We start from the raw sequence: 222,082 nt of genomic DNA on the forward strand, positions 1-222,082 counted from the left end.
TGCCAATTCACCCATGGCGCTATCGTCAAACAGCGTTTCCGCTTCTGCCGTGAAATCCTTCAAGAACCTGCCCCCAATTGTCCAACGCCTCCCGCTTCTCAGCGTCATAGGCATAGCGATTGTAGACGGCGGCCACACCGGAAATTGTGCCGCTGATATGGTTCAGCACCTTTTCGACGACATGCGGCGCAACGCCCGCCCTAGCCATGCCCGACGCGGCGGTTCGCCTAAGATCATGCAATCGCCAATCGGATGTCTGAGAGCCTTCGGACAGGCGGCGCAGCATCTTCGAAAATCCGCTGACCGGCGAATTGCGGGTGGTCGTGAATACATAATCGCAGTCCAGAAAACGCGGCACATCTTTCAGTGCGTCGAGCGCATAAGGGCTCAGTGGCACGACATGCGGCTTCCCGTTTTTCGAGCGCCCGGCGGGAATTACCCATTGCTTGGCTTCGAGATCGACTTCGCTCCAGCGCATTTCGGCCAACTCGCCCCGGCGCTGTGCCGTCGCAAGCAGGACCGGCACGAACTGGCGAAAGGGATAAACATCGTTACGGCATGCCCGCAGCAATCTCACGATTTCATCATCCTCCAACACCCGCTCGCGCGACTCCTCCTTGGTCGGAGCCTTGAGGCCGTTGATGGGAGTGACTTCAACGATGCCGCGTTCCACGCACCAGTTGAACAGCTTGCGAATGTTCGAAAGGATGCGGTTCGCCTGATAGGTCGATCCGCGCGCAACGGCGGCGTCCATGATTTCCAGCACGTCGAACCGTTTGACGTCGCGGATATCGCGTTGCCCAAAAGTGCCGACGAATTCACGTTCCAAGATGCGCTCGGCCTCGCGCCAGCTCTTGTTGCGTGCCTTCGCGTGAAGTCGGATGAATTCCCCGCACACCGCTTCCACCTTCATGTCAGGATTGCGCCTGCGCCTGGTTGGGTCGATACCCTCATCAACCTGCCGCAAGACATCCTGTGCTTTTTCGCGGGCCGTAGCCAATGTGATGCGAGGAAAGACGCCGAGCTTCATCCGCTTCTGATCAAGCCCGTAGCGGAACTTGACCGAGAAGACCTTTTGCCCTTGCGCCGAAACTCGAACGCTCATTCCGGGGCAATGAAGATCATGAACCTCATAGCGCTTCGCTTGCGGTTTCAACGCTTCAAGTGTCTTGTTTGTTAGGGCCTTCTGCATGTGTCATCCTTTCGAATGACACCTTAATAATCACGGAAATCCACCAATCTCAAAGAAATTCCTAGCGTCCGAAGGACCTGCATCGGGAAAGCTCAGCGTGATGCGATTTGACCATATCGCACACGACCGGGGGGTACTTTAGACCAAGCCGTCCTGACGATCCTCGGACCAAGTGCCGCGACACTGATTCTGGGTTTTGCGGCCTCACGCGATTACGTGTTGGCGCGCCGGTGATCGATAAACCGGTTTCTTATCGATCATCTCCGAGTTCCGTACCGATCCGAAGCAGATCGACATAGGCTGCATAGGCAAAGCTGCGATCCCGACGCCTGCCGGTTGTTTCTGTCAAAACCCCAGCCGACACTAGCGCTTCGATCGCCCGGATCGCGGTTGGCTTGCTGATTGCAAGCAAGGTCATGGCTGACGCGACCGTGACGATCGGATGGTTGGGCAGTTCCTCAAACAGCCTGACGGCGGATACGGAAACGGCATCGCTCGCTAACAGCCGAGCGCGATCTTGGCCGACGATAGCGAAGATATTCCGCGCCGATGTCACCGCCTCGTCGGCGATGGTTGCGACCCCATCGAGAAAGAAATCGGTCCAGCCCTCCCAGTCGCCTTGCGTCCGCACGGCGTCGAGCCGACGGTAATATTCGGCACGATGACGCTTGAAAAACAGGCTGAGGTAAAGCGAGGGCGCGCGGAGCAGCCCCCAATGCTGGAGCAGCAACGAAATCAACAAACGGCCTATGCGTCCGTTGCCGTCGAGATACGGGTGGATGGTTTCAAATTGCACATGGACAAGTCCGGCACGAATGAGCGCGGGCAAGTCATCATCCGCGTGGATGTATTTTTCGAGCGCGCTAAGCAATTCCGCCAAGCGTGTGGGCGGTGGCGGCACGAACACCGCATTGCCAGGCCTGCTGCCCCCGATCCAGTTTTGACTGCGCCGGATTTCGCCGGGCTGCTTGGTTGCCCCCCTCACGCCGTTCATCAATCTGCGATGTGCATCGTTCAGGAGGCGCATGGAAATCGGGATACCCGAGGGGTTCGCTAACTCCTGCTGGACGTGGTTCAAGGCATCAAGATAGTTGCAGACCTCTTCCACGTCGGCATCAGGCGCATTTACGTCATCCGCCTCGAAGCTCAGCAAATCGAGCAGTGTCGCCTGCGTCCCCTCTATCTGTGATGAGATCACGGCTTCCTTGCGGACGAACCCATAGAGAAACCAGTCAAGCGACGGCACCATCTCGGTTGCCAGATCAAGCCGCACCAAGGCCTGCTCCGCAGCACGTAGCCGCCTACTGAGTGTCTCGGAAATGGCAAAAGCGGGATCGCGCGGCGGCAATGGGTGAGGCAGGAACGCGGGGACGCTCTCTCCGCCTGCGACCACATTTTCATATTCGCCCGTTGTTCGCTTCGTCATGGCATCTGCAACTCGGTGTGGAGATAGGAACGACACCGTGCCTTCCTCCGGCTATTAATAACGACATCGTGACTTATCGTGCACAAAAGTCAACCATCCGTTATTAACGCATTTCTGGTTATGGCACGACGAAATGGGATTTTCCCTGACGCGCACCGCCGCGATCGATATCACGCTGCTGCTAGGCTAGCGGATGGATCACGCGGCCTTTGCCCTCCACCGCTCTGATACCCAGAAAATCGACGATCTTCCGTGTGGGTATCAAGGGGGTCCCGGACGCCCGAACTTGCATGATCGGACCTGAAGCAATACGCCACGGAATCAGCGGGTCGAAGATACGTCTTCGTGTTCCCCAAGACGCAATATGACGCATAATGACAAGCAATAACAAGAGCTTAAGCCTCGCTCTTAATCAGCGGGTCCTAGGTTCGAGCCCTAGTGCGTCCACCATTTTTTCCTGAAAAATGCAGCATTTCATCCCGCCATGGCGTTGCCGCGCCTTGTTCTAATGGACATGCGGTGAGGGCTTCCACGTCCCGGATGCCGCGACCGGATTTCGCTTCACAGAAGCGGGCCGTCGGCTAGTCTGGCTGGCTGCGGTCCCACTATGTCACCTCAAAACATGACGAAGTGACGCGTTACGCGTAGAATTTACGCGAAGCGCGCAAGGCCTGCTCCTTAAACCCCAACCCTTTCCAATAACTCCATCAACAGCGGCCGCAGCCGCCCAATTTCCTGCCGATGCGCGGCGCTGAGTGTGGTGAGTATCCCGTGCGCCTGCTCAGTCAGTTCGAGCAGCGCCTGTCGGCGATCCTGCTCGGATAAACGCCGCCGTACCAGGCCCAGCGCCTCCAGTCGGTCGACAAGGCCGGTCGCGCTATGGGGTTTCAGGATCAGTCGTTCCGCGACATGCCCGACCGTCGCCTTACCCCTTGGCGCGGAGCGGATCGCGAGGAGAGCTTGATGCTGCTGGGGCGTCAGACCGCACTGCGCCGCCTCCCTTTCACTGAACGCCTGAAACTGCCGCAGGGAGAAGCGGAAATCGGCAAGGGCCGCATAGTCATTGTCGGTCAACTGATCGGCCATGCAACATCATAGCGTGCCAAGGGGCATTGATAAATATCGCAGTGCGATATAGTTGCTCCCCGCATGACATCATCGACCTCCTCTCCATCGCAAAGCCTTCTCGCCGATCATAGCGCCAACCTACGCATGATTATGCTGGCCGCCGCCGCACTGATCGTGGGGACGGGCGGCGCGCTGGGCGCATGGCTGTTGCTTCGGGCGATTGCGGTGGCGACTAATCTCTTCTGGTTCGGACGCCTCTCCGACGCGCCTGCTGCGATCACGGACAACACGCTAGGGATCGGCGTCATCGCGGTTCCGGTCATAGGCAGCCTGATCGTGGGCGTGATGGCGCGTTACGGGTCGGAGAAGATTCGGGGGCACGGCATTCCAGAAGCGATCGAGGCGATCCTCTATGGCGAAAGCCGCTTGTCGCCCAAGGTCGCGGTGCTGAAGCCCCTCTCCTCTGCCATTTCCATCGGCAGCGGCGGCCCGTTCGGCGCCGAGGGGCCGATTATCATGACCGGCGGAGCGATCGGGTCTCTATTCGCTCAACTCTTTCATCTGAGCGCGGCGGAGCGCAAAACTCTTCTGGTCGCGGGCGCGGCGGCGGGTATGACAGCGATCTTCGGCACGCCAATGGCCGCCATCCTGCTCGCCGTTGAGGTTCTGCTGTTCGAGTGGAAGCCGCGCAGCTTCGTGCCAGTGGTTATTGCAGTGCTGATCTCACTGCTGTGGCGGCCAGTGCTGATCGAAAGCGGGCCGCTCTTTCCCGTGCATCATGCGGTTATACTCACTCCCGTGCTGATCGGCATCGCTCTAGGCATGGGGGTGATCGCGGGGGTGCAAGCGACGTTGCTGTCCGCGCTGCTGTATCGGATCGAAGATATGTTCGGGCGTCTGCCCGTCCACTGGATGTGGTGGCCAGCGATCGGGGGGCTTGCCGTCGGTATCGGCGGGCTGGTGGACGCGCACGTGCTGGGCGCGGGTTATGAGAGTATCAGGGGCCTTCTAGACGGGTCGTTGGCGGTGCGGGTGGCGCTGGCGCTGCTGGTAGTTAAGGCGGCGGTGTGGCTGATCGCGCTAGGATCCGGCACGTCGGGCGGCGTACTGGCGCCGCTCTTGATGTTGGGCGGAGCGTTGGGCTTTTTGCTGGGCCAATATCTGCCAGGCGGGAGCGCGCTATGGGCAATGGCCGGGATGGCCGGGACGATGAGCGGGGCGATGCGCGCGCCGCTGACCGCCGCCTTGTTCGCAGCGGAGCTAACTGGGGATTTCGCGATGCTGCCGCTGACCATTGCGGCGTCGGTGGGAGCCTATGCGGTGAGCGTACTGCTGATGCGGCGCTCGATACTGACCGAGAAGATCGCACGGCGCGGGCGGCATGTGCTTCAGGAATATACCGTTGATCCGTTCGATTTCCTTCAGGCAGGGCAAGTGATGACGCGAGAACCGCAGACGTTGGAGGGGACAATGTCCATTGGTGCGGTCATTGCCTTTTTTGCGGGGCAGGCCGTCCATCGCAGTTACCCGGTGGTGGACAAGGAAGGGCGGCTCATAGGCCTTGTTTCCCGTTCTGATGCGCTGCGCTGGCAGGTGGACGGCGCGCCCGTGCAAGCGACCCTCGCAGAAGTCTTGTCCGATGCATCGCAGCCCTATGGCACGCCGAGTGATCCGATCAGTCGCATCGCGGACATGATGGTCGATGCAGGCATCGGCCGCATCCCGATCGTTGAGCCCGCATCGAGCAGGGTCATCGGCATTGTGGCGCGGCAGGACCTGCTCAAGCTCCGCTCCGTCCATCGCGGTGCGGAGGTGGCCCGGACGAGGGGGTGACCGAGCCGTTCGGTCGGCGGGTGTATACGATCAAGGCGATACGGTCTGGCGGCCCGCAAAGCCCGCTGATCCAATCACTAACCCAAGGAAGGAATTTGGGGCATGAGAAACGATATTGCTCGATAGACCACCCTGTTGGGCGGAGCCATCTGAGCCACCTTTCTCCGCGCCTCAGTGCCTAGATTCCCCGGACGATCAGGAAATGGCCAGAACGCCCTGATAGGCGGGATCTTCCAGAGCCTTGCCCGCTCCCATTGCCACGCACATCAGCGGCATTTCCGCGACCTTTACTGGCAAGCCAGTTTCCTCCATCAGCGCCTGGTCCAGTCGCCGCAGCAGCGCGCCGCCGCCTGTGAGGGTGATGCCTTCCTCGATGATGTCGGCCGCCAGTTCTGGCGCGGTCTTTTCCAGTGCTGTCCTGACCGCCATCTTGATCTGGCCAACGGGTTCTGCAAGCGCGTCCACGATTTCCGCCTCGCTGATCGTCATTTCGGCAGGGCGGCCATTTACCAGATCGCGGCCCTTGACCACTATCCGCCGTCCTTCGCCATCGGGTAGCGTCGCCGCGCCGAGTTCACACTTCACCCGTTCAGACGTTGCTTCGCCGATCAGCAGGTTGTGGTTGCGCCGGATATGCGATGCGATCGCATCGTCCATCCGGTCGCCGCCGACCCGCGCCGAATTGCTGTAGGCGATACCACGCAGTGACAGGACAGCGACTTCGGTTGTTCCGCCGCCGATGTCGACCACCATCGCGCCGCGCGGTTCCGTAACCGGCAATCCCGCGCCGATCGCCGCCGCCATCGGTTCCTCGATCAATTGGACGTGGGCGGCCCCGGCATTGGCGGCGGCGTCGCGTAGCGCGCGCCGTTCCACCATGGTCGACCCAGACGGAACGCACACGACAACCTCATGCCGCCGACCAAAGCGGCTGCCGTTCAGCGCCTTGTCGATGAAATGCTTGATCATCTGTTCGGCGACATCGATGTCCGCGATGACGCCATCGCGCAAAGGCCTGATCGCCTGTATATTGGCGGGCGTTTTCCCCATCATCAGCTTGGCTTCATTGCCTACGACCTTTACGCGACGGAACCCCTGCCGGGTTTCGATGGCGATGACCGACGGCTCATTGAGGACGATCCCCCGGTCGCGGACATGGATAACCGTGTTAACAGTGCCAAGGTCGATGGCCATGTCAAAGGCAGAGGACGAAAAAAACCGGGGCAATTTCATCGAAACAAGGCAATCTTTTGCGGGAGGGAAAAGCTGATCTCGCCCTGCCGATGCCTCTACGCGAGCAGAAGAGCCCTGCGACGACCCGTCTGGTAACCGGGTCCAACCGAAAGACCGAGCCGTAGCACTAGCGCATTCGAAAATCCGCCCTCGCCCGGAACAACGCTCATCCTCTGGAGAATCCCGCCCTCCCCGCGGCGGCCCAACGATTGTCCTTTCTGTAGAAACGCCATATGCCGTAAGTCCGGAAGGCCAAATTCACCTGGCGATATCCCAGATTTTCAACAACGGCAGCGACGCCGATCATGAAAAGGTCGCGTGCACTCGGCGTGCGTCTGAGCTGCATTTCCTCAAGCGCCAGGGTTCCAAGACTGAGCGCGGTTCCGAACAGCACCGTCAGAGAGAAGAAGGCAAGCACGACCGTGCCCGATCCGATCCCCAAAAAGTAAAGGATGGGGATCAGAAGGTAGCCGAACAGTTCGCAAGGCGGTCCGAGCACATCTTCAATCACGATCAACGGCATACCGATCAGCCCGATACGGCCGTAACGAGGGTTGAACAGCATGCGCCGATGCTCGACAATCGTCTCCAGCGCGCCCTGCTCCCACCGTGCGCGCTGGTTACGCAGTCCTCGCCAGCTTTCGGGCGCATCGGTCCAGCATACCACTTCAGGAACGAAGGCAATGCGATAGGGCCGCTTCTGCTCCCGCATCCGGCGATGGATGCGGGTGACGACTTCCAGATCCTCGCCAACCGTATCGTGCCGATACCCGCCTATTTCCACCAGTGGCGCCCGCCGGAATATGCCAAAGGCTCCGGAAATCAGCATCAGCATATCCAGCCGCGCATTGGCGATGCGGGCCGTCAGAAAGGCTCGAAGATACTCCAATATCTGATAGCGCGGCAACCAGCGCTGCGGCAGCCGAATCTGGCGAACATGCCCGCCTTCGACAATTGATCCGTTCGCGATGCGAATGGCTCCGCCTACTGCCATCAACGAACCATCATCCGTCATGAAAGGCTCGGCAGCGCGCAGCAGGCCATCAGGCTCAATAATGGAATCGGCGTCGATGACGCAAACCAGCGGGGCAGCGGCAAAGCCCAATCCTGCGTTCACGGCGTCCGCCTTCCGCCCATTCTCCTTGTCGATCAGAATGAGGTTCGGATAGCGAGCGGAGCCAAAGATGCCCAAAATGCGCGTTTTCTGGAGTACCGCCAATTGTTCTCGTTCAATCGGGCGTAGATCGAACTCCTGAATCAGGACGGACAAGGTTGCGTCGTTGGACCCGTCATTGACCAATATCACTTCATGGTCCGGATATTCCAGAGCCAGCAAGGCGCGCGCGCTGTCTGCGATCGACAACTCTTCATTGAAGCAGGGTGCGATCACAGACACGGGGAGGGCAAGGTCGGCATAGCGAGACCAAAGGTCATAGGATCGCTGAGCAGGTCTGACACGCGTGGCAAAGACTCGCGCAGCAAGCAGCAACTGGATGGTCGAAACGAGATTGCGGACGGTCACGACCAGAAAGCACAGGATACCTATCGCGACCATGGTGCCCAGCCCGACGCTTTCCAACGTCGAGGATATAGAACCCACCCCCATCAGGCAGTCCCCAGCACCTGTTGAGCCTGCTGCGCGCGAAGGCGTACCCAGGGCGAAGGATCTTTGCGCAATTCCGCGATAGCAGGCAGGCTGCTGTTCAGCCTCATCAACTGACAGGCGCGGATAGCTCTGGCACGGACGGGAGGCACGGGGTCGTTCAAAAGCGGCAATATCCATTTGGCGCTGCCGGGGTGCCCCAATCTGGCCGCCGAATCCAATGCGGCCAGACGAACGGGCGCATGGGTATCGGCGGCGGCAGCTTCCAATAGTGGAAGCGCAGAGAAATCCTCCGTCCACCCAAGGGCGTCAATCACCAGTGCCCGCACCGCTGGCGGCAAATCGGCGGACTGAGCCAAGCTGAATAGTTCGGACGGATGGCGTGCAGCGATCAACCTAAACAAGGTTCGATGCAGCGGCGTGATTTGCGCGCTTCGCAGGTCCAGGTGGTCAATCAACTCATTCGGCGGAGGCAAGGCATCCAACCGAGCAAGCAACGACGCGGCCTCCAACCGGGTGTCCAGCTTCGGATCCTCCCGCAGCACAAGGTAGAGCATATCGATCGCCTGCCCTCCTCCTATGCTGCCGAGTAGTCGCAGGGCGTCGATCTGCCGCCTCGGCCGGGACCGCCTTGCCGCCAGCAACGCCTGCTTGAGCAACCCTTGTTCCTCCACCAGGGCAACGAGCCGCTCTCGGTCTTCACCCCTGAGTAGTTGAACAATCCGGCTGATCGCCGCCAGCCGTTCAGCAGGGCGGGCGAACTGGAAAGCGGGCGACGCGGCGATATTCTGGCCAGCCCCCATGATTTCCCTCGTCAGGGCGCGGGTCAATTCCGCCTTGGCGACGCTGGCGCGCTCCTTTCGATCACGACGCATCACCAGGAAGAGCAGCCAAGCGGCCATCACCAGCGCCCCATAGACGGATATGAATATGGCGATCCGGGCAACATGATCGGCAATGGGGAAACCCGGCACGATCAGAACCTGACCTGGAGGCCTAACGTCCCACCTGTCCGCCTGTAGGTAGCGCGACGGCGGTCATAGTCGACCCCTGCCCGAAGTGAGACCTTGTCAGCGATCGGCACCGTCACGCCCGCGAACAGGGAATGAACCTGCCGGGTTATCCCTGCTTCCGTATCGGGATAGGTGGCTGCTCCGACATAGAGTGTTGCCCCGCCCGAGAAGGTGCGATCCATTCGGCCCGACACGCCCCATCGGTGGGTGCCATCTTCATCCCACAAGTTGATCATCCGGACGGTGGCAGCAAGTCCCAACCTTTGCGCTGCAAGCCGAACGCCGGGCTGAAAGACGGTGACCGACGCATCGCGATATTCGGCATGCCGCAAGTCAGCCAGCACCGTCGCAAATGAGGCAATGTCGGCCTCCACTCCGGCTGTCACGCCCCATTTTTCCCGGAAATTCGCATTCGGCGTCACGGCTAAAGCGAGGAAGGTCCGAAGCTTGTTGCCAAACCGATGGTCGATGCGGGTTTCGAGGCGAGTGTCAGCAAATGATCGCCGGTCTTCTCTTTCCACAGTCAAGGCTGCCGACGTCTTGGAGTCAATGGCGCCGAAAAGAGCGATATTTGTGTCATACCAGGTTTGGCTGGGCCGATTGGCAAAGGACACGCGGGAAACGCTCTGCGTGGCCGCCAAACCCCAGTGCGACGGCGCGGCACTGGCAGGATCGCGATCGTCCAATTGACGCCTGATCGCAACAGCGTCCGCATTTGCTGGAGCGCGCTGCTCCATGGCGACAAGCTCCCGCTCTGCCGCTGCCCGGTCACCAGACCACAGGTAAGCGCGCGCCAACGCTGCGCGGATGTCGAGGTCTTCTGGTGCCAGCAGTTCTGCCCGACGGAGCGCTGAGATCGCCTGCGGATAGCGTTTGTCAAAGGCATAGGCACTGCCAAGCATGCGCAAGATTTCCGCGTCATTTGGATTGGCGGCATCCGCCTGCTCCAGCGTGCCAATTGCGGCGGCGAAGTCTTGCCGTGCCAAGGCTGCCCGTGCTTGTGCGATCAACTCCGCGCGCTGCGGAACAATCGTACCATCCGGCGTGACGGATGCCGCTGCAATCGTTAGAACGAGCAGGCTCATTGAACGGGCCTCGCGGATTTCAGGATGGCGTTTACCCGCACGACAAGTTCATCCGGGATGAACGGTTTCGTCAAATAGTCACGAGCGCCCGCGGTCAGAGCCGCCAATACGTCGGCCTGCGCCTTCCGCGACGTCAGCATGACAACCGGCATCCCAGGTCGCTCTTCTGCTAAAGCTCTGAGTACATCGGGACCGGACATTACCGGCATCATGGCATCAAGCACGAGGAGGTCGTATTCCCCTCCTCGCGCTTCCCGCAGCGCAGATGCGCCGTCTTGCCTGATTGTCACATCGTGACCTGCCGCTTCAAGCTTGAACCGAACCAGTTCGCCCAGCAGATCGTCATCGTCTGCGACCAGGATATGCGCCACCTGACCTGTTCCTCTTTCTCGCCGATCCCTTAAGTATCAGCTACGTGCGACTAGTGCGAAAAATTTCTTTTCTTAACAATGGCTAAACCACCATTTTGGTTCAATTCGCCGTAGCGGAAAAACGTTTTGGCAGACTTGCCATGCTTTGTGGAAAGCTGATTTGGGCGCTGGGGCGAGAAATTGAAACGGCGCGACAAGGTTTGCCGTGCCCCCGAAGTGGACGACGCATCCGACAAATTGGATGTCGGACGCGCCATGATTTAACAGCGGGTCTCGAACTGCTCAGTTAATGTGCCGCACGCCCCAAAATGATGCGGAATTCGCTCACCAAAATTTACAAATCGAGTAGAAAGCTCTTCTTTTTTACATCAAAAGTTCTATTTGTGAGGGGCGTATCGCATTGGGGCTATTGCAGATGATCGACCTGTCACCTCAACCTCAGGATGAGACTTCCGACGGGGCAGAACTTCAGTCGGGGCCGCGTCACGATACGGCCGTTCGGAGCCGCCCCGCAGAACCTCATCATCGCGCGGGGCTGTTCACCCATGAAAGCGCCGAGGCGAGCGTGCAGTTTTTATCGCGTTGGGCGGGACCGATCGCCTTGGCTGGAACTCTTGTCCTTCTCGGCTGGTGGTTCGCTGCCTGATTCGCGAAAATGACGGACTGATTCGAACAAGCGCTTCGTAAGTGCGGTAAATTTTCGCTTGCACATTTCGGCCATTGAATTTCGGATCGTCGCAGATGTGGGGCGCCGTACCTTCCCATCCTAACGGATCGTCGGAAAAGAGCATCCGAGCGTCCCAGCAATGATTGCCAGCCCGATGCAATTATGTCCTGCTGCTCCGCAACATAATCACAAGGCAGCGGATGCCTGATGCACACATTCGTCCTTCAGGATGAAGCGTAGTTGACGTCAGGACACGAAAAGGGTTGCAGATGTCGAAAATCGATCTGGCGATCGAGGGGTTTCCCGGTCGCCAGCCTACAACATCCGCCGTTCAGCGGAACGTAAGGCTTTGGCTGTGCCTCTTGCTCGTGGCAGCGGACATGGCCGCTCTCGCAACTGGCTTTGGTCTTGGCTTGCGCGCGGCTGGCGTGCCCTTACTCTTTTCGGGGCTATGGCAACCACTTGGCGGAGGCATGATCGTCTACGGGATCGTCGCCTTCCACAATCAGGCATTCAATCCCGTCTGCCTGACTCAATTAACGCCCAGCTTGCGCAATGCATCGCTTGCGCTGGCTGGGACGCTGCTGATCTTCCTGCTCACGGTTTTCTCGCTGAAGGCGACCGGTCATCTTTCGCGGCTGGGCATTTCGGCGGGCATTCTTTGCAGTGCGACTCTGTTGGTTATGCAGCGCCTGGTCATCGTTCGCACGGTGCGGCGACATTTCAGCGACAATTTATTCGCACAACTGATGATCATCGATGGCGGCATGATTCCTGAAGATGTCAGCGGCATGGTAATTGTCGATGCGGAAGGTGCAGGCATCAAGGCAGACCTAGACGATCCTTATATGCTGCACAGGCTAGGCACCTTGCTACGCGATTTCGACCGTGTGGTCATATCCTGTCCTGCCGATCGCAAGACGGATTGGGCTCAAATGCTCAAGGGCGGCAATATCCTGGGCGAGATCATCGTACCGGAACTGGATTCAATGGCGCCCTTGGCTGTGCAAACTTACCGCGGCGTTTCCACTCTCGTCGTGGCGCGTGGTCCTCTCAACCTCGCGAACCGCGCGCAAAAGCGGCTTTTGGATATTGCCATCACCGTACCGCTGCTGATCGCACTGACACCTTTGCTGGTTGTGATCGCGATCGCGATCCGGCTCGATTCGCCTGGCCCCATCTTCTTCAAACAAGAACGTATCGGCCGCGGAAATCGACTGTTCCACATTCTGAAGTTCCGAAGCATGCGCGTTGAACAATGCGACGCCGCTGGCGCCTCATCCACACGACGGGATGATGATCGCATCACTCGAGTAGGTGCGTTCATCCGCAAAACCAGCATCGATGAACTGCCTCAACTGATCAATGTTCTGCTAGGCGAGATGAGCCTGGTGGGACCGCGTCCTCACGCTCTGGGCTCGACAGCGGAAGAACAGCTATTCTGGCAAGTCGACCGCCAATATTGGCATCGGCACGCACTAAAGCCGGGCATCACCGGTCTTGCTCAAATCCGCGGATTCCGTGGCGCTACCGAGACGCGCCGAGACATTCTCAATCGGGTAGAAGCTGACCTGGAATATCTCCACGGCTGGAGCCTGATGCGGGACATCGCTATCCTGATCGGTACATTCAACGTCCTGATTCACCGCAACGCCTACTGAAGGGCAGGCGGTATCGCCCTCTAGGTAGGATTTTTGCACCACCTCATTGAATTTGCGACGGAATGAGTGACGATCGGCGCGTACGTGAACTATTTGTTAAGCGTAAAATAGGATATGTCTGCTATCTCGAACAGGGCGGACAAATCACGTGGCAGACGATCTTGCGCCGGTTGCCGTTGCGCAACATTCTTCCTTTGATAGCAACAAGGATTGTGCGCCCAAACTGGTGTATTCATCCTTCGCGGATCGCGCCGATCGCGGCGTCGAAATTCTGTCCCGTTGGGCAGGGATCGTCACCTTCGCAGCTGCAACCTGTTCGATCATCTGGTATTTGCTCTGACCAAGACTCAGCTTAATCTTGCTGCCAGATGAACAGCGTCCGGTTTGATACCTTGCTGGCAGATTAACAGTCCTCAACCGCACCAAACCGCCGATGATCGCTCGTTTTCACGATGAAACGAAGCGTGGCATAGTCGCGACAAGCTGCATGTTAAGAGGTTCGTTTTGCGCGCAAAGGCGCCTAGCATGCCCTGATTGCTGCAATGCAATAAAGGGTTGCACATTTGGTTATCACTTACACTCCATATTTTTGGAGGCGCTTTAACGCGCCTGCAAGCCATGATCTTTCTCCGGTCACGCGGGCGATTGCCGCAGCCATAAGCTGTGCTGCGCTCACTGCTCTGCCCTGTCCCGTCAGCGCTCAGACGGCGACGGTCGATGACGCTTCACGGCTCAAGACGATGGGCCTCCATGCGACGGCTGGCGTCGACCTTCTATATGACGACAATGTTTATCGTGTGGATGATCGGCTGGAGGATCCCACCGACGACATCATCGTGACGCCTTGGGCTGAACTGACTTATGGGAAGCCGATAGGACGACATGACCTGCTGCTGAAAGGTCGGGTCGGCTATGATCGTTTTATTTCGGAAGGGCAGCGTAGCAAATTGCGGCTCGACGCCGAGGCGAAGGCAGTCATTCGTTTTGGCGCGACTTGTTTCATCACGCCCGTTGCATCTTACAGGCAGCAGCGCGCTGATTATGGCGACATCAATCAGCAAACGGAAAATCTGCAGCGGTTCACCGCTTTTGGCGCAGACCTGAGTTGCGAGCGTCCGGGCCTGTTCCCAGTGGCATCCTACCGTCGCGACATGACCCGCAACGATAACGCCTTCGATTATGCGGATCAGACCAGCGACACATTTGTTGCCGGGATCGGCTATAACATGCCGAGCCTGGGTACGCTGACCGCCTTTTACGAGCGCGTGAACAGCGATCGGAACAAGCTTGGCATCGAAAATCGAACCAACAGCTATGGCCTGCGGTTCAAGCGTGAGGTGTCGCCGATCACACAACTTGATGCCGAGGTGCGCTGGCTGGATGTGAGCAGCGATTCGGCAGCCGTTGGCAATTATGATGGCCCAGGCTGGGATGTGAGTATTTCGACCAGCATCGTTCCCAGGCTCAAACTGACAGCCACGACAGAACGCAGCATTGTTAACGACAGCCTGATAGCCAGTGGTTTTGCCATCCGGACCAGATATCGACTGGAGGGCGAGTTCACCATTTCGGAACTCACCTCTGCCGGACTCTACGGCGAACTGGAGCGGCGCAGGTTCCGCCAGGACGCCGCGTTGCGCCCATTTTCCATAACCGCCGACCGCAACCAGCGGTTCGGAGCAATGCTGAAACGCAAGTTGTCGGATCGCGTCGACATCTCGCTCGATGCGCAACGGTACAAGCGGCGCACCGATACGGATGTGGCTGAATATAGCGGAACCCAGGCGACACTGGGCACGGCGATCCGATTTTGACCTCGAACATAAAGGAGCATGAACTGTGAAAGCAGAGGCTCTCCTGACCAGCTTCTCGATCTTCCTTGCAGTCGTCGCGGCAGCACCCGTTGGCGCGCAGACGGCCGAAATGGCGGTCACTACCGCGACGCCGTCGACTAAGCCCCAAGCTGATGCAGGCTATCAATTGGGGCCGGACGACGAAGTGAGGATTGCGATCTTCGGTCAACCAGACCTGTCATCCACCACCCGCATCAAGGAAGACGGCACTGTCACTCTCGCCTTGATCGGCCCGATTCAGGCGCGGGGCAAGACGACGTCGCAACTGGCTCAGGCAATCGCGGCCAGTTACGCGAGCGGAGGCTTCCTCGCCAATCCTTCGGTCAACGTCGAGGTGAGCAATTATGTCAGCCGCTTCGTGACCGTTCTGGGCAATGTGCCCCAAGCGGGCAATTATCCGCTTGATCGCAATTATACGGTCGCGTCGATGCTTGCCAAGGCTGGCGGCTCGACGAAGGACGGGGCTAACGCCGTCATCCTGACGCCAGCCGATGGCAGCGGCGCCGTCCGCATCTCGCTAGCCGACATGGCTGTCGGGGGCAGTCGTCAGTTGAAGCCCGGAGACATCCTGTTCGTCCCGCCAGCCGAGAAGGTTTATGTCTATGGCCAGGTGCAGCAACCTGGCGCCTTCTCGTTCGCGCCGGGTCAGAGCTTCCGCCAAGCGCTCGCGCTGGCGGGAGGGCCAACGCTCGCAGGTTCTACCAAGCGCATAAAAGTACGCCGGGGAGGCAAGGAAATACAGGCGAACCTGGATGATCCGGTTCAGCCTGAGGACGTCCTCATCATCCGGGAGAAGCTGTTTTGACGACAATCGATCATGGCTTCGCGCAGGATCGGTCCAGCGGCATGCGGGACTGGCTCCTGTCTTTTCGCCGCAGCACGGCACGTACCGAGACTGCCAATGGTGGGCCTCGCGCGGCAATGGTTGAGCCGCTGCTGCTCGACACGCCCGTGGCGCCGGGGTTCCGGCAACAGCCAGATGAGGTGACGGATGTACCACGCGCCCTTTCGATGAGGGCGATGGCCGCGCCCCTGAAGCCGATCAGCTTGCGGCGGGATTCGATCTACAGCGCTTTCAGCACGGCGATGCCGGTGACGGATCGTCATGGGCTGGCGGGGCGGAATAGCGAGCTGGAAAAGCTGGTCGAGGCGATCGTCGTTCAGCGGAAGCATGCGGTGATTTTTGGTACGCGCGGATCGGGCAAGACTTCGCTGGCGCGGGTATTTGGCGATCTGGCGGATGAGGCCGGATGCGTTGCACTTTATGGATCGGCGAGTGGCGACGCTGACTTCGATTCGTTGTTCCGGCCTTTCCTGAGCGAGCTCCCGATGAGTGGGGCTGGGCAGGAAAAAGCGCGAAAATTAATGAATGAAACCATTGATGGAACGCGGTTGGCGAACCTGTTGGTGGAGGACGTACGTCAGCGTACTATTTTGATCCTGGATGAGTATGACCGGGTCCGGTCTGATGAGGCCAAGTCGGACGTTGCGACGCTGCTGAAGTTGCTGACCGATATTCATTCGCCGGTTCAGGTGGTGCTGGTGGGCATCGCGGGAGATGTGGACGGGCTGATCGCGGCGCATCCATCATTGCGGCGGCATATCGCGCCGCAACGGGTCGCGCCGATCCCCAAGCTGGAGCTGGAACGGCTGCTGATGAGCTGCGCGGACAATGCGCGGCTGAGCCTTGACCCCGACGCGCTCGATGCGCTGGCGGGGGCGGCGATGGGGTCGCCCTACCATGCGCGGCTGTTCGGCATGCAGGCGGCGCTCGTCACCGAGTCCGCTGGACGCGAGCGCATGACGCTGGCCGACGTGGAGCAGGGCCTTGCGTCTGCCCTCGAAGATTGGGTGGAGATGAGCGGGGCGACCCACGCGCTGTTCCGTCGCGTCCTGTGGGAAGCCAATGCGAGCCGCCGGATGATAGCGCTGGCAGGCGTGGCTGCTTCGCAGATGTCGGTCATTTCCTATGATCGGCTGGTTCGGCTGGGCCATGAGGTGTTGGGCGGCGGATCGATCAATGAAGGTCAGGCGGCCGATGCAATGCGGCGGCTGGAGCCCGCGCTCACGCCGATGCCCGGCGGCGAGCTGTTCATGTTCGAAGACACGCTGGCGCCCCAATTTCTGTTGTTGATGGCGAAGCAGCCGGTGCCAGCGACGCCCCCTGCCCCCACCCCCGCCGAAGAGATGCGGGCCATGTTGCGAGGAGTTGACGGGCTATGACCATGAACCCGATCGATCTGCTGTCGGCCGTGCAGGCGCGATGGCGGACGGCGGCGCTGCTGGGCGGCGCGCTGTTCCTCATCATCGCCATTCTGGCCTTCGTCCAGCCGCGCCAATATGCGGCGACAACCTCGCTACTGCTGGACCTGTCGCAGACGGACCCCACGGACGCCAACAACCAGCCCGGCGTTCGCGTCGAGGTGGATAGCATCCTGGGCACGCAGACCGATGTCATCCGATCCGCCAAGGTGATCAATGCCGTGGCCAAGGAAGCCGGTTTCGTCGATGCCCTGCCCAAGGACATTCCGCTCGACGCGCGCGTGCAGCAAGCCGCCGACCGGGTGCGGGCCAATTTGACCGTCACGACGGGTCGTCAGAGCAATGTGCTGCAACTGCAATATCTGGATGCCGACCCGGCGGTAGCGGCCAAGGTCGCGAACCTTGCCGCGCAGATATACATGCGCGAACAGGTCGAACTGCGCGCATCCCCCGCGCGCGGTTCCGCCAAATGGTTCGACGAGCAGACCCAGGAAGTGCGCCGCCGTTACGAACTGGCGCAGAAGCGCCTGTCCGATTTCCAGCGGGCGCATGACATTATCGGCATCAACCGCATGGATCTTGAAGCCGAGAAGCTGAAGAACATGTCCTATCAGCTGACGCAGGCGCAGGCCGAGGCGGCGGCGGCGCGATCCAAGGCGGGTGCGGGGTCCGTTTCGGACATTGAAGGATCGCTGATCGTCCAGAATTTGCAGGAGCAGGTCGCGACCCAATCGGGCCGTGTTTCGGAGCTGTCGAAGACATTGGGTCCGAACCACCCAAGCATGGTCGCGGCGAACGCGCAATTGTCGGAACTACAATCCAAGCTGGCGTCCGCGCGATCGAGCCAGGCGGGCGCGGTGAATGCGAACAGCGTCGCTGCAAACCGCCGTGAAGGCGACCTTAAGTCCAACATGGCGGGTCAGGAAGATCGCATGATCCGCATGTCCGACGTGCAAGACCAGTTGATGGTCATGCAACGAGATGTGGATGCCGCACGACAGACCTACGATACGGTTCGGCAGCGCTTCAACGAGGCTACGCTGAAAAGCCAGATCTCGCAGCCTAATGCCAGCCTTCTGGATGAAGCGTCCGTCCCGCTGTTGCCAGCCAAGCCCAATCTGATGCTGTGGCTGATCGCTGGGGTCGCTCTGGGCCTGATCGGCGGGGTGGCGGCAGTCGTGATCGCCGAGATCCTGAAGCCTCGCGTTCGATCCGCCGCTGGTGTCGCAAAGGCGACCGAAGTTGAAGTCATCACCGAACTGCTGCCCGTCCCGACCCGGGGCGGCTGGTTCCTCAATCGGCAGGAGGCCGCATGAGACTGCGTTCCACGGCAGGCGCCCCACCCCAGTTAATGCCCGGCGGCGGAACCGCTGCGCTACGCCCCAGAGGGCGGGACAAGCAGAGCTTTGCCAGGCTGGCGGTGGATCACGGGTTCCTGGCGGAATCCGACGTCACCCGCGTTGACATGCATGCGCGCGAGCATGGCCTTGCCTTCCACGAGGCGGCTGTTGAGATGGGCGCGCTGGATACCGAGGCGGCAAATCTGCTGGCGGCGCTGGCAGGCGGCTTTTCGCTATTGCCAGCGGGTGACGAGCGGATCGACCCGGCGGTGGTCGCAGCCTTCGATCCCGCGAGTCCCTATGCAGCCAAGGTCAGGACGATCCGGGCGAAGATGCGGTCAGCCGCGAAGGCGGGCGATCCATCCGCACTAAGGCTGGCGGTGCTGTCCGTGGATGCGGGGGACGAGGCGGCGGTCATGGCCGCGAACCTTGCCGTCGTACTCGCGCAGATGGACGGGCAGACGATGTTGATTGACGTCGATATGGGCAACCCGTCGCTCGACCGTCTGTTCCGGATAGCGAACAAGGCGGGTTTGGCGGAGCAGTTGATGGGCAGCGCGGCCCTGCTGCCAGCGGCCAAGACCGCCATCGAGGGATTGTGGCTGATGACCGCAGGGCGCGCCTCCGGCAGTGCGTCGAGCCTGATCACACGTGGGCCGCTGGCCGACACGGCCAATGGATGGGGCCTTAAGGAAACTTCGATGCTGTTCTACCTTGCCGAGCGCAAGGGCGAGCAGACGCCGGTCGGCAGCATTTTGGCGGGCTTCGACGCGGTGGTCATCGTGGCGCGGCGTGGCGATACCGCCATCGCAGATTTGCGCCGCATCATCGACGATCTGGACCGGCAGGGCGTGCCGATCGCCGGGACGGTCATTGCATGAGCGTAGAGCGAGCCCTCCCCCAGCCTTTTCCGTCCGTCGAGCCGCAAGACAAGAGCGTGCTGGTCGGCGGCGTGCCGGTTTCCACCCTCTCGCTTGATGCCCTGATTACGAAGATGGTGCGTGAAGCGCCGCTGCGCCGAATGCAGAAGGAAGCGCCGTTGCTGGTGTTCGACTGCAACGGACAGGGGCTGTCGATGAATGCTATCGATCCGGGGTTCCGCGCCGATCTGGCTCAGGCAGACCTGATCCACGCCGATGGGCAAATCATCGTCATGGCGTCACGCTGGTTCAGCAAGACGCCCATCGCCGACAGGTCGAGCACGACCGACATGTTCATAGACAGCCTGCCGCAGGCGGCGGCGGGCGATGTCCGCTATTATCTGCTGGGCGGCGAAGAGAAGGTGAATGCCGAATGTGCGCGGCGGATCACCGATGCGACGCCCGGCCTGAAGCTGGCCGGGCGGCGCAATGGCTTCTGGAGCGCGGAAGAGGAAGATGCGCTGATCGAGGAGATCAACGCGGCGGCGCCGGACGTGCTGTGGGTCGGGACGGGAAAGCCTCGCGAGCAGTCCTTTTGCGTCCGCAACCGGCACCGGATCAAGGCGGGGTGGATCGTCACTTGCGGCGGCCTGTTCAACTATGTGACGGGTGACTATCCGCGTGCGCCGATGTGGATGCAGAATGCGGGGCTTGAGTGGCTGCACCGGATGGTCACACGGCCCCGGCAGTTGGCCTGGCGCTACATCACCACCAATCCCCATGCGCTATGGCTAATCTGGAAGCATCGCCATGGCTGATGGGACAGCGGTTGCGCAGGCCCACCCCCTAACCCCCTCCCGCTCGCGGGAGGGGGAAAACAAGGAGCGCCCCCCCTCCCGCTTGGGGGAGGGGCAAGAGTCCTCCTGCTCGCCGGAGACGCGCGTGCGGAAACTTGGCAACATCTTTGGCCGCTTCGGCTTGGCCAGCCTCTCGTCCGCCATCGTGTCGGTCAGTCATCTGGCCGTGCAACTGTTTTCGATCCATCATCTGGGCACGGCGGCGATCGGCACATTGGCGTTCCTGCTGGTTATCATCCAGTTCGGGTACAGCCTATCGAACGCGCTGATTTCGACACCCTATACGATCGCGGTCAATCAGGATGACGACGCCGATCACAAGTCGTTCGACTTTTTCTTTCCGGTGAACCTGCTGCTGGCGGCCAGTCAGGGTTTGATCTGCGCGGCGATTGCATGGGCGACGGCTTCCCCTGCTGCGGCGGCGATGTTCGGACTGGCGGGCACCTTGTCCCTGGTGCGGTGGTTCGGGCGATCCAATGCCTATGCGCATCATCGGCCCGCGCGAGCGGCGCGATCCGATCTTGCCTATGCCGGGACGATCGTCGTGGGCCTGCTCGTGGCTTCCCGAACCGGCGCGGACCTGGCCAGCATCGGCGCGATGTTGGTGGTGGCGAGCATCGCCGGGCTGCTGCCGTTCGGTCTTTCCTATTTGCGGCGGCATTTTAGGATGCGGCCGACGAGGGCTCTGAGCGCCTATCGTCCCGTTTGGCGGGAGCAATCGGGCTGGACGTTGGTGGGGGTGCTGTCGACCGAAGCGACATCCAACGCGCATAGCTATATCGTGACGCTGCTCGCTGGTCCGGCGGCCTTTGCGCCTGTCGCGGTGGGGATGCTGTTCTTCCGGCCGGTCAATGTGTGTATAACCGCCCTTACCCAGCTTGAACGGCCGCGCATGACCCGGGCCGTGGCGCGCGGCGATCATGACGCGGCGATCACGTCCGAGCGCATTTTCATGGGCGCGTTGCTGTTCCTGTGGGTTGGCACGTGCGCGCTGGCGGTGGTCGTGCTGTTCATCTTTCCCCAACTGATCCTGAAGCCGACGCTTGATTGGCAGTTGGTTGCAATCGCGGTGGGGCTGTGCGCCCTGCTTTCGCTGGTTCAGTGCGTGCAGACGCCGATGAGCGTCATGACGCAGGCGCGCAAGGCGTTCCGGCCGCTGGCTCATCAGAGCCTGCGCAGTTGTGGCGTCGGCATTGTGGCAGTGACGCTGCTGACGCTGGCGGTTGCGCCTATTTTCTCGATCGCTGGCGTCGTGCTGTCGCAGCTGGTGATGATGCTGGGCATCTGGCAGCTCGACCGCAAGTGGCGGGCGAGCCAGCGGGCGGAAGGCTAAACCCCATGGCGTCAACATGGCACCGCACTGGCCTTGCGCCCTCCCTCCCCGCTCCCGCAGCATCGCGGGAAAGTCGGGTGGTTCTGGTCGCTCAGATTTTCTACTTCATATTCCTGATGATGGTCTTCATCGGCCAGCAGCCTTTCGCGTCGCGGACGCAGGATGAGCTGGTGGCGATGGCGGCGGACAATGACGGGTCGGACCTGTTCAAGCAGGCGCTGTTCATCGGCTTTGCGCTGCTGCTGACGGGAGTGCAGATATTCCGTCAGCATCCGCTGAAATACCGTTTCACCTTCTGGCCGTTGGCGATCATGCTGGTCTGGTTCCTGATCACCTGTAGCTGGGGCGTCGATCCGTTCGTGTCCTTCAAGCGGGTGATGCAGCAGTTCATCGTGATCTACATCACATTCTGCGCATTGGCGCTGATCGGGCCGGAACGGCTGTTCACCGCCCTGCGATGGGCGTTGATTACCTCGCTTCTCATATGTTGGGTTTCGATGCCGCTGACCTCTGCGGCTGTGCATCCACCGACCGAGAGCGACAAGGCGTTGATCGGCGCGTGGCGAGGGTTCTTCTTTCACAAGAATATCGCGGGCGCTGTGATGGCGTTGTGCTTCATCGTGTGCGGCAATGCGTGGGTAGATCGCCGGAAATGGTATTATGCTTTGTTCGCGATCATGGCGTTCGTCTTCGTGATCGGGACGAAGAGCAAGACGTCGCTGGCGCTGTGCATCGGCATGCTGGCGATCAGCAACATCTACCGGGCGCTGAGCGACAATACGCAAAAGCGGGCGATCCTGCTGATCATGCTCGGGTTCGGGATGGTCGGGTTTCTGGCGCTCTACATCGCCTATCAGCCGACGATCGAACGGCTGTTCGCTGATCCGACGAGCTTTACCGGGCGCGTGTCGATCTGGCGCGTGGCGTTGGATTATTTGGCCGACCACCCGTTTCTGGGCTCGGGGTTTGGGGGCTTCTGGCAGGTGGGGGCAAACTCCCCGGCGCATGATTACCTGAACCAGCAATTCCAGATGCTGACGGCGCATTCGCATGATGGATATCTGGAGATTTGGGTGACGACCGGGCCTTTAGGGCTGGTGATGCTGCTGGTGAGCTTTCTTGCCCTTCCCGCTTATTGGTTCCTGACGGGATCGACCAAGGAGAACCAGCATCTGATGGTTCCGGCTTTCGCGATCTGGGTGTTCGTCATGTACCAGAATCTGCTGGAAACCTCCTTCTTCGATAAGGACCGGCAGGTCTGGGTGATCTTCCTCGCGGCGGTTGCCACCGCGCACGCAACTTTCAAGGCCAAGCCGCGCCCGCAATGGCAGCGGCGGCACATTTCTTCCCCGGAGGCTGTTGATGGCTAGGGTTATTATCTCCATCGCTACGTGCAATCGGCCGCAAGGATTGCAGCGGACGCTGGAATCGATCGCGGCGCTGGAAACGAGTCATAAGCTGGAGGTGCTGGTCGCGGACAATGACGCCGCGCGGGCCGAGGGCATGGGCGTGGTCGAGAGGCTGGCGTCCCAGGGCTATCGCTGGCCGATCAAGGCGCTGCTGGTGGTTGAGCGGGGGATACCCGTGGTGCGCAATGCTTTGGTGGCGGAGGCGCTTGGGCGACCCGGCGTGACGCATGTCGCGATGCTGGATGATGATGAAGCCGCCTCCCACGGTTGGATCGATGCGCTGGTGGACACGGCCATGCGTTGGAATGCGGATGTCGTGGGCGGCGCGGTGGCGCGGGAGATGGACGCGCGGGTTGCGCCCTGGGCCGCGCGGCATCCTTTGTTGCAAGCCAAGCGGCGCGGGACGTCAGGGCCTGTCGCGCTCGTCGATAGCACGGCCAATGTGCTGATCTCTGCGCAGGCACTGCATCAGATGGGCGAGCGGCCGTTCGATGAGCGCATGGCGCTGACCGGCGGGTCGGACAAGCAGCTGTTCAGCCGGATGGCCCGCAAGGGCTTTCGCTTTGCCTGGTCGGAGGAGGCTCTGGTGACGGAGCTTATTCCGGCGAGCCGGGTCACTACCAAATGGCTGCTGATGCGCGGCTATCGGCTGGGGATGACCGACATGATGGTCGAGCGGTTCCATAGGGGGCGGCTGCGCACCTTGCTGGGCGAGGCGCCGCGCATCGCCGCCGGGTTTCTGGTCGGGACGCTGGGCGCTGCGGCCACTCTGGACCGGGGCAAGCGCGTTGTGCGGCTGGGCAAGCTCTACCGCGCCGTCGGCAAGATCGCGGGCATCGCGGGCTTCCGTTACGAAGAATATCGAAAGGTGCATGGCGCATGAGCGATGCTGCTCCCTTCTTCTCCGTCGTCATCCCGCTCTATAATCGGGCCGATATCGTGGGTGACACGATCCGGTCGGTGCGAGCGCAGGACTGGCAGGATTTTGAAATCGTCGTGATCGATGATGGATCGCGCGATAATCCGGCGCCGGTGATCGAAGCCATTGGCGACCCGCGCGTGCGCTATATCAGGCAGGATAATGCCGGGGGTGGAGCCGCGCGCAATCATGGGATCAAGGCCGCGCGGGGCCGATATATCGCTTTCCTCGATTCCGACGACCTCTTCCTGCCGGGCAAGCTGTCGATCATGGCGCAGGCGCTGAAGGATGATGACGGCCGCACAGTCCTTTATTCCCGCATGAAGGTGGACCGGGGCGTCGATCGTTACTGGATCAGGCCTGATCGCGCCATACGGGACGGCGAGGATGTTGGCGAATATCTGTTCTGCGCCAACCAGTTCATGCAGACATCGACCATGGTCGTGCCGAGCGAGATGGCCCGCAAGGTGCTGTTCGACCCGGCGTTGAAGAAGGGACAGGATCTCGACTTCTGCGTCCGATTGCAAGGCGCAGGGGCGCGGTTCAAGATGATCGACGAGCCGCTGACGGTGTGGCTGGACGCAACGGAAGATGGCCGCACATCCTATGTCCGGGGTTATGAAACCTCGCTCGACTGGCTGGATCGCTGCGGTCACATGCTGACCGATCGGGCGAGGCGCGGCTATCGCGCGACGGTTCTGGCCTATCACATGGCGCCCGTGCGCCCCGTCGCTGCGCTACGCGATCTGGTGATCGGTATGTTCGCAGGTGGGGTGCCGCCACGGGTGGTCGCGCGGCAGATATTGCGATCCTACCTTCCAAAGCCGCTCTACCGTTCGCTGGTCAACCTGTTCGTACTTCGGTTCGGCAAGGGCGAACCCGCCCATGGCGGAGCGCGGTCGTGATGAGCGCCTGGCAACCTCCATCGCAGCTTCAGGCTGCCGTCGCGCAACCGCTTTTTTCGGTTGTCATCCCTACCTATCAACGCCGCGACGCGGTGGTGGCGGCGGTGCTTTCCGCATTGGAGCAGAGCATCGCGGTGATTGAGGTGATCGTCGTGGTTGATGGATCAACCGACGGCACCGAACTGGCGCTGGGCGCGATCAAGGACCTGCGCCTGACCGTCGTCGTCCAGCAGAACCGGGGTGCGTCGGCGGCGCGCAATGCCGGTGTCGATCGCGCACGGGGCCGATACATCGCCTTTCTGGATTGCGATGACCGTTTCCTGCCGCATCACCTTGCCGATCTGCTGCCCCTGCTGGAGGAAAGTGACGATGTCGTCGCCTATGGGCAGGTGCTGGCTGACCGGGGCGGCGGGCGGAATTTCCTTAAACCCCCGCGCGCGATACAAAGGAATGAGCCGGTCGATCGTTACCTGATGTGTGATCGGGGCTTCATCCAGACCAGCAGCGTCGCCTTGAGCCGTTCGCTCGCCGAAAAGGTCCGTTATCGCGAAGATGTGAAGTTTGGGGATGACACCGATTTCGCGTTGCGGTTGTCGCTGGCGGGCGCGCGTTTCGTGATGGCCAGCCGCCCCGGCACGATCTGGGCAGACCGTCAGGCAGAGGACAGGCTGTCGCAGATCCGGGGCAGCGTGGGTAGCCTGACCTGGCTCGCCGACCTGCGCCCCCATATCTCGGCGCGGGCTTTTTCGGGATATATGGGTTGGCATGCGGCAAAGAGCATCTGGCCGACCAAACGGCTTCGGGCCATCCGCTACTATCTGACGGCATTGTTCCATGGCGCCTATGGACCGCGCCTGGCGGGCGCGGTGCTGATGCAGATCGTTCTGCCGGACGGCGTTTATCGCAAAATCTGTGACCGCTGGATCGATGTCACGCGACTGTTGAGCGGGCGGAGGCAAAGCCTGTGAGGCGCCGGGATTTTCTGGCGGGGGCAGCGACGCTGGCGGCCTGCTCTCCCATGCCGCCCGGCGCCGCGCGCGTCGTGTCGCGCGAAGGATTGGCCGATCATGCCAAGGCTTCCAGGCGCTATTTCGGCGCGGCCGTGAAATCGCGATTGCTGCGCGAAGACAGCGCGTATCGCGCAACAGTGGCGCGGGAATGCGACATTCTGGTGCAGGAATATGAACTGAAGCGCGGAACCACCGAACCGAAGCCCGGCAAATATGACTTTAGCGGCGCTGACCAGATCATCGACTTTGCGCAAGCGCATGGGATGCGGGCGCGCGGACACACATTGGTCTGGTACACGGCCAATCCGCCCTGGCTGGAACCGGCGGTGCAACAGGCAAGCGATACGCAGCAACGACAGTTGATGACCGGCTATATCGACGTTGCCATGCGGCGCTACGCGGGCCGGATTTCCGAATGGGACGTGGTCAATGAAACACTTGAGCCCAATCAGGGCCGAGCCGACGGGATGCGCGCCGAGAATCTATGGATGAAAGCCATGGGCGAGCAATATATCGACCTTGCCTTTCATCGTGCGCGGGAAGTCGATGGCGAGGCCACGCTGTTTCTAGGCGACTATGGGCTGGAGCATAACTCCCCGCGCTGCGAACGGCGGCGAACCGCCATGCTGAAGCTGCTCGATCGTTTGATGAGCCGGGGTGTGCCTGTGGATGCCATCGGCATTCAGGGGCATCTGAAACCCTATAGGGAGCCGTTCAATCAGCGGCAATTTGCCGATTTTCTGGAAACGCTAAGCGGATATGGTTTGAAGCTGGCGATCACCGAACTGGATATCGCCGACCGGGGCGGGCCACCCAATCCGGACAAGCGCGACCGTGAGGTTGCGGCCTTTGCCAAGGCTTTCCTCGACGTAGCGCTGGATAATCCGGCGATGGGATCAGTCCTGTGCTGGGGTGTGTCGGACAGAGATTCATGGCTGTCCAAATATCCCGAATATAAATGGCCTGACGGGCAGCTGTCTCGTGGCCTGCCCTTTGACGGTAAAATGGCCCGGAAGCCATTTTGGGACGCAATTGCTGGCGCCTTCGATGCGGCGCCTCCTGCAAGGAGGAACCGGGCATGAGGGTCGCCTCACTCACCGGCCTGCGCGGGGTCGCGGCCGTTTCCGTCCTGCTTTATCACATCCCGCATCAACCAGCCTTTTCGCAGTTTGCCATACCGCTATTTTCGCGCGCTTATCTGGCGGTCGACCTGTTCTTCATCCTGAGCGGCTTCGTCATTTCCTATGGCTATCATGACCGGGTGGTGAAGCATCTGGGCCGAGCGAGCTATGTCGATTTCCTGATCAATCGCATGGCGCGGGTCTGGCCGCTGCACCTGATCGTGACATTGGTCTTTGGGCTGCGCATCCTGTTCAACGTGTCGGGCAATCAGTCGATAGAGTTGAACCCGGCCAATATCCTCAGCAATCTGTTCATGGTGCAGAGCTGGGGTTGGGGCACCGAGCCGATCGCAGGCAATAGCTGGTCGGTCAGCACGGAGGTTGCCGCCTACCTGATCTATCCGCTGATCGCGATCCTTGCCTTTTCGCGCTGGGCTTGGGCGCAGGCGGCGATCTGCATCGGACTGCTGCTGTTCGTGGCATCATCGGGACTGGGGGCCAGCGGGCCACTGGACGTCAATGATAGCGACAGCGTGCTGACGCTGCTGCGCTGCCTTGCGGGCTTTTCGCTGGGCGTTCTGACATATCGTGTTGCGGATCATCCTTTGTGCAAGGCCGTGATTGACCGCAGCGGCGGTTTTGCGGCGGTTTGTGGTCTGATCGCGCTGGCGCTGCTGTTGCCGGGAGCCGATGTGCTGGTCGTGTGCCTGATGCCCGCGCTGGTGCTGAGCTGCTATTATGACGGGCCAGCCGCGCGCGCGGTGATGGCCAACCGGCTGAGCTTTCACCTCGGCCTCATCAGCTATTCCATCTATCTTTGGCATCCGCTGGTGCGCGACGTCGCCGCGCGCGCAATGGGCGTGGCACAGCGGCATGGGATCGCCGGGGTGGACTGGCTGTTCGTGCTTGGGATGCTGGTCGTCACCTGGCTGATCTGCTGGGTCAGCTATTTGCTGATCGAGGTGCGAGGGCATCAGTTCATCAAATGGCTGCAAAAGGGACGTTCGCAGCGTCCTACCGCGCTGGAACCTGCGGCGCCATGATGGGCAAGCCCATATGGATTGCCATTCCGACGTTCCGGCGCCCGGCCGAATTGCGGCACTTGCTGGAGACGCTGGCAAAGATGGTGCAGCGGCAGGATGTCATGGTGCTGGTCGCCGACAATGACGGGAACGCGGCAGAGGGCGCGGCTGTCGTGGAGGCTTTGCGGAATAGCGGCTACCCCCTGCCCCTGACGCTATTGCCGGTGGCGGAGCCGGGGCTTTGTTCGGTTCGCAATGCGATATGTGATGTTGCGATGGCCGATCCCGCTATGCGGTTCATTGCGATGATCGATGATGATGAGTGGCCGCAGCCGGGCTGGCTCGACGCGCTGCTTGCCTGTCAGGCGCAGGTGGGTGCCGATGTGGTCGCAGGGCCTGTTGATTTTTACTTCAAGGATGGCCCGCCGCGATGGGCGCAACAGACTTTGGTGTTCCGGCCGGAGCGGCGCGCATGGGGCGCGACGGGCATGTTGTGGGCGAGCAATAACCTGCTGGTGAACCGCAGGGCGCTGGAGATGGTGCAACGGCCGTGGTTCGATATGCGCTTCAACCGCAGCGGGGGTGAAGATCTGGATTTCCTTGCGCGATTGCGGGAAGCGGGCGCGCGGTTCGCTTGGGCACCCGATGCGCGCGTCAGCGAGTGGGTGCCGCCGGAGCGGGCGAAGCTGAGCTGGGTGTTGAAGCGGATGTGGCGGATCGGATTTACAGAGACGCTGGCGCAGCGGAAACGGCGGCCGGGGCGCATTGCGCAGGTTGCCCTGTTGGGTAGGACGCTGGGTATACTGACGCTGCGCACCGCAGGGCTTGCAGGACTGATCCTGCCCGGCGTCCGCCGCGTGGACGTTGCCGGGCAGTGGGTCAAATGCTGGGGGCGCCTCTATGCCCTGTCAGGCGGGGCCCATAGCCATTATGGCGCGCTGTAGATGCACAGGCTCTTGATGATCATGTCTCCTGAGCCATCATCATAGGCGCCGCTGGTCTTCACCGCGACGTCCATGATCGGATACCAGCGGTGCCCCTGGAAGGGATTGACCGACTGATATGTTTCGACCCCGTCCACGAACCAGGTGATATAATCGCGTTGAATATCGACGGCGAAGCGGTGGAAGTCTTGGGCGAAGCCCTTGAGGCCGTAAGCCTGCTCAGCCTGAATCGTGACGCCCCGCTGGAAGCTGTGGACGCCGTCCTTGCCGCCATGAATGGTCTGGGCGATATGACGATCGAAGTCCCAGTAGCTTTGATAGCCGAAGCCCTCATAGATATCGATTTCGGGCGGCCATCCGCTGGTGGAGATCAGCCAGAATGCGGGCCATGAGCCGCGACGGTTAGGCATCCGCGCAACCCATTCATATTGGCCATAGCCGATCTGCGAGGCGATGAAATTGCGGCCATCCAGCACCGATGCGCCATAATACCAGTTTTGGCCTTCATACCAGATGGGCGACTTCAGCTTCTGGCTGTGCAGGACAAGGCCCTGTGTGCCCCAATATACCGGGCCTTCAATGCCGGGGAACAGCGATGAATCGAGATAAAGGCCGGTCTCGCCATTCGCAACCTGGGTACGGCCATGCGACAGCGAGGTGGCCCAGCGATCCCAGCCGCCGTCGGGCGAGCGCTTGTGCGTTTCCTTCTTCAGCTCGAACTGGAGCGTGCCTGTTGCCGCGAAGGTTCGGGGCTGGCGGAAAGTGCCGGTTGCCTTGGGTGTTGGCGCGACGGTGCTGCTCGCGGTGATGGTCGCCAGCGACTGCCCCTGGAGGCCGCCCCAGGGCGCTTCCCGCAGCTTCAACTGGAACTGCTGTCCCTCGGCGAGGCTGGTGATCGGTACACCGACCGTCTGGACGAGCGGATCGCCGGGGCGGAAGATCACTACAGTATCTACCGTCTGGTAGTTGTAGCCGGACAGCGCGCGCAGCGTGCCTGACCCGTTCACGGTAATGACCCGCGCGATGACGGTGTTTGGCGTCGGACGATCAAGCCTTACCGGCACATAGGCAGTGCCGCTGCCTGGATGGACGGTCGCATTGCCTAGCGACAGGGTCGACTTGTCCGGCAGCTTTGTACCATTGGCGAAATCATATGTGGAAAAGCTGGATGAAACGGTCGAAGTGGTGTCAGTCGATAGCGAAGTTGTCGAAGTGGTTGTCGATGTCGATCCACTACTGAGCAGAGTCGTGGTTGACGCCGTCTGCAAGTTAGTCGATGTCGATCCACTCGATAACATCGTCGCGGCCCCCGCCGCCATGACGCATAGAAGCGATAATCCGGCTCCACACATGGAGCCGGTCAGTTTGATATTCATTTTTGCAACCCCCGCTTATTAGCCCCTTGAGGGTCCTATACGAAGATTAACAAAAACTTCCGGTCAAGCACGGCTCATCGCAAAGCTGGAGCATTTGCGATGAGCCGATACATGTAGGCTTTATTCCGCTGCCTGGATGAGCGTTTCGGGCTCCGGTTCTGCGCCCCTGCCTACGCTGACATAGGAGAAGCCCGCCGCTTCCGCGTCGGCGGCCCGGTAGATGTTGCGAAGATCGACAAGCCCCTCACCGCTCATCACGGATCGCAGGCGCGGCAGGTCGAGCGCACGGAGTGCGTCCCATTCGGTCACGATCACCACCGCCGCAGCGCCCTGGGCGGCCTCATAGGGATTGGCGCAGAAATCGACGCCGCGCAGCATCGATCGAGCGGCCTCCATTCCTTCCGGATCATAGGCGCGGACCTGGGCACCAGCATCCTGCAACGCCTGTATGATGGAGAGCGAGGGCGCGTCCCGCATGTCGTCCGTGTTCGGCTTGAAGGTTAGGCCCAGCACGCCGATCGTCTTGCCGCGAACGGAACCGTTGCACACAGCGACCACTTTGCGGGCCATGGCACGCTTGCGGCTTTCGTTGATCGCAACCGTTGTTTCGATGAGGCGGATCGGCGCGCCCGCGTCTTCAGCCGTTTTCACCAGCGCCAGCGTATCCTTCGGGAAGCAGGAGCCGCCATAGCCGGGACCAGCATGGAGGAACTTGCTGCCGATGCGGTTGTCGAGGCCGATGCCGCGCGCAACCTGCTGAACGTCCGCGCCGACATGTTCGCACAGTTCCGCGATCTCGTTGATGTAGGTGATCTTCATCGCGAGGAAGGCGTTCGCGGCATATTTGATAAGCTCGCTGGTGCGTCGGCCCGTGAACTGAATCGGTGCCTGGTTCAGATAAAGGGGGCGATAGACCTCCTCCATCACCGGGCGGGCGCGGTCATCCTCGATGCCGATGACGATGCGGTCAGGCCGCTTGAAATCCTGGATCGCCGCGCCTTCGCGTAGGAATTCAGGGTTGGAGGCGACGGCAAACTCCGCAGCCGGGTTGGCTTCGCGGATGATGCGATCCACTTCATCGCCTGTTCCGACGGGAACAGTCGATTTGGTGACGACGACCGTAAAGCCACGCAATGCGGACGCGATTTCGCGAGCGGCATCATAGACGTAGCTAAGGTCGGCGTGACCATCGCCCCGGCGCGCAGGCGTGCCAACGGCGATGAAGACGACGTCCGCCTCCGCCACCGAAGCCGCCAGGTCCGTGGTGAAGGTAAGGCGCCCTCCCTTCACATTGCGCGCGATCAGGTCGGCGAGCCCCGGTTCGTATATCGGCACGCCGCCGTCGCGTAGCACTTCGATCTTGGCTACGTCCTTGTCTACGCAGACGACATCATGCCCAAAGTCGGCAAGGCATGCGCCCGAAACCAGCCCAACATAGCCCGATCCGGTCATCACGATCCGCATCACCTATTCTCCTTAACAAGCGGCTCCCCCTTGCGCAGCGATCCGGAGAAAAAGGCGCAAAAAGCCGATCCCGCGAGCGCGGGACTGATGGGCTTAGCCTTTCGCCATGGATCGGATGCCCAAGCGTGAAGCCCGACATCCAAAAGCTGGAACCAGCCAGCTATTGATGCAGCGCAGCATAGCGTCTCGCACCGAGTTGATGCAACGCAACCTGCCGCTAAGCAGACACATATGGGCGTGGAACCAGCCAGTTGCTGGTAGGAAACCGCGTCAGATGCCGCCAGCGAAGACCGGCCAGCCGCCTTGCTCCAGTCGAGCGCTCAAATCGGCAATGCACTGCTCCAGCACTGCGGCCCGGGTTGAGCGGATGACGAAGTTTGCCCCCGTCCGGCCATCCCGGAAGAAGGGATAGCTGCCGATCTGGCAGCCTTCATGCGTGCGCTCCGTCGCGGCGAGAAGGTCGGCTATTTCGCTTTCAGCGACCCAGCAGCCAATCTGCGCCGACAGCAAGGGCTGCCCGCCCTCCAACGTGCCGGTCAGCATGTCGAGCATGCCAGCCGTGATGTGCGGCACGCCCGCCATGATGAAGATATTGCCATGGCGAATGCCAGGCGCGCCTGACATGCGGTTTTCGATAAGGTCTGAACCGGCGGGCACCCTGGCCATGCGCAACCGCGCATCGGTCAGCCCGCCCCGTGTTTCATAATAGCCCTGGAGCATGGCGCGGGCCTGCGGATGAATTTCGACATCGACCTTAAGGGCGCGGGCGATCGCATCGACAGTGATATCGTCGTGCGTCGGCCCGATGCCTCCGGTGGTGAACAGATAGTCGTGGCGCACCCGAAGCGCATTTACCGCTTCGACGATGGAGTCGCTGTCGTCCGCGATCACGCGTACTTCCCGCAGCCTGATCCCCTGTACATTCAGCCAGGACGCGATCTGCGCGATATTCTTGTCCTGGGTTCGGCCGGACAGAATCTCGTCTCCGATCACGATCAGCGCGGCGGTCCAGATACGTTCGGTTACGGGCATGAGGCTGGCCATAGCGTTTGACACGTCGGCTGCCTAGCCCGACGCGATCGGGGCCTCGCAATATCCTGCTGCCCCGCCTATAACCGGCACATGACCGAATATATGACGATGACGGCCGATGCGCCGATTTCGCGATCGACCGCGATCAAATTGTATGACGCCGCAGGTTTCGAAGGCATGCGCAAGGCGGGACGGCTCGCTGCCGAAATCCTTGATGCGCTGGTGCCACATGTGGTGCCGGGCGTGACCACGGGCGAACTGGACGACATCGTCCGGCGCATGACACTCGACGGCGGCGGCGTGCCAGCCACCCTTGGCTATCGCGGCTATACGCACAGCTGCTGCATCTCGCTGAACAATGTCATTTGTCATGGCATCCCCGGCGACATGAAGCTGAAGGATGGCGATATCCTGAATATCGACGTGACGCCGCTGGTCGATGGGTGGCATGGCGATACGAGCCGGATGTTCATAGTCGGCGAAACCAGCATCAAGGCACGGCGGCTGGTCGAAGTGACCTATGAATGCCTGATGCTGGGCATCGAGCAGGCAAAGCCCGGCAACCATCTGGGCGACATCGGCCATGCTATTCAAAAGCACGCCGAAAAACATCGCTATGGCGTGGTCCGCGATTTTTGCGGCCATGGTTTGGGCCGCGTTTTTCACGACAGTCCCGAAGTCGTCCATATCGGCCGACCGGGCGCGGGGCCGGAACTGCGCCCCGGCATGTTCTTCACCATCGAACCTATGATCAACATCGGAAAGCCCGGCGTGAAGATGCTGGAAGACGGATGGACCGCCGTCACGCGTGATCGCACGCTGTCCGCGCAGTTCGAACATAGCATCGGGATTACCGAAACTGGCTGCGAGATTTTCACGAAGAGCCCGGCCGGGCTCGACGCACCGCCCTATTGAGCTGAAAAACACTGCCTAAAAATCGGGCACAGTGGGACAATATTGCCCTGAAATCAGGCAATATGGACAAAGATTGCGGCATCGCCGAAAGCGTGGCGTAGCGATTCGCCGTTTGGCACGGTAATTGATTGTTGAAGGGCACGGCGCATGTCTCGGGGACATGAAGATCGTCGCTTTTAAATGATGAGGGCGAAGATTATTTCGCCATCGCGCGCGCGTTTGAGTTGGGATTAGAGTGATGAAAAAGATCGAGGCGATCATCAAGCCGTTCAAGCTCGACGAGGTGAAGGAAGCGCTGCACGAAGTGGGCGTGTCCGGCATCACGGTTACGGAGGCCAAGGGCTTTGGCCGTCAGAAGGGCCATACCGAACTGTATCGTGGCGCTGAATATGTCGTCGATTTCCTGCCCAAGGTGAAGCTGGAGGTGGTCGTGGACGACGCCTTGGCAGACCGCGTGGTGGAGGCGATCTCCGCCGCCGCGCAAACCGGGCGGATCGGCGACGGCAAGATCTTCATCTCGGCGATCGAAGGCGCGGTTCGAATCCGCACCGGCGAGCGGGACAGCGACGCTATCTGATCTCCACCAATTTTGATTTCGCGTCAGCTTCGTAAAGGAGCTGACGAACTGCAACATCCACTACCCCTTCGGGGGGGCAAATATGAAAGAAGGGCAAGCGCACATGGCCAACACGCCAAAAGACATCCTGAAGATGATCGAAGAGAAGGAGATCGAGTGGGTCGATCTGCGCTTCACCGATCCCAAGGGCAAGTGGCAGCACCTGACCATGGTGTCTTCGGTCCTGGGCGAAGATGAGCTGAACGAAGGCCTGATGTTCGACGGTTCGTCGATCGAAGGCTGGAAGGCGATCAACGAGTCGGACATGATCCTGAAGCCGGACCTCGACGCCGTCTATGTCGATCCCTTCAGCGCCACCCCGATGCTGATCCTGTTCTGCGACATCGTCGAGCCCGACACCGGCGAACTCTACGCCCGTGACCCGCGTTCGACCGCAAAGCGCGCGGAAGCCTTCGTCAAGTCGGCTGGTTTCGGCGACACCGTCTATGTCGGCCCGGAAGCCGAATTCTTCATGTTCGACGATGTCCGCTTCAACAACGACTATAACGAGTCCTTCTACAAGATCGACGACATCGAACTGCCGACCAATACCGGCCGCGAATATGAGGGCGGCAACCTTGCCCACCGTCCGCGCGCCAAGGGCGGCTACTTCCCTGTCGCTCCGGTCGATCCGGCCACCGACATTCGCGCCGAGATGGTCACCACCATGCTCGAAATGGGCCTGCCCTGCGACAAGCACCACCATGAAGTGGCCGCTGCCCAGCACGAACTCGGCCTGACCTTCGGTACGCTGGTCCAGACCGCCGACCGCATGCAGATCTATAAGTATGTCGTGCAGATGGTGGCCCAGGCCTATGGCAAGACCGCGACCTTCATGCCCAAGCCCATCGCGCAGGATAATGGTTCGGGCATGCACACTCACATGTCGATCTGGGACAGCGGCAAGCCGCTGTTCGCGGGCGAAGGCTATGCTGGCCTGAGCGACATGTGCCTCTACTTCATCGGCGGCGTCATCAAGCACGCGAAGGCGCTGAACGCCTTCACCAACCCGACCACCAATAGCTACAAGCGTCTGGTGCCGGGCTTCGAAGCGCCGGTTCTGCTGGCCTATTCGGCGCGCAACCGCTCAGCCTCCTGCCGTATTCCGTACGGCGCGGGTTCGAAGGCAAAGCGCGTTGAGTTCCGCTTCCCCGACGCGATGGCGAACCCCTATCTCTGCTACGCAGCGCTGCTGATGGCTGGTCTGGACGGCATCGAGAACAAGATCCATCCGGGTTCCGCGATGGACAAGAACCTCTATGACCTGCCGCCGGAAGAACTGAGCCAGGTGCCGACCGTCTGCGGTTCGCTGCGTGAAGCGCTGAACAGCCTGGAAGCCGACTATGAGTTCCTGCTGAAGGGTGACGTGTTCACCAAGGACCAGATCGAAGCCTATATCGAGCTGAAGTGGCCCGAAGTGTACCGCTGGGAAATGGCTCCCTCGCCGGTCGAATTCGACATGTACTACAGCTCCTGATTTTTTCGGGTTGCCGTCAAGAAAGAAGCTCGGTCACGCAAGTGGCCGGGCTTTTTCCTTTGGTAGGTCCAACGAAATCAGAAACATTTGCGCAACCTGATAGCCATGATGAGTAAGCCTTCATTGATGATTGCCGCGCCGTCCATGTGGGATATCAACGTACCCAAAAATGGAGGCAGGCCGTGACCAACATGCAACCGTCGGCGGGTATCCCCACGCTTAGATCCATGGGCCTGCATCGCCATCGCTTCTTACGGCGTGCGGCTTTCGCGATCCTGCCGCGGCTCGCGTCCCGAGATATAACCATCTCTCATCATTGGGTCGACGGCGCGAAACTGCGCCTCAATCTGTTTCGTCACCGTGGCTACTGGTATCACGGCCGGGGCCGCGAAAGTGGTGTGATGTCCAGCCTTGCGCGGCTCATCCAGCCTGGTGACACCGTGATCGAAGCTGGCGCCCACATCGGATATATCAGCATTTACCTGGCGAAGTTGACCGGTCATGACGGCAAGGTCTTCGTCTTCGAGCCCAGCCGCGACAATCTCCGCTATCTGACCGCCAACGTGGCGTCATTCCCGCAGGTGGAAATCATCCCGGAAGCTGTCGGGGATACGGTAGGACAGGCGTCATTCTACGTCGAAAATCTGTCGGGCCAGAACTCGTCCCTGATCCAGGATTATGAAAATCTAGAAAAGAATAACCAGAACGCCTTTTCAAACCAGCATTACAACCAGATGCAAGTGAATGTGACCACCATCGACAGCTTCGTGGCGTCGAGGATGATCAGGCCCGACTTCCTGAAAATCGATATCGAGGGCGCGGAACTGATGGCGTTGAGCGGCATGACCGAATGCCTGGCCCGCGATCGGCCCAAGTTGATGGTGGAAGTGACCAATCAGGAAGACGCCGTGATGCAGCTGATGGCGGCAGCGGGTTACAAGGCGTTCGATAACCGCCTGAAGCCCTTCGGCCCGGATGCAGACCAAGGACCGAACCGCTTCTTCATACCCGAAGAACAGTCGGGAAGTATCCGCACCTAAACAGGCGGCGCCGGATCAGGACAGCTTCATCCAGGGATAGAGGCCCCGAAGAGCAGCACGGGCTCTCCGGCAGGGGATAGCGCGACCTCCCCTCCCGCGCTCGTCACCAGGCTGCGGATCATCCACGCAGCTGCTGTGCGTGACGCGAGGCTGTCTTCCGGGAGCGTTCCTGCCAGAGCGGCGCGAAGATCGGGATCGAGCACCAGCTTGGGACCTTCGGCACGAACCACGATTTCCGTAACGCCAGGCCGCTTTTCAGCGCCGATGTCCAGTTGGCCACCGCGCACCAGTGCGTCGCCCGCGATGAGGGCAAGGTTCAGCAACACCTTTACCGGCAGCTTGTCGAGCATGTCGTCATCGACAAGCCAGCCGACCTTGACCCGGCCCGCCGCGAACATGCCCTCAATCGCCACGCGGGCTTCGTGCGTGGGCACCGCGTCACCGAAGCCACCCGCCGACCCGAAGGCAAGCCGGAAGAATTTCAGCTTATTGGCCGAAGTTTTCGCGCTGTCGGCCAGAAGATCGAGGCAACGCTGGCGCATTTCCGGGTCGGTTTCATCCGCCATCAACTCCAGACCGTTGTTTAGGGCGCCGACCGGGCTCAGCAGATCATGGCACAGGCGCGAACAAAGCAAGCTGGCAAATTCGATGCTGTCGGTCGGGTTGGTCATGAGGGGTTCTGCCGCCGGAAATAACTGAAAGGAATGACAGGCTAATGCGCTGCCGGGCCAGATGATGCAACCCCGGCCTGCCGCCTTTGCCTCACATGATATCGAGCAACGCCTCGGAAAATGTCACCTTTTCCGAACTCCCCATGCTTGCGATCCAAAGCCGCACTTCTCCCCGGCCGACGATAAGCCACAGGCTGCCGTCGGGGGCCGCATAGGCCGCGTCCGTGGCCGACGGTTCAGGGCAACCTCCAGGGTGCGAGTGATAATGGCCCATCACGGCTGGTCCACCCGCCCTCGCGGCCTTGTGAGCGGCAAGGAGCGCCGCTGGATCAAGTTCGAAATGCCGTGCCGGATCAGGCGCGACATTTGCTGCCGGGCGCGCTCGCGTGATGCAGCCGGAATGCCCCAGCAGCAACCCGCAGACTTCGTCAGCGCTGCTGGCCGCGTGAGACATGATCTGTTCCAGCAGCAATCTTGAAATGCGGACCATCATTCTTACATGCTTAACCAATGGGTTCGGGGGATTCTATCATCGAGACGACGATAGGCGAAGCGCAGCATGGCCTTCGCCTGGACAAGGCGCTTGCCGAACTGGTTCCGGAACTTTCACGCGAACGATTGAAGAGCCTGATCGTCGATGGTCAAGTGACACTCGCGGGAAGAACGCTGAGCCCGTCGGCGAAGGTAGCCGATGGTCAGACTTTTAAGATCAGCATTCCAACGCCCGCCGATGCCGAAGCGATCGCCCAGGATATTCCGCTGACCATCGTGCATGAGGATGCCCACCTGATCGTCGTCGACAAGCCAGCGGGTCTGGTGGTCCACCCGGCGGCTGGCAATCTGGACGGGACGCTGGTCAACGCACTGCTGCATCATTGTCGCGGGCAATTATCCGGCATTGGCGGTGTGGCTCGGCCCGGCATCGTCCATCGGATCGACAAGGACACGTCCGGCCTTCTGGTCGTGGCGAAGTCCGACCGGGCGCATGAGGGGCTGGCACAGCAGTTCAAGGCGCACAGTATCGACCGACTATATGCGGCGATCGTCTACGGGCATCCCCAACCTGCGGCCGGAACGATCGACACATGGATCGGAAGATCGGATTCGGATCGCAAGAAAATGGCGGTTCATCGCGAAGGACGTGGCAAGCATGCCGTCACCCATTATCGTACGATAGAACGCCTGCCCGGCGCCGCATTGGTGGAATGCAAGCTAGAAACCGGACGGACCCATCAGGTGCGCGTTCATATGGCACATCTGGGTCACCCCTTGATCGGCGATCCGGTTTACAGTAGAGAGAGAAAAGGTTTCAAAACGATACTGGAAACGATGCGTTTCAGAAGGCAGGCATTGCACGCGAAACAGCTGGGGTTCATACATCCGGTGACGGGGCAAAAACTCAGCTTTGACAGCGCACTGCCTGCCGACATGCAGGAACTGTTAAGCGAGCTCCACGTATAGTTTTTGACAAGTTTGCGACGGCGCATCGGACGCCTCTTCTGGGTCCCGCCGCGCACGAAAGGGAAAGGTGAAGCGACATGGCTGCAAAAAGCAATGTCCCCGCGGTTCCAGCGCTGGGCGGTGAAGCCAGCCTCAACCGCTATCTGTCGGAAATCCGCAAGTTTCCGCTTCTGACGCCCGAGCAGGAATATATGCTCGCCAAGCGTTACGCGGAACATCAGGATCCGGAGGCAGCGGCGCAACTGGTGACGTCCCACCTGCGCCTAGTGGCGAAGATCGCCATGGGTTATCGCGGCTATGGCCTGCCGGTCAGCGAGCTGATCAGCGAAGGCAATATCGGCCTGATGCAGGGCGTGAAGAAGTTTGAGCCGGAACGCGGTTTCCGCCTGGCTACTTACGCCATGTGGTGGATTCGCGCGTCGATCCAGGAATTCATTCTTCGCAGCTGGTCGCTGGTGAAGATGGGCACCACCGCGGCGCAAAAGAAGCTGTTCTTCAACCTTCGCCGGATGAAGAACAACATCGAAGCGTTCGAGGATGGCGACCTGCATCCCGACGACGTCAAGAAGATCGCTACCGACCTGGGCGTGACCGAGGAAGACGTGGTCTCCATGAACCGTCGCATGGCGATGGGCGGCGACACGTCGCTCAACGTGCCGATGCGCGAGGATGGCGAGGGGCAATGGCAGGATTGGCTCGCTGACACCGACCCGTTGCAGGACGAGCTGGTCGCGGATGAGCAGGAAAAGACGCTGCGTCACGATATGCTGGTCGAGGCGATGGACGATCTGAATGATCGTGAAAAGCATATCCTTGCCGAGCGGCGTCTGGCCGAAGAGCCCAAGACGCTGGAAGAACTGAGCCAGGTTTATGGCGTGTCGCGCGAGCGTGTTCGCCAGATCGAGGTGCGCGCGTTTGAGAAGCTGCAAAAGGCCATGATGCGGATTGCCGGCGACAGGCTGGGCAAGATGCGGCTGGCACTGGCCTGACGCTGATTACCATGAGGTAGGAAGCCCCGGAGTGATCCGGGGCTTTTTTTGTGGCGTTAGCAGCGACCGAATTATGGCGGATTGGCTCGGCGGTGCGTGCCAACTTGAATGCTCGACGGATCGCGCTACGAACGAGCAAATGAGTGCCTCCATCGCCGCTTCGTCTCGCCGCCGCTTCCGTTGGGCCGGCTTCGCCATCCGGATATTGGGCGGCTTTGTCGCGCTCTCATTGCTGTTGGTACTGCTCTATCGCTTCGTACCGCCCCCTGTGACGTTGACGATGCTGGCCGATCCGAATGGCATCACCAAGGATTGGGTAAGCCTGGACGATATTGATCCGAACATGGCACGCGCGGCCATTGCGGGCGAAGACAGCCGCTTTTGCAGTCATCATGGTTTCGACGCGGTCGCGATCGCGCAAGCCCTCCGTCACAATGTCAGTGGCGGACGGATTCGCGGCGGATCGACTATCAGCCAACAGACCGCGAAGAACGTGTTCCTGTTTCAGGGTGGCGGCTTCATCCGAAAGGGGTTTGAAGCCTGGTTTACTGTCTTGATCGAGGCGATTTGGGGCAAGCGGCGGATCATGGAGGTGTATCTGAACGTCGCGGAGACGGGGATTGGGACTTATGGCGTGCAGGCCGGTGCCATCCGCTATTTCCACCATGGGGCGGGCAAGCTGACGCGCGGGGAAGCGGCCCGTCTTGCTGCCGTGCTGCCATTGCCCAAGAAAAGGGGCGCGATTGCGCCGCAAGGCTTTACCCGGCGATATGGCAACAGCATCACAAGCCGGATCGGGGTGGTGCAGCGGGATGGTTTGGATAGTTGCGTGCGGTGAATGAGGGCGTCGTGCTTGGGTGGCCGGTTTCATGGAAAACTGGCGAGAAAGTAGTCATCCCGCTAGCATGGGCCATGGATATAAGAACTGCTCAGCCGGAAGATTACGAAACTATAGCCGCCATCTGGTATGAAAGCGCCAGTCAAATGGACGGGGGCGCACCTATCCTCGATCATCCAAATACTCTAGTCGAGCGGATAATCAGCAGCCTCGCAAATGGATGGAGCTTGAAGGTTGCCGTCGTGGATAGGAAAATTGTTGGCCTTCTTGCGACCATTCCAAAAGATAACGTTCTGGATCAGCTTTTTGTTACGCCCGAGGCGCAGCGCCAAGGTATAGGAGCAGCATTGCTTGACGAAGCGAAGCGTCAACTTCCTATGGGGTTCATGCTACGCACTCCCGCCACCAACCTTGCGGCGCATCGCTTCTACGAGCAGCATGGCCTATTTGCCATTGAGGATGCGGCACACCCAGTAACGGGCACGCCGGTTCGTCATTTCGGATGGCAGCAATAGCTTATCGGAGTTGATCGCGGGCATTCTGATCTCCTCCCGCAAGTGCGAGGGCTCGAGGTGCGTCGTGCAACAGTTGAGTAAGCAGATCATGGTTAACGCCTCTGAGAGGGCAATCGCTCTAATGGCGTTAGCAAAATCGACAGCTTAAACTTGCAGGCCATTAGAATGACCAAGTCCCGCATTCGCCCATGGCAGGGTGCTGTCGTCGCTATCCTAGCAATCACAGGTTCGATTTGCCTTTACACAGGCTTCTGGCCTGGCTGGATGTTTGCTGATTGGACCAGCATCAAGGCAGTGCCGTTCCCTGTGAGGGCAAACATGGAGATAGCCTCGCGGTGGTATCCGTTAAAGCGGAGCGCGGTATCTGTGTTGTGCGGACCTGACGGGCCTCACCTCATGTTGAGGAGCAGGCTTCCCATGCCGAGCTTCATTCGTGAAGACATGCGGCCTGCGACAGCGTTCACCTCTCACACAGAGATTATCCTCGATTGGCAACGGGTTCATGGCGGTATCAGTGTTCATTCTTTTAAGACGAAGTCAGCAATCGTGGGGTTGGCATCCATCGACACTGTGGTCAGCCAGCCGTTAACGACAAACGATCAAGCCACCCTAATGGACTGGCTTCGCCGTGGAGCGCCTCAAGGGCTGACATATGCTGTCTTTGAGAGTGGTGTTGGCAAACACAAAGCAGTGACAAACGCTGGAACCGTCTCAGCGTTCTTTCAAAAATGTGGGATTACGAGGTAAAAGCGACCAGCGTGCACCCTACAAACCGAAATCCACGGATTCCCGCAGGTTTTAACGCGTTGTCTCCTGTAACGCACTAGTAAGCGTTCAAGCTCGTCACGCTCGTGCCCACCCCTCTCGTCTACGGGGGGGGGATGCCTTGTAATGGTAATCAGCCCGACACCCCATGCAGCGAATGCCTTGGAACGGCCAACGCCCGCCCTGCTTCCCAATCACCAAAAAAGCCCCGCTGGAACAATCCAGGGGGGCTTTTGAACGCCTAAGAAAACGCCGCGATCAGGCGGCGTCTTCGGCGCGTTTGTCCTTTTCGCTGAAGACGCGAATCGGTTCCTTGGTTCCAGCCACGACATCCTTGTCGACGACGACCTCGCCCACGCCTTCCATCGATGGGAGATCGAACATCGTGTCCAGCAGGATCGATTCCAGGATCGATCGCAAACCGCGCGCGCCAGTCTTCCGTTCGATCGCCTTCTTGGCGATCGCCGTAAGGGCATCGTCGGTGAAGCTCAGTTCGACATTTTCCATGTCGAACAGCTTGCCATATTGCTTCACCAACGCATTCTTCGGTTCGACCAGGATTTTGACCAATGCGGTCACGTCCAGATCCTCCAGCGTCGCGATCACCGGCAGACGGCCGACGAACTCGGGAATTAGGCCGAATTTCAGCAGATCTTCCGGCTCAGACTGACGCAGCAGTTCGCCGGTCTTGCGCTCTTCGGGCGCCGCTACATGGGCGCCGAAGCCGATCGACTTGGCTTCCAGACGGTCGCCAATGATCCGCTCCAGCCCAGCAAAGGCGCCGCCGCAAATGAACAGGATGTTGGTCGTATCGACCTGAAGGAATTCCTGCTGCGGATGCTTGCGTCCGCCCTGCGGGGGAACCGAAGCCGTAGTGCCTTCCATCAGCTTCAGCAGCGCCTGCTGCACGCCCTCGCCCGATACGTCGCGGGTGATCGAGGGGTTTTCAGCCTTGCGGCTAATCTTGTCGATTTCGTCGATATAGACGATGCCGCGCTGGGCTTTTTCGACATTATAGTCCGACGCCTGCAACAGCTTGAGGATGATGTTTTCCACATCCTCACCAACATAGCCCGCCTCGGTCAGGGTCGTGGCGTCGGCCATGGTGAAGGGCACGTCGAACGTCTTGGCCAGCGTTTGTGCTAGCAGCGTCTTGCCGCAGCCGGTGGGGCCGACGAGCAGAATGTTCGATTTGGCGAGTTCGACCTCACCCGGCTTCGTGCCGTGGTTCAAGCGCTTGTAATGGTTGTGGACGGCGACCGACAGGACACGCTTCGCCCGGTTCTGGCCGATCACATAATCGTCCAGCACATCGCAGATTTCCTGCGGGGTCGGCACGCCGCCATCCTTCTTGCCGACGAGACCGCCCTTGGTCTCCTCGCGGATGATGTCGTTGCACAGTTCCACGCACTCGTCGCAGATGAAGACGGTCGGCCCCGCGATCAGCTTACGCACCTCATGCTGCGACTTGCCGCAGAAGGAGCAGTAAAGCGTGCTTTTGGAATCGGAGCCTGTAAGCTTAGTCATTCGCCAATCTTTCCTCCCTGCCCCAAGCGAAAAGCCGCGACGGCGAGGGATATTCTGGTCCTAGGATCATCCTAGACCGCGTCACGCCGATTTCACAAGGGGAGAAAACGGCGCGCGCGATTAAGATCCATGTTAGCTGTCAGTCGTTTCGGGTGCGGCTGGACGGCGATCAAATACCTCGTCCACCAGCCCGAACGCCTTCGCCTCATCGGCCTCAAGGAAGGTATCGCGGTCCATCGCGCGCTCAACCTCGTCCAGCGACTTGCCGGTGTATTGCACATACAGGTCATTGAGACGGCGGCGAATCCGGAGGATTTCCTTCGCCTGGATTTCGATGTCCGAAGCCATGCCCTGGGCGCCGCCGGACGGCTGATGCACCATGATCCGTGCGTTTGACAGCGCGATGCGCTTGCCCGGCTCACCTGCTGCCAGCAAGAAGCTGCCCATGGATGCTGCCTGACCGATGCAGACGGTGCCGACCTGGGGGCGGATATATTTCATCGTGTCATGGATGGCCATGCCCGCCGTCACCACGCCGCCGGGGGAATTGATGTACATCCAGATGTCCTTCTTCGGATTTTCCGACTCGAGGAACAGGAGCTGAGCGACGATGAGCGAGGCCATATGATCCTCAACCTGACCGGTCACGAAGATGATCCGTTCACGCAGCAGGCGGGAGAAAATGTCAAAACTGCGTTCGCCGCGATTGGATTGTTCGATGACGATAGGAACAAGCGCGGCCATGGGATCAGACATGATATTGGTCATTTTGCTCTTTCAGGGTGATTTTTGCCCGCTCTCTACATCGGCACAAAAGCGGGCAGGTTCAAGGGGTCCTGTGATCGCCGGTCGCGAGTTCAGCGGCGCGGTTCGAAATCGGAAGGCGCACGGAATGCCAGATAAGCAAGGCGCCGCACTTCCCGGCGTCCGCGCACTACGGTGTCGAGGATCAGCCCACACATGCCCGATAGCGTGGCGAGTATCATGAGCCCCGTGACGAGGATCGCGGTCGGAAAGCGTGGCACAAGCCCGGTATCGAGATAGGTAAGGATCAACGGCGTCGCCAGAATGACGGCGGCGGCCGCCAGCAACGCGGCGATGATGCCGAAGAAAAGGATCGGCTTCTCGATCCGGTAGAGCGTGAAGATCGTTCGCAGGATGCGCCACCCGTCGCGATAGGTCGACAGCTTGCTGACCGAACCTTCCAACCGGGCGCCATAGGCAGTCATGATTTCGGAAACCGGCATCGCCAGTTCCAGCGCATGAACGCTGATTTCCGTTTCGATCTCGAAGCCTGCGGACAGGACCGGGAAGCTCTTGACGAAACGGCGTGAAAAGCCGCGATAGCCCGACAATATATCGGTGAAGCTACGGCCGAAAAGTTGCTTGAGCAGGCTGGTGAGCGCCCAATTTCCGAAGCGATGGCCACGGCGATAGGCTTCTTCCACCTCGCTCTTGCGTGCGCCAACGACCATGTCGAGATTATCTTCCAACATGGCGGCCACGAGACTGGGCGCGGCGGCGGCATCATAGGTCGCATCACCGTCGGCCATGACGTAAATGTCAGCATCCACATCGGCGAACATGCGGCGCACGACATGGCCCTTGCCCTGCTGTGTCACGCGGCGAACGATCGCGCCAGCGCCAGCGGCGAGTTCAGCGCTGCCGTCGCTGCTGTTATTATCAAAGACGTAGATGTCGGCGGTGGGCAGTGACCGGCGAAAATCCTGCACCGTCTTCACGATCGCGCCCGCTTCATTATAGCAGGGCAGGATTACGGCAATGCGCGGACCTGCCGCCCCCTGCCCGCTTGCCACTGCCGGAAATTCCTTCATCTGCCCCAAACCTCACCCGAACTTATCGCGGCATGACGTGCCGGGATTAACATTTCGTCTGCCATGCCGAGTGCTAAATGAAAAGCGCCCGTCTTCCATCTGGAGACGGACGCTTTTCATGTTTTGGTAGTGGCCCGGCGCACATCAGCGCTCAGCCGGGCAACCCCAATCCTTATTCAGCCTTGGCAGCAGCCTTCTTGGCCGGAGCCTTCTTGGCCTTGGGCTTTTCGTCAGCGGCAGCTTCTTCAGCCACGGCCTCGTCCTTCTTGGCGGCAGCCTTCTTGGCCGGAGCCTTTTTCGCCGGAGCTTCATCGGCCGCAGGCGCGGCTTCGTCAACGTCCGCAGACTTCTTCTTGGGAGCAGCCTTCTTCGCCTTGGGCTTTTCGTCATGATCATGATGATCATGGCCGCAACCCGGGCCGTGCACGTGGGGCTTCAGATCGCCATCTTCTGCTTCGATCGCGGCTTCCAACTCTTCGCGGCTGACGGCGCGATCGGTGACTTCGGCCTTGCCGAACAGGAAGTCTACGACCTTGTCTTCATAAAGCGGCGCGCGGAGTTGAGCGGCGGCCATCGGGTCCTGGCGGACATATTGAACGAACCGCTCACGATCCTGTGGGCCGTACTGCTGAGCCGCCTGCATGATCAGGCGGTTCATTTCCTGATCGGAAACCGCCACGCCATTTGCCTGACCGATTTCGGACAGGAGGAGACCAAGGCGAACGCGGCGAACGGCGATCGCGCGATAGTCTTCCTTCTCGGCTTCCATTTCCTTCAGAGCAGCTTCCGGGTCCGCCTCATGGCTGGCTTCGTGCTGAAGCTGCGCCCAGATTTGTTCGAACTCGGCTTCCACCATGCTTGGCGGCACGTCGAAATCATGGGCAGCGGCAAGCTGATCGAGCAGCTTGCGCTTCATGTGCGTCCGGGTGAGGCCATTATGTTCCTGCTCGATCTGGCCCTTCAGCAGCTCCTTGAGCTTGTCGAGACCTTCCAGACCCAGCGACTTGGCGAAATCATCGTCCAGCTTGGGCTTGTCGGCGTTCAGGATCGCCTTGACCGTGATGTCGAAGGTGGCTTCCTTGCCAGCGAGATGGGCCGCGCCATAATCCTCCGGGAAGGGGACGGTGATGGTCTTCTCGTCGCCTTTCTTGACGCCGGTCAGCTGCTCTTCGAAGCCGGGGATGAACTGGCCCGAGCCGATCTTGAGCTTCACATCTTCGGCCGAACCACCTTCGAAGGGTTCGCCGTCGATTTTGCCGACGAAGTCGATGGTCAGCGTGTCGCCATCCTTCGCCTTGTGCGAAGCGGCATGCTCTTCCAGCGCGCCCTGCTGGGTCGCGATGCGGCCAGCGGCTTCATCAACCTGCGAATCAGCGACTTCGACGGTCAGACGCTCCAGCTTCAGACCTTCGATGCTGGGCGCGGCGATTTCAGGAAGCACTTCCAGCGCGACCTTCACCTCGGCGTCCTTACCGAATTCAAAGCCTTCGTCCAGCTCCACGGAAGGCTGCATCGCCGGACGCAGCTCGTTGTCCGCGATCAGCTTTTGAATGCCTTCCTGGATCGAATTGTTAAGGGCGTCGCGCTGAAGCGATTCACCATGCATTTTCTTGACGAGGTTGGCAGGCACCTTGCCAGGGCGGAAGCCGGGCATACGAACCTGCGGTGCGATCGCCGCCACTTCCTTTTCCACGCGGGCGTCGATGTCCTTCGACGTGATGGTCACGGTGTAGGCGCGCTTCAGGCCCTCGTTCAACGTCTCGACAGTCTGCATCTCTTCTCTCAAACGCTTTCTTCAGCTGAATTCAGGTGGCGCCTGACATGATACAAGCCGGGCGCACTGGTGCGGGCGAAGGGACTCGAACCCCCACATCTTGCGATACCAGAACCTAAATCTGGCGCGTCTACCAGTTTCGCCACGCCCGCATCGGCCGCCGGTCGGCGCGGCATAGAGAAAAGCATCCGGGGAGGCAAGCAATTGTGGATAACTTGCCCGGAACTCACGCAGGGCCTCAGGCGTAACGTTTAAACAAGGAGAGAAACATGGCCACTCAGCCTGATCCGGAACCGATCGGCGTACCCCCGCCTGACACGATTCAGCCGCAGTCACCCCCGGAGTCGCCTCCCCCCTCTACCCCTGATGAAACTCCTGCGGGCGAACCGCCCGAATTCGTGCCGACGCAGCCTGATTTTGACCAGCCGGATCGGTCCATCCCGGAATTGCCGCCGGATTGAGTGTATCAGCAGCGTCTATTCTTGCAGTAGCGAGAAATTTTCTCCCTCTCCTATGCTGGACAGGCCCTTGCAAGCATGATTGAACCACGACGGATAGAAGAAAAGCGGGAGAGGCGCGGCTGACATCAAGGGGGTCATCGTGCATCGGGTTCGCGCCAAATTAGATTGGTTCAAGGCAGTTATATTACCACAGGAGGCCGCACTTCGGGGTCGGCTTCGGAGGATTTTGCCCTCCTTTCTGGAACTTGACGACATGGTCGCCGAGGTTATGGCCCGCGCCTATGCCACGGAAAATTGGAACAATGTGACGACAGGCCGCGCCTATCTGTTCACGATCGCCCGCAATCTGATCATCGACAATGCCCGCCGCGACAAGGTGGTCAGCTTCGAAACGATCGCTGACCTGGAACTGCTGCAAGCCGAAAACAGTGTCGAGGCTCAACTTCATGCCCGCGAGGCCCTGCGGCAGATCGAAGCGATCGTCGAAACGCTTCCACCGCAATGTCGGAGGGTATTTGTCCTGCGTCGTATCCATGAAAGATCGATGATCGAAATAGCGGCAGAAATGTCCTTGTCCGTTTCTACGGTTGAAAAACATCTGGCCAAAGCCATCGCGATAGTTATGCGGGCATGGTCGGAACGTCAGGAAACGGATTTCGAACGTGCAAGCGTCGGGGCGAGGGTCAAGCAGCAGGAACGAAATCGAGGCGGAAGCCACGCGTCTGTTGGTAAGGCTTAACACCGACCCGGCTGCTCAGGATGAGGCCGAACTTTCCGCGTGGATCGAAGCGGACCCGCAGCACGCAATTGCTTACGCAAGGGCAGAGGCCGCTTGGGAATCCGCTGAAGTGCTGAAGAGCGCGACGGCTGACAACGATTTGCCGACTATCGCGCTCATCGCTAGCGAGCCACAGCGCCGCTTGTCGCGCAATATCATGATCGCGGCTGGAGTTGCCGTAATCCTGTTTATCATCGCCGCCATCTTCTCGGTCCGTACAGTCGATGACGCCGATCATCAAGAAACGCGAATCGGAGAGCTCCGCTTTCGCTCCGCCTGACGCCGAGGCATCACTTGCGGAATCTAGGCCAGTAATTCCTGTACCAGATCAGGCACGAGATCGCTGGCAAGACCGATGCGAGTTTCCTCGAAATAGAAGCTGCCCGCCGAAGGCTCCAGATTCAACTCTAACGTCCGGGCGCCTGCATGCCGCGCCGTCTGGACAAAACCTGCGGCCGGATAGACCGCGCCGGAGGTGCCGATCGACACGAATAGGTCAGCCCGGCGCAGCGCTGCGTCGATCACCTCCATCTGGTACGGCATTTCACCGAAGAACACGATGTCCGGACGCAGGCTGGCACTGCGGCACGCTCCGCACGGCGCGCCCGGAGGCAAGGGATCAGACCAGGGCACCCCCTTGCCACAAGCGGCACAGAGGGCCGATCGAAGTTCGCCGTGCATGTGTATCAGGCGGCGGGCACCTGCCCTTTCGTGAAGATCATCGACATTCTGCGTGACGATGAGCAGCTCGCCTCGCCATCGCGCGTCCAAGGCTGCCAAAGCCTGATGCGCCGCATTGGGCTCCACTTCATGCAGCTTCGCGCGCCGTTCGTCATAGAAGCGATGCACCAGTGCCGCATTGCGCTCAAGCGCCTCTGGCGTGCAGACATCCTCCACATGATGACCTTCCCACAAGCCATCAGGCCCCCGAAATGTCGCAAGGCCGCTTTCGGCAGAGATTCCCGCGCCCGTCAGAATGACGATGTTGAAGATGTCGTTCATCTTGTCATCATGTCTGCTGCTCAATCCAAAAGCTACAGCTTCCAGATGACAAGTCGGGGTCATTCTGGCATCGGACGGGCGGATTTACGGGGACAAGCACCATCATGACGAAGATCGGACTTTTTGGAGCAGCGGGCCGCATGGGACGCACGATCGCCCAGGTCGCGATCGAAGCAGGGCTGAACGTCAGTGGCGGTACCGATCGCGAAGGCAGTGGAGAGCTTCTGCCGGGACTTGCGATCACATCCGATCCGCTGGCGCTGGCCGAACGGAGTGATGTGCTGATCGACTTTTCGGTTCCGGCTGCTCTTTCCTCCCATCTGGATGCGTGCGTCGCGGCGAGGAAGCCGGTCCTGATCGGCACCACCGGGCTGGAGCAGGTGCATCACAATCTGATCGACGAGGCCGCCCGGATGATCCCCGTGCTCCAGACGGGCAACACCTCTCTGGGCGTAAACCTGTTATCGGCATTGGTCGAGCAGGCTGCCGCCCGCCTTGGAGACGATTGGGATATCGAAATCGTCGAGATGCATCATCGGCACAAGGTTGATGCGCCGTCGGGTACCGCGCTTCTGTTGGGTGAGGCGGCGGCACGTGGCCGAGCCATCGAGCTTTCCAGCAACAGCGAAAGGGGCCGCGACGGCATTACCGGGGCGCGGGCTCAGGGTGCGATCGGGTTCGCGGCACTGCGGGGCGGGTCGGTTGCGGGCGATCATCAAGTGATCTTCGCCACCGATGGCGAGCGCATTGAACTCAGCCATCGCGCGGAGAGCCGCGTCATATTCGCACGCGGCGCCGTAAAGGGTGCGGCCTGGCTGATCGGCCAGCCTGCCGGGCGCTATGACATGAAGGCAGTGCTCGGCCTTTGATCCTGCGATGAACAAGGCGCAGATCTTCGACTTCTTCAGCCGTCTCGCGGAAGCCAATCCGGCGCCGCGAACGGAACTGGAATATGGCAACGACTATCAGCTTCTGGTCGCGGTCGTTCTGTCCGCTCAGGCAACCGACGTCGGCGTCAACAAGGCCACGCGCGCGCTTTTCATGCAGGTGAAAACGCCCGCCGAGATGGTGGAGCTTGGCGAAGAGGACTTGAAGGAGCACATCAAGACGATCGGCCTTTTCAATGCCAAGGCGAAGAATGTCATCGCCCTGTCCGAAATATTGGTGCGCGATTTTGGCGGCGAAGTCCCGCAGCATCGTGACATACTCACGACGCTGCCGGGGGTGGGCAGAAAAACGGCGAACGTCGTGATGAACACGACCTTCGGTCATGAGACTTTCGCCGTCGATACCCATATTTTTCGTGTCGGCAATCGCACTGGCCTTGCGCCCGGCAAGACGCCGCTTGCGGTTGAACAGAAACTGGAGAAGCGCGTGCCCGGGCCGTTTCGGCGCGATGCGCACCACTGGCTCATCCTTCATGGCCGTTATGTGTGCAAGGCGCGGCGGCCGGAATGCTGGCGCTGCATCGTCGCCGACCTCTGTCGCTACAAGCCGAAGACCCCTGCCCCCAAAGGAGCCACGCCGATCACCTGAACGGTCGCCATTATCATGCGGTTCAGTCAAGCTGTGCTAGGGCAAAGACGGAACGCGTCATTCGATGACGTGTTACCCGTGACGACAATAAGGAGAGACAATCATGTTCGTCCCTGTTTCCCCGGCGCTTCGCCTGGGTGTCGCCGTGGCGCTCATGTCCCTGGTTGCCCCGGCATCGGCCAAGACGCGGCCCGACAATCTGGTCGCAGCTGGCAAGCCCGTTGATTGCGTCCAGATAAATTCGATCCGCCAGACCGACGTTCGTGATGATCGAACGATCGATTTCATTCTGAACGGCAATAAGGTGTACCGGAACACGCTGCCGAACAGTTGCCCAAGCCTGGGTTTCGAAAAGCGTTTCATGTACAAGACGAGCCTGTCGCAGCTCTGCTCCGTGGATATCATCACGGTTCTGTACAGTTCGCCCGATCTGATGCGCGGTGCCAGTTGCGGGCTTGGCAAGTTCCAGCCCATGAAGAAGGTCAAATAGTCGGCGCGTCGCGATTTTGGTGCTGGCGTCGGCAGTTGCCCTTTGCTAAGCGGCGCTTCGCACCAAGCGACACGCACCCATAGCTCAGCTGGATAGAGCGTTGCCCTCCGAAGGCAAAGGCCAGTGGTTCGAATCCACTTGGGTGCACCATTCTCTTCCGGTCCGCAGCACAGCCTGCTCATGATCCAGCAGGTATTGCTTGGCTTCCAACCCGCCAGCGAAGCCGGTCAGCGCCCCCGCCGATCCGATCACCCTGTGGCAGGGCGCAATGATGGAGAGCGGGTTGCGGCCGTTAGCGGCACCGACCGCGCGGGAGGCTGAGGGACGGCCGATATCCGCTGCCACCTGACCATAGCTGCGCACTTGCCCGAACGGAATGCGGAGCAGGGCTGCCCAGACCTGCTTCTGAAAATCCGTTCCCTGAAAATCGAGCGGAAGGTCGAAACGGGTGAGTTTGCCTGAAAAATAGGCGCGCAATTGCTTCGACGTTTCCTGGAGCAGTGGGTGATCCGGGGTCTTCGCCTCAGGTCTCACCCGTACGCGCACGGGATCGTCATTTTCCCATAACAGGGCAGCCAAACCCCCGCCGCTGGCGACCATGGTAAGATCGCCCACCGGCGACGGGAATATATCAAAGGCGAATGTCACGACCTATCCTTCCAACTTCGGAAAGGCTGAAGAATAATGCGCCTTCGCGATGTTTGCTTCCTGCCGCTTGCCTTCAAAAACGACATGCCGTCAGCGAGCCTCCACCCCCTCTGCCAGCACCACAGCTGACCAGCTCTTCCCCGGAATCAGATATTTGGCGGCAAGCGCCTGAAGCTGATCGGGAGTCACTGACAGCATGTCCTTCGCCATGGTCTGCATGGCCTGCACATATTGGGGGTTCTGGGTCGCGCCCTCCATCTGGTTCATCCAGAAGGCATTGCCGGTGCTCGCCCGCATCAATAGCTGGCGCATCGGCGCGACGGCGCGCTGAAGCTCATCCTCGCTGACCGGATTTTTGGCGAGGTCAGCCGCTGTATCCTTAACGACGCCGTAGAAATAATTGATGCGGTCGGGGCGCACCTGGCTGGTAACCAGAATGTAGCCGCCGCTTTCGTATGAAAATGGCCAGTTATTCTGCACACTCGGCGAATAGGCGGCCCCTTCCGTCGATCGGAGCCGGTCGAATAAGCGATCATTGAAGATTTGCGTGAGGATTTCGAGCTGGCGCGCTTCCTTCATGAGTCCGAAACCCCCGGAGGTTGGCCACGCCATGACCGCCGCGGCTTGCTCCTTGTCGCCCTTGTGCCGCAGGATAATCGGCGTCGCGACATGAGCGGGGAAGCGCATCTGCTTGTTCACAGGCGGAACCGGGACATCCTGCCTTGCGGGCATCGCGCCAAAGGTGGCTGCGACCGCCTCTATCGCCTCTTCGGGCTTCACCTGCCCAAAAATCTGCACTTCAATCGGTCCAGAAGCCAACAGCGGCTCCCAAGTGGAACGAAACGCCTGCGGGGTCAGCGCCTCTATCTCGTTCCGCGAAGGGGTGCGAAACCGGACGTCCTTGTCATGCAGCAGCCAGTTGAGATCGCGTGCCAGCACAGAATCCGGCGCCCGTGCCATCGCGTCATAAGCAACGGCGGTGCCTGTCTTCACTCGGGCGATCGGCGCGGGGTCCCAACCAGGCGCGGCCAATTTGGTCGCGAAGAGTTGCAACTGATCCCGGTAATCAACCGGGCGAGTGACGGCCTGCATTTCGAAGGCATCATCGTCGATTGAGAAATCCATTCCCATGCGGCGACCGTTCGTCAGGTCATCCAGCTCACGCTGACCCAGCTTGCCGATGCCACTAGCCACCAAAGCATAATTGGCGGCCCAGCCCGGTGCTGCCTTCGTAGGCGAAAATGCCAGCTGCCCGTAGCCGAAGCGGACGTTGATCCGCACCTTTTCCGTTTCAGCATTATTGGCGAACAGGGTGAGTTTCACGCCGTTGGCAAAGGTTACGCTCTCCATGCCGGGCAAACCCACCTGTGTGCGCGACACCACTTTCCCGGGAGGACCGAGCTTGGGAAGGTCCGCCATCGTGATCGCCTTGTCCGCCAACCGGGCGTTGGTGGCAGCCTTCACAGGCGCGGCAAGGGCAGCGGACAGGCGGGCGTCGATCCCCGGCACCGGCTTGCCCGTGATCAGGAGGGCTCGGAACACACCGGCAGAAAACAGGCGGCGCGTGGAGTCCAGTATCTTCTGCGGCGTCATGGCCGGCTTGCCGGATCGGAATATCTCCAGCGCAGCTTGAGGGCTGACGGTGGTTTCGCGGATATCGACGGCGCCCACCAGATCGCTCGCCTGCTTGGCGCCCGCTTCCGTGTCGGCGTTCTCGACCTGAATGGCGAGCGCCGTGTCGATCTGGGCATATTCCCGGTCAATTTCGAGCTGGCTCGGGGCGGTCGCCTTCGCGTCCTCGATGATCGCGCGGACATCGCCCAAGGCCTTTTCCCAATTCTCGCCGGTGGGGACCAGGGTGACGAAGGTCCCATCGGCCGATCGGCTGACATCCTGCTGATCGACGCTTGCCTGAATGAAGCTGCCTCCGCCGCGGGCCGCTTGTTCGAGGCGGCGGCTGATGATCTGCAGCGCCAGCATGTCGGTCAGCTTGTCCTGATTATAGACGATGGTATCGGCATGCGGCTTCCATGGACGAAGCCAGGCCATGGTCAGGCCCGTTGGCGCGCCCGGCTCGACCGCGACGCTGGCGGCAGGCGCTTTGGCATCCGGCTCACCGAAATCCGGGAGTGCAGCCCCCTGCCCCGGCACCGACCATGATGCGAAATTATCCTTGATGATCTGCTCGGCTACAGCGGGATCGATGTCGCCTGCTATCGAGATCACTGCATTTTCCGGGCGATACCAGCGCTGATGAAACGCCCCCATCCGCGCGGCAGTGGCAGCATTGAGGCTGGCGACCGTGCCAATGGGACTGCGCTCCGCCAGAAGCTGACCAGCGAAGAAGTGGCGGCGGCTTGCGTCGGAGATGCGCATCTGTGGCCCGTCCCCTTCCCGCCGTTCGGCCAGAACTACCGCCCGCTCCGCTTCAACGGCACTGTCCACGATGTTGGGGTCGACCATCATGCCCGCGAGAATTTTCATGCTCTCGCCAAGGCTGGCCGGTGTCGCCTGAGGAAGGTCGAGCGCATAGGTGGTGCCGGTGGGCGTCGTCTGCGCATTGCTGTCGCTGCCGAACGTAACGCCCAGCCGCTGCCATATTCGTTTGGATTCGCCATCGGGCACATGGCGCGACCCGCGAAAGGTCAGATGCTCCATGAAGTGCGCATAGCCCTGTTCATCGGGCTGCTCCATCAGGGCGCCGACATCCATGCGCAGGCGGACGGAAACCTGTCCCGGCGGAACGCCATTGCGGCGAACGGCATAGCGAAGGCCATTGGGCAAGGTGCCGAAGTGCCATGCCGGATCGATAGGCACGTCGCTATTTTCATAGAGCCACGGCCTGACCTGCGCCTGCGTATTGTTGGTGGCCGACGCCGACTTTGCCGGGGCCGGGCCAGTTCTGGCTGACAGGGAAGCAGGAATGCCCGAAAGCAGTAACGCAATGACGGACAGCGAAACGGCAGGACGCCGGAGGAAAAAGCTCATGGCGCCGTAGCCTAGAGCCAAAATTCTGAATGGCTACTGACAAAGAGCAGCCATATTTCACGAAGGAGGGCAGGATGGCGCCACCCGGCGCCATCCTGCCTGAAACTTAACGGCCGCCGGTCTTCTGCACAGCGCCCTTGTGCGCGCCTACTCCGCTCCGGTTGCGGCGGAAGTTCTTCTTCGCGGGCTTTGCCTCTCCATCGGGGCGGTGAGCCCGTTCGGCCGTGCCGCGCTGCTGCTTCTGCTGGTCCTGATAACGGCGCTGGCCATCGGCCCGGCGCGTCTTCTGTTCCGGCGTTTGCTCGCGGCCTTTACGCTGAGGCGCCGCCTTCGGGAGGTTGCGGACGGCTTCTACGAAATTGTCAGGCAAGGGCACGATCTCGAGCTTCACCTTCGCGGTGCGCTCGATCGCCTTGAGATAGGGCCGTTCATCATCAGCCACGAAGCTGATCGCAATACCTTCCGCGCCTGCCCGCGCGGTGCGGCCGATGCGATGGACATATTGTTCAGGCACATTGGGAAGCTCGAAATTGATGACGTGGCTGACGCCCGACACATCAATGCCGCGCGCAGCGATGTCGGTGGCGACGAGCAGCTTTACATGGCCGTGACGGAATGCCTGGAGCGCCGTGGTGCGTTGCCCCTGGCTCTTATTGCCATGGATCGCGACGGCCTGGATGCCCGCGCCTTCCAGGAAGCGGACGACGCGGTCGGCGCCGTGCTTGGTGCGGGTGAAGATCAGCGCGCGGTCGATCGGCTCGTTGCGAACCGTGAGAGTGAGGAGCGCCTGCTTTTCCGCCTGATTGACGAAGGTCGCCTGCTGCCGGACGCGCTCGGCCGTGGTGGACTGCGGCGCGACACTGACCTTCACCGGATTGTTCAGGAACTGCGCGGCGAGCGACTCAATCTCGCTGGGCATGGTAGCCGAGAAGAAGAGGTTCTGCCTTTCCTTGGGAAGCAGTTTCGCGATGCGCTTCAAGGGGTGGATGAAGCCCATGTCCATCATCTGGTCGGCTTCGTCGAGGACGAAGATTTCCGTGTCCTTAATGGTGAAGGCGCGCTGGTCGATCAGGTCGAGGAGACGGCCTGGCGTTGCAACGACGATGTCGACACCCCGGCCGAGTGCGCGGATCTGACGGTTGATGGGGACGCCACCGAAGACGACTTCGACCGACAGCTTCATGAAGCGGCCATAGTCGCGGAAGCTCTGGGCGATCTGGGCTGCGAGTTCGCGGGTGGGGGACAGGACCAGCATCCGGCAGCCCTGAAGCGGCGTCGGCTTGGGATTGCGGGCGAAATGGTCGAGGCTGGGCAGCGCGAAGGCAGCGGTCTTGCCGGTGCCGGTCTGGGCGATGCCGCACAGGTCCTTGCCCTGAAGCAGGACGGGAATGGCCTGCGTCTGGATGGGAGTGGGGTTGGCGTAATTCTTGGCGGCGAGCGCCTTCAGGATGGGCTCGGCGAGACCAAGGTCGGTGAATTGCATGAATGAACTCTCGAATTAAAAAGGCTCAGGCGCCCATAGGTTGCGAATCGCAACTGGACGCAAAGCGGGTTGCGAAACGACCCGCGTGAATAGGGAAGCCTCAAAAGCTTGGCGCAGACTTTCATTGGCCGGCCCCGTCACCCCTCAAGGGTCGGGACGATCACGCTGCCAATCGCTGATGGGCCATGAAGGCCGCCCGCTGCGTTGCGCCGCATATGCTTTCATTCATGCAAAAAAGCAAGGGCTTCGCCGAAACGAAGCCCTTGGGAAGAATTCAGAGCGACACTTCCACATGTTTGCCGCGCATTTCGTCGCGCACGTCGCCGCCGAACAATTGTTTGAAGACGCCGCCCAGCGACATGTCCGCGCGCCAGATTTCCGCATGGCCAAGATCAAAGCGGAGCATGAGCAGATTGGGGTCCGTCCGCCCGCCGGGATACCAGGCCGCGACTTCATGGGTCCAATAGCGGTCGATTACCGCCGGGTCGGTTTCCTCGACAAGGGTGCCATCGATGCAGGCGAACAGATAATGGCCCTTCCCCGCAAACTGCGCCATGGCGGGGCCGCCGGCCGCCAGACGATTGTCCCGGGTGGTGTAGAACCAGAAGCAATGATTGGCACCGGGGTCGAGTTGCGCCGTCATCGGCAGGTTATGTTCGTGCGATCCCTGCAAACCGATCATCAGAAAAGGGCTCTGCGACAATTCGGTCCAGAAACGGTGGCGGATATCGGATTCGGTGCTCATCCTTCTGTCTCCTGCTCATGCTGATAGGAGTTTAATCGCCAGCATCTGGCGAAGTTCCGCAAAAGCCCGTCTGGACGCTTGATCTTGAGCAAGCTTCTCTCCACATAGCGGCCATGCTGATCGAGACCGAACCAACGCCAAATCCGGCAACCGTCAAGTTCATCCCCGGCCGGGTCGTCATGGGCATGGGCACGCGCGATTTCGCGACGCCCGAGGAAGCGGAAGCCTCTCCGCTCGCCGACGCCCTTTTTGGCCTTGGCGACGTCACCGGCGTGTTTTTCGGCGGCGACTTCATTTCCGTCACCATAGCGCCGGGCGCTCAGTGGAGCGATGTGAAGCCCGATATCCTTTCGATCCTGCTGGAGCATTTTTCGGCGAACATGCCGCTATTCACCCCCGGATCGGCGGGCGAAATCTTCATTCCCGAAGAGGAAGAGCAGTTCACCGATGATCCCGCCGACGCGGAGATCGTCGCGCAAATCCGCGACCTGATCGACACACGCGTTCGCCCCGCCGTCGCCAATGACGGCGGCGACATCGTTTATCGCGGCTTTGATCGCGGGACGGTCTATCTGCGGATGCAGGGCGCCTGTTCCGGTTGCCCGTCCTCAAGCGCCACGTTGAAGAACGGGATTGAGCAACTGCTCAAACATTATGTCCCGGAAGTGACGGAAGTGCGCGCCGTCTGAAATAGCGGCGGCGGCGTTTGGCAAAACGATCGCGATCGACTAACCGCTTGCCTTAGGCCGCCCGCTTCCACGCCGGTTTTCACAGGGGATTTTCTTGCGCACTCTCGTCATCGACACCGCTACGCAGGCGCTGTCCGTGGCGCTGCTGCAAGACGGCAGGGCGATCGGCCATTTCCATGAGATAGTCGGCCGGGGCCATGCCGAAGCGCTGGTGCCCGCGATAGCCGCCCTGCCCGACGGCGGCCGGGCGAACGCGATCGCGGTGGACCTTGGCCCCGGAAGCTTCACTGGCGTGCGCATCGGCATAGCGGCGGCAAGGGCGCTTGCTCTCGCATGGTCGCTGCCCTTACAGGGTTATTGCGCGCTGTCGCTGATCGCGGCCAAGGCGGCCCAAGGTCAGGATCAGCATCAGGATGGCGGGCCGATCGCGGTCACCATCACCGGAGGGCATGGCGAACTGTTCTGGCAATGTTTTGAAGCCGATGGCCTGACCGCCATCACCCAGCCCGCGTCCACCCCGATCGCGACGCTTGCCACGATGCTGGAGCAGCCGGTGATATATGGCACGGGCGCCGAAGCATTGGTGACCGCGCGTGGCCATGGAACGGCCGTCAGCCTTTATCCCAATTCCGCCGATTATCCGTTGATCGCGGCGCTGCCATCGCTTCCGCCCTCCCCCATTTACTGCCGCGATGCCGACGCGCAGCCCATGATGCAGCCTACCCCGCAGCAGGGCCGTTCATGACCCCCGGCCTGACGCTGGACATATATGAGGATGGCGAGCGCAACGCGCTGGCCGACGCAATGGATGTCATGGCAGAGGCATTCGACCCCGCTTATGGCGAGGCATGGACGCTGCCACAGCTTTCCGGCGTCATGATGATGCCGGGCACCTGGCTGACGATCGCGCGGGTGGATGCGGCGGCGATGGGTTTCGCGCTGGTCCGGTCGGTGCTGGACGAATGCGAACTGCTGCTGCTGGCCGTCCATCCGGCGTGGCGCGGACGGGGCATTGGCCGGGAACTGTTGGTCGATAGTTTGAAGACGGCGCGACGGCGAGGCATCAAGTCGATGAATCTCGAAGTCCGTTCGTCAAATACAGCGATCAAACTATATGAAAAAGCAGGGTTCGAATATGTGCATAGGCGTCCCGGTTACTACCGGGGTGCCGACGGACAACTTCACGATGCCCTGAGTTTTCGTATAGAAATGCTGGGATAGACTGGATCGCCCTTGCTAATCGGCGTATCCGGGTATAACGCCGACATACCGCTCCTGAAACGAATTCACCTGGGCGGGTCGCACTCAATTCAGCATTCGCGGGATAAAAGAAATGGAAATCGAATCAGCCCAGAGCGAGCTGCTCATTACTTTGACTTCGGACATTGTTGCAGCACATGTTTCTAACAACAGTGTCGCCGTGTCTGACGTATCGACGCTCATCCAGAACGTTCACGCCGCCCTTTCTGGTCTGACCAAGCCCGTTGCCGTCCCGGAAGTGAAGCCGGAACCAGCGGTGTCGGTGCGTTCTTCGATCAAGCCCGACTATATTATCTGCCTGGAAGACGGCAAAAAGTTGAAGATGCTGAAGCGCCACCTGATGACTCACTATCAGATGACGCCGGACGATTATCGCGCAAAGTGGGGCCTTCCCGCCGACTATCCGATGGTCGCACCCAACTATGCCGAGCAGCGTCGTTCGCTGGCGAAGAAGATCGGCCTTGGCACGAAGCGCCGCCGCACTCGCGCAAAATAAGCAGCAACTGCGGGCGATCCGCGATGAGAGGGGCGCATTTGCCATGCGCCCCTTTTATAATGGCAGTTATGCCGCTAGATTTCCGCTGATTATCCGACACACCTGAATGAGCGAGCCCGCATGAACCGCAAGATCGATGTAGAAGCCCTTTGTCATGAGAAGGGCCTGCGCATCACCGAACAGCGCCGTGTGATCGCTCAGGTGCTGAGTGACGCGGTGGACCATCCCGATGTGGAGGAACTGCACAAGCGGTCGTCCGCCATCGATCCGGGCATTTCGATCGCGACCGTGTACCGCACGGTTCGCCTGTTCGAAGAAGCGGGCATTTTGGAGCGGCACGACTTTGGCGATGGACGCGCCCGTTATGAGGCAGCGCCCGAAGCGCATCACGACCATCTGATCGATGTCGAGACCGGCAATGTTATTGAGTTCGTCGATCCCGAACTGGAACAGTTGCAGAAGCAGATCGCCGAAAAGCTGGGTTTCCGCCTGGTCGATCATCGCATGGAATTGTACGGCGTATCGTTGGATCGCAAGAACTGACAGCCTTGCGGCGGCTGCGCTTTCTTTATCGGCTGAGCGCTCTGGCGGCATGCCTGCTGCTTTGCCTGATCCCGCATCTGTTATGGCGGGCCGTAGGAGCGCGATCTCCCTGGCCTCCCCGCTTTCTGGGAATGGCGGCAAGGGCCGTCGGCGCGCGGGTGCGGGTAGAGGGGCATCCCTTTCACGGCGACAGCTTCATCATCGCCAATCATGTCAGCTGGGTCGATATATTGGCGCTAGGCGGTGCGACCGGCGCTGCCTTCGTCGCGCATGACGGGATTGCGGGCTGGCCGATCGTCGGGTGGCTGGCGGCGCAGAATAATACGCTGTTCGTGGCGCGGAATCGGCGGGGCGCGCTGGGCGGACAGATTGAGGCGCTGCGCACGGCCCTGGCGGGGCATCAGCCGGTTGCGCTGTTTCCAGAGGGCACGACCAGCGATGGGCAGGGCCTGCTGCCATTCAAGCCGTCGCTACTGGCGGTTCTGCTGCCGCCACCGCGCGCGGTGATGATCCAGCCGGTGCATATCGACTATGGCGCGGCCACGGCGGAGATTGCGTGGCATAGTGACGAACCGGCGGGGCAGAATGTGCGGCGACTGCTGGAACGGCGCGGCAGGCTGAACGTAACGCTGCGTTTTCTGGAGCCTTTCGACCCGGCGCTTTACCCCGATCGCAAGCAGTTAGCGGCCGTGGCGCGCGAAAGGATCGCGGCGAGCATTACGATGCACCTGCCGCCTTTCACTCCGGTCGTGGCCCCTGTATAGATGGACGGCATGAATCGTAACGACGCCCCAAAGACTCCAGCGACATTCCACGTCAAATCCTTCGGCTGCCAGATGAACGTCTATGATGGCGAGCGCATGGCCGAGATGCTGGGCGAACGGGGCATGACTGCTGCGGCCGATGGAGCCGAGGCGGATCTGGTCATCCTCAACACCTGCCACATTCGCGAAAAGGCGGTGGATAAGGTCTATTCGGATATTGGCCGCTTGAACCGCGAGGATGGGACGCGGCCGATGATCGCGGTCGCTGGCTGTGTCGCGCAGGCGGAAGGCGGCGAGATCAGCCGCCGGGCGAAGACTGTTGATATTGTGGTGGGTCCGCAGGCCTATCACCGGCTGCCTGACCTGATCGAGAAGGCCGGGCGTGGCGAGGAGGCGGTGGATACCGACATGCCGCTGGCGTCGAAATTCTCTGCCCTGCCGGGGCGGACGAAGCAGGCTCGGCCGACCGCCTTCCTGACGATCATGGAAGGGTGCGATAAGTTCTGCACCTATTGCGTGGTGCCCTATACGCGCGGGGCGGAGATCAGCCGGACTTGGGGCGCGATCCTCGATGAAGCGAAGGCACTGGTGGATGGCGGCGTGCGGGAAATCACGCTGCTGGGGCAGAATGTGAATGCCTGGGCTGGCGAGGATGACAAGGGCCGCTTGCAGGGTATGGATGGCCTTGTGCGCGAATTGGCGAAGATTGGCGGGCTGGCGCGCATCCGCTACACGACCAGCCATCCCAACGACATGAGCGACGGGCTGATCGCGGCGCATGGCGACGAGGCGAAGCTGATGCCTTTCCTGCATCTGCCGGTGCAGTCGGGGAACAACCGCATATTGAAGGCGATGAACCGCAGCCATGATGTGGACAGCTATTTGCGGATCATCGAGCGGGTGCGGCAGGTGCGCCCCGATATCGCGCTGTCGGGCGACTTCATCGTCGGCTTTCCGGGCGAGACGGATGCGGAGTTTGAGGATACGCTGAAGATCGTCGAGCAGGTGCGTTATGCGCAATGCTATTCGTTCAAATATAGCCCGCGCCCCGGCACGCCCGCGGCGGACATGGACGAGCAGATCCGGGCTGAGGTGATGGACGAGCGGCTGGCGCGGCTACAGGCGGTGATCAACCGGCATCAGGTGGACTTCAACGCCGCCACCGTTGGGCGGCAGACCGAGATCTTGCTTGAGCGCAAGGGGCGTCATCCGGGGCAGTTGATCGGGAAAACGCCTTGGTTGCAGTCTGTCCATGTCACAGCGCCCGAACTTTTCATCGGTGACATGGTCGAAGTGGATATCATCAGTGCCGGTCCGAATAGTCTGGCCGGCGAACTCAGCAGGAGGAAAGCCGCTTGAACCCAAAACCCGTCGTTCCCGCTTCTGCAGGAACCCATCTCCGACCCTGTCCACCGGGATCGAAGACCAGGAGATGGATAACCGCCAGCGCGGTTGTGACGGATGGAAAGGGAGGCTGCTGAATGTCCAAGAAACCGAACCAAAATCATCGCGTGGACGTTGCTGAACGCGCGCGGTTGGAAGTGACTTTCGAGAAGCCGCACCTGTTGGGCGCGCTGTTCGGGCAATATGACCAGAATCTGGTGGCGATCGAGAACCGGCTGGGCGTCTATATTGCGGCACGGGGGAATAAGCTTCAGATCGAGGGCGATGCCGAAGCGGCGGCGCGGGCACGGGATGTTATGACGGGCCTTTATAACCGGATCGTCGCGGGGCAGGAGATTGACAGCGGCGCGGTTGAGGCGGTGATCGCCATGTCGGCCGAACCGATGCTGGACGGCATCATCCGCCATGACGTCGCCGAGCCGCCCAAGGTGATGATCCGCACGCGCAAGAAGACGATCGTTCCACGCTCCGCGACGCAGGTCACCTATATGGAGGCGCTGACCCGGAACGACATCATCTTCGCGCTGGGTCCGGCAGGCACGGGCAAGACCTACCTCGCCGTCGCGCAGGCGGTTAGCCAGCTGATCACGGGCAGCGTCGATCGGCTGATCCTGTCGCGCCCTGCGGTCGAGGCGGGCGAGCGGCTGGGCTTCCTGCCGGGCGACATGAAGGAGAAGGTCGATCCCTATCTGCGGCCGATCTATGACGCGCTCTACGACACGCTGCCCGCCGAACAGGTGGAGCGGCGGATCGCGAGCGGGGAGATAGAGATCGCGCCGCTGGCCTTCATGCGCGGGCGGACGCTGGCCAACGCCTTCATCGTGCTGGACGAAGCGCAGAACACGACCATCGCGCAGATGAAGATGTTCCTCACGCGTTTTGGCGAAGGGAGCCGGATGGTGGTCTGCGGCGATCCGCGGCAGGTGGACTTGCCGCAGCCGGGGATTTCGGGGCTGGCTGACGCGGTAGCGCGGCTGGAGGGCGTGGATGGCATTTCCGTGGTGCCGTTCGGCATCGGCGATGTCGTGCGCCATCCGGTCGTGGGGCGGATCGTGCAGGCTTATGAGGGGCCGGATGCGTGAATGGGTAGTGGAGCGCACATAGATGATTGAAGTTGCGGTCCTTCATGATGAAGGCTGGCCGGGTGAGGATTGGGAGTTGCTGGCGCAGCGGGCGGTCGTGGCGGCGATCACCCACAGCCCCTACGCGGCCTTCGCCTCGGACCAGGCGCTGTATGAGGTCGCCGTCAAGCTGACCAGCGACGAGGAGGTTCATCAGCTGAACCGCGCCTATCGCGACAAGGACAAGCCGACCAACGTCCTGTCATTCCCGATGGTGCAGTCCGACCTGCTGGAAGGGACCGGCAATACCGACGATGGCGAGGTGCTACTGGGCGATATCGTGCTGGCGGAGGGCGTGTGTGCCACCGAGGCGGCGGAAAAAGGCATATCGGTGTCCGAACATGCCACCCATCTGATCATCCATGGGACTTTCCATTTGCTGGGATATGATCATATGGAGGATGCCGAGGCAGAGGCGATGGAGGCGTTGGAGACGCAGTCGTTGCTGAGCCTTGGCATTTCCGATCCCTATGGGGATCGCCTGACAGGACAATAGGAAGAACGATGGCTGAAGGCAGTCCGAAGGACGGCAACGGTTCAAAGGAATCGGACAGTAGTAGTCACGAGGGCGGTTTATGGAGCGGCCTGAAGTCGCTGCTATTTGGTGAGGAGGAGAGCCCCAGCCTGCGGCGCGAGCTGGAAGAGGCGCTCGACGATTATGATGAGGATGAGCAGGACCAACGCGCGCCTGCCGCGGCCAAGGGCGACCTGTCGGCGATAGAGCGGCAGATGGTTCGCAACCTGCTGCATTTTTCCGAGCATACGGTCGATGACGTGGCCGTGCCGCGCGCTGACATCGTCGCGATCGAGGAGCGGGCGAGCTTTGCCGAACTGGCGGCGCTGTTCGCCGAAGCGGGGCACAGCCGCATTCCGGTCTATCGCGAGACGCTGGATACCATCGTCGGCATGGTCCACATCCGCGACGCCTTTGCGATATTGGCGGGCAAATCGCCCGTTCCAGACAGTCTGGAGCCTCTGATCCGTCAGCCGCTTTATGTGCCCGAGAGCATGGGCGCGCTGGACCTGCTGGCGGAGATGCGGGCGAAACGCACCCATCTTGCCATCGTTCTGGATGAATATTCCGGAACTGAGGGCCTGCTGACTTTCGAAGATCTGGTCGAGGAAATCGTCGGTGACGTCGAGGATGAGCATGACGATGCGCCTGAGGCCCTGCTCGTTCCGCTGGAGGGCGGATTGTGGGAAGCGGACGCCCGCGCCGAGCTGGATGATGTCGCCGAGGAGATTGACGAGCGGCTGGCCGATGTCGAGGAAGATGTCGACACCCTAGGCGGTCTGGCGTTCGTCATCGCGGGGCGAGTGCCCGAAGCTGGCGAAATATTGAATCATGAACAGAGCGGCTGGAAGCTGGAAATCGTGAGCAGCGATGGACGCCGGGTGACACGGCTGCGGCTCCATCCTCCGGTTGAAAAAGAAAATGAAGCCGAATGAGCGGGATGCCTGCGCAACTTGGGAAAAGCGCGGGCAATGCTGGGAAATGTTAAGAGCTGATCGTTAGGGTTGCGCCCGCCTTGTTGCTTTCCGGTGGAAGTAATTCGGTGAGGGTGTGAGTCCAACGAGGGTTGCGCCACCCCCTCTCCCTGCCCTCTCCCCCGAGGGAGAGGGTTTTGTGGTGGAGCGGTTTGTGCGGCACGAAAGACTATCGATTTCTTCGGAGCGGGCGATGCTTTCGCCCATTGCCGTGCCTGTGACGAGACTGGAGCGCTGGCTGCTGGCGCTGGTCTGCGCCGTTACATTGTCGTTTGCGGTGATTACGCCCCCCTTTCAGGCACCCGACGAAAATCAGCATTATATGAAAGCGCTGCTGCTGGCGGACGGGCGGGTCATGACCGAGCAGCGGAGCGAGGAGATCGGGGCTGAGCTGCCGCGATCCGCGCTGGATCTGCACGGGATCGACTTTCCCACCGAAGTTACGGGCGAGGCGCGGCGCTTTGATCGCGGGATGATGGAGCGGGCGTGGAGGGCTGACGCAGGGCGGCCGGGCACTGCCTTTGCCGATTTTCCCAACGTCGCCAATTATGCACCGACGCTTTATGCGCCTTCAGCGGCCGGATTGAGTATTGGTGACGCGCTGGGCCTGCCGCGCATGGGGAGCTTCTACGCGGGGCGGATGATCAACGCGCTTGGCGGCCTCATGCTGTTGGTAGGGGCGTTCGGCCTGATGCCCTTTGGTCGAAGCGCGTTGCTTGGGACGGCATTGCTCCCGACATTCTGCTATCAGACGGGATCGCTCTCTCCCGACGCCGTCATCAACGGGATGGGCTTTGTGGGATTGGCGCTGTCCTTGCGCCTTGCCGCAATGGGTAGCAGTTCGGGCCGGTCAACTGGGCTGCTGATTACCGCGCCTCTGCTCGCGCTGGCTAAGGGGGTGTATCTGCCCCTGATGGCGGCGGGGCTGCAATGGCCGCAGTATCGGCGGGACATGCGGCCTTGGCTGTTGCTAGGCGCGATGGCGCTGGGAGCGGTGGTCTTCATTCTGTGGATGAAGATGTCCGGCGGCAGTCAGGCGCTTTATCATATCGTGTCGCGCAAGACGGGGGAGAATGTCATGACCGCGCCGCTTGGTGCGCAGCTGGCGGTCATCATGGCTGATCCGGTCGCCTATGTTCGGACGCTGGGGTCCAGCATTGCCGAGCGATCGCCGGTTTATGCGTTGCAGCTTGTCGGCCGCTTCGGGTGGAATGCGATATTGTTGCCGCTCGGCACCTATCTGCTGGCGGCTGTTATGTTGGGAGCGGCTGTTTTGAGTGGATCGGGGGTCCGGGTCGGCGCGGCGCAAAGGCTGTGGTGGCTGGCTGTGGCTGGCGGCACAGCTTTGCTGATCGAAACGGCCATGTATCTGACGGGCACGCCGCTCGGCGCCGATTATGTGCAGGGGACGCAGGGGCGTTATTTCCTGCCGCTGCTGCCTTTGGTGTTGCTGGCGATGATGCCGGAAGCGGGGTTGCGAGCCGCGCGGCCGGTCTTTGCAGGGTCGGCGCTGCTGTTGCTGCTGATTGCGCTGGGCAGTGCCTATGACAGCTTCTGGGTGCATGGCTTCGTCACTGCCGATGGGATGCCGCCGCATGAGCGATTAAGCGACGCGCTGCTCCTGCCCTCGCCCCGCTGGTAGCCAGTAGCGGCAGAGGCATAGCCAGCCCAGGCCCTCGATCCAGCCGGCGAGGACGTCGGTCGGCCAGTGGACGCCTAGCCAGACGCGGCTGGTGCCGATTAGGGCGATGATGAGGGCGGCGGCGAGATAGGCGAGAGTGTGATGCTTTTTACCTGGATTACTCCATCCCGTTCGGGCTGAGCTTGTCGAAGCCCTCTTCTTACTTAAAGAGGAAGGAAAGCCCTTCGACAAGCTCAGGGCGAACGGTGGTGGTGGGGCGCCGGGTTCCAAACGCCTCAGCATCGCCAGCGCGCCGAACAGGATCATGGTCCCAGCGGAATGGCCGCTGGGGAAGCTGTAGCTATGCACGATGTCGATGTGGGGCAGCAGATCAGGTCGCGGTGTGGCGAAAATCTGCTTGAGGCCGGTGTTGAGGAAGGTGCCGCCGACCGTGACGAGGGCGAGCCATTGGGCGGCATGGCGTTGTCGGCGGTAGAGCAATGCGATCGCCACGACGGCCATGATGAGCAGTCGCCCAACCGTGTCGCCGATGACCGAGGCCGCGACCATGACTGGCGTGACCCACGGAGCGGCCGCCCTGCCCGCCCCCGCCGCCTTCATCGCAGCAACGTTCAGTGGATCGAACCAGCCGGATCGCTGCAGCAGCGCGATTGCCAGAACGGCGAGGAGCGCGAGGAGGAATATCCCCGCGCCCCTTTGCCATGAGCGGCGATCAGATATGGAGCGCGCGTCCATAAGCGGCGAGCACGCTTTCGTGCATCGATTCCGAGATGGTCGGATGCGGGAAGACGGTGTGCATCAGTTCCGCTTCGGTCGTTTCCAGCGTTTTACCGATGGTATAGCCTTGGATCATTTCGGTGACTTCCGCGCCGACCATGTGCGCGCCCAGCAACTCGCCGGTTTTCGCGTCGAACACGGTCTTGGTGAAGCCTTCCGCTTCGCCCAGCGCGATCGCCTTGCCATTGCCGATGAAGGGGAACATGCCGACCTTCACCTCATAGCCTGCTTCCTTCGCCTTGGCTTCGGTGAGGCCGACCGAGGCGATTTGCGGGTGGCAATAGGTGCAGCCGGGGATGTTTCGCGGGTCCATGGCATGGGGGTGCTTGCCCGCAATGGCTTCGGCGGTGATCACGCCTTCATGGCTGGCTTTGTGCGCGAGCCATGGTGGGGCGGTGATGTCGCCGATTGCCCAGAGGCCTTCGATGTTGGTGCGGCACATCTCGTCGGTTTTGAGGAAGCCGCGATCGTCCATCGCGACGCCCAGTTCCTTGAGGCCGATATTTTCGGTGTTGGGGACGATGCCGATTGCGACGATCATGTGGCTGAATTCAGCGGCGCTTTCCTTGCCCGCCTTGTCCTTCAGCTTCGCCTTGATGCCGTTGGCACCGACCTGAATATCGCTGACGCCAGCGCTGGTCAGGATGGTCATGCCCTGCTTCTTGAGCGCCTTTTCGAGGAAGGCGGAGACGTCCGCATCCTCTACGGGCACGACGCGGTCCATCATTTCGACCACGGTGACGTCCGCGCCCATGTCATTGTAGAAGCTCGCAAATTCGATGCCGATCGCGCCGGAGCCGATGACCAGCAGCTTGGTCGGCATTTCGGGCGGGGTCATGGCGTGGCGGTAGGTCCAGACGCGCTTGCCATCGGCGGGGGTGCCGGGCAGATCACGGGCGCGGGCGCCGGTGGCGAGAATGATGTTCTTCGCGGTCAGTTCTTCGGTCTTGCCGTCCTTGGTGACGGAGAGCTTGCCTTTTCCGGTGAGCTTGCCGTCGCCCATGTGGACGGTGATCTTGTTCTTTTTCATCAGGTGCGTGACGCCCTGATTGAGTTGCTTGGCGACGCCGCGCGAGCGTCTGACGACGGCGGCGATGTCCGCGCTGATCTTTTCGGCGGCGAGGCCGTAATCGCCCGCATGCTGCATATAGTGAAAGATTTCCGCCGAGCGCAGCAGCGCCTTGGTCGGGATGCAGCCCCAGTTGAGGCAGATGCCGCCGAGATTTTCGCGCTCGACAATGGCGGTCTTGAGGCCCAATTGCGCCGCGCGGATCGCGGCCACATAGCCGCCGGGGCCGGAACCCAGAACGATGACGTCGTAATTTTCAGCCATGGATTTCAGTCTCTCTTGTCTGAAGCCGCCGTCATGGGCGGGACGGTGCGGGGCTGGCGATCTTCACCGATCGCCACGAAGGTGAAAGTGGCGCGGGTCACGCGGTAGGATCGGTCGTCGTGGCGGGTGCGGCGCCATGCCTCGACATCGATCTTCATCGACGTGCGGCCGACCGAAGCGAGCTTGGCGAAGACCGAAACTTCGTCGCCGACGACTACCGGACGGAGGAAGGTCATGCCTTCGACCGCGATGGTCACGGCGCGGCCCTTACTGTGGCGGGCGGCGACCGAACCCGCCGCTGAGTCCATGAGGCTCATCAGCCAGCCGCCGAAAATATCCCCATAGGGATTGGTATCGGCGGGCATGGCGATGACGCGTACCGCCGGGCTTTCCTCCGGCGGCGGCTCGTCGGCGGCGCGCATCAGGCGAGCATGCCGAGGGGGTTTTCGATCAGTTCGCGGAACACCTTCATCAAGCGCGCACCGTCCGAGCCGTCGATGGCGCGGTGGTCGAAGCTGCCGGTGGCGGACATGACGGTCGCGATCTGGAGTGCATCATCGACGACGAAGGGACGCTTTTCGCCCGCGCCGATCGCCATGATCATGGCCTGGGGCGGGTTGATGACGGCTTCGAACTGCTTGATGCCGAACATGCCCATGTTGGAGAGCGAAGCGGTGCCGCCCTGATATTCTTCCGGCTTGAGCTTGCCGTCCTTGGCGCGGGTGGCGAGATCCTTCATCTCGTTCGAGATGGCGGCGACGCCCTTGCTGTCCGCGCCGGTCACGATCGGGGTGATGAGGCCGCCGGGGATCGAGACGGCGACGCTGATATCGGCGCGGCTGAATTGCAGCATCTGGTCGCCCGCGAACTGGACGTTGCATTCGGGGACCTGGATGAGCGCGACGCCAAGCGCCTTGATGAGGAGGTCGTTGACGGACAGCTTGACATTGCGGCTGGCGAGACCGGCGTTGAGTTCGCCGCGCAGCTTCAGCAGCTTGTCGAGCTGAATATCGACGGTGAGGTAGATGTGCGGGACCTGCTGCTTGGATTCGGTGAGGCGGCGGGCGATGGTCTTGCGCATGCCGCTGAGCTTGATGACTTCGTGCGGGATGCCGAAGTCCTGCGCGGCGGCCGGTGCAGGGGCCGGGGCTGCTGCGGCCGGAGCCGGGGCGGCGGTCGGAGCCTTGGCCGAAGCGCCTTCCAGATCGGCCTTCACGATGCGGCCGTTGGGGCCGGTGCCGGTGAGGCTGGAGAGGTCGAGGCCCTTTTCCTCGGCGATGCGGCGCGCCAGGGGGCTGGCCTTTACGCGGTCGCCGGACTGGGGTGCAGTCTCCGCCTTGGGGGCGGGAGCTTCTGCCTTGGCGGGCACGGGATCGGCCTTGGGCGCGGCGGCGGCTGGCTTGGCGGCGGGAGCGGAGTCGCCTTCGGCTGCCTGGGCGAGGTCTTCGCCTTCTTCGGCGATGATGGCGATGACGGTGCCGACCTTCACGCCTTCGGAGCCTTCGGACACGAGGATCTTCGCGATCTTGCCCTCGTCCACGGCTTCAAATTCCATTGTGGCCTTGTCGGTTTCGATCTCGGCGAGCAGATCGCCCGACGACACGGTATCGCCTTCCTTCACCAGCCATTTAGCCAGCGTCCCCTCTTCCATCGTGGGAGACAAGGCGGGCATCTGGATTTTCTTGCTCATGCGTGAAGGCCTCTCTTCTTTTCCCGGCCGGGCGGGTAAGCGTTGGAAGCCGTTTTGACCCTTTGCGCGGGAGGGTCAAGGGCGTGGCTTGCGCCTCGGGCGATAATCCGCCACATTTCACCAGACTGGTTCATAATTTACCAGATGGGTTCAGACAGGAAGGCAGCGGGAGACCAAGCTGCCCATTTTGGCGTGGGGTGCGGCAGCTATGCGGACTTATCTGGTTGTAGTGGACGAATCGCCGGAGGCGGAGACGGCGCTGCGTTTCGCGGCCCGGCGCGCGGCGAAGACGGCGGGGTCTATCCGCATCCTCGCTCTCGTGCCGCCCGCCGAGTTCGTGCAGTGGGGCGGCGTACAGGCGACGATGGAGGATGAAGCGCGGCAGCGGGCCGAGGCGCTCGTCACCAGCGCGGCAGGTACGTTGACCGAGGAGTCCGGTATTCGCCCGAGCATTACCGTGCGACAGGGTGACGCGGTGGCACTGGTGCGCGAGACGCTGGACGAGATGCCTGATGTCGCGGCATTGGTGCTGGGGGCGGCGGCGAGCGGGCATCCGGGCGCGCTGGTGTCGCACTTTGCGGGGGCGGACGCGGGGAAGTTGCCCTGCCCTATCATGGTCATTCCGGGCGGGTTGAGTGCGGAGGCGATCGATCGGCTGAGTTAAGGTTTATGCTTTAGAGATTGGCACCGCCTCCTATTTCCGTTCGCCCTGAGCCTGTCGACCCGAAGGGCGGCGATAGCCAACGGTTCTACTTCTCTCCAGAAAGGAAAGGGCTTCGACAAGCTCAGCCCGAACGGGGTTAGGTGGTGCGCAAAAGAGGGATTGGAATAAGTCTCAGCGGCGGTGCTTGCCGCGTTTTGCGCCCATGTGCCGGATGTTTGCGGGGCGGCCGCGTTTCGCGCCGGGACGTGTTCTGTCCTTCTTGAAGCTCGGCCGTTGCGGTGGGGCGTCGGGGAGTTCGAAGCGGAGGGAGCCGTTGATCGGGTCGGCTTCGGCAAGGCGTAGCTGGAGATGCTGGCCGACGGTGTAGCGGTCGCCGCTCTCCACGCCTTCCAGCGCGCGGCCTGCTTCGTCGAAGAAGAAGCGTTCGTCGCCCATGGTGGACACCGGGACGAGGCCATCGCCGCCAAGCCCCTCCACCGTCGCGAAGAAGCCGAAATTCTGCACGCCCGTGATGCGTGCGTTGACCATTTCGCCGACATGAGCGGCGAGAAAGGCGGCGACATAGCGGTCGATCGTCTCCCGCTCCGCCTCCATCGCGCGGCGTTCATGCTGGCTGATCATCTCGCCGACGCGGCCCATATTTTCATGATCGTCGGCGCTGAGCGAGGTGCGGTCCGGCAGCGCGCCACCCTTGGGCGCGGGGAGTTCGAGCTTGTAGCCGCCGACCAGCGCGCGGTGGACCAGCAAGTCGGCGTAGCGGCGGATGGGCGAGGTGAAATGCGCATAGGAACCGAGCGCCAGGCCGAAATGGCCCATATTCGCGGGGCTGTAATAGGCCTGGGTCTGGCTGCGCAGGATCTGCTCCATGATCTGCGGCTTTTCCTCCGCCTCGCCGATGCGGTCGATCAGGCGATTGAAGGTTGAGGGCTTGATGACCTGCCCCAGCGCGAAGTCGATGTCGAAGGTCGCGAGATAGTCCTTGAGCGCGACCAGCTTGTCACGGCTGGGCGGTTCGTGGACGCGGTACATGACCGGCGCCTTCTTCCCTTCGAGCGCCTTGGCGGCGGCGACGTTGGCGGCGATCATATAATCTTCGATCAGCATATGCGCGTCGAGCCGTTCGCGGACGGCGACGCTGACGATCTTGCCGTTTTCGTCGAGGACGACGCGGCGTTCGGGGAGGTCGAGGGCTAGCGGGTCGCGCTTGTCGCGGGCTTTGCGTAGGAGTTTCCAGCAGGACCAGAGGGGTTTTAGGGCGGTTTCGAGGAGGTCGGGTTGATTTGGTGAGGTGTCGCCTTGCCCACCCCCGGCCCCTCCCGCTTGCGGGAGGGGAGATGTGCCGTCGATTGCGGCTTGAGCGTCTTCATAGGCCAGGACGGCGGCGACGCGGATGAAGGCGCGGGTGAAGTGCCAGGCGGTGACCTTGCCGGATGCGTCGATGGTGAGGTGGCAGGCCATGGCTGCGCGGTCCTGTCCGGCGCGGAGCGAGCACATGTCGGATGACAGCTGGTGCGGCAGCATGGGGACGACGAGGTCGGGGAAATAAACGCTGTTGCCGCGCTTGCGGGCTTCCTTGTCGAGGGCGCTGCCGGGGCGGACATAGTAGCTGACGTCGGCGATGGCGACGATGGCGCGATAGCCGCCGGGGTTGGCGGGGTCTTCGTCGGGTGCAGCCCAGACGGCGTCGTCATGATCGCGTGCATCGACGGGGTCGATCGCGACGATGGGCAGATGGCGCAAATCCTCGCGCTTATCCTCATTCAAGGCGATGTCCGAGGCGACGACAGCCTCATCTTCCACCTGTTCGGGGAAGACGTGCGGAATGCCATATTTGTGGATCGCGATGAGGCTGAAGCTGCGGGGCGCGAAGGGATCGCCCAATATATCGGTTACGCGGGCACTGATGCGCGGCGGGCGGCCCACGGGTTCGGCCAGAACGAGATCGCCGGGGCTGGCATTGCCCGCGTCGCTGATCGGCGTGTCCTTGCGGATGCGCTTGTCGACGGGACGTAGCCAGAGCTTGCCACCCTCCCCCGCTTCCACCACGCCAAGCAGTTCCTCGGTCGCCTTGGCGAGCTTCTTCATCGGGTGGGCAACCCAGCCGCGCCCGGCCTCTTCCGTGCGGGCGAGGATGCGGTCGCCGATAGTCAACGCGCCCCTCTTGCCGCGTTCCATTACGCGCAGGCGGGGCGCGGGCTGGCCTTCAGCCTCCCATCGTTCAGGGGTGGCGATGAGGGTCGTGCCGTCGACATCGACGATGCGCAGGACGGTGACCTTTGGCACGCCGCCCATTTTGTGGAAGGCGCGCGCGGGGCCGATGTCCAGCAGCCCTTCGTCGGCCATGTCCTTCAGCAGCGCTTTCAGCGCGATCTTTTCCTGCCCCTTGAGGCCGAAGGCTTTTGCGATTTCCCGCTTGCCCGCTGGTTGATCGGAGGAGGTGACGAATTCCATCACCTGATCGCGAGTGGGGAAGCCGGCGGGCCGGACTTTTTCGGGTTTCTTCTGCTTTTGGGTCGATGCCATGGATCAGCTATAGGGAAGGCCCGAGCAGCGTACCAGATGGCTTGGCCGAGATTTGCGGCGCTGCCCGCTATTCCACCAACTTACGGGCGCGGTCGCGCCAAACCTCCGCCAGGACGGGCATGCCCGCCAGTGCCCGGACAGCGTCGGGTTCAACCTTGTGCCGCCCGCCGATCAGCAGGCGAAAGACCCGTGCGATGGGCCATTCAGGCAACGGACGGTCGAGCAGTTCCATGCGCCCTTTTGCTTCCGCCTCCCCTTCGCGCAGTACGCGGAAATAAAGACCTGCGCGGCCGGTTTTCACAATGGTCGCCAATATGTCGCGTGAGCCGAAGCGGTGGTCGAGCTTCCAGCAGGGTTGGCGTCCATGGCTGACCTCTACCAGCGCGCTGCCGAGCGAGAAGCGGTCGCCGAGGCAGATTTCCTCCTCCGTCATGCCGAGGGAAGCAATGTTTTCGCCGAAAGCGCCGGGAGCCTGAAGCAGCGGGTGATCAGGCTTGCGTTCGCGCCACCAATCATAATGGTCCTGCGGGTAGAGGTGGATCGCCTTGTCCCACCCGCCATGATGGACAGGGTCGGCGACAGCGTCCCCTTCAAGCCCCTGCCATCCGATGCGGACGACGCCATCCACCGGCCGTTTCGCGATGGCGCTATAGTCGCTGTCGCGAAAGGGCATGGGCGTGCCGGTCAGCAACGCCTCGATGGTAAGATGCTCAGCCATTCCGCCCCTATGGCAGCGGCGCGGAAAATTGGCGAGAGGGGGTCAGGCGCGGCTTAGTTCTGACGCCAGTTTCAATACTTCGCTGCCGCTGTCGGTTTGGACGAGATAGGCGGGGTTCTTTGCCGTTCCATTCCGGCGGATCAGTGCGCCTTCGATCGTCTTTTCGACATGGCGGTCGAACCGTTCGGCCACGCGTCCACGGCCTACGCCCTGCCCCCAATTCCACTTAACGCGCATCCCCCTGCGGAAAGCTTCGGACATCCTCATCCTTCTCCTGCCGCGACATCATGGCGGCGTTTCGATACGGTCATGACGACAAAAATCCCGGTTGCGGATGCGGTTCCCTTGGGTTTTTCATTTGGCTGGGTTAAGGCGCGGCAGATGGACGTTACTGGCCTTCGCGTCGCGCTCTTCAGCGGCAATTACAATTATGTGCGCGATGGCGCGAACCAGGCGCTCAACCGCTTTGTGGGCTATTTGCTGCGTCAGGGCGCGGCTGTGCGCGTCTATTCGCCGACGATTGCGACACCCGCGTTCGAGCCGACAGGCGATCTGGTGAGCGCGCCATCCCTGGCGATACCGGGGCGGAAGGAATATCGCGTGCCCTATCGCATGTCGGGGCATGTTCGGCGCGACCTGAAGCGGTTTCGGCCTAATCTGGTCCATGTGTCGAGCCCTGATCCATTGGGGCACCGGGCGGTGACATGGGCGAGGAACAGCGGGCTTCCGGCGGTGGCTTCGGTCCATACGCGGTTTGAGACCTATCCCCGCTATTATGGACTGGCCTTTCTGGAGCCGGTCATAGAATCGATGCTGCGGCGATTTTACCGGCGTTGTGACGCCATTGTCGCGCCTTCGGAGTCCATGGCGCAGCTGCTGCGCGAACAGCGGATGAGCTATGATGTGGGCATCTGGACGCGGGGGATCGACCGGGACATCTTCAATCCCGGACGTCGCGACATGGCGTGGCGGCGGTCGATCGGGATAGAGGATGATCAGCCGGTGATCGGCTTCATCGGCCGTCTGGTGATGGAAAAGGGGCTGGACGTCTTTTCCGATGCGATCGACCAGCTGAAGATGCGCGATGTGCGGCACAAGGTACTGATCATCGGCGAAGGCCCCGCGCGGGAGTGGTTTCAGAACCGGCTGCCGGACGCTGTTTTCACCGGGTTCCAGAAGGGTGATGAGCTTGGCCGGGCGGTCGCCAGCATGGATATGCTCTTCAATCCCTCGATCACCGAGACGTTCGGCAATGTGACGCTGGAGGCGATGGCTTGTGCGCTTCCCACGGTGGCGGCGCGGGCGACGGGTAGTGAGAGCCTTGTCACCGAGGGCGTGACGGGCCGCCTGATCCGTCCGGGGGCGATCGGGGCCTTTGCCGATGCGTTGGCGAGCTATTGCACCGATCCTCATGCGCGGGCCGATGCCGGGGCTGCCGCGATGGCGGAGGCGGAGCGATATGGATGGGATCAGGTGAATCAAGCGCTGGTCGATACCTATGTCCGCGTGATTCGCCAGCGGACGCACGGCGCGCGGCTGCGCTCCAGCCCGGTTCCTTAAACCGCGCACTTTGCCTATATCGGAGCGATGGTCGATCTTTTTGCTTCCGATGCCGTGAACGAGTCCGGTGAGGCCGGGGAAAATGCGCCGCTGGCCGACCGCCTGCGGCCGCGTACTTTGGCCGATGTCGTGGGGCAGGAGCATCTGACCGGGCCGGAAGGGGCGATCGGGCGGATGGTGGCGGCTGGGCGGCTTTCGTCCATCATCCTGTGGGGGCCTCCGGGTACGGGCAAGACGACGATCGCGCGGCTGCTGGCCGACGCGGTGGATATGCGGTTCGAGCCGATCTCCGCAGTGTTTTCGGGCGTCGCTGACCTCAAGAAGGTCTTTGCGGCGGCGAAGGAGCATGCCCGGCGCGGGGACAAGACTTTGCTGTTCGTGGATGAGATTCATCGATTCAACCGGGCGCAGCAGGACAGTTTCCTGCCTTTTGTCGAGGATGGGACCGTGACTCTGGTGGGGGCGACCACGGAGAATCCCAGTTTTGAATTGAACGCGGCGTTGATGTCGCGGGCGCAGGTGCTGATCCTGCACCGGCTGGATGCCGCCGCGCTGGAGCTGTTGCTGGGCCGGGCGGAGGCGATCACGCAGCGGCCTTTGCCACTTACTGCGGCCGCACGGGATGCCTTGCTGGCGAGTGCGGATGGCGATGGGCGGTTCCTGCTTAATCAGGTCGAGACGCTGTATTCCATCGATATTGGCGAGCCGCTTGACCCGGCTGGGCTGTCGGCGCTGCTGCATCGGCGCATGGCGGTCTATGACAAGGACCGGGAGGGGCATTACAACCTGATCTCGGCGCTGCATAAGGCGTTGCGCGGATCGGACCCACAGGCGGCGCTCTATTATCTGGCGCGGATGCTGACGGCGGGGGAACAGCCGCTTTATGTGCTGCGGCGGCTGGTGCGCTTTGCGAGCGAGGATATTGGGCTCGCCGACCCGCAGGCGCTGGTTCAGTGCTTGGCGGCCAAGGACAGCTATGATTTTCTGGGGAGTCCCGAGGGGGAGTTGGCGATCGTGCAGGCGTGCCTGTATTGCGCGACGGCTCCCAAGTCGAACGCGGCCTATGCGGCGATGAAAGCAGCGTGGAAATCGGCGCGCGATACAGGATCGCTAATGCCGCCGAAGAATATCCTGAACGCCCCTACCCGGCTGATGAAGACCATCGGCTATGGCAAGGGCTATCAATATGATCATAACAGCGCTGAGGGCTTTTCCGGGGACAATTATTGGCCCGAGGAGATGGAGGCTCAGACTTTCTTTGCCCCGACCGATCGCGGGTTCGAGGCGCGCATAGCCGAGCGCATGGCTTATTGGGACAAGCTGCGGGCCGAGCGCGGCGGAGGCGAATGACGCCTCGCTTTACCCGCTATGCCGCGATCGACTGGTCGGGCGCGAAGGGTGTGCGGCATAAGGGGATAGCAGTCGCGCTGTGCGAGCGTGGTGATGCAGTTCCCCGGCTTATCCATCCGAAAGACGGCAGTTTCTGGTCGCGTTCGGCGGTGGCGGAGTGGTTGGTCGCCGCGGCTGCGGAGGCGCCGACACTGTTTGGGTTCGATTTCAGCTTTGCGCCGCCCTTCGTGACGCGACGGGCGTATCTGCCGGGTGATGAGGTGCCGGTGACGGGGCCTGACTTCTGGGCTTATGTCGATAGCGTGTGCGATGATCCCGATCTGGGTGCGGGCAGCCTGCTGCACGTCACGCATCGCCGCCACTTCTACTTCGGCAAGGCGGACGGGGTGAAGGCAGACTTCATGCACAACCGGGTGTGCGAAGCGCATTATAATGCGGGCGGTGGGGGCAAGCCGTCCACCGTCTATGACGCGATCGGCGCGGCTCAGGTGGCGAAGGCGAGCTTTGCGGGGATGCGCCTGCTCCATCAGGTGCGAAATCATGTTCCCGTCTGGCCATTCGACCCGATGCCGCGCGACGGGTCGCTGGTGGTGGAGATTTATACCAGCATCGCGGCGAGGGCGGCGGGCCGACCCAAAGGGCGGACAAAGATGCGGAACCTGGGCGCTTTGGACGATGCGCTATCCGCGCTCGGCTCTCAGCCCTATGAGGGATTGCCGCCGGATGATCACGGCGCGGACGCGATCGTCACTGCCGCATGGATGCGCAACGTCGCGCCAAGTCCGGGCATCTGGACCCCGCCCGGGCTCAATCCGCATATTGCCGCAACGGAGGGCTGGACGTTCGGTGTCATCTGATAGTAAGGCGCTTTTCCGTCCAAACGACGTGCCGGCTTAGCTCAGTTGGTAGAGCACCTGATTTGTAATCAGGGGGTCAGGGGTTCGAACCCTCTAGCCGGCACCATCGCTCTTGCAGGGCAGCGGTTTTAAAAACCGCCCTTTTTATTTTCCGGTTTATCCCGCCGCACTTCCACTGTCTTTATCCCAGTGTCGAGTGAGCCATATTTGGGCGTGGAATCGGGACCGGGTTTGGGGCCGCTGTCCCTGGGGCCTCGGTCGCCTCCGCCCCCACCGCCACTGGATGCGGCGATCGCTTCGGAGCTTAGCGAAGTGGACAAAAGGATGGTCATGGCGGGCGGAACCGTTGCAGCGAACCGGCCGCAGGTCTTCAGAAAATTGCGTCTGTCCTCCGTTACCGACGAATTCAGCTGGTCTTCCATGATGCGATCCTTCTCTATCCTCCTCATAGAGTACAGAAGAGCCGCGCCGATGGATTGGCAATAAAGAGACATAGACTTTAGGATAATGTGGAACGGCGCAGGGCAGCCCAAAAGCAAAATGGGGGCCGACATTGCTGTCGGTCCCCACTTCCGTCGTGTCCCGGATCCGCTTCCCTTTCAGGATGCGATCATCGGACTCGGCGCGCGACGCTTCCACCGAAAAGGTTTCGCATCGTGTCTGCTCCGGCTGTCCGGCTATTCGCCATATTCCGCAGCTGTCTTCAAAATTCCACGTCCGACGTTCGCTTTCGCGCGTGCATGACAAGGTCTTTAGAAGACCATCAGTTTCCATTCGAACCTTGCAGTTCCAATTTCAGCCTGATGACCAAAACGTCAGTCAAATCTTTGATATGATCGCCGATTTGATGATCCGGATTTCTCCGTTTCTTCTTTCGTTTCGATAACCCGAAGGTCTCACCAAATGTGAGTCGTTCAAAGCGGAATCTGACGGTTCAGCGACAGCCCCTGTCTAAAGCTGTGGATAAGTGCGGATATTTTTTCGCGCCGGTTAGCGGCCCTTCCACACGCCCGGGCGCTTCTCAACGAAGGCGGTCATGCCCTCTACCCGATCTTCCGTGGCGGTAAGCAGCTGGAACAGACGCCTTTCGGTAAGCAACCCCTGCTCCAGCATGGTTTCGAAGGCGAGATTCACCATCTCCTTGTTCACCATGGTCGCCATGGGCGGCATGGAAGCAATGGCCGCAGCGGTCTTGAGCGCGTCATCCAGCAGCTCCGCCGCCGGTACGATGCGCGACACGAGGCCCGAACGCTCGGCTTCCTCCGCGCCCATCATGCGGCCGGTGAGGCACATTTCCATCGCCTTCGCCTTGCCGACAGCCTTGGTCAGGCGCTGCGACCCGCCCATGCCGGGTGCGACGCCGAGCTTGATTTCCGGCTGACCGAATTTGGCGGTATCGGCCGCGATGATGAAATCGGCCATCATTGCCAGTTCACAGCCGCCGCCCAGCGCGAAGCCCGCGACAGCGGCGATCCACGGCTTGCGCGTCGCCACCACATGCTTTTGCCAGCCGGAAAAAAAGTCCTCCAGGAAGAAGTCGGCGGCTTCCTTGCTGACCATTTCCTTGATGTCGGCGCCTGCGGCGAAGGCCTTTTCGCTGCCGGTCAGAACCAGGCACAATTGTGAAGGGTCGGCATCGTAGGCCGCGAAAGCGGCGCTCAGGTCCGCCAGAACTTGCGTATTGAGTGCGTTAAGCGCCTGCGGACGGTTAAGCGTGACCAGCGTCACCGCTTCACGCTGTTCGACCAAAATCGTTTCAAAGCTCATCGTCATCTTCCTTCAAATCTGCGGTGGAGCGGGGCAGCAACAGCCGCCGCCGATCACCGTCCCATATGCATGAAGTCGCGGTCGTAGCTGCGCATATGTGCGCCACCATCGACATAAAGCGTCTGCCCGGTAACGGCGCTCGCCTGCGCCAGATAGAGAACCGCCTCTGCAATCTGCTCCGCCAGCGGCAGGCGGCCGAGCGGCATGGCCGATTGCAGCCTTTCCATCTGTGCCTCATCATAATCAGGCGTGGCAATGGTGAGACCGGGCGCGACTGCGTTGACCCGGATATGTGGAGCGAGGCTGGCGGCGGAAAGGCGGGTTAGCCCCGCCAGCGCCGACTTCGACAAGGTATAGGCCAGCTGATCGGCGTGCGGATGATCGATCCGCTGATCAAGGATATTGATGATGCACCGATCCGCCACCCCGGCCGGTATGGTTGCGAACGATTTTGTGAGTAACGCGGGCGCGGCGCAGTTGACGGCATAATGCCGCATCAGATCGTCGGCGGAGACATTGTCCAGCCGGTCCTGACCGAAAATCGCGGCGCTGTTCACCAATATGTCGGGCGGACGACCGAAGCGTTCGGCGACCTTGGCGACGAGTTCCTCGGCGCTTTCAGGATCAGAGAAGTCGGCGGTGAAGCCGTCCCATTCCGTGCCATTTTCATCGAGCGTCAGGGCAAGCGCCGAGTCCAGCCGGGTATCATGGCTGCCGTGAATGGCGAGCGAATAGCCGACACGCGCGAACCCGGCGGCAATGACGCCGCCCAGCCGCCTGTGGCCGCCGGTGATCAGCGCCAAGCGCTTGTTCGCCAGCGGCAGCGGTCCTTCGGCCTGCCCGCGCGCGCCGCCAAGGGGCCGGTAAGCGGGTGTTTCCTCGCCGCTCACGATTCGATGAGCTTCAGCACTTCCTCGCGACTTTTTTCGTCCTCGCGGAATACGCCGAGCATGCGACTGGTTTTCATGAGCACATTGGGTGTGCGAACGCCCCGCCCGGTCATGCAACCATGCGTCGCTTCGATCACTACGGCCACGCCCTGAGGCTTCAGATGTTCCCAGATGCAGTTGGCGACTTCGGCGGTCAGGCGTTCCTGGACCTGAAGGCGGTTGGCGAAGGCGTGCAGAACGCGCGCCAGCTTTGAAATGCCGACCACATATTTGCCGGGCAGATAAGCGATGTGCGCGCGGCCGATGATCGGCGCCATATGATGTTCGCAATGCGACTGGAACGGTATGTCCTTCAGCAGAACGATATCGTCATAGCCGCCCACTTCGTGGAAGATGCGCGACAGATGATAGGCCGGATCGTCGCCATAGCCACGGCAATATTCGCGCCACGCCCGCGCGACGCGTTCTGGCGTTTCGAGCAGGCCTTCTCGCGTCGGATTGTCGCCCGACCAGCGGATCAACGTGCGGATAGCATCTGCCACATCGACGGGCACCGCTTCCTTTGTCGCTTCGCCTACAGCCTCGGCATCGGGATCATAGTCCATGGCCGACACTACTCCTCATTATCTTTGTTCAGGGCGCATATGGCGGCTATGTTTGCGGAACGCCAGCCCCCTTTACCTATGCTATGGACAGGGGTCATGCCGGGTGGCACATCAACGCGCATCACAAGAAGCCGATCCGATAAGCATGGCCGTCCCGTCGCCCGTCCCCCATCCACGGCAGCAAGGCTGAAGCGTGCGAACTGAACGGATCGCAGCCGTGTTGCTAGCCGCGGGGACGTCGTCGCGCTTTGGCGAGGCGGACAAGTTGATGGCCGACCTCAATGGCAAGCCGGTCGTGGCCCATACGTTGGAAGCCGTCGCCTCCCTCGCCTTCGCGGAACTGGTGGCGGTGACGCGGCCGATCGGGGATGCTCCTGACATTCACCGGAAACTGGAGAGGCGCGGCTACAGCATATTGGTCAATGACAAGCCTGAAGAGGGGCTGGCGAGCAGTATCGTGCTGGCCGTAAATCATGTCATGCCGATCAGGCGCTGCCGGGGCATTCTCATCTGCCTGGCCGACATGCCCTATGTGCAGCAGTCGCATTATAACCGGATATGCCTGGCAGCGGAGGATGTGCGGTCGGTGGTGGCGAGTACGGACGGCTTTTCCTCCTCGCCGCCCGCCTTCATCGGACGAAAGCATTTTCCCGAGTTGCTGACCCTGCGCGGTGATCAGGGCGCTAGGGCGCTGTTAAGCCGAGGGCTTCAGATCGAAGCGATGAGCAGTTCGCTCGTCGATATCGACACGCCGGACGACCTGCCGCACGGATAGGCGATCAGCTCGACCGGGTCGGGTCGGTCATCGGGTCGTCCATCTCCCGCACGTCGGGCATCCGGCCGATCGGTAGCGAACCGGTCTGCCTTTCCAGCATGCGATGAACGACTGGCGGATGAGGTCCGCTGTGCAATGCTGCGAGGGCGTCGGAATTGGTGGTGTCAGCCATGGTCCGGCGGCTGTTGTGGCGGACATAGTCCAGCCACGTGGAGACGTGATAACGCTCGACCCATAATTCGGGGTCGGCGAGGTCTCTTAGCAGCGACCAGCCATGCGCGCCGTCGCGGCGGCGGATGCGGCGGCGCTCGCTCATCGCGGTGAGGAACGGCACGACGGAACCCGCCGGGATGCGATATTCGATGGTGATGACGACTGGGCCGCTGCGTGGTTCTATGGGCACCGAGGTCTGCGGTTCCTGCCAGCGGTTCAGGAGGTCGAGATTTTCGTCGCCGGTCTGGGATAGCGGTAGGAAAAGGCCGACCATCGCCGCCACGAACTGCACCCCGGCGGCGACGTGGAGCGACGTCACCACGCCCATATGCTCCGCCAGCCAGCCGAACAGCCAGGCGCCCAGTGCCATGCCGCCAAACGCCGTCATCTGGTAAAGGGCCACAGCCCGCGCCAGCACCCATCGGGGAGCGGACATCTGGACCGAGACGTTGAAGGTCGACAGCGCGATGACCCAGCCTGCGCCGCAGAGCAGGAGCCCCGCTATCGTTACAAGCAGCCAGCCGGTGGAAGCCGTGATAGCGGTGCCTATTGCCAGCGCAAGGGCGGCCGAGCGCACGATGGTTTCGATAGCAAAGCGGCGGCGGAGCCTGCCTGACGAGAGCGCGCCCAGGACTGCGCCGATGCCGAAGGCGCCGCTCAGGATGCCGAAGGTAAGGGCGTCGCCCTTCAACAGGTCGCGCGCCACTAGAGGCATGAGGGCGGACACCGCGCTCGCGCCGATGCCGAAAGCTGCCGCGCGCAGGAGGACGAGCTGGATCTTGGGCGACATGGCGACATAGCGCGCGCCTGCCCTCATCGCGAGGCCGAGGCGTTCGCGCGGCAGGAGCTTCGGCCCGCGTTCCGGCTGCCAGCGGAGGAGCACGATGGTCAGGGCGATATAGCTCAGCGCATTGGTGAGGAACGCGGCGGCGGCGCCTGCGGCTGCGACGATGATGCCGCCGAGTGCGGGGCCGACGCTGCGCGCAAGGTTGAAGCCCATGCTGTTGAGCGCGACGGCGCTGGGCAGTTGGGAACGTGGGACCATGTCGCCGACCGATGCTTGCCAGGCGGGGCCGTTGATAGCGGTGGCGCAGCCGACGAGGAAGGTGAAGGCAAGGAGCGACCAGGGCGTGAGCAGCCCTGCCCAAGCGAATAGCGCGAGCGACGCCGATACCAGGAGCATCGACAGCTGGCAGGCGAGCATGACGAGGCGACGATCAAGATTGTCCGCGACCGCGCCTGCCCATAGCGAGAGCAGCATGATCGGCAAGGTTGTCGATGCGGGCACCAGCGCGACGAGCATGGGCGAGCCCGACAGCGAGGTCATCATCCATGCCGCGCCGACCGACTGGATCAACCCACCGAAGTTGGACGCGAGGCTGGCGAACCATACCGCGCGGAAGATGGGGATGGCGAAGGGCGATGGCGCTGGAGGAGAATCTGCCTCTGACACTGAAAATGCATGAACCCGAAAACGATTGGAGCGTCAAACGCGGAAGGAAGGAAAGCAGTTCAATGTTAAAGCGAATAGGCTTGCACTTTACGTAAACGTAAATACATTTGCGGCACGCTGGACGCCAAGCGGAGAGGAATGACCGAGCGATGGAAGCCTTTATCTACGATGCCGTGAGGACGCCCCGAGGTCGAGGGAAGCCGGACGGGTCGTTGCATGAAATCACCCCTATCCAGCTGGCGACACAGGTGTTGCAGGCAGTGCGGGACCGCAACGCCATCGACACGGCTGACGTGGACGATGTGATACTTGGTTGCGTCACACCGGTCGGCGAACAAGGCGGCGACATCGCGCGCGCGGCCGTGTTGAACGCCGATTATGAGCAGACGGTGCCGGGCGTGCAGATCAACCGGTTTTGCGCGTCGGGACTGGAAGCGGTGAACATGGCGGCGGCGAAGGTCTATTCGGGCGAAGCGGGCCTAGCGATCGGCGGCGGCGTCGAATCGATGAGCCGGGTGCCGATGTCATCTGACGGCGGCGCGATCGCGATGGACCCGGCGGTCGCCTACAAGACCTATTTCGCGCCCCAGGGCATCGGCGCCGATGTGATCGCGACGAAGTTCGGCATTAGCCGCGACGATGCGGACGCCTATGCGGTGGAGAGCCAGCGGCGAGCGAAGGCAGCGTGGGACGAAGGACGCTTTGCCAAATCGATCATTCCTGTGCGTGATGTGATCGGTTCCGTGGTGCTGGACCATGACGAGCATATGCGGCCCGACGCGACGATGCAGTCGCTCGCTGCGCTGAAACCGAGCTTTACCGCGCTGGGTGAGGAAATGCCGGGCTTCGACGCGATCGCGCTGCTCAAATATCCTGAACTGGAGCGGGTGAACCATGTCCATCATGCGGGCAACAGTTCGGGCATCGTCGATGGCGCGGCGGCTGTAGTGGTCGGCAACAAGGACATGGGCGATAAATATGGCTTGAAGCCCCGCGCCCGGATCAGGGCAATGGCATCGATCGGGTCCGAGCCGCTGATCATGCTGACGGGGCCGGAGTTCGTCGCGGGCAAGCTGCTCAACCGGGCGGGGATGAGCAGCCATGACATCGACCTGTGGGAGCTGAACGAGGCCTTTGCGAGCGTGGTGCTGCGCTACATGCAGGCGATGGACCTCGACCATGACAAGATCAATGTGAATGGCGGCGCGATTGCCATGGGCCATCCGCTGGGCGCGACTGGTGCGATGGTACTGGGCACGGCGCTGGATGAGCTGGAACGGTCGGGCAAGGGCACGGCGTTGGTGAACCTTTGCGTGGGTGCGGGCATGGGGACAGGGATTATTATCGAGCGCATGTAGAATTTTCCGTTCGGGCTGAGCCTGTCGAAGCCCTTCTCTTTCTTGAAGAAAAGAAAAGCCCTTCGACAAGCTCAGGGCGAACGGAGTTGAGAGGCAGTAGCTTTATGCAGACCATCAATTTTGACATCGATGCGGACGGCATCGCCACGCTGACTATCGACGTGCCGGGTCAGTCGATGAATGTCATCGGTCCCGATTTCCTCGCCGATCTAGACGAGGCAATCGTGCGCATCGGTTCGGAAGAAGCGATCAAGGGCGCGGTGATTGCTTCGGGCAAGGATAGCGGGTTCATGGCGGGCATGGACCTGAAATATTTCGGGTCGATGCTGGCGAGCGCGACGGGCAAGCGCTCTGCCCCGGCCGACATTTTCGACAAGGTTTTCGTACTCAATCAGCTCTTTCGGCGACTGGAGACATGCGGCAAGCCGGTGGCTTGTGCGATCGAGGGGACCTGCGTCGGCGGTGGGTTCGAACTGGCGCTGGCCTGTCACCGGCGGGTAGTGGGAGACAGCCCCAGGACGCAGCTGGGCCTACCGGAAATCCTGATCGGCCTTTTCCCTGGCGGCGGCGGGTCGCAGCGCCTGCCGCGCCTGATCGGCGTGCAGGCGGCGCTGATGTATATGTTGCAGGGCAAGCTGTTCCGCCCGGCCGAAGCGGCGATGCTGAAGGCCGTCGATGAAGTCGTGCCGCAAGGCACGGCGGTCGCTAAGGCGAAAGAGTGGGTGAAGGCCAATCCGTCCGCCAGCGCGCAGCCGTGGGATGTAAAGGGCTTCAAGTTTCCGGGCGGTGCGGGCGCGTTCAACCCTGCCTTCGTGCAGATGATGGTCGGCGCGGTACCGATGACTTTGAAGCAGACGCAGCGGAACATGAATGCGCCGGTGGCTCTGCTGTCGGCGGTCTATGAAGGCGCTCTGCTGCCGTTTGATCGGGCGATACGGGTGGAGAGCAAATATTTCGCCAAGGTCGCTGCGGAACCGCAGGCGGCGAACATGATCCGCAGCCTGTTCGTGAACAAAAATGCCGCCGAACGCGGCGCGCGGCGGCCGAAGGATCAACCCAAGGCGCCGACGAAGAAGCTCGCCATGCTGGGCGCGGGCATGATGGGAGCGGGGATTGCGACGGTGGCGGCGCAGGCGGGCATGGAGGTCATGCTGTTCGACCGCGACCTCGCCTATGCCGAGAAAGGCAAGGCGCATGTCGAGGATGTGCTGAAGAAGCGGCTGGGCCGTGGCATGACGCCAGAAAAAATGGCGGAAACGCTGGCCCGCGTGACGCCGACGACCGACTACGCGGCGCTCGCCGGGGCTGATTTTGTGATCGAAGCCGTGTTCGAGGATGTCGCGATCAAGGCGGAGGTGACCAAGAAGCTCGAGGAAGTTTTAGGGTCTGATGTGATCTTCGGGTCCAACACGTCGACGCTGCCGATCACCAAGCTCGCCAACGCATGGAGCAAGCCCGCCAATTTCATCGGCATCCACTTCTTTTCCCCGGTGGAGAAGATGCCGCTGGTCGAGATCATCCTGGGCAAGGAGACCGGCCCCGCCGCGATCGCCAAGGCCCTGGATTTCGTCAGTCAGATCAAGAAAACGCCGATCGTCGTCAATGACTCGCGCGGTTTCTATACCTCGCGCTGTTTCGGCACCTATGTGCAGGAAGGCGTCGAGATGGTGGCCGAGGGGATCAACCCGGCGCTTATCGAAAATGCCGGGCGGCAATTGGGGATGCCGGTCGGGCCTTTGGCTGTTGGTGACGAAGTGTCCATCGAGCTGGGCCACAAGATCGTCGTCGCCGCGCAGAAGGAATTGGGTGATGCCTATGTAGCGCAGCCATCCGACGCGGTGATGGCGCGCATGGTCGAGCTGGGGCGGCTTGGGCGCAAGAGCGCGAAGGGATGGTATGATTATCCCGAGGGCGACAAGAAGCATCTATGGCCAGGACTGGAAGACATGTTTCCGCGCGCGGCGGTGCAGCCTGATGTGGAAGAGGTGAAGGAACGGCTGCTTTATCGGCAGCTGGTAGAATGCGCCCGCTGTTATGAGGAGGGCGTGCTGGAGACGGTGGAAGATGGCGATTTGGGCGCGATCTTTGGTTGGGGCTTTGCGCCTTGGACGGGTGGGCCGTTTTCCCACATGGATACGGTCGGGATCGGCCATGTGGTAGCCGTGCTGGAGCGGCTGGCGGCGCGGCATGGGGATCGCTTTGCGCCGACCTTGCAGTTGCAGGATATGGCGGCGAGCGGGGTGGCTTTTTATGACGATGGGGTGAAGGCTGCGGCTTGAAGGCTGAAGCTCGCGATTTAGGTCCCTCACCCCCGTTCGGGCTGAGCCTGTCGAAGCCTTCTCTTTCTAAGAAGAAAAGTCCTTCGACAAGCTCAGGACGAACGGAGGTTGGGTGAGAGTGATGCCATGCCACCCCGGTCGCGGTGTTCGTCCGATTGATCTCGCAGCGCAACACGGAAGGCTGTCAATCGTTTGGACAGTGCGTTAGGTCTCGCCCGACATTTTCGGGAGACGTCCTTTTTATGAGCGAAAAGCCCACGGTTCTGGTCACGGGCGGTGCCGGTTATATTGGAAGCCATGCGGTGCTGGCGCTGCGCGATGCCGGTTATGGCGTCGTCGTGATCGACAATCTGGTGACGGGTTTTCGCTGGGCGGTGCCGGACAATTTGGCCTTCGTTGAGGGCGATATTGCCGACCAGCCACTGGTGCAACAAGCTCTGCGCGATTACGACGTGAAGGCGATCATGCACTTTGCCGGGTCCGTCGTGGTGCCGGAATCGGTCGAGAACCCGCTCAAATATTATCACAACAATAGCGCCAAGACCCGCGACCTGATCGAGAGCGCGGTGACGGTTGGCGTGCCGCATTTCATCTTTTCCTCCACCGCCGCGACCTATGGCATTCCGGAGGAAAGCCCCGTCAAGGAGACGACACCGCAGCGGCCGATCAATCCCTATGGCATGTCCAAGCTGATGACCGAATATATGCTGCGCGATGTCAGCGCGGCGCATCCGATGAACTTCTGCGCGCTGCGATATTTCAACGTCGCGGGCGCTGATCCGCAGGGGCGGACGGGTCAGTCGACGGCTGGCGCGACGCACCTGATCAAAGTGGCGGTCGAGGCTGCGCTGGGGAAACGGGAGTTTGTGTCGGTGTTCGGGACCGATTTCGACACGCTGGATGGGACGGGCGTGCGCGACTATATTCATGTCACCGATCTGGCGGCGGCGCATGTGCTGGCGCTGGACGCGCTGATGGCCAGGCCGGAACAGAATTATCTGCTCAATTGCGGCTATGGGCGCGGCTTTTCCGTGCTGGAAGTGCTGGATGCGGTTGATCGGGTGACGAACATCAAGATCGACCGGCGGATGGAGGGACGGCGCGCGGGCGATCCGGACTCGCTGATCTCCGACAATCGGGCGATCATGGCGGAATTTCCGTGGCAGCCGCGCTATGCCGATCTGGACCAGATCGTCACCCATGCGCTAGCGTGGGAGCGCAAGCTGACTGACATAAGGGGCGATCGCGATGCCCACTGAGCATCTTTTTGTTGATGGCGGTCTGGCGGCGGCCGACATGGCGCGGCGGATCGAGTTCGTACTGGGCGATGCGATCGCAGCGCGGGGGGTGGCGACGATCGCGCTGTCAGGCGGGCGATCGCCTCGGCCGGTGCTGGAGGCGCTTTCGGCGGCGGGATTGGATTGGGACAAGGTCGTCGTGACGCTGGTCGATGAGCGATGGGTGGCGCCCGATCATGCGGACAGCAACGAGCGTCTGGTTCGCGAGACGCTGTTGCAGGGCGCGGCGGCTAAGGCGCGGTTCGTTGGCATGAAGAATGACGCCGCGGATGCCTATGCGGGGCAGGCTGCGTGTGAAGCGGCACTGGCGGAGCTGCCTTGGCCGCTCGACATCGTGCTGCTCGGCATGGGCGAGGATGGGCATACGGCTTCGCTGTTCCCGGAGGCGAAGGAGCTGACCGAGGGGCTGGCTACGAGCGCCCTGACGCTGGCCGTGACGCCGCCTGCCGCGCCGCATCAGCGCATGTCGCTGAGCGCCAAGGCGATCCTGAAGAGTCGGCATATTTTCCTGCAAATCGGTGGCGCGGCGAAGAAGGCGGTTTATGAACGCGCGCTGGCTGGCGGGCCAGTTGAGGAGCTGCCGATCCGGGTGGCGCTGTGCCAGCATGGCGTGTCGGTCGAGGTCTGGATTTCGGAGTAAGGCGCGCATGATTGCGCAGATTGATCCTTTTCATGCCATCGCCATTGGGGTGGAGGCGCATCGGCTGGAGGCCGAGGGGCGGTCGATCCTGCATATGGAGTTCGGCCAGCCTTCGACCGGCGCGCCTGCCGCTGCGATTGCCGAGGCGCATCGGGTGCTGGACAGCGATCCGATGGGATATTGGGAGAGCCCGGCGCTGAAGGAGCGGATCGCGCAGCTGTATCGGGAACGCTATGGCGTGGCAGTGGCGGCGGAGCAGGTCTTGCTGACCTGCGGCGCTTCGCCGGGGCTCGTGCTGGCGCTATCTTGCCTGTTCGCGCCGGGTGCGCGCGTGGCAACGGCGCGGCCCGGCTATGTCGCGTATCGCAATACGTTGAAAGCGCTTTATCTGGAGCCGGTCGAGGTGGATTGCGGGCCTGCCGAGCGATACCAGATCAGCGCGGCGGCGCTGGAGGCGATGGAGCCCGCGCCCGACGGCGTGATCATCGCGAGTCCGGCCAATCCGACGGGCACGATCATTCCCGCTGACGAGATGGCGCGAATCGCGGAGGTCTGTGTGCGGCGCGGAATCAGGATCGTGTCGGACGAGATTTATCACGGCCTCTCCTATGGCGAGGCGGCGCATTCGATGCTGGAGTTCGCGCCCGACACGGTGGTCGTGAACAGCTTTTCGAAATATTTTTCCATGGCCGGGTGGCGGCTTGGTTGGGTGGTGTTTCCGCAGGCGCTGGTCGAGGCGGCGCGAGCGCGAATGGGGAATTTGTTCCTGACGCCCCCTTCCCTCGCCCAGCATGCGGGGTTGAAGGCTTTTGACTGCCTCGATGAGCTGGAGGGGCATGTCGCGAATTATCGGCGGAACCGGGAGTTGCTGCTGGCGGCGCTGCCTTCGCTGGGGTTGAAGGAGATCGCGCCGCCGGATGGGGCCTTCTACATCTATGCAGATGTGGGGCATTTGACGGATGACAGCCTCGGCTTTTGCCAGCGGTTGCTGGAGGAGACCGGGGTGGCGACGGCGCCGGGTATCGATTTTGATCCGGTGGATGGGCACCGGCATATCCGCATCAGCTTTGCCGTGTCGACGGACAGGGTGGAGGAAGCGATCAGGCGGCTGGTGCCATGGTTTGGGGCGCAGCGGCAGCAGGTTTAGTTTTTTCCACGCGGAGGCGCGGAGACGCGGAGGAAGTTCGGAAAGGTCTATGTCATCCCAACGAAGGTGGGGATCTCGTGAGGCTAAGCCGTGCCGTATCGCCCGAGATGCCAGCTTTCGCTGGCATGACGTAAAGTTGTTTATGACGTGAAGCTGTGGGGGTCTCTGCTCCAAGAATACGGCTGGGTGAATGTTGACCCGCTGTTTGATCCATTATGGATGGACCGCTGCCGATTAACTGGAATTGTCATCTTTTTGCGCTAGGGAAGCCCCGCGACCCGAGGCTTTTACCTGGTAAAAGTCCCCCTTGGCCCGGCGGCTTCGTGCTGCCGGGTCATTCTTTTGTCGGTGGGAGGATGGTGCGGGCGGTCGGAATCGAACCGACACTCCTTTCGGAACCGGATTTTGAGTCCGGCGCGTCTACCAGTTTCACCACGCCCGCGTGCATGGCCTGCCCGCGCCAAATGGCAAAATCAGCTGCCAGCGTCCAGACAAAAATCAGATCGCGTGCATGATAAGGCTGTCGGGCGGTTGCAGGGGCGGCTGTGCGCCGATAGCCTGCTTGCGTAACGAAACCGTACCGCTATAGGACCGTTTCGTGCAGACCTGAAAAATTCCTCCCAACGGAAAAGGGCATCCTTTGACCGATCCGTCTGCCACATTCCTGCTTTTCGGTGCCACCGGCGATCTGGCGCACCGCATGATCTTTCCGTCGCTCTACAATCTGCTTAGCGACGGTCTGCTGCCCGATGACTTCATGATCGTCGCGTCGGGGCGTACGGAGATGGATGACGAAGCGTTTCGCGCCGACATCGACAAGGCGCTGCAAAAGTTCGTCGGCGCTGATCGCTATGATGCGGAAGTCGCGGCGCGGCTGAAAGCGATGATCGGGTATGAGCCGGTCGAAGCGGGGAAGCCGGAGCAATTCAAGAAGCTGGCGAAGCGGCTCGACGGACGGGCGGAGCGCGGGCTGTCGGTCTATCTGTCGACGCCCCCTTCCCTCTTCGCGCCCACGGCGCAGGGGCTGGCGGACGCGGGCCTCATCACACCGACGACGCGGATCGCGATGGAAAAGCCGATCGGCAAGGACCTCGCTTCTTCGAAGGAGGTCAATAACGGCATCGGCGCGTTGTTCGACGAAAGCCAGATTTTCCGGGTCGACCATTATCTGGGCAAGGAGACGGTGCAGAATCTGCTCGCCTTGCGCTTTGGCAATGTGATGTTCGAGCCGCTGTGGAACGCCACGGCGATCGACCATGTGCAGATCACGGTCGGCGAGACGGTCGGGCTGGAAGGCCGGGTTTCCTATTATGACGGCGTCGGCGCGCTGCGCGACATGGTGCAGAACCATGTGCTGCAAATCCTGTCGATCATCGCGATGGAACCCCCTGCCCGCATGGACCCGACCGCCGTCCGTGACGAGAAGGTCAAGGTGCTGCGATCACTGCGCCCGATGACGGCGGAGACGGTGAAGACCAACAGCGTACGCGGCCAATATACGCCGGGCGCGGTCGGCGGTGAGATCGTCACCGGCTATAGTGACGAATTGGGCAAGGCTTCCGACACCGAAACCTTCGTCGCGTTGAAAGCCCATATCGACAATTGGCGCTGGCAGGGCGTTCCCTTTTACCTGCGCACGGGCAAGCGAATGCCGACGCGCCAGTCGGAAATCCAGATTCAATTCAAGCCTGTGCGGCATTCGATATTCGGCCGCGACGGGCAACATTCGGGCGGCGGTTCGGGGCTGGAGCCCAACACGCTGATCATCCGGCTTCAGCCCGACGAATATATCCGCCTGCTGATCATGAGCAAAAGGCCGGGGCTGGAGCGCGACGTTCATCTGGAAGAGGTGACGCTGGACGTGTCGTTGACCGCCGCCTTTGCCGGGCAGCGGCGGCGGATTGCCTATGAGCGGTTGATCCTGGATCTGCTGGCGGGCGACCAGACTTTGTTCGTGCGCCGGGACGAGGTCGAAGCGCAGTGGACATGGATCGATTCCATCATCGACGGCTGGAAAGAAGCAGGGGTGAAGCCCTCGCCCTATGCTTCGGGGAACTGGGGGCCGTCTTCGGCCATTGCCCTGATTGAACGAGACGGAGCCAGCTGGCATGACTGATCTTCATCCGGTGATCGCCAAGGTCACCGAACGCATCGTAAAGCGGAGCGCGCCGCGCCGCCGCCAGTATCTGGACCTGATCGAGCGGGGGCGTGACGCCGGGACTAACCGCGCGCAACTGTCCTGCGGCAACCTTGCCCATGGCTTTGCGGCGAGCGGCGAGGACAAGCCGGTGATCCGCACGGGCAGCGCGATGAATATCGGCATCGTCACCGCCTATAATGACATGCTTTCGGCGCATCAGCCCTATGGCCGCTACCCCGAAGCGATCAAGATCGCCGCGCGTGAGGTCGGCGCGACGGCGCAGGTGGCGGGCGGCGTCCCGGCCATGTGCGATGGCGTGACGCAGGGACAGGCGGGCATGGACCTGTCGCTCTTTTCCCGCGACACGATCGCGCTAGCGACGGCGGTGTCGCTCAGCCATGCGATGTTCGAGGGTGCGGCGCTGCTGGGCATCTGCGACAAGATCGTGCCGGGGCTGCTGATCGGCGCGCTGCGTTTCGGGCATCTGCCGACGATCCTGATCCCCGCCGGGCCGATGCCATCGGGCCTCGCGAATAAGGAAAAGGTCCGCATCCGTCAGCTTTATGCCGAGGGGAAAGTCGGCAAAGAAGAGCTGCTGGAGTCCGAAAGCGCCAGCTATCATGGCTCGGGCACCTGCACATTTTACGGCACCGCCAACAGCAACCAGATGATGATGGAAGTGATGGGCCTGCACATGCCCTGCGCGTCCTTCGTCAATCCGGGTACGAAGCTGCGCAGCGAACTGACGCGGGCGGCGGTGCATCGGCTGGCCAGCATCGGATGGGACGGCGATGATTACCGGCCGCTCGGCCATTGCATCGATGAGAAGGCGATCGTCAACGCCATCATCGGCCTGATGGCTACCGGCGGATCGACCAACCATGCGATCCATGTGCCAGCGATAGCGCGGGCGGCGGGGATCAGCGTCGATTGGACCGACTTTGCGGAAATTTCCGATGTCGTGCCGCTGCTGGCGCGGGTCTATCCCAACGGCGCGGGCGATGTGAATAATTTCCACATGGCTGGCGGCATGTCCTTCGTCATCCGCGAGCTGCTGGACAACGGACTGCTGCACCGGGACATCATGACGGTGGCTCGAGCCGACCTGACCGATTATGGCAAGGAGCCGGTGCTGGAGGATGAAGCGCTGCAATGGCGCGACGTTCCGGTATCGCGCGATGACGCCATCCTGCGGCCGGTGACGAGCGCCTTCAGCCCTGATGGCGGCATGCGCCTGCTGGCGGGCAATCTGGGCCGCTGCGTCATGAAGGTGAGCGCGGTCGAGAAGGAACGCTGGACCATCGAGGCTCCGGCGGCCGTGTTCCAAGATCAGGACGATGTCCTGCGCGCCTTTAAGGCGGGTGAGTTGGAACGCGACGTCGTGGTCGTGGTCCGTTTTCAGGGGCCGCGCGCGAACGGCATGCCGGAATTGCACAAGCTGACCCCGGCGCTGGGCGTGTTGCAGGATCGCGGGTTCCGCGTGGCGCTGGTGACGGACGGGCGCATGTCGGGGGCTTCGGGCAAGGTGCCCGCTGCCATTCACCTGTCGCCCGAAGCATTGGGTGGCGGGCCGATCGCCAAGCTGCGCGATGGCGACATGGTGCGGGTCTGTGCTGACAAGGGATTGATCGAGGCGCTGGTCGATGCGGCGGAGTGGGACGCGCGCGAGCTGCCCGTGCCGCCGCCGCCGCCCTATGACACGGGCCGCGAACTATTTGCGCTTTTCCGCCATCATAGTGATCTGGCGGAAAGCGGCGCGTCGCCGATTCTGGCTGCGATGGAAGCTGAATTATAATCCCCCACCCGTCATGCCAGCGCATGCTGGCATCTCCGGCGAGAGGGCACGGCCCGGCCTTACGAGAACCCAGCTTGCGCTGGGATGACGCCATGATTGGAGTGGTCCTATGACCGACATCATCGCTGCCGACATTGGCGGTACAAATGCCCGCTTTGCTCGCGCCAAACTGAGCGCGCGGAACGTGCCCACATTGGGCAAGGTGCGGAAATACAAGGTTGCGGACTTTCCCAACCTGCAAGCCTGCTGGGCAGCTTTCGCGCATGATGAAGGCGGCAATCTGCCCAAGGCGGCATCGATCGCCTTTGCCACCGCGATCGGGCGCGATGTTATCAAGCTGACCAACAGCAGCTGGATGATCAGGCCCGACACGCTGGACGAGGAACTGGGCCTGAAGCAGATGCGGCTGGTCAATGATTTCGAAGCGGTAGCGCATGCCGTCGCGCGCCTGCCGGACGACAATCTGCCGCTGCTGTTCGGGCAAGACCGGCCTTTCCCCCGCGACGGCGGCGTTACGGTGGTGGGTCCGGGCACGGGCCTTGGCGTCGCGATGATCGCGTTCGACGACGGCGAGCCGCATGTGATCGCGACCGAAGGCGGACATATCGACTTCGCGCCGCTTGATACGCTGGAGGAAAAGATCCTCGCCTATCTGCGCGACAAATTCCTGCGCGTGTCTACCGAGCGGGTCGTGTCGGGGCCGGGCCTCAACAATATCTACAAGGCAATGGCGACCATCGGTCATGACCGCGTCATCCTGATGGAGGATGCCGAATTGTGGCAGGCAGCCATTGACGGCACGGACGAGTTCGCCCGGGCGGCGTTCGATCGCTTGTGCCTTTGCTATGGATCGGTCGTGGGCGACCTGGCGCTGGCGCAGGGGCCGAACGCGGTCGTGCTGGCGGGCGGACTGACGCAGCGGATGCGCGGCTTGCTGCCACAGAGCGGCTTTCATCGGCGCTTCGTCGCCAAGGGGCGGTTTGAAAGCCTGATGGCGACGGTGCCCATCCGCCTTGCCGTGCATGAAGAGATTGGACTTTACGGGGCGGCCGCCGCCTTTCGGGAGAAGAAATAATGTCGCTCAGCGTTGAACAGGTGATGGAGCTGGCGCCGGTCATCCCGGTGCTGGTGGTGGATCGGGTGGAAGACGCGCTGCCCATCGCGCAGGCTCTGGTGAAGGGCGGCCTGCCTGCGCTGGAAGTCACGCTGCGCACGCCCGCTGCGCTGGACGTGATCCGCGAGATGGCGAAGGTCGAGGGCGCGGTGGTCGGCGCTGGCACCGTGCTGAACCCGTCGCAACTGGACGCGGCAATGGAGGCAGGCGCGCGGTTCATCGTCAGCCCTGGCCTCACTGAACCGCTGGGCAAGGCGGCGATCGCGGCGCGGGTGCCGATCCTTCCCGGAACGGCCACGGCGGGCGACATCATGCGCGGGCTGGACCTGGGCCTTACCCATTTCAAATTTTTCCCGGCGGAGACTTCGGGCGGGCTGCCCGCTTTGAAGGCGCTGGCCGCGCCCCTTCATGTCGCGCGCTTTTGCCCGACGGGCGGGATTACGGCGGAAAGTGCGCCGAAATGGCTGGCCGAACCCTTTGTGAAGTGCGTCGGCGGTAGCTGGGTCGTGCCCAAGGGGCCGGTCGATGCCGCGAAGATCGAGGCTTTGGCGCGTGAGGCTGCGGCGCTGCCGCGCTGACGTTTCGCGCTGCCGCCATTGCGCAGCGGGATTTCCCGCCCTAGATCAGCGCCATGATCCTGCGTAGGCTGCTCCCTTCCATCGCCCTTTTCCTTTCTGGCTGTGCCGGGACGCTGACGGGCTATCCTTCACTCGCCAAGCGGGCGGTGGAGAATGCGCCGGTGGGAGAAGCTCCGGCTGCTCCGGTGCCGGTTGAGGCCGATCCGGCTTTGCGGGCGCAGGTTGACCGATTTGCGGCGCAGGCGCAGGCGGGCAGTGCGGCGTTCGACAAGGCATGGCCCGGCGCGGATCGGGCAACGCGAGCTGCTGCGGGCGCGGCGGTGTCCAGCGAATCCTGGGTCGCGGCGCAGCTTGCTATCAGCGCGCTGGAGGCGGCGCGGAATGATAGCGTTTCGGCGCTCGCCAGTCTCGACACGCTTTATGTCGAGCGTAGCAATGCGCTGGCGGAGGACAAAGCCAAGGGTGGGGTGGAGCAGATCGATGCGGCGCGGAAGGTGGCGCTGGCGATCGTGGATGCGCAGAATGACCGGATCGATGCGGTTAAGGGGCGGCTGGCTCAGCCTTGAATTTTTGGGGCTACGCGAACGTTAGATTTCCGTTCGGGCTGAGCTTGTCGAAACCCTTTTCTGTTGTTCAAGAAAGTGAAGCCCTTCGACAGGCTCAGGGCGAACGGATGCAAGTATGTGGTTCAGGCGTCCGCCTTCAATGCGCCCTTGTGCGCTTTCGCATTGTGGACATAGCGGTCAACGCCTTCGCGCATGTTGATCAGCGCTTCGTCGCTCAAATCGCGCACATATTTGGCGGGGCGGCCGGTCCAAAGCTGCCGGTGCGGGACTCTGCGGCCTGGCGCTAACAGCGCTCCGGCGGCCAGCATCGCGTCGCTTTCGATGACACAGCCGTTCATCACCACTGCGCCAAGACCAACAAAGGCGCGGTCCTTGAGTTCGCAGCCGTGGATCATCGCCATATGGCCGATCAGGACATCATCGCCGATGATCGTGGGCCAGCCATCCGGCTTGGCGGGATCGGGGCCGTCGCAGTGGATGACGCTGCCGTCCTGAATATTCGTGCGCGCGCCGATGCGGATCGCGTTGACGTCGCCGCGCACGACGCAATTATACCAGATGCTGCTATCCGGCCCGATCTCCACATCGCCGATGATGCGCGCGCCCGGCGCGATGAAGGCGCTGGGGTGGATGACCGGGGTCTTGCCGCCAAAGGTCAGGATGGTCGCCCCGGGATGATCGGCATGGGCGGCGTGCGGATGATCGGGCATGGCGTCAGGCTCCCAGCAGCCGCGCGGCGTGGAGCGCGTGATAGGTGAGAACGCCCGAGCAACCGGCGCGTTTGAACGCTAGCAGCGTTTCCAGCACCAGCGCGTCACGGTTGCCCACTCCCGCAGCGACGGCGGCTTCGATCATCGCATATTCGCCCGACACCTGATAGGCGAATACGGGCACCTCGAACCGGTCCTTCACCCGCGCGATAATGTCGAGATAGGGCAGGCCCGGCTTCACCATGACGCTGTCCGCGCCCTCCGCGAGGTCGAGTGCCACTTCGCGCAGCGCTTCCTCGCTGTTGGCCGGGTCCATCTGGTAGCTCTTCTTGTCGCCCTTCAGAAGGCCGCTGGAGCCGACCGCGTCGCGGAACGGGCCGTAAAAGGCGCTCGCATATTTGGCGGCATAGGCCATGATCTGGACATTGGCGTGGCCTTCTTCCTCCAGCGCCTCGCGGATCGCACCGACGCGGCCGTCCATCATGTCGCTGGGCGCGATGATGTCCGCGCCCGCCGCCGCCTGGTTCAGGGATTGGCCGATCAGCACGTCAATCGTGGCGTCGTTGATGACATAGCCCTGCTCGTCGAGCAGGCCGTCCTGGCCATGGGCGGTATAGGGATCGAGCGCGACGTCAGTGAGGATTCCGATGTCCGGCACTGCGTCCTTGATCGCGCGGATGGCGCGGCACATCAGGTTGTCGGGGTTAAGCGCTTCTTCCCCATCATCGCTGCGGCGATCGGCCTGCGTGTTGGGGAACAGCGCGAGACAGGGAATGCCAGCGTCGCGGGCTTCCCGCGCGCGGGCCACCATGCCATCGACCGACCAGCGCGAGACGCCCGGAAGGGACGCGATCGGTTCCTCCACCCCCTGCCCTTCCGTGACGAAGAGCGGCCAGATGAGGTCGCTCGGGTGCAGGCGATTTTCGGCGTGCAGCGCGCGGGTCCAGGCGGCGGCGCGGGTGCGGCGCAGGCGGAGCGCCGGATAAGAAGTGTGGGTCATCGGCGGGGTTTAGGCCGCCCGGACCACCCGATCAAGGTTCCGCTGTGCCATGTCGGAGCTATGTAAGGATGCGCGCGGAACGAAAGCTCACCTTCTTGGCGAGATCCCACGATCCATCGCTGCGATAATACCAGGCCGCTAGACCCGCGATGCGGAGCGGGCGGGGACGAAACTCTGCCTTCAACTGATCGGCAAGTGCGCGAGCGAGCGATGGCTCCACCTTATTTTGGACGGTGATGTGCAGGCGGGGACGCGCTTGATCCTGCGGGGTGAGCAGGCCGCGAAAAGCTTCGGCCAGTTCGTCCCGAATTGCGAGCAGGCCGTCACTATTAAGGCCGAACGCGACGCCCCGGCCGAGTAACATGACGCCGGTTATCATCGCGAGCGGCGGCGGCGCGGCGCACACCCGCTTCATCCTGTCGCTCAATTCCGGCAGCAGCGTCGGCGGCAGATGATGGAACAGCGAAATATGCGCGGGCACCTTGTTGCGTTCCGGCGGGAAATGGGCACGGCGGAGGCCATCCGCCCAGGCGAAATCCTCCGCTCCCATAAGCGCCGTCAATAGGATCGGCGCGGTGCCCGGGCCTTCAGTCAGCCGGATGTTCCTTCAGCCATTGCAGCACCGGTTCCGGGCTCGTCTGGCCGTAGGGATCGTCATCCTCTCCGATATCGTTGATGCCGGGCTCCTCGAACCATGCGACCACCTGACCGTCATCGACCACCATAGCGTAGCGCCAGCTCCGGTCACCAAAGCCCAGATGATCCTTCTTCACCAGCATGCCCATGCGGCGTGTGAAGTCGCCCGATCCGTCGGGCAGCAGCTTCACATTCTTGATGCCGAGATGCTTGCCCCACTGGTACATGACAAAGGAGTCATTGACCGAAATGCAGTAGACATCGTCCACTCCCAGCGCCCTGAAATCGTCGTAGAAGCGTTCGAAAGCAGGGCATTGTTCGGTCGAACAGGTCGGGGTGAAGGCACCCGGCAGCGAAAATACGACCACCCGCTTACCCTTGAACAGGTCGCCCGTCTGGACATCCTGCCAGCGGAAAGGATTGGGGCCGCCAACGCTTTCGTCGCGCACGCGGGTCTTCAGCGTTACATCAGGTATGGAACGTCCGAGCATTTCATCATCTCCCGGTCAGCATCGCTTTCACGCGGTGAAACGCATCTATATGATGGTCGGCTACGTGGGCAAAGGCTTCAGGGAGGGGAAACTCATATGAGCACGTCACGATCCTTCAAATTCATCGCAATCGGCCTGCTGATCTGGAATTTGATCGGCGTGGCGGCCTTTGCCATGCAATATGGCGCTGATCTGGCGACGCTGGCGGAAAGCGATCCCTACACCGCTCGCATCTTTGCAGAGATGCCGGATTGGGCTTGGGCGGCCTATGCTGTTGCGGTGGGCGCAGGGACGGCTGGAGCCATGCTATTGTTGCTGCGGAAGGCGGCGGCAGTGGCGTTGTTCGCGCTGTCGATGGTCGCTGTCGTGGTGCAGTTTGGCTACAGCTTTTTGGGCACCGATTTGTGGGCGGTGAAGGGCGCGGCGGCGGCGGTGTTTCCGGCGGTGATATTCGCCATTGCGGTTGGGCAGTGGCTTTATGCGATGCGGTTGAGGGCGACGGGTGTGCTGCGGTGAACTGGGCAGAGTAGGCGCTATTTCGGCCCCACCATCGTTCCGCGGCGGTCGTTCAGTCGCTTCATCCTTCCGTCATGCCAGCGGAGGCTGGCATCTCTCTCGATTGCTCTCGCCCTAGCCGGGGAGATCCCAGCGTTCGCTGGGATGACGAGAGCAATTACAGGCGTTCGTCAAAGTTCCCCGCGCGCGCGGCGGATTTCGAACCATTTGCGGACATTCTCATTATGCTGCTGGAGCGTGTCAGCGAAGATATGGCCGCCCTTCCCGTCAGCGACGAAATAGAGCGCCTTTGTTTCGGCGGGATGCAGCACGGCCAGGATCGACAGCTTGCCGGGATTGGCAATCGGCCCCTTGGGCAGGCCTGTCATCGCGTAGGTGTTATAGTCGTTAACCGCAGCGATCTCCGACTTCTTGATCCGGCGGCCGAGCGGTTTGCCCTTGGTGATCGGGTAGATGATGGTCGGGTCGGCCTGAAGCATCATCCCGGCCTTCAGGCGGTTGCCATAGACGCCCGCGACGGTAGGCCGTTCCGACGGAATAGCCGTCTCCTTTTCAACGATGCTGGCAAGGATGAGCGCCTCCTTGGGCGATTTCGCCACGCTGTTGGGCGCGCGTTCGGCCCATAGCTTGGCGAGAGTGCGCGTCATCGCGTCCTGCATGCGTTTGAGCACGGCGACGCGGCTTTCGCCCTTGTCGAACGCATAGCTGTCGGGAAGCACGCTGCCCTCGGCGGGGACCGAGACATCCCCGGTCAACTCGTCATTCGCCATCAGCCGTTCATGCACCATGATGGAAGGCATGCCCTCCGGAATGGTGACGAGGCGGGTCAACGTCTTGCCGCCTTGAAGGATCGAGAAAATGTCGGCGTTGCTGGCGCCCTTGGGGATCAGGAATTCGCCCGCCTTGATCGACTTTCCACGCCCGAACACCTTGGTCCGGGTGAGGAATGCGTCGGCGGAGCGCACCGCGCCCGCCTGTTTCAGAAGGACTGCGGCGTCCGCTACGGTCGCCCCATCAGGCACGATGACAGTGACGTCGCGCGGCGCAGGCCCCGCTTCAGTCCAGCCATAAACGAAGCGGAATGCCACGAAGGCGGCGACGGCCAGGCCGATCGCAAGGATAACCAGCCCGAACCGCCGCATGGCTCTATCCTCAGATCGCCTTCATGATGAGCGACGCATTGGTGCCGCCGAAGCCGAAGCTGTTGTTGAGGACGGCGCGCACCTTCCGCTCCTTGGCCACGTGCGGGACAAGATCGACGCCCGCGCAGCTTTCGCTCGGCTCATCAAGGTTGAGCGTGGGCGGTACGATCTGGTCGCGCATGGCGAGGATACAGAAGATGCTTTCCACCGCGCCCGCACCACCCAGAAGGTGACCGATCGCCGACTTGGTGCTGCTCATCGACATGGTCGAGATATTGTCACCGAACAGCCGCTTGACCGCGCCCAGCTCCAGCTCGTCGCCCAGCGGGGTCGAAGTGCCGTGCGCGTTCACATAGTCGATGTCCGCGAGGCTGAGGCCCGACTTCCTGAGCGCCATTTCCATCGAACGGTAGCCACCGCTACCCTCTGGATGCGGCGCCGTGACGTGATAGGCGTCGCCGGACAGGCCATAACCGATGACCTCGGCATAGATGTGAGCGCCGCGCTTCTTGGCATGCTCATATTCTTCGAGCACAACCACGCCCGCGCCTTCGCCCATGACGAAGCCGTCGCGGTTGACGTCATAAGGGCGGCTCGCCTTTTCCGGCGTATCGTTGAACGCGGTCGAAAGAGCGCGCGCCTGGGCGAAACCGGCAATGCCGATCGGGCAGATCGCGCTTTCCGCGCCGCCCGCCAGCATGACGTCGGCGTCGTCCATCGCGATCATGCGCGCGGCGTCGCCAATCGAATGCGCGCCGGTCGAGCAGGCAGTGACCACCGCATGGTTGGGACCCATGAGGCCATATTTGATCGAGACCTGACCGGAAATCAGGTTGATGAGGCGGCCGTGGACGAAGTGGGGGGAAACCCGGCTCGGCCCCTTGTTGGCCAGCACCAGCGATTCGCTTTCGATGCCCGGCAGGCCACCGATCCCCGACCCGATCGAGCAACCGGCGCGCAGACGCTCTTCCTCGCTCATATTGTCGAGGCCCGCATCGCGCAGCGCCTGGCTGGCGGCGGAAATGCCATAGACGATGAAAGGATCGACCTGCCGCTGGATCTTGTGATCGACATCCAGGCTCGGATCATAGCCATATTCATGGTCCGCGGGCTTCACTTCGCAGGCGATGCGGCACTTATATTCGCTGGCGTCAAAGCGCGCGATCGTCGCGGCGCCGGACTTCGAAGCAAGGATGTTCTTCCAGGTAGTTTCGACATTCCCGCCAAGCGGGCTCACCATGCCGAGGCCGGTTACGACAACGCGACGCATATATCTGCTCCGAAAATCTTCATAGGTTTGGGCCGCTCCTTAGCTGCTTCGAGAGCGCTTGTGAACGGTGCACCAGATACGAAAAGGCTCCCCAAGACCGGATTCGCCGGACAGGAGGAGCCATTTCCTTCAAAAAACGCAGGCAGCCGACCCCCGGTCAGCCGCACAACATTCTTACTGCTTGCTGTCGATATAATCGATCGCGTCCTTGACGGTGCCGATCTTCTCAGCTGCGTCGTCGGGGATTTCCACGCCGAATTCTTCTTCGAACGCCATCACCAGCTCAACGATGTCGAGGCTGTCTGCGCCCAGATCATCGATGAAGCTTGCATCCTCGGTCACCTTTTCGGCTTCGACGCCCAGATGTTCGACGACGATTTTCTTAACGCGATCCGCGGTCTCACTCATGAGTGGTCCTTTTTACTGGGTATCGTTGAGGTTGTGAATATTTGTTAAGGCATGCCCTAGAGGCAAGCCCCGACGGAGGCAAGAGGCAAGAAAAGATCGAAACGCATGATTCCCGCCCTTCCATGCGCCTGAATGGCACAAGGCCGTCCAATTGCGATGGATGAGTGGCCGCTTTCTGCCTCTTTCAAGGTTCAGATCATCGCCATGCCGCCATTAACATGCAGGGTCTGGCCAGTGACGTAGCCTGCCTCACGGCTGGCGAGATAGACAACCGCAGCACCGATATCCTCGCCTGTGCCGAGGTCGCCTGCGGGAATCTTCTGAAGGATGGCGCCCTTCTGCGCATCATTGAGCGCGTCGGTCATTGCCGAGCGGATGAAGCCGGGCGCGACGCAGTTGACGGTGACCCCCCGGCTCGCCAGTTCCTGGCCGAGCGACTTGGACATGCCGATGATGCCTGCCTTTGACGCGGCATAATTGGCCTGACCGGGATTGCCGGTGACGCCGACGATCGAGGTGATCGAGATGATGCGGCCGAAGCGCGCCTTCATCATCGGCTTGGCAGCGGCACGGGCAAGGCGGAAGGCGGCTTCCAGATTGACCGAGATGACATCGGACCATTCCTCATCCTTCATCCGCATGATGAGGTTGTCGCGGGTGATGCCAGCATTGTTGACTAGAATGTCGATCTTGCCGCCGAGCGCTTCCACGGCCTGAGCCACGAGGCCGTCGACTGCTGCGGGATCGGACAGGTTGCAGACCAGCGTCTTGTGATCGCCGCCCAACTCAGCAGCGAAAGCCTTGAGCTTTTCCTCATTGCTGCCCGAAAGCGCCAGCGTCGCACCCTGCGCCGCCAGCGACCGGGCGATCGCTGAACCGATACCACCGGAAGCGCCCGTGACCAGCGCGGTCATGCCTGTCAGATCGAACATAGCTTTTTATCCTTATCTTAGAGAGCGGCGAGGGTGGCTTCGATGTCGTCCATGGTGACGACGCTGCGGACAGTGGCATCGGGGGCGATGCGCTTGACCATGGGGCCGAGCACCTTGCCGCCCAGTTCGACGAACTCGGTCACGCCCGCGTCCCACATGGCGGCGACGGATTCGCGCCAGCGGACGCGGCCGGTCACCTGTTCGACCAGGCGGCGCTTGATCTCGTCGGGGTCTGCGATCGGTGCGGCGAGGACGTTGGCATAGACGGGGAGCAGCGGGGTGTTGATGGCGGCCTTAGCCAGTGCCTCGTCCATCGCTTCCGCAGCGGGTTGCATCAACGGACAGTGGAATGGCGCCGAGACGGGCAGCAGCACGCCGCGCTTGATGCCATGGTCCTTCACCAGGGCGACTGCGCGCTCGATTGCGCCGCGATGGCCGGAAATCACCACCTGGCTCGGATCATTGTCGTTTGCGACGGTGCAGACTTCACCTTCCGCTGCCGCGTCCGCCAGCGCCTGCGCCTTTTCGATGTCGGCGCCCAGCAGGGCCGCCATTGCGCCTTCGCCAACCGGGACAGCCGCCTGCATCGCTTGGCCGCGCAGTTTAAGGAGGCGCGAAGTCGTGCCGATGTCGAAAGCTTCGACGGCGCAGAGCGCGCTATATTCGCCAAGGCTGTGCCCAGCGACGAAATCGCCCTTTTCCGCCAGCGAGAAGCCGCCTTCGCGCTGCATCACCCGCAAGGTCGCAAGCGCATTGGCCATGATCGCGGGCTGCGCATTTTCGGTGAGGGTGAGGTCACTTTCGGGGCCTTCCACCATGATGCGGAACAAATGTTGCGACAGGGCGTCATCGACCTCCTGAAACAGTTCCTTCGCGGCCGGGCTCGCTTCGGCCAAAGCCTTACCCATACCAACCGACTGGCTACCCTGCCCCGGAAACAGAAATGCCCTCATCATTCACCTTCTGACGCAAGGACGCCTGCAAAAGCGCCGTTTTTCAACATCGTTACACTTTGAGACACAAATGCCGTTGAGACATCAGGTCCCTTTCGGCAGTTTCCCTGACTGGACCGCCTCAACCCCCAAGGTGGCGTCCCTTTAACGACGACGGAGTGCAAGGAAAAGGTGCGATATCGCATTGGCTGGATCAGCGGGACGGCTTTGACGCTCTCGGCTTGCGCGGCAGGGCCTGACTATCGGGCGCCGCAACCGGCTGCATTGGGTGTGCCGGGCAGCTACTACACCGATCCTGTGAGCGGCGCTCTGAGCGAGGCGGATCTGGCAAGCTGGTGGACCCGGCTGAACGATCCGGTGCTGACAGGGCTGATAAATCAGGCGGTGGCCAGCAACCTGGACATCGTGCAGGCGCAGGCGCGGTTGCGGCAGGCACGGGAGTCGCTGGCGCAGGCGCGGGCGGCTTTCCTGCCGCAGGTCAACGCGTCGGGTTCTGGCGGACGGAATTATTCCAATCGTAGCGGCAGCACGCGCGTCATCGACGGCAATGTCGTATCCACCGGATCGGATAAATGGAGCAGCAGCTATTCGCTGGGTGCGAATGCGAGCTGGCAGATCGACCTGTTCGGGGAGTTGGCCCGGTCGGCTGAGGCTGCGCGCGCGGATCTGGCCGCGTCCGGCTATGACCTTGCCAATGTGCGACTGACCATCATAGCCGAACTGGTGACCAACTATATTCAGGCACGGCAGGCGCAGGAGCAGTTGCGCATCGCCCGCGAAACCCAAGCCATTCAGCAGGATAACTACAACATCGCCAACTGGCGGCTTCAGGCTGGGCTGGTTTCATCACTCGATGAGCAGCAGGCCCGCGCCCAGCTTGCCCAGACGAACACGGCGATCCCGCAGCTGGAGGCGAGCCTGCGCGGCAGCCTGAATCGCATTGCCGTGCTGACCGGGCAAGCGCCTGGTGAAGCGACGCGCGTGCTGGAAGCCCCTGCCCCGATCCCGGTTGCTTCTACCATGATCGCTACCGGCATTCCCGCCGATACGCTGCGCCAGCGGCCCGACGTCCGCGCGGCTGAGAGGAATTTGGCGGCGGCGACAGCGCGGATCGGCGTGGCGCAGGCGCAGCTTTACCCGTCATTGGGGATCAGCGGAAATATCGGCACCAACGCGACCAGCATCAAAAGCCTGTTCGATATCATCACCGGCGGCGTCTTTGCCAATGTCGCACAGGTTATCTTCGATGGCGGACGGCTCGCGTCCCAGGTGCGATCGCAAAAGGCCGCCACGGATGCTGCTTTCGCGACCTACAAGAAGAGCGTGCTGACGGCGCTTGAGGATGTCGAGAATGCCATGGCGTCCCTGAACAGCGCCCGCCAACGCAAGGCCGAGTTCGCCACCGCCTTCGATGCATCGAACAACGCTGCCCTGCTGGCGCGAAGCCAGTATCAGTCTGGGCTGATCGATTTCCAGACGCTCTCCAACACCGAAACCACGCTGTTGAACGCGCGCAACAGCCTTGCGGCTGCGCAAGCCGACGAGGTCCTTGCCATCGCCCAGCTCTACAACGCGCTGGGTGGCGGCTGGCAGAATATGGACAACCGCCCCAATGAGCAATGATGTGAGCACGGACAAGGATCTGGACGAATTTCTCGGCGCGCGTCCCGAAAAACCCTGGCGCAAATGGGTGGTTCGGGGCGTGGTGGCGCTGGCGCTGCTGATCCTTATCCTGCTACTCGCCCGCTGTTTTTCGGGCGAGGACAAGCCGAACTTCGCCACCCGGGAGGTGCGGCGCGGCGACCTGACGGTGACGGTATCGGCCACCGGCAATTTGAAGCCGATCAATCAGGTGGATGTGGGCTCTGAACAATCGGGAAAGATCACGCGCGTCTATGTCGATGTGAACGATCGCGTCACGAAAGGGCAGAGGCTAGCCGAGCTTGATACCCGGCGTCTGGTGGATTCGGTGACCCAAAACCAGGCGCAGGTGGCTGCTTCGCAGGCCAGTGTCAGTCAGGCGCAGGCGCAGGTTGCGCTGGCCAAGGCGACGCTCGACCGGCAGTTGAACGTCTTCCGCCTGTCGGGCGGGCGCGTGCCTGCCAAGACGGAGTTGGATGCGGCTCGTGCTGATTATGAGTCCGCCTTGGGCAATCTGCGCGCGCAGCAGGCGCAGGTCAGTGTATCGCGGGCTCAGCTTGCCACGGCGCAGACCAATCTTTCCATTGCGCAGATCGTGTCGCCGGTAACCGGCGTCGTCCTGTCCCGCGCCATTGAACCCGGTCAGACGGTGGCCGCTTCCTTCAATGCCCCTGTGCTGTTCACCATCGCCGAGGACCTGACCAAGATGGAGGTCGAAGTCGCGGTCGACGAAGCCGATGTCGGCCAGGTGAAGGAAGGCCAGGCGGCCACCTTTGCCGTCGATGCTTTTCCCGGTAGGAGCTTTCCTGCTCGGGTAACGCGGGTCAATGTCGGCTCCAACGCTTCGAGCAGTTCGTCTTCCTCATCAACAGGAAGCAGCACTACCGCCAGCACTAGCGGAACCGTGGTGGCTTACACGGCGGTGCTAGGTGTCGATAACAAGGATGAGACGCTGCGCCCCGGTATGACGGCGACCGCCGACATCGTAACCCAGCAGTTGAGCAACGTCCTGCTGGTTCCGAACGCGGCGTTGCGGTTCAAACCGAGCACGGGTGCCGGTCAGGGTGGCGGCATCACCAGCCAGATCGTGCCTAGCTCTCGCCGCTTCCGCCGTGGCGGCGCCAACCGGCAGGTCAGCTTCGGCATCGGCAGTAGCCAGACCGTTTATGTCGTGGGAGAGGACGGGAATCCCAAGGCCGTGCAAGTGACCGTCGGCGCCAGCGACGGCGCGCGTACGGCGATCAGCGGCGGCGCGTTAAAGCTGGGGATGCGGGTCATCACGGGCCAGTTGGCGGCAGGGCAGGAACCGCCTTCCGAGGACAGCTCGAACGGCGGCGGCCAGCGGCGTGATCGTTCTGGCGGCGGCGAACAGCGCGGCACCGGACGGCAGAGCGGAACCTGACACGGTGGCTGATCCGATCATTTCCCTGCGCGGCGTGACCAAGATATATGGTTCGGGCGCCACCGCCTTTCAGGCGCTAAAGGGTATCGACCTGGACGTTGAGGAAGGGGATTTCGTGGCGGTCATGGGGCCTTCGGGTTCGGGCAAGTCCACAGCGATGAACATTATCGGCTGCCTCGATGTACCCAGCAGCGGCGAGTTCCTGTTTAAGGGACGCCATGTCGAAACGCTGGACCGCGACCAGCGGGCGTTGCTTCGCCGCCGCTATCTGGGCTTCGTGTTTCAGGGCTTCAACCTCTTGTCCCGGACGAGCGCGCTTGAGAATGTCGAACTGCCGCTCCTGTATCGAGGCGAGGACAAGAAGAGCCGCTATGACGCGGGGATGGCGGCGCTCGACAAGGTGGGATTAAAAGAATGGTGGGACCACACGCCCGCTGAACTGTCTGGCGGCCAACAGCAGCGCGTCGCCATTGCGCGGGCAATCGTGACGCAGCCTGCCGTGCTGCTGGCCGACGAGCCTACGGGCAATCTCGATTCGGAGCGATCGATAGAGATCATGGAACTGCTGGCCGACCTCAACCGGAATAGCGGCATTACCGTGATAATGGTCACGCATGAACCCGACATGGCCGCCTATGCCCGCACGATCGTGCATTTCAAGGACGGGCTGGTGGAGCGGATCGATACGGGGGTGACGGCGTGAGAGTGACCTTCTTCAAATCTTCGCCCCTCCGGGGAGAAGGATACGGAGCCTTGGCGACGAAGGCGCCTAGGCGCAGTTGGATGAGGGTGAGAGGCTGCGCGCATCCCCCTCACCCAGCTTCGGCTAGGCAGCGCGCTGCCAAGCCTTCGCAACCCTCTCCCCGGAGGGGCGAGGGAGATCAGGGATGTTAGGGACCACTGTCACCCTGGCGTTCCGGGCGATCAACCGGCACAAGCTGCGCAGCTTCCTGACGACGCTGGGGATCATCATCGGCGTGGCGGCGGTAGTCACCATGGTGACGCTGGGCAATGGCGCGACGGCGGCGGTGCGGGAGCAGATCAGTTCGCTCGGCGCCAATGTGTTGCAACTGCGGCCGGGCCAAGGCTTTGGCCGGGGCGGCGGTGGCCCCCGGCCGCCAGACTTCAAGCCCGCCGACCTGACGGCGATCGAGAATCAGCTGACGGGCGTCCGCGCCGTCGCGCCGCTCGTGCAGTCAAGCGGCACAGCCATCTATGAGGGCAGCAACTGGTCGACCACCGTCTATGGCACGACCGCTTCCTATTTCGAGGTGCAAAGCTGGAAGGCTGACGCGGGCCGTCTCTTCATGCCGGAGGAGGAAGAGGCGGGCAAAGCCGTCTGCATCATCGGCAATACAGTACGCACCAACCTGTTCCAGGGAAGCGATCCCACGGGCAAGCGCCTGCGCATCAAGGGCGTATCCTGTCAGGTCATCGGCGCACTGGCGACACGCGGCCAAGGGGGCTTTGGCGATCAGGACGATGTCGTCGTCATGCCGATCAAGTTCGTGCAGCGCCGCTTCACCGGCGACCGCGACATCAGCCAGATCATGATCGCGGTGGACGATGCCTATGACACCTCCACGGTGCAGTCGAGCCTGGAAGAATTGATGCGCGAACGGCGCAAGGTGAAGCCGGGGGCGGACGATAATTTCAACGTCTTCGATACCAAGCAGATCAGCGATACGCTGACGGGGACGACCACCATCCTGACGCAGATCGTCGCGGCGGTAGCGGCGATTTCTCTTCTGGTGGGCGGGATCGGCATCATGAACATCATGCTGGTTTCGGTGACCGAGCGCACCCGCGAGATCGGCATCCGCCTGGCCATCGGCGCTGTCGCGCGGGAAGTGTTGATGCAGTTCCTGGTGGAAGCGATCGTTCTATCCTGCCTGGGCGGGCTGATCGGCCTGATCCTCGCGCTAATCGCGTCGATTGCCATCGCCCCGCTGATGCAGGTGCCTTTCATCTTCGATGTGAAGGTGAACATGATCGCCTTCCTCTTTTCGGCGGCGATCGGGATGGTGTTCGGCTATTTCCCGGCCCGGCGGGCAGCGGCGCTCAATCCTATCGATGCCCTGCGGCACGAATAGGCGCTGTTACAATTTCAGACAGTTGAACCGTCTCATCGGCACAAGCTTGCGACAAGTCCGGCCTAAATCTGTCTTCAACGCCGAAGCAAAGGCGCGACAGATTAAGAGCAAAGGAGCAAGTGAGATGATCAAGAAACTGCTGATGACGCTGGCCGCAACGACGATGGTCGTAAGCCCCATGGTCGCCGCACAGGCGCAGGCCGCGCCGCATCGCGAAATGACCCGCGTCGTCCATCAAGGCCCGCATAGCCGCACCGTAGTCAAGCATAGGGTGGTCAAGCACAAGACGGTCGTGCGCAAGAACGACTATCGCCGCTGGGGCAAGGGTCAGCGCTTCGACCGCCGCTATGCCCGCGATTATCGCGTGATCAACGATTATCGCGACTATCGCCTGAACGCCCCGCCGCGCGGTTATCACTGGGTCCGTTCCGGCAATGACGCAGTGCTGGTCGCGATCACCAGCGGCATCATCGGCGCGGTGATCGGCAGCGCGATCCGTTAAGGCTTCGCTCCACCGAGCGGCCAGAAAGCGCCCCGGGGACCTCTCTCCCTCCGGGGCGCTTCATGATCTATATCAAACATAATGTTTAAACCGTTGAGGATTTAAAACGCTTGGCAAGGGGCTCGATATTTTCCGGGAAGCAACATGTCCTTGTATCAGATCATGTATATCAGCAGCGCGACAGGCGCCGTCTCACCCAGCCAGTGCGCGACGATCGCGCAGGCTGCTTCGCGCAGGAACAGTGGCGACGACGTGACCGGATTGCTGCTCTACAATGGCAAGCGCTTTCTCCAGGTGCTCGAAGGGCCAAAGGACAATGTCGAGCGGATCTACAGCCGGATCGGCCTCGATGACCGCCACCGGGGGCTCGTGATGTTGCGCAAGCAGGAGATCGATGCCCGTGAGTTCGGTGAATGGGGCATGGCCTATGACGACCCCTTCCGTCCTTCCGAGGCTTTGAAGCACAAGGTCGCCGCGTTGCTCGACGGCGCGGGAGCCTCCACGCGGGCGCATTTCATCGGCACGGCCGAGATGCACCGCAACTGAGAAGTCTTCCTTGCCAACCCGGCGCATTTCCGCCATAGGCGCCGCTTCGCGTGGGCCGGGGTGACTCGGATCCTGTGCGAAAAATGCTTGAGACGACAGCCGGAGGGGCGTTCCACATGGGGTGGGCGTCAGCGATCGGCCAACAGATGAGGCAATACCCATGGCTCTTTACGAGCATGTGTTCCTTGCGCGCCAGGATCTGGCACAGGCGCAGGTGGACGCACTGGCGGAAACCGCCACCAAGATCGTCGAGGATAATGCTGGCAAGGTGACCAAGGTGGAAACCTGGGGCCTGCGCAGCCTCGCCTACAAGATCGCCAAGAACCGCAAGGCTCACTATGTGATGCTGAACATCGACGCCCCCGCTGGTGTCGTCGCGGAACTGGAGCGCCAGACGCAGATCAACGAAGACATCATCCGCTACATGACCGTCAAGGTCGATGAGCTGGAAGCTGGCCCGTCGGTCATGATGCGCAAGCAGGAGCGTTCCGAACGTGGTGATCGCGGCCCGCGCGGCGATCGTGGCGATCGTGGCCCCCGCGAAGATCGTGGCCCGCGCCGCGACCGCGAAGAAGCCCCGGCTGGCGAATAAGGAGATCTGAACAATGGCACGCCCGTTTTTCCGCCGCCGCAAGAGCTGCCCCTTCGCCGCCAAGGATGCGCCGAAGATCGATTACAAGGACGTCCGTCTGCTGCAGGGCTTCGTGTCCGAGCGCGGCAAGATCGTCCCCAGCCGCATCACTGCGGTGTCCGCCAAGAAGCAGCGTGAGCTGGCCCAGGCCATCAAGCGCGCCCGTCACCTGGGCCTGCTGCCCTACATCGTGAAGTGAGGGAGTAAGACTCATGGAAATCATTCTCCTCGAACGGATCGAGAAGCTGGGCGCCATCGGTGACGTCGTCACCGTGAAGGACGGTTACGCTCGTAACTTCCTGCTGCCCAACAAGAAGGCGCTGCGCTCCAACAACGCCAACAAGAAGGTCTTCGAAGCCAACCGCGCGAAGATCGAAGCCGACAACGCCGCCCGCCGTGGCGACGCTGAAAAGGCTGCCGAGGGCGTCAACGGCAAGCAGATCGTCCTGATCCGCCAGTCGTCGAACGCCGGCCACCTCTACGGCTCGGTCGCAGTTCGCGACGTCGTGGAAGCGCTGCAGGCTGACGGTGTCACCAACGTCACCAAGGCGATGGTCGTGCTGGAACGCCCGATCAAGACGCTCGGCGTGTTCGACGTCAAGGTTGCGCTGCACCCCGAAGTCGCCGTCACCATTCAGGTGAACGTCGCTCGCTCGCCGGAAGAAGCTGATCTGCAGGCGCAGGGCGTCGACGTGATGGCCGACCTGTTCGAAAAGGACGAGGCTGGCTTCACCGAAGATTATGATCCGAACGCGGAACCCGGCGAAATCGCCGTGGAAGCGGAAGAAGCTCCGGCTGAAGAAGCCTGAGTTTCCACAACGGACCAAAAAAGAAAGCCGCCCCTAACCGGGCGGCTTTTTTGTTGGTTGGTTAGCGGATTGCTGAATGTTGCGATCCTGCTGGAACTGGGTCATTATTTACATAGGAAAGCCGCTAGGAAGCCAGATTGTCGAAGCGGTTTCCTGTCCAAAAGACAGAGCCCTTCGCCAAGCCTAAGCGAACGGACGGGTCGGAGTAAAATTCGGCCCAGGCGCCCACCCGATAGCGCTTCAATAATCGATGCGGATCTGCACCTGCGAGACATCGACGCCTGCGTGTTTCGCGACTTCCCGCTTCGCTGAGTCGATGACATCATGAAGCTGCTGACCCAGACGGGCATTCCCCGCCCCTGCAGGACCGTGGGACGGCGCGACCGCCTCACCCACAAGCAACTGCTGCTCGGTCAGGCCGAATGCCTGGGCGAGGGCGATCAGGCTCCTGCGCCGGGGCATGGTCTTGCCCACTTCCCACGCCCAGAGCGAGGGCTTGCTGAAACCCGTCAACCTGGAAAGCGCTTCCCGGCTGAGGCCGCGTTCGCGGCGCAACCGGCGCAGACGCGCAGGAAACATTTCAGGGCTTTGCGCATCGGCGGCATGGTCGATCGGCCTGCCATTGCTGCGCACCGTGCTGCGAAGCCGGGTCGCGCTGACAGCGGCTTGGGGGAGCGCCTCATCGAAACGGCATCCAAATAACGGTTCATCCTGCCACACGACGCGGGCGGAGACGGAACCCGCTTCGGGCAGGGACAAAAGCACGCCTTGGCCAAGCTGCAGTTTTGAGCTGGTTTCAATCAGCATCCCCGCCGTGGAGATATCGTGAACCACGACGTCGGCCGATCCCTCGCCCAGTGCTTCGGCCACCTCAAGGCGAATGGGCCAACGAATATCGGCGCGCTTGTCGCCGGACTCGGGGGATTGCTCCATGATCGGATCGATAGCCATGCTATGATACTCGCATTTAACGGGTTTACAGTAAGTTAATGCCTGAAGCGGGTTGGACCGATCCGAGCCATTCTTCCCCGCCCCATTCTGTTCAGCCGTCATCCCGTACCCGGATGAAAATAACAGCCCCCTTTCCTCTTTACCCTATCCTGCTCTATGGCGAAGGCCATATTTCCGAAGGGGACCGACAACTTGATCCTAGACCTTGCCGCCGCGGCTTCGGGCGCCATTCGTTTCGATCAACTGGGGCTAAGCCCGGTCGCGCTCGACCTCGGCTTCTTCACGCTCAAATGGTACAGCCTCGCCTATCTGGCGGGCATATTGATCGGCTACTGGTATCTGCTGAAACTCATCGCCCAGCCGGGTTCTCCCATGGCGCGGCGGCATGCCGATGACATGATCTTCTATGCTACGCTCGGCATCATTATCGGCGGGCGGCTGGCCTATGTTTTCTTCTACCAGCCCGAAATCCTGGGCAATCCGCTCGACATCTTCAAACTGTGGAACGGGGGCATGTCCTTTCATGGCGGGGCGGCTGGCGTATCGCTCGGCATCCTCTACATGGCGCGGAAGGAAAAGCTGTCATGGCTGCGCATCCATGATTTTGTCGCATGCTGCGTCCCCTTCGGGCTGTTTTTCGGCCGCCTCGCCAACTTCGTGAATGGCGAGCTGTGGGGCAAGGAAACGGATGTGCCGTGGGCGATCATCTTCCCGACCGGTGGCCCCTTCGCCCGCCATCCGAGCCAACTTTACGAAGCCTTTTTCGAAGGTATCATACTGTTCCTCATCCTCGCCTTCGCCTTCTGGAAGACGCGCGCCCGCTACAAGCCGGGAATGCTGGTGGGGATTTTCCTGCTGGGCTACGGCATATTCCGTTTCGGCGTGGAATATTTCCGCGAAGCTGACGCGCAGTTGATGGAATTTGCCGCGCGAACCGGCCTTCACATGGGCCAGTGGTTGTGCGTTCCGATGATCCTCGGCGGCCTATACCTGATAGCAACCGCAAAGGGCCGCCGCGTTCGCGTGGAGCCGATCGCGGGGAGCGCGAGTGTCAGCTGAACCGCTGACCCTCGCCCAGCGTCTGGCTCGGCAGATTGACGCCGGGGGGCCAATCTCGGTCGCACACTATATGGCCGAGGCGAACCAGCATTATTATGGCACGCGCGATCCTCTGGGAGCGGCAGGCGATTTCACCACCGCGCCGGAGATCAGCCAGATGTTCGGCGAACTGGTCGGCCTGTGCCTGGCAGACCTGTGGATGCGATCGGGCAGCCGCCCGAATGCACTTTATGTTGAGCTTGGTCCGGGGCGCGGCACCCTCGCGTCCGATGCGCTGCGCGCCATGGGCAGCGCGGGGTTAACGCCCCAACCCCATTTCGTGGAAACCAGCCAGACCCTGCGCGAGCGGCAACGCGCGCTCGTCCCGAACGTCTTTCATCATGACAGCGTCGCCGCCTTGCCGGACAATGCGCCGCTGCTGGTCGTCGCGAACGAGTTTTTCGACGCCCTGCCCGTCCGCCAGATCATCCGTTTGGGTGACGAATGGCGCGAGCGGGTGGTGATCTGCCCTGATGAGGCCGACTCGAACCGCTTCGAGGCCGGGCCGGGCTATCGGCGGGTCGAATCGGGCATTCCCACCATCGCGGCAGACGCTCCTGAAGGAGCGATTATTGAAATACCGCTGGCTGGGACCGCCATCGCACTGGAACTGGCGCAGCGGATCGCACGGCAAGGCGGCGCCGCGATCATCATCGACTATGGCTATGAAGGTCCAGCGATCGGCGACACGTTGCAGGCCGTGCGCAAACACCAGTTTGCGGACCCTTTCCTGGAACCGGGCGAAAGCGATCTTACCACCCATGTCGATTTCACCATGATCGGCAATATGGCGCGGCAGGCGGGCCTGCGAGTGCTGGGGCCGGTGAACCAGGGTGAGTTGCTGCGAAAGCTAGGCATTGATGCGCGGGCGGATCAGCTCGCGCGCACATCTCCCGCGCGGGCGGCGGAGGTGGAAGCTGCGCGGCTGCGGCTGACTGCCGAGGACGCCATGGGGACGCTGTTCAAGGCGATGGCCTGGGTGCATCCGGATTGGGCGGAACCGGCGGGATTTGAGAGGTAAGATCAGTCTCTCGCCGTCGCTCGAAACCAACGGAGGCGGGAAAACTACGCTTCCTCAATCTTCCTGATGATAACGGCTCAACCGGCGAATGAAGCCGATAAGGCCGGTCTGGCGGCTGCGCTTCATGCGCTCTGCATGAAGGATTGTCTGAACCCGCCTGAAGCAATCCTCCGCATCGACATTGCAGAGAACATAATCATAGCCATCCCAATGCGCGATTTCATTGGCGGCGCGGGACATGCGACCTTCGATCACTTCCTCGCTGTCGGTCGCACGGCCGCGCAGGCGGCGTTCCAGCTCTTCCATGGAGGGAGGCAGGATGAACACGCGCACGACATCGCCCCCGGCGATCTGGTGCAGCTGCTGAGCGCCCTGCCAGTCGATGTCGAAAAGAACGTCGCGGCCGCTCTTCAACATGGCCTCGACAGGCGCGCGCGGCGTGCCGTAGCGCTGGCCAAAGACGTGCGCCCATTCGAGAAATTCATGCTCCGCCGTCATCCGGCGAAATTCCTCCAGATCGACGAAATGATAGTCCTTGCCGTCCACTTCGCCCGGACGCATCGGCCGCGTGGTGGCGGAAACGGACATGGCAAGGTCCGACTCAGCAGCCAGGAGCTTGCGCGCGATGGTGGATTTGCCCGCGCCAGAAGGCGAGGAAAGAACGAAGAGCACGCCACGCCGCTTGAAATCGGGCGCCTCTATAGGGATGCTGTCGGCCATGGCCGCTAGTGACGCCGTGGAACGCGTTTGGCAAGAGGCCGTGAAGGGGGACGATTGTTGAGACGCAAGGCACTACGCAACCGCCGGGGCTTCGTTGCCGCCGGGATCATCGTACTGCTGACCTGCACGCTGCTGTTCCTGATGGCGCGACCGCCCATCTGCACTTGCGGCCATGTCGAGCTTTGGCATGGGGCGCTGGACAGCGGCAACAGCCAGCATATCGCGGATTGGTACAGCCTCAGCCATGTGATCCACGGCTTCGTCTTTTACGCAGGGGCGTGGGCGTTGACGCGGCGGCAACCGGTTGGCCCACGCTTTGCGCTGGCGGTGCTGGTCGAATCCGTCTGGGAGATATTGGAGAACTCGCCGATCATCATTGACCGCTACCGCGCGGCGACGATCGCTTTGGGCTATAGTGGCGACAGCATCCTGAATTCGATGAGCGATATCGGCATGATGGCGTTCGGCTTCCTCTTCGCGGCCCGTGCGCCGGTCGCGGTGACGATATGCGCTGGCATCGCACTGGAAATCATCGCGCTAGTGGCGATCCGCGACAATCTGACGCTTAACGTGCTGATGCTTGCCTGGCCGATTGAAGCCGTAAAAAGCTGGCAGTCAGCCCTTTAGGCCTTTTTCGTGCGGGCTTCGGTGATCGGCACCGGTTCGTTGCTAAGATCAGGCAGCGCTTTCACCGCACGTTTGCGATCGACTTCGCGCTTGGTCTCATAGGCTTTGCCCGCCAGATAAGCGCCGGTGACGAACAGCGCGCCCATCGGATAGCGCATGATCAACCGCTTGGCGCCCATGCCCGCGACGAGTCCGACCACGCCCTTCTTTCCGGTCGCCGCAGCAACGCGGGCCGCGACGACGGCCGCGCCCAGCCGTGCCGTCTTTCGCAGCAGCCCTGCCTTGCGCGGCGGGCGGACGGTGACAAGCGGCTGTTTGGACGTGATCTTCTTCATATGGCGATCAATGTATCGCAGGACGGGCGGTTCCGCCAGTTCACACCATATTTTCCGGCCGGACCAGCCGATCAAAACTTTCCTCATCGATCAGGCCAAGGGCGAGGCCCGCCTCTTTGAGCGTGAGCCCTTCTGCATGCGCATGTTTCGCGATCTTCGCGGCATTGTCATAGCCGATCTCGGGCGCGAGGGCCGTCACCAGCATCAGCGACCTGTCGACCAGCTCGGCAATGCGCTTCTCGTTCGCCTCCAGCCCCTCGACGCAGCGTTCGGCAAAGCTGTCCATGCCGACGCTCAGCAGATGGATGGAACGCAGAACGGCAGCGCCGATCATCGGTTTGAAGACATTTAATTCCAGATGTCCCTGAAGGCCGCCGACCGTGACGGCCTGATGGTTGCCGATCACCTGTGCGGCCACCATGGTTAGCATTTCGCACTGGGTCGGATTGACCTTGCCCGGCATGATCGAACTACCCGGTTCATTGGCGGGAAGGTCCAGTTCGCCGAGCCCGGAACGCGGCCCGCTGCCAAGCAGGCGGATGTCGTTCGCGATTTTGGTGAGCGCGACGGCCAGCGTGGCGAGGGTCGACGAGAGATGCACCAGCGGGTCGTTGGAGGCGAGCGCTTCGAACTTGTTGTCGGCCGTGCGGAACGGCAGGCCGGTGATCGCCGCGATCTCCTTGGCCATGGCGACGTCGAAGCCCTCGGGGGCGTTGAGCCCAGTGCCCACCGCCGTTCCACCCTGAGCCAGCGCCATCATCCCGTGCATCACGGCAGGCTCGATCCGATTGCGACAGCGATACAGCTGATGCGCATAGCCCGAAAATTCCTGCCCCAGCGTCAGCGGCGTCGCGTCCTGAAGATGGGTGCGGCCGATCTTCACGATGCCACCCCATGCCTCCGCTTTATCGTCCAGAGCCTTATGGAGCCGGTCGAGCGCGGGAAAGAGCTGCTCCGTCGCGGCGCGGGCGGCGGCGATGTGAAGCGCGGTCGGAAAGCTGTCGTTGGACGACTGCCCCATATTCACATGATCATTGGGGTGAACCGGGGATTTGCCACCCCGCTTGCCAGTCAGCGCTTCGTTGGCGATGCCCGCGATCACCTCATTCACATTCATGTTGGATTGGGTCCCGCTGCCGGTCTGCCAGATGACGAGGGGGAATTGGTCGTCATGATCGCCCGCGATCACTCGGGCGGAGGCCGCCTCTATCGCCTCGGCCAGTTCCGGCGCCAATCCTTCCGCGCGATTGACCCGCGCCGCAGCCTGTTTGACGATGGCGAGCGCGTGGACGATCCCGATGGGCATGCGCTCCATCGCTCCGAAGGGGAAATTTTCGATGCTGCGTTGGGTCTGCGCGCCCCAATAGGCGCTTGCGGGCACTTCTATGGCGCCGATGCTGTCGGTTTCGGTGCGGCTTTCCATGCAAAGGCTCCCGGAACGTAAAGTCAGGTAGCCAATCTGGGAGGTAAGGCGGCTATCCGCCAGCCCTTATTTCTTCTTGCCGAAATCCACAGTCACGACGTTGGAGCCGTCTTCGGTCGTGACCAGCGGCGCGTCATTCTCCGCTTCCTCATGCGGCTCGGGCAGTCCGTCCGACTGCACCTGGAATTGGAGCGCGAAATTCACTGCGGGGTCCACGAAGGCTGTGATGGCGGCAAAGGGTATTACAAGATGCGACGCAACCTGATTGAATGTCAGGCTGACCTCGAACCCGTCGCTGCTGACTTTCAGATCCCAGAATTTATTCTGAAGGACGATCGTCATCTCGTCCGGGAACCGTTCCACCAATTGCTTGGGGATCGCGACTCCGGGAGCCTGCGTCTTGAAGGTGATGTAGAAATGATGCGAACCCGGCAGACCGCCAGAATGCTCGACTTCGCCAAGCACGCGGCCGACCACGGCACGCAGCGCCTCCTGCACGATTTCGTCGTAGGGAATCAGGCTGTCAGGCAAGTCGTCGCTCATCCCCCATTGTCCTAACGGCGCGGCGCGGCTGGTCAAGTGCGCCCCGCACATGCAACGCCACATTGCATGCCACCCCCACTTCGGTATAGGGCGCAGCCATGCGCACGGCCGAAATTCACCGCAACACTGCGGAAACGCAGATCGACGTGACCGTCAATCTCGACGGAACGGGCATCTATACCGTCTCCACCGGCATCGGCTTTCTCGATCACATGATCGAGCAGCTGTCGCGGCATTCGCTGATCGACATGACGGTCAGCACGGTCGGCGACCTGCATGTCGACCAGCATCACACGACCGAGGATACGGCAATCGCCATCGGCGAGGCTGTTGCCAAGGCCCTGGGCGACAAGCGCGGCATCACCCGCTACGGCAGCGTCTATTCGCCGATGGACGAGACGCTTTCGCGCGTGTCGCTCGACATTTCTGGCCGTCCCTGGCTGGTGTTCAACGCGCCCTTCACCGTGCAGCGCCTGGGCGAATGGGACACCGAGATGATCGAACACTGGTTCCACAGCTTCGCGCAGGCTGCCGGGATCACGCTGCACGTCGAAAATCTCTATGGCAGCAACAATCACCACATCGTCGAAAGCTGCTTCAAGGGGCTCGCCCGCGCGCTGCGGCAGGCGGTTGAGATTGACCCGCGCAAGGCGGACGCCATCCCGTCCACCAAGGGGATGTTGTGACTGCGCTAGCCCTCATCGACTACGGCGCAGGCAACCTCCATTCGGTCCATAATGCCCTGCGCAAGGCGGGGGCGGAGGATGCCGTCATCACCGCCGACCCTGAGGTAGTGGCGAAGGCTGACCGCATCGTCCTGCCGGGCGTAGGTGCCTTCCGCGCGTGCATGGATGCGCTGTCCGCCATTCCCGGCATGATCGGCGCGATGAACGAGGCAGTGGGCCAACGCGGCACGCCCTTCCTTGGCGTGTGCGTCGGCATGCAACTGCTCGCTGATGCAGGCGAAGAGTTCGGACGGCATGAAGGATTGGGCTGGATTCCCGGCACGGTTCGGCGGATCGAGCCGACCGACCCCGCGATCAAGGTGCCGCACATGGGCTGGAACAAGGTCGTGCTGAACGGCGCGCCGCCCCTGCTGGAGCCGGGCGAAGCCTATTTCCTGCACAGCTACCATTTCGAAGCGGCCGACCCCGCCCATGTCGCGGCCATCACCGATCATGGCGGCCCGCTGGTCGCTGCCGTCGCCCGCGACACGATCATCGGTTGCCAATTCCATCCGGAAAAGAGCCAGACCTATGGCCTTTCCTTCCTCTCCCGTTTCCTGAAGTGGCGTCCGTGACCCCACTTCGCCGCCCGTTCGGATATTGATATGAACCTGATCGTCTTTCCCGCAATCGACCTCAAAGGCGGACAGGTCGTCCGTCTGGCCGAGGGCGACATGAACCGCGCCACCGTCTATGGCGACGACCCCGCCGCGCAGGCGCTGATCTTCGCGGAGGCAGGGGCCGAGCATCTGCATGTCGTGGACCTCGATGGCAGCTTTGCGGGCCATGCGGTCAATGCCGAAGCAGTGGAGCGCATCGTCGAAGCCTTCCCCGGCCATGTCCAGCTAGGCGGCGGCATCCGCAATCGCGAGGCTGTGGAGCGCTGGTTCGACCTTGGCGTATCACGCATCGTTATCGGCACGGCCGCATTAAAGGACCCAGCTTTCGTGAAAGCGGCAGCGCGCGACTTTCCGGGTGGGATCGTGGTTGCCGTCGATGCACGTGACGGCTTCGTCGCGACCGATGGCTGGGCCGAAAAGTCCGACATGCCCGTCGCGGACCTCGCCCGCCGGTTCGAGGATGCGGGCGTCGCCAGCCTCCTCTTCACGGACGTAGGCCGGGACGGCTTGCTCAAGGGCTGCAATATCGACGCGACCGTCGAGTTGGCGCGCGGCACGGATATTCCGGTCATCGCCAGCGGCGGCGTGGCGGGGATCGCGGACATTCGCGTGCTCAGCCTGCATGCCGACGAAGGCATCGAAGGCGTCATCACCGGGCGCGCGCTTTATGATGGGCGGCTGGACCTGAAGGCGGCGCTGGCGATCGCGAAGGCTGCGGCGTGACGAACCGGTTCCTCCCCGGCGTTCGCTCCGAGCGCAGTCGAGAAGCTCTAACTCAGCAGTTCTCGACTACGCTCGAACCGAACGGATGTTGGGAATTCGAAGCATGACCGTCTGCACCCGCGTCATCCCTTGCCTCGACGTCGCCAATGGCCGCGTGGTGAAGGGCGTGAACTTTGTCGACCTGCGCGACGCTGGCGATCCAGTCGAGCAGGCGCGGGTCTATGACGCGGCTGGCGCGGACGAGCTGTGCTTCCTCGACATCACCGCCACCCATGAGGCGCGCGGCACCATATTGGACGTGGTGCGCCGCACCGCTGAAGTCTGCTTCATGCCCGTCACCGTCGGCGGCGGCGTGCGCAGCCCGGAAGATGCGCGAGCCCTGCTGCTCGCGGGCGCCGACAAGGTGGCCGTCAACAGCGCCGCAGTGGCGCGCCCCGAAGTCGTGGCCGACATCGCCGACCGCTTCGGCAGCCAGTGCATCGTCGGATCGGTCGACGCCCGGCGCGTCGGCAACAACCGCTGGGAAATCTTCACCCATGGCGGTCGCAAGCCGACCGGCATCGACGCGGTCGAACATGCGGTAAGGCTGGCGCAACTCGGTGCGGGCGAACTGCTCGTCACTTCCATGGACGGGGACGGCACGAAACAAGGCTATGACCTCGCCCTCACCCGCACCATCGCCGACGCGGTTTCCGTTCCCGTTATCGCCAGCGGCGGTGTCGGCACGCTCCAGCATCTGGTCGAAGGCGTGATCGAAGGTCATGCCAGCGCAGTGCTCGCCGCCTCCATCTTCCACTTTGGCCAGCACACGGTAGCCGAAGCGCATCAGGCGCTTGCCGCTGCGGGCGTACCCGTCCGTTCGCGATGAACAACTTTTCATTGACGCATTTGGCGGTGAAGGCTTGATGGACGGCATGCGCTCGACACTCTTCGATCTTGAAAAGACCATCCGGCAACGGCGGACGGCTGACCCGTCCCAATCCTATGTGGCCAAGCTGACCGCACGAGGCCGGGGCAAGATCGCTCAGAAGGTCGGCGAAGAAGCCGTGGAGACGGTGATCGCCGCCATGGCATCCGATCGCGAAGGCGTGATCGGCGAAAGCGCGGATTTGCTGTTCCACCTGATGGTTCTCCTGGCAGACCTCGACATTCCGCTGGACGCTGTGCTCGATGAACTGGACCGCCGGGAAGGCGTATCCGGGATCGCGGAGAAGGCTGCGCGCCCGCGAGATTGATACACAGCCGGAAAGAAATCCGCCCATCGGCGTTTCCTGATCTGCCTCAAGGCAAACAGGGAGAACGACGGCATGGTAAGAACGATCGCGGGCGGCATATTGGGCGGCTTCGCTCTTTTCGTGATCCGCTTCCTCTTCTGGCAGACGCCGCTAAGCGCTCTTGCCTTTCACCGCACGGGTGAAGCCCCCGGCGCGAACCTTCAGGCGGCACTGGCGCAGTCTCTGACGCAGACCGGAACCGGCGTCTATATCGTCCCCGATCCGGCGACTGCGCAGGGCACCATCCTGTATGGCAAGGGGCCAATTGCGACGATCTTCTACAACAATAGCGGCTTTCCGGTGACGGATAGTGCCGCGCTGATCGGCGGGCTCATCCTCGCCCTGATCACCGGGGTACTCATCGCCCTGGCGCTGAGATTCGCGGCGGTGGACTTCGGCAACCGGGCGCGCATTGCCCTGCTTTCCGCGCTCGCGGCCGTGCTTTGGCTGGACATAGGCCAAGCCGTCTTCAACCACGCGCATTGGGGATATAGTCTCTACCTCGCATTCAGCGACTTCATCGCGCTGGCTGCCGCAGGACTTATCGCGGCTCGACTGATCGTGACGGCTCCTGCCGCATCGGTTAACGCTACGACGATGCACTAAGCCTCGTACCCGCCTCCTCCGCCAGCCGGATCATGCAGGCGGCGTGACGCTCTGCCACCACCATCCTGTCCTCGCCATAACCCCCACCCATGGTACTGGCGAGCGGGACGCCCCGGCGACGCGCTTCCCGCATGACGGTGCGGTCCCGCTCTTCCAACCCCGCATCGCTCAGCGCCAATCGCCCCAGCCTGTCGTCAGCATGCGGATCGACACCGGCCTGGTACAGGATCAGGTCAGGGCCAAAACTATCCAGCGTCTGGGGCAGCACTTCCATCAACGCCGCGAGATAATCCGCGTCGCCCACGCCATCGGGAAGCGCCACGTCCAGCGACGACCGCATCTTGCGCACGGGGAAATTCTTCTCCGCATGGACGGACAGCGTGAAAACATCGTCCCGCCCCTCCATCAGCTGTGCGGTGCCATCACCCTGATGCACGTCGAGATCGACAATCAACACCCGCCGCACATCCCCTTCCCCGATCAGGCGATTCGCCGCGATGGCCAGGTCATTGAACACGCAATAGCCCGCGCCGCTCTCGTAAAGCGCATGATGGCTGCCCCCGGCCGCGTTGGCGGCATAGCCATGAACGATCGCCAGCTTTGCCGCCGCCCAGGTTCCGCCGGGAGACAGCATCGACCGCAGCATCACCCGATCATTCACCGCAAAACCGATCCGCCGTTCCTTTTCGGGCGGCACATTCAGACTGGCAACCTCCTCCACATAGGCCTCGTCATGGACGGCTTCTATCCAGTGGCGGGGCATGATCGCGGGTTCATGGACGGTAAAGGCGGCGCCACTTACCCTAAGTGCTTCCATAACCAGCCCATATTTATCAAAACGAAAGCGGCTGCCGCCTGTGGCAGGGGAAACATAGGCAGGATGGTGAACGACATGGAGCATCATCTTTTTTCCGCGATCATAAGTTTGAACGATGAGGGCTTTGCGCTATCTGGTCCAGCATGAACCGTCCCAATTTGATCCGTCTCAGCCTCAGCTCCCTCATGGGCCTTGCCGCGACACCTGTGCTCGCGCAGCCGCCTGCAGTTGTGCCGACGCTGCCCGCGCCCGCTCCGCCGGTCATCGCGCCGCCCGCCGTGGTGACGCCGCCGCCGGTGCCGATTCCGGCTCCATCGGCCGCGCAGCAGGCTTGGCTCAACAATTGGTTGAAGGGCGGCGCTGAACAGGGCCTGATGGCGCGCAACAAGGCGACCGGCGTCCTGAGTGGGGACGGGTTGGTCACCGCCGTTCTCGACAGGGCCAAGGCGCTCAGCACCGGCAGGGTCGATACCGCCGACTTCCTGGACATCTGGGCCTTGCGCCCTGCGGCCGTCGATCCGCGCCCCGGCCTTGCCCGCGCCATTGCCGAAGACCGCCTGCCGCAATGGGCGGCCAGCCTGACGCCGCCCTATTCGGGCTATGAGGGGCTGCGCCGGGGCCTTGCCAATTATGAGCAAATCCGAGACGCCGGGGGCTGGCCGGTCCTCGGCGCGAAATCCGCGCCCGATGCGGTGCGCAAACGCCTCGCCATCGAGGACAAGAGCGTTCAGCCCGACGAAAAGCTGTCCGACGCGCTTCAGCGGGCGCAGCGCCGCTATGGGTTGAATCCCACCGGCCTGCTGGACGCCCGCACGCTCAAGGAACTCAATGTTCCGGTGGAGGAGCGCATCGCCGCCATCATGGCGAATATGGAACGCTGGCGCTGGATGCCGCGCCAGTTGCCGGTCAACCGCGTGCAGGTGAACATCGCCGCCGCCGTTCTCACCCTGTTCGAAGGCGATCAGCCCGTCACCTCTATGCGGGCGGTCACCGGATCGCCGGACAATGCGACGCCGATGCTGACATCCAGCATCCATTCGATCGTCGTCAATCCGCCATGGAACGTGCCTTCCTCCATCGCGAAGAAGGAATTGTGGCCCAAGGGCCGCGCCGCCCTGCTGCGCCAGGGCTACAAGATCGTCGGCACGCCTGAGACCGGGGAGCGGATCGTTCAGCCAGCGGGTCCCGGCAGCGCGCTCGGGCGGTTGAAGTTCGACTTCAACAATCCCTTCGCCGTCTATCTGCACGACACGCCTGCGCGCGCGAAATTCTCAAGCTATGACCGGCTCGCCAGCCATGGCTGCATCCGGCTTGAAAAGCCCGTTCCGCTCGCGGAATTGATGCTGCAAAGCGACCCCAACCTTGCTGGGAAGGTGCAGTCTCTGATCGACACCGGCAAGACGCAGCGCGTGCAATTGCCCAAGGAAGTGGCGGTGTATCTGCTCTACTGGACCGCCTTCGCCAGCAGCAACGGCACCATGAACTTCCGGTCTGACCCCTATGGCTGGGACAAGCTGCTCGCCCAGAAGATCGAGGCATCCAGCCGCCGGCTAGATCCCACCGCCGCCCCGGCGCCCACCATCGCATCGAAGGACTAAGACCCCATGCGCAAGATTGCCCTCACCGTCCTCGCTGGCGCCCTCGCCCTCTCCGCCTGCGGGAAAAAGGAAGAGCAAACGCCCGCGACTAACAATATGGTCGAACCTCCGGTTGAAAATGTAATCATCGAGGAACCGGAAGCTCCGCTGCCGCCAGCCAACAACGCTGTGCAAGCCCCGGAACCCGCGCCGCCGCCAAGCATTACCGAGAAACAGCAGATCCAGGACGATGCGGAAGCCACCGGCATGACCGCACGGCTGGACCAGTCGGCCGAGGGAAGCAACTCGTCCAATTGAGCCGAAGGCTGGCTGCCTTCGGACGAATGGCGGCCGCCCATTTGCACCCTGCCCTTTAAGCGGGCGCAGAGCTTTGCTATATTGCGATTTATGGATCGTCGCAGTTTTACGAAGGCCGCTTTAAGCGGACTCGCCTTTTCATTCCTAGCAGACAGCGCCGGACGCGCGGCCGTGACGGCCATGCCACAGCCTGCCGCACCAGTGCCGCCGCCTGTTACCCCGCATCCGGTTACGCCTTTGGCGCAGCAGCCCTATGCTCGGCTGCTGGACCGGGCAAAGGCGGCGCTGGACGAACATGCCCATATGTTCGAGCTGCGCGACCGGATCGCGCTGGCCGATTTCAACGCCCCTTCGCGTGAGTTGCGCTTCCACATCGTCGATCTCGTCGGCGGTCATTCCAGCTCCTATCTGGTGGCTCATGGCCGGGGGTCCGATCCGGGACATTCCGGTTGGCTGCAAACATTCTCCAACGAACCCAATTCGCTGGCGAGTTCGGCGGGCGCGTACAAGACCGGACAAATTTACGAAGGACAGCACGGCCGCGCCATGCGGCTGGCAGGGCTCGATTCGCAGAACAACAATGCCGAGATGCGCGCCATCGTGATCCACGGCGCCGACTATGTGAGCGAAGATCATATCGCGTCATGGGGCAAAATCGGCCGCAGCGAAGGCTGCTTCGCCGTCGCCCAGCACATGTTGCCGCAACTGCTCGGGCTGCTTGGCCCGGGCCGCATGGTTTATGCGAACAAGCTCACGGCAATGGGCGCTTGAAGAGGGGCGCACGCACCGCTGGCAAGAATCTTAGACCCCCGCTCTAGTTAATCAGCTTTTCCTCACCCCGTTCGCCCTGAGCCTGTCGAAGGGCTCTATTTCTTTTAAGAAAGTGGAGGGCTTCGACAAGCTCAGCCCGAACGGGATTAAAAGGTGGTGCCGGTTAAATCCAACTCTGATCTATCGCGCAACCAACTCGCAAAAGCGTCGGGCCACGGCGAACTCATCCCGCCGTCTGGCTGATCGGGCCGCGGCTTCTGCGTCCTCGCCCCACTGTTCGACTTCCCAAGCCTCATCTATTTGTGACGCGGTCCAGATCGCATCGGCATCATGTCCGCCCTCGACGATCGCCAGGCCGCAGACCAGCGAACCCGACAGGGTCACGAGCGTGGACAATCCCGCTAGCGTGAAAGGATCATAGACTTTCACCGCCGCATCCAGCCGCTCCAAAGTCTCTGGCGGCTGATCGACCGGAATGATGCCTTGGGTCACGCGAAACGTGACGTCATAACGCCGCCGCGCCCAGTCCAGCAGCGGGTCCCACGCCGCCGCCTCCCGCGACACCAGTTCCGCAGGCCCTTCGGCGCGATAGCAGAGCAGGTCGCTGGTTCCATAATTGGCGATGCCCGAAGCGAAGCTCTCGCGATTGGGCGCAATCTGGTCGATGGCCCCGTTGGCAAGGCCCGTGAAGGGCATAGAGCGCGGATCGACCATATCACCCTGGCCGCGCCATTCCTCGGCCACAGCCTCCGCCAATCCCGTGGTCGGCAACGCCAGCGCCGCGCGCGCGGGCGTTCGCACCGGACGCCCGTCCAGCTGGATCTCATGCCCAGCCTCGCCGGAAATCACCGCGACATCCTTGTAGAAGCGCCTCATTGTGGCGGCTTCCGGAACAGGGCCAACAGCAGACGCGGCACGATGATGAACTGAAACAGGCCGACCAGCACGAATATCATGCCCATCGCCTTGGCCTTGCTGCCCTGCACCCAGCTAAAACGCTCCATCAGGATGAGGAAGCCGAACATCACGAGCAGGGCACCCGAAAGGCGGAACATGCCAAGCGCGAAGTGACGCTGGCGCGCGACCTTTTCAGGATCGACGGGAGGGGGAGGAGGAAAATCGGTCATGCTGCGCGGATATGGTTCCTGAGTTCATCGCTGTCCATCGCCACGGCATGCGCGCCAGCGGCAATGAGATCGGCGGGCAGATGATAGCCCCAGCCGACCCCCAACGCCCTCGTTCCCGCGCTCAGCGCCATGTCGATGTCATAGCTGGTGTCGCCGATCATCACCGTCGTTTCCGGACTCGCGCCCGCTTCCGCCATGGCGGTCAGCAGCATGGACGGATGCGGCTTGGACGGATGCCGGTCGGCAGTCTGAAGCGTCACGAAATGCGCGTCGATGCCATGATGCGCCAAGCAGAGAGTCAGCCCACGATCCGACTTGCCCGTCGCCACGCCCAGCAGCCATCCGTCGGCATCCATTTCCCGGATCAACTCGGCTATCCCCGGATATAGCGGCTCCGACACTGCATTATCGCGGCGCATCTGCTGGAAAGCGCGCTTGTAGCTTTCCGACAGATGGTCATGGAAATCCGCTTCCGCTTCCGGCAGCAGTCGCGCGATCGCCAACGGCAGCGAGAGGCCGACCACGGACAGGATCGTATTCCGGTCAGGCGCTGTCAGCTTCTCGCCCTCAAACGCCAGCGTCATGGCGGCGCAAATGCTGTGCTGGCTATCGACCAGAGTGCCGTCGCAATCGAAAACGGCGAGGCGGTTGCTCATTTCTTGCGGGGGCTCGCGCTACCACCCGATCCGCGCGACCGCCGTTCCCCACGACGCTCCTTGCGCACTTGCTTGGCATGGGCGCGCGCCGCCTTCTTCTCATCCTCGCGGGTCGGCGCGCGGGCGATTTCCTCGTCCAGCGGCAGGTCGCCCGCGTTGATGTCAAAGCCCAGCGATATCAGGCTCGCCGCGAAATGCTCGGGCAGGTCGGCGCGCACATCGACCCGGCCACCATCGGGATGATCGACACGGATGCGGCGGGCATGCAAATGCATCTTCCGACTGATCGAGCCGGATAGGAACGCTTCCTTGCCGCCATATTTGCCGTCGCCGACAATCGGATGCCCGATGGCCGCCATATGCACGCGCAACTGGTGCGTGCGGCCCGTATGCGGTTGCAGTTCGACCCAGGCGGCCCGGTTCCCCGCGCGTTCGATCACGCGGTAGCGCGAGCGGGCGGGCAAGCCCTCTTCCTCATCGACATGCATTTTCTCGCCGCCCGTACCGGGCTGCTTGGCGATCGGCAGTTCGATCATGCCGTCATTGATCGAGGGCACGCCCATGACGATCGCCCAATAGACCTTGCGAGCGGTGCGGCTGGAAAAAGCCTTAGCGAAATAGGCTGCCGACCGCGCCGTGCGGGCGACCAGCAACGCGCCGGACGTGTCCTTGTCCAGCCGATGGACCAGCTTGGGCCGCTGATCCAGCTCATATTCCAAAGCGTCGAGCAGGCCATCGACATGCTCATCGGTCTTGGTGCCGCCCTGCGTCGCCAGGCCCGGCGGCTTGTTGATGACGATCGCCTGCGCGTCGCGATGGATCACCATATTCTGTGCGAAACTGATCTGGTCTTCGCTCAATTCCGGCCGAACGCGGCGCGGCTTGGCGGTCTCGGCGGCTTTGGGCTCGGCGGGAGGAACGCGGATCAGCTGGCCCTCGGCCACCCGATCGCCCGGCGCGGCGCGCGCGCCATCGACCCGCAACTGACCCGTACGAGACCAGCGCGACACGCTGTTGAAGCCGATGTCCGGCAAATGCCGCTGGAACCAGCGATCCAGCCGGATGCCATCATCATCCGCGCCCACGCGGAACTGACGCACGTCCAGCGAAACGCCTTTACCCGCAGCAGCAGCCTTGGGCGCAGCAACCTTAGGCGTTGTGGCCTTGGCCAGAGCAGGCTTGGCGGCAGTTTTCGCCGGTGACTTGTGCGCATCAGGCTTGCGCGCGCGCGCCGCCTTTGCGCCACCACGGGCGCGGCCGGGTGCGCCAGCGCCGGGCTTGCCCCCACGCGAAGGGCCGGAAGGCTTGCCGGGAGGACGCCCCTTCATGCGACGCTCCGCATCATGCCAAGGCCAAGGACGAGCGCACCGACCGCCGCGATGACTGACAGGGCGGCATAGCTCATCGCCATGCCCATCTGCCCGCGCTCAATCATCAGCACGGTCTCCAGACTGAAGGAAGAAAAGGTTGTGAACCCGCCAAGCAGCCCGACCGCCAGCAACAGGCGCAGGGCCTCACCCGACGCGCTGCCGAACCGTGCCAGCCATCCGGCAAGCAGACCCATGGCAAAACCGCCCAGCACATTGGCGGCAAAGGTGCCCCAGGGCCATTGCACACCCGGCAGCATATGACCGGCAAAACGGCCCAGCTGGTAGCGCGCCAGCGCGCCAACCGCGCCGCCGCCCATGACAAGGAGGATATTGTTCATCCCGCCCGCCCTAGAGGCAAATCGCAGTAAAGAAAATGGCGGCGCGCGCCTTTCTGCGCGCTTACCGTCCCTTGTCGGCGATTATATCGACATTCGTCCGCCCGCCCGACGCATCGGTGAAGACCAGCAGGAAGGCGGCGCCATCGTCCTTGCGCGTGCCGCCAAGCACATGATCGCCGCCCATAACCGTGTGTTCGGCGTCAAATCCGGAACGCCGCGCCTGCGTATAATAATAATCCATGACGTTCTGGCGGGGCACCGGCGTCACAAAAGTGGCCGCGCGCAGCGTGCAACCATTTTTGTCCGCGCCCGCCGCCTCCGTCAGTTTAGCGCCCGGATACACGCCGAAGGGATCAGGCAGTCGGCTGGCCCACTGCATGCCATAGGCCAGCTGCTTTCGGCAGAAGACATTGCCGCCGGGCTTGTCCTGACCTTGAGCGGCGGAGGCCAGCGCAGCCGCCGGTTCCTTCCCCTCACCTGCCGTTGGAGCAGGAGTTGCGAGCAGCTTGCCACCGGCGAGCTTCACCGATTCGGCCAGTGCCTTAGCCGCATCGCCCCTCAGCTTCGGCAAACCCGCGATGGCAGGGCGTCCGGATTGACCCGTCAATTTGGGATCGACCGTGATCTTCCCTCCCAATGCTTCCTGCAAGGCAGGGTCCACCGCATTGTTGGTCAGCTGGGCGTCGAGGGCGTTGAGATCAGCCTCCTTGTCCCCCTTCCCGCAACTCGCCAACGGCAGCGCGAGCAGCACGGCAAGGGCATAGACAGAACGGAAAGGCGGCATGGCTTAACTCCTTTGTAAACAAGAGGTGAATGTCAGGAGTTAATTTTTCGTTAGTGATTTTGGTAAATCGCTAAATTTTCCCATGCCATTAAGATGCGAATGGCATCTGCGCCCATCTTGTCTCCGGGCGGAACAAGGCCCATTTCATCGCGATGCTAAACGTCCTCTCGGTCCTGATCGGCCTTTTCGCCCTCCTGCTGATGATCCCGGCATTCCTGCCGCTTCTGGGGATCGCCAACTGGCTGCTGGTGCCGATCGCACTGTTTGGCGCCGTGATCGGGATATTATCGACCCGTAACAGCGGCCGCAACCTGTGCCTCATCGTCGCGGCGATCGGTGCGTTCCGCCTGTTTCTGGGCGGAGGCATTTTCTGAACCCGCATGATCAGCAGCTAAGGACGGGCCTGATCGCTGCGGTGGCGGCCTATGGGCTCTGGGGCCTGCTGCCCATCTTTTTCAAGCTGCTCCACTCCGTGACCCCGGTAGAGGTCGTGGCGCAGCGGGTCATATGGTCGCTCGTCCTGATCGTCGGCGTCCTGGCGGCACGGCGGAACTTGGGCGCGCTTGGCGCAGCATTGCGCGACAGGCGGATCGTCCTGCCCCTCACCGCATCCGCGCTGTTTATCGGGTTCAACTGGCTGGTCTATGTATGGTCGGTCAATAACGGCCACGTCATCGCTGCCAGCCTTGGCTATTTCCTCAATCCACTGGTCAATGTCGCGCTCGGCGTCCTCGTGCTGAAGGAAAGACTGCGGCGTGGGCAAGCCATAGCCATCACGATTGCTGCCGTGGGCGTGGCCATCATGGCGGCGGCGGCCTTCACCACCCTGTGGATCAGCGTCGGTCTGGCGGTCAGCTTTGCCTTGTACGGCCTTGTCCGCAAATTGACCCCGGTTGCGCCGATGGTTGGCCTGGGGGCGGAAACGCTGCTGCTTGCGCCGCTCGCTCTTGCATATCTGCTGTGGCTGTGGGGCCATGGTGGCATCAGCCTTGGGCAGGACAGCTATACCAGCAGCCTTCTGATCTTCTCGGGCGCCTTGACGACGGTGCCGCTGATCCTGTTCGCCATGGCTGCGCAGCGCCTGCCGCTTACGACGCTCGGCCTCATCCAATATCTCGCGCCCACGCTGCAATTCCTGTGCGGCGTGCTGCTCTATGGGGAGAAACTGACGCAGGGACAGATGATCAGCTTCGCGCTGATCTGGCTGGGCCTCATCCTGTTCGCAACCGACAGCCTCGCTGCCGCCCGCAAGAACAGGCTGGCGGCGGCGTAGGCCGGGGCGTTCAGGCGAACTCGGTCGCCTCAAAGCGCACGGCTTCGCCCACCGCTTCATTGGCCAGCGTATCTTCCCACATGACCCGGTTTCCGCGCACGATGGTTCCCACGGCCTTGCCGGTCAGGTCCACGCCTTCAAAGGGCGACCAGTTGCAGCGCGAGGAAAGCCAATCACTGCCCACCGTCCACCGTTTCTTGAGGTCCACCACCGTGAAGTCGGCATCATAGCCAATCGCGATCCGCCCCTTGCCGACAAGCCCGAACACGCGCTGCGGCCCGGACGAGGTCAGTTCGATAAACCGCCGCAGCGACAAACGCCCCTCCGCCACATGGTTGAGCAGCAACGGCACCAGCGTCTGGACGCCCGGCATGCCGCTGGGCGATGCGGGATAGGTTTTCGCCTTTTCCTCGATCGTATGCGGCGCATGGTCGCTGCCCAGCACATCGGGCACGCCCTGATTGAGCCAATGCCACAGGCCATCGCGATGCGCCGCCGAGCGGATCGGCGGGTTCATCTGCGCATAGGTGCCGAGACGCGGATAGGCATCCTCCGCCGCCAGCGTCAGATGCTGCGGCGTCACTTCGCAGGTGGCGATATCCTTATGCCCGGCGATATATTCCAGCTCCGCAGGCGTCGTCACATGCAGAATATGGATGCGCCGCCGCGCCTTGCGAGCAAGGCCGATGATACGCTTCGTCGCGATCATCGCGCTTTCATCATCGCGCCAGACGGGATGAGAGGAAGGATCGCCCTCCACCCGCAAATCCTTGCGCGCATTCATCCGCGCCTCATCCTCGGCATGGATGGCGACGCGCCGCGTGCCGCTCGCCAACACACGCGACAGCGCCGCGTCGTCGTCCACCAACAGGCTGCCGGTCGATGCGCCCATGAAGATCTTCACGCCCGCCGTGCCGGGAATACGCTCCAGCTCCTTCAGCGCTTCGGCGTTGTCCGCCGTCGCTCCGACATAAAAGGCATGGTCGCACCACATGCGGCGATGAGCACGGGCCAGCTTGTCATGCACACGCTCGGCGCTGTCCGTATTCGGGTTGGTGTTCGGCATCTCGAACACAGAAGTGATCCCGCCCAGCACGGCGGAGCGGCTGCCTGATTCGAGGTCTTCCTTATGCTCAAGGCCCGGCTCGCGGAAATGGACCTGGCTGTCGATGCAGCCGGGCAGCACGTCCAGCCCCGTGCAGTCGATCACCTCGCCCGCGTCGCCAAGGGACGATCCGATCGCCACGATCTTGCCGCCGCGCACGCCGACATCGGTCTGCTCGGACCCGCCGGGCGTGTGGACGGTGCCGTTCTTCAGGATCAGGTCGAAATTCTGGGACATGATTGCTCGCCGCTTGGATATGGTCGGCGTCTGTCCTACCTAAAGCCGATGACCGGCACCACCCTAACCGACCGCGCGCTACTCAGAATTTCGGGCGAAGAGGCGCGGTCCTTCCTGCAAGGCCTGCTGACCCGCGACGTCCTGACGCTCAAGGCGAACGAACCACGCTGGACCGGGCTCCTGACGCCGCAGGGCAAGGCGCTGTACGACTTCATTCTATGGGCCGATGGCGACGATGTGCTGATCGATTGCGAGGCGGCCCAGGCCGACGCGCTGGCCAAGCGGCTCACCCTCTACCGTCTCCGCCGCAAGGTGACGATCGCACGGGAGGATGCACTTGCGGTCCACTGGTCGCTCGCAGCCACTCACAAGCCCCTCGACCCGCGCCTCGCCGATCTCGGCCATCGCTGGCTCGCCCCCCTCGCATCGGACGACGCTTCCGCCCCCTTCCGCGCTCACCGCCTGTCGCTCGGCGTTTTCGAAGGCACGGGCGAGCTTGGCCAAGACCAGACACTCTGGCTGGAGACCAATGCGGGCGAATTGCGTGGCGTTGACTTCGACAAGGGCTGCTACGTCGGTCAGGAAAACACCGCCCGCATGCATTATCGCAGCAAGGTGAACCGCCGCCTTGTCGCCGTGCCCTTGGCCAACGCCGACGAGAAGCGCCAACGCGCCGCCCTGCCTGACCTTGGTCTATCTATCGAGCTGCGCCGCGTCGAAGACATCGATCCCGCAACCCTGCCCCCATGGCTCGCCGCCGCCATTGCGGAGCAAGCCGCCGAATGAAGCGCTTCTTGCTCGCCCTGCTCGGGGCTTTCAGCATCGCCGTGCCCGCATGGGCCGATACGCCCTGGACGCTGGTCAAAGCCTATCCTCACGATCCCAAGGCCTTTACCGAGGGCCTCTTCTTCCACGACGGCGCCCTCTACGAAAGCACCGGCCTGGAGGGCCAATCGCAAATCCGCAAGGTCTCGCTTGAGGACGGCAAAGTCCTCCAAAGCCGCACCCTCGCTCCGCAATATTTCGGCGAGGGCATCGTTAACTGGAAAGACCGGCTGATCAGCCTAACCTGGCGCCATCGTCAGGGCTTCGTCTGGAAAATCAATGGTTTCTCGCCACTTTCCCAGTTTCGCTATGAAGGCGAAGGCTGGGGCCTGACCCAGGACGGCCACAGCCTGATCATGAGCGATGGCACCTCGCAGCTTCGCTTCCTCGACCCGGAAACGCTTGGCGAGACGCGCCGCATCTCCGTGACCTTCAACGGCCGTCCGGTCGAGCGCCTGAACGAACTGGAATATGTGAAGGGCGAGCTGTGGGCGAACATCTGGTATGACACCCGCATCGCCCGTATCGATCCCGCGACCGGCAATGTCATCGACTGGATCGACATTGCCCCCCTAATCCGGGAAAGCGGCGTCGCTGATAGCGAAGGCGTACCCAACGGCATCGCCTATGACCAAAAGCGCGACCGCATCTTCGTCACGGGTAAATATTGGCCAAAGCTGTTCGAGATACGCCTGAAAAAGCAAAGCAAGGACGCGCGCTAACTAGCCTTCTTGCGCCGCGTTTCCCATCCCTTCTTCGCCGCCGCAGATCGATCCGCCGCCGACCGCCCAGCCGAAGCGGTGCCGCCCTTTCGCCCGCCCTTGCGCGAGGAAACATGAGTGTCAGGCTTCCCCCGCCCCGACCCGGACTTGTTTCCGCCGCCGGATTCCTTGTTCACCGTGGCCCAGGCCCGCCGTTCCGCCTCCTTCCGGGAAACGCCGCGATCTTCATATCCTTCCTCGATATGCTCGGCCTTACGCTTTTGCTTGTCGGTATAACTGCCCTTGTCGCCACGCGGCATGATCCATCTCCTGTCAGCGGCTCCCTCACCGCCTTCCAACGATCATTCGGCCATCGCGTTCACAACGCTGCGCTTGCGTCACGAAACAGGCGGAACGGAAGCTGATGGGCGGGCGTTCCCCGGCTATGGAACAGCGCACCCTTATCGAACGGCTGGCCCGCCATCTCGCCGCGCATGAACCCGATCAGTGGCAGGCGCACGTAGCCGACGCGGCCAGCATCCTCGCCATCATCAAGGACCCTGACCCTGCCATGCGCGAGGCAGGTGACGAAGCTCAATGGCGCGCTATGATCAACGCCGCGCTTCGGGAGCGGTGGGCAGTCACTACTCACCCGGGAGGCGACCATGCTGAACCCGGCACCGATGAAGAGGGCGAATTTTCCCTTCATCCCCATGGCGTTACCCAGGACCGTGCCGACTGGGTCCATGTTCATGACAGGCAGGAGAAATCATCATGAAGGGGTTGTTGAAGCTGGCATTTCTTGGCGGGCTGGGCGCTGTGGCATGGCGTAGCTGGAAAGACCGGAAGGCCCCAGCTGAGCTTGACGATCGCGCGCCGGTGGGATCGTCGGGAATCATTCGGGATGCCGGTCCCGCGGAACAGCATATCGCAGCAAGCGATTGGGACATGGTCGACGAGCAGGCGGACGAATCCTTCCCCGCAAGCGATCCGCCCGGCAACTATCGCGGCATCGCCTGACCTGTTCCCACTGGCGCGGTTGTTGCCCCTGACCGACCCGGCCTCTATGAGACGGGGCGGTAATGGCCGCACATCGCCATCGACCTACAAAAGGGGAAATCCAGCAAATGCCTTCGGGTCTCATCGCGCTGCTCGACGACGTAGCGGGAATAGCCAAGCTCACAGCCACGTCTCTGGACGATGTCGCCGCAGCCGCAGGTAAGGCCGGGTCGAAGGCGGCCGGGGTCGTCATCGACGACGCAGCGGTGACGCCCCGCTATGTCATGGGGCTGACGCCGGATCGCGAGCTTCCGATCATCTGGAAGATCGCGCGCGGATCGCTGCGTAACAAGCTGCTGTTCCTCCTCCCCGCCGCCCTGCTGCTGAGCGCCTTCGCGCCCTGGCTTCTCCCGCCATTGCTGATGCTGGGCGGCGCATTCCTCTGCTTTGAGGCCGTCGAAAAGCTGCTGGAGGCGGTTCAAGGCGGGCATGACGTCGCGCAGGAAGCGCTCACCACCCACAGTTCGCAAGAGCTGGAGGACCAGAAGGTTTCGGGCGCCATCCGCACCGACTTCATCCTTTCCGGCGAGATCATGGCAATCGCGCTCGGCACCGTGGCAGCAGAACCGCTTTGGGAACAGGCGCTGATCCTGGTCGTCGTCGCCATCCTCATCACAGCGGGCGTCTATGGCGTCGTCGGCTTCATCGTGAAGATGGACGACATCGGCCTGCATCTGACCGAACGCCCGTCACCAACAGCGCGCAGCGTGGGACGCGGGCTGGTCCATGCCATGCCCATCCTGATGAAGATGCTGTCCGTGGTTGGTACAGCCGCCATGTTGTGGGTCGGCGGCGGCCTGATCGTTCACGGATTGCATGAGTTCCACTGGGACCTGATCCCCGGCGCCATCCACCATGTTGCGCAAAGCGTGGCGGCTACCGCGCCCGCCATCGGTCCCTTCCTCGATTGGACCGTGAACGCAATCGGCGGAGCCATCGTCGGGCTGGTCATCGGCGGGATCATCGTTGCGGCGCTGCACCTATTCAAAAAGCACTGAAGCACGCGGCACGCCGGACATTCGATCAATGAATAACATGGGAACGCCGCAGCACCGTTCACCCTGGCGCGTCGAGGCCGTCGCCCTGCTCGCCCTTGCGCTGCCGATGATCGCGGGGAATGTCGCCTGGGCAGGGATAGCCGCGACCGACCTTTTGCTGATCGGCCGTCTGGGCGCGCAAAGCGTCGCGGCGGGCGCGCTCGCCATCAACCTGTTCCAGGCCCTGCTCATATTCGGCATGGGCCTAGTCACAGCAGCCGCGCCGCTGATCGCCAATGAGCGTGGCCGCCGCCGCCATTCCGTCCGCGACGTCCGCCGCACGGTCCAACAGACGCTGCGTGCCGCCTTTCTCTTCGTACTCCCCGCCTGGGCGCTGCTCTGGCAGAGCGAAGCCATTCTCCTCGCCATGGGGCAGCAGCCCGACCTTGCCCATCAGGCCGGAGTTATGATGCGCGGGCTGCAATGGGCGCTGCTTCCTTTCCTCGCCTTCTCGACACTGCGCAATTTCATGTCGGCGCTCGAGCGGCCCGTCTGGGCCGTGGTCGTCATGCTGCTTGCCATACCCTTCAACCTCTTCGCGGGCTGGGTTCTGATCTTTGGCAAGCTGGGCATGCCAGCCCTTGGCCTTTTAGGCGCGGGACTGGCCAGCACCCTGTCCTCCTGTTTCCTTTTCTTGAGCCTTCTGGCGGTGATCCTGATCGACCGGCGCTTCCGCCGCTATCGGGTGATGGGCCGCTTCTGGGCTAACGACCAGGACCGGCATCGCGCCGTCTGGGCGCTGGGCCTACCGATCGCGATCACTGTGGGTTTTGAGACGACGGTGTTCAACGCCTCGGCCTTGCTCATGGGCCTCATCGGCCGCGATTCCCTCGCCGCGCATGCCGTCGCGATTCAAATCGCCGCGCTTCTCTTCATGGTGCCCATGGGCATAGGTCAGGCCGCCACGGTACGAGTCGGCCTCGCTCAGGGACGCGGCGATGCTGCCGAAATTGGGCGCGCGGGCTGGCTCGCCCTACTGCTGGGTTTCGGATTCGCGCTGGCCGCCGCCATCCTGCTTATCACCGTGCCCCGTCTGCTGATCGGCGCCTTCCTAGACCTGAATGATCCTGCAAACACTCAAACGGCGGCGCTGGCCGTCAGCTTCCTCGCCGTGGCCGCGTTGTTTCAATTGGTGGATGCCACACAGGCGGTCGCCGCCGGTGTCCTGCGCGGTCTGCACGATACGAAGGTGCCGATGATCTTCGCGCTGATCGGCTACTGGATCATCGGGGTGGGCGTGGGAACGGTCCTGGCATTCCCGCTCGGAATGAAGGGCCTCGGCATATGGCTGGGCCTCGCCAGCGGCCTTGGTGCGGTTGCGCTGCTGCTACTCATACGCTGGACGATGCGAGAGCGTCTGGGCCTCGTCAGCTCGTCCTGAAAAGCGCCCGGATGCACTTTGCGTCGATATTGCGGCGCACAAAGCAATTGAAGACAGCCTGCGAATCGGTAATGACGAAAATCATGACTGCCCCGACGACCATTTTCGAAGCCATCGCGCTTCAGAAATGCCTGAAGGCGACCTACAATAAATTGGTCGTCAAGCTGGCGCCCCACATCCTTTACACGCGCCATGATGAGATGTTCATCGACGCCGTGACGGTGGAACGCGAAGGCGGCCCGCCGCGCGAACTGAAGCTCGGCACATTCAAGCTGGCGGGGCTCAACGACGTCACCGTGCTCGATGAGACGTTCGAGGCGATGTACGGTCTCTATAATGAGACCGACGACAAATATAAGGGCGTGACCCTCTTCGCAGTCGCGCCCGAGAGCGCAGTCGCCTGAGAACCGACGGAGCGGCCCCGGCAGGCCGCTCCTTTCATTTCTTCAGCCGATAGCCGGTACGGAAAACCCATCCGATAACTGCCAGGCACACCGCCAGCATCCCTGCGATGAACAACAGGCTGAACTCGATCCCCACGTCGCCCCGGCCGAAAAAGGTCCAGCGGAATCCCGACACCAGATAGACGATCGGGTTGAACAGCGTCACCGTGCGCCACGGCTCGGGCAGCATATGCACTGAATAGAAAGCGCCGCCCAGAAAGGTCATGGGCATGATCAGCAGAAGCGGGATCACCTGCAACTGCTCAAAGCTCTGTGCCCAGATGCCCAGGATGAACCCGAACAGGCAGAAACTGACCGCGATCAGCACCATGAACGCCACCATGGCGATCGGATGTTCGACATGAACGTCGACGAACAGATGCGCCGTCACGAATATGATCGTGCCCACGCTCAACGCCTTGGTCGCCGCCGCGCCGACATAGGCGATCACCGTTTCCGTCGCCGATACGGGCGCTGAAAGCAGCTCGTAAATGGTGCCCGCGAATTTGGGCATATAGATGCCGAAGCTCGCGTTGAAGATGCTTTCAGTGAACATTGACATCATGATGAGGCCGGGCACGATGAACGCCGCATAATCGATGCCGTCAATCTGCGTCATCCGCGACCCGATCGCGCCGCCGAACACCACGAAATACAGCGATGTCGTGATCACCGGCACCAGCAAGCCGGTCAGCAATGTGCGGCTGAACCGATGCAATTCGAATTTGTAGATCGACCAGATCGCCCGATAGTTGAAGCCGCTCATGCCACCTTCTCCTGATGGACCAGGCTGACGAAAATATCCTCCAGGCTGCTCTGCTGCGTGTTGAGGTCCTTATAGCCGATGCCCAGGTCGCCCAGCGTCCGCAACAATGAGGACACGCCCGTACGCTCGGCACGCGTATCGAAAATATATTCGATCTCATGGCCGTCGGACTTGAGCGACAAATCCCATTGGCTCAGCTCTGCCGGAAGCTGATGCAGCGGCTGGTTAAGCGCCACGGTCAGGCTCTTCTTGCCCAGCTTCTTCATCAGCGCCGTCTTTTCCTCGACCAGGATCAGTTCCCCATTGTTGATCACGCCCACCCGATCGGCCATTTCCTCGGCCTCTTCGATATAATGGGTGGTGAGGATGATGGTCACCCCCGTCTGCCGCAGTTCGCCGATCAGCTTCCACATGTCCCGGCGCAACTCAACGTCCACGCCAGCGGTCGGCTCGTCCAGAAACAGCACGCGCGGCTCATGGCTCAGCGCCTTGGCGATCATCACCCGCCGCTTCATGCCGCCGGACAGTTCAAGCATCTTGTTGTTGCGCTTGTTCCAAAGCGACAGGTCGCGCAGCACCTTTTCGATATGGGCATCGTTGCGCGGCTTGCCGAACAGCCCACGGGAAAAGCGTACCGTGTCGATCACCCGTTCAAAGGCGTCGGTGTGCAATTCCTGCGGCACCAACCCGATCGCGGAGCGCGATCCGCGATAGTCACGCACGATGTCATGCCCCGCAACGGTCACTGTTCCACCGCTCGGCCGCACATTGCCGCAGATGATGGAGATCATCGTCGTCTTGCCCGCGCCATTGGGGCCTAGCAGGGCAAAAATCTCGCCCTCCTCAATCTCAAGATCGATGCCCTTAAGCGCCTGAAAACCCGATGCGTAGCTTTTCGTCAGCCCGGAAACGGTAATGATGGACGCCATGCGCGCAAAAGCCCCTTTTTATCTGCACGCCAAGATAGGGGCGCCGGGTTCAAGCGCAACCGGCCTATTCGCCCTGGCGATGAAAGCGGAACACTGTTGCTGGCGGAAAATTGCGCACCGTCTGTCCCACGCGCGCGACTTCCAAGTCCAGCGCATACAGGACGTCACGGCTGACCGGCGGCCGCGTCGAATAGGTGAACTGGATAAAGCTGCCGCCCGGCCGCAGCATGCGGAATGCTTCGGACAGAATGTCGGCATGCACATGGCGGTCCATCGCTAGCAGCGGAAGGCCGCTTATCACCGTCTGATATTGCCCCGGCTCACCAGCCGCCGCCGTCGATACGATCTGCGCTGGCGTTTCCAGCACCGACACATGCGGAAAGTGCCGCCGCAGCCCGCGCGCGAAGGCGGGATTGATCTCCACCACCTCCAGCTTTTCCGGCGGCAGGCCCGTCTGCAGGATCGCGCGGGTGAACACGCCAGTCCCTCCGCCCAATTCCATCACCCGGCCATCAAGCGGATCAATATGCGCTACCATCAGCCGGGCAAGATAGCGGCTGCTCGGCACCACCGAGGCGGTTTGGCGCGGCTTCTTCACCCAGGCGGCCAGGAAATCCAGATATTCCGTCGCCCGCGCCCGGAATTCGCTCCGGGGCATGGCGACTGCCCGGCCACGTTTGGACTTGTCATGCATGAGCGAAAGGCGACCGGAAACATGTCATCGCGACTCCCCTTAGCGAGCCTGAAGCGCGCCGTCGATTGGCTTTAACATGTCTATAGATGGCAAATTTTTCACTTGTGCGGCGCGCGTCGCGATCCCACCGGGACCTGCCCGCAAGCCTTCCCGAACAAATATGCAGGATAATACTGAAGGTGATCGCCTCGAGATCCTGCCCCACATTACAAAAGTCAAAAATAATAGTTGATAATCAATATATTACATCGTTGCCGCAGGTTCATGCAACCTCCTCCACTATGAGCGGGTTCAACAGCAAATCATTGTTTCGGAGGAGAATTATGCGCAAAGCCATTATCGCCCTGTCGGCCCTTTCGATGGCCATCCCTGTGTCCATGGCGATCCCGACCGACGGGGCCAGCGCCCGGAAGCATCACCACTATCGCGAATGGCGTGGCCGCGACGGACGGACATATTGCCGCAAGTCCAACGGCACGACCGGCCTTATCGTCGGCGGCGTAGGCGGTGCCCTTGTAGGCCGTGCCATCGACACGCGCGGTGATCGGGCCACCGGCACGATCCTGGGCGCTGCTGGCGGCGCGCTGCTCGGCAAGGAAATCGATAGCAAGCGCCGCTGTCGCTAATCCGCCAACACACAAAAAGGGCGGCTCCCGACTGGAAGCCGCCCTTTGCACATCCCTAAAGTACCGCCGCTTACTCCGAAGAGGCTCCGCGAGCCTCTTCGACCTTAAACGCAACCGGTCGGCCGCCAGACACGCCGGACACCTTGCCGTTCTTGATCGCCAGGTTAAACGCAACGGCATCCGGATAGCGGCGGCCTGACACGAGCCGACCCGTCTTTGTATCCTTCACCTGATAGACATAGGTGTAGCCTTCATGGGTGAAGCGCTGCTTGCCTTCTTCCGCATGGACGGGGGCAAGGGCAGCGGCGACGGTGCCGACTGCACCGGTAAGAATGAATTTCGACAGCATTCGCATAGGTTTTCTCCTTGTGAATGCCGATCAAACACCTCTGCATTTCTGTTCTGTCGGTGTCGAACCTATGGGCCAGACACATGCGCGCAATCGCAAAAGGCGGATCACCAGTTGCGCCGGGCGCAACCGGCCACGCATCAAACCTCCGACATCGCCACGATGTGACTAAACTGCGCTTCGGTCAGGGGGGACACGGACAGGCGCGACTGCCGCAGCATCACCATATCGGCCAGCGCCGGGTCCGCCTTCATCGCCTTCAGCGTGACGGGCTTTTTCAGCTTTTCCTTGGGTGCGACATGCACCGCGATCCACTTGCCGCTTTCGTCGGTGCTGTCGGGCGCGGCTTCCTCGACAATCTCCATGATGCCGACCGCTTCCACACCAATATTGCTGTGGTAAAAAAAGGACAGGTCGCCCTTGCGCATCGCCTTCATGTTCAGCTGCGCGGCATGGTTGCGAACGCCATCCCACTCCGCCTTTCCTTTCTCGACCAGGTCGTCATAGGAAAAGACGTCGGGTTCCGATTTCATGAGCCAATAGTTCATGATCGCCTCCTTGCATCAGCCGCCCGGGCCGATCAAGGATCGGACGGCGCCAATTGACAGAAGGAAAGCCGAAACTTGCCGCACGCACCGCTTGAACAGGTTCCACTGCTGTCCCTCACCGCGATGGCTAAGCCGGATTTTGCAACAGCGCTCGGCGATTCGTTCCGGCAATTCGGCTTCGCCATGGTGAAGGACCACGGCATGGATGCCGCCCTGATCAACAATGGCTGGAGGCTCGCCCGCGCCTTCTTCGCCCTGCCGGAGGATGTAAAGCGCCGCTACGATGCCAGCAGCAATGGCGGCCAGCGAGGCTACACGGCGTTCGGCAGGGAAATCGCCAAGGGCGCGAGCGAGAATGACCTCAAGGAATTCTGGCATGTCGGCCGCGACCTACCCGCAGGACACCCCCTTGGCACCACCATGCCGCCAAACATCTGGCCCGAAGAAATACCGGAATTTCAATCCACTTTAGGCCGTCTTTATGCAGAGTTCGACCGCATAGGCGCCCAGCTTCTCGCCGCGATCGCCCTCTATCTCGACTTGCCCGAACATTGGTTCGACAACGCTATCGAAAACGGCAATTCGATCCTGCGCCTGTTGCACTACCCGCCAGTTTCGCCCGAAGGCCCCGGCATCCGTGCGGGCGCGCATGAGGATATCAACCTCATCACCCTACTGCTCGGCGCGGAAGAAGGCGGGCTGGAGATCAAGGACCGCCAGGGCCACTGGCTCCCCGTCATACCTCCACCCGGCGCGCTGGCAATCAATGTCGGCGACATGCTCCAGCGGCTGACCAACCACCGCCTGCGATCAACCAGCCACCGGGTCGTCAATCCTCCGCCGGAGCGGCGCGGCGTCGCGCGCTATTCCATGCCCTTCTTCCTGCACCTGCGGCCAGATTTCCTGATCGAACCGCTGCCGCAATGCGTGGATGCGGACCACCCGCGCCGGGACCCGCCGATCACCGCGCACGACTATCTGACCGAGCGCCTGCGCGAGATCGGACTGGTGAAGGGCTGAACGCCCGTCAGCTCACTTACGCCACCGGCCAAGCGTGATGCCGATTTCCTCACCCTTCTCGCTCAGCGCCAGCTTGATGATCTTCACCTCGACATGCAGCACCTTGTCATCCTGAAGGAAGATGGTGTCGATGATATGGTCCGCCACGGCCTCGATCAGCGTGAAATGCTGTCCTTCCGGCAATGCGCTCGTGGCGGCATGCTTCAGGTCCATGTAATTTTTCGAACGGGATAACGGCGTATCCAGCTCATAATGGTCAGCGACCTTCAACTGCGCGCGGATGGAAATGCGCAGCGGCTGCGGCAGATGGGTTTCTTCCGAATAGATGCCCGTCAGGACATCGACGTCCAGATGATTGACCTCCAGCGTCAGAAAATCGTCAAATCCGCGGTCCATGGCTTTCCTGCTGCTGGCGATGGCCAGAATAGACTTTAATTTTGCGGAACAGGCGTTAATCCCGCCGCTCCGGCGCGGTCCATGCGCCATTGACGGCGGATCGGCAAGACGTGTCTCATATTGTGCCCCTTAACATCGTGGCGGAAGAGGCGATTGAGCAACTGCTCGACGCCGCCTTTGGCCCCGACAGGCACGGCCGCACCGCCTATCTGATCCGCGACGGCATGCCTTGGGTGCCTGAGCTGTCCTTCGGCATGATGGATGAACATGGCGAGCTGGCCGGTTCGCTCCAAAGCTGGCCAGTGGCCCTCACCCATGCCGACGGAACGCACACACCGCTCATCATGGTCGGCCCGGTCGCTGTCTCCCCCACCCTCCAACGCACCGGCCACGGCCGCGCGCTGATGGATGCGGTCGTCAATGCCGCTCGCGCCCACCATAGCGATCCGCTGATGATGATCGGCGATCCCGAATATTATGGCCGCTTCTGGGGCTTTTCCGCTGCATCCACGGGCGGCTGGACCTGCCCCGGCCCCTATGAAGCGCGCCGACTACTCGCTCTTTCGGTCGATGGAGCCGCGATCGGCGGCGAAGGGATGCTTGGGCCGCGAATCACCACTCCAATGTGATTTCCCTTTTGCCTTCGGCGCCACGCGATCCTATCTCGACGCCATGCCGATGGACCCGCCACCTGATCTTGCCAACCTGTCGCTGGCCGACATAGCCCGTCTGGTCGAGGAAAAGCGGCTGCCGCCCGTCGAAAAGTGGAATCCCGACCATTGCGGCGACAGCGAAATGCGCATCGCCCGCGACGGCACATGGTTTCATCAGGGTTCGCCCATCGGCCGCGAAGCCATGGTCCGCCTCTTCTCGACGATCCTGCGGCGTGAAAAGGATGGCTCCTATGTCCTTGTAACGCCAGTTGAAAAGCTGTCGATAGAGGTGGACGACGCCCCCTTCCTCGCCGTCGAGCTAAAGAGCGAGGGCGAAGGCCGCGACCGCGCCCTCGCCCTTCGCCTCAACACAGGCGACCTGATCCCCGCAGGCCCCGAAAACCCGCTCGTCATCCGGGAAACGGCCGATGGCCCGCACCCCTATCTGCACGTACGTGGCGGGCTTGAGGCGTTGGTTAACCGCAGCGTCTATTATGAGCTGATGAACCTCGCGCTGGACGAAGCAAGCGATCCGGTTGGCCTCTGGAGCAATGGCGCCTTCTACCCATTGGACGGCTCCGCATGACCTTGGCCGACCGCGTCCGCGCCGCGCTTGCCGAAGGACATGCGCGCGAAGTCGGGCTCATGCTATCGGACACACGAGATCCCCGCATCGACGGCGAACTCGTTCTTGCGCCCGCCGCCGTGCTCGTCGCCATCACTGACCGACCGGAGCCCGGCCTCATCCTCACCGAGCGCGCGGCTTCCCTGCGCAAACATGCGGGGCAGATCGCCTTCCCCGGCGGCCGCGTCGATCAGGAAGACGCCAGCGAGATCGCCGGAGCGCTGCGGGAGGCGCACGAAGAAATCGGGCTGCTCCCTAGCTTCGTGGACGTCATCGGCACGACCGACCGCTATCACACCTTCACCGGCTTCGACATTGTGCCCGTGCTGGGCGTCATCCCGCCCGACCTACCGCTCATGCCACAGGCAAACGAGGTCGCTGATTGGTTCGAACTGCCCCTCTCCTTTGCGCTCGATCCCGCAAACCGGGTCAGCCATTCCGCCCATTATCAAGGTGTTGAACGGCACTATTATGAAATAATGTGGAATGAGCGCCGTATCTGGGGCATCACCGCCGCCATACTCGCCAACCTGTCGCGGAGGCTTGATCTTGACCGCCTATTTGCCTGACGCCGACTGGCGCCACCGGCCCGGCCTTGACGGCCTGCTCGCCGCGTTGGGGGCGGAACAGGGCCTTGCCCGCTATGTCGGCGGCGCGGTGCGCGACGGACTGCTTGGACTTCCCGTCAATGATCTCGACATCGCCACGGCGCTGGAGCCGCAAGAGGTGATGGAGCGCCTGAAGGCCGCCGGGATAAAGGCTGTGCCCACGGGCATAGACCATGGCACGATCACGGCGGTGATCGGGGGATGGCCGGTCGAAATCACCACCTTGCGCCGCGACGTCAGCACGGACGGCCGCCGTGCGACCATCGCCTACACCACCGACTGGCGGGAGGATGCGGCACGGCGCGATTTCACCATCAATGCGCTGTACGCCGATCCCCACACCCATGAAGTGACCGACTTTTTCGGCGGCGTGGATGACCTTGCGGCAGGCCGTGTCCGCTTCATCGGCAGCGCGGCCGAGCGGATCGCAGAGGATCATCTGCGCATCCTGCGCTATTTCCGCTTCCTCGCCCGCTTCGGCAGCGACACGCCGGATGAGCAGGCATATGCCGCCTGCCGCACCGCCGCCAACAGCCTGATGGCCCTGTCGCGTGAGCGTATCGCCGATGAGCTGATGAAGCTCCTCGCCCTTCCCGATCCTTTCGCCTCGCTCCAATTGATGATCGAAGGCGGCATCCTCCTTCCTGTTCTTCCGGAAATCGACGGGGACGGACTTGCTCGACTGGGGCAGTTGACGGCGCGCGAAGCCGACGCTGGCATTCCGTACGCTGCGCTGCGCCGCCTGTCTGCCTTGCTCCCCCCCGACCCGCGCACCGCCGATGCCGTGGGCGCCCGTCTCAAACTGTCCAACAAGGCGCGAAAACGCCTCGCCCTCGCGCTGGAGCCTTATAAGGCGGCCCCATCGCTCAAGGCGCTCGCCTTCACCATCGGCGTCGAAGGTGCAATCGACCGCATCCTGCTCGACCCCATGTCATCCCTCGACAGCATCGCCTCGCTCGAAGGCTGGACCCCGCCGCAACTTCCGATAGGCGGAGGTGCCCTGATCGCGCGCGGCCTGCCGCCCGGCCCCGAGGTCGCCAAGGCGCTGGGCGAGGTGCAGCGTATCTGGGTAGAAGAAGGTTTCCCGGAGGCAGGCCGGGTCGATCAGATCGCGGATCAGACCGTTTCGAAATTCCAGCGCGCGCGCCAGTAATCGAACGCGTCATTTTCGAGCATCGGGCGCGCGAAATAAAAGCCCTGCCCGTGGCTGCATCGCATAGATTGCAGCGCATGCGCCAGTTCCTGCGTCTCCACCCCTTCGGCGGTGACATGCAGGTTCAACGATTCGGCCAGCGACAGGATGGTGCGAACGATCGCCTGCTTGTCCTTGTCATCCAGCATGTTGGTCACAAAGCTGCGGTCGATCTTCAAAATGTCGATCGGCAGGCTGTGCAAGCTGGCAAGGTTGGAATAGCCCGTGCCGAAATCGTCCATGGCGATCGGCATTTGCAGGTCCTTCAATGCAACCAGCAGCTTCCGCGCCTTGTCCGGATCGGCGATGATCGCGCTTTCCGTCAGTTCGACGGTCAGCCGCCTGCCCGACACGCCTGAATAGCGCAGCGCTTCCTCGAACATCGACGCAACATCATCGCGCGCCATCTGGATCGGCGACAGGTTCACATTGACCCCGACCGGCATTGCCTGTCCGAATTTCGCGTCCCACCGGCTCAGCGCCTGCGCCGCCTCATAAGCCGCCCACCGGCCGAGAGGCGTGATGAGGCCGCTTTCCTCGGCAACCGCAATGAACTCGCACGGGGAAACATGACCCAGTTCAGGGTCATTCCACCGGGCGAGCGCTTCAAATCCGGTAATCTCCCCCGTCTGCAACTGAATGAGCGGCTGATATGCCAAGGTAAGCTCACCTTGTGTCAACGCGGTGCGCAGGCGGCTCTCAATGGAAAAGCGCCGCTGCGCTTCCTTCAGCACGCCGTTGCGGTAGATCTCCACCTTGCCGCTACGCTTGGCGATTTTCACCGCCGCCTGCGCCTTGCGGATTATATCGTCGGGGTCATCGTCCAGGCTGGTCGCCAGAGCACATCCGATCGCGCAGTCGACCCGAATTTGCAGATCACTCAGGCGGATCGGCGAATTCAGCGCATCCCTTACCCTCTGCACGATATGAAGACAGTCCGACAAGCCATTGTTCAATCGTGCAAATATCGCAAAGTCATTGCCGCCGATCCGCGCCAGCACATCGCCCTGCCGCAGGCTCGACTTCAAACGCTTGGCAACCGTGATCAGCAGTTCATCACCCGCCATCGGCCCCAGCGATTCGTTAACCCGGCTAAATCGGCTGAGATCGATCGCGATGATCCCGAACTGCGAATTGCTCGGCCATGGAGAATTGCGCAGTCGGTCTTCGATCTCCTCGCCAAATCCCGTACGGTTCGGCAGCGCTGTCAACCCGTCGGATAGCAATTCGCGGCGTAAATTCCGTTCGGTCACGCGATCGCTAGTGCGGTCCAGCGCGGTGAAGAGAATGAGGTGCGCCGCTTCGTCAGTCGAGGGCAGCAGCCCGGCGGTGCAGGAGAAATATTCCGGCCCCAAAGGACCATCACGCCGCAATTCAAACGTGGCGGAGACGCTTTCCGAAAGCGCAACCTCGATGATCCGTTCGCGCCAGTCCTTGCAATAGGGCGACTCGGCGCCGGTATCGCCCCTGTCCAGGAAGCTGTGATAAAAAGTCTTGTTAACAGCAACGATCGACAAGTCATTGTCTTTAAAACATAACATGGCTGCGGCGTGCGGCATCGCCTCCAACCAATGCTCCATCTCCGCCAGGCAGCGCAGATGCGTGCGCTCGAACCTCGCGAGGAGGTTGTCGTCCAGCCTTTGACCTGGCCGAATACGCGCTGGCACCGTTTTCATGCCACCGGATTAGATACCAGTGGTAAATTTTCAGGAAATGACCCGATGTAATTTCAAGAAGATATGCGGCTCGTTACGCATTCATCAAAATCGGTTGTCTCGCGGGAAGCCAACCGGCGGCATCCGCCCGGCCGCCCCGCGCGCCACGCGCCACGGCGTCATGTCGCCCTCGGTTCGGGTGCGCCCGCTCCCTCCGCCCATCGCCCAGCTGAGGCCATCGCTCATCCGGAAAGTGACGGCATCCGACAGGCCGCCATCGCGATAACGCTGCATCTGCACGCCCTGCCCGCGCGACATGCGCGGCATTTCGACCAGCGGGAACACCAGCAGCTTGCGATTCTCACCGACCACGGCGACGCTATCCGCCTCTGCCCCAATGATGTGGACCACCGTCAACCGCGAGCCCGGACGCACATTCACCACCTGCTTGCCCTTGCGCGTCTCGGCAATGACATCCGCGACCGCCGCGACAAAGCCCCTGCCGTCCGACGCCGCCAGCAACAGCTCGCTTCCTGTCTTCGCTGGGAACAGCGCCACGATGTCGCCCTGATCATCCATATCGACCAGCGACCGCACCGGATCGCCAAACCCGCGCCCGCCCGGCAACTTGTCCGCCCCCAGCGTGAATATGCGCCCGCTCGCCGTCGCCAGCAGCAGCTTGTCGGTCGTTTGCGCATGGAAGGCGATTTTCGGCCCATCGCCTTCCTTGAACTTCAACGTGTCCGCCGAAGAAAGGTCGCGATGACCGCTCATCGCCCGTATCCAGCCGCGCTCCGACAGAATCACGGTGATCGGCTCGCGCTCGATCATCGCCTCCAGCGGAATTTCGCGCGCGGGCGCCGCTTCCTCCACCAACGTCCGCCGCCTGCCGATATCGCTCTCTGGCGAATAGCGCTTGCGCAGTTCCGCCAGGTCTTTCTTCAGCCGGTTGCGTTGGCGCGTCGGACTTTCGACCAGCTTGGTAAGCTCATCCCGTTCCTTGAGCAGCCCCGCATGCTCGCGCCGCAGCTCCATCTCCTCCAGCTTGCGCAAGGAACGCAGCCGCATGTTGAGGATGGCTTCGGCCTGCCGATCGTTCAGCCCAAACTCCTCCATCATCACCGCCTTGGGCTCATCCTCCGTCCGGATGATCTCGATCACCCGGTCGAGGTTCAGATAGGCAATGATATAGCCGTCGAGCAGTTCGACCCGCGCGGCGATCTTGTCGAGCCGATGCTGCGCCCGTCGCACCAGCACGTCGATCTGGTGCTTCAGCCACTCGATCAACACCGGCTTCAGCCCCAGAACGCGCGGCGTCCGGCTCGCATCCAGCACGTTGAGGTTCAGCGGAAAGCGGTTCTCCAGGTCAGTCAGCCGGAACAGGCTGTCCATCAGCACATCGGAATCGACCGTCCGCGCACGTGGTTCAAGGACAATGCGGATTTCCGCGTCGCTCTCATCCCGCACATCCGCCAATATCGGCAGCTTCTTGTCGTTGATCAGCGCGGCGATATGCTCGATCAACTTGGACTTCTGCACCTGGAAGGGGATTTGCGTCACCACCGCCACCCAGGTTCCGCGCCCGCCATCTTCCTTGTGCCAGCGCGCCCGCGTGCGGAACGATCCCCGCCCCGTCGCATAGGCTTCCGAAATGATGGAAGCGTTATCCACCAGGACGCCGCCAGTCGGGAAATCCGGCCCGCGCACGACCTGCATCAGGTCGGCATGTTCGGCATCCGGATTTTCGATCAGCAGGCTCGCCGCGTCGATCAGCTCGGACACATTATGCGGCGGAATGCTCGTCGCCATGCCCACAGCGATGCCGCTTGCGCCATTTGCCAGCAGATTGGGGAAGAGGCCGGGAAAAACCTCCGGCTCTTCATCCTCGCCATTATAGGTGGGCCTGAACTCGACGGTCCCCTCGTCCAGCCCGGCCATCAGGTCGGCCGCCGCCTGCGTCAACCGCGCCTCGGTGTAGCGCATGGCCGCCGCATTATCGCCGTCGATATTGCCGAAATTCCCCTGCCCATCGACCAAGGGCGTGCGCAGGGAGAAATCCTGCGCCAACCGCACCATGGCATCATAGACCGACGTATCGCCATGCGGGTGATATTTGCCGATCACGTCGCCCACGACACGCGCGCATTTCTTGTAGGATGTCGTGTTACGCGCCGGATTAGCGACCAGCACATCCGGCGACGCGCCGCCCGGCTCCATCTTGAGCAGCCGCATCGCCCACAACAGACGCCGGTGCACCGGCTTCAATCCATCGCGCAGGTCCGGCAGCGACCGCGCCGTGATCGTGGAAAGCGCATAGACGAGGTAGCGCTGGGACAGCGCTTCGTCGAACGGGTGATCCTTGATAGCGTCGAACGGGTCGCGAAAATCGGTCATCGCGATCGGAATAGCAGCGCAACGACAAAACGGAAACGGGGATTGCAGCCCCGAAAAATTCATCTTCTTCGCCTCCGGGGCTTGCACATTCGTCGCCACGCGCCAATTTGCGCCCGTGTCCGATTCCAACCCACCTCCTGTCATCGCCCTTCCGCCGCCGCCTGCCTCGCTGCTGACCGGCGCGGCGCTGTTTCTCGATTTTGACGGCACCCTCGCGCCGATCGCCGCCACACCTGACGGCGTGGTCGTGGACGGCGATCTGCTCACCCTGCTCGGCGAATTGCGCGATGTGCTGCAAGGCCGTCTGGCTATCGTCAGCGGCCGGTCGATCGTCACCTTGCGCGATCTCGGCTTCGCCAACTTCCTGCTTGCCGGAACGCACGGGCTGGAATTTGCCCAGCCCGGCGAACAGGTCGAGGCCGCCCCTCGCCGCCCGGCGGTCGATAATGCCGAAGCGGCCTTCCACAGCTTTGCGGAGGGTAAGCCCGGCATATTGGTCGAACGCAAATCGATCAGCGTTGGCCTGCATTTCCGTGGCGCGCCCCAATGGGGCGAGCAGGCGGGCGAACTGGCCAGCGACCTCGCCGCCAAACTTGGCCTCGCCGTGCAACCGGGCAAGATGCTGTTCGAACTGCGCCCCGGCGGCGCGGACAAGGGCAGCGCGGTCCACACGCTGATGGCCCGCACTCCCATGGCAGGGGGACGCCCGCTCTTCATCGGCGACGATGTCACGGATGAGGAAGGCTTTGCCGCCGCCACCGAACTGGGCGGCGCGGGCGTTCTGGTCGGCCCGCCCCGGACGACACTCGCCGCATTCTCTTTGGAACAGGTTGCCGCTGTCAGGCATTATCTCGCGCGGGGGGTCGTCAGGCCCGGCTGAGCCATGGCTGGCGCCCCCTCGTTCGAATGAGTCAGGGGGGCAGACCGATAGTCAGGACCAGTAAAACGCATTCCGCCGGAAACGAACGCACTCTCGATCTCTGGCCCATCGGCAATTGCCAGGCATCCGCGCTGATCGATCGCGCTGGGCGGATGATATGGGCGTGCGTGCCCCGCGTGGACGGGGACCCAGTCTTTTCCGCCCTTCTTGATGATAAGAGCTGGGACGCGCCGGACGCGCGCGGCTTCTGGGCAATTGAATTGGAAAACTGCGTCAGCGTCGAACAACATTATATCCGCAACACGCCCATCCTCGTAACCCGCCTGACCGACGATCACGGCAATGCCATAGAGCTTTACGACTTCTGCCCGCGCCATCGCCACATGGGCCGCATGTATCGGCCAGTGGCGTTCGCCCGGATCGTCCGGCCCGTGGCAGGCAGCCCCCGCATCCGCGTGCGGCTTCGCCCGACCACGTCCTGGAATTCGGAAAGCGTGCCGATCAGCTATGGCTCAAACCATATTCGGCTCGTCCTGTCCTATATGGCGATGCGCATGTCGACCAACGCGCCCATCGGCCTCATTTCGCAGGAAAGCTGGTTCCGGCTCGAACATGACATGCACTTCTTCCTGGGGCCGGACGAAAGCTTTTCGGATGCGCTTCGCCCCGAAGTGGAGCGAATGCTGGACGACACCATCCACGAATGGCAGGTCTGGGTCCGCGGCCTCGCCATTCCCGCCGAATGGCAGGAAGCGGTCATTCGCTCGGCCATCACGCTCAAGCTTTGCCAGCATGAGGAAACCGGCGCGATCGTCGCGGCGCTGACCACCAGCATCCCCGAACATGCCGACTCGGGGCGCAACTGGGACTATCGCTACTGCTGGATACGCGACGCCTATTATACCGTGGAGGCGCTGAACCGGCTCGGCGCGCTCGACGTGTTGGAAAGCTACCTCGTCTACCTCCGCAACATCGTCGACGGCGCAAAGGGCGGTCACATCCAGCCGCTCTATGACGTGCGCGGCAACGCCACGCTGGAGGAACGGGAGGCGCAGAACCTTCCGGGCTATCGCGGCATGGGGCCGGTTCGCGTCGGCAACGCCGCCTATTCCCAGATTCAGCACGATGCCTATGGCCAGATCGTGCTGTCCTCGGTTCAGGGTTTCATCGACCAGCGACTGCTTCGCATGGCGAGCATGTCCGACTTCGAATCCTTGGAAGCGGTCGGCGAACGCGCATGGTCGGTCTATGACCAGCCCGACGCTGGCCTGTGGGAACTGCGCACCCGCGCTCACGTGCACAGCTACAGCGCCGTCATGTGCTGGGCCGCCTGCGATCGCCTCGCCCATGCCGCCGCCGCGCTCGACCTGCCCGAGCGGGAGGTTTATTGGCGCGAACGGGCCGAGATCATGAAGGCGCGCATCCTGCAATCGGCCTGGCGCAGCGGCAGCAACGCCATCTCCGCCAATTTCGAGGATGACGCCCGCGACGCCTCACTGCTTCAGCTTCTGGACCTGCGCTTCCTGACGGCCGACAATCCGATGTTTGTGGGCACATTGAAGGCGCTGGAAAAGGACCTGCGCCGGGGCAATGACATGCTGCGCTACAGCACGCCGGATGATTTCGGGGAGCCCGTCACCGCCTTCAACGTCTGCACCTTCTGGCTGATAGAGGCCCTCCACCGCACCGGCCGCACGGAAGAAGCGCGGCTGCTGTTTGAAGAAATGCTATCCCGCCGCACCGCCGCCGGGCTATTGTCAGAGGATATCGATCCCGCGACAGGGGAATTGTGGGGCAATTATCCCCAGACCTACTCATTGGTCGGCATCATCAACTGCGCCGTTCTGTTGAGCAAGCCGTGGAGCGTTATGCGATGAGCCGCCTGATAGTCATATCCAACAGGGTCAGCAGGCCCAACAAGTCCGGCAATCAGGGTGGCCTTGCCGTGGCGCTGGCACAGGCGCTGCGCGAAAGCCGGGGCATCTGGGTCGGCTGGTCAGGCGAAGTCACCGAAAATTTCACTGGCCATATCGGCTTTTCCGAAGATGAAGGCGTAAAGACGGCAACGATCGACCTCGAAGAGCAGGACGTCGACGAATATTATAACGGCTATGCCAACAAGACGCTGTGGCCGCTCTTCCACTTCCGCATCGACCTTGCCGAATATGCCCGCGATTTCGAGGGCGGCTATAACCGCGTCAACCACCGCTTCGCCGACACGACCAGCCCGCTGATCGAGCCCGAAGACATTATCTGGGTGCAGGATTATCACATGATTCCGCTCGGCCAGATGTTGCGCGACAAGGGGCATAACAACCGGATGGGATTCTTCCTCCACATCCCATGGCCGCCCACCCGCCTTCTCGTGTCCCTGCCCCATCATACCAAGCTGGTGCAGACCCTGTTTGCCTATGACGTCATCGGCTTCCATACCGAGGAATGGCTCGAATCCTTCCGCCATTATGTGGAGCGGGAGATGAACGGGACGGTAAATGGCGACTTCGTCACGCTGGGCGACCGCACGATTCAGGCGATCGCCTGCCCCATAGGCATCAACGCGCAGGAATTTTCCAACGCCGCCGTCAGCGAACCCGCGCGGGACATGTTCGAACAAGTCCGCCGCTCATTGCAGGACCGCGCGATGATCGTCGGCGTGGACCGGCTCGACTACAGCAAAGGGCTGGAGGAAAGATTCAGCGGCTATGCCCGCTTCCTCAAGGACCATCCCGAACATCATCGCAAGGTGGTCCTGACGCAGATCGCGCCGCCCTCGCGAGGGGAAGTGGAAAGCTACCAGCACATCCGCTCGACGCTCGACGCCACCGCCGGACGCATCAACGGCGAATATAGTGACGTGGACTGGACGCCGATCCGTTACGTGAACCAGGGCTATCCGCGCGACAAGCTGGCGGGCATCTATCGTGCCGCTCGGATCGGCCTCGTCACCCCGCTGCGCGACGGCATGAACCTTGTCGCCAAGGAATATGTCGCCGCGCAGGACCCGAACGATCCCGGCGTCCTCATCCTCTCCCGCTTTGCTGGCGCCGCGACCCAGCTAAAGGACGCGCTCCTCATCAACCCTTACAGCCCGGAGGAGATGTCGGACGCCATCACCCGCGCCCTCGCCATGCCACTGGATGAACGCAAGCGACGCTGGCGTTCGATGATGGATTGCGTCGAGGAACAGGACATCAGCTGGTGGCGCCGCTGCTTCACCGAACGCCTGATGGCCGTACGTCGCGACGATGAGCAGGCGGCAGACGTCGAAATCGCGCACTGAACCCACGACAGTTCGCCGCCAGATCAGCGCGCTAATTGCACCCCTGTCTGCTTTGGTCTATGGGCCAGCCAGCAGCCCCGGCACCCGCTGATCCTCTTCGATTCGCGTTGCCGGGGCACATTCTTTTCTCGGGAAGACAGGAACGCGCATGGCCCGTCGCCGCCAGATCTACGAAGGCAAGGCAAAGATCCTTTACGAAGGCCCTGAGCCCGGCACGATCATCCAATATTTCAAGGACGATGCCACCGCCTTCAACGCGCAGAAGAAGGGCACGATTTCCGGCAAGGGCGTACTCAACAACCGCATCTCCGAGCATATCTTCACCCTGCTCGGTCAGATCGGCGTGCCGACCCACTTCATCCGCCGCCTCAACATGCGCGAACAACTCGTCCGCCAGGTTGAAATCGTGCCGATCGAGGTCGTGGTCCGCAACGTCGCCGCCGGTTCTTTGAGCAAGAAACTGGGGATTGAGGAAGGCACGCAGCTGCCCCGCACCCTCATCGAATATTGCTACAAGGACGATGCGCTGGGCGACCCGCTCGTTTCCGAAGAACATATCGCCTGCTTCGGCTGGGCCACGCAAGAAGAGATGCACGACATCGCCGACATGGCGATCCGCATCAACGACTTCATGTGCGGCCTATTCGCGGCCATCGGCATCCGCCTTGTCGACTTCAAGCTGGAGTTCGGTCGCCTGTGGGACGGCGATTTCAGCCGCGTCATCCTGGCGGACGAAATCAGCCCGGACGGCTGCCGCCTGTGGGACATGAACACCGGCGAAAAGCTGGACAAGGACCGCTTCCGCCGCGACCTCGGCGGTGAAGTCGAAGCCTATCAGGAAGTCGCCCGCCGCTTGGGCCTCCTGCCCGAAGGCGCGGATACGACCGTCCTAGACCTCGACACCCACCGCAAGAAGCGCAGCAAGGACTGACGGTCAAATCCTCCCCATCAAAGATGGGGAGGGGGACCGCCAAAGGCGGTGGAGGGGAATAGCGCGCTGCTCACCCCACCACCGCATCCACCATCAGCTTCACCCCCAACAGCACCATCAACACATAGATCAGCGTGTAGAACCGCGCCGGATCAACCTTCCGCGCCAGCACCACCCCCGCGTAAGTCGCCCCAATGGCCACCGGCGCCAGCATCGCGGTCGCCATCAAATTGGCCCGCGTAAACTGCCCCAGCGCCGCATAAGCAGGCACCTTAATCCAGTTCATGATGGCAAAGGCAATCGCCGTGGTGCCGATCAGCGTGTCGCGCGCCAGCCGCTTGGGCAGCACCCACATCTGGAATGGCGGCGCGCCCGCATGGGCGATCTGGCTGGTAAATCCGCTCGCCACGCCCAGCAACGTCCCGACCCAATTCGGCGAACTGGACGGCAGAACAACCTTCCCGCCTCGCTCAACCCACAGCCTCTGCGCGCCAAACAGCGTAGAAATGAAACCGAGCGCCCCCAACACAGCCGTCTCCGGCACCCGCGCAGCGAACAGGTAACCCAGCCCCACGCCGACAACCATGCCCGGCATCATCACCTTCAATATATGCCGATCCCAGCTATGCCGGAACGACCAGACGCTCACCGCATCCTGCAATATGAGGATAGGCAGCATGATCGCCGCCGCCCGCACCGGATCGATTCCCAGCGCCATGATCGGCATGGCCAGCGCCCCTGCCCCGGCAAAGCCACCCTTGGCGAGGCCAGAAAGGATCACCGCCACGATCGCGCATGTATAATAAAGGTAATCGCCGCTCATCGCCCCGCCCTAAAGCAGAGGAGCGCTGAAGCGAACAGCTTTTCCAGCTAAGCTCAGGCGCTAGCCCGGTATCCGATCAAAACACCGAAGGCAAAGGTAGCCAGCAGGGCCAGCTGCACACGGCCATGCGGATCGTCATAGCCGACGATCTGCTGCCCAAAGGCGAAAAGCCCCACAAACATCGCCAGTGCAAGACCAGCCATATTCAAAACCCTCTATCCCGTCCCGCAACCATAGCGCCGTCTCGCTAATAAAGGGATAATGCCTTGCTTGGCGCGGCGCAGGGGACTAGGGGGTGCGCCATAGCAATCCACGGAGTTTTTGGCCTCATGAAAGCCCGCATCTTCGTCACCCTAAAGGGCGGGGTTCTCGACCCGCAGGGCAAGGCGATCCACCACGCACTCGACGGTCTGGGCTTCTCGGGCGTCAACGACGTGCGCGCGGGCAAGCTCATTGAGCTGGACCTGGCCGACGGCACCAGCGACGATGATATCGACGCCATGTGCCGCAAGCTGCTCGCCAACACGGTGATCGAAAACTACCGCATCGAAAAGGTGGCCTGAGCCATGAAGAGCGCCGTCATCGTCTTCCCCGGCAGCAATTGCGACCGCGACCTCGCCGTGGCTTTCGAGGCGGTGAGCGGAGAAAAGCCGGTCATGGTCTGGCATCGCGACACCGAATTGCCCGAAGGCATCGACCTGATCGGCGTGCCCGGCGGCTTCTCCTACGGTGACTATCTGCGCTCCGGCGCCATGGCCGCGCGCTCGCCCGTCATGCAGGCGGTGGCCAAGGCGGCCGAACGCGGCACCTATGTGCTGGGCATCTGCAACGGCTTTCAGGTGCTGACCGAAAGCGGCCTGCTGCCCGGCGCCTTGCTCCGCAACGCAGGCGGCCATTTCGTCTGCCGCGATGTCGCGCTGACCGTCGAAAACGCCCAGAGCGCCTTCACCAGCCGCTATGCCGCTGGCGAGACAGTGACTTATCCCGTCGCCCATCATGACGGCAATTACTTCGCCGACGCCGCGACGCTCGACCGCTTAGAAGGCGAAGGCCGCGTCGCCCTGCGCTATGGCGAAGCCGTAAACGGCTCCGCCCGCAACATCGCCGGCATCCTCAACGAAGCAGGCAATGTGCTGGGCATGATGCCCCACCCCGAACGCGTGATTGAGGCCGCCCACGGCAAAACCGACGGCCGCCGACTGTTCGAAGGTCTGGTAGAGGGACTGTTGGCCCGCGCCTGATTTCCGGCACGCGCTACCCTCCCCCACGCCCAGGTCCCTGATCCAACCACCCAACACCCGTCATCCCAGCGCACGCTGGGATCTCAGGAGGCTGGGCAAAACGCCATCAACTTACGCTGGCATGACGAGATTGGGACTGTCGCCTTACGACCAGTTCACGCCCTTCTGACGCGGCGACCGCCTGCTTCAAAGCGGTCACGTTTCAAGACCGCGATGATCTTCTCGTAAGCACGAGCGAGGGCATCATGTTGCTGCCGGTCCATCTCGCAGATTGCACCTGCCGCACTACATTCTGCCAGCTGTTGTCGGCGTTGTAAGTTTATGATTTGCTGCATTACCGCGACCTGTAGGATGCAGGAGGTTGGCGCGAGACGTGCGCGGCCGAGCGCTTAATCTCGCCGGTAAGAATTTTATTCTTTAACAACAGGCGAACTTGTTCGGCGTCCCTTCCGTCAAGCAAAACCACTCTCGAACCACCCGACGCCAAGGTTTCTATCGTTGAAATGCGAAAACTGTGCGCGGCGCAAATCTTCTCGATCTCAGCCACGCTCGCCGTCGTGTTGACAACCCGACTCATGAATGTTGTCCTTCGCCGCCAAAGGGATATGGGGCAAAAGCTTTTCCACTATTCACCGGGCCTGATCTGTAAGGATAGTCATGGGCACGAATGCGCCGGGCATAGCTCCTGGCACGAAATCGATGAGCGGAACGCGCGAAAATACACGTCGCCGCCTGCTCTTTTAAAAGCTCGATTTGTTCATTTTCCAGTAGATTATTCAGATCTTCCATGGGCACACTTCAGCAGGCAAGCGGGAGCGCGATGGTCTCTCTGTCAATACGAAGGCTTGCGGGCTGATTTCGCTCGATTACGCCTCTTAACAGAATATTTTTACTTTGTCGCATCATTTGCGAAAGGCTATTCGACAGCATAATCCGTTACAGTCGATCCGCTCCATCCAACACATCCCCCTCCCGCAGGCGGGAGGGGCTAGGGGTGGGCGCGAGCGCAGCGAGCTTCCGCGTCAGCCCTCTCAACAACGCCAATGTTGCGCTACTTCAGGCCCCTCACAAACGCAGGCAGATGCGCGACGCCGCTAGGATTAGGCCCCGCCATATACAGCGCCATAACCGTCCCCAGCGCAATCGCCACCCCATAAGGGATCGGCCCGCCCGGCGCGAAGATCGACAGTAACGATCCTTCCCGCACCGCTTTCGGCACCATCCTTCGCCCGGCCATGATCAGCAACGCCAGCACGCCGCCACCGACCGTCACATAAACAAACCAGGGCAGCGCCGCGCCCCAATCGAACCACAGCGCGCACGCCGCCAGCAGCTTGATGTCGCCCCCGCCCATCCATCGCATCGCGAACATCAGGCATCCGAGCCCGAACACGGCTAAAAACAGCGTGCCATTCTGCCAGATGTCATTTTCCCATCCGGCCATGGCAACCCAGGGCACGAATAGGCCCATCACCAGCAACGGAAAGATGTTGGATATCCGCAACCGCGCAATATCCTCGATCGCCGCGCCCAATAAAATCAACGACAGCGCGATCAGGACAAGGTCCTTCGTCATGGCCTTGCCCCCATGCCAGCTAAAGCCGCAGTCGCCTCCGGCTGAAAACTCTCCGATTCCGTGACCGCGCGGCTTAGATAAGCCCGCGCCTTCACCGCGTCCCCCATGCGCAACGCCACCTGCCCCGCATCACTCAGCCGCTTGGCCCAGCTATTGGCGTCATCGGCGGCGCGCCTTTCTATGTCGCGTCCGGCCATCACCTGCGCGGCATCGCTATGGGCGATGAGGCGCGCATCATCGGGCGCCATGTCCCGCGCCTTGTCGAATATGGCGATCGCCTTGTCGGCCTGTCCCTGCGCCATCAGCGAAAGCCCATAATTGTTCAGCACCTGCACCGGCCTGTCGGTCAACTGAAAGGCCCGCTCATAGGCGGCGGCACTCAGCGCCCAGGACTTTGCCTTGTCATAAGCGACGCCCAGCGCGTTCCACGCCCGCCAGCGCGACGCACATTGATCGACCGCACGACGCAGCGCCTCTGCCGCCTGATCCGCCCGGCCCAGCCGCAACCTTGCGATGCCCAGCCCTTCATCGACCCGGCAATCCGCCGCTGGTATCTGGCCGATCGAGGAAAAGCGCGCCTCCGCCTCCGCATCCTGTCCCTTGGCAAGCGCCATTTGCGCCACTGCGATGTCGATGCCCCGCTTGTCCTGCGCCTGCGCCCCGTCGCGCCATTGGCTCAGCATCAATTCGGCCTGTACGATACGCCCGCCTTCGATCGCGTCATCGATCAATCGGCCATAGTCCAGAGCCGCTGCGGGCGCCGTCTCGGCTGCTGTCGCGCCGGGCGAGATGGCCGCAGCCGCGAGCAGCAGCAGGATGCTCATCCCCGGCCTCCGCTCCACGCCCATAGCTTCTGGAACAGGCTGTCGGGCTCATCCCCGCCCGCCATCGTCGCGCAGGGGCGTGACGCTCCCGCACTGGTCCCATCCTTGGACTTGCCACACCCTGCCACCGTGACTTGAACGGGCGTGGGCAGGGTCGTGATCGGCGCCGCCAACGACCGCGAAAGCGAGATGGCAGGCGCCGCGCCAGTCCCGTCCGCAACGGTCACGATCGCGGTATTCAGTTGCGCAATGGCCCGCCCCGGCAGCGTAGCCTGTGCGACGCCCGCCGACACGGTGCGCAGCCGCACCTCGCCCATCGAAACCCGCTCCAGCTCCAGCCCGGCCGCCCGCGCAGGTGCCGCCGGACGCTTGCCACCGTCCATCGCGATCTGCGCCAGCGTCGGGCGGCGCGCACCACCAGCTTGCATGCCCTGCCCGATCTCAGCCAGCAAAGCGTTCGCTTCTCCCTGCAAACCCTGCGCGTTCAGGCTTCGCGCGAAGTTGCGATGGATGCGCTCGTCCATCGGTGCACGCGCCAGAGCCAGCTCGAAATAATCCCGCGCCAGATCATGCCGCCCCATCGCCGCATAGCTGATCGCAACGCCGTTCAGCGCGTTCGCATCGGCCGGGTCCTGCCGCATCGCCCGCCGGTAAGCATCCAGCGCCAGCGCATATTCTCCCCGCGAAAACAGCAGCTGCCCCCGCGCGATGGCTTCTTTCCCCGTCGCCGTCGCCTCAACGTTCACGGGTCGGATAGCCACGTCCCGGTTGGGCGAACTGCATGCCGCGCTCGCCAGCATCAGCGAGATCGCCACTGCCTGTCTCATCATGCCCCGTCCCCCCTCTTGGTTTCCGCTACCGGCTCAACACCGGCAGGATTTCCCTCACCACCCGCACCACGGCGGGCAGCATCAGCACCCCGATCATCACCGGCAGCATGCACGCGACCAGCGGCACTGACAGCAGCACCGGCAAGCGATGCGCCTTCTCCTCCGCCCGCATCCGCCGCTTCTCCCGCATCTCCGCTGCATAGACGCGCAACGTCTGCCCGACGCTAGACCCCAGTTGGTCCGATTGGATCAACAGCGTCGCGAAGGACCGAATTTCGTCCACGTCCACATCATCCGCCATCCTCCGCAGCGCATCCGCCCGGCTCATACCTGCGCGCAGTTCCAGCACGACTTTGCCCAGCGCCTGCGACACCAGCGGGTGCGAGATGGCGAGCTCACGCCCCACCCGATCCATCGCCGCTTCCAGCCCCAGCCCCGCCTCGACGCACACCAGCATCAGGTCCAGCGCATCGGGAAAGCCGTGGATGATTGCTTCCTGCCGCCGCGCAGCCTTGGCCGAAATGAAAAGGTTCGGCAGATACAGCCCCAGCACCGCAACGGCAGTCGCCATGAAATACAACTTCACCGGGCTCGGCGGCTCGGGCTTGTTGAGCGACATGAGCACCAGCACAGCAGGCAGCGCCAGCGTCAGCACCAACCGGATGAACGTAAAGATCTTCGGCGCCTCTGGCGAAGGATAGCCCGCCGCGATCAACCGCTTGCGCAAGCTGTCATTCTTCGTATCCGCCAGCGAAATGCCCAGCTTCTCGATCCGATCGACCAGCTTCTTCCATTCGCTATTGTTGCGCTCGTTACGCAGCGACTGCCCACCGCCCTGCACCGCGCTACCGACGTCGCTCACAACGTCCAGCCGACTCCGCACCCTGGACGTACGCGCGACCGCCTCCGTCACGCCATAGACGATGGCCACGATCGCGACGAACAGCAGCACCAGCAACACCGGCCGCAATTGCGAAATAAGGGCAAGGTCCAGCATCAGGTCAGACTTTCAAATCAACCATGCGGCGTATCGTGACGAAGCCGATGATGTAGAGGATGATCAGCCCGGAAAAGCCAAAGATGAACATCGGGTCCTGCGCAATGTCCAGGTAAAAGGCCGGGTTGAGCAGGAACAACGCCACGAACGCCAGGATCGGCAACGCCGTCAGCATCACCGCCGTCATCCGCCCTTCGGAACTCAGCGCCCGCACCTTCAGGAACAAGCTCGCCCGCTCCCGGATCACCAGCGACAGATTTTCCAATATCTCCGCCAGGTTGCCGCCCGTCTCCGCCTGCACCGACAGCGACGTCACGAACATGTGCATCTCGTTCATGTCCCACCGCTCGGCCATGCGCTGCAAAGCATCGCGCAGGTCGGAGCCATAGGTCACCTCGTCGACGACGATGCCGAACTCGCTGCCGATCGGGTCGCGCATCTCCTTGGTCAGCAGGTCCAGCGCCGCCGCGATCGGATGCCCGGCGCGCAGCCCACGCACGAATGTATCGAGCGCCACCGGAAATTGCTCTTCCATCTTCTTGCGCCGCCGCTGGCTCAACCGGCTCAGCACCATGATCGGCAGCAGCACGCCCAGCGACACGGCAAAGGCCGCAGCCATCACGATCATCCCCGCCGTCATGCCATAGCCCGACGCCAGCGCGCCGATCACCACGATCAGGAACAGCACCCCCGTCGCAACCGCCATGAACGTCAGCACGATGCGCGCAGGCACGCTCAGTCCCGCGCCATGCAGCGACCGCACGACGCTCAGCCCCATGCGCCCCAAGACACTGTCATGGTTGAAGTTCAGGCTGTCATCATTGCGCCGCAGCCGGGACAGGACCGTGCTGCGCTCAAACCCCGCCGCGATCATCTTCAGCCGCTTGTTGACCACCCGCTCCGTGCCCGCCCGCGCCCGGAACCAGCTATGCACGCCCTCGATCGTCAGGATCACCGCCGCGAACAGCAGCACCAGCACAAAGGCACGGATGTAGATCGGATTGATCATTGCACCACCGCATCAGGACGAAAAAGTTCGGCGGGCAGGTGAATGCCCCGGTCGGCCAGATCGCTCATGAATTTCGGGCGGATGCCGGTCGCCTCGAAATGACCGCGCACCATGTCATTCTCGTCACGGCCCGTCATCTTGAAGCGGAAGATTTCCTGCATGGTGATGACCTCACCCTCCATGCCGGTAATCTCCGAAATGCTGAGCAATCGCCGCCGTCCGTCGGACAAACGCCCGACCTGCACGATGACGTTCAGCGCCGAAGCAATCTGCGCCCGCGCCGATCGTGGCGAAATGTCGATCCCGCTCATGCCGATCATCTGCTCGACACGGGACAGCGCATCGCGCGGCGTATTCGCATGGACTGTGGTCATCGACCCATCATGCCCCGTATTCATCGCCTGCAGCATGTCAAACGCCTCCCCGGCGCGCACTTCGCCCACGATGATCCGGTCCGGCCGCATACGCAGCGCATTCTTGACGAGATCGCGCTGCGTGACCTCGCCCCGCCCCTCAATATTGGGCGGCCGCGTCTCCAGCCGAACAACATGCCGCTGCTGCAACTGAAGCTCCGCCGAGTCCTCGATCGTCACGATCCGCTCGGCCTCATCAATGCTCGCAGACATGGCATTGAGCAGCGTCGTCTTGCCCGAACCCGTACCGCCGGAAATCAGCACATTGCGCCGCGAAGCCACCACAGCCGACAGCACCTGCGCCATCGGCGCGGGCACGCTGCCCAGTTCCGAAAGCCGCGCCATGCTGATCGGCACCTTGGCGAACTTACGAATGGACAGCAGCGATCCATCGACCGCCAATGGCGGCACCACCGCATTGACGCGCGAACCGTCCGCCAGACGCGCATCGACAAAGGGCGAGGCCTCATCCACGCGCCGCCCCACGGCCGCCACGATCTTCTGGATAATCCGCAGCAGATGCTTCTCATCCTTGAAGCGCGCCGCCGTCTCCACCAGCCGCCCGCCGCGCTCGACAAAGACGATCTTGTGCCCATTCACCAAAATATCGGTGACGCTATTATCCTTCAGCAGCGGCTCCAACGGCCCCAGCCCCAACAGCTCGTCCAATATGTCGGAAACCAGCCGTTTGCGCTCTTCCAGGTTCAGCGCATGCTTCTGCAACGCCAGCTGCTCATGGACGATCTCGCCCACTTCCGCCTCGACCTGCGCGCGCGACATATTCTCCAGCGCCGACAGGTTGATAAGGTCGATCAGCTTCTGGTGCAGCGCGACCTTCAGCTCGGTATGCCGGTCCTCTTCCCAATGGACCAGCTCGGTATCGGTCGGCCCCACATCATCGCGGGAATCGCCAAAGCGGCTGTCGCCTTTCCGGATCTGCCACATCACCCTTTCTCCGCCTGACGCCGCGCTTCGACCGCCTGCATGGTGCAATCGACGATATCCTGCATGTCCTTGCAAATACGGCTGCGCGCCTTCAATTCTTGGATCAGCACCCCCTGATCCAGCGCAGAGCTGACCAGCGGAAAGTCGTTCGCGATGCTAAGGTTCACCGGATGATCCAGCGCCGCCGCCGCATCCTCCAGCCCAATCGCGCGAAACAGCTTCTTCTCGACCCGATTGGCGATCACATGAATGCGCGCCGGATCGATATCCTGATCCCGCAGCAAGGCGATCTGCCGCCGCGCCTGCCGCAGGCTGGCGATGGTCAGCTCGCACACCAGAAAGATAACTTCCGACCGCGCCACCAGCGACATGGACCAGTTCGTCCAGTTGCCCGGCAGGTCCAGATAGATGGTATCATAATTGCGCTGCGCCAGTTCAATCACGCGAAACACCTGATCGGCATTCACCGCCTCCAGCGGCATGATGTCCGTCGGCGCCGTCACGACATGCAGCCCGGTCGGCGTCTCGACCGTGACAGAGCCCAGCAGTTCCCGGTCCACCCGGTTACCACCCTGCAACAGGTCGGCCAGCGTCAGCGGAGAGGAGATGCTCAGGAACGTCCCCGCATTACCGAACTGCACATCGAAATCGAACAGGCAAACCCGCTCGCCCGTCTGTTTGGCGTTGCGCGCATGCAGGCTGGCCGCCTGTGTAGCGATCGTCGTCGCCCCCACGCCGCCGACGCTCTTGATGATCGACACCAGTGCGCCCGTCTTGACGTCACGCCCGCCCTTGGCCGCGATTTCACCCCGCAGCTGGTCGATGATCGATGACAGCTCGCTCGCCTGCAAAGGCAGCGCCACCACATCGTTGATCCCACTGCGCAGCAAGGCGCGCACCAACGGAATCTCCGCATTGCGCACGGCGGCCACCACCAGCAGCGCCGGATGAGCCGCCCGCAAAGCCGCCAGCCGCCGCGTCGACGCGTCGTCGTCCGGCTGCACCTCCAATATGACGGCCCTCGCCTCCGCCACCAACGACTGCGGCAACGGCGCCCCGGCAGGCAACATGGACAAGGTCAAAGACTGCCCGCTCAACTGATCCCCAAGAATATCGGAAGCCGCCACCTCCTGCTCCGAAAGGATCAGATGGATCCCCTCATCCCCCACATTGAGTGTCCAGCTCTCGGCCGCTTCCGCTGTGTTCGTCACGATGCCCAAGATCTTGTTCCTCAATTTGATACCGTGCCCTGGCCATCTTCCATGGTGAGGGCGGCGCTGAAGCTGGGTAGGGAAATGGTCCCGTTGAAAAGAGACAGAAGGATTGGACGAAAGGTCAATGTGTTGGGTCTGATGCTTACCCTTACGAGGGGCGAAACGTCCGATCCATTTGGATCGCCTGCATAGCCGAGCCCCGAATAGTCATAGTCGATCTGGACGGCGCTGGACGTGATCTGCGGCATGAAGCGCCGCATACGATCAACGATGTTGTTGAAAGCAGTGAGTGCCGTCGCGCTATTGCTGACGAGTGTTCCGGGACAAGTTGCGCCTGTTTTGCAGGAACAACTCACGGCGCCTCCCGTAATGACACAACTCGCTCCGCCAAAGGACGACTCTGGAATGGCATCACCCTGTGAAAGCCCTCCACTGACAACGAAACTATACGAGGCAAGGCCATTTGGGATCATGTCCGTTGCGACGGCGTAGCGCGCGCCCATCTGAGTGGCCTTCTCGGCCTCGTTCCATGTCCACATCAGGCGCCCGACGTCAATGATGCCCAACAGGAAGATCAGCAGCAGCGGCAATATCAAGGCAAACTCAGCGGCCGAGGCGCCCTTTTTGTCACGGATCAGGCGAACTACATGTCGCATCACAATCCCTGCACCGTAGCCTCGGATTCCGAAACCAGATTCAATGTCGAACTGGTGAAGCCGAGATTGTTGAACAATGATCTGTAGGGCACAGTTGCCGACACCTTTACCTTGGGTAGATCTGCCATGCCCTTGTATATGCCTGAATAGTTTCCACCACTGATAGTGGTGCAACTCAATGTCACCGTTACTGTGTTGGGATTGGTCCAATCCACCAACCTTGCTGTTCCGCCTGAAATTTGGCCCGTTCTGGTAAGATTTTTGGTCTTGGTCTGAACGTCAGCGTCTACCGTGTTGGGACACGCAAAATAGGTAAACGGGCGCCGAGCGGCATAACGCGCCCCATCCCGCACCGCCTTGGCGACCACATGCTCGCTGAGGAAATAATTGCCGAGCTCAAAGGATCCGAACATCAGGATAATAAGCATCGGCGTCACCAGCGCCATCTCGGCAGCAGCGGCAGCGCGGGTGCAAGTCATCAGACGGGCGAAAAGAACGCGCATCATCTCCATTACTCGATCAGATAAGGCACAGAGCGCTGGATAACCTGCGCCTGCGTCTGGCCGTTGGCTCCAGCCGAGGTTTCAGCAATCGGCTCTACGTAAACGTCACCCGCGCTGGTCCGCGCCCTGTTGTAGGAGGGCTCCACAATGAAGGCATCCATCCATTCTTCGACGGGAACGCCGGTCGAATTGCCCCGGACATTATTGGCCGTGCAATTGACGACTGCTACCGATATGCGCCGCCGATCGACTACTGTTCCTCCCGGAACTGAGCCCGTTCCATAACCTTGCGCCGAACTGCATACCGGCGCGCCATAGGCAGTCAAAGCGCTCGCTCCATTACCCGAGGCCGTGCGCGGCCCCAAAATGGTTGCGCCGCCGATCGACTGACCACGATGAGCTATTTCCCAAGTATAGACATTATAACGGCTTGCATAATTAGCTGCTGTGACCGCGACCGATGTCGATAGGCCGGTATTGGTGCGCCAATCAGTCGATGACCAATTATAATTGGTTCGGAAATAAGCGTCCCGGTCCCAGTTGCCATCGCCTATCGGACCGGAACAGTATCCGGTCGCGGAAGAGGGGGCCGCGTGGCACATGTCACGCGGATGCCCCATGGTCAGTGGCGTGGTGGTTGTAGGCAGAGCCGTGGTAGCCGAAGAAGGCAGATATTGCCCGGCTGCGCCAACCTCCTGCCATCCCTGATTGTGAAAGCCGCAGGCATTGTTGCCGTTGGCATTTGCAGGGCGAACGACGTCCTTGATTGAATTGATGGAGGCGGGACAACTCCCTCCCGTGGGGCAGGCTACATTACTGTCATAGATGTCGAAACGGGTGTTGACGGCATCAGTTACGCTTACCGTCGCCCCTGGCTTTGTATCGACGCCGGTCGCCTCAACGCAATCCCCAGGCGGCGACGTCCACCCCAACGCCTCGCGCAGCCCCGGCGCTCCATTGCTGCCGCCCCCGGTGTCGAGATAACCAAAGTTGCCCGGCACCCATGCTCCGCCGCCATTGCCGACAGAAACCAGCTTCAATCCCTTGCCAATAAACTGCGACACATCAAATGATGTGTTCCCGCCCGTTTCTTGAGGGTTGCAGATCATCACCGGCGGCACCTTGCAGATTGCCTGACCGACCCCGGCATAGGCCGTGGCCGAAAGCGCTCCCGATGAAAACACCGAAACTATGGGCGTCAGCGCAAAGAAAGCCGTACGCGAGTTGACGGTGACTTCGACGAAGTTTGCGTTTGCGTCGGTCAGCGTGCCTGTATCGCTACGATCCTTGTTCGTGTAGAATTTGATGAAGCCCGTACGGTCGCAAGTGCCTTCATTCGCAATGGTGACCGCCAACCCGGCGCTGTCGTTTGCGAAGCGAGTGTCATTGCGGATCAGCCCGCTGGCCGCGCTAGCTGCGCGACTACAAGCGTTCCCCTTCCCATCCAACTGCGTCGCCGCCGCCAGCGCAGCCTGATCAGCCGCCGTTTGCAGCTCCGAATCCAGACTCGCCATTCGCGCATAATCAAACGCGATGCCGCCCGCCGCGATCAGGCCGAAAAGCGACAGGGCCACAGTCGGCGCCACCGCACCGCTGGTTGACCTTAGCAGGCTGTTCCGACGGGCAGACATGGATCGAAGCCCTCCCCGCTTACCGGCCGCCCGAGCCGCCACCGCCGCCGCCAGACCCGCCGCCAGTGCCGGAGGTCGTGCTGATCGTCGCGGGCTTCTTCACCTTGTCGGTGCGATAGCGTTCCACCGCCGCCGCGCTGCGCTTGCCCTCGCCCCCTTCGACGAGTGTGCCTTCATAGCGCGGCTCCGGGTTGATCACCTGCAGCGCATAGTTATTCCGCACCGCCCCGCCAAAGGTCGGGTCGTTCGCCGTGCATCCCGCCAGCGCCGGAACGACCAGCATGGCGGCCAGGGACAGTCTGCGCATGGTCTCACTCCCGCTCATAGTTCATATCCGCTCTGGCTCGCCCCCGCCGGGGCCTGAGCCGGTGCCGGAGCAGCCGCCGCCGGAGCAGCAGGAGCAGGCACCGCTTGGCGCTTCTCCGGCGGCATCGCGTCAGGGTTAAGCGGATTGATCCCCACCGCCTTGTCCGTCCGCCCCATCAGGAACAGGTCCAGCTCGTTGGGATTGCCCACCCGGTCGGTCGGCAGGCTCACATCCTCCGCCCGCATCGGCTTTACCAGCCGCGGCGTCACGATCATGACCAACTCGGTCTGCTGCTTCTGAAAGCCTGAAGACCGGAACAGCGCTCCTATGATTGGCAATGACCCAAGCACAGGAATCTGTCTAACCGTATCCTGGAAGTCGTTCCGAATAAGACCCGCGATAGCGAAGGACTCACCGTCACGTAGTTCAATGACGGTCTTCGCGCGACGTGTGGAGAGGCCGGGAACGACAAGCCCATTGATAGTCACCGATGCAGACGGATCAATCGAACTCACTTCTGGCTCAACCACAAGATTGATTATACCGTCGCTGAGCACAGTTGGCGTAAAACCCAAACTAACACCGAACGGCTTAAATTCGACCGTTACGCTGCCAAAGCCATTAGCTCCAGAACCAGTTGCCGACTGCACAACCGGCACCGGAAACTCACCTCCAGCCAAGAATGAGGCTGTTTCCCCGGACAGCGCAACCAGCGTCGGCTCCGCCAATGTTTTAACCAATCCTTTACGTTCAAGCGCATCAAGCGCCGACGAAATTCTCAGGCCGCCGAGATTAGTGACCCAACCGAGCGCCCCAAATGCCGTCGTAGGCAACAGCAAATCCAACGCGCCGTTGCCACCTCTTCCCGTTATGGAAGAAGATGAGCCGTTCGAAAAGCGCGAACTAGACGTAATAGCTTGATCAACCGTGTTAGTTACACCGTTAGTAGTGGTAACTGTGTTCGAGAGCGAAGAACCGCTAGATGATCCGGATCCAACGGAGGAAGTACTCCCCGTCACAGGAACGCCAGCTAGTCCGTTTTCTCCCATTCCCCCAACAAACTTACCGCTTCCATTAATGAAGCTGTGGTTAAGCCCCAACTCCTTCGCCGCCGAACGGTTCACTTCCGAAAAGCGTACCTCCAGCATCACCTGCTGCGAAGCGCCCACCGACAGCATGTTGACGACCTTCTCGTCACCGCCGGCATAGGTCCTGGCGATCTGCACCGCCCGGTCCACCGCCGAAGCGCTCGACACCGTGCCCGTCAACACCACCGCATCGTTGGAGATGCGCGCGCCGATCTGCTCGCCGGGGATCAGCTCCGCCAGCTGCCGCTTCAACGTCACGACATCCGGCCCCACCGCCACATCGACCACCGCGATCAACATGTTGCGGCTGTCATAGAGGGTCAGGCTCGTCGTCCCCACCTTCTTGCCCAGCACATAGAGCGACCGGTTGGTCAGCGGCAATATGTCCGCAACCTCCTGATTGCCCACCAGCGCCTTGGAAAAAGCGCGATCAACCGTCAGCACCTGGCTCTTGTTGAGCGGCACGTCCAGCTGCCCTGCATGATCCACATTGCTGGCGGTCAGCGAAGCGATCTGGGCCGGGGCAGATGTCGCCCCCCCTGCGACCAGCGCTGCCCCCAGCGCCAGCGCCCTCATGGACTTACCGCGAACCATAGCGCTTCACCTCATAGCTGGTGCCAGTCGTGCCGCGCACGATTTCGACCGATGCGGTCGCGGGCAGGGCGGAAACATTTTTCGGAACGCTGCGCCGCGGCGCACGCATCCTGGGCATCGGGGCGGGCGCGAAGCCAGCCTCCGCAATCCGGGCGCGCGGGCCGGAGAAACCCCCGACATAGGCACCGTCACGCAGATCCTCGATCCCCACCGTCTGCACCGCCGGGTTGGGCTGGTCCGTCACATTGCGGAGCACCAGCGTCAACTGGCCGACCTGCTGGCCCAGGACCAGCTTCTGCGCATCGACCTGATTGACCTCCAGCGTCGCGGTCTTGCCGACCGCCGGGTCTTTCGAACTGTCGTTGGCATTCTGGTCGATGGCGATGATACGGGTGTTCTGCAACAGCACGTCGGTGATCTGCTGGCTCGCGCCACCCATACTGTCCTGCGCCGTGCGCGTGACGAAGACATCGACAGTATCGCCCGGCAGCACGAAGCCGCCAGCCGCCGCCACGTCGCTCACGCGAACCGCGACTGCACGCATTTCGGGCCGCAGCACACCGGACATGGTGGCACGGCCTCCTTCTGCGGACAGCTTGGATGTCAGGATCGGCTCACCCGGCTCGATCTGGCGCAGCACAACCCGCTGCTTGCCAAGGGAGGTCAGCTGTACGGGATCGCGAAAAGCGCCCGGCGGCACCGAAGCCGCGGGCCAATCGACCACCCTGATCTTTTCCGGAGTGACCGCCGTGCCAAAGGCCAAAGGCATCGACGCAACGACGACCTTGACCATGCCCCCTTGCGGAGTGGCCTGCGCCTGCTCGGCCTTGCTCAAATAGCTATTGGCGACGAATACCGCCGCCAGGCCCAACAAGATCGCGAAGCCAAGTATTATGAGTGATCTGCGCTGCCCCACGACGGCTCCCCCCGGAGTTGCAAGTGATAAACCGGCTGGCAATTTACCAGCCGGTTTATGATCAATTACTTATGAGCAAGAAGCCAATTGAGCATTAGCAACGCAGTTCGTCGCCCGGCCCATGGAGTTCTTGATCGCACCGCCGAGGTTAAAGGCGGCCAGCGCAATGCCAGTCCCTACAATTGCCAGAATGAGAGCGTATTCAGCGGCGGAAGCCCCGCTCTGATCAGTCCATAGTTTGCTGAAAAAGGTCATATCTTTTACCCCTATTTCTCGAATTAACAGGTACCAGTCGGCGGATTGGTCGCGATGCAATTGGTTGCAGTACCCATCGAGTTCTTGATTGCCCCACCAAGATTAAAGGCAGCCAACGCAATCCCCGTTCCTACGATTGCGAGGATCAATGCATATTCCGCCGCCGAAGCGCCGCTCTGGTCGCACCAGAGTGTCTTTAAAAATGTCATGTTTGTTCACCCCTACTGCGCCGAAAGGCATTCCGGCTGCTCTTGCACAGTTCTGCGGGGGGGGCCTTTGCCACCTGGCGACCCCAGCGGCGGTTTCTCCACTCGCCAGGCAGTTGGGCAGTTCCCGTAGAACTTGCCCCCAAATTGGCTCAAAGCTGATGCAAGTCAACATGGTAAAAAAAGACCATATTTTACAATGTTTTACGGCAATTTTCTGTTAACCATTTTTGATTTCCATATCAGACTTTTCAAGTAACTCTGCCGAATTGCTTAATATATCCTTGGTTATATACCGCTTGAAATCTACAGAAATTCGCCCATTTACTTTTAGGCATTTTACCGTTTCTACCAATATATCTTGGACAAATAACAATAAAACCACGAATAACGCAAATCTATAGTTTTGCTTCTTAGCAGTATAAAGGCCTAATTAACGATATATATCCATGGCTCTTGGTGATCCGTTGGACCACATCCTCGCCGCCAATAGCTCCACCAACCATTCCGCCCTGTCACCTTTTAAGGGTACAGCCTTGCACCGCCGCTCGGCGGCGCCCCTCACGCTCCATCGCGAATCAGCAACAACCCGCCGCGCCTTACGGCCCGCGAATCACCCGCATTTTTTGGAAAACGACTCGGCCCGGCTCCCTGCCCTGCCGAAGCACGCAATCAGTTCGGGATCACCCCAACGCTCTTCAAGCGCTCACCCGGTTGCGAAAAGTCACGTTCACCCGCTCCGACAGCAGCAGATAGGGCAGCCATAGCGCCGCGCTGATCAGCACCTTCTTGATATTGCCGGTCAGCAGGTCGACCAGCGCCAGCTCAACGGCATGGGGCACATCCCCGATGCGCGCCACCAACTGCGCAATGCCCAACTGCGCCAGCAGGTCCGCTCCCCACACCATCACCAGAAAGCGGGGGAATAGTGGCACCATGCGCAACGCCATGGCAAAGGCGAACATGTAAAGGCAGGAAAGCAGCACCACATCCGCCAGCATCACCGCATATAGGCTGACGAACCATGTCGGCGCATAGCTGCCCAGCGCTGGCACGGCGCTCAAAAACTCCAGCGTCCGCACCGGCACGTTGAGCGCGATGCCCAGCAGCAGCGACGCCATCACGCCATACAGCCCGAACTGCGACATCTCGCGCGCCTTCAGGCAGTCGATCTTGCGCCACCGGCCGACCTTCGCCAGCCGAAAGCTCGGCTGCGCATGCACGCGCCCGGCCGGAAACAGCTTGAGGCCCAGCAGCAGCGTGCCCACCGGCGCGCCTACGACCAGCAGATAGGGCAACAGCCCCGCTTCGCTCGCCCAGGGAACTCCCGCATAGGGTGTAGCCGGAAAAGCCAACCGCAGCCCGCAGGCAAAGGCCGCGATCACCACCCAGGCGGCAATTATGCGCTCCAGGTTCAGCTGCAATGACAGCACCAGCGCCACGCTCTTGCGGTAAAGATGATCCTGAACCAATCGCACCATGGAAACCCGGACCTCCGCCCCGCCAACTAGAATGGCCGACTATCAATCATTCTGGTTAACTCACGGTAAAACGCCCCGCCCCCCCAAATGGTTCTCCCCTTTAATCCTCCCCATGCCTGCATGGGGAGGGGGACCAGCGAAGCTGGTGGAGGGGAAAACGCGCAACGTCACCAAAATGCCCGCCCCAACCTCGACTCCCCCAACACCAAAACCCCACCCCTCACTTCCGAGGCACAGTAATCTGAATCATCGTCCGCCCCCCCAGATTGTGCAAATACACCTCGCCCCCCAATCCCTGTATCCGCCGCATCAACGATCGCGACTGCACCGCGCCGGTCGACCCCAGCCTCGCCAGATTTGGCACCCCGTCATCCGTCACATGCAACGCGATCCGGTTGCCCGCCGGTCGCAGGGAAAAGTCCATCGTCCGCGCTCCGGCATGGCGCACCGCATTGGCGACGATCTCGCGCACGGCAAAGCTCAGTTCCCGGCCGATCATCGCACTGGTGGCGCAATTGCCCTCCTCCACGCGCAGGTCGCACTCTATGCCCCATTGCTGCGCCAACGACCGAACGACCATCGACAGTGTTTCAGGCAGGTAGGCAAAATCATCCTCATCCCGAACCGGATTGATGATCCATCTTATGGTGCCGATCTGATCCTTCGCGATCTGATCGATAGTGCGCAGCACGGGAATGGCGTCCTCTACCGTCCCATTCAGCACCGGCGCAGCCTGATAACGGATGCTGGCCAGCGCCTGCAACACGCTGTCATGCAACTCCCGCTGCAACCGCTCACGCTCCCGCGCGCCTGCGATGACATGGGCCAGGTCCAGGCTATTGCGGACCATCAGCTCTTCGCACGCGCTTTCGAACACCCGCTGGGCGATCGCCGCCACATCCTCATGCGTCGGATCGTCCAGTTGAACCGCGCCCGCCGCCTCAAACGTGCCCAGCGAAACGTGCAGCGTCATCACCGTTTCGGCATCCAGCAGAACCGCCCAGGCCCGACCACTCCGCGTCAGGGGCTCTATCTGGCTGACGCCGTCCTGCGAAAGGCTGATCGACGCGCCACGGCGGCGGTCATGCCATCCCGTCTCGACCGCCAGCAATGCATCGCTGCCCTCCGGCATGCTGTCGCCGGAGCGGCTTGATGCAAAACGATAGGGTTCCGTGCTGGCGGTACGGAACAGCAACGCGCCATTTTCACCGCCCGTGGCGATCTTCAGCGCCTGCAACAGGAAAGCACCAGCGCTGCCCTTTGCCAGTTGCAGGCTTCCTTCCGTCAGCTTTCTTGCCCGCTCCTGCTGAAGCAGCTTTTCGCGCCGCGGGCCTAGCAACATGCCCGTCACCGTGATCACCACCGCAAGGTAGAGGACGCGCAACGCAACCCGTTCGGCGTCCGGTTCGGATGGAACCGCAACCACGTCATTCACCCAAATGATCAGCATCGCGGTTATCGATGCAAATGCCCCCACAAACAGGTGGAAGCGCCGCCGGACGATCAGCGCAATCTCGACCACGACGAACAGGCTGCCAGGAAAATAGGGGCTGGTCGATGCGTTGGTCACGACGAGCAGCGCCAGGAACAGCATGGCGTCCAGGCACACCACCGGCTTGCGGACGCGCAATTCCGTGACCCAGGACCGCCCGGACAGGATCAACGCACCCACGGCCAGCAGCAGCATGGCGGCGATGATGCCGTTCTCCACGGCCTCCGCCCAGGACCGGGGCGTCGCGAAGACAAAGCTAACAAAGCCATAGACGCTGGCGAGCACAAGCCGCGTGACGTCCAGCATGCGCCATGGCCGAAGCGCGGACGGGGCGAACGAACGCCGCCTGCCCAAGGTTCGCAGCAGTTCGGCATGTCTTCTGATCATGCTCTCACAACTCCGCCCGCCTATCTTATAGGACTGGATATATGTCTTCGGATAAGTATTTGTTGACTTCACTTAATAAGGATGAAGTGAATCTAAATGACATATCCGGTCAAGAGCAATGATAGATTGCAACGGACGTAGTAAATTAGCGAAACCACTCCGCGACGATGAACGAAAGCTCATCTTCTTCACGACCCCTTCTCCCGAACCCGCGCCATGATTGTCAGCGTCTGACCCGACCATCGCAGGCCCGCCTTCATTACGCAAGGGCAACAGGAAAAATCAGGGGCAAAGTCAATCACATGCCCCAAATCCCATCGTTCCGAACCCGAAACGATGATTTCAAAAACGCATTCTTCTCGCCATCTCATCCATGAAAATAATCAAAAATCTGCTGCGCCACAGCTTTCGAAACCCCCGGCGCTTTCAGCAAATCTTCCAGCGCCGCACTTTTCACCGCCTTCGCCGTTCCAAAATGCATCAGCAGCGCCCTCTTCCGCGACGGACCAATTCCCGGCACCTCATCCAGCGAACTGGTCGAAATCGCCTTGCTCCGCTTCTGCCGGTGCGCCCCGATCGCAAAACGATGCGCCTCATCCCGCAGCCGTTGCAGATAGAACAGCACCGGATGATTGATCGGGAAACTGATCTCCCGCCCATCCGGCATATGGAACACTTCCCGTCCATCACGCCCATGATGCGGCCCCTTCGCGATACCGATCATGCAAATATCCTCTATCCCCAAATCTTCCAGGATCGCCCGCGCTGCCGACAACTGCCCCTTGCCGCCATCGATCAGCACCAGGTCGGGCCATTCCCCGCTATCGCGATCAGGATCTTCCCGCGCCGCCCGGCCGAAACGCCGCTCGAACATCTCCCGCATCATCGCGAAGTCATCGTTCGATGTTTCGGGATTCTTCATGTTGAACTTGCGATAGGCATTCTTGCGGAAACCTTCCGGCCCCGCGACCACCATCGCGCCCAGCGCATGGCTCCCCTGGATATGGCTGTTGTCATAAATCTCGATCCGGTCAGGAACACCATCCAGCCCGAATGTCTCGACCATCTCTTCCAGAATCTTAGCCTGCGTCGTCGTCTCCGCCAGCCGCCGGTCGAGCGCCTCCACCGCATTGCGCTGCGCCTGCTTGATCAGCCGCGTCCGATCGCCGCGCTGTGGGACCTCGATCCGCACCTTGGACCCGACGCGCTCCGTCAGAGCCTGCGCCATCAGTTCGCATTCCATCGGCGCGCGATCGGACAGGATCAGTTTAGGCGGCGGCACTTCCTCGTAAAATTGCGCCATGAAACTCGCCAGCACCTCATCTTCTGCCACTTCAGCCGTGTGGACAGGGAAGAAGCTACGATGTCCCCAGTTCTGTCCGCCCCGAATGAAGAAGGCCTGGATACACATCGAACCACCCTTCGTCGCCAGCGCGAAGATGTCCGCATCGCCCAGCCCTTCGGCGTTGATCGCCTGACTACCCTGAATGAAGGTCAACGCCTTCAGCCGGTCGCGCAGAACCGCGGCCTGTTCGAAATCCATGGCCTCCGAAGCGGCCTGCATCGCCTCGCCCAGCTTCTTCTGCACGGCAGTCGATTTGCCGCCCAGGAAATCCTGCGCATCCTTCACCAACTCTGCATAGCCCGCCTCGTCGATCCGCTGGACACAGGGCGCCGAACAACGCTTGATCTGAAACAAAAGGCAGGGGCGCGACCGGTTCGCAAAGAAGCTGTCCGTGCAACTCCGCAGCAGAAACAGTTTCTGCAGCGCATTGATAGTCCGCGTCACTGATCCCGCGCTGGCGAACGGCCCATAATAGCGCCCCTTATACTTGCGTGCGCCACGATGTTTCTGGACCCTTGGAAAGTCATGATCTTCCCGCAAAAGAATGAAGGGGAAGCTTTTATCGTCACGCAGCAGCACATTGTAGGGAGGCCGGAACCGCTTGATCAGTTGTGCTTCCAGCAGCAGCGCCTCGGCCTCGCTGTTAGTCGTCACGATCGTCATCGACCGCGTTTGCGCCACCATGCGCTGCAATCGCTTTGGCAGGCGATCCACCTGCGTATAATTCGCCACCCGATTGCGCAGCGCCCGTGCCTTGCCAACATAGAGAACGTCACCGCGAGCATCCTGCATCCGGTAAACACCCGGCCGCGTCGGCAGAGTCTTTAGCGTGGTACGGATCGCCTCAACGCCCGCCTCGATATCGGGCGTGCCTGCTCCGCGTACGGTGAAGCTGGCCTTGTCCTCATGAAAACGGTCGGGAGATTGGGGATGCGACATGGGTGCAGAGATAGCGGTGACACAGACAAGCGCAATGGCTGGGGCGCCGCTTCCTGAACCTTGGAGCCTAAATCAGCGCGAACCACCTTGACCATCTTTGGCCTTGTTCACGCGTGATTAGGTGCCCGCGATATCCGCCCCCCCTTCCAACATCGGAGCGCGGATAACCGGAAATAATCGTAGAGACTTTGATCCTCGGCAACCCGGAGATGCTCGACATCCGCATGGCCAGGGAATCGTTTCCGAAATCCGGATCGTCGGCGTGCACGATATTCAAACTGCTCATAACCGGACGCAGGGGAGCGACACCAAGCTCCGCATGGTCATCGACAACAGCGGGCTTGCCGGTCAATCTTCTATGGTCGGCACATCGCGCGAGATATTAGCTGGGAACACACAAGGCCGATCCACATCCAGACATAAAAAAGGGCCGGTGCGACAAACCGCATCGACCCTTTTCAAGACGAAATCGTCAGCTTCAGACGTTGGAGCCAAGACCCTTGATTGCGCTATCAACCAACTGCCGATCCGCGCCCGCGTCATGGTCCTGCGCGATCAGCGTCGCAGCCGCGCTGGTGGCAGCGTTGACGGCCTTTGTACGGATGCCCGCAATGGCAGAGCGTTCCGCTGCACCGATCTTGTCCTCGGCCATCTTTTGGCGACGGGCAACCAGCGCTACCGCATTGGCCTTGGCATCTTCGAGCAGCGTTGCCGCTTCGCTCTCGGCCGACTTGCGCATCGCTTCGGCTTCACCAGCCGCATTGGCCAGCTTCGCTTCATATTCAGCCTTCAGCGCATCAGCCTCGGCGCGCAGCTTTGCAGCTTCCGCCAACTGTTCCTTGATCTGGGCGATCCGGCCATCGAGCACATTGCCGATCAGCGCGGGGACCTTCTTGATCAGGAGAATGAGGATGAAGACCGCCATCGCCAGGCTGACCCAGGCGGTCGCGTCCATGCCAACGGCCTTCGGATCAGTATGCGGCGCCACGCCTTCATGCGCGACGGTGCCTACCGGCTCCATCCCTTCGGAGTGAATTGCGTCGTCAAGATGCGGAGGCGTACCTTCGCTATGCTGTGCTGCTGCCTCAGCCATGGGCCAGTGCCGCCTTTACTGCGTTGCGGGCCGCTTCGTCCGACGCGTTCACGCCGGAAATACGAGCGACCATGTCGCGCGCCGCTTCGGCGGCGACGGTTTCAATCTCTGCCATCGCTGCCTGGCTGGCCGCCTGGATGCGGGCTTCGGCAGCGCCGATCCGCGTGGCGATTTCAGCATCGGCGGCAGCAAGCTGCACTTCGGAAGCCTTCGCAGCTTCCGCTTTCGCACGGGCCAGCGTTGCCTGGGCCGCAGCCCTGCTTTCCGCATCGCGGGTGCGATAATCAGCCTCTGCCTCATCGGCGCGGGCGAAGGCAGCCTTGGCCGCGTCCAGATCACCTGTGATCTTCGCGTCGCGCGCGTCGGCCGTCGCCTGAACCTTGGGGACCATACCCTGGCCTATGACGAAGAAGACAAAGCCGAATGTCAGCAGCATCCAGAAAATCTGAGATGCATAGGTTTCGGCAATTTGCGCGATTTGAGGCATTATAGGTCCGTCCGATCAGGGCGCCGTCAATTCATGCGGACGGGCGGGACAGCGACAGCCGCCCTGCCCGTCCGCCGAGCGGTTGTCAGGCCACGAATACCAGGATCATGGCGATAACGAACGCCAGCAGACCCAGAAGTTCGGCTGCGGCGAAACCGATGAACAGGCGGCCCTGCTGGCCGTCAGCGGCACCCGGATTGCGCAGCGCGCCTTCCAGGAACGATGCGAACACGTTGCCCACACCGAGCGAGGCGAGGCCCGCACCAATCGCGGCCAGGCCAGCACCGAGCAGCTTTGCGGCTTCTGCGTCCATGTCGTAAACTCCCTTTTCTAAACTCGAACAAATGGTTGGAAAAATAGTGGAAACTTAGTGGAGGTTCTCGGCGTCGTTCAGATAAACCGAAGTCAGCAGCGCGAACACATAGGCCTGGATCACCGCCACCAGCACTTCCAGAGCGCTGATGCCGATCATCAGGATGAAGCTGGCGGAACCGACCGTCAGGCCATATCCGGCACCCGCGTTGGAGCTGTTGATGACGAACCCGGCCAGCACCTTGAGCAGAACGTGCCCGGCGGTCATCGCGACGAACAGTCGCAGGCCAAGGCTGAACGGCCGCACCATGAAGGACACCAGCTCGATCGGGAAGATCACCGGGATCATCGGCAGCGGCGTACCATGGGGCACGAACAGCGAGAAGAAGTGCAGGCCATGCTTCCAGAAGCCAACGATCAGCACGATCGAGAAGCTAAGGATCGCGAGAACGCCGGTAGCCGTGAAGTGGCTGGTGAAGGTGAAGGGATGCAGACCGATCAAACCAAGCGGCAGCAGCCCAAGCAGATTTGCCAACAGGATGAACATGAACAGCGAGAAGACATAAGGAATATACTTCTCGCCGCCCTCACCCACATTGGCGATCAGCAGGCTTTTGATGAAGCCGGTCATATATTCGACCGCCATCTGCCAGCGGCCGGGCACCAGTTCACGCTTCATGCCACCGATCACGAAGATCCACAGCACCACAGCAGCAGCCACCATGTAGAGCGCGCTGTTGGTGAAAGCGATGTTGAAGCCGCCAAGCGACAAGTGATCCGTACCGAACAACGGTTCGATCGCAAACTGGTGCATCGGATCGATTTTGCCGGATTCTGCCACGTTGACCCCTGTAACGTCTGGTATTCGGACTAAGATAAAAGCGCCCCTATTCGCCGGGACGCTTCGTCGTCGTCAATCTGATGATGTTCCTGAAAGCAACCACGATCCCAAGACCGAGGAACGCCAGCAGGAGCCAAGGGGATGTTCGCAGAAAGTAGTCCAAAGTCCCACCAACCACGGCACCACCGGCAAGACCGCCGATCAGTTCTGCGAGAACCCTGTTGCCCAGGCGCGATCCATCATCGCCCTGTTGCTTAGTGGTCCCCTGTCTGACCTTTTCGGCTCGTTCGGCCTTCGCGATCCGCTCCTCAAGGGAAGTGATGCGCTCGTCCTCATCTGCCGGGTCTTGCCCGGGCACATCCTGCGTCATGGCCGTTCCTTTTCGTTCAGGCAGATAAGCCAACGTCAGGCGGCATGGCGCGTGCGGTTGCACCCGTCAAGGCGCGGCCCGTTTAGAAAGGGCTTTCGGGATAGTCAACCATCGTTGGACAGGAGAATTGCGCTTCCGCCGGGGGCGGCGGCAAAACTCCCCGCAGTCGCGTAATTACCCGGCGGTCGCGCAATAGCTCGGCAGGGCGATCGGCCCGGCACCCTTGGTTTGCCAGGGTCCCGCGCCCACGCGATAAACCTGGCCCTGCTTCACGCGGTTGCTCAATGTCTGGCAACCCGTGGCTGCCGCCATATCCTGAACCGTGACGCCTCGCTTGCTGGCAAGGTCGGTGTAGGCCGCGCGCCGCTTGATGTTGATCGATTCGACTTCCGATCGCACCGCCGCGCTCACCGATCCAGCGATGCCCAAATAGCCGTCCGCCTGCTCGCCCACCGCGCCCTCCGCCATTGCAGCGGCAACCGCGCCCGACTGCGCGCGAGCAGGCGCGCTCGCAACAAGGCCCGTGGCCAGCACGACGGCGGCACCTGCGACGATCATCAAAAGCTTGCGTGTCATTGCGGGAACAACTCCGGGTTATTCTGGATAAGATCCTGTGCATCACGCTGAAGGCGTACGACGACCTCCTGCTGCACCTTTACATTCAGGTTGATTTCGATCGGCTTGTCCGGTGCCTTCACCTGGATGCAGCCCGTCAGGGCCAAACCGGCGAAACCCGCCGCAAAGATAGCTTGTGTCTTCATTTCTGTTCCCTGTTTCTCACAGTGTCGCTTTCCGCAGGGTTAACTGCAATCCCTTGGCGAATCTTCTCCTGCATCTGATCCCCTATGCTGTTCTGGATAAGCATAGTGGGATCGATGAAGGATTTTGCCGTGCCCAGCAGGCCGCGAAATGGCGCTGAGATGCGCACATTGAAGATGAAGGGCAATCCGGTCAGGTTGCGCGCCATACCCGCCGGAACATCGCCAAGCTTCCCCCGGTTGACGCCGTTGAACACGACATTGGTCACCATCTCTCCATCCAGCGCGCCGTCCATCAGGATGGTGAGGCATTTATATTGCATATTCTTGAGCGCGTCGAAGGCCAGCTTGCCCATCACGCCCAATTGCTCGTTCGAAACCGGCCCGACATAGGACAGCGTCCCCGACTGGCGGTTGGGATCGCACGGCACCGTGGGCAGCACCCCTTCGGGCATGATGAGCGGCGGCATCCCCTGCTGCCTTGCGGTCAGCACGCCCCCCGCGACGCGCCCGCCCTGGGCATTGAAGATCAGCGGCATGATCCCGTCGAACGTGCCTGTGGCCGATATATTCTCAAGCTCCATCGTCTGGATGAAGGCACCCGCATCTATGCCGATGACGCGGAACGTCAGATAGCGGTCCACATCCGCGCTGAAATCCATCGTCGTGGGCAACAGAACCAGTTGCCCTCCGGAAAAGGGCCAGCCGCCGCCCTCGATGCGGACCTTCTGCCCAGGCTCCAGCCGGTAGCGGACAAGGCCATCGCGCACTTCGACGCCAGGATTGACCATCCTGATCCGCATTTCCTGCCCCGGCGCACTCACCAGCCCCAGCAGATCGGTAAAGCGCAATTCGCCGGTCATTCCCTCGACGGGACCGAACGCCGCCGCCAACTTGGCGTTATCGGTGCGGAACACGCCATCGCTGGTCACATCCGTGCCGTTCCATCGGATATGTCCCTCGCCCGTTACCGTCGCATTGACGTTGGCGACAACTCCCAGCGCCAGGCGGGTCACGTCCTCTGGCTGCAAATTGGGACCGAACACCAACCCCGGCACGGTCAGGTCGGCGTTGCCCCGGCCGGAGCCCAGATCATGCGCGATGTCCGCACGCGCCACCAAGGCATCGTTGCGCGGCGCCCGCAACGTTCCTGTCGCCAGGATTCGGCCGTCCCGCAAGCTGAGCGCGAAGTCCGGCACCTTCAACGGCTCGAACCGTCCCGGCGTCTGGGCATCGCGCACCATCACCGACGCGGCGAGCTTCAACACTCCTTGGGCGAAGCTCCATTCGCCCGCGCCATCCTCCACGATTAGCGGAACGGAACCGATTCGCGCGTTGGTCCCTGCCAGCCTTCCCGCCAGACCCTGTGCCGTAGCCCGGCCGGTCAGCGTTTGCGCGACCAGCCGTACCGGAGATGCTTCAGGCCCGATCGCCAGTTCCGCCCGAGATAGCGAAAAGCCCTCCTGACCGATGGCGACCCTTGCCCGCTCCGCCGACAGCCGCATCGGACTCTGGCCGCTACGTCCTCGCAGGTCGAGATTGCGAATCTCGGCCCCCGCGCTCACCCCGCCCGGCCCCGTCGCGACCAGAGCGCCACCGCCGATTGGGCACAGTGTCTGCCGGGTACGCCCGACAGAAAAGCTGCCGTACTGCGCCTCCTCCAACGCCAACGGCACGCAGCGCCGGTTGATCGCTATCGAGCCATCAGCATTCAGCTGTCCCACGACTGGCATCATGAGGCCGCGTAGCCGCCCGCCGGGCAAAGGGCCGTCCAGCCTTGCCACTGTTGAAAAGAGCGTATCTCCCCGAGGTCCGGCGGTAAAACGTACAGGGTCGAGCGCCAGCCTGGCGTCGCGAGCGGCATATGGGTCGATAAAAAGCTGCCCACCCAATCCGCCACGCGGCCGCGGTGCCAGCCGCAGTGCAGCCTTCGGTAGCCCACCCCCGTCCGTCGTGAGCGCGCCATCCAGCGCCCAGTCGACAGCAGCTCCCGCCTTGCCCGGCCAGGCAATGGTCACCCTGCCATCACCGGGAATCGTCATACGCGCGCCGCTGCGCGATTCGAATCCACTGTTCGTCAGCACCACGCTCCCACCCTGGCCGCTCTGCGCGAAGGCCAGGCTGGTTCGCAGCACATTATCCTCCCCCGCGCGGCGCACCGCATCGGCCAGCCGTTCGGCCAGCGGCGCCAAAGGCGTGCCCGCCGCAGACCGCTTCAACCCCACCAGAGGATCACGTCCGGGAAGGCTCAGTTGATGCGCCGACAAACGCCCGCTGGCCTGTGACTTACCTTTTGCGACGCTCCAAGCGCCGACAATCTCCGACTGACCTGCCTTGAGACCCGCCATACCCAGTGCCGCCGCGCCGATCCGCGCACGGCCAGCCATCGCCAACGCATTGCCATCAAAGTCGATCCGCCCGACGGGCTTCGCCAGCACCATGCCAGAGGACTTCAACGCCTCCGCTCCCAGCACGACATGGCCGTTCCACCGATCCAGGGCCTTGCCGATCCAGACATCCATGTCCGCTCTCGGCTTCGCCGCGCCGGTCGCGCTGCTCCTGCATCCAAGAGCCGTCGCCTGCGCCGGTCCAACCAAATGCGGCCGCTCATTCCTTATCGCGACATCCAGCAAGGCGGTCATGCCCGCCACGTTGCACCCCGCGAACGCCGCCCGTGGCATGGCAGCGGCAAGGCGGCCGTCGAAGCCCGACCTTAGATTACCCTTGCCGTCGATCTGCATCCCGACCACTCCGGCGTCGGTCTCAAGCCGCATGCGCGCATCGCGCAGCGCGAGGACGATGTCCGGTAGACTTAACGGCGCCTTAGACGCAGGATCGCGGAACTTGTCCAATTCTCCGAGCCGGAGCAACCCATCACGATAAGAACCGTGCAGCCGCACGCCCCCGGCCCTCACGGCCGCGACATGCGGGGACAGGCCTGTGAAGGCCAGATCCACTTCCACCCACAGGGCAGTCAGGTCGGGATTCGCCGGATCGCCAAGGACGATATTCTCGATACGCTGGGTGCGCAGGCCAATGTCCTTCAGGTCATAGCTTGCTTGGACGCCGCGCCGGTTCATCTCCCGCCCAATAAAATTTTCCGCGATCGGCGCTCGCTGGGTCCACAACGCAACAAGGATCAGCGCCAGAGACCCCGTCCCTACGCCCAGCCAGCGTAACCAGCCGCGGCGAACTCCCTCTTCGCCGTCCTCAACTTCCATGCTTATGGCCAACCCCGGCTTTCACACTCGATCCGTAACGCCTGCATAACGTCTGACGCTCCCTAAATATCCTTGCCCGATTTTTGCGCAACGCATAGGCCCATTTCTCTGAACGGGGGATTATAAGGCATTGGCGGACAGGGAAGTTGTAGTCAGCCATGACGGCGTGGGGCATCGCGCCCGGCTTCGGCAGAAGCTGGCGGAGAGCGGCGGCGATGTGCTGCACGATCATGAGCTTATCGAATATCTGCTGGCCCTTGCCATTCCCCGCCGCGATACCAAGCCGCTCGCGAAGGCGTTGCTGCGTGAATTTGGCGGCATCGGCGGCTTGATGACCGCCGATTGGCAGGCGATCGCGCGCGTCCCCGGCATGGGCGACACCAGCATCGCCGCTGTCAAGATCGTGCATGCCACCCTTCTGCGCATGCTCCGCAATGAGGTGTCACAGCGTCCGGTCCTTGCAAGCTGGCAAGCCCTGCTCGACTATCTGCGTGCCGACATGGCCTATCTCCCAGTGGAGCGCGTTCGCGTGCTTCACCTCAACAGCCGCAACATGCTGATCCGCGACGAACATATGGGCGACGGCTCGATCGACCAGGCCGCCATCTACACACGCGAAGTCATTCGCCGCGCCATCGACCTTGGCTCATCAGCGCTGATCCTGGTGCACAACCACCCAAGCGGTTCTCCCGAACCCAGTCGGCAGGACATTGAAATCACGCGCCAGATCGCAGAGGCGGGCAAGCGCCTCAACATCGCGGTGCATGATCACATCATCATTGGATCGCAGGGACACAGCAGCCTGCGCGCGATGGGGCTATTGTAGGGCCGTCCTTCTTACCCACCGCCAGGAAGGACGTTCCACAGACGTCCTAACCCTCGAACCCCACCGAAAGAAATTCAGGCACAGGTCCGTTCCAGCCCTCATCCGGACCTTCGTCCCGAACATCGGCGCGACGGGGCTTTGAGCCATTATCCTGCTGGCGGGCAGGACGAGGCTCTTCCCGCGGTTCGTCATCCTTGCGCTTGGCGGGCTTGCGCTCCACCTTCCGCTCGCTATTCCGGCGCGGCTCTTCGGCCTTATCCACCTTTGCAGCGGCAGCAGCGGGGGTGTCGATCGTCTCGATCTTCTGCCCGATCAGCTTCTGAATATTATCGATCGCCTCGGCATCTTCCGGGGTCACAAAGGTATAGGCGACACCCGATGCCCCCGCACGCCCGGTACGGCCAATGCGATGGACATAGTCATCGGGATGCCAGGGAGCATCGAAATTGAAGACGTGGCTGACGCCCTTGATATCCAGCCCGCGCGCAGCGACATCGGACGCTACCAGGATATTCACCGATCCCGCCCGGAACCGCTCCAGTTCGGCAATTCGCGAAGACTGGTCGATGTCTCCATGAATCTCGCCCGACTTGAAACCGTAGCGCTGTAGGCTCTTGTTCAGTTCACGAACCGTGGTCTTGCGGTTGCAGAAGATCACCGCGCTCAGCACTTCCTCCTGCTCCAGCATCGCGCGCAGGGCTTCGCGCTTCTTGCGCGAATCAACCTTCACCAGCCTCTGGGTGATGTTGGTGGAGGCAGTGGCGGGCCGCGCCACTTCAATCGACTTGGGATTGCTGAGGAACCGATCCGCCAGCTTCTTGATCGGCGCGGGCATGGTCGCTGAAAACAGCAGTGTCTGCCGCTGCGAGGGCAATTTGGTGCAGATTTCCTCAATGTCCGGGATGAACCCCATGTCCAGCATGCGGTCAGCTTCATCAATGACCAGCATCGAACAGCCGTTCAGCAATATCTTGCCGCGCTGGAACAGGTCCATCAGTCGGCCCGGCGTGGCGATCAGCACATCGACGCCCTTTTCCAGGGCCTTGAGCTGATCGCCCATCTGCACGCCGCCGATCAGCAGCGCCATGTTGAGCTTGTGATATTTCCCGTATTTCTCGAAATTCTCGGCAACCTGCGCCGCCAATTCGCGCGTCGGCTCCAAAATGAGCGAACGCGGCATCAACGCACGGGCCCGGCCATGAGCCAGAATGTCGATCATCGGCAAAACGAAGCTGGCAGTCTTGCCCGTCCCCGTCTGCGCAATGCCGATAATATCCTTCATCATCAGCACGGGGGGGATCGCCTGCGCCTGAATCGGCGTGGGCGTATCGTATCCGGCCTCGTTAACGGCCTTCAACAGTTCATCGGAAAGGCCGAGATCGGCAAAAGTCATTCAATTGTCCGGGACAGAGGCTCTTCCGCAACGCGCTCATGCATCACGGAAATCGCGCGCGCCTTGCGGAAATATTGGTATCTTGTCAAGAAAATCGCGCATCGGAGCGCGTTTCGACAGACGGTTAATCGTCCCCGTCCGCCTCTTCCAATCGCCGGAAACTGTCGATCACGCAACTAAGCCCACTGCGCGCCTGCAATTCATCGCGCCCGGAACAAAGCGACCCATCCTCATCCGGCTCGACATAAAATCCCGAGTAGAAGCCTGTCGAACTGCACCCCCGCTCCAGCCGAGCCCTATAGCGGTGATTATCGGCCAGCAGCAGATCGACGCCATTATCCACAATGACGCTGGCTGACCGGATCGACCGCAAGGCGATGCAGCGCGGCCCCTTCTTTTCCTTCCACGCACGCCCCGCCTGCGGAGCAATGCGCGCGGGCGCTCGTCCCTTTTTCGCCATTGGCACGCGAATGATGATCCGTTGCTCGATCGACATCTGCGCCAATTGCACGGGCTCACTCACGGGCGCGACAAGGAGCAACAGGACGGAATGAAGCAAATCGAACCCCTTTTGGGGCGGCACGCTATGGGCCGGTGGTTGAACCGTCGATGAATTCCGGGGCATAGCATTGCCGTATGATAGGGCAAGACATCATCGACAGGTTCATAGCCTTGCTGGGGCCAAAGAGCGTCGTCACCGATGCGGACGACATCGCTCCCTGGCTCACAGACTGGCGGGGACGTTTTCACGGCGCCGCTGCCGCCATTCTCCAGCCTTCCAGTACGGAGGAAGTTGCCGCGACCGTCGCACTCGCAGCCGATCTTCACGTGCCCCTGGTTCCTCAGGGCGGCAATACCTCAATGGTCGGCGGCGCGACTCCTCCGGATGACGGGTCGGCACTTATCCTGTCGCTGCGCCGGATGAACCGCATCCGCTCCCTTTCTTCCGACGACAATCTCGCAATATGCGAAGCAGGCGTCATCCTCGAAACCCTGCACGATGCTGCGGAGCAAGCCGGGCGCCGCTTCCCGCTCAGCCTCGGCGCGAAGGGATCGGCGACGATCGGCGGCCTGATATCGACTAATGCCGGCGGCACTCAGGTGCTGCGCCATGGCACGATGCGCGCACTTGTCGAGGGGCTGGAGGCAGTCCTCCCCGACGGCACTATCCTGTACGGCCTCGACGCGCTCAAGAAGGACAATCGCGGCTATGACCTCAAACAATTGCTGATCGGCGCGGAAGGAACGCTCGGCATCATCACCGCCGCCTCGCTCCGCCTCGCCCCTGCCATCGCGATCCGCGCAGTCGGCTGGGTGGGCGTCCGCTCGCCCGCCGATGCGCTCGCCCTCCTCCGCCTGAACGAAAGGCAATTGGGTGACAGCGTCGAGGGGTTCGAGATTATTGCTGACGATGGCCTCGGCCATGTCCTGTCCCACATTCCCGGCACCCGCTGCCCGATCGAGACGCGCACGCCCTGGCATGTGCTGATCGAAGTCGATCATGCCGACCTGTCCAGTCCATCTCCGGCCGAGCGCCTTGAAGGAGCGCTGGCGCAAGCACTCGAACAAGGACTCGCTGTCGATGCCACGATCGCCGCCAATGATGCTCAGGCAGCGGCGTTCTGGCGCCTGCGCGAATCGCTTTCCGAAGCGGAGAGGGCGCAAGGACCGGCGCTGCAATTTGACATCAGCGTGCCCGTGGCCCGCATGCCCGCCTTCATGATCGACATGGCCGCGGCGGCCGAACGCACCTTCGCGGGAACCACCGCCTCCTCCTTCGGTCATCTTGGCGATGGCAATGTCCACTTCCATGTTCGCGCGCCCAAGGGAACGACAGACGGCCCCGCCTGGATCGCGGCAGAAGGGAAGTCGATCAACGCCTTCGTCCATGATGCCGTCGTCGCGGCGGGCGGCTCCATTTCGGCGGAACATGGCATCGGCCAGATGAAACGGGCCGAACTCGGCCGCCTTGCCAGTCCTGCCCGGCTACATGCCCTGCGCGCGATCAAGGCTGCGCTTGATCCCCTTGGCCTCATGAACCCGGACAAGCTGATCCCCCGTCCCGAAGAGGGCTAGAGGCAGCGGAGCGGCTCGACAAAGCAATTGCCTCCCACCCACAAGGTCTTTATCGCCCACACCCAGTTTTTAGGAAAGGCAGTGCAGCCAACATGCGCTGCTTCGATAGGATGGAAGAACAGCATCATGGCTAGCGCGCCCGCCAATAATCTCCCCGTGTTTTACAACGACCTGCTGCCGCTCAGCAGCGTCGATCATGCGAGCTATCGCAGCCGCTCGGTGGAGTCCGCGCCTTTCCTCACGAAGCAGCATGCCGTTCCCCTGACCGTCGATGAATTCGTCGCGGCCCAACGGTTCGTGCCGATCATCTTCTCGGCTGGCGACGAAGCGGTGCCGCTGGCGCTGATGGGCCTTAATGAAGGCGTCAACACCTTCCTCGACGATGAAGGCAAGCTGCGCGGTCCCGCCTATGTCCCCGCCTATGTCCGCCGCTATCCCTGGATGCTGGCGAAGCTGCGCCCCGACACCGACGAACTGTCGCTCTGCTTTGATCCCACCAGCGAAGCGGTCGGCGAGTTTGAGGAAGGCCAGCCCCTTTTCGAAGATGGCAAGCCGACCGAACTCACCCAGGGCGTTCTCAAATTCTGCGAGGATTTCGAACAGGCCGCCGCGCGGACTGGCCAGTTCATGAAGGACCTGAAGGAACTGGACCTGCTGATGGACGGCGAAGTCGCCATCCAGGTCCCCGGCAACGATCAGCCTTTCGTCTATCGCGGCTTCCGCATGGTGAACGAGGAAAAGCTGCGTGACATGCGTGGCGATCAACTGCGGAAGATCAGCCAGAACGGCATGCTGCCCCTTATCTACGCGCATCTTTTCTCGCTGCAGCTGATCCGCGAAGTTTTCGAGTCGCAGATCACGCAGGGCAAAGGTCCCATTTCCGTCCCGGCAGCGCCCCAGACCGCCGACGCATGACGCTATAAATTAACCTGCATCAATAATGCGATAGAAAAGGTTTCTGCTCGCCACTTGAAAGTGAGCGGGACCTTCTTTATCTTCCAAACATACGGCGCACCTGCCCCCCTTTCGGGTGTGTCGTATGGGCGCCTCCCCCTTTTGGAGGCGTCTCCTCCCTGAACCTTGGCCACCCCATGTAATACATGGGGTGGTTTTTTATGGGCCGGGCAGGATAAGTGGTTTCGCTTGACGGCGAACCCCTCTCCCCCTAAACGCCACCGCCTGCCAGCCGCCCGAGCGGCAAAGGCCCCTTCGTCTAGCGGTTAGGACGCGGCCCTCTCACGGCTGAAACACGGGTTCGATTCCCGTAGGGGTCACCACTTGCCTATTTGGGCGCAGAATGCTGCGATGCAGCCTTTCTTGACCTCTCGCTGGTGCAGCGAGACGAGAATGGCACAGATGGCACAGCCGGGGCGGCACCCCAAGACAGACGCTTATTACCTCCGCAGACAGATGCCTGAGAACCTGCGCCCTGCCTTCGGCATGTGAGCGGTGCACAAGCAGTCGCTGCGGACCAAGGATTTCGTCCGAGCCGCGCAATTGTTCATCGCCGTCAAAGCGGAATTCGAGCAGCAGACGAGACCGCACGGCAGGGAACGTGGCGCAGATCGGATCCGGTCACGCTTTGAAAGGCCGCGCCCCGGCAAGCTGACAATCTGTGAAATATCTTATGCTAAATGTATCGATCAGACCTTTGAATGTTCCGCGTGATTACCGCGGGATCGTCTTCATTGTTTTACCCTAAGTCCTTTTCAAAGCGGCAATCCCACATAATTTTCCGCGATAGCCGCCTGCGCCGCCCTGGAAGAGGCAATATAGTCCAGCTCGGCAACCTGCATTCGCCGGTCGAACGCATCCATTTCCGGAAAACGGTGCATCAGCCGCGTCAGCTGCCAGGAAAATCGTTCCGCTTTCCAGATCCGCGCCAGCGCCTGCTGGGAATAGCCCGCTATCGCGTCCCCGTCCCCCCGCCGGAACCATCCAGTCAAGGCCGCCGAAAGATAGAATATATCCGACGCCGCGAGGTTCAGCCCCTTCGCTCCCGTCGGCGGCACGATATGCGCGCTGTCCCCCGCCAGCATCAGCCGCCCATATTGCATCGGCTCGAATACGAAGGATCGCAGCGGCGCGATCGACTTTTCCAATGCTGGCCCGCGCACCATCCGCGCACCCGCTTCAGGCCCCAGCCGCACTGCCAGCTCATCCCACAGCCGATCGTCCGGCCAATCCTCGATCCGTTCATCCAGTGACACCTGAATGTAATAGCGGCTGCGCGTCCCCGATCGCATGGACGCCAGCGCAAAGCCGCGCTCATGATTGGCATAGATCAGTTCGTCATCGCACGGTGGCACGTCCGCCAGGATGCCAAGCCAACCGAAGGGATATAGCTTCTCATAGGCGGTCGCTACGCCAGCCGGTATGGCTCGCCGCGAAGGACCGTGAAAGCCGTCGCACCCGCAAATAAATTCAGCATCTATCCGCTCCTGCCGACCATCCTTGCGATAGGTCAGGTACGGCGCGTCGCTGTCAACATCATGCAATGCCACGTCATCCGCTTCGTAGATGATCTCCAGGCCGCGCCCGGCCGCCGCCTCCATCAGGTCGCGGGTCATCTCCGTCTGGCCATATACCATGACCTGCCGTCCGGTCAGGCCCGCGATATCGATGCGGATCGACCTCTCGCCGCTGGCCAGGTGAAAGCCGTCATGGGGCAACCCTTCACGATGCATCCGCTCGCCAAGGCCCAGCCGGTCCATCAAATCCGTCGTGGTCCGCTCCAGCACGCCTGCGCGGATGCGCCCCAGGACATAGCTGGGCGATGCTCGCTCCACCACGATGACCTCCAGCCCCTCTGCCCGCAGCAAATGGCCGAGCAGCAACCCCGCAGGCCCCGCGCCTATGATGGCGACTTGCGTCCTCATGACATCCTCTTCGCAGCTTTCCGACGCCGCGCATGATGCGCCCGATGCTGCTTGCGGGACATGGGCGAACTGGCCTATGACTTGGACGATCCAGCAGCTTTCCGGACGTAGCCATGACCACCCCCGTCCCCAGCTTCTACCTCTATGGAGAACCGCAACGTAGCGTTGCGGAAGGCTTCGTACATGTCGAAAGCCTGGACGACCGCTCCCGCCCCAGCGAGTGGACGATCCAGCCGCATCTCCATCGCGATCTCAACCATATCATCCTCATCGCCGAAGGCGGCGGATCGATGCGGGCGGATGGCGAAAGCGTCACATTTGAAGCGCCCTGCCTGCTGCTGGTGCCGGCCGGGATCATCCACGGCTTTTCCTGGCACCGCGACTCCCGTGGCTGGGTCATCACCATCGCCAACAGCTACCTCCACCACCTGCTGGAGCGTGACGCCGACCTCCAACCGCTCTTCCGCGCACCCCGTGCCATCGCCGTGCCCAGCGCCGCCGAAGTGGAAACCCGCATCGGCGCGCTCGCCCGCGAGCTTGCATGGTCCGGCCCTGCCCAGCGCGCGGCGGTCGAAGCGCTCCTCCTCTGGCTCATGGTCCAGGCGCTGCGCCACGCCGCCCTGTCCGACGCCAGCGCCAGCAGCGGCGGCCGCCAGGCCCGTCTCGTCGCCCGTCTGCGCGATCGGATCGAACAGCGTTTTCGCAAGCGGGAGCCTGTCGCTGCCCACGCCCGCGCGCTGGGCGTCAGCGAAACCGCGCTCCGCCAAGCCTGCGCCCGCGCCGCAGGGCTCTCCCCTGCCGCCATGCTCGACGAGCGCGCCCTGCTCGAAGCCCGCCGCCTGCTCCTTTATTCCAACCTGTCGGTCGCGGAGGTCGGCTATGCCGTGGGTTTTGAGGACCCCGCCTATTTCTCCCGCTTCTTCGCCCGCCACACCGGCCGCTCACCCCGCGACTGGCGCGCTCACCCCAGCTGCTTCTCCAGCTCCCCCAGCACCCGATAGCAATCGAACACCTTCGCCACGCTCGAATTAGGCTCCCGCCCCTCCCCGATGGCGCTCACAAATTCGCGGTCCTGCAACTCGATCCCGTTCATCGACACGTCCACCTTGGACACGTCGATCGGCTCTTCCTTGCCGTTCACCAGGTCATCATAGCGCGCAATATAGGTGCCCGTGTCGCCGATATAGCGAAAGAACGTCCCCAGCGGCCCATCATTGTTGAAGCTCAACGAAAGCGTACAGATCGCCCCGCTCTCGCTCTTCAACTGGATCGACATGTCCATGGCGATGCCAAGCTCGGGATGGATCGGCCCCTGCATCGCATGCGCGTCCACGATCCGCCCCGCCTGATAGGCGAACAGGTCCACCGTATGCGCCGCATGGTGCCACAGCAGATGGTCGGTCCATGACCGCGCCTCACCCTTCGCATTGATATTCTTGCGCCGGAAGAAATAGGTCTGCACATCCATCTGCTGGACGTTGAATGCGCCTGCCTTGACCTGCTGATGCACCCATTGATGGCTCGGGTTGAAGCGCCGCGTATGCCCGACCATGCAGGTCAGCCCCGTTTCCTCCTGCTTGCGCAATACCGCCTGCGCATCGGCCCAACTATCGGCCAGCGGTATCTCAACCTGGACATGCTTGCCCGCGTTCATACAAGCGATCGCCTGTTCCGCATGCATCTGCGTCGGCGTGCAGAGGATCACCGCATCGACATCATCGCGCGCCAAAGTCTCGGCCAGCTCAGTCGTCGCATGCCCGATCCCATATTTTGCCGCGATCGCCTGCGTCGGCTCCAGATTGCGCCCGACCAGCGAGGTGACGATCACGCCATCGATATTCTTCAGGCCATCCAGATGCTTTTCACCAAAAGCCCCCGCACCGGCCAGCGCGATTCTCATACTGTAACTCCTCATCTTACTGGCCGCGCACTCTGGCTATCGCTGCATGAGCGCGCGCATCACAGTCATGAATTGCTGATAGGTCTGCCCCACATTGGCGGCGGACTGACTGTATGCCGGGTTCTGCCGGTCGATATCGACGACCGGCCAATCCGCCTGATGCAACGCCGTCGCCGTGCGGAACTTGCCAAAGGCATCGCGAAACCGGCGGCTATCCTCATCGGACAGGTTCAACTGCGCATCCGCCTGGCACAATCGGTTGATCTGTTCCTGCAACGCCCGCCGAGCCTGCAAATATTGCTTTTCCCAGCCCGGCTCCGCACCGGTGGATAGCTCCCCCAGCTGCTTATGCACCTGCTCCAGCCTGACCAATGCATCCTCGATGTCGGCGCGCGCCATCATCCATCCCTTCGATTGTCGTTATGAATCGTCGGGTTTCAACACCAGATGCCCGACCGCCGTATTGGATGCGGGAACATGATAATGGCGATGCAGCGGCGTGACCTTCTTGCCCAGCGCACCGCGCATGATCAGCCACATCACCATCTCGATCCCCTCCGATCCGGTTTCCCTGAGATATTCGATGTGCGGGATGGCGCGCAACCGCCCATCATCTTCCGCGCTCAACAGGTCCAGGAAGCGATTGTCCCATTCGGCGTTGATCAACCCGGCGCGCGGCCCCTGCAACTGATGGCTCATCCCGCCCGTGCCCCACACCTGCACGTTCAGATCCTCGGGGAAACTTTCCACCGCCCGCGCGATCGCCTCGCCCAGCATCCAGCAGCGATTGCCCGACGGCGGCGGATAGGTGACGACGTTGACGGCCAGAGGAACGACCTTGACCGGCCACTTGTCTGGCTGGTCGAACATCAGGCTCATCGGCACGGTCAGGCCGTGATCGACATCCATCTCATTGATGATGGTCATGTCGAACTCATCCAGGATCAGGCTCTGCGCGATGTGCCAGGCCAGGTCCGCATGCCCCTCCACGTCCGGCACCGGCCGCGGCCCCCATCCCTCGTCGCAAATGCCATAGCGATCCGCACAACCAATCGCGAAGGTCGGAATGATCTTCATGTCGAACGCCGACGCATGGTCATTATAAACCAGTATCACGACATCCGGCTTTTCCTGCGCGATCCATTGCCGCGACCAGTCATATCCGGCGAACAGCGGCGCCCAATAGGGCTCTCCCACCTTCCCATTGTCCATCGCCGCGCCGATCGCCGGCACATGGCTGGTCCCTACGCCAGCGGTAATGCGGGCCATCAACGTTTCTCCCTTATCGAACGCTGGCCTTCTGGTGATCGCCCTCCGGCAATCATCATGGCCTGATACTCTTCCGTGCTCATGCCGGTCATGGTTCCCACCGCCTGCAAAAAGGACATGCCGTCGGTCGAAAACACCTTGGCGAGGAAATAGATATTGCCGCCCAAATCGAGGCAACGATTATAGTCGCGATCCAAAATCGCCTGCCGCTGATCTTCGGTCATCGGCCATTCGTTCAGATAGGCACGCTCGTCCGCCTTCCACCGTTCGCGATTATCGCCTTTCATCAGGCTCATCGCGAACTGGTTCATCCAATAACCCTGCCGCGCGCGCTTTCCGGTATAGACGCGCGTGCCGGGGATATCATCGAATTCGGCCAGATATTCATGGATATCAACGCTCATCGGCGGTTCTCCAGACAAAGAAAAATCCATCTCCCGCCCCGTCCTTCCACAGCAAGGACGGGAGATGGAACCACCCCCCACAGGGATAAATGGGGGGTGTGGAAGCTCACAGGCCGCGCGCCTTCAACTGCGCGTCCAGACGGGGGAAGACACGGCGGGCATTGCCCTCGAATATCGCGTGCCGTTCCGCATCGCTGATATCCAGCGCGTCGACATAGCGCTTGGTGTCATCGAAATAATGGCCGGTCGTCGGATCGATCCCGCGCACCGCACCGACCATTTCCGAACCGAACAGGATATTCTTGTTGTCGATCACATCGGCCAGCAAATCGACGCCCGGCTGATGATAGACGCATGTATCGAAAAAGATGTTGTTCATCAGATGCGTGTCGAGGCTGGGCTTCTTCAGCATGTCCGCCAGCCCCCGATACCGCCCCCAATGATAGGGCACCGCCCCGCCGCCATGCGGAATGATGAAGCGCAGCGTCGGGAAATCCGCGAACAAATCCCCCTCCAGCAACTGCATGAAGGCGATCGTGTCCGCCGCGATATAATAGCCCCCGGTCGCATGCATCGCCGGGTTACAGCTGCCCGACACATGGATCATCGCCGGAACGTCCAGCTCGACCATCTTCTCGTAAAAGGGATACCAGTAACGATCGGTCAGCGGCGGATGCTGGAAATGCCCGCCGCCGGGATCGGGATTGAGGTTGCACCCGATAAAGCCCAACTGCGTGACGCACCGCTCCAGTTCAGCGATGCTGTTGCCCATGTCGGCCTTTGGCGACTGCGGCAGCATGCAAACGCCAGAGAAAGTCTCGGGATACAACCCCACCACCCGCGCGATCAGGTCATTGCACCGCATCGCCCACTCCCGGGCGACCGCCGCATCCCCAACATGCGGCGCCATCGCCGAAGCACGCGGACTGAAAATGGTAAGGTCTGCTCCCCGCTCCTTGATCAGCCGCAACTGGTTGGACTCGATCGTGTCGCGGATCTCATCATCGCTGATGTCCGGATAAGGCGGCGCAGCAACGCCCGCCTCGAACGCCGCCTTCTGCTCTTCCCGCCAGCCATCATGCCCCTTGGGGAGCACGGTATAATGGCCATGGCAGTCGATAATCAGGCTCATTCGTCTCTCAGTCCTTCAATCACAGCATTCACACATCGCCCTCATCGGCCAGTTTCCGTCATCCCAGCGCAGGCTGGCATCTCATGCCTCATTCCGCCCCCACCAAGCTCGTCACCCCGGACTCGACCCGGGGTCCCGCTTCTCCATCCCCGCGCACCCAGCCAGCGAGACCCCGGATCAAGTCCGGGGTGACGAAGGGGGGAAGCGCCCTCGCCTAACTCCCGTCATCCCAGCATCTTCCGTCATCCCAGCGAAAGCTGGGATCTCGTGCCTCCAGGCCGAACCCCGCCCGCCTGAGATCCCAGCCTGCGCTGGGATGACGAAACTCCCTCAAGCCGCAACTGCACTCCCATCTCGGGCCAAACCATCACCCCGCGCCAAAACCACCTCCAGCTTCCCGCTCAACCCATCCGGCACATCCGTCACCCCAAGCGCACCCATCGTCCGCTGCCGCTCCACCACACCACGCGTCATCGCAGCCCCGGTGCCCAGCGCATCCAGCGTCTTCACCACCTCTTCCATCTCGGCAGCGCGGCGCAGCCCGTGAACCAGCATCCGCTCCAGATTATAATCCGCCCGCTCGCCCCAAGGCCGCGCCTTCTCGCTCGCATCCAGCGATGCCAGCACCTCATCACGCACGCCCGCCGCCTCCGCCGCCAGCACGCACTCAGCGGTCAGCGCCTCCAGTCCCTTGACCATCACCGACCGGATCATCTTGATCGCAGACGCACGGCCCACCGCGTCACCAACCGCGCGAACATTGGCAAAGCCCAGCGCCTGCAACCTCGCTGCGGCCTCTTCCGCCGCAGCGCCGCTCAACAGCAACGGGACGGACAGCGCCGCCGGACGAACCGGCGCCATGACGGCCACGTCGACATATCGCCCACCCGCCGCCTCGATCGTCCCCGCCGCTTCCTGCTTCGTCTGCGGCGCCACGCTGTTCATGTCGCAATAGATGGTGCCCGGCGCGATGTACTCCGCCGCCGCATCGGCAACCGCCAATGCCTGATCCGCCGTCACCAGCGAAATCACCAATCCCACGCCGGAAAGCGCATCTTCCAGAAAGCGCGCGCCCAACACATGGGCGTCCGCATAGCTGGCGATCATCGCGTCGCGCGCCGCCGCATCTTCGGTCTTGCTATCGAATACATGCGCCCGCGCGGCCCAGCCCCCTGCCAATGCAAAGGTCGAACCCGCCTCGCCAAATCCGATCAGACCGACTTCCTGCTCCATGCGCCAAGGGATGGCCCATCCCTATCGGCGTCGCCAATCGAATCCCCGGCATCCTCATAAGTTTTTACGAACTTATGCCTTCAACTTCCTGATCGATCGCTGCCATGAAACAGTGTTGCAAACGGGTCGGCCGCCAGTCCGTTCTGGTGGTCAGCCCGATCATGCGGCTGATGGCGCCGGGCGCGGGACCGATGTCGATCACCATCCCGGCGTTCAGCTCCAGCGCCAGTTGATCGACCGACAGCATCGTCAGATAATCGCCGTTCACCAGCAGCTCGCGGATCGTCATCACCGATCCGCATTCGATCGGCACGGCAGGCAATTCGCCGCCCAGCGTCTCCACCATCTCCCGCCACAACTGCCGCAACGGCGTCCCCTCCGGCGGCAATATCCATGGGAAACGCCGCAGAGCATCCGCGTCCCATCCTCCGGCCAGCGGATGCCCGGCCCGCGCCATGATCGTCGGCCGATCCTCGAACAGCGGCTTTTGCACCAGGTCCTGCCCGACCGACGCATCACGCAGCGCGCCGATCATCATGTCCACCTCGCCGTCGCGCAGCGGGCCGACCAGTTCGGCATGCGATCCTTCATGGACGCTGATATGCACCTGCGGGAACTCGCGCCGGAACCGGCTGATCACGCGGGGCAGCAGCCTTGCGCGCGACAGCGGCATTGCGCCCACCACGACCCGCCCGCTCTCCTGCCCTTTCAGCGCCTCGATCTCTTCCAGCCCCGACCGCAATTCCGCCAGCGCCAGCCGCAACCGCCGCGCCAGCGCTGCCCCCGCATTTGTCAGCGCCACGCCCCGCCCGCGCCGCTCCGCCAGCCTGTATCCCATCGCGAGGCCAAGGTCGCCCACCGCCCGGTGCAGCGACGGCTCCGTCACGCCTGCCTCGGCCGCCGCCGCCGCATAGCTCCCCGCCCGCGCCAGCGCGACAAAGGCCCGGATCTGCGCCGCCGTCGCCCGGTTGCTACCAATCAGCCGCAACGCCGCCTCCAGCCGGGGGGCAAGCCTTGTCGCGGCTTCCGTCGGCGTCATGCCGCCCGGATGCCGCTCGAACAGAGGTAGGCCCAGCTGCGCCTCCAGCTTGGCGATCCCCTGCGTCACCGCAGGCTGCGTCAGATTGACGGCACGCGCCGCCAGGCTGACCGTCCCCTGCGCGACCACGGCGGCGACGGCGGACAGGTGACGGATATTGAACTGATCAGGTGCCATCACGAACACTTAGCAAAAACTAATGCCAACGACACAGTTTAAATTTGAGCAACCCGTTTCTTTTCGCCACTTCCTTCATGCTTTCGCCAAAGGAGCAAATCGCATGTCCGGCATCGTCGTCCAGAATATCGACCGGGCGGACCTTTCGATCATCGACGCCCTCGCCCATTGCGGCGTCGCCACCGTCCACGAATCCCAGGGCCGCACCGGACTCCTCGCGCCGTACATGCGCCCGATCTATCCCGGCGCCCGCATTGCCGGCAGCGCCGTCACCATTTCCGCCCCTCCCGGCGACAACTGGATGATTCACGTCGCGATCGAACAGCTCCGCGAAGGCGACATCCTCCTCCTCGCGCCCACCAGCCCCTGCACCGACGGCTATTTCGGCGATCTCCTGGCAACCTCAGCCCAGGCGCGCGGCTGTCGCGGCCTCGTCATCGACGCAGGCGTGCGCGACGTCCGCGACCTCACGCAAATGAACTTCCCCGTCTGGTCGAAGGCAGTCCATGCCCAGGGCACGATAAAGGCGACGCTCGGCAGCGTGAACATCCCCGTCGTCTGCGCCAACGCCCTCGTCAATCCCGGTGACATCATCATCGCCGACGATGACGGCGTCTGCATCGTCCCACGCGCCAACGCCGCCGCTGTCCTCGAAAAGGCCCAGGCCCGCGAAGCCGCCGAAGAAGCCAAGCGTGTTCGCCTGGCTGCTGGCGAACTCGGTCTCGACATCTACAACATGCGGCCGCGCCTTGAAGAAATGGGCCTCAAATATGTCTGACTCCGCCCGTGTCATGTGGATGCGCGGCGGCACGTCAAAGGGCGGCTATTTCCTCGCCAAAGACTTGCCCGCCGACCCCGCCATTCGCGACAGCTTCCTTCTGCGCATCATGGGTTCACCCGATCCCCGTCAGATCGACGGCATGGGCGGCGCCGACCCGCTGACGAGCAAGGTTGCCGTGGTCAAAAAGTCGGCGCGGCCCGGCGTGGATATCGACTATCTCTTTCTCCAGGTCTTCGTTGATCAAGCCATCGTCACCGACGCGCAGAATTGCGGCAACATTCTCGCTGGCGTTGGCCCCTTCGCTATCGAGCGCGGCCTCGTCGAGGCACGGGATGGGGAGACCCGCGTCGCCATCTACATGGAAAATACCGGCCAGACCGCGATCGCGACCGTGCAAACCCCGAGCCGTATCGTCCGCTATGACGGCGACGCGAAGATCGACGGAGTCCCCGGCACCGCTGCCCCTATCCCGCTGGAATTCCGCGACACCGCCGGTTCTTCCTGCGGCGCTTTGCTCCCAACCGGCAATGTCTTTGACGAGATCGAAGGCGTTCGCGTCACCCTGATCGACAACGGAATGCCTTGCGTCGTCATGAAGGCGCAGGACTTGGGCATAACCTGCTATGAAGATCGCGACGCGTTGGACAAGGACACCGCCCTGAAGGATCGCATCGAGAAAATCCGTCTCGCCGTTGGAGAGCGCATGAACCTTGGCAATGTAAAGGAAAAGTCGGTGCCCAAGATGATGCTGGTAGCACCCCCGCGCCACGGCGGCGCGATCACCGTGCGCAGCTTCATTCCCCATCGCGCCCACGCCTCCATCGGCGTGCTGGGCGCAGTCAGCGTCGCCACCGCCTGCCTCATTGAAGGCACGCCAGCGGCAGAGCTTGCCGCCATTCCCGATGGCAGGATCAAAAGCCTTTCGGTAGAGCATCCCACGGGCGAAACCACCTGCGTCATGGAACTGGACGATCAGGGCAAAGTCGTTAGCGCCGCCTTGCTGCGCACCGCCCGAAAGCTGATGGACGGAGAGATTTTTGCATGACGGATCGTGTTGTTAGCTGGCACTCCACTCCGTCAGCCCCCGGTTTCAGGCCACCCCCGGGCGCGGTCGATGCGCATTGCCATGTCTTTGGACCAATGGCGCGGTTTCCATTCAGTCCCAAGGCGAAATATCTTCCAGAGGACGCGGGGCCGGATATGCTCTTCGCGCTTCGGGACCGGCTGGGATTCTCCCGCAACGTCATCGTCCAGGCGAGTTGTCACGGAACGGATAATGCCGCGACTTTGGACGCCATAGCGCAGTCAAACGGCAAGGCGCGCGGCGTCGCAGTGGTTGACCCGGAAATCAGCGACGCAGAACTTGAAACGCTGCACGAAGGCGGCATTCGCGGAGTACGGTTCAACTTCCTCAAGCGCCTCGTCGATGACGCGCCGAAGGACAAGTTCCTCGAAGTCGCTCGCCGCATCCAGCCGCTTGGGTGGCATGTCGTCGTCTATTTTGAACCCGACCTTCTGGAAGAACTGCGCCCTTTCCTGGACGCCATTCCCACCCTCATCGTCATCGATCATATGGGCCGTCCGGACGTTACCCAAGGACCGGACGGCATCGACATGCGCGCTTTTCGCGCCCTGCTCGACAGCAGGGACGACATCTGGACCAAGGTCACATGTCCCGATCGGTTAGACCCGCAAGGCCCCCCGTGGGACGATTTCGCAAGGACCGTCGCCCCTCTGGTCACGGATTATCCGACCCGCGTGCTTTGGGGCACCGATTGGCCGCACCCGAACATGGAAAAGGCAATTCCCGACGACGGCGCGCTGGTCGATATGATCCCGCGCATCGCGCCCACCGCCAGCCTCCAGCATAGTCTGCTCGTCGCCAATCCCACCCGGCTTTACTGGCCCGAGAAAATGGCTGACGATTAGTTTACAGTCGAAATGCTCGATCGGAGCCGGTTCTCGAAATCGCAGTTTTCATCCATGAAAGTCCCCATGCGCCCCCCCCTTACGGCGCTGCTTCCTAGTCCCAACTTTTGTGCTCTCCTGTCCGCGCAAGCCCGGACGCGCCGATCTATCCTGACAGCGAAAAACGGCCCGACGACGGGCTGAAATAATGCGGAGAGGCAGATGTTCCTTAAGAATTGCTGGTATGTAGCCGCCTGGAGCAGCGAGATCGGGCGCACCCTGCTGGAACGTCAGATCTGCAATGAATCGATCGTCTTCTACCGCGCGGAAAATGGCGATCCGGTCGCTCTCGGCAATGTCTGCCCGCACCGCTTTGCCCCGCTAAGCGCCGGAAAGCTGATCGGCGATGATGTCCAGTGCGGCTATCATGGCTTCCGTTTCGGGACGTCGGGCGGCTGCACGCGAACGCCGCTGATCGACGGCGTCATCCCGGCGAAGATGCGGGTGAAGCGCTATGCCGTGGTTGAACGCTATGACATGATCTGGCTGTGGCTCGGCGATGCGGATCATGCCGACGAAAGCACGATCCCCGATTTTTCCTGCAACAATCACCCGTCCTTCCGCCGGATCGAAGGCATGATGGAGGTCGCGGCCAACTATGAGCTGATCAGCGACAACCTGCTCGACCTGACCCATGCCGAATTTGTGCATGAGGGCGTTTTGAACAGCGAGGCGCTGACCCGCAGCAAGTTGGAAACACTCCAAAGCGGCACCACGGTCTGGTCCAATCGCTGGGCGCATGACGGCGCGGCACCGCCCGCCTGGGCCGCCGCTTTCGACCATTATGCCGAGAATGTCGATCACTGGGCCTATATGCGCTGGGACCCGCCGGGCAACCTGCTGCTCGACGTCGGCGTAACCCCGGTGGGCAAGACGCGAGATGAGGGCGTCTGGCTCTATGGGTGCGACCTGTTGACGCCCAAGGATGCGACCTCCAGCTGGTATTTCTGGTCCTTCGCCCGCAACTACAAGGTGGACGATCCGTCGGTCGACGAGATGTGGCGCGCCGCGATCGAGATCGCCTTCGTCGGGCAGGACAAGCCGATCCTGGAAGAACAGCAGCGCATGATGGGGACCCGGACGCTCGATGAGATGGGACCGGTCATGGCGTCAGCCGACGTCGCAGCAACCCGTGCCCGCCGGATCATGAAGAAGCTGATCGCCGACGAGGCGCAAGGCGCCCTGCCGCAGCCAGGCGCGGAATCGCCGCTCGACCTGCTGAGGCGAAAGGCTGGCACGCGACTGCCGGTCGAACCTGTGGTCTGAGGCAGGTCATGGCAAAGCTGGCCGACGGGCTGACGCTCGAAATCACCGGACGCATGCTGCTGGCTCCGGATATCGTGCAGATCGACCTCGCGCGGGCTGACGGCGGCGATATGCCGCCCTTCGCGGCAGGGGCACATATTGACGTCGTGGTGGATGAAGGATTGGTGCGGCAATATTCGCTGTGCAACAACCCGGTCGAGCGACACCGCTACCAGATCGCGGTGCTGCGCGAACGGCAATCCCGCGGCGGATCGGCTCTGGTGCATGACGCCTTCCATCCGGGACGGCAGGTAAATGTGGGCACGCCGCGCAACCTGTTCGCGCTGGCCGAAGGAGGTAGCCGCCACATATTGATCGGCGGCGGCATCGGCATCACGCCGATCATGTCCATGGCAGCGGCACTGGCGAGCGAAGGGAAGTCTTTCGACTTGCATTATTGCTGCCGGAACCCGGAGAACGCCGCCTTCGGCAGCGCCGTGGACGCGGCGGGCGGACGCATCTATTTCAGTCGGCATGACGGATCGCCTCGCTTCGATCCGGCGGCGGCGCTTGGGTCCCCCGGCGCAGACACCCATGTTTATGTGTGCGGCCCGGCAAGCTTCATGAACGCCGTGCGGGACGAGGCTCAGCGGCTTGGCTGGGCGGATGCCAGCATCCATCGCGAACTGTTCGAAGCCGCCGAACCGCTGGTACAAGCAGGCGACAAGCCCTTCGATGTGCGCATTGCTAGCACGGGCGCGACCTTTACGATCGCACCCGGCACGTCGGTTGCCAGCATTCTGGCCGATGCGGGGGTCGACGTGCCGATCAGTTGCGAACAAGGCGTGTGCGGCACCTGCGTCACCGGCGTGCTGGAAGGGGTGCCGGATCATCGGGACAGCTATCTGACCGACGAGGAACGGGACGAAGGAAAGCTCTTCACCCCCTGCTGCTCGCGGGCGCTATCGCCTCTGTTGCTTCTCGACCTTTGAACTAACGTCCTTGTGGCGCACGCCCGCCTTTCCCGCTATCGTCGCGACCGAACGCGCGATCGACGGCGCGGGAAGGAGACGGACTGCGGGTGAATGGCCCCGGCTATCACGTATCGACCGCCGCGTTGGACGGCGCGCCCGCCTTTGACCATTGGCACGGGCAGGTGCAGGCGCATGTGACGCCCATCGACATTCGCGTGCCGGATCGCACTACATTCCGCGGCGAGTTGCGGCAGCAGCATATCGGCGACGTGCAATTCTCCGTCATCAACGCGACCAGCCAGGAAGGCGTGCACGACGCCAGCGGACGCCACGGCGCCTCGCCGCGCTTCGACCTTGTCTATATGCGCAGCGGCGGCATCACCCTGCGCCAGAACGGGCGCGAAGCCACGCTGGGCGCGGGCGAGGCCCTGTTGTTCAGCCATCTCGATAATTTCAGCTTTGTCACATCGGCGTTTTCGGAAGCCTATCTGGTCGCCCTGCCCAGCGCCTGGATCGAACGCTGGCTCGCCGATCCCTATGCCTGCACCATCCGCCCGCTGATCGGATCATCGCCCTGGGGCGCCGCGATCGACGGGCTGTTGCACAGCGTCGCCCATGCCGTGGAGGAAGGACGGCCCTTGCCCGCTCACTTGATCGCTGACCAGCTTGGCGGCTGCCTGGCGCTGATGTGCGATGGGATGGCGGGCGAGGAAACCACACATCGCCGCCGCCTGATGCACCAGATCCGACGGACGCTGACCAGCGGCTTCGCGGACCCGGACCTGACGCCCGCGACCATCGCCGCGCAGCACGGGATCTCAGTCCGCTATCTCCACAGCCTTTTCGCCGCGACGGGCAGCAGCGTCGGGCGCGAACTGCGCACGATCCGCTTGGGCCGCGTCCGCGCGATGCTGGAGGACAGGGCGTGCCGCAGCCTGACCGTCAGCGAGATCGCTTATGCGTGCGGCTTCAATGATCCGGGCTATCTCGCCCGCTGTTTCGCACAAGAATTTGGGCGTTCGCCGACGTCTTTTCGGAAGGACGGTTAGGGGCTCAGCTTCTTTCCGTGTAAATTACATCACCGTTCGCCGTGAGCCTGTCGAAGGCAGACGGTCTTCTGTGGATGGCTCCCGCGTTGCAAGCGTAAAGTGATGACTGGCATTCCGTCAGGTGCAGTCGTCTGTCCGGCCTGTTGATGCAGTCGGTGTAGACTGCTGGCCCTGATGGTGTCCGCGAACAAGGTCCTATCGGTTTTGCCATCACATCCTTCGCTCTCACAACCTTGTGAAGCTGATCTCCTCAGCTAAGTTCTTGATCTATGCTGCCGCCAGCATAGGCGCATGCCAGCGTTCGAACACGCCGCCGCGCGCCATGACCGCCCATGCGATCCGCGCCATTTTGTTGGCAATGGCGACCGAGGCGACGCGCGCGGGCTTTCTGGCGAGCAGAGCGACGAAACGCGGATCGACCGTGCCGGGTTTCTCCTTGGCGTATCGGATCAGCGCGGTTGCGCCGACGACCAGGAGCTACCGCAGATATCTGTCGCCCATCTTGGTAATGCGCCCCAACCGTTCCTTGCCGCCACTCGAACTCTGCTGCGGGGTCAGCCCCAGCCAGGCGGCGAACTGACGCCCTGACGAGAACTGGCCTCGATCAGTCAACGACGCGGCAATCGCGGTCGCGCCGATCGGTCCGATACCACGGATCGTCGCTAGGCGCCGCGACCTGTCGTCGCTCCGTTCCAGAGCGGCGAGACGCAGGTCAAGCTTGCGCAACTGGACATGAATCTGGAGCAGTTGCCCGGCCAGCATGCCGACGACGTTCGCGGCTTCGGCTGGCAAGTCGAACTCGGACTCGCCGTCAACGATCTGTCGCGCCATCTGCAGTGCCTTCACGATCCCGACCGGGATGGCGATACCCAGCTCGGCGAGCACGCTGCGCATCATGTTGACCAGTTGTGTGCGCTGCTTGATCAACAGCTGGCGCACGCGGTGCAGCGACAACGCCGCCTGCTGCTCGCGCGACTTGATGGGTACAAACCGCATTGTCTGGCGTGTGACCGCTTCGCAGATCGCCTCGGCGTCGGCGGCATCGTTCTTGCCGCGCTTTACATAAGGCTTCACGTACACCGCCGGCATCAGCCGCACCTCGTGACCCAGCCTAGTCAGTTCGCGCGCGCAGTGATGCGACGTCCCGCAGGCCTCTACGCCTACCAAGCAAGACGGCAACTTCTGGAAGACGGCAGCATCTGGGATCGCCGCAGCGCCTTGCGAATGACGACCTCACCGGTCGCGCTGATACCGTGAACCTGAAAAACGTTCTTGGCCAAATCCAGGCCGATCATGCTAATCTCCATGGCGGGTGGCTCGGGTTGCATGACAGCAAACCCATCTTGGCACCTAGATGCCGTGAGCGGGAGCCATCCACCTCATCCACCTGCGGAAGGCGCCTGGGCAAGATGGACATTATCTAAGCCCGCTTCGCCTCGTGTGAAGTGGAGCGGAACTGCCCGGACAGAGCGTGATAAAGTTTTTGGCGACAAATCATGGTGCTGACGGCATCCGCGATCAACGCCGTCGCGAACAAGGGTAAAATCATGGTCCGGTCGGCCGTCATCTCCATCATGATGATCACAGCAGTCATCGGCGCCCGAACAACACCCGTAAAATATCCAACCATACCAAGCAGTACCACGGCGCCTGAAGGGCTGTTGGGGAAAACGGAGGAAATCAACTGACCAAGACCAGCTCCGACCGACAGCGACGGGGCAAATATGCCGCCAGGAGCGCTACTGAGCGCTGTAGCAAGGGTGGAGATAAACTTCGCCGGGCCAAAGCTCATGGTCGAACCGTGGCCAACGAGGAGAAGTTTGGTGGTTTCATAGCCGGTGCCCCATGTAAGGCCATTCGTGACGCAGCCCGTGATGGCGACGACTAGCCCACATCCCGCCGCGAACATGACGGGGCGAGACCGAATACGGATCAGCACTGGGTGGCGCGGCCATGTAGCCGCGATAAGAATGCGGGAGAAAATACCGCCGAAAAAGCCTCCAAGCACTCCCGCTATCGGCGCAATGAGAAGCATAGCCCGGAGCGGCAGATTTCCGTTCATCGCCCCGAAATACACATAGTCTCCCGCCAGACCGAGGCTCACCAATCCCGAGATCATCACTGCGGCCATCACCATAAGGGCCACTTTCTGCTCAAACGCAGATGCCAGCTCCTCGATCGCAAACGCAACCCCGGCAAGCGGGGTGTTGAAAGCTGCCGCCACGCCTGCCGCGCCCCCCGCGATAATGATACCGCTCGAGACGGGCACCCGAAGCCAGCGATGAACCGCGACCATGAGTGCCGCGCTGATTTGTACGGTTGGACCTTCGCGTCCTGCCGATCCACCGACGAGTAACATGCTGATCGTGCCGCATAACTTGGCCCCAGCCGTCTTCAGCGACAACAAGTCCCCCCCTGCATGCAGGTCTGGGTTATGACTGGCAGCCATCACCTGCGGGATGCCAGACCCGCGAGCAGCTGGAAAGAAGCGCAGCGTGGCATAGGCGACTGCCGCGAAGACCAAGGGCGTGACGATGAGAGGCGCATAGCGCGAGATCGTCACCACTTGCAGAAAAATATTCTGAGAAACCTCACCCATCCGAGCAAAAACAATAGCCGCCAGACCGAGTATGATGGCGCCTGCAACGGCAGCCAACCGGCTATGGACGGCAGCGATATGTTTGCCGGTCAGTGGGATACGAATAAGCTGGCGCATGGTTTGGAAATTATCTGGAATGTAGAAATCATATGCCCCCGGAGACGCCTCCCCTGCTGCGAAGCGCGCAGTTCGGCCGTGAACATCCACCTCATAAACGTCAAAGCCATGAATTGGCTTGGAATAAGGGGGGCGTGGAAGTGAACTTCGCCGATTCTGCGCCAACGAGGAAAAATGCGGCTACTTTTTGAATCGTCCAAAGGCCATTCTACGCCTTGGGATCTTACGCCCAGAGGATTCCAATCCATCGACATGGATTATCCCTTAACGGAACGTAGGCTCATTGGAACGGGAAATTGACCACGGAGCGGCAACAAATGGTCGAAAGCCTACCCTCCTCATTTCGTCATGCCAGCGCATGCTGGCATCTCGGTCGATGGCGCTCGACCTCGCTCACGAGATCCCAGCTTGCCGCTGGGATGACGGAGAAAGGACAGCTGTACGGGACCGAAACCATGCCACCGCTCGAACATGAAACATCTTAGGCCATCGATCATTACATAAGCCGTGCCATCCACAGCCATTCGCGAATTTCACTATAACGCGGCCGAACACCGGCTGGACGTCCAGTTCATCAGCGGAAAGCGTTACAGCTATTTCGATGTGCCGGAAAATCTGGCTGGAGAGATGGCCAAAGCGACCTCGAAGGGCGGCTTTTTCAACCACCACATCCGCGACCGCTTTCCCTTCATTCGACAGTGACGGACTTCGCCAGATTGCGCGGCTGATCGACATCGGTCCCCTTTGCCACCGCCACATGATAGGCCAGCAACTGCACCGGCACGGCATAGACCATCGGTGCGATCAGTGGGTGAACCTTGGGCATGGTGATCGTAGCGATGCAGCCCTCGCCCGCCGCCTTCACGCCGTCATAGTCGGAAATTAGCACCACCTTGCCGCCGCGCGCCTGCACTTCCTGCATGTTGCTGACGGTCTTCTCGAACAGCGGCCCACTCGGCGCCAGAACGATTACCGGCACCTTGTCATCGATCAGCGCGATCGGTCCATGCTTCATCTCGCCGGCCGCATAGCCTTCGGCATGGATATAGCTGATTTCCTTGAGCTTCAGCGCCCCTTCCAGCGCCAGCGGATAATCCGGCCCCCGGCCCAGATAGAGCACGTCCCGCGCGCCCGCGATCAGGTGCGCCATGCCCTCGATCGACTCATCATAAGCCAGCGCGCCGTTGAGAGCCGCAGGGGCTTCGGCGAGGTGACGGACGAGTTCCTTCTCCGCCTTGGCATCTAGCCGCCCCTTGGCTCGCGCAAGATTCGCCGCGAACGCCGCCAGCACCGCCAGCTGGCACGTAAAGGCCTTGGTCGACGCGACACCGATTTCCGGACCCGCATGGGTCGGCAGCAGCAAGTCAGCCTCCCGCGCCATGGTGCTGGTGGGCACATTGACGACCGCCGCGATCTTCTGCCCCTCGCTACGGGCATGGCGGAGAGCGGCCAGCGTATCGGCCGTCTCGCCCGATTGGCTGATGACGATCATCAACCCGCCATCTTCCATCACCGGAGCGCGGTAGCGGAACTCGCTCGCCACATCGATATCGACGGGCACGCGGGCAAATTGCTCCACCCAATATTTGGCGACCATCCCGGCATAATAGCTGGTGCCGCACGCAACGATCGTAACGCGGCGGATCGCGCCCAGGTCGAAATCCGGAATGGGCAGCGACACCCGGTCTTCCATCCGCTGGAGATAGGATTTCAGCGTCTGGGCGACGACCACCGGCTGCTCGTAGATCTCCTTGAGCATATAGTGGCGGTGATTGCCCTTGGAGATCAACTCGCCCGTCACCCCGGAAATGGTGATCGGCCGCTCGACAGGATTGTTGTCCTTGTCGAAAATCTCCGCGCCCTCTGCGGTGATGACGACCCAGTCGCCCTCCTCCAGATAGGCAATGCGCTGCGTCAGCGGCGCCAGCGCCAGCGCGTCGGAACCCAGATAGGTCTCACCCTCGCCATAGCCCACAACCAACGGCGAACCGAGCCGCGCGCCGATCAGCATGTCGGGATGACTGCGGAACAGGATGGCCAGCGCAAAGGCGCCATGCAGGCGGGGCAGCACTTGCGCCACCGCGTCCTTCGGCGAAGCGCCCTGCTCCACCAACTCGCTCACCAGATGCGCGACAACTTCCGTATCCGTTTCGCTATCGAAACGACGTCCGCGGCTGGTCAGTTCCTCCCGCAGCGGCTTGAAATTCTCGATGATCCCATTGTGCACCAACGCCACTTCCTTCGTGGCATGCGGATGCGCATTGCTCGTCGTCGGCGCCCCATGCGTCGCCCAGCGGGTATGTGCGATCCCGGTCGTCCCCGGCAGCGGATTATTCGCCAATTCCTTCACGAGATTGGCGAGCTTCCCCTCAGCCCGCCGCCGCTCGATCGCGCCCTCATAAACGGTCGCGACCCCCGCGCTGTCATAGCCGCGATATTCCAGGCGCCTCAGCCCATCGACCAAACGCTCCGCCACATCGTCCTTACCGATGATCCCGATGATACCGCACATGAATCCTGAGCCTCAAAGCTATGCAAACAAACGACCAACCCGTTTCGCGCCCACCTATGCCATGATCGACGGATCAGCGACAGGGTAGACAGTCATTCTGGACGAATTGTAACCAGCCAGACATCTGGCGGCGAAAGCAGCCTGATCGGCAGGCCACTGGTGCCGATCCCCGCCGACACGATCATGGATTTCGCATCGTCACGATAGACCCCGCAAGCATAGCGGGTGCCGAAGCGGGACGGCACATAGACAATCCCAGCAAAGGGCAGCGCCACCTGACCACAATGCGTGTGCCCCACCATCGCCAGCAACGGCCTGTCGGGCAGGGAAGGAAAAACGTCTGGCCCGTGGGAAAGGACTATCTGAGCGCCGCCCATATCCTCCATCTCCTGCAACACGCCGGGGACATCCGGGCGGTCAGTGTAAATATCGCGCAACCCGCCGATCACCAGCGGCCCCCGGCGCACGGCCTGATCGGTCAAAAGGGTGATCCCGATCCGCCGAAAGAGGGCGCGCCATTGGGTGCGGCTGATCTTCGCGTAACGGCGCGCGTCGTGATTACCGAGCACCGCCAGTACACCCATCGGCGCACGAAGAGCTGAAAAGGGCGCGATACTCGCGACCGGATCATAAACCGCACCGCCCTTATGATCGCCGATATAGTCCCCGCCCAGCAGGATAAGATCGGGCTTCAGACCGTTCACCTGACGCACGATCCGCGCCATCCTATCGGGACTGTTATCCGGTCCCGACAAATGAGAATCGGTCATCAGCGCGACCGTCAACGACCGTCGCGGCGCGCCTTCCGGAAATGGTAGCGCGATCTCCATCCGGCGCACCACCGGCGTGGCCCGCGCATTAGCGATAAGCCAGATGCAAGAGCCTGCCGCAATCAGGCCCAGCATCAGCAGCGCCCAAAGGCACCCTCTACGACCAGATGGGGATTTCACTTGGCCGCTTTGCGCGCCTGCATTCCAGCGCGGAACCGCGCCGCCCATCCGGGCTTGCCCTCCTGCGCGGGCCGGACGAGGCAAAGAGCGTCCGCCTCCACCTCCTTAGTCACCACACTCCCTGCGCCGACGATCGCGCCTGCCCCGATCTTGACCGGAGCGACTAGCGCGCTGTTGGAGCCGATGAACGCCCCCGCGCCGATTTCCGTCTTATATTTGAAAAAGCCATCATAGTTGCAGGTGATCGTACCCGCGCCGACATTGGCGCCTGCCCCGATGGTGGCATCGCCAATATAGGACAGGTGATTGACCTTCGCGCCTTCGCCCAGCTCCGCCTTTTTGACTTCGACGAAATTGCCGACCTTAGCCTTCGCGCCAATTTGGGCACCGGGACGCAGTCGCGCATAGGGGCCGATCTCGGCACCCTTAGAGATGGTTGCGCCCTCAATGTGCGAGAAGGCGTGGATGACCACATCGTCGGCCACCGTCACGCCCGGCCCAAATACGACATTCGGCTCGACCATGACATCGCGGCCAAGTTCGGTGTCATGCGCGAAGAATACGGTTTCCGGCGCTACCAGCGTCACGCCATCACGCATCGCCTCGCTACGCCGCCGGTCCTGCCAAGCAGCCTCGATCACCGCCTGTTCCGCGCGGCTGTTCACGCCAGCCACTTCCCACGCCTCGGTTTCGATGACGGCACTTTGAGCGCCGGGCAACATGATGATGTCGGGCAGATAATATTCGCCCGCCGCATTGTCGTTGCCGATCTTGTCGAGCAGGACAAAAAGATCCGTGGATCGTACAGCCATCAGGCCGGAGTTGCACAGCGTCACCGCCCGTTCCGCCGCGTCGGCATCCTTATATTCGACCATCTTGCCGATGATGCCTTGGCCGTTGGTAATGATCCGCCCATAGGCGCCCGCGTCCTCGGGTCTGAAGCCCAGCACCACCGCGCGCAGGTCATCTCCCAGGTTCAGCCGGTCCAGCATGGCCCGCATGGTTTCCGCCCGCACAAGCGGCACATCGCCATACAGGATCAAAATGTCACCCGCAAAACCGGCAAGCGCGTCATGCGCCTGGGCAACCGCGTGGCCAGTACCCAACTGCTGCTCCTGCACGGCGATCACCGCGCCAGTTCCGGCGACGGCGGCTTCCACTTGCTCACGGCCCGCGCCAACCACGACGACCTGCCGCTCGGGCTGAAGCTCCGCGACACTGGCCAACAGATGCAGCAACATTGGCCGACCCGCGACCGGATGGAGCACCTTGTGCTTGGCTGACTTCATGCGCGTACCCTGCCCGGCGGCAAGGATGATGACGGCGAGTGGGCGGGTGGCGGTCACGGCGGAACGCGTCCTCTTAGCAGGAAGGTTATGAATCTGATCGCTCTCTGCCACGTTTGCCTTGCCTTTGCCACCGGAGAGGCAGCATGAGCCGCGCATGACCAGCATTCCCTTCGATATAGTGGGCTTCGACCTCGACGGCACCTTGCTCGACACGAGCGGCGACCTCGCCGCGGCAGTCAATTACGCGATCGCGACCGATGGCCGCCCGCCCTTTCCCGTCGATGCCATCCGCCCGTTCGTGGGCAAGGGCGCGAAAGTCATGCTGGAACGAGCGCTAACCGCATCGGGCGGCTATGATGACGCCCTGCTGGCTCGGATGCTGCCGACATTGCTCGATTATTATGAGCAGAATCTCGCCATCCATTCGGTCCCCTATCCCGGCCTCATGGACGCGATGGAGGCTTTGGACAAAGCGGGCGCGAAGCTTGCGATCTGCACGAACAAGGCTGAACGCTTCACTATTCCCCTGCTCCATCAGATCGGCCTTTCCGAACGTTTCGTCAGCGTCATCGGCGGCGACACACTTGGCGTAGCAAAGCCGGACCCGGCGCCGATCCACGAGATGATCGCGCGCGCTGGCGGCGGCCGCACGATATTCCTCGGCGACACGATCAACGACATCGCGGGCGCTCGTAACGCGGGAGTACCAAGCATAGCGGTCAGCTTCGGCTTCCTCGACGGCCCCGTCGAACAACTGGAAGCAGACGCGGTCATAGATCATTTCGATGAACTGATGCCGCTTCTTGAAGGTTGGCCAGGCTGATCGTTGGCCGTTTGATCCATAGCGGATGAACATCTCGTCGATTTTGGAAGTATTTTTTAAACAAAGGCTTATACCGCCGCCCCAACGGCGGCTTCGTGCCTGCCGATCCTCCGGGTAACATCAGGTAAAGGCAGTCAGCATGGGAGAAAATTTCGCTTTCTTCCTGCCGATCATGATGGCCAGCTTTGGTATCGCGTTCCTGATCATCTGTAACTGGCATGTGCGGGCCGCTGCCTGGTGGAGCGCGGCCTTCTTCTGCGTCGCCGCAGGATTTGCGGCACCCGTCGGTTTTGCCGCGATGCCTGACCCTGTCTGGAGCATTATTGCTGATCTGCTGTTTGCCACCGGGTTTCTGCTTTTCGGTCAGGCCCTGTTGCAACGCTGGCGACCGTCCTGGCTTCTGACGGCGCGGCTGATGATCTGGGGCGGCTCGATCCTGCTGTGCATCCTCGCCTATGCGATGGACAATCTACCGCTCGAGCTGGTCGCCTCGGACTTTGGCTGCTTTCTCCTGATCGGACTTCCCCTTGTCGCGGCGAAGGATCACTTGCGTACAGGGGCCGATCGGACGTTGTTCGCCGCTGCATCGCTCGTCGCATTGGATAATTTCGTTCGCGGCACCACTGTCCCGCTCACGCTGTCGGAGAATGGCGACTTCCTCACCAGCGAATATGCTTTTTTGATGCAGGCGCTTGCATGCATATTTGGCTTGTTTCTCGCGTTCGCTGCTCTTGCGACGCAGGTGATCGACATACTGGGTCGCTATCAGCGGGAAGCCATGGTCGATCCGTTATCCGGCCTCTTCAATCGTCGGGGATTCGATGACGCCATCCAGCGTAGGCAATCGGATGGGCTGCCCGCAGGAAGTCTCATTGTCTGTGACATCGACCATTTCAAGACCATCAACGACGAATATGGTCACGCATCCGGCGACCAGGTGATCAGGGCGCTTTCTCGTCTTCTAACCACATTGGCTCCGGAGGGCGCGGTCGTGGCCCGCTTCGGTGGAGAGGAATTTGTCCTATTCCTACCGGGCATCAATGCAGCACATGCGGCGGAGATCGCGAACAAGCTGCGCGAAGGCTTCACCGCGACGATTGCAAAGCAACTACGGCTCAGCCGTCCATTGACTGCCAGCTTTGGCCTATCGACCACTCAACGCAGCGACACGTCAATCCACGACACCATCGCTCGCGCGGATGAGGCACTCTATGACGCAAAGGCTCGTGGCCGGAACCGGGTCTGCATCCGGCGCGCGCTATCCTCACCAACCATAGCGGCGGCGTCCACGCCCCGCATCGCCAGCGCCTGAAAAGCAGAAGGGCCGCACAGCGGCGGCCCTTTCCAACTTCGCCAAAGGCGCCGATCACATGTGGATCGGCTTGCCCATGACTGCCATTGCCGCTTCCTTGATCGCTTCGCTATGCGTCGGATGCGCGTGGCAGGTATAGGCGATATCCTCGCTCGATGCGCCGAATTCCATCGCCTGTGCCGCTTGCGCGATCATCGTGCCAGCCACGGTCGCGATGATCCACACGCCCAGGACCCTGTCGGTTTCCGCATCGGCGATCACCTTCACAAAGCCATCAGGCTCATGATTGGTCTTGGCGCGGCTATTCGCCATCATCGGGAACTTGCCGACCTTGACCGCACCGCGCTCCTTGGCGGCTTCCTCGGTAAGGCCGACGCCTGCAATCTCAGGCTTGGTATAGACCACCGACGGGATCACCGCATGGTTCACGATCCCCGTCAGCCCGGCGATATTCTCGGCGACGGCAATGCCCTCGTCCTCAGCCTTATGCGCGAGCATCGGGCCGGGGATCACATCGCCGACGGCCCAAACACCGGGGACCTTGGTTGCAAAGTCATGATCGGTTTCGATCTGCCCGCGCGCATTCAGCTCAAGGCCGATCTTGTCGAGACCCAGTCCATCTGTATTGGGACGGCGGCCGATCGACACCAGCACGACATCAGCCTCGATCGTCTCCGAAGCCCCGCCTGCGGCAGGCTCAACCGTCAGGCTGACGCCCTTCTTATGTGCCTTAGCGCCCGTGACCTTGGTGCCGAGCTTATATTCGAAGCCCTGCTTCTTGAAGATCTTGTTCGCTTCCTTGCGAACCTCGCCATCCATGCCCGGCAGGATCTGGTCGAGAAATTCGACGACCGTCACCTTCGAGCCCAGACGGCGCCAGACCGACCCCAGTTCCAGCCCGATGACGCCCCCGCCGATGACGACGAGGTGATCCGGAACCTTGTCCAGTTCCAGAGCGCCGGTTGAATCGACGATCAGGCCCTTGTCATTTTCCACTTCGACGCCCGGCAGCGGCGTCACGGAGGAACCCGTCGCGATAATGATATTTTTCGCGGTCACGGCCTTGCCCGCGACATCGACCGTGTTCGCGCCGGTAAAGCTCGCACGCCCCTTCAACCAGTCGACCTTGTTCTTTTTGAACAGGAATTCGATGCCGCCCGTCAGGCCCTTCACGGCATCCTTGCGCTGGCCCTGCATGGTATCCAGATCAAGGCTCATCTTGTCGATCTTGACGCCAAGCTTTGCGAGCGCGCCGCCTGCGGCCTCCTCGTAAAGCTCCGATGCGTGCAGCAGCGCCTTCGACGGAATGCAGCCGACATTCAAGCAGGTGCCGCCCAGCGTTTCACGGCTCTCGGCGCACGCGGTCTTGAGACCCAGTTGAGCCGCGCGGATGGCAGCGACATAGCCCCCCGGACCCGCGCCGATCACCAGGACGTCATAATCGAAGTCAGCCATCTCAATCTCCGTTCGCCCTTGTTCCGAGCCGCTTGTCTCGTCCCAACCTGTCAAAGGGCATTACTTTTTCTTTCGTCCCCTAGAAAGGACAGGGCTTCGACAGGCTCAGCCCGAACGGAATTAAAGGTTGATCTTACAGGTCGATCAGCAGACGGGTCGGATCCTCGATCGCGTTCTTGACCGCGACCAGGAAGGTCACCGCTTCACGACCATCGATCAGGCGATGGTCGTAGCTGAGCGCCAGATACATCATCGGACGGATGACGATCTGACCGTCGCGGACGACAGGACGATCTTCGATCCGGTGAAGGCCCAGAACAGCCGACTGCGGCGGGTTGATGATGGGGCTCGACAGGAGAGAACCAAAGACGCCGCCATTGGAGATGGTGAAGGTTCCGCCCTTCATATCTTCCATGGTCAGCGTGCCTTCCTTGGCCTTCTTGCCAAAGCCGCCAATCGTCTTTTCGATGTCAGCGACGCTAAGGCTTTCAGCGTTGCGGATCACCGGCACGACCAGGCCGTTCGGGGCCGACACGGCCACCGAAATATCGGCGAAGTCGTTATAGACGATCTCATCGCCTTCGATCTGCGCGTTGACGCCCGGAATGTCGCGCAGCGCCATGCAGACGGCTTTGGTGAAGAAGCCCATGAAGCCCAAACGGACACCATGCTTCTTTTCGAACAGGTCCTTATACTTCGCCCGCGCTTCGATGACATTTGTCATATCGACGTCATTATAGGTGGTCAGCAGCGCCGCGTTATTCTGCGCTTCCTTCAGGCGTTTGGCGACCGTCTGGCGCAGGCGCGTCATCTTGACGCGCTCCTGACGACGGCTCGGGCCAGCAGCAGGCGCCTCGGCAGCAGGCGCGGCAGCCGGTGCTGACGCCGTCGCCTTGGCCGTGCCCGCAGCCACGGCGGCCATCACGTCATCCTTCGTCAGGCGGCCGTCCTTGCCGGTGCCCTTGATCTTGCTCGGGTCGAGTCCATGCTCCAGCACTAAGCGGCGAACCGCTGGAGACAGCGTCAGATTGCCGCCCTCATCCTCATCAGCAGGCGCCGAAGCCGCAGGAGCAGGCATCGCAACCTCCGCCTTGGCAGCCGGAGCGGAAGCCGGGGCAGCTGCGGGCGTCGCAGCAGCAGCCCCGCCTTCGTTGATCATCGCCAACAGCGCGCCGACGTTCACCGTGTCGCCTTCCTTGGCGATGATGTCGCCCAAGGTTCCCGCGACCGGTGCGGGCACATCCACCGCCACCTTGTCGGTTTCCAGGCTGACGATCGGCTCATCGGCCTTCACCGCCTCGCCGGGCTTCTTCAGCCACTGACCAACGGTCGCTTCGGTAACGGATTCGCCCAGCGTGGGGACTTTGACTTCAGTTGCCATGAGCTGTGTCAGCCTTTCTTCTGGCGGCGGATTTCTTCACGAACGCTGTGACCCAGCGCATCGGCTACAAGGGCGCCCTGTTCGGCGACATGGCGCTTGGCGAGGCCCGTCGCAGGCGAAGCAGCAGCCTTGCGGCCCGCGTATCGCGCACGCATCGGCGCCTTGCCGGCAAGGCCCAGCGCTTCCTCGACATAAGGTTCGACGAAGAACCATGCGCCATTGTTACGCGGCTCTTCCTGGCACCAGACCACCTCTTCCAGGTTGGTCATGCGCTTGATGCGCGTGGCCAACGCTTCGGTGGCGAAAGGATAGATCTGCTCGATACGAACGATCTGAACATCCTTGTCACCCGCCGCGTCGCGCGCTTCGAGCAGATCATAGAAGACCTTGCCGGAGCACAGGACCAGCCGCTTCGTGTCAGCGTCCGCCGCTGCATGCGGATCGGACAGGATGCGCTTGAAATGCGTCTCCCCCACAAAATCCTCGGCCTTGCTCACCGCCAGCTTGTGCCGCAGCAGCGACTTCGGCGCCATGATGATGAGCGGCTTGCGGAATGGGCGCAGCATCTGACGGCGCAGGACGTGGAAATAATTGGCCGGCGTCGTGATGTTGGCGACCTGAATATTTCCTTCCGCACACAGCTGAAGGAAGCGTTCCAGACGCGCCGAGCTATGCTCTGGCCCCTGCCCCTCATAGCCGTGGGGCAGCAGGCAGACGAGACCGTTCGAACGCAGCCACTTCGTCTCGGACGAGGCGATATATTGGTCGAACACGATCTGCGCGCCGTTAGCGAAGTCGCCAAATTGCGCTTCCCACAACACCAGACTCTTGGGGTCAGCCAGCGCAAAACCATATTCAAAGCCGAGCACGCCATATTCAGACAGCGGCGAATCCAGCACCTCAAACCGGCCATGCGGCACGGTCGAAAGCGGGACATATTTCCTCTCGCTATCCTGATCGACCCAGACCGCGTGACGCTGGCTGAACGTACCGCGTCCCGAATCCTGACCCGACAAGCGGACGCCATAGCCTTCGGACAGAAGCGAACCGAAAGCGAGCGCCTCACCAGTCGCCCAATCGAAATTCTGGCCCGACTTGAACATCTCCGCCTTGGAGTCGATCACGCGCTTGAGCGTCTTGTGGACGTTCAAACCTTCCGGAACGGTGCTGAGCGTTTTGCCCAGGCTATCGAACAGCTTCTGGCTGATCGCGCTTTCGACATTCTGGCGCGATGTTTCGGCGTCGGCCGGCTTGTGCAAACCCGACCAGCGGCCAGCGAACCAGTCGGCCTTATTGGCTTTGTAGCTCTTGGCCGCCTCAAACTCTTCTTCCAGATGATTGACGAAGTCGCCCGTCACCTTGTTGACGAAATCATCGTCAACCACGCCTTCCGCCTTCAGGCGCGCCGAATAGACGTCGCTGACGGGGGGATGCTGGCGAATCTTCGCGTACATCTGCGGTTGCGTGAAGCTCGGTTCATCACCTTCGTTGTGACCGAAGCGGCGATAGCACCACATGTCGATCACGATGTCGCGATGGAAGGTCTGGCGATATTCGATCGCCAGCTTGCACGCGAAGGTCACAGCTTCCGGATCGTCGCCATTGACGTGCAGGATCGGCGCCTGAACACCCTTCGCCACATCGCTCGGATAGGGCGAACCGCGCGAGAATTGCGGGCTCGTCGTGAAGCCGATCTGGTTGTTGACGATGAAGTGGATGCAGCCGCCAGTATTGTAACCGGAAACGCCGGAGAAGCCGAGGCATTCCCAGACGATGCCCTGACCAGCAAAGGCCGCGTCGCCGTGGATCAGCACAGGCAGGACCTGCTCATGCTTCTCCAGATCATCGCGGAAAGTCTGCTGCGCGCGGACCTTGCCCAGAACCACCGGATCGACGGTTTCGAGGTGCGACGGGTTGGGCACCAGCGACATGTGCACCTTGATGCCGTCAAATTCGCGGTCGGTGGAGGTGCCGAGATGATATTTCACGTCCCCCGATCCGCCGACATCCTCGGGGTTCGCAGTGCCGCCCGAAAATTCGTGGAAGATGACGCGGAAGCCCTTGGCCATCACGTTGGCGAGTACGTTCAGGCGGCCGCGATGGGCCATGCCGTAAACGATTTCGCGCACGCCCAGCGCACCGCCATGTTTGATGATGGCTTCGAGCGCGGGGATCATGGACTCACCGCCATCCAGACCAAAGCGCTTGGTGCCGACATATTTGCGGCCCAGGAACTTCTCGTACTGCTCGCCCTGGATCACCTTGGACAAGATCGCCTTCTTGCCCTCAGGCGTGAAGTGAATCTCCTTGTCCTTGCCTTCCAGCCGGTCCTGGAGGAACACGCGTTCCTCAACATCGGCGATGTGCATATATTCCAGGCCGACATTGCCGCAATAATTGGCACGCAGGATGGCGACGATCTCGCGCACTGTGGCATATTGCAGGCCCAGTGTGCCGCCCAGATAGATCTTCCGCTCAAGGTCGGTGAGACCATGATATTCCGGAGTCAGGTCTGCGGGCAGTTCACGCTGGGTAAGCCCCAGGGGATCGAGATTGGCCGCGAGATGGCCGCGCACGCGATAGGTCCGGATCAGCAACTGCGCACGGATCGCATCGTCAGCAGCGCTGACTGCGTCGGCGTCAGAGACTGACTTGCCCGCAGCCTTGGCGGCAGCCTTCACCGCCACCTGCATCTGCGTCGGATCGAGCGCACCGGTCAGATCATCGGTGTCCGACAGCGGCCAATTGGGGCGTGCCCAGCTCGGCCCGCGTTCCGTTTCAAAGTCCTGGTTCTCGTAACCCATGCCTTAAGTCCCATACCGACCGCGTGCAGTCGCGAAGCGGGTATCAAGACGGCCGGGGTGCAGCCCGGCCACCTTGTCTGCCTTTGCTTAGCCCTTCAGGACTTCGACAAGCGTCGAGCCCAGTTCGGACGGGCTGGCCGCAACCTTGATCCCGGCCGCTTCCATCGCCGCGATCTTGCTTTCCGCGTCGCCCTTGCCACCCGATACGATCGCACCGGCATGGCCCATGCGGCGGCCCGGAGGCGCCGTACGGCCAGCGATGAAGCCAGCCATCGGCTTCTTGCGGCCACGCTTGGCTTCGTCGATCAGGAACTGGGCAGCCTGTTCTTCCGCGTCGCCGCCGATTTCACCGATCATGATGATCGATTCGGTCGCGTCGTCGGCCAGGAAGAGCTCCAGCACGTCGATGAAGTTGGTGCCGTTGACCGGATCGCCGCCGATGCCGACGGCCGTGGTCTGGCCCAAGCCCGCATTGGTGGTCTGGAACACCGCTTCATAGGTCAGCGTGCCGGAACGCGATACGACGCCGACCGAACCCTTCGAGAAGATCGAACCGGGCATGATGCCGATCTTGCATTCATTGGGGGTCAGGACGCCGGGGCAGTTCGGACCGATCAGACGCGACTTCGAACCCGACAGGGCACGCTTCACGCGAACCATGTCCAGCACCGGAATACCTTCCGTGATGCAGACGATCAGCGGGATTTCCGCATCGATCGCTTCCAGGATCGAATCGGCTGCGAACGGCGGCGGCACATAGATGACGGATGCATCGGCGCCGGTCTTCGTCTTGGCTTCGGCAACCGTGTCGAACATGGGCAGGCCGATATGGGTCGTGCCACCCTTGCCCGGCGTAACGCCGCCGACCATTTGCGTGCCATAGGCCAGCGCCTGTTCGGTGTGGAAGGTGCCGGTCGCGCCGGTCATACCCTGCGTAATGACCTTGGTGTTCTTGTTCACCAGAATGGACATGTCAGTCCCTTTGCATTCTGTGGAGGTGGCACTTCAAGTGAAGGCGTCATACCCCAGGCTGCTCACTCACCTGGGGCATGTCGGTGCAGCTTGTCAGATCAGGCGAGCGAAGGGTCGATGCCCTTGCAGGCTTCCAGCAGTTCCTT

At 61.9% G+C, this 222,082-nt stretch carries 225 protein-coding genes, 5 tRNA genes and 3 pseudogenes (2 of these 233 running past the window's edge); 116 read left to right on the top strand and 117 right to left on the bottom strand.

From position 1 onward, the window contains the following. From ACYU81_RS00750 to ACYU81_RS00765, 4 genes are all read right to left on the bottom strand, one after another. Window positions 1-63: the 5' end (the start) of a hypothetical protein gene (locus ACYU81_RS00750; RefSeq protein WP_460985931.1), read on the bottom strand. It extends 579 nt beyond the left edge of the window; only the first 63 of its 642 coding nucleotides appear in the window; it begins with the start codon at window positions 61-63; the stop codon falls past the left edge of the window. Further along, a complete protein-coding gene (locus tag ACYU81_RS00755) occupies window positions 26-1,192 on the bottom strand; it encodes a tyrosine-type recombinase/integrase (protein ID WP_460985932.1) in 1,167 nt (388 codons plus the stop codon). The genes ACYU81_RS00750 and ACYU81_RS00755 overlap by 38 nt, the downstream gene beginning before the upstream one ends. Before the next feature lie 250 nt (window positions 1,193-1,442). Next, window positions 1,443-2,618, bottom strand: coding sequence for a Fic family protein (locus ACYU81_RS00760; RefSeq protein ID WP_460985933.1), 1,176 nt, complete (start codon window positions 2,616-2,618; stop codon window positions 1,443-1,445). A gap of 678 nt (window positions 2,619-3,296) precedes the next feature. Then, the gene (locus ACYU81_RS00765) at window positions 3,297-3,704 is read right to left on the bottom strand and encodes a MarR family winged helix-turn-helix transcriptional regulator (protein ID WP_460985934.1); all 408 of its coding nucleotides are present in this window, start codon (window positions 3,702-3,704) and stop codon (window positions 3,297-3,299) included. A gap of 63 nt (window positions 3,705-3,767) precedes the next feature. Here ACYU81_RS00765 and ACYU81_RS00770 point away from each other — a divergent pair, with 63 nt between their 5' ends. Next, window positions 3,768-5,519, top strand: a complete 1,752-nt coding sequence (locus ACYU81_RS00770; protein WP_460985935.1) for a chloride channel protein — start codon at window positions 3,768-3,770, stop codon at window positions 5,517-5,519. 195 nt (window positions 5,520-5,714) lie between these two features. Here ACYU81_RS00770 and ACYU81_RS00775 read toward each other — a convergent pair whose 3' ends face one another. The 5 genes from ACYU81_RS00775 to ACYU81_RS00795 all read right to left on the bottom strand — a co-directional run bounded on the left by ACYU81_RS00775 (window position 5,715) and on the right by ACYU81_RS00795 (window position 10,824). Continuing rightward, entirely contained in the window at window positions 5,715-6,752 is a 1,038-nt protein-coding gene (locus ACYU81_RS00775; RefSeq protein WP_460985936.1) for a rod shape-determining protein, read from the bottom strand. A gap of 166 nt (window positions 6,753-6,918) precedes the next feature. Then, entirely contained in the window at window positions 6,919-8,358 is a 1,440-nt protein-coding gene (locus tag ACYU81_RS00780; protein WP_460985937.1) for a glycosyltransferase family 2 protein, read from the bottom strand. After that, window positions 8,358-9,329 (bottom strand): HEAT repeat domain-containing protein, encoded by a 972-nt coding sequence (locus ACYU81_RS00785; protein ID WP_460985938.1) that lies wholly within the window; start codon window positions 9,327-9,329, stop codon window positions 8,358-8,360. The genes ACYU81_RS00780 and ACYU81_RS00785 overlap by 1 nt, the downstream gene beginning before the upstream one ends. Window positions 9,330-9,331: 2 nt before the next feature. Beyond that, window positions 9,332-10,453 (bottom strand): YaiO family outer membrane beta-barrel protein, encoded by a 1,122-nt coding sequence (locus ACYU81_RS00790; protein ID WP_460985939.1) that lies wholly within the window; start codon window positions 10,451-10,453, stop codon window positions 9,332-9,334. After that, on the bottom strand, window positions 10,450-10,824 hold the full coding sequence (locus ACYU81_RS00795) for a response regulator transcription factor (protein WP_460985940.1): 375 nt from the start codon (window positions 10,822-10,824) through the stop codon (window positions 10,450-10,452). Before ACYU81_RS00795 ends, ACYU81_RS00790 begins: the two co-directional genes overlap by 4 nt. A 936-nt stretch (window positions 10,825-11,760) precedes the next feature. Between ACYU81_RS00795 and ACYU81_RS00800 the strand changes: the two genes are divergently transcribed. From ACYU81_RS00800 to ACYU81_RS00875, 16 genes are all read left to right on the top strand, one after another. Continuing rightward, a complete protein-coding gene (locus ACYU81_RS00800; RefSeq protein ID WP_460985941.1) occupies window positions 11,761-13,152 on the top strand; it encodes a sugar transferase in 1,392 nt (463 codons plus the stop codon). 148 nt (window positions 13,153-13,300) lie between these two features. Beyond that, complete coding sequence (locus ACYU81_RS00805; protein WP_460985942.1) at window positions 13,301-13,492, top strand: hypothetical protein; 192 nt, start codon at window positions 13,301-13,303, stop codon at window positions 13,490-13,492. Window positions 13,493-13,892: 400 nt separating this feature from the next. Next, entirely contained in the window at window positions 13,893-14,966 is a 1,074-nt protein-coding gene (locus ACYU81_RS00810) for a hypothetical protein (RefSeq protein WP_460985943.1), read from the top strand. Between the two features lie 43 nt (window positions 14,967-15,009). Continuing rightward, complete coding sequence (locus tag ACYU81_RS00815) at window positions 15,010-15,810, top strand: polysaccharide biosynthesis/export family protein (protein ID WP_460988079.1); 801 nt, start codon at window positions 15,010-15,012, stop codon at window positions 15,808-15,810. After that, window positions 15,807-17,228 carry an ATP-binding protein gene (locus ACYU81_RS00820; RefSeq protein WP_460985944.1) on the top strand — a complete coding sequence of 474 codons (1,422 nt, stop codon included), beginning with the start codon at window positions 15,807-15,809 and terminating at the stop codon, window positions 17,226-17,228. Before ACYU81_RS00815 ends, ACYU81_RS00820 begins: the two co-directional genes overlap by 4 nt. Then, window positions 17,225-18,583, top strand: coding sequence for a GNVR domain-containing protein (locus ACYU81_RS00825; RefSeq protein ID WP_460985945.1), 1,359 nt, complete (start codon window positions 17,225-17,227; stop codon window positions 18,581-18,583). The genes ACYU81_RS00820 and ACYU81_RS00825 overlap by 4 nt, the downstream gene beginning before the upstream one ends. Further along, window positions 18,580-19,488: a P-loop NTPase family protein gene (locus ACYU81_RS00830; protein ID WP_449473029.1), complete on the top strand. Its 909-nt coding sequence runs from the start codon at window positions 18,580-18,582 to the stop codon at window positions 19,486-19,488. Before ACYU81_RS00825 ends, ACYU81_RS00830 begins: the two co-directional genes overlap by 4 nt. Beyond that, window positions 19,485-20,285, top strand: coding sequence for a WecB/TagA/CpsF family glycosyltransferase (locus ACYU81_RS00835; RefSeq protein ID WP_460985946.1), 801 nt, complete (start codon window positions 19,485-19,487; stop codon window positions 20,283-20,285). The genes ACYU81_RS00830 and ACYU81_RS00835 overlap by 4 nt, the downstream gene beginning before the upstream one ends. Window positions 20,286-20,409: 124 nt before the next feature. Continuing rightward, the gene (locus tag ACYU81_RS00840) at window positions 20,410-21,657 is read left to right on the top strand and encodes a lipopolysaccharide biosynthesis protein (RefSeq protein WP_460985947.1); all 1,248 of its coding nucleotides are present in this window, start codon (window positions 20,410-20,412) and stop codon (window positions 21,655-21,657) included. A gap of 5 nt (window positions 21,658-21,662) precedes the next feature. After that, complete coding sequence (locus ACYU81_RS00845; RefSeq protein WP_460985948.1) at window positions 21,663-23,027, top strand: O-antigen ligase family protein; 1,365 nt, start codon at window positions 21,663-21,665, stop codon at window positions 23,025-23,027. Continuing rightward, window positions 23,020-23,949 (top strand): glycosyltransferase family 2 protein, encoded by a 930-nt coding sequence (locus tag ACYU81_RS00850; RefSeq protein ID WP_460985949.1) that lies wholly within the window; start codon window positions 23,020-23,022, stop codon window positions 23,947-23,949. Before ACYU81_RS00845 ends, ACYU81_RS00850 begins: the two co-directional genes overlap by 8 nt. Continuing rightward, a complete protein-coding gene (locus tag ACYU81_RS00855; protein ID WP_460985950.1) occupies window positions 23,946-24,890 on the top strand; it encodes a glycosyltransferase family 2 protein in 945 nt (314 codons plus the stop codon). The genes ACYU81_RS00850 and ACYU81_RS00855 overlap by 4 nt, the downstream gene beginning before the upstream one ends. Next, window positions 24,890-25,858: a glycosyltransferase family 2 protein gene (locus ACYU81_RS00860; RefSeq protein WP_460985951.1), complete on the top strand. Its 969-nt coding sequence runs from the start codon at window positions 24,890-24,892 to the stop codon at window positions 25,856-25,858. The genes ACYU81_RS00855 and ACYU81_RS00860 overlap by 1 nt, the downstream gene beginning before the upstream one ends. Then, window positions 25,855-26,982: an endo-1,4-beta-xylanase gene (locus tag ACYU81_RS00865; RefSeq protein ID WP_460985952.1), complete on the top strand. Its 1,128-nt coding sequence runs from the start codon at window positions 25,855-25,857 to the stop codon at window positions 26,980-26,982. The genes ACYU81_RS00860 and ACYU81_RS00865 overlap by 4 nt, the downstream gene beginning before the upstream one ends. Beyond that, a complete protein-coding gene (locus ACYU81_RS00870; RefSeq protein WP_460985953.1) occupies window positions 26,979-28,064 on the top strand; it encodes an acyltransferase family protein in 1,086 nt (361 codons plus the stop codon). Before ACYU81_RS00865 ends, ACYU81_RS00870 begins: the two co-directional genes overlap by 4 nt. Further along, window positions 28,061-28,987, top strand: a complete 927-nt coding sequence (locus ACYU81_RS00875) for a glycosyltransferase family 2 protein (protein ID WP_460985954.1) — start codon at window positions 28,061-28,063, stop codon at window positions 28,985-28,987. Before ACYU81_RS00870 ends, ACYU81_RS00875 begins: the two co-directional genes overlap by 4 nt. On the opposite strand, the gene ACYU81_RS00880 is transcribed toward ACYU81_RS00875, so the two are convergent. The 3 genes from ACYU81_RS00880 to ACYU81_RS00890 form a co-directional block, all read right to left on the bottom strand. Further along, window positions 28,972-30,363, bottom strand: coding sequence for a glycoside hydrolase family 16 protein (locus ACYU81_RS00880; RefSeq protein ID WP_460985955.1), 1,392 nt, complete (start codon window positions 30,361-30,363; stop codon window positions 28,972-28,974). The genes ACYU81_RS00875 and ACYU81_RS00880 overlap by 16 nt on opposite strands. A gap of 120 nt (window positions 30,364-30,483) precedes the next feature. Further along, entirely contained in the window at window positions 30,484-31,827 is a 1,344-nt protein-coding gene (locus ACYU81_RS00885) for a UDP-glucose dehydrogenase family protein (protein WP_449473046.1), read from the bottom strand. Window positions 31,828-32,097: 270 nt separating this feature from the next. Continuing rightward, the gene (locus ACYU81_RS00890; protein WP_460988080.1) at window positions 32,098-32,859 is read right to left on the bottom strand and encodes a competence/damage-inducible protein A; all 762 of its coding nucleotides are present in this window, start codon (window positions 32,857-32,859) and stop codon (window positions 32,098-32,100) included. Between the two features lie 90 nt (window positions 32,860-32,949). On the opposite strand from ACYU81_RS00890, the gene map reads away from it, so the two are divergent. The 4 genes from map to ACYU81_RS00910 all read left to right on the top strand — a co-directional run bounded on the left by map (window position 32,950) and on the right by ACYU81_RS00910 (window position 36,907). Further along, window positions 32,950-33,774 carry a type I methionyl aminopeptidase gene (map, locus tag ACYU81_RS00895; RefSeq protein WP_460985956.1) on the top strand — a complete coding sequence of 275 codons (825 nt, stop codon included), beginning with the start codon at window positions 32,950-32,952 and terminating at the stop codon, window positions 33,772-33,774. Window positions 33,775-34,012: 238 nt separating this feature from the next. Continuing rightward, complete coding sequence (locus ACYU81_RS00900; RefSeq protein WP_196225956.1) at window positions 34,013-34,351, top strand: P-II family nitrogen regulator; 339 nt, start codon at window positions 34,013-34,015, stop codon at window positions 34,349-34,351. Window positions 34,352-34,454: 103 nt separating this feature from the next. Then, a complete protein-coding gene (gene glnA, locus ACYU81_RS00905; protein ID WP_460985957.1) occupies window positions 34,455-35,867 on the top strand; it encodes a type I glutamate--ammonia ligase in 1,413 nt (470 codons plus the stop codon). Window positions 35,868-36,058: 191 nt separating this feature from the next. Further along, window positions 36,059-36,907 carry an FkbM family methyltransferase gene (locus tag ACYU81_RS00910; protein WP_460988081.1) on the top strand — a complete coding sequence of 283 codons (849 nt, stop codon included), beginning with the start codon at window positions 36,059-36,061 and terminating at the stop codon, window positions 36,905-36,907. Window positions 36,908-36,933: 26 nt separating this feature from the next. Here ACYU81_RS00910 and ACYU81_RS00915 read toward each other — a convergent pair whose 3' ends face one another. Both ACYU81_RS00915 and ACYU81_RS00920 read right to left on the bottom strand, forming a co-directional pair. Further along, a complete protein-coding gene (locus tag ACYU81_RS00915) occupies window positions 36,934-37,578 on the bottom strand; it encodes a histidine phosphotransferase family protein (RefSeq protein WP_196225954.1) in 645 nt (214 codons plus the stop codon). A 91-nt stretch (window positions 37,579-37,669) separates the two neighbouring features. Next, entirely contained in the window at window positions 37,670-38,071 is a 402-nt protein-coding gene (locus ACYU81_RS00920; RefSeq protein ID WP_460985958.1) for a M67 family metallopeptidase, read from the bottom strand. Between the two features lie 17 nt (window positions 38,072-38,088). Here ACYU81_RS00920 and ACYU81_RS00925 point away from each other — a divergent pair, with 17 nt between their 5' ends. From ACYU81_RS00925 to ACYU81_RS00940, 4 genes are all read left to right on the top strand, one after another. Then, window positions 38,089-39,039 carry an RluA family pseudouridine synthase gene (locus tag ACYU81_RS00925; protein WP_460985959.1) on the top strand — a complete coding sequence of 317 codons (951 nt, stop codon included), beginning with the start codon at window positions 38,089-38,091 and terminating at the stop codon, window positions 39,037-39,039. Window positions 39,040-39,116: 77 nt separating this feature from the next. Continuing rightward, window positions 39,117-40,028 carry an RNA polymerase sigma factor RpoH gene (gene rpoH / locus ACYU81_RS00930; protein WP_196225951.1) on the top strand — a complete coding sequence of 304 codons (912 nt, stop codon included), beginning with the start codon at window positions 39,117-39,119 and terminating at the stop codon, window positions 40,026-40,028. Window positions 40,029-40,167: 139 nt separating this feature from the next. Then, window positions 40,168-40,866 carry a monofunctional biosynthetic peptidoglycan transglycosylase gene (gene mtgA / locus ACYU81_RS00935; RefSeq protein ID WP_460985960.1) on the top strand — a complete coding sequence of 233 codons (699 nt, stop codon included), beginning with the start codon at window positions 40,168-40,170 and terminating at the stop codon, window positions 40,864-40,866. After that, the gene (locus ACYU81_RS00940; RefSeq protein WP_460988082.1) at window positions 40,863-41,381 is read left to right on the top strand and encodes a GNAT family N-acetyltransferase; all 519 of its coding nucleotides are present in this window, start codon (window positions 40,863-40,865) and stop codon (window positions 41,379-41,381) included. The genes mtgA and ACYU81_RS00940 overlap by 4 nt, the downstream gene beginning before the upstream one ends. A 1,023-nt stretch (window positions 41,382-42,404) precedes the next feature. On the opposite strand, the gene clpX is transcribed toward ACYU81_RS00940, so the two are convergent. The 5 genes from clpX to ACYU81_RS00965 all read right to left on the bottom strand — a co-directional run bounded on the left by clpX (window position 42,405) and on the right by ACYU81_RS00965 (window position 47,434). Beyond that, window positions 42,405-43,673, bottom strand: a complete 1,269-nt coding sequence (gene clpX, locus ACYU81_RS00945; protein ID WP_066523548.1) for an ATP-dependent Clp protease ATP-binding subunit ClpX — start codon at window positions 43,671-43,673, stop codon at window positions 42,405-42,407. Window positions 43,674-43,805: 132 nt separating this feature from the next. Further along, the gene (gene clpP, locus ACYU81_RS00950; RefSeq protein WP_449473060.1) at window positions 43,806-44,441 is read right to left on the bottom strand and encodes an ATP-dependent Clp endopeptidase proteolytic subunit ClpP; all 636 of its coding nucleotides are present in this window, start codon (window positions 44,439-44,441) and stop codon (window positions 43,806-43,808) included. Between the two features lie 89 nt (window positions 44,442-44,530). Continuing rightward, window positions 44,531-45,508 (bottom strand): glycosyltransferase family 2 protein, encoded by a 978-nt coding sequence (locus tag ACYU81_RS00955; RefSeq protein WP_460985961.1) that lies wholly within the window; start codon window positions 45,506-45,508, stop codon window positions 44,531-44,533. A 172-nt stretch (window positions 45,509-45,680) separates the two neighbouring features. Beyond that, on the bottom strand, window positions 45,681-47,282 hold the full coding sequence (gene tig, locus ACYU81_RS00960) for a trigger factor (RefSeq protein ID WP_460985962.1): 1,602 nt from the start codon (window positions 47,280-47,282) through the stop codon (window positions 45,681-45,683). Between the two features lie 67 nt (window positions 47,283-47,349). Continuing rightward, window positions 47,350-47,434 (bottom strand) — tRNA-Leu (locus ACYU81_RS00965). A 117-nt stretch (window positions 47,435-47,551) separates the two neighbouring features. Between ACYU81_RS00965 and ACYU81_RS00970 the strand changes: the two genes are divergently transcribed. The 4 genes and pseudogenes from ACYU81_RS00970 (at window position 47,552) to ACYU81_RS00985 (ending at window position 48,801) form a co-directional block, all read left to right on the top strand. Beyond that, window positions 47,552-47,743 carry a hypothetical protein gene (locus ACYU81_RS00970; protein WP_460985963.1) on the top strand — a complete coding sequence of 64 codons (192 nt, stop codon included), beginning with the start codon at window positions 47,552-47,554 and terminating at the stop codon, window positions 47,741-47,743. Window positions 47,744-47,882: 139 nt separating this feature from the next. Continuing rightward, window positions 47,883-48,482, top strand: a complete 600-nt coding sequence (locus tag ACYU81_RS00975; RefSeq protein ID WP_460985964.1) for a sigma-70 family RNA polymerase sigma factor — start codon at window positions 47,883-47,885, stop codon at window positions 48,480-48,482. Continuing rightward, window positions 48,469-48,516: pseudogene (locus ACYU81_RS00980) on the top strand (hypothetical protein); the annotation flags it as partial. The gene ACYU81_RS00975 and the pseudogene ACYU81_RS00980, both read left to right, overlap by 14 nt. 75 nt (window positions 48,517-48,591) lie before the next feature. Then, window positions 48,592-48,801 (top strand): hypothetical protein, encoded by a 210-nt coding sequence (locus ACYU81_RS00985; protein WP_460988202.1) that lies wholly within the window; start codon window positions 48,592-48,594, stop codon window positions 48,799-48,801. Window positions 48,802-48,824: 23 nt separating this feature from the next. Here ACYU81_RS00985 and ACYU81_RS00990 read toward each other — a convergent pair whose 3' ends face one another. Further along, a complete protein-coding gene (locus tag ACYU81_RS00990) occupies window positions 48,825-49,523 on the bottom strand; it encodes an NAD-dependent deacylase (RefSeq protein WP_460985965.1) in 699 nt (232 codons plus the stop codon). 104 nt (window positions 49,524-49,627) lie between these two features. Between ACYU81_RS00990 and dapB the strand changes: the two genes are divergently transcribed. The 4 genes from dapB to ACYU81_RS01010 all read left to right on the top strand — a co-directional run bounded on the left by dapB (window position 49,628) and on the right by ACYU81_RS01010 (window position 51,699). Continuing rightward, complete coding sequence (gene dapB, locus ACYU81_RS00995) at window positions 49,628-50,392, top strand: 4-hydroxy-tetrahydrodipicolinate reductase (protein WP_460985966.1); 765 nt, start codon at window positions 49,628-49,630, stop codon at window positions 50,390-50,392. 7 nt (window positions 50,393-50,399) lie between these two features. Further along, window positions 50,400-51,059 (top strand): endonuclease III, encoded by a 660-nt coding sequence (nth, locus tag ACYU81_RS01000; protein WP_460985967.1) that lies wholly within the window; start codon window positions 50,400-50,402, stop codon window positions 51,057-51,059. Between the two features lie 103 nt (window positions 51,060-51,162). Beyond that, window positions 51,163-51,549: a hypothetical protein gene (locus ACYU81_RS01005; protein ID WP_460985968.1), complete on the top strand. Its 387-nt coding sequence runs from the start codon at window positions 51,163-51,165 to the stop codon at window positions 51,547-51,549. 73 nt (window positions 51,550-51,622) lie between these two features. After that, window positions 51,623-51,699 (top strand) — tRNA-Arg (locus tag ACYU81_RS01010). Between the two features lie 21 nt (window positions 51,700-51,720). On the opposite strand, the pseudogene ACYU81_RS01015 reads toward ACYU81_RS01010, so the two are convergent. The 4 genes and pseudogenes from ACYU81_RS01015 to ACYU81_RS01030 form a co-directional block, all read right to left on the bottom strand. Further along, window positions 51,721-52,197: pseudogene (locus ACYU81_RS01015) on the bottom strand (methylated-DNA--[protein]-cysteine S-methyltransferase); the annotation flags it as partial. A 90-nt stretch (window positions 52,198-52,287) separates the two neighbouring features. Next, window positions 52,288-55,185, bottom strand: a complete 2,898-nt coding sequence (locus ACYU81_RS01020) for a M16 family metallopeptidase (protein ID WP_460985969.1) — start codon at window positions 55,183-55,185, stop codon at window positions 52,288-52,290. Between the two features lie 106 nt (window positions 55,186-55,291). Then, the gene (locus ACYU81_RS01025; RefSeq protein ID WP_460985970.1) at window positions 55,292-56,668 is read right to left on the bottom strand and encodes a DEAD/DEAH box helicase; all 1,377 of its coding nucleotides are present in this window, start codon (window positions 56,666-56,668) and stop codon (window positions 55,292-55,294) included. Window positions 56,669-56,942: 274 nt separating this feature from the next. Then, window positions 56,943-57,413: a pyridoxamine 5'-phosphate oxidase family protein gene (locus tag ACYU81_RS01030; protein ID WP_460985971.1), complete on the bottom strand. Its 471-nt coding sequence runs from the start codon at window positions 57,411-57,413 to the stop codon at window positions 56,943-56,945. Between the two features lie 113 nt (window positions 57,414-57,526). Here ACYU81_RS01030 and ACYU81_RS01035 point away from each other — a divergent pair, with 113 nt between their 5' ends. The 11 genes from ACYU81_RS01035 (at window position 57,527) to ACYU81_RS01085 (ending at window position 66,820) form a co-directional block, all read left to right on the top strand. Beyond that, window positions 57,527-58,102 carry a NifU family protein gene (locus ACYU81_RS01035; RefSeq protein ID WP_460985972.1) on the top strand — a complete coding sequence of 192 codons (576 nt, stop codon included), beginning with the start codon at window positions 57,527-57,529 and terminating at the stop codon, window positions 58,100-58,102. A gap of 94 nt (window positions 58,103-58,196) precedes the next feature. Further along, complete coding sequence (tsaB, locus tag ACYU81_RS01040; RefSeq protein WP_460985973.1) at window positions 58,197-58,847, top strand: tRNA (adenosine(37)-N6)-threonylcarbamoyltransferase complex dimerization subunit type 1 TsaB; 651 nt, start codon at window positions 58,197-58,199, stop codon at window positions 58,845-58,847. Continuing rightward, complete coding sequence (rimI, locus tag ACYU81_RS01045; RefSeq protein ID WP_449473086.1) at window positions 58,844-59,323, top strand: ribosomal protein S18-alanine N-acetyltransferase; 480 nt, start codon at window positions 58,844-58,846, stop codon at window positions 59,321-59,323. Before tsaB ends, rimI begins: the two co-directional genes overlap by 4 nt. Window positions 59,324-59,435: 112 nt before the next feature. Continuing rightward, window positions 59,436-59,858 carry a Ros/MucR family transcriptional regulator gene (locus ACYU81_RS01050; RefSeq protein WP_449473088.1) on the top strand — a complete coding sequence of 141 codons (423 nt, stop codon included), beginning with the start codon at window positions 59,436-59,438 and terminating at the stop codon, window positions 59,856-59,858. Between the two features lie 120 nt (window positions 59,859-59,978). Further along, window positions 59,979-60,401 (top strand): Fur family transcriptional regulator, encoded by a 423-nt coding sequence (locus tag ACYU81_RS01055; RefSeq protein ID WP_196225926.1) that lies wholly within the window; start codon window positions 59,979-59,981, stop codon window positions 60,399-60,401. Window positions 60,402-60,532: 131 nt separating this feature from the next. Further along, window positions 60,533-61,165: a lysophospholipid acyltransferase family protein gene (locus ACYU81_RS01060; RefSeq protein WP_460985974.1), complete on the top strand. Its 633-nt coding sequence runs from the start codon at window positions 60,533-60,535 to the stop codon at window positions 61,163-61,165. 9 nt (window positions 61,166-61,174) lie between these two features. Then, on the top strand, window positions 61,175-62,524 hold the full coding sequence (miaB, locus tag ACYU81_RS01065) for a tRNA (N6-isopentenyl adenosine(37)-C2)-methylthiotransferase MiaB (protein ID WP_460985975.1): 1,350 nt from the start codon (window positions 61,175-61,177) through the stop codon (window positions 62,522-62,524). Between the two features lie 122 nt (window positions 62,525-62,646). Beyond that, window positions 62,647-63,651: a PhoH family protein gene (locus ACYU81_RS01070; RefSeq protein ID WP_460985977.1), complete on the top strand. Its 1,005-nt coding sequence runs from the start codon at window positions 62,647-62,649 to the stop codon at window positions 63,649-63,651. A 22-nt stretch (window positions 63,652-63,673) separates the two neighbouring features. Beyond that, a complete protein-coding gene (ybeY, locus tag ACYU81_RS01075) occupies window positions 63,674-64,186 on the top strand; it encodes an rRNA maturation RNase YbeY (protein WP_460985978.1) in 513 nt (170 codons plus the stop codon). Between the two features lie 8 nt (window positions 64,187-64,194). Then, window positions 64,195-65,139, top strand: a complete 945-nt coding sequence (locus ACYU81_RS01080; RefSeq protein WP_460985979.1) for a hemolysin family protein — start codon at window positions 64,195-64,197, stop codon at window positions 65,137-65,139. 232 nt (window positions 65,140-65,371) lie between these two features. Further along, the gene (locus tag ACYU81_RS01085; protein ID WP_460985980.1) at window positions 65,372-66,820 is read left to right on the top strand and encodes a DUF2142 domain-containing protein; all 1,449 of its coding nucleotides are present in this window, start codon (window positions 65,372-65,374) and stop codon (window positions 66,818-66,820) included. On the opposite strand, the gene ACYU81_RS01090 is transcribed toward ACYU81_RS01085, so the two are convergent. The 4 genes from ACYU81_RS01090 to ACYU81_RS01105 are packed head-to-tail and all read right to left on the bottom strand — an operon-like array spanning window position 66,782 to window position 70,620. Then, entirely contained in the window at window positions 66,782-67,555 is a 774-nt protein-coding gene (locus tag ACYU81_RS01090) for a phosphatase PAP2 family protein (protein ID WP_460985981.1), read from the bottom strand. The two genes, ACYU81_RS01085 and ACYU81_RS01090, sit on opposite strands and share 39 nt — an antisense overlap. Then, window positions 67,533-68,930, bottom strand: coding sequence for a dihydrolipoyl dehydrogenase (gene lpdA / locus ACYU81_RS01095; protein WP_460985982.1), 1,398 nt, complete (start codon window positions 68,928-68,930; stop codon window positions 67,533-67,535). The genes ACYU81_RS01090 and lpdA (ACYU81_RS01095) overlap by 23 nt, the downstream gene beginning before the upstream one ends. 5 nt (window positions 68,931-68,935) lie before the next feature. Beyond that, window positions 68,936-69,352, bottom strand: coding sequence for an acyl-CoA thioesterase (locus ACYU81_RS01100; RefSeq protein WP_449473104.1), 417 nt, complete (start codon window positions 69,350-69,352; stop codon window positions 68,936-68,938). Beyond that, window positions 69,352-70,620, bottom strand: a complete 1,269-nt coding sequence (locus ACYU81_RS01105; protein WP_460985983.1) for a pyruvate dehydrogenase complex dihydrolipoamide acetyltransferase — start codon at window positions 70,618-70,620, stop codon at window positions 69,352-69,354. The genes ACYU81_RS01100 and ACYU81_RS01105 overlap by 1 nt, the downstream gene beginning before the upstream one ends. A gap of 208 nt (window positions 70,621-70,828) precedes the next feature. Here ACYU81_RS01105 and ACYU81_RS01110 point away from each other — a divergent pair, with 208 nt between their 5' ends. Beyond that, the gene (locus ACYU81_RS01110; RefSeq protein ID WP_460985984.1) at window positions 70,829-71,284 is read left to right on the top strand and encodes a universal stress protein; all 456 of its coding nucleotides are present in this window, start codon (window positions 70,829-70,831) and stop codon (window positions 71,282-71,284) included. A 171-nt stretch (window positions 71,285-71,455) separates the two neighbouring features. Here the strand turns inward: ACYU81_RS01110 and rnr are convergent, their stop codons facing one another. The 3 genes from rnr to ACYU81_RS01125 form a co-directional block, all read right to left on the bottom strand. Continuing rightward, window positions 71,456-73,807: a ribonuclease R gene (gene rnr, locus ACYU81_RS01115; protein ID WP_460985985.1), complete on the bottom strand. Its 2,352-nt coding sequence runs from the start codon at window positions 73,805-73,807 to the stop codon at window positions 71,456-71,458. A 67-nt stretch (window positions 73,808-73,874) separates the two neighbouring features. Beyond that, a complete protein-coding gene (locus ACYU81_RS01120) occupies window positions 73,875-74,525 on the bottom strand; it encodes an MOSC domain-containing protein (protein ID WP_460985986.1) in 651 nt (216 codons plus the stop codon). A gap of 42 nt (window positions 74,526-74,567) precedes the next feature. Then, window positions 74,568-74,786: a hypervirulence associated TUDOR domain-containing protein gene (locus ACYU81_RS01125; protein WP_196225914.1), complete on the bottom strand. Its 219-nt coding sequence runs from the start codon at window positions 74,784-74,786 to the stop codon at window positions 74,568-74,570. A 120-nt stretch (window positions 74,787-74,906) separates the two neighbouring features. On the opposite strand from ACYU81_RS01125, the gene ACYU81_RS01130 reads away from it, so the two are divergent. The 4 genes from ACYU81_RS01130 (at window position 74,907) to ACYU81_RS01145 (ending at window position 78,398) form a co-directional block, all read left to right on the top strand. After that, complete coding sequence (locus ACYU81_RS01130) at window positions 74,907-76,085, top strand: glycosyltransferase family 4 protein (RefSeq protein ID WP_460988083.1); 1,179 nt, start codon at window positions 74,907-74,909, stop codon at window positions 76,083-76,085. 27 nt (window positions 76,086-76,112) lie between these two features. Further along, entirely contained in the window at window positions 76,113-77,435 is a 1,323-nt protein-coding gene (locus tag ACYU81_RS01135; RefSeq protein ID WP_460985987.1) for a replication-associated recombination protein A, read from the top strand. Beyond that, entirely contained in the window at window positions 77,432-78,292 is an 861-nt protein-coding gene (locus tag ACYU81_RS01140; protein WP_460985988.1) for a hypothetical protein, read from the top strand. The genes ACYU81_RS01135 and ACYU81_RS01140 overlap by 4 nt, the downstream gene beginning before the upstream one ends. 30 nt (window positions 78,293-78,322) lie before the next feature. Then, window positions 78,323-78,398 (top strand) — tRNA-Thr (locus ACYU81_RS01145). A gap of 884 nt (window positions 78,399-79,282) precedes the next feature. Here ACYU81_RS01145 and ACYU81_RS01150 read toward each other — a convergent pair. The 3 genes from ACYU81_RS01150 to folE are packed head-to-tail and all read right to left on the bottom strand — an operon-like array spanning window position 79,283 to window position 81,554. Next, window positions 79,283-80,059, bottom strand: coding sequence for an enoyl-CoA hydratase-related protein (locus ACYU81_RS01150; protein ID WP_460985989.1), 777 nt, complete (start codon window positions 80,057-80,059; stop codon window positions 79,283-79,285). 53 nt (window positions 80,060-80,112) lie between these two features. Beyond that, window positions 80,113-80,949, bottom strand: a complete 837-nt coding sequence (locus ACYU81_RS01155; RefSeq protein ID WP_449473120.1) for an SDR family oxidoreductase — start codon at window positions 80,947-80,949, stop codon at window positions 80,113-80,115. Continuing rightward, on the bottom strand, window positions 80,946-81,554 hold the full coding sequence (folE, locus tag ACYU81_RS01160) for a GTP cyclohydrolase I FolE (protein ID WP_449473122.1): 609 nt from the start codon (window positions 81,552-81,554) through the stop codon (window positions 80,946-80,948). Before folE ends, ACYU81_RS01155 begins: the two co-directional genes overlap by 4 nt. A gap of 193 nt (window positions 81,555-81,747) precedes the next feature. On the opposite strand from folE, the gene ACYU81_RS01165 reads away from it, so the two are divergent. Beyond that, on the top strand, window positions 81,748-82,329 hold the full coding sequence (locus ACYU81_RS01165; RefSeq protein WP_460985990.1) for a nucleotidyltransferase family protein: 582 nt from the start codon (window positions 81,748-81,750) through the stop codon (window positions 82,327-82,329). Between the two features lie 4 nt (window positions 82,330-82,333). Here the strand turns inward: ACYU81_RS01165 and ACYU81_RS01170 are convergent, their stop codons facing one another. After that, window positions 82,334-83,995, bottom strand: a complete 1,662-nt coding sequence (locus tag ACYU81_RS01170; protein ID WP_460985991.1) for an MFS transporter — start codon at window positions 83,993-83,995, stop codon at window positions 82,334-82,336. Between the two features lie 149 nt (window positions 83,996-84,144). Here ACYU81_RS01170 and ACYU81_RS01175 point away from each other — a divergent pair, with 149 nt between their 5' ends. From ACYU81_RS01175 to ACYU81_RS01195, 5 genes are all read left to right on the top strand, one after another. Next, window positions 84,145-85,353, top strand: coding sequence for an acetyl-CoA C-acetyltransferase (locus tag ACYU81_RS01175; RefSeq protein WP_460985992.1), 1,209 nt, complete (start codon window positions 84,145-84,147; stop codon window positions 85,351-85,353). A gap of 104 nt (window positions 85,354-85,457) precedes the next feature. Next, window positions 85,458-87,632: a 3-hydroxyacyl-CoA dehydrogenase NAD-binding domain-containing protein gene (locus ACYU81_RS01180; protein WP_460985993.1), complete on the top strand. Its 2,175-nt coding sequence runs from the start codon at window positions 85,458-85,460 to the stop codon at window positions 87,630-87,632. A 242-nt stretch (window positions 87,633-87,874) separates the two neighbouring features. Beyond that, a complete protein-coding gene (gene galE, locus ACYU81_RS01185) occupies window positions 87,875-88,891 on the top strand; it encodes a UDP-glucose 4-epimerase GalE (RefSeq protein WP_460985994.1) in 1,017 nt (338 codons plus the stop codon). Beyond that, window positions 88,881-89,570, top strand: a complete 690-nt coding sequence (pgl, locus tag ACYU81_RS01190) for a 6-phosphogluconolactonase (RefSeq protein WP_460985995.1) — start codon at window positions 88,881-88,883, stop codon at window positions 89,568-89,570. Before galE ends, pgl begins: the two co-directional genes overlap by 11 nt. A 7-nt stretch (window positions 89,571-89,577) precedes the next feature. Then, window positions 89,578-90,717: an aminotransferase class I/II-fold pyridoxal phosphate-dependent enzyme gene (locus ACYU81_RS01195; RefSeq protein WP_460985996.1), complete on the top strand. Its 1,140-nt coding sequence runs from the start codon at window positions 89,578-89,580 to the stop codon at window positions 90,715-90,717. A 357-nt stretch (window positions 90,718-91,074) separates the two neighbouring features. Here ACYU81_RS01195 and ACYU81_RS01200 read toward each other — a convergent pair. Beyond that, a tRNA-Leu gene (locus ACYU81_RS01200) sits at window positions 91,075-91,159 on the bottom strand. Between the two features lie 198 nt (window positions 91,160-91,357). On the opposite strand from ACYU81_RS01200, the gene zwf reads away from it, so the two are divergent. The 5 genes from zwf to ACYU81_RS01225 all read left to right on the top strand — a co-directional run bounded on the left by zwf (window position 91,358) and on the right by ACYU81_RS01225 (window position 96,910). Beyond that, complete coding sequence (gene zwf / locus ACYU81_RS01205; protein ID WP_460985997.1) at window positions 91,358-92,833, top strand: glucose-6-phosphate dehydrogenase; 1,476 nt, start codon at window positions 91,358-91,360, stop codon at window positions 92,831-92,833. Then, window positions 92,826-94,652: a phosphogluconate dehydratase gene (gene edd, locus ACYU81_RS01210; protein ID WP_460985998.1), complete on the top strand. Its 1,827-nt coding sequence runs from the start codon at window positions 92,826-92,828 to the stop codon at window positions 94,650-94,652. Before zwf ends, edd begins: the two co-directional genes overlap by 8 nt. 109 nt (window positions 94,653-94,761) lie before the next feature. Next, complete coding sequence (glk, locus tag ACYU81_RS01215; RefSeq protein ID WP_449473133.1) at window positions 94,762-95,727, top strand: glucokinase; 966 nt, start codon at window positions 94,762-94,764, stop codon at window positions 95,725-95,727. Next, window positions 95,727-96,344 (top strand): bifunctional 4-hydroxy-2-oxoglutarate aldolase/2-dehydro-3-deoxy-phosphogluconate aldolase, encoded by a 618-nt coding sequence (gene eda / locus ACYU81_RS01220; RefSeq protein ID WP_460985999.1) that lies wholly within the window; start codon window positions 95,727-95,729, stop codon window positions 96,342-96,344. The genes glk and eda overlap by 1 nt, the downstream gene beginning before the upstream one ends. A gap of 53 nt (window positions 96,345-96,397) precedes the next feature. After that, window positions 96,398-96,910 (top strand): hypothetical protein, encoded by a 513-nt coding sequence (locus ACYU81_RS01225; RefSeq protein WP_460986000.1) that lies wholly within the window; start codon window positions 96,398-96,400, stop codon window positions 96,908-96,910. Window positions 96,911-97,032: 122 nt separating this feature from the next. On the opposite strand, the gene ACYU81_RS01230 is transcribed toward ACYU81_RS01225, so the two are convergent. From ACYU81_RS01230 to ACYU81_RS01245, 4 genes are read right to left on the bottom strand one after another with little or no spacing between them, the layout of a single operon-like run. Beyond that, window positions 97,033-97,620 carry a gamma carbonic anhydrase family protein gene (locus ACYU81_RS01230; protein ID WP_460986001.1) on the bottom strand — a complete coding sequence of 196 codons (588 nt, stop codon included), beginning with the start codon at window positions 97,618-97,620 and terminating at the stop codon, window positions 97,033-97,035. Between the two features lie 4 nt (window positions 97,621-97,624). After that, window positions 97,625-98,620: a porphobilinogen synthase gene (gene hemB, locus ACYU81_RS01235; protein ID WP_460986002.1), complete on the bottom strand. Its 996-nt coding sequence runs from the start codon at window positions 98,618-98,620 to the stop codon at window positions 97,625-97,627. Between the two features lie 58 nt (window positions 98,621-98,678). Next, window positions 98,679-99,170, bottom strand: coding sequence for a 2'-5' RNA ligase family protein (locus ACYU81_RS01240; protein ID WP_460988084.1), 492 nt, complete (start codon window positions 99,168-99,170; stop codon window positions 98,679-98,681). Between the two features lie 37 nt (window positions 99,171-99,207). Next, window positions 99,208-99,747, bottom strand: a complete 540-nt coding sequence (locus ACYU81_RS01245) for a redoxin family protein (RefSeq protein WP_460986003.1) — start codon at window positions 99,745-99,747, stop codon at window positions 99,208-99,210. A 96-nt stretch (window positions 99,748-99,843) separates the two neighbouring features. Here ACYU81_RS01245 and ACYU81_RS01250 point away from each other — a divergent pair, with 96 nt between their 5' ends. After that, window positions 99,844-100,263: a sugar transporter gene (locus ACYU81_RS01250; protein WP_460986004.1), complete on the top strand. Its 420-nt coding sequence runs from the start codon at window positions 99,844-99,846 to the stop codon at window positions 100,261-100,263. A 170-nt stretch (window positions 100,264-100,433) separates the two neighbouring features. Here ACYU81_RS01250 and mltG read toward each other — a convergent pair whose 3' ends face one another. From mltG to fabD, 5 genes are all read right to left on the bottom strand, one after another. Continuing rightward, window positions 100,434-101,405, bottom strand: coding sequence for an endolytic transglycosylase MltG (gene mltG / locus ACYU81_RS01255; protein ID WP_460986005.1), 972 nt, complete (start codon window positions 101,403-101,405; stop codon window positions 100,434-100,436). A gap of 10 nt (window positions 101,406-101,415) precedes the next feature. After that, window positions 101,416-102,675: a beta-ketoacyl-ACP synthase II gene (fabF, locus tag ACYU81_RS01260; protein ID WP_449473145.1), complete on the bottom strand. Its 1,260-nt coding sequence runs from the start codon at window positions 102,673-102,675 to the stop codon at window positions 101,416-101,418. A gap of 174 nt (window positions 102,676-102,849) precedes the next feature. Beyond that, window positions 102,850-103,083, bottom strand: a complete 234-nt coding sequence (locus ACYU81_RS01265) for an acyl carrier protein (protein ID WP_006950224.1) — start codon at window positions 103,081-103,083, stop codon at window positions 102,850-102,852. A gap of 191 nt (window positions 103,084-103,274) precedes the next feature. Next, complete coding sequence (fabG, locus tag ACYU81_RS01270; protein ID WP_460986007.1) at window positions 103,275-104,015, bottom strand: 3-oxoacyl-[acyl-carrier-protein] reductase; 741 nt, start codon at window positions 104,013-104,015, stop codon at window positions 103,275-103,277. A gap of 17 nt (window positions 104,016-104,032) precedes the next feature. Next, entirely contained in the window at window positions 104,033-104,968 is a 936-nt protein-coding gene (gene fabD / locus ACYU81_RS01275) for an ACP S-malonyltransferase (RefSeq protein WP_460988085.1), read from the bottom strand. 171 nt (window positions 104,969-105,139) lie between these two features. On the opposite strand from fabD, the gene ACYU81_RS01280 reads away from it, so the two are divergent. The 9 genes from ACYU81_RS01280 to rplI all read left to right on the top strand — a co-directional run bounded on the left by ACYU81_RS01280 (window position 105,140) and on the right by rplI (window position 112,592). Beyond that, the gene (locus ACYU81_RS01280; protein WP_460986008.1) at window positions 105,140-106,591 is read left to right on the top strand and encodes an efflux transporter outer membrane subunit; all 1,452 of its coding nucleotides are present in this window, start codon (window positions 105,140-105,142) and stop codon (window positions 106,589-106,591) included. After that, window positions 106,581-108,011, top strand: a complete 1,431-nt coding sequence (locus ACYU81_RS01285; protein ID WP_460986009.1) for an efflux RND transporter periplasmic adaptor subunit — start codon at window positions 106,581-106,583, stop codon at window positions 108,009-108,011. The genes ACYU81_RS01280 and ACYU81_RS01285 overlap by 11 nt, the downstream gene beginning before the upstream one ends. A gap of 4 nt (window positions 108,012-108,015) precedes the next feature. Then, complete coding sequence (locus ACYU81_RS01290; RefSeq protein WP_460988087.1) at window positions 108,016-108,714, top strand: ABC transporter ATP-binding protein; 699 nt, start codon at window positions 108,016-108,018, stop codon at window positions 108,712-108,714. Between the two features lie 184 nt (window positions 108,715-108,898). After that, window positions 108,899-110,104, top strand: coding sequence for an ABC transporter permease (locus tag ACYU81_RS01295; RefSeq protein ID WP_460986010.1), 1,206 nt, complete (start codon window positions 108,899-108,901; stop codon window positions 110,102-110,104). A 124-nt stretch (window positions 110,105-110,228) separates the two neighbouring features. Then, on the top strand, window positions 110,229-110,606 hold the full coding sequence (locus tag ACYU81_RS01300) for an RcnB family protein (protein ID WP_460986011.1): 378 nt from the start codon (window positions 110,229-110,231) through the stop codon (window positions 110,604-110,606). 144 nt (window positions 110,607-110,750) lie between these two features. Then, window positions 110,751-111,152, top strand: coding sequence for a BLUF domain-containing protein (locus tag ACYU81_RS01305; protein ID WP_460986012.1), 402 nt, complete (start codon window positions 110,751-110,753; stop codon window positions 111,150-111,152). Window positions 111,153-111,312: 160 nt separating this feature from the next. Then, entirely contained in the window at window positions 111,313-111,744 is a 432-nt protein-coding gene (rpsF, locus tag ACYU81_RS01310; protein ID WP_449473159.1) for a 30S ribosomal protein S6, read from the top strand. A gap of 13 nt (window positions 111,745-111,757) precedes the next feature. Next, window positions 111,758-111,982 (top strand): 30S ribosomal protein S18, encoded by a 225-nt coding sequence (rpsR, locus tag ACYU81_RS01315; RefSeq protein ID WP_004212076.1) that lies wholly within the window; start codon window positions 111,758-111,760, stop codon window positions 111,980-111,982. A 13-nt stretch (window positions 111,983-111,995) separates the two neighbouring features. Next, window positions 111,996-112,592 (top strand): 50S ribosomal protein L9, encoded by a 597-nt coding sequence (gene rplI, locus ACYU81_RS01320; protein ID WP_449473163.1) that lies wholly within the window; start codon window positions 111,996-111,998, stop codon window positions 112,590-112,592. Window positions 112,593-112,832: 240 nt separating this feature from the next. Here rplI and ACYU81_RS01325 read toward each other — a convergent pair whose 3' ends face one another. Continuing rightward, on the bottom strand, window positions 112,833-113,543 hold the full coding sequence (locus ACYU81_RS01325; RefSeq protein WP_460986013.1) for a helix-turn-helix domain-containing protein: 711 nt from the start codon (window positions 113,541-113,543) through the stop codon (window positions 112,833-112,835). 156 nt (window positions 113,544-113,699) lie between these two features. Between ACYU81_RS01325 and lgt the strand changes: the two genes are divergently transcribed. After that, window positions 113,700-114,602 carry a prolipoprotein diacylglyceryl transferase gene (gene lgt, locus ACYU81_RS01330; protein ID WP_449473166.1) on the top strand — a complete coding sequence of 301 codons (903 nt, stop codon included), beginning with the start codon at window positions 113,700-113,702 and terminating at the stop codon, window positions 114,600-114,602. Continuing rightward, window positions 114,592-115,662 (top strand): class I SAM-dependent methyltransferase, encoded by a 1,071-nt coding sequence (locus tag ACYU81_RS01335; protein ID WP_460986014.1) that lies wholly within the window; start codon window positions 114,592-114,594, stop codon window positions 115,660-115,662. Before lgt ends, ACYU81_RS01335 begins: the two co-directional genes overlap by 11 nt. Window positions 115,663-115,716: 54 nt before the next feature. Here ACYU81_RS01335 and gmk read toward each other — a convergent pair whose 3' ends face one another. Continuing rightward, window positions 115,717-116,382, bottom strand: a complete 666-nt coding sequence (gene gmk / locus ACYU81_RS01340; protein WP_196225878.1) for a guanylate kinase — start codon at window positions 116,380-116,382, stop codon at window positions 115,717-115,719. Between the two features lie 54 nt (window positions 116,383-116,436). On the opposite strand from gmk, the gene ACYU81_RS01345 reads away from it, so the two are divergent. Next, a complete protein-coding gene (locus tag ACYU81_RS01345; RefSeq protein ID WP_460986015.1) occupies window positions 116,437-117,009 on the top strand; it encodes a DUF2585 domain-containing protein in 573 nt (190 codons plus the stop codon). Here the strand turns inward: ACYU81_RS01345 and ACYU81_RS01350 are convergent. The 3 genes from ACYU81_RS01350 to ACYU81_RS01360 all read right to left on the bottom strand — a co-directional run bounded on the left by ACYU81_RS01350 (window position 117,006) and on the right by ACYU81_RS01360 (window position 119,310). Then, window positions 117,006-117,344 carry a hypothetical protein gene (locus tag ACYU81_RS01350; protein ID WP_460986016.1) on the bottom strand — a complete coding sequence of 113 codons (339 nt, stop codon included), beginning with the start codon at window positions 117,342-117,344 and terminating at the stop codon, window positions 117,006-117,008. The genes ACYU81_RS01345 and ACYU81_RS01350 overlap by 4 nt on opposite strands. 40 nt (window positions 117,345-117,384) lie before the next feature. Then, window positions 117,385-118,767 (bottom strand): class II fumarate hydratase, encoded by a 1,383-nt coding sequence (gene fumC / locus ACYU81_RS01355; protein ID WP_460986017.1) that lies wholly within the window; start codon window positions 118,765-118,767, stop codon window positions 117,385-117,387. 66 nt (window positions 118,768-118,833) lie between these two features. Further along, a complete protein-coding gene (locus ACYU81_RS01360) occupies window positions 118,834-119,310 on the bottom strand; it encodes an SspB family protein (RefSeq protein ID WP_449473174.1) in 477 nt (158 codons plus the stop codon). Window positions 119,311-119,408: 98 nt separating this feature from the next. Between ACYU81_RS01360 and hisB the strand changes: the two genes are divergently transcribed. The 6 genes from hisB to ACYU81_RS01390 all read left to right on the top strand — a co-directional run bounded on the left by hisB (window position 119,409) and on the right by ACYU81_RS01390 (window position 123,258). Continuing rightward, a complete protein-coding gene (gene hisB / locus ACYU81_RS01365; RefSeq protein WP_196225873.1) occupies window positions 119,409-119,996 on the top strand; it encodes an imidazoleglycerol-phosphate dehydratase HisB in 588 nt (195 codons plus the stop codon). Further along, window positions 119,993-120,610, top strand: coding sequence for an imidazole glycerol phosphate synthase subunit HisH (hisH, locus tag ACYU81_RS01370; RefSeq protein WP_449473176.1), 618 nt, complete (start codon window positions 119,993-119,995; stop codon window positions 120,608-120,610). The genes hisB and hisH overlap by 4 nt, the downstream gene beginning before the upstream one ends. Before the next feature lie 30 nt (window positions 120,611-120,640). Next, window positions 120,641-121,378, top strand: a complete 738-nt coding sequence (gene hisA, locus ACYU81_RS01375; protein ID WP_460986018.1) for a 1-(5-phosphoribosyl)-5-[(5-phosphoribosylamino)methylideneamino]imidazole-4-carboxamide isomerase — start codon at window positions 120,641-120,643, stop codon at window positions 121,376-121,378. A 103-nt stretch (window positions 121,379-121,481) separates the two neighbouring features. Beyond that, window positions 121,482-122,246, top strand: a complete 765-nt coding sequence (gene hisF, locus ACYU81_RS01380) for an imidazole glycerol phosphate synthase subunit HisF (RefSeq protein ID WP_196225870.1) — start codon at window positions 121,482-121,484, stop codon at window positions 122,244-122,246. 46 nt (window positions 122,247-122,292) lie between these two features. Then, window positions 122,293-122,613: a phosphoribosyl-ATP diphosphatase gene (locus tag ACYU81_RS01385; protein ID WP_460986019.1), complete on the top strand. Its 321-nt coding sequence runs from the start codon at window positions 122,293-122,295 to the stop codon at window positions 122,611-122,613. A gap of 72 nt (window positions 122,614-122,685) precedes the next feature. Continuing rightward, window positions 122,686-123,258, top strand: a complete 573-nt coding sequence (locus ACYU81_RS01390) for a hypothetical protein (protein ID WP_460986020.1) — start codon at window positions 122,686-122,688, stop codon at window positions 123,256-123,258. Here the strand turns inward: ACYU81_RS01390 and ACYU81_RS01395 are convergent. Next, the gene (locus tag ACYU81_RS01395; RefSeq protein WP_460988088.1) at window positions 123,242-124,159 is read right to left on the bottom strand and encodes a histone deacetylase family protein; all 918 of its coding nucleotides are present in this window, start codon (window positions 124,157-124,159) and stop codon (window positions 123,242-123,244) included. The genes ACYU81_RS01390 and ACYU81_RS01395 overlap by 17 nt on opposite strands. 59 nt (window positions 124,160-124,218) lie before the next feature. Between ACYU81_RS01395 and ACYU81_RS01400 the strand changes: the two genes are divergently transcribed. From ACYU81_RS01400 to ACYU81_RS01410, 3 genes are all read left to right on the top strand, one after another. Continuing rightward, window positions 124,219-125,673, top strand: a complete 1,455-nt coding sequence (locus tag ACYU81_RS01400; protein WP_460986021.1) for a L,D-transpeptidase family protein — start codon at window positions 124,219-124,221, stop codon at window positions 125,671-125,673. 6 nt (window positions 125,674-125,679) lie between these two features. Then, complete coding sequence (locus ACYU81_RS01405; protein ID WP_460986022.1) at window positions 125,680-125,970, top strand: hypothetical protein; 291 nt, start codon at window positions 125,680-125,682, stop codon at window positions 125,968-125,970. Window positions 125,971-126,060: 90 nt separating this feature from the next. After that, window positions 126,061-126,741, top strand: coding sequence for a murein L,D-transpeptidase catalytic domain-containing protein (locus ACYU81_RS01410; RefSeq protein WP_449473190.1), 681 nt, complete (start codon window positions 126,061-126,063; stop codon window positions 126,739-126,741). 180 nt (window positions 126,742-126,921) lie between these two features. Here the strand turns inward: ACYU81_RS01410 and ACYU81_RS01415 are convergent, their stop codons facing one another. The 6 genes from ACYU81_RS01415 to ACYU81_RS01440 form a co-directional block, all read right to left on the bottom strand. Further along, the gene (locus ACYU81_RS01415) at window positions 126,922-127,617 is read right to left on the bottom strand and encodes an ATP12 family chaperone protein (RefSeq protein ID WP_460986023.1); all 696 of its coding nucleotides are present in this window, start codon (window positions 127,615-127,617) and stop codon (window positions 126,922-126,924) included. Continuing rightward, complete coding sequence (locus ACYU81_RS01420; protein WP_449473194.1) at window positions 127,614-127,868, bottom strand: hypothetical protein; 255 nt, start codon at window positions 127,866-127,868, stop codon at window positions 127,614-127,616. The genes ACYU81_RS01415 and ACYU81_RS01420 overlap by 4 nt, the downstream gene beginning before the upstream one ends. Continuing rightward, the gene (locus ACYU81_RS01425; RefSeq protein ID WP_460986024.1) at window positions 127,865-128,524 is read right to left on the bottom strand and encodes an HAD-IA family hydrolase; all 660 of its coding nucleotides are present in this window, start codon (window positions 128,522-128,524) and stop codon (window positions 127,865-127,867) included. The genes ACYU81_RS01420 and ACYU81_RS01425 overlap by 4 nt, the downstream gene beginning before the upstream one ends. Continuing rightward, window positions 128,521-129,852 carry an RluA family pseudouridine synthase gene (locus tag ACYU81_RS01430; protein ID WP_460986025.1) on the bottom strand — a complete coding sequence of 444 codons (1,332 nt, stop codon included), beginning with the start codon at window positions 129,850-129,852 and terminating at the stop codon, window positions 128,521-128,523. The genes ACYU81_RS01425 and ACYU81_RS01430 overlap by 4 nt, the downstream gene beginning before the upstream one ends. Further along, a complete protein-coding gene (gene crcB, locus ACYU81_RS01435) occupies window positions 129,849-130,232 on the bottom strand; it encodes a fluoride efflux transporter CrcB (protein ID WP_460986026.1) in 384 nt (127 codons plus the stop codon). The genes ACYU81_RS01430 and crcB overlap by 4 nt, the downstream gene beginning before the upstream one ends. A gap of 61 nt (window positions 130,233-130,293) precedes the next feature. Further along, the gene (locus ACYU81_RS01440) at window positions 130,294-131,016 is read right to left on the bottom strand and encodes a hypothetical protein (RefSeq protein WP_460986027.1); all 723 of its coding nucleotides are present in this window, start codon (window positions 131,014-131,016) and stop codon (window positions 130,294-130,296) included. A gap of 152 nt (window positions 131,017-131,168) precedes the next feature. Here ACYU81_RS01440 and ACYU81_RS01445 point away from each other — a divergent pair, with 152 nt between their 5' ends. Then, window positions 131,169-131,390 (top strand): hypothetical protein, encoded by a 222-nt coding sequence (locus ACYU81_RS01445; RefSeq protein WP_196225858.1) that lies wholly within the window; start codon window positions 131,169-131,171, stop codon window positions 131,388-131,390. Further along, window positions 131,387-132,289, top strand: a complete 903-nt coding sequence (rarD, locus tag ACYU81_RS01450) for an EamA family transporter RarD (RefSeq protein ID WP_460988089.1) — start codon at window positions 131,387-131,389, stop codon at window positions 132,287-132,289. Before ACYU81_RS01445 ends, rarD begins: the two co-directional genes overlap by 4 nt. A 10-nt stretch (window positions 132,290-132,299) precedes the next feature. Here rarD and ACYU81_RS01455 read toward each other — a convergent pair whose 3' ends face one another. Beyond that, window positions 132,300-133,631: a dihydroorotase gene (locus ACYU81_RS01455; RefSeq protein WP_460986028.1), complete on the bottom strand. Its 1,332-nt coding sequence runs from the start codon at window positions 133,629-133,631 to the stop codon at window positions 132,300-132,302. Between the two features lie 48 nt (window positions 133,632-133,679). Here ACYU81_RS01455 and ygfZ point away from each other — a divergent pair, with 48 nt between their 5' ends. Together ygfZ and ACYU81_RS01465 are read left to right on the top strand one after the other, a co-directional pair. Next, on the top strand, window positions 133,680-134,417 hold the full coding sequence (ygfZ, locus tag ACYU81_RS01460; RefSeq protein ID WP_460986029.1) for a CAF17-like 4Fe-4S cluster assembly/insertion protein YgfZ: 738 nt from the start codon (window positions 133,680-133,682) through the stop codon (window positions 134,415-134,417). After that, window positions 134,414-135,178, top strand: a complete 765-nt coding sequence (locus ACYU81_RS01465) for a glutaminyl-peptide cyclotransferase (protein ID WP_460986030.1) — start codon at window positions 134,414-134,416, stop codon at window positions 135,176-135,178. The genes ygfZ and ACYU81_RS01465 overlap by 4 nt, the downstream gene beginning before the upstream one ends. Here the strand turns inward: ACYU81_RS01465 and ACYU81_RS01470 are convergent. After that, window positions 135,175-135,477 carry a plasmid stabilization protein gene (locus ACYU81_RS01470; RefSeq protein ID WP_460986031.1) on the bottom strand — a complete coding sequence of 101 codons (303 nt, stop codon included), beginning with the start codon at window positions 135,475-135,477 and terminating at the stop codon, window positions 135,175-135,177. The genes ACYU81_RS01465 and ACYU81_RS01470 overlap by 4 nt on opposite strands. 59 nt (window positions 135,478-135,536) lie before the next feature. After that, window positions 135,537-135,911, bottom strand: a complete 375-nt coding sequence (locus tag ACYU81_RS01475) for a hypothetical protein (RefSeq protein ID WP_460986032.1) — start codon at window positions 135,909-135,911, stop codon at window positions 135,537-135,539. Between the two features lie 20 nt (window positions 135,912-135,931). Here ACYU81_RS01475 and ACYU81_RS01480 point away from each other — a divergent pair, with 20 nt between their 5' ends. The 4 genes from ACYU81_RS01480 (at window position 135,932) to ACYU81_RS01495 (ending at window position 139,038) form a co-directional block, all read left to right on the top strand. Further along, on the top strand, window positions 135,932-136,177 hold the full coding sequence (locus tag ACYU81_RS01480; protein WP_460986033.1) for a hypothetical protein: 246 nt from the start codon (window positions 135,932-135,934) through the stop codon (window positions 136,175-136,177). 107 nt (window positions 136,178-136,284) lie between these two features. Then, on the top strand, window positions 136,285-137,214 hold the full coding sequence (locus ACYU81_RS01485; protein ID WP_460986034.1) for a DUF808 domain-containing protein: 930 nt from the start codon (window positions 136,285-136,287) through the stop codon (window positions 137,212-137,214). A gap of 28 nt (window positions 137,215-137,242) precedes the next feature. Continuing rightward, entirely contained in the window at window positions 137,243-138,634 is a 1,392-nt protein-coding gene (locus ACYU81_RS01490; RefSeq protein WP_460986035.1) for an MATE family efflux transporter, read from the top strand. Window positions 138,635-138,717: 83 nt separating this feature from the next. Beyond that, a complete protein-coding gene (locus ACYU81_RS01495; RefSeq protein WP_196225850.1) occupies window positions 138,718-139,038 on the top strand; it encodes a hypothetical protein in 321 nt (106 codons plus the stop codon). Between the two features lie 34 nt (window positions 139,039-139,072). Here ACYU81_RS01495 and ACYU81_RS01500 read toward each other — a convergent pair whose 3' ends face one another. From ACYU81_RS01500 to ACYU81_RS01510, 3 genes are all read right to left on the bottom strand, one after another. Further along, window positions 139,073-139,843 (bottom strand): ABC transporter permease, encoded by a 771-nt coding sequence (locus ACYU81_RS01500; RefSeq protein WP_449473216.1) that lies wholly within the window; start codon window positions 139,841-139,843, stop codon window positions 139,073-139,075. Continuing rightward, window positions 139,840-140,772, bottom strand: a complete 933-nt coding sequence (locus tag ACYU81_RS01505; RefSeq protein ID WP_460986036.1) for an ABC transporter ATP-binding protein — start codon at window positions 140,770-140,772, stop codon at window positions 139,840-139,842. The genes ACYU81_RS01500 and ACYU81_RS01505 overlap by 4 nt, the downstream gene beginning before the upstream one ends. 64 nt (window positions 140,773-140,836) lie before the next feature. Beyond that, window positions 140,837-141,466 carry a class I SAM-dependent methyltransferase gene (locus ACYU81_RS01510; protein WP_460986037.1) on the bottom strand — a complete coding sequence of 210 codons (630 nt, stop codon included), beginning with the start codon at window positions 141,464-141,466 and terminating at the stop codon, window positions 140,837-140,839. Between the two features lie 323 nt (window positions 141,467-141,789). On the opposite strand from ACYU81_RS01510, the gene ACYU81_RS01515 reads away from it, so the two are divergent. Then, window positions 141,790-142,092, top strand: a complete 303-nt coding sequence (locus ACYU81_RS01515) for a glycine zipper 2TM domain-containing protein (protein ID WP_449473222.1) — start codon at window positions 141,790-141,792, stop codon at window positions 142,090-142,092. A gap of 70 nt (window positions 142,093-142,162) precedes the next feature. Here ACYU81_RS01515 and ACYU81_RS01520 read toward each other — a convergent pair whose 3' ends face one another. Together ACYU81_RS01520 and ACYU81_RS01525 are read right to left on the bottom strand one after the other, a co-directional pair. Beyond that, entirely contained in the window at window positions 142,163-142,447 is a 285-nt protein-coding gene (locus ACYU81_RS01520; RefSeq protein WP_460986038.1) for a hypothetical protein, read from the bottom strand. Window positions 142,448-142,581: 134 nt separating this feature from the next. Beyond that, a complete protein-coding gene (locus ACYU81_RS01525) occupies window positions 142,582-142,989 on the bottom strand; it encodes an EVE domain-containing protein (protein ID WP_460986039.1) in 408 nt (135 codons plus the stop codon). Window positions 142,990-143,064: 75 nt separating this feature from the next. Here ACYU81_RS01525 and ACYU81_RS01530 point away from each other — a divergent pair, with 75 nt between their 5' ends. Then, complete coding sequence (locus ACYU81_RS01530) at window positions 143,065-144,009, top strand: isopenicillin N synthase family dioxygenase (protein ID WP_460986040.1); 945 nt, start codon at window positions 143,065-143,067, stop codon at window positions 144,007-144,009. A 12-nt stretch (window positions 144,010-144,021) separates the two neighbouring features. Here the strand turns inward: ACYU81_RS01530 and ACYU81_RS01535 are convergent, their stop codons facing one another. Next, complete coding sequence (locus ACYU81_RS01535; protein WP_196225842.1) at window positions 144,022-144,405, bottom strand: dihydroneopterin aldolase; 384 nt, start codon at window positions 144,403-144,405, stop codon at window positions 144,022-144,024. Window positions 144,406-144,515: 110 nt separating this feature from the next. Here ACYU81_RS01535 and ACYU81_RS01540 point away from each other — a divergent pair, with 110 nt between their 5' ends. From ACYU81_RS01540 to ACYU81_RS01555, 4 genes are read left to right on the top strand one after another with little or no spacing between them, the layout of a single operon-like run. After that, window positions 144,516-145,034 carry a GNAT family N-acetyltransferase gene (locus tag ACYU81_RS01540; protein WP_460986041.1) on the top strand — a complete coding sequence of 173 codons (519 nt, stop codon included), beginning with the start codon at window positions 144,516-144,518 and terminating at the stop codon, window positions 145,032-145,034. A gap of 43 nt (window positions 145,035-145,077) precedes the next feature. Beyond that, entirely contained in the window at window positions 145,078-145,644 is a 567-nt protein-coding gene (locus ACYU81_RS01545) for a DUF1285 domain-containing protein (protein ID WP_460986042.1), read from the top strand. Next, window positions 145,641-146,252, top strand: coding sequence for a CoA pyrophosphatase (locus ACYU81_RS01550; protein ID WP_460986043.1), 612 nt, complete (start codon window positions 145,641-145,643; stop codon window positions 146,250-146,252). Before ACYU81_RS01545 ends, ACYU81_RS01550 begins: the two co-directional genes overlap by 4 nt. Beyond that, window positions 146,233-147,444: a CCA tRNA nucleotidyltransferase gene (locus ACYU81_RS01555; protein WP_460986044.1), complete on the top strand. Its 1,212-nt coding sequence runs from the start codon at window positions 146,233-146,235 to the stop codon at window positions 147,442-147,444. The genes ACYU81_RS01550 and ACYU81_RS01555 overlap by 20 nt, the downstream gene beginning before the upstream one ends. Here ACYU81_RS01555 and ACYU81_RS01560 read toward each other — a convergent pair. Both ACYU81_RS01560 and parC read right to left on the bottom strand, forming a co-directional pair. Further along, a complete protein-coding gene (locus ACYU81_RS01560) occupies window positions 147,408-149,159 on the bottom strand; it encodes a putative bifunctional diguanylate cyclase/phosphodiesterase (RefSeq protein WP_460986045.1) in 1,752 nt (583 codons plus the stop codon). The genes ACYU81_RS01555 and ACYU81_RS01560 overlap by 37 nt on opposite strands. A gap of 84 nt (window positions 149,160-149,243) precedes the next feature. Then, a complete protein-coding gene (parC, locus tag ACYU81_RS01565) occupies window positions 149,244-151,532 on the bottom strand; it encodes a DNA topoisomerase IV subunit A (protein ID WP_460986046.1) in 2,289 nt (762 codons plus the stop codon). A 115-nt stretch (window positions 151,533-151,647) separates the two neighbouring features. Here parC and otsB point away from each other — a divergent pair, with 115 nt between their 5' ends. The 4 genes from otsB to purC all read left to right on the top strand — a co-directional run bounded on the left by otsB (window position 151,648) and on the right by purC (window position 156,623). Further along, window positions 151,648-152,412: a trehalose-phosphatase gene (otsB, locus tag ACYU81_RS01570; protein WP_460986047.1), complete on the top strand. Its 765-nt coding sequence runs from the start codon at window positions 151,648-151,650 to the stop codon at window positions 152,410-152,412. A gap of 26 nt (window positions 152,413-152,438) precedes the next feature. After that, window positions 152,439-154,289, top strand: a complete 1,851-nt coding sequence (locus ACYU81_RS01575) for a glycoside hydrolase family 15 protein (protein ID WP_460986048.1) — start codon at window positions 152,439-152,441, stop codon at window positions 154,287-154,289. Continuing rightward, window positions 154,286-155,692 carry an alpha,alpha-trehalose-phosphate synthase (UDP-forming) gene (gene otsA / locus ACYU81_RS01580; protein WP_460986049.1) on the top strand — a complete coding sequence of 469 codons (1,407 nt, stop codon included), beginning with the start codon at window positions 154,286-154,288 and terminating at the stop codon, window positions 155,690-155,692. Before ACYU81_RS01575 ends, otsA begins: the two co-directional genes overlap by 4 nt. A gap of 148 nt (window positions 155,693-155,840) precedes the next feature. Further along, on the top strand, window positions 155,841-156,623 hold the full coding sequence (gene purC, locus ACYU81_RS01585) for a phosphoribosylaminoimidazolesuccinocarboxamide synthase (RefSeq protein WP_449473245.1): 783 nt from the start codon (window positions 155,841-155,843) through the stop codon (window positions 156,621-156,623). 70 nt (window positions 156,624-156,693) lie between these two features. Here the strand turns inward: purC and ACYU81_RS01590 are convergent, their stop codons facing one another. Both ACYU81_RS01590 and ACYU81_RS01595 read right to left on the bottom strand, forming a co-directional pair. Then, window positions 156,694-157,446 carry a sulfite exporter TauE/SafE family protein gene (locus ACYU81_RS01590; protein WP_460986050.1) on the bottom strand — a complete coding sequence of 251 codons (753 nt, stop codon included), beginning with the start codon at window positions 157,444-157,446 and terminating at the stop codon, window positions 156,694-156,696. A 53-nt stretch (window positions 157,447-157,499) separates the two neighbouring features. Beyond that, the gene (locus tag ACYU81_RS01595) at window positions 157,500-157,649 is read right to left on the bottom strand and encodes a hypothetical protein (protein ID WP_176502204.1); all 150 of its coding nucleotides are present in this window, start codon (window positions 157,647-157,649) and stop codon (window positions 157,500-157,502) included. Window positions 157,650-157,775: 126 nt separating this feature from the next. Between ACYU81_RS01595 and purS the strand changes: the two genes are divergently transcribed. Further along, window positions 157,776-158,009 (top strand): phosphoribosylformylglycinamidine synthase subunit PurS, encoded by a 234-nt coding sequence (gene purS / locus ACYU81_RS01600; protein ID WP_097091917.1) that lies wholly within the window; start codon window positions 157,776-157,778, stop codon window positions 158,007-158,009. A gap of 3 nt (window positions 158,010-158,012) precedes the next feature. Further along, window positions 158,013-158,687 carry a phosphoribosylformylglycinamidine synthase subunit PurQ gene (gene purQ / locus ACYU81_RS01605; protein WP_449473250.1) on the top strand — a complete coding sequence of 225 codons (675 nt, stop codon included), beginning with the start codon at window positions 158,013-158,015 and terminating at the stop codon, window positions 158,685-158,687. A 573-nt stretch (window positions 158,688-159,260) separates the two neighbouring features. On the opposite strand, the gene ACYU81_RS01610 is transcribed toward purQ, so the two are convergent. From ACYU81_RS01610 to ACYU81_RS01740, 27 genes are all read right to left on the bottom strand, one after another. Beyond that, window positions 159,261-159,476 carry a hypothetical protein gene (locus ACYU81_RS01610; RefSeq protein WP_460986051.1) on the bottom strand — a complete coding sequence of 72 codons (216 nt, stop codon included), beginning with the start codon at window positions 159,474-159,476 and terminating at the stop codon, window positions 159,261-159,263. 262 nt (window positions 159,477-159,738) lie between these two features. Next, entirely contained in the window at window positions 159,739-160,263 is a 525-nt protein-coding gene (locus ACYU81_RS01615; RefSeq protein ID WP_460986052.1) for an A24 family peptidase, read from the bottom strand. Continuing rightward, window positions 160,260-161,087 (bottom strand): tetratricopeptide repeat protein, encoded by an 828-nt coding sequence (locus ACYU81_RS01620; protein WP_460986053.1) that lies wholly within the window; start codon window positions 161,085-161,087, stop codon window positions 160,260-160,262. Before ACYU81_RS01620 ends, ACYU81_RS01615 begins: the two co-directional genes overlap by 4 nt. Beyond that, a complete protein-coding gene (locus ACYU81_RS01625; protein ID WP_460986054.1) occupies window positions 161,084-161,917 on the bottom strand; it encodes a tetratricopeptide repeat protein in 834 nt (277 codons plus the stop codon). The genes ACYU81_RS01620 and ACYU81_RS01625 overlap by 4 nt, the downstream gene beginning before the upstream one ends. Before the next feature lie 25 nt (window positions 161,918-161,942). Next, the gene (locus ACYU81_RS01630; protein WP_460986055.1) at window positions 161,943-162,914 is read right to left on the bottom strand and encodes a type II secretion system F family protein; all 972 of its coding nucleotides are present in this window, start codon (window positions 162,912-162,914) and stop codon (window positions 161,943-161,945) included. A 4-nt stretch (window positions 162,915-162,918) separates the two neighbouring features. Then, entirely contained in the window at window positions 162,919-163,923 is a 1,005-nt protein-coding gene (locus tag ACYU81_RS01635; RefSeq protein WP_460986056.1) for a type II secretion system F family protein, read from the bottom strand. Next, window positions 163,920-165,281, bottom strand: coding sequence for a CpaF family protein (locus tag ACYU81_RS01640; protein WP_460988090.1), 1,362 nt, complete (start codon window positions 165,279-165,281; stop codon window positions 163,920-163,922). The genes ACYU81_RS01635 and ACYU81_RS01640 overlap by 4 nt, the downstream gene beginning before the upstream one ends. Further along, window positions 165,281-166,492, bottom strand: a complete 1,212-nt coding sequence (locus ACYU81_RS01645) for an AAA family ATPase (RefSeq protein ID WP_460986057.1) — start codon at window positions 166,490-166,492, stop codon at window positions 165,281-165,283. The genes ACYU81_RS01640 and ACYU81_RS01645 overlap by 1 nt, the downstream gene beginning before the upstream one ends. Window positions 166,493-166,512: 20 nt before the next feature. Further along, window positions 166,513-167,151 (bottom strand): TadE/TadG family type IV pilus assembly protein, encoded by a 639-nt coding sequence (locus tag ACYU81_RS01650; RefSeq protein WP_460986058.1) that lies wholly within the window; start codon window positions 167,149-167,151, stop codon window positions 166,513-166,515. Next, window positions 167,151-167,654 (bottom strand): TadE/TadG family type IV pilus assembly protein, encoded by a 504-nt coding sequence (locus ACYU81_RS01655; RefSeq protein ID WP_460986059.1) that lies wholly within the window; start codon window positions 167,652-167,654, stop codon window positions 167,151-167,153. The genes ACYU81_RS01650 and ACYU81_RS01655 overlap by 1 nt, the downstream gene beginning before the upstream one ends. An 8-nt stretch (window positions 167,655-167,662) precedes the next feature. Beyond that, a complete protein-coding gene (locus tag ACYU81_RS01660; RefSeq protein ID WP_460986060.1) occupies window positions 167,663-169,285 on the bottom strand; it encodes a pilus assembly protein TadG-related protein in 1,623 nt (540 codons plus the stop codon). A 19-nt stretch (window positions 169,286-169,304) separates the two neighbouring features. Continuing rightward, window positions 169,305-169,592 (bottom strand): hypothetical protein, encoded by a 288-nt coding sequence (locus ACYU81_RS01665; RefSeq protein WP_449473270.1) that lies wholly within the window; start codon window positions 169,590-169,592, stop codon window positions 169,305-169,307. A gap of 14 nt (window positions 169,593-169,606) precedes the next feature. Then, a complete protein-coding gene (locus tag ACYU81_RS01670; protein ID WP_460986062.1) occupies window positions 169,607-171,274 on the bottom strand; it encodes a type II and III secretion system protein family protein in 1,668 nt (555 codons plus the stop codon). Continuing rightward, complete coding sequence (gene cpaB, locus ACYU81_RS01675; protein WP_460986064.1) at window positions 171,261-172,190, bottom strand: Flp pilus assembly protein CpaB; 930 nt, start codon at window positions 172,188-172,190, stop codon at window positions 171,261-171,263. The genes ACYU81_RS01670 and cpaB overlap by 14 nt, the downstream gene beginning before the upstream one ends. 69 nt (window positions 172,191-172,259) lie before the next feature. Then, the gene (locus ACYU81_RS01680; RefSeq protein ID WP_460986065.1) at window positions 172,260-172,445 is read right to left on the bottom strand and encodes a Flp family type IVb pilin; all 186 of its coding nucleotides are present in this window, start codon (window positions 172,443-172,445) and stop codon (window positions 172,260-172,262) included. Window positions 172,446-172,468: 23 nt separating this feature from the next. After that, complete coding sequence (locus ACYU81_RS01685) at window positions 172,469-172,654, bottom strand: Flp family type IVb pilin (RefSeq protein ID WP_460986066.1); 186 nt, start codon at window positions 172,652-172,654, stop codon at window positions 172,469-172,471. A 695-nt stretch (window positions 172,655-173,349) separates the two neighbouring features. After that, window positions 173,350-174,132 carry a DUF2569 domain-containing protein gene (locus ACYU81_RS01690; RefSeq protein WP_460986067.1) on the bottom strand — a complete coding sequence of 261 codons (783 nt, stop codon included), beginning with the start codon at window positions 174,130-174,132 and terminating at the stop codon, window positions 173,350-173,352. Between the two features lie 220 nt (window positions 174,133-174,352). Next, window positions 174,353-176,011, bottom strand: a complete 1,659-nt coding sequence (locus ACYU81_RS01695) for a sensor histidine kinase (protein WP_460986068.1) — start codon at window positions 176,009-176,011, stop codon at window positions 174,353-174,355. Window positions 176,012-176,378: 367 nt separating this feature from the next. Next, entirely contained in the window at window positions 176,379-178,295 is a 1,917-nt protein-coding gene (uvrC, locus tag ACYU81_RS01700) for an excinuclease ABC subunit UvrC (RefSeq protein WP_460986069.1), read from the bottom strand. A 478-nt stretch (window positions 178,296-178,773) separates the two neighbouring features. Then, a complete protein-coding gene (locus tag ACYU81_RS01705) occupies window positions 178,774-179,388 on the bottom strand; it encodes a F0F1 ATP synthase subunit B family protein (protein ID WP_460986070.1) in 615 nt (204 codons plus the stop codon). After that, the gene (locus ACYU81_RS01710; protein WP_460986071.1) at window positions 179,381-179,875 is read right to left on the bottom strand and encodes a F0F1 ATP synthase subunit B family protein; all 495 of its coding nucleotides are present in this window, start codon (window positions 179,873-179,875) and stop codon (window positions 179,381-179,383) included. The genes ACYU81_RS01705 and ACYU81_RS01710 overlap by 8 nt, the downstream gene beginning before the upstream one ends. 85 nt (window positions 179,876-179,960) lie before the next feature. Then, window positions 179,961-180,188: a F0F1 ATP synthase subunit C gene (locus ACYU81_RS01715; protein WP_021240110.1), complete on the bottom strand. Its 228-nt coding sequence runs from the start codon at window positions 180,186-180,188 to the stop codon at window positions 179,961-179,963. A 54-nt stretch (window positions 180,189-180,242) separates the two neighbouring features. Continuing rightward, window positions 180,243-181,028: a F0F1 ATP synthase subunit A gene (locus ACYU81_RS01720; RefSeq protein ID WP_460986072.1), complete on the bottom strand. Its 786-nt coding sequence runs from the start codon at window positions 181,026-181,028 to the stop codon at window positions 180,243-180,245. A 46-nt stretch (window positions 181,029-181,074) separates the two neighbouring features. Next, complete coding sequence (locus ACYU81_RS01725) at window positions 181,075-181,398, bottom strand: AtpZ/AtpI family protein (protein WP_460986073.1); 324 nt, start codon at window positions 181,396-181,398, stop codon at window positions 181,075-181,077. A gap of 174 nt (window positions 181,399-181,572) precedes the next feature. Next, window positions 181,573-181,974, bottom strand: coding sequence for a DUF1318 domain-containing protein (locus tag ACYU81_RS01730; RefSeq protein WP_449473290.1), 402 nt, complete (start codon window positions 181,972-181,974; stop codon window positions 181,573-181,575). Further along, window positions 181,971-182,159: a YnbE family lipoprotein gene (locus tag ACYU81_RS01735; RefSeq protein WP_196225806.1), complete on the bottom strand. Its 189-nt coding sequence runs from the start codon at window positions 182,157-182,159 to the stop codon at window positions 181,971-181,973. The genes ACYU81_RS01730 and ACYU81_RS01735 overlap by 4 nt, the downstream gene beginning before the upstream one ends. Beyond that, window positions 182,156-185,377, bottom strand: a complete 3,222-nt coding sequence (locus tag ACYU81_RS01740; RefSeq protein ID WP_460986074.1) for an intermembrane phospholipid transport protein YdbH family protein — start codon at window positions 185,375-185,377, stop codon at window positions 182,156-182,158. Before ACYU81_RS01740 ends, ACYU81_RS01735 begins: the two co-directional genes overlap by 4 nt. A 130-nt stretch (window positions 185,378-185,507) precedes the next feature. On the opposite strand from ACYU81_RS01740, the gene radC reads away from it, so the two are divergent. Further along, window positions 185,508-186,203 carry a RadC family protein gene (gene radC, locus ACYU81_RS01745; RefSeq protein ID WP_460986075.1) on the top strand — a complete coding sequence of 232 codons (696 nt, stop codon included), beginning with the start codon at window positions 185,508-185,510 and terminating at the stop codon, window positions 186,201-186,203. Between the two features lie 46 nt (window positions 186,204-186,249). On the opposite strand, the gene ACYU81_RS01750 is transcribed toward radC, so the two are convergent. Next, a complete protein-coding gene (locus ACYU81_RS01750; RefSeq protein WP_460986076.1) occupies window positions 186,250-187,596 on the bottom strand; it encodes a DEAD/DEAH box helicase in 1,347 nt (448 codons plus the stop codon). A 124-nt stretch (window positions 187,597-187,720) separates the two neighbouring features. Next, window positions 187,721-188,155, bottom strand: a complete 435-nt coding sequence (locus tag ACYU81_RS01755; protein WP_449473298.1) for a hypothetical protein — start codon at window positions 188,153-188,155, stop codon at window positions 187,721-187,723. Between the two features lie 77 nt (window positions 188,156-188,232). On the opposite strand from ACYU81_RS01755, the gene ACYU81_RS01760 reads away from it, so the two are divergent. From ACYU81_RS01760 to ACYU81_RS01770, 3 genes are all read left to right on the top strand, one after another. Next, entirely contained in the window at window positions 188,233-189,672 is a 1,440-nt protein-coding gene (locus ACYU81_RS01760) for an FAD-binding oxidoreductase (RefSeq protein WP_460986077.1), read from the top strand. A gap of 126 nt (window positions 189,673-189,798) precedes the next feature. After that, complete coding sequence (locus ACYU81_RS01765) at window positions 189,799-190,587, top strand: SapC family protein (RefSeq protein WP_449473299.1); 789 nt, start codon at window positions 189,799-189,801, stop codon at window positions 190,585-190,587. A 287-nt stretch (window positions 190,588-190,874) separates the two neighbouring features. Then, window positions 190,875-190,949: transfer RNA gene (locus tag ACYU81_RS01770), tRNA-Glu, on the top strand. A 432-nt stretch (window positions 190,950-191,381) separates the two neighbouring features. Here the strand turns inward: ACYU81_RS01770 and pobA are convergent. Continuing rightward, window positions 191,382-192,551, bottom strand: a complete 1,170-nt coding sequence (gene pobA / locus ACYU81_RS01775) for a 4-hydroxybenzoate 3-monooxygenase (protein WP_460986078.1) — start codon at window positions 192,549-192,551, stop codon at window positions 191,382-191,384. A 113-nt stretch (window positions 192,552-192,664) separates the two neighbouring features. On the opposite strand from pobA, the gene ACYU81_RS01780 reads away from it, so the two are divergent. Beyond that, window positions 192,665-193,552, top strand: coding sequence for a helix-turn-helix domain-containing protein (locus ACYU81_RS01780; protein WP_460986079.1), 888 nt, complete (start codon window positions 192,665-192,667; stop codon window positions 193,550-193,552). Here the strand turns inward: ACYU81_RS01780 and ACYU81_RS01785 are convergent. The 7 genes from ACYU81_RS01785 to ACYU81_RS01815 all read right to left on the bottom strand — a co-directional run bounded on the left by ACYU81_RS01785 (window position 193,513) and on the right by ACYU81_RS01815 (window position 199,705). Beyond that, the gene (locus ACYU81_RS01785; protein ID WP_460986080.1) at window positions 193,513-194,451 is read right to left on the bottom strand and encodes a Gfo/Idh/MocA family oxidoreductase; all 939 of its coding nucleotides are present in this window, start codon (window positions 194,449-194,451) and stop codon (window positions 193,513-193,515) included. The two genes, ACYU81_RS01780 and ACYU81_RS01785, sit on opposite strands and share 40 nt — an antisense overlap. Window positions 194,452-194,487: 36 nt before the next feature. Beyond that, on the bottom strand, window positions 194,488-194,850 hold the full coding sequence (locus ACYU81_RS01790; RefSeq protein ID WP_460986081.1) for a hypothetical protein: 363 nt from the start codon (window positions 194,848-194,850) through the stop codon (window positions 194,488-194,490). 21 nt (window positions 194,851-194,871) lie between these two features. Next, a complete protein-coding gene (locus ACYU81_RS01795) occupies window positions 194,872-195,720 on the bottom strand; it encodes a class III extradiol dioxygenase subunit beta (protein ID WP_460986082.1) in 849 nt (282 codons plus the stop codon). Continuing rightward, entirely contained in the window at window positions 195,720-196,124 is a 405-nt protein-coding gene (gene ligA, locus ACYU81_RS01800; protein ID WP_404954720.1) for a protocatechuate 4,5-dioxygenase subunit alpha, read from the bottom strand. The genes ACYU81_RS01795 and ligA overlap by 1 nt, the downstream gene beginning before the upstream one ends. Window positions 196,125-196,230: 106 nt before the next feature. Next, complete coding sequence (locus tag ACYU81_RS01805) at window positions 196,231-197,256, bottom strand: amidohydrolase family protein (RefSeq protein ID WP_460986083.1); 1,026 nt, start codon at window positions 197,254-197,256, stop codon at window positions 196,231-196,233. A 330-nt stretch (window positions 197,257-197,586) separates the two neighbouring features. Beyond that, complete coding sequence (locus ACYU81_RS01810) at window positions 197,587-198,489, bottom strand: NAD(P)-dependent oxidoreductase (RefSeq protein ID WP_460986084.1); 903 nt, start codon at window positions 198,487-198,489, stop codon at window positions 197,587-197,589. Between the two features lie 64 nt (window positions 198,490-198,553). Further along, window positions 198,554-199,705, bottom strand: a complete 1,152-nt coding sequence (locus ACYU81_RS01815; protein WP_460986085.1) for a LysR substrate-binding domain-containing protein — start codon at window positions 199,703-199,705, stop codon at window positions 198,554-198,556. Window positions 199,706-199,808: 103 nt separating this feature from the next. On the opposite strand from ACYU81_RS01815, the gene ligK reads away from it, so the two are divergent. From ligK to ACYU81_RS01845, 6 genes are all read left to right on the top strand, one after another. Continuing rightward, on the top strand, window positions 199,809-200,483 hold the full coding sequence (ligK, locus tag ACYU81_RS01820; RefSeq protein WP_460986086.1) for a 4-carboxy-4-hydroxy-2-oxoadipate aldolase/oxaloacetate decarboxylase: 675 nt from the start codon (window positions 199,809-199,811) through the stop codon (window positions 200,481-200,483). After that, the gene (locus tag ACYU81_RS01825) at window positions 200,476-201,531 is read left to right on the top strand and encodes a 4-oxalomesaconate tautomerase (RefSeq protein WP_460986087.1); all 1,056 of its coding nucleotides are present in this window, start codon (window positions 200,476-200,478) and stop codon (window positions 201,529-201,531) included. Before ligK ends, ACYU81_RS01825 begins: the two co-directional genes overlap by 8 nt. Further along, a complete protein-coding gene (locus ACYU81_RS01830; protein WP_460986088.1) occupies window positions 201,528-202,415 on the top strand; it encodes an amidohydrolase family protein in 888 nt (295 codons plus the stop codon). The genes ACYU81_RS01825 and ACYU81_RS01830 overlap by 4 nt, the downstream gene beginning before the upstream one ends. Before the next feature lie 201 nt (window positions 202,416-202,616). Further along, on the top strand, window positions 202,617-203,720 hold the full coding sequence (locus tag ACYU81_RS01835; protein ID WP_460986089.1) for a Rieske 2Fe-2S domain-containing protein: 1,104 nt from the start codon (window positions 202,617-202,619) through the stop codon (window positions 203,718-203,720). 8 nt (window positions 203,721-203,728) lie between these two features. Beyond that, window positions 203,729-204,691: a PDR/VanB family oxidoreductase gene (locus ACYU81_RS01840; RefSeq protein WP_460986090.1), complete on the top strand. Its 963-nt coding sequence runs from the start codon at window positions 203,729-203,731 to the stop codon at window positions 204,689-204,691. Between the two features lie 89 nt (window positions 204,692-204,780). Further along, on the top strand, window positions 204,781-205,722 hold the full coding sequence (locus ACYU81_RS01845; protein WP_460986091.1) for a helix-turn-helix domain-containing protein: 942 nt from the start codon (window positions 204,781-204,783) through the stop codon (window positions 205,720-205,722). A 267-nt stretch (window positions 205,723-205,989) separates the two neighbouring features. On the opposite strand, the pseudogene ACYU81_RS01850 reads toward ACYU81_RS01845, so the two are convergent. Both ACYU81_RS01850 and ACYU81_RS01855 read right to left on the bottom strand, forming a co-directional pair. Then, a pseudogene (locus ACYU81_RS01850) lies at window positions 205,990-207,029 on the bottom strand (IS110 family RNA-guided transposase). A gap of 113 nt (window positions 207,030-207,142) precedes the next feature. After that, window positions 207,143-208,438, bottom strand: a complete 1,296-nt coding sequence (locus tag ACYU81_RS01855) for a chloride channel protein (RefSeq protein ID WP_460988091.1) — start codon at window positions 208,436-208,438, stop codon at window positions 207,143-207,145. A gap of 507 nt (window positions 208,439-208,945) precedes the next feature. On the opposite strand from ACYU81_RS01855, the gene ACYU81_RS01860 reads away from it, so the two are divergent. Next, the gene (locus ACYU81_RS01860; RefSeq protein WP_460986092.1) at window positions 208,946-209,140 is read left to right on the top strand and encodes a KTSC domain-containing protein; all 195 of its coding nucleotides are present in this window, start codon (window positions 208,946-208,948) and stop codon (window positions 209,138-209,140) included. On the opposite strand, the gene glmS is transcribed toward ACYU81_RS01860, so the two are convergent. The 3 genes from glmS to glmU form a co-directional block, all read right to left on the bottom strand. Next, window positions 209,127-210,950, bottom strand: coding sequence for a glutamine--fructose-6-phosphate transaminase (isomerizing) (gene glmS, locus ACYU81_RS01865; protein WP_449473326.1), 1,824 nt, complete (start codon window positions 210,948-210,950; stop codon window positions 209,127-209,129). The genes ACYU81_RS01860 and glmS overlap by 14 nt on opposite strands. Before the next feature lie 92 nt (window positions 210,951-211,042). Then, a complete protein-coding gene (locus ACYU81_RS01870; protein WP_449473328.1) occupies window positions 211,043-211,855 on the bottom strand; it encodes a metallophosphoesterase in 813 nt (270 codons plus the stop codon). Between the two features lie 41 nt (window positions 211,856-211,896). Then, complete coding sequence (gene glmU, locus ACYU81_RS01875) at window positions 211,897-213,189, bottom strand: bifunctional UDP-N-acetylglucosamine diphosphorylase/glucosamine-1-phosphate N-acetyltransferase GlmU (protein WP_449474648.1); 1,293 nt, start codon at window positions 213,187-213,189, stop codon at window positions 211,897-211,899. 154 nt (window positions 213,190-213,343) lie between these two features. On the opposite strand from glmU, the gene ACYU81_RS01880 reads away from it, so the two are divergent. Together ACYU81_RS01880 and ACYU81_RS01885 are read left to right on the top strand one after the other, a co-directional pair. Continuing rightward, window positions 213,344-214,012, top strand: a complete 669-nt coding sequence (locus ACYU81_RS01880; protein ID WP_460986093.1) for an HAD family hydrolase — start codon at window positions 213,344-213,346, stop codon at window positions 214,010-214,012. Between the two features lie 139 nt (window positions 214,013-214,151). After that, a complete protein-coding gene (locus tag ACYU81_RS01885; RefSeq protein ID WP_460986094.1) occupies window positions 214,152-215,324 on the top strand; it encodes a GGDEF domain-containing protein in 1,173 nt (390 codons plus the stop codon). Window positions 215,325-215,378: 54 nt separating this feature from the next. On the opposite strand, the gene lpdA (ACYU81_RS01890) is transcribed toward ACYU81_RS01885, so the two are convergent. From lpdA (ACYU81_RS01890) to mdh, 5 genes are all read right to left on the bottom strand, one after another. After that, window positions 215,379-216,779 (bottom strand): dihydrolipoyl dehydrogenase, encoded by a 1,401-nt coding sequence (gene lpdA / locus ACYU81_RS01890; RefSeq protein ID WP_460986095.1) that lies wholly within the window; start codon window positions 216,777-216,779, stop codon window positions 215,379-215,381. Between the two features lie 133 nt (window positions 216,780-216,912). Next, window positions 216,913-218,160, bottom strand: coding sequence for a 2-oxoglutarate dehydrogenase complex dihydrolipoyllysine-residue succinyltransferase (gene odhB / locus ACYU81_RS01895; RefSeq protein ID WP_460986096.1), 1,248 nt, complete (start codon window positions 218,158-218,160; stop codon window positions 216,913-216,915). Window positions 218,161-218,168: 8 nt separating this feature from the next. Continuing rightward, on the bottom strand, window positions 218,169-220,964 hold the full coding sequence (locus ACYU81_RS01900; RefSeq protein ID WP_460986097.1) for a 2-oxoglutarate dehydrogenase E1 component: 2,796 nt from the start codon (window positions 220,962-220,964) through the stop codon (window positions 218,169-218,171). Window positions 220,965-221,051: 87 nt separating this feature from the next. Continuing rightward, on the bottom strand, window positions 221,052-221,936 hold the full coding sequence (gene sucD, locus ACYU81_RS01905; RefSeq protein ID WP_449473339.1) for a succinate--CoA ligase subunit alpha: 885 nt from the start codon (window positions 221,934-221,936) through the stop codon (window positions 221,052-221,054). Between the two features lie 98 nt (window positions 221,937-222,034). Further along, window positions 222,035-222,082: the 3' portion of a malate dehydrogenase gene (mdh, locus tag ACYU81_RS01910; protein WP_460986098.1), read on the bottom strand. It continues 915 nt past the right edge of the window; only the last 48 of its 963 coding nucleotides appear in the window; its start codon lies beyond the right edge, outside the window; it ends in the stop codon at window positions 222,035-222,037.

It is taken from the genome of Sphingobium sp. TomTYG75, assembly GCF_054771635.1.

What these genes read in the sequence shown, in the direction of transcription:
- ligK (WP_460986086.1), top strand. Translation starts at nt 199,809, where the DNA reads ATGTCCGGCATCGTCGTCCAGAATATCGACCGGGCGGACCTTTCGATC.
- glmS (WP_449473326.1), bottom strand. Translation starts at nt 210,950, where the DNA reads ATGTGCGGTATCATCGGGATCATCGGTAAGGACGATGTGGCGGAGCGT.
- crcB (WP_460986026.1), bottom strand. Translation starts at nt 130,232, where the DNA reads ATGAACAATATCCTCCTTGTCATGGGCGGCGGCGCGGTTGGCGCGCTG.
- ACYU81_RS01350 (WP_460986016.1), bottom strand. Translation starts at nt 117,344, where the DNA reads ATGAAGAAGATCACGTCCAAACAGCCGCTTGTCACCGTCCGCCCGCCG.
- sucD (WP_449473339.1), bottom strand. Translation starts at nt 221,936, where the DNA reads ATGTCCATTCTGGTGAACAAGAACACCAAGGTCATTACGCAGGGTATG.
- ACYU81_RS01870 (WP_449473328.1), bottom strand. Translation starts at nt 211,855, where the DNA reads ATGCTGGGCCTGATTGCGGCAGGCTCTTGCATCTGGCTTATCGCTAAT.
- fabG (WP_460986007.1), bottom strand. Translation starts at nt 104,015, where the DNA reads ATGTTCGATCTGACAGGCATGACCGCGCTGGTCACGGGCGCTTCCGGT.
- ACYU81_RS01455 (WP_460986028.1), bottom strand. Translation starts at nt 133,631, where the DNA reads ATGTCCCAGAATTTCGACCTGATCCTGAAGAACGGCACCGTCCACACG.
- ACYU81_RS01710 (WP_460986071.1), bottom strand. Translation starts at nt 179,875, where the DNA reads ATGCCTCAAATCGCGCAAATTGCCGAAACCTATGCATCTCAGATTTTC.
- ACYU81_RS01795 (WP_460986082.1), bottom strand. Translation starts at nt 195,720, where the DNA reads ATGGCCCGCATTACCGCTGGCGTAGGGACCAGCCATGTGCCGGCGATC.
- ACYU81_RS01765 (WP_449473299.1), top strand. Translation starts at nt 189,799, where the DNA reads ATGGCTAGCGCGCCCGCCAATAATCTCCCCGTGTTTTACAACGACCTG.
- ACYU81_RS01695 (WP_460986068.1), bottom strand. Translation starts at nt 176,011, where the DNA reads ATGATCAGAAGACATGCCGAACTGCTGCGAACCTTGGGCAGGCGGCGT.
- ACYU81_RS01685 (WP_460986066.1), bottom strand. Translation starts at nt 172,654, where the DNA reads ATGACATTTTTAAAGACACTCTGGTGCGACCAGAGCGGCGCTTCGGCG.
- ACYU81_RS01415 (WP_460986023.1), bottom strand. Translation starts at nt 127,617, where the DNA reads ATGAGGCGCTTCTACAAGGATGTCGCGGTGATTTCCGGCGAGGCTGGG.
- ACYU81_RS01490 (WP_460986035.1), top strand. Translation starts at nt 137,243, where the DNA reads ATGAATAACATGGGAACGCCGCAGCACCGTTCACCCTGGCGCGTCGAG.
- ACYU81_RS01825 (WP_460986087.1), top strand. Translation starts at nt 200,476, where the DNA reads ATGTCTGACTCCGCCCGTGTCATGTGGATGCGCGGCGGCACGTCAAAG.
- ligA (WP_404954720.1), bottom strand. Translation starts at nt 196,124, where the DNA reads ATGAGCGTTGATATCCATGAATATCTGGCCGAATTCGATGATATCCCC.
- hisB (WP_196225873.1), top strand. Translation starts at nt 119,409, where the DNA reads ATGCGCACGGCCGAAATTCACCGCAACACTGCGGAAACGCAGATCGAC.
- ACYU81_RS01050 (WP_449473088.1), top strand. Translation starts at nt 59,436, where the DNA reads ATGGAAATCGAATCAGCCCAGAGCGAGCTGCTCATTACTTTGACTTCG.
- ACYU81_RS01840 (WP_460986090.1), top strand. Translation starts at nt 203,729, where the DNA reads ATGGCAAAGCTGGCCGACGGGCTGACGCTCGAAATCACCGGACGCATG.
- ACYU81_RS01285 (WP_460986009.1), top strand. Translation starts at nt 106,581, where the DNA reads ATGAGCAATGATGTGAGCACGGACAAGGATCTGGACGAATTTCTCGGC.
- ACYU81_RS01665 (WP_449473270.1), bottom strand. Translation starts at nt 169,592, where the DNA reads ATGCGCAGACTGTCCCTGGCCGCCATGCTGGTCGTTCCGGCGCTGGCG.
- ACYU81_RS01885 (WP_460986094.1), top strand. Translation starts at nt 214,152, where the DNA reads ATGGGAGAAAATTTCGCTTTCTTCCTGCCGATCATGATGGCCAGCTTT.
- ACYU81_RS01725 (WP_460986073.1), bottom strand. Translation starts at nt 181,398, where the DNA reads ATGACGCAGGATGTGCCCGGGCAAGACCCGGCAGATGAGGACGAGCGC.
- ACYU81_RS01560 (WP_460986045.1), bottom strand. Translation starts at nt 149,159, where the DNA reads ATGAAAACGGTGCCAGCGCGTATTCGGCCAGGTCAAAGGCTGGACGAC.
- ACYU81_RS01615 (WP_460986052.1), bottom strand. Translation starts at nt 160,263, where the DNA reads ATGACGAAGGACCTTGTCCTGATCGCGCTGTCGTTGATTTTATTGGGC.
- rpoH (WP_196225951.1), top strand. Translation starts at nt 39,117, where the DNA reads ATGGCTGCAAAAAGCAATGTCCCCGCGGTTCCAGCGCTGGGCGGTGAA.
- rimI (WP_449473086.1), top strand. Translation starts at nt 58,844, where the DNA reads ATGACCCCCGGCCTGACGCTGGACATATATGAGGATGGCGAGCGCAAC.
- fabD (WP_460988085.1), bottom strand. Translation starts at nt 104,968, where the DNA reads ATGAGGGCATTTCTGTTTCCGGGGCAGGGTAGCCAGTCGGTTGGTATG.
- ACYU81_RS01715 (WP_021240110.1), bottom strand. Translation starts at nt 180,188, where the DNA reads ATGGACGCAGAAGCCGCAAAGCTGCTCGGTGCTGGCCTGGCCGCGATT.
- ACYU81_RS01575 (WP_460986048.1), top strand. Translation starts at nt 152,439, where the DNA reads ATGAGTCAGGGGGGCAGACCGATAGTCAGGACCAGTAAAACGCATTCC.
- ACYU81_RS01835 (WP_460986089.1), top strand. Translation starts at nt 202,617, where the DNA reads ATGTTCCTTAAGAATTGCTGGTATGTAGCCGCCTGGAGCAGCGAGATC.
- ACYU81_RS00770 (WP_460985935.1), top strand. Translation starts at nt 3,768, where the DNA reads ATGACATCATCGACCTCCTCTCCATCGCAAAGCCTTCTCGCCGATCAT.
- ACYU81_RS00800 (WP_460985941.1), top strand. Translation starts at nt 11,761, where the DNA reads ATGTCGAAAATCGATCTGGCGATCGAGGGGTTTCCCGGTCGCCAGCCT.
- ACYU81_RS01680 (WP_460986065.1), bottom strand. Translation starts at nt 172,445, where the DNA reads ATGACCTTTTTCAGCAAACTATGGACTGATCAGAGCGGGGCTTCCGCC.
- pgl (WP_460985995.1), top strand. Translation starts at nt 88,881, where the DNA reads ATGCCCACTGAGCATCTTTTTGTTGATGGCGGTCTGGCGGCGGCCGAC.
- ACYU81_RS00835 (WP_460985946.1), top strand. Translation starts at nt 19,485, where the DNA reads ATGAGCGTAGAGCGAGCCCTCCCCCAGCCTTTTCCGTCCGTCGAGCCG.
- ACYU81_RS01150 (WP_460985989.1), bottom strand. Translation starts at nt 80,059, where the DNA reads ATGAGCTTTGAAACGATTTTGGTCGAACAGCGTGAAGCGGTGACGCTG.
- ACYU81_RS01265 (WP_006950224.1), bottom strand. Translation starts at nt 103,083, where the DNA reads ATGAGTGAGACCGCGGATCGCGTTAAGAAAATCGTCGTCGAACATCTG.
- ACYU81_RS01690 (WP_460986067.1), bottom strand. Translation starts at nt 174,132, where the DNA reads ATGGTGCGATTGGTTCAGGATCATCTTTACCGCAAGAGCGTGGCGCTG.
- map (WP_460985956.1), top strand. Translation starts at nt 32,950, where the DNA reads ATGACCGAATATATGACGATGACGGCCGATGCGCCGATTTCGCGATCG.
- lpdA (WP_460985982.1), bottom strand. Translation starts at nt 68,930, where the DNA reads ATGGCTGAAAATTACGACGTCATCGTTCTGGGTTCCGGCCCCGGCGGC.
- ACYU81_RS00845 (WP_460985948.1), top strand. Translation starts at nt 21,663, where the DNA reads ATGGCGTCAACATGGCACCGCACTGGCCTTGCGCCCTCCCTCCCCGCT.
- ACYU81_RS01465 (WP_460986030.1), top strand. Translation starts at nt 134,414, where the DNA reads ATGAAGCGCTTCTTGCTCGCCCTGCTCGGGGCTTTCAGCATCGCCGTG.
- glnA (WP_460985957.1), top strand. Translation starts at nt 34,455, where the DNA reads ATGGCCAACACGCCAAAAGACATCCTGAAGATGATCGAAGAGAAGGAG.
- ACYU81_RS01480 (WP_460986033.1), top strand. Translation starts at nt 135,932, where the DNA reads ATGAAGGGGTTGTTGAAGCTGGCATTTCTTGGCGGGCTGGGCGCTGTG.
- ACYU81_RS00875 (WP_460985954.1), top strand. Translation starts at nt 28,061, where the DNA reads ATGATGGGCAAGCCCATATGGATTGCCATTCCGACGTTCCGGCGCCCG.
- ACYU81_RS01635 (WP_460986056.1), bottom strand. Translation starts at nt 163,923, where the DNA reads ATGATCAATCCGATCTACATCCGTGCCTTTGTGCTGGTGCTGCTGTTC.
- ACYU81_RS01790 (WP_460986081.1), bottom strand. Translation starts at nt 194,850, where the DNA reads ATGGCGCGCGCCGACATCGAGGATGCATTGGTCAGGCTGGAGCAGGTG.
- ACYU81_RS01295 (WP_460986010.1), top strand. Translation starts at nt 108,899, where the DNA reads ATGTTAGGGACCACTGTCACCCTGGCGTTCCGGGCGATCAACCGGCAC.
- ACYU81_RS00915 (WP_196225954.1), bottom strand. Translation starts at nt 37,578, where the DNA reads ATGACCAACCCGACCGACAGCATCGAATTTGCCAGCTTGCTTTGTTCG.
- ACYU81_RS01030 (WP_460985971.1), bottom strand. Translation starts at nt 57,413, where the DNA reads ATGAGCACCGAATCCGATATCCGCCACCGTTTCTGGACCGAATTGTCG.
- purC (WP_449473245.1), top strand. Translation starts at nt 155,841, where the DNA reads ATGGCCCGTCGCCGCCAGATCTACGAAGGCAAGGCAAAGATCCTTTAC.
- ACYU81_RS01025 (WP_460985970.1), bottom strand. Translation starts at nt 56,668, where the DNA reads ATGCAATTCACCGACCTTGGTCTCGCCGAGCCCATCCTGAAGGCGCTC.
- ACYU81_RS01630 (WP_460986055.1), bottom strand. Translation starts at nt 162,914, where the DNA reads ATGCTGGACCTTGCCCTTATTTCGCAATTGCGGCCGGTGTTGCTGGTG.
- ACYU81_RS00755 (WP_460985932.1), bottom strand. Translation starts at nt 1,192, where the DNA reads ATGCAGAAGGCCCTAACAAACAAGACACTTGAAGCGTTGAAACCGCAA.
- ACYU81_RS01735 (WP_196225806.1), bottom strand. Translation starts at nt 182,159, where the DNA reads ATGAAGACACAAGCTATCTTTGCGGCGGGTTTCGCCGGTTTGGCCCTG.
- hisA (WP_460986018.1), top strand. Translation starts at nt 120,641, where the DNA reads ATGAACCTGATCGTCTTTCCCGCAATCGACCTCAAAGGCGGACAGGTC.
- ACYU81_RS01300 (WP_460986011.1), top strand. Translation starts at nt 110,229, where the DNA reads ATGATCAAGAAACTGCTGATGACGCTGGCCGCAACGACGATGGTCGTA.
- ACYU81_RS01135 (WP_460985987.1), top strand. Translation starts at nt 76,113, where the DNA reads ATGGTCGATCTTTTTGCTTCCGATGCCGTGAACGAGTCCGGTGAGGCC.
- ACYU81_RS01400 (WP_460986021.1), top strand. Translation starts at nt 124,219, where the DNA reads ATGAACCGTCCCAATTTGATCCGTCTCAGCCTCAGCTCCCTCATGGGC.
- nth (WP_460985967.1), top strand. Translation starts at nt 50,400, where the DNA reads ATGAACAAGGCGCAGATCTTCGACTTCTTCAGCCGTCTCGCGGAAGCC.
- ACYU81_RS01830 (WP_460986088.1), top strand. Translation starts at nt 201,528, where the DNA reads ATGACGGATCGTGTTGTTAGCTGGCACTCCACTCCGTCAGCCCCCGGT.
- galE (WP_460985994.1), top strand. Translation starts at nt 87,875, where the DNA reads ATGAGCGAAAAGCCCACGGTTCTGGTCACGGGCGGTGCCGGTTATATT.
- ACYU81_RS01505 (WP_460986036.1), bottom strand. Translation starts at nt 140,772, where the DNA reads ATGGCGTCCATCATTACCGTTTCCGGGCTGACGAAAAGCTACGCATCG.
- ACYU81_RS01810 (WP_460986084.1), bottom strand. Translation starts at nt 198,489, where the DNA reads ATGGAGCAGGAAGTCGGTCTGATCGGATTTGGCGAGGCGGGTTCGACC.
- ACYU81_RS01425 (WP_460986024.1), bottom strand. Translation starts at nt 128,524, where the DNA reads ATGAGCAACCGCCTCGCCGTTTTCGATTGCGACGGCACTCTGGTCGAT.
- ACYU81_RS01240 (WP_460988084.1), bottom strand. Translation starts at nt 99,170, where the DNA reads ATGGGAGCGGAGGATTTCGCCTGGGCGGATGGCCTCCGCCGTGCCCAT.
- ACYU81_RS01550 (WP_460986043.1), top strand. Translation starts at nt 145,641, where the DNA reads ATGACCTTGGCCGACCGCGTCCGCGCCGCGCTTGCCGAAGGACATGCG.
- ACYU81_RS01780 (WP_460986079.1), top strand. Translation starts at nt 192,665, where the DNA reads ATGACCACCCCCGTCCCCAGCTTCTACCTCTATGGAGAACCGCAACGT.
- ACYU81_RS00870 (WP_460985953.1), top strand. Translation starts at nt 26,979, where the DNA reads ATGAGGGTCGCCTCACTCACCGGCCTGCGCGGGGTCGCGGCCGTTTCC.
- ACYU81_RS00855 (WP_460985950.1), top strand. Translation starts at nt 23,946, where the DNA reads ATGAGCGATGCTGCTCCCTTCTTCTCCGTCGTCATCCCGCTCTATAAT.
- folE (WP_449473122.1), bottom strand. Translation starts at nt 81,554, where the DNA reads ATGGACTATGATCCCGATGCCGAGGCTGTAGGCGAAGCGACAAAGGAA.
- ACYU81_RS01125 (WP_196225914.1), bottom strand. Translation starts at nt 74,786, where the DNA reads ATGTCCGAAGCTTTCCGCAGGGGGATGCGCGTTAAGTGGAATTGGGGG.
- ACYU81_RS01120 (WP_460985986.1), bottom strand. Translation starts at nt 74,525, where the DNA reads ATGGCTGAGCATCTTACCATCGAGGCGTTGCTGACCGGCACGCCCATG.
- ACYU81_RS01080 (WP_460985979.1), top strand. Translation starts at nt 64,195, where the DNA reads ATGGCTGAAGGCAGTCCGAAGGACGGCAACGGTTCAAAGGAATCGGAC.
- ACYU81_RS01250 (WP_460986004.1), top strand. Translation starts at nt 99,844, where the DNA reads ATGAGCACGTCACGATCCTTCAAATTCATCGCAATCGGCCTGCTGATC.
- hisF (WP_196225870.1), top strand. Translation starts at nt 121,482, where the DNA reads ATGACCGTCTGCACCCGCGTCATCCCTTGCCTCGACGTCGCCAATGGC.
- ACYU81_RS00880 (WP_460985955.1), bottom strand. Translation starts at nt 30,363, where the DNA reads ATGAATATCAAACTGACCGGCTCCATGTGTGGAGCCGGATTATCGCTT.
- rplI (WP_449473163.1), top strand. Translation starts at nt 111,996, where the DNA reads ATGGAAATCATTCTCCTCGAACGGATCGAGAAGCTGGGCGCCATCGGT.
- clpP (WP_449473060.1), bottom strand. Translation starts at nt 44,441, where the DNA reads ATGACCAATATCATGTCTGATCCCATGGCCGCGCTTGTTCCTATCGTC.
- ACYU81_RS00925 (WP_460985959.1), top strand. Translation starts at nt 38,089, where the DNA reads ATGGGTTCGGGGGATTCTATCATCGAGACGACGATAGGCGAAGCGCAG.
- eda (WP_460985999.1), top strand. Translation starts at nt 95,727, where the DNA reads ATGTCGCTCAGCGTTGAACAGGTGATGGAGCTGGCGCCGGTCATCCCG.
- ACYU81_RS01545 (WP_460986042.1), top strand. Translation starts at nt 145,078, where the DNA reads ATGCCGATGGACCCGCCACCTGATCTTGCCAACCTGTCGCTGGCCGAC.
- ACYU81_RS01225 (WP_460986000.1), top strand. Translation starts at nt 96,398, where the DNA reads ATGATCCTGCGTAGGCTGCTCCCTTCCATCGCCCTTTTCCTTTCTGGC.
- ACYU81_RS01535 (WP_196225842.1), bottom strand. Translation starts at nt 144,405, where the DNA reads ATGGACCGCGGATTTGACGATTTTCTGACGCTGGAGGTCAATCATCTG.
- ACYU81_RS01090 (WP_460985981.1), bottom strand. Translation starts at nt 67,555, where the DNA reads ATGGACGCGCGCTCCATATCTGATCGCCGCTCATGGCAAAGGGGCGCG.
- uvrC (WP_460986069.1), bottom strand. Translation starts at nt 178,295, where the DNA reads ATGTCGCATCCCCAATCTCCCGACCGTTTTCATGAGGACAAGGCCAGC.
- ACYU81_RS01390 (WP_460986020.1), top strand. Translation starts at nt 122,686, where the DNA reads ATGGTAAGAACGATCGCGGGCGGCATATTGGGCGGCTTCGCTCTTTTC.
- ACYU81_RS01650 (WP_460986058.1), bottom strand. Translation starts at nt 167,151, where the DNA reads ATGCGACATGTAGTTCGCCTGATCCGTGACAAAAAGGGCGCCTCGGCC.
- ACYU81_RS01620 (WP_460986053.1), bottom strand. Translation starts at nt 161,087, where the DNA reads ATGAGCATCCTGCTGCTGCTCGCGGCTGCGGCCATCTCGCCCGGCGCG.
- ACYU81_RS01005 (WP_460985968.1), top strand. Translation starts at nt 51,163, where the DNA reads ATGTTCGTCCCTGTTTCCCCGGCGCTTCGCCTGGGTGTCGCCGTGGCG.
- ACYU81_RS01740 (WP_460986074.1), bottom strand. Translation starts at nt 185,377, where the DNA reads ATGGAAGTTGAGGACGGCGAAGAGGGAGTTCGCCGCGGCTGGTTACGC.
- ACYU81_RS01670 (WP_460986062.1), bottom strand. Translation starts at nt 171,274, where the DNA reads ATGGTTCGCGGTAAGTCCATGAGGGCGCTGGCGCTGGGGGCAGCGCTG.
- ybeY (WP_460985978.1), top strand. Translation starts at nt 63,674, where the DNA reads ATGATTGAAGTTGCGGTCCTTCATGATGAAGGCTGGCCGGGTGAGGAT.
- ACYU81_RS00810 (WP_460985943.1), top strand. Translation starts at nt 13,893, where the DNA reads ATGGGCCTCCATGCGACGGCTGGCGTCGACCTTCTATATGACGACAAT.
- ACYU81_RS01420 (WP_449473194.1), bottom strand. Translation starts at nt 127,868, where the DNA reads ATGACCGATTTTCCTCCTCCCCCTCCCGTCGATCCTGAAAAGGTCGCG.
- ACYU81_RS01470 (WP_460986031.1), bottom strand. Translation starts at nt 135,477, where the DNA reads ATGCCGCGTGGCGACAAGGGCAGTTATACCGACAAGCAAAAGCGTAAG.
- ACYU81_RS01785 (WP_460986080.1), bottom strand. Translation starts at nt 194,451, where the DNA reads ATGAGAATCGCGCTGGCCGGTGCGGGGGCTTTTGGTGAAAAGCATCTG.
- ACYU81_RS01625 (WP_460986054.1), bottom strand. Translation starts at nt 161,917, where the DNA reads ATGATGAGACAGGCAGTGGCGATCTCGCTGATGCTGGCGAGCGCGGCA.
- ACYU81_RS01070 (WP_460985977.1), top strand. Translation starts at nt 62,647, where the DNA reads ATGTCCAAGAAACCGAACCAAAATCATCGCGTGGACGTTGCTGAACGC.
- ACYU81_RS01760 (WP_460986077.1), top strand. Translation starts at nt 188,233, where the DNA reads ATGATAGGGCAAGACATCATCGACAGGTTCATAGCCTTGCTGGGGCCA.
- ACYU81_RS00860 (WP_460985951.1), top strand. Translation starts at nt 24,890, where the DNA reads ATGAGCGCCTGGCAACCTCCATCGCAGCTTCAGGCTGCCGTCGCGCAA.
- purS (WP_097091917.1), top strand. Translation starts at nt 157,776, where the DNA reads ATGAAAGCCCGCATCTTCGTCACCCTAAAGGGCGGGGTTCTCGACCCG.
- rpsF (WP_449473159.1), top strand. Translation starts at nt 111,313, where the DNA reads ATGGCTCTTTACGAGCATGTGTTCCTTGCGCGCCAGGATCTGGCACAG.
- ACYU81_RS01035 (WP_460985972.1), top strand. Translation starts at nt 57,527, where the DNA reads ATGCTGATCGAGACCGAACCAACGCCAAATCCGGCAACCGTCAAGTTC.
- ACYU81_RS01660 (WP_460986060.1), bottom strand. Translation starts at nt 169,285, where the DNA reads ATGTCTGCCCGTCGGAACAGCCTGCTAAGGTCAACCAGCGGTGCGGTG.
- ACYU81_RS01085 (WP_460985980.1), top strand. Translation starts at nt 65,372, where the DNA reads ATGCTTTCGCCCATTGCCGTGCCTGTGACGAGACTGGAGCGCTGGCTG.
- ACYU81_RS00920 (WP_460985958.1), bottom strand. Translation starts at nt 38,071, where the DNA reads ATGATGGTCCGCATTTCAAGATTGCTGCTGGAACAGATCATGTCTCAC.
- ACYU81_RS01140 (WP_460985988.1), top strand. Translation starts at nt 77,432, where the DNA reads ATGACGCCTCGCTTTACCCGCTATGCCGCGATCGACTGGTCGGGCGCG.
- ACYU81_RS00900 (WP_196225956.1), top strand. Translation starts at nt 34,013, where the DNA reads ATGAAAAAGATCGAGGCGATCATCAAGCCGTTCAAGCTCGACGAGGTG.
- ACYU81_RS01815 (WP_460986085.1), bottom strand. Translation starts at nt 199,705, where the DNA reads ATGGCACCTGATCAGTTCAATATCCGTCACCTGTCCGCCGTCGCCGCC.
- ACYU81_RS01590 (WP_460986050.1), bottom strand. Translation starts at nt 157,446, where the DNA reads ATGAGCGGCGATTACCTTTATTATACATGCGCGATCGTGGCGGTGATC.
- ACYU81_RS01515 (WP_449473222.1), top strand. Translation starts at nt 141,790, where the DNA reads ATGCGCAAAGCCATTATCGCCCTGTCGGCCCTTTCGATGGCCATCCCT.
- ACYU81_RS01655 (WP_460986059.1), bottom strand. Translation starts at nt 167,654, where the DNA reads ATGCGCGTTCTTTTCGCCCGTCTGATGACTTGCACCCGCGCTGCCGCT.
- ACYU81_RS01805 (WP_460986083.1), bottom strand. Translation starts at nt 197,256, where the DNA reads ATGAGCCTGATTATCGACTGCCATGGCCATTATACCGTGCTCCCCAAG.
- ACYU81_RS01750 (WP_460986076.1), bottom strand. Translation starts at nt 187,596, where the DNA reads ATGACTTTTGCCGATCTCGGCCTTTCCGATGAACTGTTGAAGGCCGTT.
- ACYU81_RS01610 (WP_460986051.1), bottom strand. Translation starts at nt 159,476, where the DNA reads ATGGAAGATCTGAATAATCTACTGGAAAATGAACAAATCGAGCTTTTA.
- ACYU81_RS01110 (WP_460985984.1), top strand. Translation starts at nt 70,829, where the DNA reads ATGCGGACTTATCTGGTTGTAGTGGACGAATCGCCGGAGGCGGAGACG.
- ACYU81_RS01105 (WP_460985983.1), bottom strand. Translation starts at nt 70,620, where the DNA reads ATGAGCAAGAAAATCCAGATGCCCGCCTTGTCTCCCACGATGGAAGAG.
- ACYU81_RS00850 (WP_460985949.1), top strand. Translation starts at nt 23,020, where the DNA reads ATGGCTAGGGTTATTATCTCCATCGCTACGTGCAATCGGCCGCAAGGA.
- ygfZ (WP_460986029.1), top strand. Translation starts at nt 133,680, where the DNA reads ATGACCGGCACCACCCTAACCGACCGCGCGCTACTCAGAATTTCGGGC.
- ACYU81_RS01510 (WP_460986037.1), bottom strand. Translation starts at nt 141,466, where the DNA reads ATGCATGACAAGTCCAAACGTGGCCGGGCAGTCGCCATGCCCCGGAGC.
- parC (WP_460986046.1), bottom strand. Translation starts at nt 151,532, where the DNA reads ATGACCGATTTTCGCGACCCGTTCGACGCTATCAAGGATCACCCGTTC.
- ACYU81_RS01405 (WP_460986022.1), top strand. Translation starts at nt 125,680, where the DNA reads ATGCGCAAGATTGCCCTCACCGTCCTCGCTGGCGCCCTCGCCCTCTCC.
- ACYU81_RS00910 (WP_460988081.1), top strand. Translation starts at nt 36,059, where the DNA reads ATGCAACCGTCGGCGGGTATCCCCACGCTTAGATCCATGGGCCTGCAT.
- glmU (WP_449474648.1), bottom strand. Translation starts at nt 213,189, where the DNA reads ATGAAGTCAGCCAAGCACAAGGTGCTCCATCCGGTCGCGGGTCGGCCA.
- ACYU81_RS00825 (WP_460985945.1), top strand. Translation starts at nt 17,225, where the DNA reads ATGACCATGAACCCGATCGATCTGCTGTCGGCCGTGCAGGCGCGATGG.
- ACYU81_RS01130 (WP_460988083.1), top strand. Translation starts at nt 74,907, where the DNA reads ATGGACGTTACTGGCCTTCGCGTCGCGCTCTTCAGCGGCAATTACAAT.
- ACYU81_RS00780 (WP_460985937.1), bottom strand. Translation starts at nt 8,358, where the DNA reads ATGGGGGTGGGTTCTATATCCTCGACGTTGGAAAGCGTCGGGCTGGGC.
- hemB (WP_460986002.1), bottom strand. Translation starts at nt 98,620, where the DNA reads ATGACCCACACTTCTTATCCGGCGCTCCGCCTGCGCCGCACCCGCGCC.
- ACYU81_RS01640 (WP_460988090.1), bottom strand. Translation starts at nt 165,281, where the DNA reads ATGTGGCAGATCCGGAAAGGCGACAGCCGCTTTGGCGATTCCCGCGAT.
- ACYU81_RS01525 (WP_460986039.1), bottom strand. Translation starts at nt 142,989, where the DNA reads ATGAACTATTGGCTCATGAAATCGGAACCCGACGTCTTTTCCTATGAC.
- ACYU81_RS01430 (WP_460986025.1), bottom strand. Translation starts at nt 129,852, where the DNA reads ATGAAGGGGCGTCCTCCCGGCAAGCCTTCCGGCCCTTCGCGTGGGGGC.
- ACYU81_RS01705 (WP_460986070.1), bottom strand. Translation starts at nt 179,388, where the DNA reads ATGGCTGAGGCAGCAGCACAGCATAGCGAAGGTACGCCTCCGCATCTT.
- ACYU81_RS01410 (WP_449473190.1), top strand. Translation starts at nt 126,061, where the DNA reads ATGGATCGTCGCAGTTTTACGAAGGCCGCTTTAAGCGGACTCGCCTTT.
- ACYU81_RS01195 (WP_460985996.1), top strand. Translation starts at nt 89,578, where the DNA reads ATGATTGCGCAGATTGATCCTTTTCATGCCATCGCCATTGGGGTGGAG.
- rnr (WP_460985985.1), bottom strand. Translation starts at nt 73,807, where the DNA reads ATGGCATCGACCCAAAAGCAGAAGAAACCCGAAAAAGTCCGGCCCGCC.
- ACYU81_RS01020 (WP_460985969.1), bottom strand. Translation starts at nt 55,185, where the DNA reads ATGAGCTTTTTCCTCCGGCGTCCTGCCGTTTCGCTGTCCGTCATTGCG.
- ACYU81_RS00990 (WP_460985965.1), bottom strand. Translation starts at nt 49,523, where the DNA reads ATGAACGACATCTTCAACATCGTCATTCTGACGGGCGCGGGAATCTCT.
- ACYU81_RS01900 (WP_460986097.1), bottom strand. Translation starts at nt 220,964, where the DNA reads ATGGGTTACGAGAACCAGGACTTTGAAACGGAACGCGGGCCGAGCTGG.
- ACYU81_RS00760 (WP_460985933.1), bottom strand. Translation starts at nt 2,618, where the DNA reads ATGACGAAGCGAACAACGGGCGAATATGAAAATGTGGTCGCAGGCGGA.
- ACYU81_RS01495 (WP_196225850.1), top strand. Translation starts at nt 138,718, where the DNA reads ATGACTGCCCCGACGACCATTTTCGAAGCCATCGCGCTTCAGAAATGC.
- ACYU81_RS01325 (WP_460986013.1), bottom strand. Translation starts at nt 113,543, where the DNA reads ATGGCTATCGATCCGATCATGGAGCAATCCCCCGAGTCCGGCGACAAG.
- clpX (WP_066523548.1), bottom strand. Translation starts at nt 43,673, where the DNA reads ATGACTAAGCTTACAGGCTCCGATTCCAAAAGCACGCTTTACTGCTCC.
- lgt (WP_449473166.1), top strand. Translation starts at nt 113,700, where the DNA reads ATGGCGAAGGCCATATTTCCGAAGGGGACCGACAACTTGATCCTAGAC.
- mtgA (WP_460985960.1), top strand. Translation starts at nt 40,168, where the DNA reads ATGAGTGCCTCCATCGCCGCTTCGTCTCGCCGCCGCTTCCGTTGGGCC.
- glk (WP_449473133.1), top strand. Translation starts at nt 94,762, where the DNA reads ATGACCGACATCATCGCTGCCGACATTGGCGGTACAAATGCCCGCTTT.
- fumC (WP_460986017.1), bottom strand. Translation starts at nt 118,767, where the DNA reads ATGGAAAGCCGCACCGAAACCGACAGCATCGGCGCCATAGAAGTGCCC.
- fabF (WP_449473145.1), bottom strand. Translation starts at nt 102,675, where the DNA reads ATGCGTCGCGTTGTCGTAACCGGCCTCGGCATGGTGAGCCCGCTTGGC.
- ACYU81_RS00775 (WP_460985936.1), bottom strand. Translation starts at nt 6,752, where the DNA reads ATGAAATTGCCCCGGTTTTTTTCGTCCTCTGCCTTTGACATGGCCATC.
- ACYU81_RS01730 (WP_449473290.1), bottom strand. Translation starts at nt 181,974, where the DNA reads ATGACACGCAAGCTTTTGATGATCGTCGCAGGTGCCGCCGTCGTGCTG.
- ACYU81_RS00970 (WP_460985963.1), top strand. Translation starts at nt 47,552, where the DNA reads ATGGCCACTCAGCCTGATCCGGAACCGATCGGCGTACCCCCGCCTGAC.
- ACYU81_RS01180 (WP_460985993.1), top strand. Translation starts at nt 85,458, where the DNA reads ATGCAGACCATCAATTTTGACATCGATGCGGACGGCATCGCCACGCTG.
- ACYU81_RS01385 (WP_460986019.1), top strand. Translation starts at nt 122,293, where the DNA reads ATGCGCTCGACACTCTTCGATCTTGAAAAGACCATCCGGCAACGGCGG.
- tig (WP_460985962.1), bottom strand. Translation starts at nt 47,282, where the DNA reads ATGCAGACTGTCGAGACGTTGAACGAGGGCCTGAAGCGCGCCTACACC.
- ACYU81_RS01245 (WP_460986003.1), bottom strand. Translation starts at nt 99,747, where the DNA reads ATGCTCGGACGTTCCATACCTGATGTAACGCTGAAGACCCGCGTGCGC.
- purQ (WP_449473250.1), top strand. Translation starts at nt 158,013, where the DNA reads ATGAAGAGCGCCGTCATCGTCTTCCCCGGCAGCAATTGCGACCGCGAC.
- ACYU81_RS01445 (WP_196225858.1), top strand. Translation starts at nt 131,169, where the DNA reads ATGCTAAACGTCCTCTCGGTCCTGATCGGCCTTTTCGCCCTCCTGCTG.
- ACYU81_RS01100 (WP_449473104.1), bottom strand. Translation starts at nt 69,352, where the DNA reads ATGCGCGCCGCCGACGAGCCGCCGCCGGAGGAAAGCCCGGCGGTACGC.
- ACYU81_RS01500 (WP_449473216.1), bottom strand. Translation starts at nt 139,843, where the DNA reads ATGAGCGGCTTCAACTATCGGGCGATCTGGTCGATCTACAAATTCGAA.
- ACYU81_RS00885 (WP_449473046.1), bottom strand. Translation starts at nt 31,827, where the DNA reads ATGCGGATCGTGATGACCGGATCGGGCTATGTTGGGCTGGTTTCGGGC.
- ACYU81_RS01055 (WP_196225926.1), top strand. Translation starts at nt 59,979, where the DNA reads ATGAACCGCAAGATCGATGTAGAAGCCCTTTGTCATGAGAAGGGCCTG.
- ACYU81_RS01360 (WP_449473174.1), bottom strand. Translation starts at nt 119,310, where the DNA reads ATGAGCGACGACTTGCCTGACAGCCTGATTCCCTACGACGAAATCGTG.
- dapB (WP_460985966.1), top strand. Translation starts at nt 49,628, where the DNA reads ATGACGAAGATCGGACTTTTTGGAGCAGCGGGCCGCATGGGACGCACG.
- gmk (WP_196225878.1), bottom strand. Translation starts at nt 116,382, where the DNA reads ATGGCCGACAGCATCCCTATAGAGGCGCCCGATTTCAAGCGGCGTGGC.
- ACYU81_RS00790 (WP_460985939.1), bottom strand. Translation starts at nt 10,453, where the DNA reads ATGAGCCTGCTCGTTCTAACGATTGCAGCGGCATCCGTCACGCCGGAT.
- ACYU81_RS01395 (WP_460988088.1), bottom strand. Translation starts at nt 124,159, where the DNA reads ATGCTCCATGTCGTTCACCATCCTGCCTATGTTTCCCCTGCCACAGGC.
- ACYU81_RS00830 (WP_449473029.1), top strand. Translation starts at nt 18,580, where the DNA reads ATGAGACTGCGTTCCACGGCAGGCGCCCCACCCCAGTTAATGCCCGGC.
- ACYU81_RS01230 (WP_460986001.1), bottom strand. Translation starts at nt 97,620, where the DNA reads ATGCCCGATCATCCGCACGCCGCCCATGCCGATCATCCCGGGGCGACC.
- ACYU81_RS01485 (WP_460986034.1), top strand. Translation starts at nt 136,285, where the DNA reads ATGCCTTCGGGTCTCATCGCGCTGCTCGACGACGTAGCGGGAATAGCC.
- ACYU81_RS01880 (WP_460986093.1), top strand. Translation starts at nt 213,344, where the DNA reads ATGACCAGCATTCCCTTCGATATAGTGGGCTTCGACCTCGACGGCACC.
- ACYU81_RS00765 (WP_460985934.1), bottom strand. Translation starts at nt 3,704, where the DNA reads ATGGCCGATCAGTTGACCGACAATGACTATGCGGCCCTTGCCGATTTC.
- ACYU81_RS00890 (WP_460988080.1), bottom strand. Translation starts at nt 32,859, where the DNA reads ATGCCCGTAACCGAACGTATCTGGACCGCCGCGCTGATCGTGATCGGA.
- ACYU81_RS01305 (WP_460986012.1), top strand. Translation starts at nt 110,751, where the DNA reads ATGTCCTTGTATCAGATCATGTATATCAGCAGCGCGACAGGCGCCGTC.
- ACYU81_RS00955 (WP_460985961.1), bottom strand. Translation starts at nt 45,508, where the DNA reads ATGAAGGAATTTCCGGCAGTGGCAAGCGGGCAGGGGGCGGCAGGTCCG.
- ACYU81_RS01595 (WP_176502204.1), bottom strand. Translation starts at nt 157,649, where the DNA reads ATGGCTGGTCTTGCACTGGCGATGTTTGTGGGGCTTTTCGCCTTTGGG.
- ACYU81_RS01475 (WP_460986032.1), bottom strand. Translation starts at nt 135,911, where the DNA reads ATGAACATGGACCCAGTCGGCACGGTCCTGGGTAACGCCATGGGGATG.
- rpsR (WP_004212076.1), top strand. Translation starts at nt 111,758, where the DNA reads ATGGCACGCCCGTTTTTCCGCCGCCGCAAGAGCTGCCCCTTCGCCGCC.
- edd (WP_460985998.1), top strand. Translation starts at nt 92,826, where the DNA reads ATGACTGATCTTCATCCGGTGATCGCCAAGGTCACCGAACGCATCGTA.
- ACYU81_RS01060 (WP_460985974.1), top strand. Translation starts at nt 60,533, where the DNA reads ATGGCGGCAAGGGCCGTCGGCGCGCGGGTGCGGGTAGAGGGGCATCCC.
- ACYU81_RS01440 (WP_460986027.1), bottom strand. Translation starts at nt 131,016, where the DNA reads ATGCCGCCTTTCCGTTCTGTCTATGCCCTTGCCGTGCTGCTCGCGCTG.
- mltG (WP_460986005.1), bottom strand. Translation starts at nt 101,405, where the DNA reads ATGCGGCGGTTCGGGCTGGTTATCCTTGCGATCGGCCTGGCCGTCGCC.
- miaB (WP_460985975.1), top strand. Translation starts at nt 61,175, where the DNA reads ATGAATCGTAACGACGCCCCAAAGACTCCAGCGACATTCCACGTCAAA.
- otsA (WP_460986049.1), top strand. Translation starts at nt 154,286, where the DNA reads ATGAGCCGCCTGATAGTCATATCCAACAGGGTCAGCAGGCCCAACAAG.
- ACYU81_RS01520 (WP_460986038.1), bottom strand. Translation starts at nt 142,447, where the DNA reads ATGCGAATGCTGTCGAAATTCATTCTTACCGGTGCAGTCGGCACCGTC.
- ACYU81_RS01855 (WP_460988091.1), bottom strand. Translation starts at nt 208,438, where the DNA reads ATGCGCCAGCTTATTCGTATCCCACTGACCGGCAAACATATCGCTGCC.
- lpdA (WP_460986095.1), bottom strand. Translation starts at nt 216,779, where the DNA reads ATGGCTGACTTCGATTATGACGTCCTGGTGATCGGCGCGGGTCCGGGG.
- odhB (WP_460986096.1), bottom strand. Translation starts at nt 218,160, where the DNA reads ATGGCAACTGAAGTCAAAGTCCCCACGCTGGGCGAATCCGTTACCGAA.
- pobA (WP_460986078.1), bottom strand. Translation starts at nt 192,551, where the DNA reads ATGAGGACGCAAGTCGCCATCATAGGCGCGGGGCCTGCGGGGTTGCTG.
- ACYU81_RS01175 (WP_460985992.1), top strand. Translation starts at nt 84,145, where the DNA reads ATGGAAGCCTTTATCTACGATGCCGTGAGGACGCCCCGAGGTCGAGGG.